Here is a 226,118-nt window from a genome sequence, read left to right on the forward strand (position 1 = left end):
ACCACGTCCAGCAGCTCGGCCAGCCGGTTCACGTTGGTGTCCGGATGGGACACGATCAGCGACAGCACCCGCAGCTGCGTCGGTGAGACGCTGACGGTGTGCCGTGAGGTCGCGGAGTCGAGCACACCGATGAGCGCCTCCGCAGCCGACTCGATGGCCGCGGCAAGATTCGGAGGTCGCTCCACCCGCTGTCCCCTGCGATCGTCCCGCTCGTGTTCGCTCCGCCGCCCCGATCACTGCCCCGTGACGTCGTCGGACCGGCCGGAACCGCGCCAGTCCAGGCAGACGACGACCGCGTCGTCACGGAGATCCGCGTCGGCGTGGTACGCATGCAGTTCGCGCATCACCGTACCAACTGCCTCGGTCGCCGGCTGCAGCCGAGTGGCCCGCATCGCGCGCGCCATGGCCCGGGCGCCGTACGGCTCCTGGCCGTCGGGCTCCGCCGCGTACACCCCGTCGCTGACCACGAAGAGACGATCGCCCGGCTCCAGAGTGAACTCCTGCACGTCGTACCGGGTCTCGGCGAACATGCCCAGCGGCAGTTGCTGCTCCAGCGCGATCGGGGTGACCCGCCCTCCGCGCAGCCGCAGCAGCTGCGGGGAACCGGCGTCCACCGCCCGCACCACGCCCCGGCGGCTGTCCAGCTCCAACAGCAGCGTGGCCACGTGCCGGCCGCCCCGGTGCTGGTAGTAGATGGTGTCCGAGGCCAGCTCCGCCTGCTCGACCAGACTGCCGCCGGAACGCCTGGCGTTGCGCATGGCGTTCACAGTCATCGCCGTGAGCAGCGACGCGGCCAGCCCGCTGCCGGTGCCGTTGAGCACGGTGAGGGTGAGACGTTCGCTGTCCACCGACCAGTCGAAGTGGTCACCGCCCACCGTGTACGCCGGTTCGAGCTGCCCGGCCAGCAACGCGTCGCCGTGGCGCACGCTGCGTCCGGGCAACAGGTCCCACTGCATCTCCGCGGCCATGCTCAGCCGTTCCCGCCGCCGGGCGCGGCGGTACCTGTCGGTCTCCCGGTCGGCCGCGCGGATGGCCACGGCCAGCTCGCCGGCGGCGTCGCGGGCCGCCTCCACTGTGGCCGCGTCCGGATCGCCGGGCAGCTCGACCATCAGCACGCCGAGCCGCTCCCCCCACACCGACAGCGGCAGGTAGGCCCGGCAGCGGCCGTCGTCGGTGATGTCCAGGACCGGCTCCTGGCTGCTGAAACAGCGTTGCGCCACGGTGTGTGCCGGCTGCTGGCCGCCGTCGGGCAGGTCCGGGTCGAGCACCGGCCAGAGGCCGCTGGCGCGGTAGTCGGCGACGAACACCTCCGCCCGCGCGGCCCCGAGCGTCTGGCGCAGCACCGCGTCCGCGGTCTCCACCAGCTGGTCGGGGGGCGCCGTGCGCAGGGCACGTGACACCGATCCGGACGCCTCCGGCATGCTCATCCTCCGATGACGACTATTGCTACAGGGCAAACATCATACGAAGGACCCCCGACAGCCGAACGGGCCGCCTCGACCGGCGCGGCTCAGTCCGCCGGTCGCAACGCCAGCGCGCCGTGGAACGCGTCCGGCACCTGCTCCGGCTCGCCCTCGGGCCGCCACCGGGCCACCGGTACGACGCCGTCGTCAGTGGGACGCCAGCGGCCCAGCAGCGGCGCGAACCGGTCGGGCGCGCGCATCCGGAACGCCGGGCCCATCATGGCCAGCGCCTGCGGGTGCCCGGCCAGCTCCTCGCTGTCGAAGTCGATCGCCAGCCGGCTGCCCGGCGCGACCGCCTGGTACAACTCGTCCAGCGTACGGGCGAGCTTGTCGTCGTCCAGGAACGCGGCCAGCCCGAGGAAGACCACTCCGACCGGCCGTCTCCCCCACCCCGGCACGAAACGGTGCAGCTGCGCCCGGTCGACGGTGCCGATGTCGGTGGCGTCACCGTAGCCGTAGCCGGCGCGGTCACTGCCGGCGAGCAGGCGCTGGCCGAGCCGGACCGTCTCCGGGTCGACGTCGGTGTAGAGGACCGTCGCCTCCGGCGCGACCTCGTGCACGTTGCCGCAGGTGGGCACGCCCGCACCGAAGACCAGGAAGCCGTCCACGCCCTCGTCGGCCATGGCCCGCACGGTCCGGCCCAGGAAGCCGCGCAGCGAGCGGAAGATCGCCGCGCAGGGCCCGTACGCCGCTTCGAACGCGGCGGCCGCGGCGACGTCGACCGGACGGTGGTGCCGGCCACCGAGCCAGTAGTCGATCATGCGGGCGGTGCTCGGTCCGTCCGGCTGATCCATCGACGGGCCTCCCTCCCGTGGGCGCTGCACGCCAGCGTACCGACCGGGCGACCGGCGCGGTATCGCCCCGGGCCGGTCCCGCCGGCCGCGATACTGGCCGCGGGAGCGTCGGCCACGAGGAGGTACCGGGTGAACTCCGCTGACGGCGCGGCCGTGGTGGTCGGGGTGGACGGCTCCGAGCCGGCGACACGAGCCGTGCTCCTGGCCGCCCGGGAGGCTGCCCGCCGCAACCGGCCCCTGCGGGTGGTCCACGGATTCATCTGGCCGCTGCTGGGCGTGCCGGTGGCCGCTCCGGCCGGGGCGCCGCCGCACGCCGGCCTGCGCCACCAGGCCGAGCAACTGGTCGCCGACGCGGTGAACGCCGCCCAGGCGCAGGAGTCCGGGCTGCACATCACCGGCGAGATCATCGACGGGGAGGCAGCCGCCGTGCTGATCGGCGAGTCCCCCACCGCCGCCCTGATCGTGCTCGGCGACCGGGGTCTCGGCGGGTTCGCCTCGCTGGTGATCGGCTCGGTCGCGCTGCAGGTCACCGCACACGCCGACTGCCCGGTGCTGGTCGCCCGGGGCACGGCCCGCGACACCGGCCCGGTGGTCGCCGGCGTGGACGGCTCCGCGCTGTCCCGCGCCGCCGTCGAGTTCGCCGCCGACGCGGCGTCCTCCCGCGGCGCCCCGCTGCGCGTGGTGTACGCCCGCCCAGGCGGCCGGGGGGCGCAGGCCGGCGAGGAGGAACGCCTGCTCGCCGAGTCGGTCGCCGGCATCGCCGAACGCTGGCCGGACGTGCCGATCACCCGCGATGCCGTGCACGCCCGCCCGGTCGCGGCGCTGACCGAGGCGTCCCGGGACGCCCAACTGGTCGTGGTGGGCCGGCAGGGCCGCGGCGAGCTGAGCGGCTTGCTGCTCGGCTCGGTGAGCCAGGGCATCCTGCACCGCTCCGCGTGCCCGGTCGCGGTCGTCCGCACCCCGGGCTGAGCGCACGGTTGGTCCCGGCCCGGGCGGGTAGACGGGTTCGTCAGCCGACAGCGACCCGAGGGGGCAGTGATGCCAGGACCACGTCCGGGAAGCAACGCGTACGACAAGCAACGGGCACGGCTGCGCGACCTCGTCGAGCAGTCCGGGCGCGCCACGGACAAGGAGGCCAACCAGGTCGCCAACCGGATCCTGCAGGACGACCGCGGGCAACGCGGCGTCGTCCGGGGCGAACGCACCTACGGCCCCAAGGGCAACCGGGAACCGGGTGACCCGAAGTGAGGACGGCAGCCGCCGTCGACGGCGCCATCGCGGGCGCCGTCGGCAGCGCCGTCCTGAACGCGGTCTCGTACCTCGACATGGCGGTACGGGCGCGGCCGGCCAGCAGCACCCCGGAGTCGGTGGCCGGGCGGCTGGCCGACGTCACGCACGTCGACCTGGGCCAGGACCAGCAGGCGGCGAACCGCCGCTCCGGTCTGGGCCCGTTTCTCGGATACGCCACCGGCATCGCCGCGGGGGCCGCGTTCGGCCTGCTCGCCGCGCGACGGCGGATCCCGTTGCCGCTGGCCACTGTGCTGCTCGGTGGGGGCGTGATGGCCACCTCCGACGGCTCGATGACAGTGCTCGGCGTGACCGACCCGCGTACCTGGCGGCGCAGCGACTGGGTCTCCGACCTGATCCCGCACCTGGCGTACGGGCTGTCGGCCGCAGCCACCTGGCGGCGACTGCGGCCGACGTCGGCTCGCGGTTAGCTCTCGTCGTCGGCCACCGGCTCACCGGCCGGGCCGTACGGCGACACCTGCCCCTTGGGGACGGGCCGGCCCGCGTCGGCGTTCGACGTGCCCCCGCCTCGCGAACGGCTGCCCGCCTGGGTGGCCGTCTTGCGGCTGTCCTGGCTGGTGGCGCCGAGGTCGTTCCGGCGCAGTTCCTCCTGCTGCGGCTTGACCACGGGTCTCTCCTTCCCGGTGGAGCGCACGGCCGTCGACCGCGCGCCCGACCCGCGTACCCGTCACCGTCGGGCACATTCCGGATCGGCCCGCAGGTCTGGCCGGGGCCGGGGCGGGTAAGCCTGATGGATGCCAGACGATCGCAACGTCGCGCGCGCCCTGCTGGACCGGCAGTCCCGCACGTACGCGGAGGAGGCCGGGATCGCGCTCGCCGACCGGCCCGGCCCGCTCTACCAGTTGCTGGTGCTCGCCACGCTGCTGAGCACCCGGATCCGGGCGTCGGTGGCGGTGGCCGCGGCGCGGGAGCTGTTCGCCGCCGGCTACCGCACGCCGCAGGCGATGGAGGCGGCGACCTGGCAGGACCGGGTCGACGCGCTGGGCCGGGGTCACTACCGGCGTTACGACGAGCGGACCGCGACCATGCTCGGCACCGGCGCCCGACTCTGCCTCGACCGCTGGCACGGCGACCTGCGTCGGCTGCACCAGGAAGCCGGCGCCGACCGAGCGGCGCTGCGCCGGTTGCTCACCGAGTTCCCCGGCATCGGCCCCACCGGGGCGGACATCTTCCTGCGCGAGGCGCAGTCGGTGTGGCCGGACGTGCGCCCGTACGCCGACCGGCGCACGCTGGCCGGGGCGAAGCGGCTGGGCCTGCCGGCGAGCCCCGGCGACCTGGTCGGGCTGGTCGGCGAGGCGGACTTCGGGCGGCTGGCGTCGGCGCTGGTGCGGGTGGCGCTGGGCGAGGAGTCGGCGGGCGAGGTGAGCCGCAGCGCCGCCACGGCCCGCTGAGAGCGCTACTTGGCCGGTCCGGGCTTGGTCAGGTTCCAGGCCAGCAACGAGGCGAGCAGCGCCAGCAGCACCACGCCGCCGGAGACGCCCTCCTCGCCGCTGCCGCGGCTGCCCGAGAAGCCGAAGTAGATCACGGCCAGTCCGGCCAGCACGGTGATGAACGTACGCAGTCCTCGGTCCTTCACGCCCGCACCGTACGACCGGCGGCGGCGCCCGGGGCGCGGATCGGGCGGCCGTCCCCCGTCCGGGTGTCAGTCCGGCGCGCGGCCGACCGCCGGGCCGCGCAGCCGCACCCGCCGGATCGCGCGTCCCGCCACCTCGAGCACCTCCACGGTGAGGCCGGGCAGCCGCACCCGCTCCCCCGGGCCCTCGGGCAGCCGGCCCAGCCCGGCCAGCACCAGCCCCGCCACCGTGGTGTACTCCCGCGACAGCGGAAACGTCACACGTACGCCCACGTCCGGCAGGTCGTGCAGCGGGAAGTCGCCCGGCAGCAGCAGCGCCCCGTCGGGTTCCCGGACGGCGCGGTGCACGTCCCGGTCGGTCTCGTCGTACAGCTCGCCGACGACCTCCTCGAGCAGGTCCTCCATGGTGACGAGCCCGTCCACGCCGCCGTACTCGTCCACCACCAGGGCGAGCTGCTCGTGCCGCTGGCGCAGCTGCCGCATCGCGTCGGCCACCGGCAGCGTGCCGGGCAGCAGCACCGGCGGGCGGGCCCGGGCGCCGACCGGCGCGCCGTCGGCGTCCACCAGGTCGCGGATGTGCACGGTGCCGCACACGTCGTCGAGCCCGCCGGGCCCGATCACGGGCGCCCGGGACCGGCCGGTGGCCGCGAGCCGGCGCATCGCCTCGGCCGCCGGCAGGTCGGCGGGCAACGTGGTCACGTCGCGGCGCGCGACGATGATCTCCCGCAGCGTACGGCCGGCGATGTCGAACGCCCCGGCCAGGATCTCCCGCTGCTGGGCGGACAGGCCACGCTGGCTGACCAGCATTTCCCGCAACTCCTCCTCGGTCACCTCCTGCCGGTTGGCGCGCGGGTCGCCGCCGGCGAGCCGGACCAGCAGGTCGGTGGAACGGCCGAGCAGCCACACCGCCGGCCGGGACAGCCGCGCCAGCAGGTCCAGCGGCCCGGCGCTGAGCAGCGCCCACCGCTCCGCCGTCTGCATGGCCAGCCGCTTGGGCGCCAGCTCTCCCACCACGAGCGTGAGGAACGTCAGCAGCAGCGTCACCAGGAACACGGCCACCGGGCGGGCGGCCCCGCCGAGGAACCCCAGCGGCCCGACGAGCGGCTCGGCGAGCGTCACCGCCGCGGCGGCCGAGGCGAGGAAGCCGGCGAGCGTGATGCCGAGCTGGATGGTGGCCAGGTAGCGGTTCGGTTCGCGGGTGAGGCGGCTGAGTCTCGCCCCGGCCCGCCCGGAGCGCGCCAGCCGGCGCAGCTGCCCCTCCCGCAGGCTCACCAGCGCCATCTCGCTGCCGGACAGCGCGGCGTTGACCAGGACCAGGACGGCCACCAGTGCGATCTGCCCGGCCATCAGTCCGTCTCCAGGTCGTCCAGGGAGATCGCGTGGGTCATCAGCCAGCGGGCCAGCGCGGCCATCCCGAACAGCCACAGCGGCGCCGACTCGGTGGGGCCGTTCGTGGCGTAGATGGCGAATCGCAGGTCCGGGGCGCGGTACGCCTCGATCCGCCACTTGTGGTTCTTGTCCCGCCAGACCGCGGAAGGGTCCATGGCGTCACGGTAGGTGACCGGAGCGGGCCGTCGACGCCTGTTGACTCAGCCCGGCGGGCGGACCACCTCGCGGGCGTCGTCGGGCAGCCGCCGGGTGGCCCCGCGCCGGTCCAGCAGCTCCAGCAGCGGCACCGCCACCCGCCGGGTGGTGCCGAGCGCCTGCCGGGCGGCGCTGAGCGTGAACGGCTGCGGCAGCCCGGCCAGGACGCGCACCGCGTCGTCGGGGGCGCCGGGTAGCAGCACCACGTTCTCGGCGAGCTTGAGTAACGCGCCGGCCCGGACCGCGGCACCGATCTCGCGGGGGCCGAGCCCGAGGTCGGCCAGGTGGTGCGCCTCGGGCGCCTGGAACGGCCGGTCGCCGTACTGCGCCCGGACCCGGTCCACCGCCCGGGCCACCGGGTCGGGCAGCGTGTGCTGCGGCGCGGCGGTGGCCAGGCCGTCGCGCAGCCGCAGCGGCGGGCGCAGCAACGCGGTCACCAGGGCGCGCTCGGGCAGGTCGAGCCGGTGGCGCAGCACGTCGACAGGTACGCCCGCGGCGAGCGGGTGCTCGGCGGCGTACCGCGTCACCTCCTCGGTGACGCGCCGGCCCAGGTCACGCCAGTGCTCCGGGTCGGCCAGCCACTGCCCGGCCACCGGCGTCGCCGTCGGCGCGACGCCCATCCGGGTCAGGTCACCGGCCCGGATCAGCCGTCGCCGGCGCAGTTCCCCGGCCAGGTCCGGTCGCCCGTCGAGACCGGCCAGCACTGCCGAGCGGGCCGCCGCCGCGCCCCGGCGGCGCAGCGGCGGCGGGTCCACGTCGAGCACCGTGACGCCGCCGCAGACGTGGTGCCGGCCGGGGTCGCGCAGCAGCGCCCGGTCCCCGATCAGCAGCGGCAGCGGCCGGGCCAGGCGCAGCCGGACCGTGTCCGGGCCCAGCGGCCGGACCCGGGCGGGCACCGCCGCCGAGCCGACGTGCAGCGTAAGAGTGGCCGGCAGGTCGGCGGCCGGGTCGCCGGACAGCCGCACGTCGAGCAGGTCGGTACGCCCGAACCGGCCGGGCGTGAGCAGCGCGTCGCCGCGCCCGACCCGGTCCCGGGGCAGGCCGCGCAGGTTCACCGCGACCCGGGCCACCGCGTCGACGGCGGTGTGCGCGGCGCCGAGCGAGTGCAGGCCGCGTACCCGTACCGCCTCGCCGGTGCCCGCCAGCTCCAGTTCGTCGCCGACGCGCAGCCGGCCGCCGCCGAGCGTGCCGGTGACCACGGTGCCGCTGCCGCGTACCGTGAACGCGCGGTCCACCCAGAGCCGCACCGGCGCGTCCGGGGCCGGCTCCGGCAGCCGGGCGACCAGGCGATCAAGCGCGGCGCACAGCTCGGGCAGCCCGGCGCCGGTGACCGCGGAGACGGGCACCGCCTCCACCTCGCCCAGCGACGTCGCGGCGATCTCCTCGCGGGCCCGCGCCGTGGCCGGACCGGGGTCGGCCAGGTCCGCGCGGGTGACCGCCAGCAGCCCGTACGACACACCGAGCGCGTCCAACGCGGCCAGGTGCTCGGCGGACTGCGGCATCCAGCCCTCGTCGGCCGCCACGACGATCAGCGCGGCCGGGACCGGGCCGACACCGGCGAGCATGTTCGGCACGAACCGCTCGTGCCCGGGTACGTCGACGAAGGCGATCGTGCCGCCCGACGGCAGCGCGGTCCAGGCGAAGCCGAGGTCGATGGTCATGCCCCGGCGGCGTTCCTCCGCCCACCGGTCCGGTTCCATCCCGGTCAGCGCCCGCACCAGCGTGGACTTGCCGTGGTCGACGTGCCCGGCGGTCGCCACCACCCACATGCCGGTCAGTCCTCCACGCTCAGCACGGCCGCGCGGACCCGGTCGTCGGCGGCCTCCGGCACGGCGCGCAGGTCCAGCAGGAGCCGGCCGTGCAGCACCCGGCCGAGGATCGCCGGCCGGCCGGTGCGCAGCGGCTCGGCGTACCGCTCGGGCAGGCTCAGCGCCCACGAGTCCAGCTCGACGCCGGGCGCGCCGCCGCCACCGACCACCGCCGCGCTGGGCACCACCTCGGCCTTGCAGCCGTCCTCACCGAGCCGGTCGCGCAGCCGCTCCATCCGGGCGCGCAGCCGGACCGGGTCGGCGTGCAGCGCGTCCCGGGTGGGCGTGGTCGGCGCGTACAGGGTGGCGGCGAGTGCGGCGAGGGTGAGCTTGTCGACCCGCAGCGCCCGCGCGAGCGGGTGCCGGCGCAGCCGGTGCACCAGGTCGGCGTCGCCGAGCAGCAGACCGGCCTGCGGGCCGCCGAGCAGCTTGTCGCCGCTGGCGGTGACCAGGTGCGCGCCCGCGCGCAGCGTGGTGGCCGCGTCCGGCTCGGCGGGCAGCAGCGGGTCCGGCGCGAGCAGCCCCGACCCGATGTCGACCACCACCGGTACGCCGAGCGTGGCCAGTTCGCCGACCGGCACCGCCGAGGTGAAACCGGTGACCACGAAGTTCGACGGGTGCACCTTGAGCACGAAACCGGTGTGCTCGCCGATCACGGCTTCGTAGTCGGCGCGCGTGGTGCGGTTGGTGGTGCCCACCTCGCGCAGCCGCGCGCCGGTGCTGGCCAGCAGGTCGGGCAGGCGGAACCCGTCACCGATCTCGACCAGCTCACCGCGGCTGACCACGATCTCCCGGCCGGCGGCGAGCGCGGTGGCGGCCAGCGCCAGCGCCGCCGCGCCGTTGTTCACCACATGCACCGCCCCCGCGTCGGGCACGGCGGCGGCGAGCGCGTCGAGCGCCTCCCTGCCGCGCCGGGCCCGCCGGCCGGTACGCAGATCCAGCTCCACGTCGGTGTTCCCGGCGGCGGCGACCAGCGCGTCCACCGCGGACGGGGCGAGCGGGGCGCGGCCCAGGTTGGTGTGCAGCACGACGCCGGTGGCGTTGAGCACGGCGCGTGGCGTACGGCTGGGCAGGTCGGCGAGCGCCGCGTCGCGTACCTGTTCGGGGGTCAGCTCGCCGCGGCGGGCGCGGTCCTGCGCGCGGACGACGGCGGCCTTGACCCGGTCGCGGCCCAGCGTCACGGCGGCGGCGGCCAGCGCGGGATCGGCGAGCAGCGCGTCGGTGCGCGGCACCCGCCGTCGCGGGTCGACCTCACGCATCGCGCTCTCCCGGGAACGGTTTGGCGGAGACGGACGGGAATCGAACCCGCCTGGCCCGGGTCCCGGACCACACCGGTTTTGAAGACCGGGAGGGGCACCAGCCGCCTGAACGCCTCCACGCAGCAGTCAACCACAGCGGGCGGGAGGCCGCCCGGGAAGGTGTCAGTCCTGGTCGGCGGCCCGCCGGTCGGCGCGTTCCCGCTGCGGCACCACCGTGTAGCGCGGGTCGCGCGCGGAGGCGACGCCGCCGTGGAAGATCCCGAACCGGGTGCACACCGACGCGGCGATCAGCGCGGCGCCGGACAGCGCGGACAGGACCCGGCTGCGGCGGCCGACCAGCGCGCCCGCCACCCCGGCGGCGGTCAGCGCCCGCCCGGCTTGCAGCAGCTTGCCGGGCGTGCCCTGGGTGTAGGGCTCGCTGAGCAGCCCGAGCCGGTTCTCCACCCGGTGCGAGCCCCACAGCTCCATCGCCGCGCCCGCGACCGCGAGACGCCGCGCCGGGCCGGCCTGCCCGGGCGGCGCGGCGATCAACCCGACGCCTGCGCCGCTGGCCAGCGCGCTGCCCGCGAAGATGGCCGGCAGTTCCGGGTACGCCTCGTGCCACGACGGCACCGCCGTGTCCGCCAGCAGCACCCCGGTGTACGTGGCAAGCGCCGGCGCGGTGACGGCGGCGGCCATCCCGGCGGCGTGCCCGACCGGGGGCAGCAGCCGGCGGCCGAGCCCGAGCAGCCCGCGCTCGGGCAGCAGCGGGGCGGCCTCGGCGATCGCGGCGATCCCGGCGGCCGGGCCGAACACGCTGAGGATCCAGGTGCCCACCGACATCGGCGAGGTCACCTTCGCCACCCGCAGCATGTGGTGGAAGCGCGACGGCCGGCCCAGGTCGTTGACCAGGAAGTAGGTGCTCGCGCCGACCCCGGCCAGCGCGGCGATCCGGCCGGCGCGGCGCAGCGCCGGCCTGCCGGTGAGCTGCCCGCCGGCGGCCAGCAGCGACGATCCGGCGGCCAGCCCGCCGGTGAACAGGTACGCGGCGATGTCCCACCGCCACACCGGCGGCTTGAGGACGGGCCGGCCGTAGTAGGAGGTGAACTCGGCCGGCGGCACGTTGAGCTGCTCGCCGCCGCCCTTGCCGCCCCGGCGTCGGCGCGGGGCCGCGTCGCGGGGCGGGTGCGGGGCCAGGCCGGCGTCGCGGGAGCCGGCGTCGGTGCGGCCCACGCCGGGACCGGCGGCGGTGGCCCGGCTGCCGTTCTCCCGCTCGGCGGCGTTGCCGTTCTCCTGTCCGGCGGACAGGCGCGCGCGGAAGCGGCGGAACAGGTCACCGACCGGGCGGTCCGGGCTCACGACGATCCTCCGACGAACGCGGCGACGGCAGCCGCCGCCATGGCCAGCGCGGCGAACCCGGCCCGCTTCCACATCTTCGGCAGGTCCCGGGTGGTGACCACCGGGTCCGGCGGCAGCCCGTACACCTCCGGCTCGTCGAGCAGCAGGAAGAACCGGCCGTCCCCGCCGACGCCGTCGGTCGGGTCGTGGCCGTACAGACGCGCCTCCGGCACACCCCGCTCGTGCAGCGCGGCGACCCGCGTGGCGGCGCGTTCCCGCAGCTCGTCGAGCGGGCCGTACTGGATGGACTCGGTCGGGCAGGCCTGCGCGCAGGCGGGCGTCATGCCCGCGCCCATCCGGTCGTAGCACAGCGTGCACTTCCACGCCCGGCCGTCACCCTTGCGCTGGTCGATCACGCCGTACGGGCAGGCGGAGATGCAGTAGCCGCAGCCGTTGCAGATGTCCTCCTGCACCACCACAGTGCCGAACTCGGTGCGGAACAGCGAGCCGGTCGGGCACACGTCCAGGCAGGCCGCGTGCGTGCAGTGCTTGCACACGTCGGACATCATCAGCCAGCGGAAGTCGGAGCGGGTCTCCGCGCCGCTGTCCCGCCCGGGCGGCTGCGCGCCGGGCATGCCGAGGAACTCCGGCCCGGCCGCCATCCGCGCCGCCGCCTCCGGCTGCCCCGGGGGCAGACCGGGATTCGTGCCGGTGTCGAGGGCTGTGACGGCACCGGCCGCCGCGGACGCGGGGCTCGTCGCCGGGCCCGTCGGATCGCCCGCGAACGGCGGCGTGCGGTGCCCGGCCGGGCGGGGCTGCTCGATGAACGCGACGTGCCGCCACGAGTTCGCGGTCAGCGCGCCGGTGTTGTCGTACGACATGCCGAGCAGGTCGAACCCCGAGTCGGGGACGCCGTTCCACTCCTTGCAGGCGACCTCGCACGCCTTGCAGCCGATGCAGACGCTGGTGTCGGTGAAGAAGCCCATCCGGGGCGGCGCCGACACCCAGCCCGCGTCGGGGGCCGGGTCCAGCGGTCCGTACAGGCTGTTGGCGTCAGGCATCCGGCTCCCCGTCCTGGTGCGCGGCGGGCGACCGCTCGTCGGTGCTGCCGGCGGCGTCCCCGCCGACGGCGTCGGTGGTCACCATGGGGACCTTCCGGTCCGGCGTCATCCCGGCCCGCCGCTGGTAGTCGCCGACCAGGTCCAGCAGCGCCGGACCGGTGGGACGACGGCCGGGCCGGATGTCGCAGGTGCCGACCTTGCTCTCCTGGATGAGCACGTTCGGGTCCAGCGTGATGCCGAACAGGTCGTTCGCCGAGTCGCCGGTGACCAGACCCTCGCTGCCGAAGTGGTACGGCAGCCACACCTGATGGATGATCCGCCCGTCCACCCGCAGCGGGGTGAGCCGGTCGGTGACGAGCACCCGCGCCTCGATCGCCGCGCGGCCGCTGATCAGATGCGCCCAGCCCAGGTGCGCCAGCCCGATCTCGCCGGCCAGTTCCGGGGACACCTCGACGAACATCTCCGGTTGCAGCTCCGCCAGGCGCGGCACGGTACGGCTCATCCCGCCGGCGGTGTGGTGCTCGGTGAGGCGGCTGACAGTGAACACGTACGGGAAGACCTGGCTGTGCGGCTCCGGCGGGCTCGGGTTCATCCGGTTGATCGGATGCTCGTAGACCTTGCGGGTCGGGTTGGCCTGCTGACCGTAGAGCGGGTTGCGCATCGGCGACTCGGCCGGCTCGTAGTGCGTCGGCAGCGGGCCGTCCAGGACGCCGGTCGGCGCGTACAGCCACGCCTTGCCGTCGCCCTGCATGACGAACGCGTCGTCACCGGCGAGCCCGGCCGGCCCGGAGGCGCCCTCCGGCGGCCGGTACGACGGCGGTTTCGTCTTCTCGAAGTCCGGCACGTCGTACCCGGTCCACTCGCCGGCGTCCGGGTCCCACCAGATGTACTTCTTACGCTCGCTCCACGGCCGGCCGTCCGGGTCGGCGGAGGCGCGGTTGTAGAGCGTGCGGCGGTTCGCCGGCCAGGCCCAGCCCCACTCGGCGGCCACCCAGTCCTGCTCGTGGCGGGACCGGCGGCGGGCCGCCTGGTTCACGCCGTCGGCGTAGACGCCGGAGTAGATCCAGCAGCCGATGGCTGTGGAGCCGTCGTCGCGAGCCTCGACGAAGGCGTTCAGCGGGCGGCCGGTGGCCACCTCGTACCCGTTGATCTCCTTCAGCACCGCCTCGGCGCTCGGCTCGGCGTGCGGACCGTGCGTCGGGTAGTCCCAGGCCAGGTCCAGCAGCGCCCGGTCGCGACGCTCGGTGGAGGCGGCCAGCTTCTCCCGCAGCACCCGGCCCAGGTGGTAGAAGAACCACAGCTCGGAGCGGGCGTCGCCCGGCGGGTCGACAGCCTTCTCCCGCCACTGCAACAGCCGCTGCGTCTGGGTGAACGTGCCCTCCTTCTCCACGTGCGAGGCCGCCGGCAGGAAGAACACCTCGGTACGGCACTCCTCCGGCACGATCTCGCCGGTGGCGATCTCCGGGCTGTTCTTCCAGAACGTGGCGCTCTCGATCATGAACAGGTCGCGGACGACCAGCCAGTCGAGGTTGGCCATGCCGAGGCGCTGGGCGCGGCCGTGCGCCGAGCCGACCGCCGGGTTCTGACCGAGCAGGAAGTAGCCCTTCACCCTGCCGTCGATCATGTTCAGGACCTGCTGGTACGTCCCGTGGTCGCCGGTCATCCGGGGCATGTAGTCGTAGCAGAAGTCGTTCTCCGGCGTCGCCGCGTCACCCCAGTACGCCTTGAGCAGGCTCGTCGCGAACGCGCGCGAGTCGCCCCAGAAGCCCTTCTGGCCCGGGCGCCGGATGCTGTTCACCCACTCGTCGAACGTCGGGTGGTCGGCGTGGTGCGGCATCGGCAGGTAGCCGGGCAGCAGGTTGAACAGCGTCGGGATGTCGGTGGAGCCCTGGATGCTGGCGTGGCCGCGCAGCGCCAGGATGCCACCGCCCGGGCGGCCCATGTTGCCCAGCAGCGTCTGGATGATCGAGCCGGTGCGGATGTACTGCACGCCCACGCTGTGCTGGGTCCAGCCGACCGAGTAGACGAGCGCGCCGGTGCGCTCCCGGCCCGAGTTTTCCGTCCAGGCGCGCGCCAGCTCCAGGAACTTCTCCTCCGGGATGCCGCACACGCGGGCCACCATCTCCGGGGTGTAGCGGGAGAAGTGCCGCTTGAGGATCTGGTAGACGCAGCGCGGGTGCTGCAGCGTCTCGTCCCGCAGAGCCTGCGGCGGCACCGGCTCGCCGTGCGACTCGTGCTCCAGCCCGGAGGCCGAGTCGCGCTCCTTGCCGGTGCCCCGGATCCTGGCGCTGTCCTCCTGGCCTTCGTACTGCCAGCTGGCGTGGTCGTAGGAGCCGGTGTCCGGGTTGTAGCCGGAGAACAGGCCGTCCAGGTCCTCGGTGTCGGCGAACTGCTCGCTGACGATGTTGGCCGCGTTCGTGTACGCCAGCACGTACTCCCGGAAGTCCAGCTCGTTGTCCAGGATGTAGCGCACCACGCCGCCGAGCAGCGCGATGTCCGTGCCCGCCCGGATCGGCAGGTACGTGTCGGCGAGCGCGCTGGTGCGCGTGAACCGCGGGTCGACGTGGAAGACCTTCGCGCCGCGCTTCTTCGCCTCCATCACCCACTGGAAGCCCACCGGGTGGGCCTCGGCCATGTTCGAGCCCTGGATGATGATGACGTCAGCGTTGGCAAGGTCCTGCTGGAAGTCCGTGGCGCCGCCGCGACCGAAGCTGGTCCCCAGACCGGGGACTGTGGCGGAGTGTCAAATACGGGCCTGGTTCTCGATCTGGAGTGCCCCCATCGCGGTGAACAACTTCTTGATGAGGTAGTTCTCCTCGTTGTCCAGCGTCGCGCCACCGAGGCTGGAGATGCCGAGCGTCCGGTTCAGCGGACGACCCTCGTCGTCGACGTCCTCCCAGGTCTCCGCGCGGGCCGCGAGGATCCGGTCGGCGATCATGTCGAGCGCGACGTCGAGGTCCAGGTCCTCCCACTCGGTCGCGTACGGCCGGCGGTAGCGGACCTTCGTCTGGCGCAGCGGGCTGGTCACCAGGCTCTTGCTGGCCGAGCCCTTCGGGCAGAGGCGGCCGCGCGAGATCGGGCTGTCCGGGTCGCCCTCGATCTGGGTGACCTTGCCGTCGGAGTGGAAGACGCGCTGCCCGCAGCCGACCGCGCAGTACGGGCAGACCGAGCGGGCCATGCCGTCGGCGGTCTCGGTGCGGGGGGCCAACTCGGCGGAGCGCGCCGACTGGGCGGCGGCGCCACGACCGAGCGGATCGGTGCCGGTGAGTTGCCGGTAGACCGGCCACCCCTGGATGAAGGTCTTCAGACCCACCCGGGCACCTCCTCTGCGTCGAGAACGGCTCTCACCTCTCGGTTCTCACCCTAAGCCAGGGGCCGGGGGCGTGCGAGTCGAGCCCACAGACAGAGCCGCCCCGGCCGAATGGCCGGGGCGGCTCTGGGCGTCGGTGTGCATGTCGCCTCTCGGCGAGTGGCGCGACGCGGCTCCAGCCGAACGGTATTCCGCGAAGGCAATTTAGGTGAGGCCCGGGGACACTGAACACACCGACGCTCTGCACAACGGTACCGGGGTCACGGTTCTTCCGCTCGTTCGTCGTGACCCCGGTCACCGCCGGGTCAGCTGTTCCAGTGCTGGGCGACGAGGTCGGCGGCCTGCTGCTCCCACTGGGCGTAGTGGTCCGGGTAGGCGGAGACCTGGACGGTCTGGGCGGCCTTGGTCAGCGGCATGTCCTGCCAGCCGTCAACCTGCTTCAGACCCTTCAGGAACGCGGTGGTGGAGTATTCGGGGTCGGTGATCTGCTCGACCGTGCCCCAGCCGCTGGAGGGGCGCTGCTGGAACAGGCCCTGCGAGTCGTGGTCGTTGCGGTCACCGAGGTGGCCGAGGTTCTCCAGCTTCGACTCCTGCAGCGCGGTGGCGATGGACACGACGGCGGCGCGTTCGTCCATGCCGGCCTTCTTGGTGGCGGCGATGATGGCCTTGACGTTGGCGGTCTGCTCGTCGTTGAGGTCGATGTGGGACTGCTCGCCCTGTACGCCGTGCGGGATCAGCGTGGCGGTGTCGAGCTTCGCGGCCTGGGTGGTGGTGACCGCGGTGTCCCGCGCGGTGGGGGCGCTGTCGTGGTTGAGGGGGCCGGCGGCCAGGCCACCGGCGACGGTCAGACCGGCGATACCGAGGATGCTCTTACGCAGAATGCTGTTCATGGGGGGGCTCCATTCGGGGGTCGACGCACCCAGGGGGCGAGTGCGTGGGCACCGTCAGGCGCTCAGAAAGTCTTCGGGGGGATCCGGCGTCTGCTCACGCGGGCCCGCGGACGCCGGGGGTGGCGTGGCGGGGCTCGCTGGTCGCGCCGGAGACATGTCCAACGACCGCCGGCCCGGCATCATTCCCGGACGCTGCCGCCCGCCTTCTCGGCTGCGGGGGCGCTGCTGCGGTCGTTCACCAGGTATAACGCCCAGGCCCCGCACCCGATTCCGCCACCGGCGTGTCCCCGACCACCCCGAAACCCGACATCCGCCCAGTCCCGGACACCCGCCCCGGACCGCCCGCCCGCCACAGCCCGACTCCCGGCCCAGCCCAGGCCCTGGCCGCCCTTGTTGCCGTCGATGATGAGGTTGACGGCGTCCGGTGTCTGGTTTGTCGCCGTCAACGTCATGATCAAGCGCGAGGCCGGGCGAGGCCGGGCTGTGCTGGGCGATGCCGACGCGAGCAGGCCCCGAACGGGCATCACAGGTCCCGGCGCGCCCACCGGGCGGGAAGATCTTGGTACGGGCCGGCCCTCACAAGGGCGGGAACATACCAAGATCTACATCGCCAGCAGCGCACGGCGGTTGGTGTCTGGTTTGTCGGCGTCAACTTCATGATCAGCCGGGAGGTCGGGCCACGCGGGGCGGATGCCGACGCAAGCAGGCCCTGGACGGGCCTCACGGGTCCCGAGGCGCCCACCAGGCGGGAGATCTTGGAAGGAAAAGGCCCTCATGGGGGCCCAAATCTTCCAAGTCCGACGAACGCCGCGCTCGAAGCGAACGAGGCGAGCAAGTGGTGAGGACGCGCCGGTCGATCATGAAGTTGGCGGCAGCGCGTGACCTGTTTTGTCCGGTCCAACTTCATGATCAACGGGGTGGGGCGGGGGCGGCGGGACGAGCGTGGGAGGTGCTGAGGGGGCGCTGAGGGGGTGCTGCGGCGGGACGGAACGGCGGAAATGCGCCGGGCAGGGGTTACCCTGATGCCATGTCGGCCACCGCGCACGCGTACCTCGCCCGCCCCGGGCGACCCGCCGTGGTGGCGCGCACCCTGGACGAGCTGACCGGCCCCACCACCGGCATCGTCGAGCTGCCGGTACGCCTCATGTGGAGCAGCGAACGCGCGTTCGACCTGGCCGACCCGGACGAGTTGCTCTGGATGTACGAGAACGTGCTGCGCGAGACCTCCCGCGTGGAGGACCTGCGCGAGCTGATCCACGGAGGCACGTTGCGCCGGTTGTGGCCGCTGCTCAACCTGCCCCGGGGCGTACGCATGGCCTGGGAGGGCCGGCACCGGAGCCTGCGCCCGGCGTGACCCACCCGCACGACTTCTACCGGGAGGTGGCCCGGGGGGCCCTGGCCGCCGCCGGCCCGCACCGTTTCGTGCTCGGCGGCGGCGTTGCCTGGGCCGCGCACGGCCTGGTCACCCGCCCCACCGAGGACGTCGACCTGTTCACCGACGTGGAGGGCGCCGCCGCGGCGGCGGCCGACGGGGTACGCGCGGCGCTGGAGCGGGCCGGCTACCGGGTGGCCGAGGCGGACCCGGGCGGGCTGGGCGAGGTGTTCGACGGCTTCGACCGGGATCTGCGGGACTTCGTGGTGAGCCGGGACGGCCGGCAGATCCGGCTCAGCCTGGCCCGCCTGGACCGGCACCGCAGCCCGGTGGTGATGGACTTCGGCCCGGTGATGGACGTGCGGGACCTGATCGCCAACAAGACCGCCGCGCTGGTCAACCGGCGGGAGGTACGCGACTACATCGACGTGTCCGCCGCGTTGGACCGGTACAGCGTGGCGGAGCTGCTGGAGCTGGCCCGACAGGTGGACCCGGCGCTGGACGACGAGGACGTGCGCGCCGCCGGCCGCTACCTCGACGGGCTGGCCGACCGCCGGTTCACCCGGTACGGCCTGGACGCGCCGCGCATCGCCGAGGTGCGCCGCCGGATGGCCGTCTGGCCCCGCTGACCGGGTCCGCCCGGGAGTCGGAGCCGCCCTGCCCCGCCGACCGGGGTCGCCACGAATCGGAACGACCCCGGCAGGCGGCGGGGACCAGGCGGGACGGCGGCCGGACGGGCAGGGACCGGGCGGCCGGTCACTTCGTCGGGCGGCCACCCGTGACGCCGAGGATCTCGCCGGTGACGTAGCTGGACTCCTGCGAGGCGAAGTAGACGTACGCGGGTGCCAGCTCGGCCGGCTGACCGGGACGGCCCAGCGGCGTGTCGGTGCCGAACTGCTTGACCTTCTCCTCCGGCATGGTGGCCGGGATCAGCGGCGTCCAGATCGGACCGGGCGCGACCGCGTTGACCCGGATGCCCCGGTCGGCGAGGTTCTGCGCGAGCGCCTTGGTGAAGTTGGCGATGGCCGCCTTGGTGGTGGCGTAGTCGAGCAGCTGCGGCGACGGGTCGAACGCCTGGATCGACGACGTGTTGATGATCGTCGAGCCTTCCTTCATGTGCGGCACGGCGAACTTGCAGAGCCAGAACATGGCGTACACGTTGGTCTTGAAGACCCGGTCGAACTGCTCGGTGGTGATGTCGAGCAGGCCGTTGTCCTGCGACATCTGGTACGCCGCGTTGTTCACCAGGATGTCGACGCCGCCGAGGTCGCGCAGCGCCCGGTCGACCAGGGCGCGGCAGTTGTCCTCCTCGCGCAGGTCGCACTTGACCGCGACGCCGGTGCGTCCGGCCTGCTCGATCAGGCTGACCGTCTCCCGCGCGTCCTTCTCCTCCTCGTCGCCGAGGTAGGTGATGAGGACGTCGGCGCCCTCGCGGGCGTAGGCGAGCGCCACCGCCCGGCCGATGCCGGAGTCGCCGCCGGTGATGATCGCCCGCTTGCCGGTGAGCCGGTGACTGCCCCGGTACGACTCCTCGCCGTGATCGGGCTTCGGGCCCATCTGCTGTTCGCTGCCGGGTGGCGTCTGCTGCTGCGCCGGCTGTCCCTCGCGCTGTCCGTACTGCTCGGCCGGGTGCTGCTGGGTGAACTGGTCCTCGCTCATGGAACCGCCCCTACCCCGGTGACCGGAGCGAAAACAGCAGCCCGTGACCGGAAGGGAAACAATTCGGGCCGGTGTGGCGCACGCGACATCTGGTGGTTATGGTGCGCAACGGCGCCCACGAGGCGCGTACCCCCCATTGGAAAGGCACCTCATGACTTCCTCCTCCGGCGCCTCCCGGCGCCAGGTGCTGGCCGTCGCGGCCGCCGCCGCGACCGCTCCCCTGCTGGCCGGCGCGCCCGCCGAGGCGAAGCCGAAGCAGCCGAAGACCTGGGACCTGACGATCCTCGGCACGTCCGACACCCACGGCAACGTCTACAACTGGGACTATTACAAGGACGCCGAGTTCGACGACAGCAAGCACAACGACGTCGGCGTCGCGAAGCTCGCCACACTGGTCAACCAGATCCGCGCCGAGCGCAAGGGCAGGGCCACGCTGGTCCTCGACGCCGGTGACACCATCCAGGGCACGCCGCTGGCCACGTACTACGCCAAGCAGGAGCCGATCACCAGCACCCGTGAGACGCACCCGATGGCCCGCGCCATGAACATCCTCAAGTACGACGCGGTGACGCTCGGCAACCACGAGTTCAACTACGGCCTGCCGCTGCTGGCCACCTGGATCGAGCAGCTCGGCTTCCCGGCGCTCGCGGCGAACGCGCTGAACGCGAAGACCGGCAAGCCGGCGTTCCTCCCGTACGTGATCAAGGAGGTCAGGCTCGGCGGGCACGGCGCGCCGAAGCTGCGCGTGGGCATCCTCGGCCTGACCAACCCCGGCGTGGCCATCTGGGACAAGGGCAACGTCGAGGGCCGCCTCGTCTTCGCCGACATGGTCGCCACCGCCGCGAAGTGGGTGCCGGAGATGCGCCGCCGCGGCGCCGACCTGGTCGTCATCTCCGCCCACGGCGGCGACAGCGGCACCTCCAGCTACGGCCCGGAGCTGCCGAACGAGAACCCGACCGCGCTGATCGCCGAGCAGGTCCCCGGCATCGACGCGATCCTGTTCGGCCACGCGCACAACGAGGTGCCGGAGAAGTTCGTCACCAACCTCACCACCGGCGAGCGGGTCCTCACCTCGGAGCCGTCGAAGTGGGGACAGCGGCTGACCCGGATGGACTTCACGCTGACCCGGGAGAAGGGCCGCTGGGCGGTCACCGCCAAGTCGGCCACCACGCTCAACACCAACACGGTGGTCGAGGACCCGGCGGTGCTCGCGGCCGTGCGCGGCCAGCACGCCAAGACCGTCGAGTACGTCAACCGCGTCGTCGCCCAGTCGAGTGTGGAGCTGTCGGCCGCCGAGTCGCGGTACAAGGACACGCCGATCCTGGACTTCATCAACCACGTCCAGACCGAGGTGGTCACCGAGGCACTCGCGGGCGGCGAGTACGCGGGCCTGCCGGTGCTCTCCATCGCCGCGCCGTTCAGCCGTACCGCGGTGTTCCCGCAGGGCGACGTGCGCATCCGCGACGTGGCGGGCCTCTACGTGTACGACAACACGCTGGAGGCGGTCGTGCTGACCGGCGCCGAGGTGAAGGCGTACCTGGAGTACTCGGCCAAGTACTTCGTCACGCTGCCGGCGGGCGCACCGGTGAACCCGGAGACCATCAGCGACCCGGCGGTGCCGGACTACAACTACGACGTGTTCTCCGGCGTCGACTACGACATCGACATCGCCAAGCCGGTCGGCCAGCGGATCACCCGCCTGGTGCTGGCCGGCACCGACACCCCGGTCGCGGCGGACGCCCGGTTCGTGGTGGCGGTGAACAACTACCGGCGCAGCGGCGGCGGCAACTTCCCGGGCATCGTGAAGACCCAGGTCTACAACGCCCAGCAGGAGATCCGCCAGCTGCTCATCGACTGGGCGCAGGCCAAGGGCGTCATCGACCCGGCCGACTTCTTCGTACCCAACTGGAAGCTGGTCCGCGACGGCGTGCCGGTCTTCTGACCGTGCGGCGGGGTCCGGGCGCGCGCCCGGGCCCCGTCAGCCACCCGCGCGCAGATGCCACTCCGACTCTCCGCCGACCGGGTCCGGCCGGTCCGGCGGGGTCTCGGTCTCCACGGACCCCGTCAGGTCCTCCGGGCGTACCCGGGCCGGCATCTCGCCGAAGCGGACGTGCCGCAGGAACGCGTACTCCTCGTCGGTGAACGACTCGGCCGGTTCACTCATGACCGCATTGTGCGCCCACCCGTCCCGCCTGCGCATCAACCGCGACGGCAGGGGTATGCCGCCGCGACGACCGTCGGCGACGAGGTGGAGGCGACACGACATGCGCGCAGTACGGATGACCGCACCGGGGGTGCTGGAGCACACCGAGGTGCCCACGCCCGAGGCCGGCCCCGGCGAGGTGCTGCTGCGCGTCGGCGCGGTCGGCGCCTGTCACTCCGACCTGCACATCCTCGACGCGCCGGCGGGCGTGTTCCCGATCCCGATGACGCTCGGCCACGAGGTCGCCGGCACCGTCGACACGGTCGGCGCGGGGGTGGCCGGCTGGTCGCCCGGCGACCGGGCCGCGGTCTACGGCATCATCGGCTGCGGCTACTGCCGGGCCTGCCTGCGGGGCGAGGAGAACCGGTGCCGGGTCACCCCGGTCGGCGGCGTCGGCCTCAGCCGCGACGGCGGGCTCGCCGATTACGTCGTGGTGCCCGCGTCCCGGCTGCTGCCGGTCGGCGACATGGACCTGACCCAGGCCGCGCCGCTCACCGACGCCGGGCTGACGCCGTACCACGCGGTGGAGCTGGCCCGGCCCCGGCTGCGGCCCGGCACCACCTGCGTGGTGATCGGCATCGGCGGGCTGGGACACATGGGGGTGCAGATCCTGCTCGCCACCACCGCCGTGCGGATCGTCGCGGTGGACACCAGCCCCGCGGCGCTGGACCTGGCCAGCCGCCTCGGCGCCCACCACGTGGTGCAGGCCGGCCCGGACGCGGTGGAGAGGATCCGCGAGCTGGTCGGGCCGCCGCCGGACGGCGCGGACGTGGTGCTCGACTTCGTCGGCGCGCAGGCGACGCTCGACACCGGCCGGCAGATCGTCGCCACCGGCGGTCAGTTGCTGCTGGTCGGCCTGGCCGGGGGTACGCTGCCGGTCCGGCCGGTCGCCGACGAGCCGCCGCCGGTGCCACTGGAGACCGGTGTGGTGGTGCCGTTCTGGGGCACCCGGGCCGAACTGCACGAGGTGATCGCGCTGGCCCGTGACGGCCGGCTGCACGCCGACGTGCAGACGTTCCCGCTCGCGGAGGCGCCGCAGGCGTACGAGGCGCTGCGCCGGGGCGACGTGCACGGGCGGGCGGTCATCGTCCCCTGACCGGGGCGCTCAGCCGTGCTGGAAGACCGGGGCGAGCACCTCGGCCAGGCGTGCCTTGACCGCGTCGCGGTGCGGCTGCGGCAGCGCCGGCGCGTCCCGGCTCAGCCCGACGCCGGTGTCCAGCAGAACGTACAGCGCCCGGAGCGTCCGCATGCTGTTCGAGGCGTGGGCCGGGGTGGTGCCCCGGGGTAGCGCGGCGTAGCCGGCCGCTACCGGTTCCAGCCAGGCGAGCGCGTCGGCGCGGGACAGGCCGGGCCGGGTCAGCACCAGCGCGATCGCGCGGGCCAGCCGGTCGTCCTCCTGCTCGGCGAAGAGGTGCTCGGTCGGCGCGACGAGACGCGCCGCGGCCAGGTCGAGCATGCCCGCCGGGTCGACCGACGGGTGGCGGCCGAACGTGGCCAGCAGGTCGGCGCCGTGGGCCACCGCGTGCAGCCAGCCGAGCTTCGCGTCGTACCCGCGCAGGTCGGTCTCGGCCGGGTACCAGGCGCGGAACGCGGCGAGCCACGCCGGGTCGAGGTCACCCCGGCTGACGATCATGTCCAGTACCAGCGGCGCGAACGTGCGGGCCTGGATCTCCGGGTCGGTGAAACGCTCGGCCATCAGCGTGCCCAGTCTCGCCCGGCGGCCGGCGTCGATGACGTCCCGGGCGATCCAGGTGCGCAGCACCACGTAGGGCGCGCCGTCCCGGACCACCGGGTCGGGGTCGCGCAGCGCGGCGGCGAGTTCGGCGACGAGGTCGTCCAGGTCTCGGCCGTCCGGCACCGCGTGGTCGCGTTCGCAGACGAGATCCCAGTCGGTCACCGCGCCAGGTTAACCGGCCGTGGCGCGCGCCCTCGCGGGCAGCCGGTCGAGCAGCGCCAGCCCGGCCCGTACCGGCCGCCGGTCGAGCATCTCGGCGAAGCTGGCCCGGCCCTGGCAGAACCGGACGAACATCCGCCAGCCGGGTGGGCTGGCGAGCATCGCGTGGAACACGTCGGGCTGCCGCTCGAACGTCTCCAGCAGCCGGTGCCCGGCCCGCATCTCCGGCGTCAGCCGCCGGTCGACCTCCCGGGCGTACGCGTCGAGGTCGCCGCCGGCCACCGCCTCCCCGGCCAGCCGGCCGGAGCGCAGCGCGTAGCTGATCCCCTCCCGGCTCCACGGCTCCAGCAGACCGGCCGCGTCCCCGGCGACCAGCACCCGCCCGTGCCGCAGCGGGGAGTCGTCGGCCCGGCAGCGGGTGAGGTGACCGGAGTCGTGCTCCGGCGTCACCCCGGACAGCCCGAGCCGGTCGGTGAAGTCGCGCAGGTAGGCGCGCGTGCGGTCGCCGTCGCCCCGGGCCGAGATGACCCCCACGGTGAGCCGGTCGCCTTTCGGGAAGACCCACGCGTACGAGCCGGGCAGCGGCCCCCAGTCGAGCAGCACCCGGCCACGCCAGCGCTCCCGTTCGGCGGACGCCACCGGCAGTTCCAGTTCCAGCCCCAGGTCGACCTGGCGGAAACGGACACCGGCGTGCCGCGCCGTCACGCCGGAGGAGCCGTCCGCGCCGACCACGGCACGGGCGTGCACCACCTCGCCGTCGGCCAGGCGCAGGCGTACCTCGTCGGGGTCCTGCTCGATCGCGCGGACCGCGACCCCCTCGCGGACCCGGGCGCCGGCGGCGACCGCGGCGGCGCGCAGCCGGTCGTCGAACTCTTCCCGGCGGATCATCGTGACCAGCGGCGACGGGTGGCGGCGGGTGAACGCGCGTCGCCCGTCCCGGGTGAACGTGATCCGGTCGACCCGGTCGTGGGCGGGCACCTCGACGCGGTCGGTGACCTCGGCCAGCGACGTGCCGATCAGGCCGCCGCCGCAGGTCTTGTAGCGCGGGTGGGTGGCCCGTTCGACCACGAGCGTGCGGACGCCGGAGCGGGCCGCGGCGTGCGCGGCGGAGAGTCCGGCGGGCCCGCCGCCGACCACGACGAGATCCCAGATGATCACTGGTGCAGCCTAGGGCACCGCCGTGCCGCGCTGCCCGGTACGACAGTCGTCCGGGTGGGCATCATCGCCGCCGGCCCGGGTAACCGCCGATCGCCGGCCGTCCGCCGGTCGGAGGGTCCACGCCGAGGAGGAAAGCGATGCCTCAGGTCCAGCTGTCCGCGGTCGAGGAACGGGTCTACCAGGCGGTGTCCGCGCTGGAGGCGCAGGGACACGTCCCCTACCCGGACCTGATCGCCGAGGAGACCGGGATGACCGAGGAGGAGCTGCGCGAGCCGCTGCACTCGCTCACCGAGCGAGGGCTGCTGCACCGCGAGGACTCCCCGATGTCCGGCCTGGACTTCGGGCCGCGGTGGTGCGCGCGCCAGATGGCGTGATCGGGTCGTTTGCCCCACCGGGCGCCGGGTAGCGATCGCCCATACTTGATCGACGGTCTGTGGGGGGCACGATGAGCGAGCGCCGGTCGTCGACGCCGGAGCTGGACACCGGCTCCGGCGTCGACGACCGGCGCCGCTGGCGCGCGCTGAGCGTCGGCCTGATCGCGGCGTTCATGACGCTGCTGGACGTCAGCATCGTCAACGTCGCGGTGCCGTCGATCGACCGGGCGCTGCACGCCACGCCGAGCGATCTGCAGTGGGTGCTGTCCGGGTACGCGCTGACGTTCGGCCTGGTGCTGGTGCCGGCCGGGCGGTTCGGCGACGCGCGCGGCCGGCGTACCGCGTTCGTGGTCGGGGTGGGCCTGTTCACGCTCACCAGCGCGCTGGCCGGGCTGGCCCGCTCCCCGGAGTGGCTGGTCGTCGCCCGGCTCGTCCAGGGCGCCGCCGCCGGTGTGGTGAACCCTCAGGTCAGCGGCATGATCCAGGAGTTGTTCCGGGGCGCGGACCGGGGCCGCGCGTTCGGGCTGCTGGGCGCCACCATCGGCATCTCCACGGCTGTCGGCCCGCTGCTCGGCGGGCTGCTCATCGCGCTCGGCGGCGCGGAGCACGGCTGGCGGTGGGTGTTCTTCGTGAACATCCCGGTCGGGATCGTGGCGATGCTGCTCGGCTGGCGGCTGATCCCGTCGCGGCCGGCCGGGCAGGCCGACCGGCACCGCCTCGATCCGCTCGGCGTGCTGCTGCTCGGCGCCGGCGTCACGGTGATCCTGCTGCCGCTGGTGCAGCGGGAGCAGTGGCGAGGCCCGGGCAAGTGGCTGCTGATCCCCGCCGGCCTGCTGCTGCTCGCCGGGTTCGCGCTCTGGGAACACCGGTACGCCCGGCGCGCCCAGCCCCTGTTCGACCTGCGGCTGTTCACGGTGCGCTCGTACACGCTGGGCGCGCTGATCGGCCTGATCTACTTCGCCGGGTTCACCGCGATCTTCTTCATCTTCACGCTCTACCTGCAGATGGGCCTCGGCTACAGCGCGCTCGTGGCCGGTCTGGCGATCACCCCGTTCGCGCTCGGTTCGGCGCTCGCCTCCGCGCTGGGCGGCCGGGTGGTCACCCGGTACGGCCGTCCGCTCGTGGCGATCGGGCTGCTGGGCGTGGTGGTCGGACTGGTCGCGACCGACCTGGTCCTGGCCGGCGGGCCGCACGAGAACGTGCCGCTGCGGACCGCGCTGCCGTTGCTCGTCGCCGGGCTGGGCAGCGGCCTGGTGATCGCGCCGAACCAGACGCTCACGCTGTCCGAGGTCCCGGTGCCGATGGCCGGCAGCGGCGCCGGCATGCTCCAGACCGGCCAGCGCATCGGCTCGGCCGCCGGCATCGCCGCGGTGGGCGCGCTGTTCTTCTCGACGCTCGCCGACGACCGCGGGGACTGGGGTACGGCGTTCCGCCACTCGCTGCTGCTCGCCGCCGGGATCGTCGTGCTGGCCCTGGGCGCCGCGGTGGCGGACATCGCGCTCGGTCACCGGCGCTCGGCGGGCCGCTCCTGATCGGCGCCGGGCAGCAGGACCGTGGTGAGCAGCCGCCGGGTGCGGCCGGGTCCGGGGCCGAGGGCCGCGTACTCGGCGAACAGCGCACGGAACCGGGTGACGAACTCGGCGGTCTCGGCGTCGGTGGCGTGGAACGCGTTCTGCCGGTAGCCGGCGACGTCGCGGGCCAGGTCGCCCCCGCCGCTGTCGAGGTAGCTGTCGAAGTCGGCGAGCAGGCCCGCGACGAAGGTGAGGAACGCCTGGCGGTGCCGCTGCGGGCTCATGGCCCGGGCCTCGTCCGGGTCGACCGAGGCGGCCGCCTCGGTGAGCCGGTAGCTGCGCTCGACCGCGCCGCGGGCCCGCCGCTCCCCCACCGTGTGCAGCACGCCGTTCTCGGCGAGCGTGGCGACCTGCCGGTAGAGCGTGGCCGGCGGGACGTCGTGCAGTTCGGCGCGCAGGTCGGCGGTGGTGAGCGTGCGGCCGCCCAGGAACGCCTGGACGATGCGCAGCCGGACCGGGTGCATCAGCAGCTCCACGGTGTCGAGTGCCACAGTGGCTCCCCTTTTTGTTATCGCCTCCGGTAATGTTCTCACTGACGATAACAGAAGCGAGGAGTTCGCCGATGGCCACCATCGACCTCACCCCCGACCGCATCGACGTCCGGCTCACCGCCGCGGAGAAGATCTGGGCCCTGCGCGGCGACCTGTCGTTCCCCCGTGCCGCCGTCAGCGGCGCCGTCGTCGTGCCCGACGGGGCGCGCGCCACCCGCGGCATCCGGGCCCCCGGCCTCGGCGTCCCCCGCACACGCAACGTCGGCACCTGGCGCGGCAGGGCCGGCAAGGAGTTCGTCAGCGTCCGCGGCGGCCAGCCGGCCGTCCGCATCACCCTCACCGGCCAGGCGTACGACTCCCTGCTCATCGGCGCCGACGACGCCGCCGCCCTGGCCGCGGCGGTGCTGCCGTGACGGTCGACCGCGCGCTCGCCGTCGACTCGGGCGAGCACCGGCTGTCCGGCAGGCTCACGCTGCCCGACGGCGCCGGACCGCACCCGGTGGCGCTGCTGCTGCCCGGCTCGGGACCGATCAACCGCGACGGCGACCACCGCCGCCTGCCGCTGGGCATCCAACGGCACCTGGCCGCCGCGCTCGCCGGGGCCGGGATCGCTGTCGCCCGGTACGACCGCCGGGGCGTCGGCGAGAGCACCGGCGAGTTCCTGCGTACCGGCTTCCATGACAACGTCGACGACGCGGCCGCCGTGCTCGCTGCGCTGCGCGACGACCCGGCAGTGGACGCCGCGCGGATGTTCCTGGTCGGGCACAGCGAGGGCGCGCTCACCGCGATCGCGCTCGCCGCGCGCGGCGTACCGGTGGCCGGTCTGGTCCTGCTCTCCGCGCCCGGGCGCACCGGCGCCGAGGTGCTGCGCTGGCAGGCCGGGCGGCTGCTGCCCACCCTGCCCGCGCCGGTACGCCTGGTGCTCCGGCTCACCCGCACCGACCTGGTGGCGAAGGTGGCCCGCAACCACGAGAAGATCCTCGCCACCGACAAGGACGTGGCGTGGGTCGGCGGGCAGCGGCTCAACGCCCGCTGGTTCCGGGAGTTCCTGCGCTACGACCCCCGGCCGGACCTGGCCCGCGTCGACGCCCCGATCCTCGCGCTCACCGGCGACAAGGACCTCCAGACCGACCCGGCCGACCTGCCGGTCATCGCCGCGCACGCGGGCGGGCCCGCGCAGACCCGGGTGCTGCCGGACGTCACCCACGTGCCGCGGCGCCAGCCCGGCCCCCCGTCGCTGCGGGCGTACCGGGACGAGGCGAAGCAGCCGCTGGACCCGTCGGTGGTCGAGCCGGTGCTGTCGTGGCTCGCCGCGCACAACGGCTGAGCGCACGCGAAAGGCCGGCACCCGGATCGGGTACCGGCCTTTCGTCGGGTCTTACTTGTTCCAGTGCTCGGCGACGATCTCGGCGGCCTGCTTCTCCCACTGCGCGTACGCGTCGGGGTAGGCGCTGACCTGCACGGTCTGCGCGGCCTCGGTCAGCGGCATGTCCTGCCAGCCGTCGACCTGCCTGAGGCCCTTGAGGAACGCCAGCGTCGAGTACTCGGGGTCGGTGATCTGCTCCGGCGTACCCCAGCCGCTGGACGGCCGCTGCTGGAACAGGCCCAGCGAGTCGTGGTCGTTGCGGTCACCCAGGTGACCGAGGTTCTCCAGCTTCGACTCCTGCAGCGCCGTGGCGATCGAGACGACAGCGGCCCGCTCCGGCAGGCCCGCCTTCTTGGTGGCCGCGATGATGGCCTTGGCGTTGGCGATCTGCTCGTCGTTCAGGTCCACGTGCGACTGCTCGCCCTGCGGGCTCACGCCCTGGACCGCGACCGCGGCCGGCTTGGCGCTCTCCGCCGCGTGCGCGGCGACCGGACCGGCGAACACGCCACCGGTGAAGGCGAGACCGGCGATACCGAGGATGCTCTTGCGCAGGATCGTGTTCATGATGGGCTCCGTTCGGGGGTCGACGCACCGGGGGGATGCGTGGGCACCGTCAGGCGCTCAAGGTGCTCAAAGGTTCTCGGGGGATCCGGCAGCGCGGGGCGTGCCGGGTGCATCTGCAACGACCGGCGGCCCGGGGTGATTCCCGGGGGCGCTCGGCGGCGCCGCTTCGGTCGCGCACCGGGTTACAACGCCACCCGCCCGCCCCCGATTCCGCCCGCGCGGTGCCGCCGACCACAGCCGAACCGGACACCGCCCCACGAGCCCCCCACCGCCCCGTCGATCTTGGAGTTGTGGTGCCTCGCGAACCTCGGATATCGGACATCCTGGGCGCCACAACTCCAAGATCGACGAAGAAGCAGAAACGGCCGGGCCCCGAAGGGGACCGGCCGTTTCTCTACGGGTGGGTCACCAGACCTGCTGGACGATGTCCGCCGCCTGCTCCTCCCACTGCGCGTACGCGTACGGGTAGGCGGACACCTGGACCGTCTGCGCGGCGGTGGTCAGCGGCAGCTCCTGCCAGCCGCCGACGTTCTTCAGCGCGCCGAAGAACGCCTTGCTGGAGTACTCCGGGTCGGTGATCTGCTCGGACGTGCCCCAACCGGACGACGGGCGCTGCTGGAACAGGCCCTCGGAGTCGTGGTCGTTGTACGCGCCGAGGTGACCCAGGTTGTACAGCTTCGACTCCTGCAGGGAGGTGGCGACGCCGATCACGGCGCCCCGCTCCCCCACGCCCGTCTCCTTGGCCGCCTCGACGATGGCCTTGGCGTTGTCGAGCTGCGCGTCGTCGAGCGGGATGCGCGACTGCGCGCCCTCGACGCCGTGCGGCACGAGCTTCTCCTTGGCCGGGCGACCGGCCCTGGTCGGCACCTTGTCGCTGCCGGTGGTCTGGCCGGGCTTGACCGCCTCGGTGGTGGTCTTCTTGCCGGTGGCCAGGTCGATGGCGGCCTTGGCGCCGGCGTGCGGGCCGCTGGTCACGGGCGCGGCGACGGCGGTGGGGCCGACGGCCAGGCCGCCCAGGACGGCCACCCCCGCCACGCTCAGCACGGTGCGGCGGTTCTTGGCGACGGCGACGGTCTTCGTGACGGCGTTCTTCGCCACGGCGGTCTTCGCGATGGCGGGGAGCCATCGAGTGAAGTGTTGCTTCACGATGGTTGCCCTTTCGATCGTTACGACGCGCTCCGGAATGAGCGCCCCTCGGGGGACTACCGCCGGGTAGGTGTTTGGGTTCCGACGGTACGGGGGACACAACGAGCCCGCTCTGTCGGTCATTCCGGAAATGACGGGCAGCGCCGAGGCTGCGGTCCATGTCACCCGCGATTCCGGGCAGCAGGGTCGTGCTGCCGCGCAGCGGGACGATCAGGCCGGAACGCCGAACCGGACCAGGACGTGCCAGAGCTGCTTGAGGTGCTGGAGCGTGACCGCGGCCGGTCCCCGGTCGGCCCAGCGCTGCGGCTCGCGTACCACCGACGCGGCTGCGCGGCCGATCAGTTCGGCGTGCAGCGGCTGCCCCGGGCGGGCGAACTCGGCGTGCACGCGCGCGGCGAGCGGCGGGATGTCCGGCCCGCGGAACTCGGCGTCCACCCCGTCGACCGGCAGCACGAAGCCCGGGTGGTAGCGCAGCGCCAGCCCGTGCCGCCCGGCGATCCCGGCCAGTCGCCGTCCCACGTCCGTGTCCCGGAACGACGGGTCAACGACGAGCGCCTCGACGTCGCGGGCCAGGTTGATCTCGCCGTGCACCTGCGCCTCGATGTAGTCGTCCAGCGCGCGGCCGACCCGCCCGGACTCCCGTTCCCGGCGGCCCAGCAGCGTCCGCAGCAGCGCGCCGGTGTCCATGCCGGCCACGCCCAGGGCGACGCCGGTACCGGCGGTGGCGGTCAGCAGCGCCGCGAACACCGGCTCGAAGACGTCGACGGTGCCGAACTCGCTGGGCCCGATGTGGCTGTCACCGAAGCTGAACGTGGCCCGGGCCAGCGCCTCCGGGCGCAGCCGCAGGTGGCAGGAGCCGAACCGGGGGCACGCGCCGTCGGCGTGGTCGAGCAGGTTCAGGCCGCCGTACTTCGGGCGCTCCGCCGGGAGCGCGCCGGGACGCTGGTACGCGCCGCCGAACATCGCCTGCTCCCACACGTCCCGGTCGCCACCGGGGTACGCGGTCAGGCCGCCGTTGGAGACGCCGGTCTCGAACTGGCTGCGGTAGACGCCCTCCTCCTCGAGCGCCTCGACCACGGTACGGCCGTCGCGCAGCACCCGGTCCGGGTGGAAGTTCAGCGTCAGCCGCCCGTACCCGGTGATCGCGGCGAGGACCTCCTCGTACCGGTAGGTGGCCCCGGAGGCGGCGAGGTGCCCGGCGATGGCGGCGAGCGCCGCCGGGCGGTCCCGCAGCGCGACCTGGCGGACGTGGCGCAGCGCGGCGGACTGGGCGTCGGTGAGGGTGGCGACGGGCACGGGCCCGAGTATCACCGGACGCGACGTCGCGCGGCCACACGGTTTCCGGGACCGTCCGGAGCGCACGGGCCGGGAGACGCCGCGCGGGCCCGGACCGGACTGCTCCGGCCGGGCCCGCGCGGGTTTGGGTGGTCCTCAGTGGCCTCGGGCGATCCACTCGTCCAGGTGCGGCGCCTCGGCCCCGATCGTGGTGTCGTCGCCGTGCCCGGTGTGCACCACCGTCTCCGGGGGCAGCGTGAGCAGCCGGGTGCGGATCGACTCGACGATGGTGCCGAAGTCGCTGTACGACCGCCCGGTGGCGCCCGGCCCACCCGCGAACAGGGTGTCGCCGGTGAAGACCGCGCCCAGGTCGGGGGCGTACAGGCTGCACGCGCCGGGGCTGTGGCCGGGCGTGTGCAGCACCCGCAGCGTGGTCCCGCCGACGGTGATCGTCTGCCCGTCGGTCAGCTCGCCGTCCGGCGCGGTGTCCGGGTGCACCATGTCCCACAGCACCCGGTCGGCCGGGTGCAGCAGCACCGGCGCGCCGGTGGCCCGCGCCAGCTCGGGCGCGACCCGGACGTGGTCGTCGTGGGCGTGGGTCGCCACGATCGCCACCACCCGCCGGTCGCCGATCACCTCGCGGATGGCCGCCACGTCGTGCGGCGCGTCGAGGACGACGCACTCGGCGTCGTCGCCGATCACCCAGACGTTGTTGTCGACGTCGAACGTCTGGCCGTCCAGGGAGAACGTGCCGGAGGTGACGGCGTGGTCGACGCGGGCGGTCACGGGAAGACCACCACCGAGCGGAGCACGTCGCCGTGGTGCATCCGGTTGAACGCCTCCTCGACCTGGTCGAGGGCGATCTCCTCGGTGACGAACGCGTCCAGGTCCAGTCGGCCCTGCCGGTACAGCTCGGTCAGCATCGGGAAGTCGCGGCTGGGCAGGCAGTCGCCGTACCAGCTGGACTTGAGCGCGCCGCCGCGCCCGAACACGTCGAGCAGCGGCAGGTCGACAGTCATCTCCGGGGTCGGCACGCCGACCAGCACGACGGTGCCGGCCAGGTCGCGGGCGTAGAACGCCTGCTTCCAGGTCTCCGGACGGCCCACCGCGTCGATCACCACGTCGGCGCCGAAGCCGCCGGTGGCCGCGCGGATGGCCTCCACGGCGTCGTCCTCGGAGGCGTTGACGGTGTGGGTGGCGCCGAACTTGCGCGCCCAGTCGAGCTTGCGGGAGTCGGTGTCCACCGCGATGATCGTGGTCGCGCCGGCCAGGGCCGCGCCGGCCACCGCCGCGTCGCCGACGCCACCGCAGCCGATCACCGCGACCGAGTCGCCCCGGGTCACGTTGCCGGTGTTCATGGCCGCGCCGAGACCGGCCATCACACCGCAGCCGAGCAGGCCGACGGCCGCCGGCCGGGCCGACGGGTCGACCTTGGTGCACTGCCCGGCGTGCACGAGCGTCTTCTCGGCGAACGCGCCGATGCCGAGCGCCGGGGTCAGCTCGGTGCCGTCGGTGAGCGTCATCTTCTGCGTCGCGTTGTGGGTGGCGAAGCAGTACCAGGGGCGGCCCCGGCGGCAGGCCCGGCACTGGCCGCAGACCGCGCGCCAGTTGAGCACCACGAAGTCGCCGGGGGCCACGTCGGTGACGCCGTCGCCGACCTGCTCGACGATGCCGGCTGCCTCGTGGCCCAGCAGGAACGGGTAGTCGTCGTTGATGCCGCCCTCGCGGTAGTGCAGGTCGGTGTGGCAGACGCCGCACGACTGGATGCGGACCACCGCCTCGCCCGGACCCGGGTCCGGCACCACGATGGTGGTGACCTCCACGGGCGCGCCTTTGCGCCGCGACACGACTCCCCGGACTTCCTGGCTCACAGTGCCTCCCTTGTTGCGTGTTTCTGCACCCCGAACCTACCGCTGATCATGACGCGCGAACCAATGAAGCCCGCCGGATTGTCCTGGTCATGACCGGGTACCCGGTGTGCCGGTTCTACCAGGTGGGACGGGAGTGATCATGAGGCTGTCGCATGCGCCGCTGCGGGTCGCCATCGGCGCGTACATTCTGAACTCCGGGCTGGGCAAGCGGGGCCTGGAGGGTGAGGCCGCCGCGGGCATGCACGGCATGGCGGTCGGCGCGATGCCGCAGCTGCGGCAGATCCCGCCGGACCGGTTCGCCGTGCTGCTGTCGCGGGGCGAAACGGCGCTCGGCGCGGCGCTGCTCGCACCGTTCGTGCCGTCGTTGCTGGCCGGGGCCGCGCTCACCGCGTTCGGCGCCGGGCTGGTGCAGCTCTACCTGAAGACGCCCGGCATGCGCGAGGGCAGCAGCCTGCGGCCGAGCCAGGAGGGCATCGGGCTGGCCAAGGACGTGTGGCTGGTCGGCGCCGGGCTGACCCTGGTGCTCGACTCGCTGGTCCGCCACCGGCGCTGACGCGCCCGCGTACCGCTGATCCGCCCGCCTCCTCAGACGGGCGCCGCGGCCGTCGCGGCGGCCCGGTCGGCGGCGATCCGGCGGGCGGCGTTGCGGTAGCGCAGCACCTGCGCCGCGCCGAGCGCCCAGAGCAGGAACTGCACGGCGAACGCCCAGCGGAACGCGGACAGCGGCGGCGCGTCGTGGCCGGACGGCGTGGCCAGGTCGAGCACCAGGCCGACGGCCAGGATCAGCACGATCGAGGCGGCGAAACCGCCGACGTTGACGATGCCGGTGGCGCTGCCGATGCGGTGCACCGGGTTGAACGTGCGGGCGTAGTCGAACCCGATCATCGAACCGGGACCGTTGACCGCGAGCACCACCACGAGCGCCACCAGCAACGCGTGCGGCACCGGGCCGGGCCAGGCCAGCACCACCGCCCACATGCCGGCGGTGGCGGCGGTGATGGCGAAGACCAGCACCGAGCGGTGGAACGGGTAGCGGCCGCACAGGTGCGCGAGCACCGGCCCGCACACGAGCGTCACCATCGTCATCACGGTGAGCAGCCCGGCCGCCGCCGTGGGCGAGAAGCCCTGTCCCTGCACCAGGAACGGGTAGCCCCACAGCAGCGCGAACACCGAGCCGGAGAACTGGGTGACGAAGTGCGTCCACAGACCCAGCCGGGTGCCCGGCTCGGCCCAGGCCTCGGCGAGCTGGCGGCGCACCGTCGCGAGGTCGGGGGCGAGCGCGGTGGCGTGCTCGGCGTGCGGGGTGTCGCGTACCGCGACGAGGACCATCAGCACCACTGTCGCGCCGAGCGCGGCGGCCGTCAGGAACGCCGGGGTCCAGCCCGCGCGGTGCAGCAGCAGCACCAGGGGTACGGCGCCGAGCACCGCGCCGAGCTGGCCGACGGTGCCGGTGAGCTGCACCAGCAGCGGGTTGCGCCGGCCCGGGAACCAGAACGCGACGATGCGCAGCACGCTGATGAACGTCATCGCGTCACCGAGGCCGACCAGCACCCGCGCGGCGACGGCGGCCGGCACGTCGGTGGCGACCGCGAAGAGGATCTGCCCGGCCACCATCAGCGCGCCGCCGGCCAGCAGCAGCCGGCGTGAGCCGTAGCGGTCCAGCAGCACCCCGACCGGGACCTGCATGGCGGCGTAGACCGCCAGCTGGGCGACGGAGAACGTGGCGAGCGCGGAGGCGTTGATGTGGAAGCGTTCCGCCGCGTCGACCCCTGTGACGCCGAGTGAGCTGCGGTGGAACACGGCTGTGAGGTACGCGGTCAGCGCCACCGCGTAGACCAGGGCCGCGGGCCGGCGGGACACGCTCACCGCAGCGTCCCGAGCATCCGCGCGGCGGTGTCGATGTGCCCGGCGACCGCGTCGCGCCACGCCTGCGGGTCGTCGCCGTCGAGCGCGGCGAGCTGGCCCGCGTGCTCGGTCAGGGCCACCTCGGCCCAGCCGGGCGAGAGCCGGAAGCTCGCCTCCCCCATGCGCAGCTGCCGGTCGCGCAGCCGGTGGTAGAGCTCGGCCAGGATCTCGTTGCCGGCGGCCTCGACCACAGCGGCGTGGAACGAGCGGTCGGCGTCCATCAGCGCGCTGATGTCACCGGCGGCGTGCGCGCGGCGCATCTCCTCCAGCCACCGGGCCAGGTCGGCGCGCAACTCGGCGCGGCGCGACCACACCCGCTCGGCGGCGTGCAGCTCGACCAGCCGGCGGGCCTCGATGACGTCGGCGATCTCCCGGGCCGACACCGGCCGGATCAGCGCGCCGCGCTTCGGGTAGAGCTTGACCAGGCCCTCGGTCTCCAGCCGCAGCAGCGCCTCCCGGACCGGCGTGCGGGACACACCGGTCGCCTCGGCGATCTCGCCCTCGCTCACGAGCTGGCCACCCGGGTAGACCTGTTCCAGGATGGCCTGCTTGAGGTGCCGGTACGCCCGCTCGGCGGCGGACAGCGCGGTCCGGCTGGGATGCGTCATGTATCTAAGCTTGCTCCCCGGCTCGTCGCGCCGATCCGGCGCGGGTCCGGGCAGTGGCGAAGGCCACCCCGGGTCAGGCCCACAACTCCCGCAGCAGCGCCTCCACCTCGGCGGTCCGCTCGATCTGCGGCATGTGCCCGGTGTCCCGGAACAGGTGGCTGCGCGCGTGCGGCAGGCGGCTGCGGGCGTACGCCAGGTGCGCGGCGGGCAGGATCAGGTCGCGGTCGCCCCAGACGAGAAGCGTGGGCAGGTCGAGCGCGGCCACCGCGTCGAGCAGTTCGGCGCGCCACCGCGGCTTCACCCCGCGCCAGGTGCCCAGGTCGCGGACCAGCTCCAGCATCACCCGGGCGGCGTGCGGCTGCCCGGCGACGGCGAGCGCGGCGGCGATCCGCTCCTCGGTGACGTACGACGGGTCGTAGAAGATCGCCCGCTCGCTGCGGCGGACGATCCTCGGGTGCGGGCGCAGCAGCAGCCGCGCCAGCGGTCGGATCGCGAGCAGCCGCAGCGCCACAGTCACCTCCCGGCCGAAGCCGGCGCTGTTGAGCAACGCCAGGCTGGCCGCCCGCGCCGGCGCGTCGACAGCGAGGCGCATGGCGACCGCCCCGCCGAGGGAGTTGCCGACCAGGTGCGCCGGGCCGGTCACCCCGGCCACGTCGAGGAACCGGGCGACCGCGCCGGCCAGGGCGGGCAGCGTGTGCGCCCCGTCCAGCGGCGCGGAGCCGCCGTGCCCGGGCAGGTCCACCGCGAGCACCAGGTGGTCGCGGGCCAGCGCCGTGTGCAGGGCGGTGAAGTCGTCGAGGGTACGGCCGATGCCGTGCAGCAGCACCACGGGCGGGCCGTCGCCGCTGATCCGGCAGCGCACCCGCCGGCCGTCGACGGTGCGCTCGTCGGCCGGGGGTAGGACCACTGTCACGCCGTGCGTCCGGGTTCCGGCGCGGCCTCCTCGCCGGTCCGGGCGGACGGTACCGGCGCGTCGGCCCCGCCGATCGGCGCATCAGCCCCGCCGACCGGCACGCCGGCCTCGGTCTGGCCGGCGGGCGTCTCGGTCCGTGGCGCCGGCACCTCGGCGACGGCCGCCGGGCGGGGCGGGCGCATAACCAGGGCCAGCACCCGGCCGTAACCGGCGGGGGCGACCCGGGCCAGCAGGTCGGGCAGCTTCGCCGACCAGCCGATCAGCACCCGGCCGCGACGCCGCTGGGCGCCGCGCAGGATCGCCTCGGCGGCGGTAGCCGGGTCGATGGTGAGCAGCTTCTCGAACTGCCTGCGCCCGGCCTCGTACTCGGCCAGGTCCACGCCGCTGCCGACCCGGGCGCTGCTGGCGATCCGGGTGCGGATGCCGCCCGGGTGCACCGACGTGACACCCACGCCGTCGTCGGCCAGCTCGTGCCGCAGCGCCTCGGTGAAGCCGCGGACGGCGAACTTGCTCGCCGCGTACGCGGCCTGCCCGGCCGGCGCGATGATGCCGAACAGGCTGGAGACGTTGACCAGGTGCGCGCCGGGCTCGGCCTTGAGCGCGGGCAGCAGCGCGTGCGTCAGGCGGACCACCGCCCGGAAGTTGATCTCGATGACCCAGAGGAACTCCTCCAGGGTGACCTGGTCGAAGCGCCCGCCCAGCGCCACCCCGGCGTTGTTGACCAGCAGCCGGATGCGGGGATGCGCGCGGTGGATCTCGGCGGCGATCCGGTCGGTGGCCTCGGCGTCGGCGAGGTCGACCACGTGCGTCTCGACCCGCAGGTCCGGGTGCGCCGCCGAGATCGCGGCGGCGATCGAGGCCAGGCCGTCGGCGTCGCGGTCGAGCAGGACCAGGTCGGCGCCGCGCCGGGCCAGGCCGTGGGCCAGTGCCGCGCCGATGCCACTTGCCGCGCCGGTGAGCACCGCGGTGCCGCCGGGAAAGACGAGGTCACGCATCGGTTCCTCCCGAGGTGGCGGCGGCGGGCACGCCGGCGCGGGCGAAGCGTACGCCGTCGGTGAGCGGGCCGCGCCGCATCAGGCGTACGTCGCGGGGGTAGTTCTGGTGCAGCCGCCACGGCGCGCGCGGCCCCTGCTTGGGCAGTTGGTCGACGGCGCGCAGCACGTAGCCGGACTTCAGGTCGATGATCGGCGCCAGGTCGTCGGTGTCCGGGGCGAGCGGCGTGACGATCTGCTGGCCGGTGTCGTCGAGGTGGCGCAGCAGCCGGCAGACGTACGTGGCGACGAGGTCGGCCTTGAGCGTCCAGGAGGCGTTCGTGTAGCCGATCGTCATGGCGAAGTTCGGCACGCCGGAGAGCATCATGCCCTTGTAGGCCACTGTCGAGGCGAGGTCGACCTCGGCGCCGTCGACGGCCAGTGTCATGCCGCCGAGCGCGAGCAGGTTCAGGCCGGTGGCGGTGACCACGACGTCGGCGGGCAGCTCCTCGCCGGAGGCGAGCCGGATGCCGTGCTCGGTGAACGTGTCGATGGTGTCGGTGACCACGGACGCGCGCCCGGCGCGAAGCGCGGTGAACAGGTCCCCGTCCGGGACCACGCACAGGCGCTGGTCCCACGGGTCGTACCGGGGCGAGAAGTGCCTGTCGACGTCGTACCCGGCGGGCAGCCGGCCCTTCGCGGCCCGGCGCAGGAACCGCTTCACCACGCCCGGGGCGCGCCGGCTGAGCTGGAAGTTGGCGACCCCGAGCGCGACGTTCTTCCACCTGGCCACCGTGTACGCGGCCGTCGGGGACAGCCAGCGCCGCGCGGCGTCGGCGAACGGGTCGCGCGAGGGCAGCGCGACGACGTACGTGGGTGAGCGCTGGAGCATGGTGACGTGGGCGGCCTGCTCGGCCATCGCCGGCACGAGGGTGACGGCTGTGGCGCCGCTGCCGATCACCACGACCCGCTTGCCGGTGTAGTCCAGGTGCTCGGGCCAGTGCTGCGGGTGCACGAGCGTGCCGGCGTACCGCTCGACGCCGGGAAAGCGCGGCGTGTAGCCCTCGTCGTAGCGGTAGTAGCCGGAGTTGGTGAACAGGAACCCGCAGGTGAGGGTGACGTCCTCGCCGGTGTCGTCGCGGCGGGCGTGGACCGTCCAGCGTGCGGTGGCGCTGTCCCAGTCGGCGCGCACCACCCGGTGGTGGAAGCGGATGTGCCGTTCCACGTCGTACTCGCGGGCGGTCTGCCGCACGTACGCCCGGATGGAGTCGCCGTCGGCGATGGCCTTCGGGTCGGTCCACGGCTTGAACGAGTAGCCGAGGGTGTACATGTCGGAGTCGGAGCGGATGCCCGGGTAGCGGAACAGGTCCCAGGTGCCGCCGATGGCGCCCCGGGCCTCCAGCACCGCGTAGGTCTTGCCGGGGCAGTCGCGTCCGAGGTGGACGGCGGCGCCGATGCCGGACAGGCCGGCACCGACGATGAGGACGTCGACGTGGTCTGCGGCCATCGCTTCTCCCGTTCGCACCGGCGGTGGGGGGACCTTATCCATGGCCGTCGAGCGCAGTCAACACCGTGTCGAGCTTAATCGACAGGGTGTTGAGCGGGTGTAGCATCAGCCGACATGACGACCGCCCGTACGCCGGCCGGCGCCGCGCCCAGCCGCGGACGGCGGACCGGCCGCTCCACCGGCGACGAGCGGGAGACCGCGATCCTGGCCACCGCCGAGCGGTTGCTGCGGCAGCGCGCGTTCGGCGACATCTCCATCGACGACCTGGCGCGCGGCGCGGGCATCTCCCGTCCCACGTTCTACTTCTACTTCCCGTCCAAGGACGCGGTGCTGCTCACCCTGCTGGACCGGGTCACCGAGGAGGCCGACGCGGCGGCCGGCGGAGTGTTCGACCGGCTCGCCGAGGACCCGCGCGCCCGCTGGCGGGAGCTGATCGCCCGGTTCCACGCCACGTTCGGCGGGCACCGGGACGTGGTGCTGGCCTGCGCCCAGGTACGCGGCACCAACGCCGAGGTGCGGCGGCTCTGGGCCGAGGTGCTGGAACGCTGGGTCCGCGCGGTGCAGGCCGCGATCGAGGCCGAACGCGCGCGCGGCGCGGCCCCGGACGGGCTGCCCGCCCGGGACCTCGCCATCGCGCTGAACTCGATGAACGAACGCGTCTGGTACGCCACGTTCGCCGGGGACGGCCCGGCGGTTGCCGAGCGGGACGTGGTCGACGTGCTGCTCGACGTCTGGCTGACCGCGATCTACCGGACCACCACCCCGCCGGTCATGCCGTCCGCCGGAACTCCATGATCCAGTTGGTCTCCCAGGCGTGCCCGCCGTCGGTGGAGAACGCCTGCTCCCAGCGGCAGGAGACCGGGGTGATCGCCGACCAGAGGAACCGGCAGCGCACCGGGCGGCCCTCGTCGGTGTCGTCGGCGTGGAACTCGCCGACGCCGCCGGTGAACCGGCCCACCACCGGCGGCAGCTCCAGCACGCCCCGCGCGCTGTGCATCCAGTAGATCGACCACAACCCGGTCGACGGATTCAGGATGCGCACGCTGGAGCCGGAGAAGCCCCGGCTCGGGCAGCGCATCTCGTCGAAGCTGCCCGCGCCGTCGAAGAACGAGCGGGCCTCGCTGACGCCGGTGAACTCGTCCCAGTCGTCGCTGCCGACGTGCCGCTGCCGCAGGCGCCGGTTGGTCACGTCCCAGGTGCCGGCGAGGAAGTCGAAGTCTCCCATCAGAACCCCACCGGCCCCTCGGCCCGGGCGTCGGCCAGATAGCCCGCCAGGTCCGGCTCGTCCGGCGCGAGCACGTGCCGGATCCAGGCGGCGCGCTCGTGTTCCAGCACGCCAAGCTCCCAGACGCAGCCCACGCCGGGGCGGTCCAGGTCGACGAAGCGGGCCGGGTCGTCGTCCAGGCAGTTCAGCGCGGGCTGGCCGGCGATCGCGATGCGGCACTCGACCACGTTGTCGAAGAACCAGCTGTACGCCAGCAGGTACGCGCCGCTGTCCGCGCCCCGGTGCAGCACCGTCCAGCTCGCCGGCGGGGTGCCGCCGTCCGGCCCGGGCAGCAGCTTCGGCAGGTACGCGTACGCGGCGTCGACGACACGTGGTTCGAGGCGACGGTCCGGCTGGTCGATGTGGTAGCGCTTGACGTGCCGGCCGGCGACCTCGATCGTCCCCGGCACCGTCAGCTCCTTGTCGTGGAAAGCCATGATCGGGACGGTAGGGGCGGTCCCCTGACAGCTAGTGTCAGCAGAATGCGGGCCAGCCGACTCCTGTCCATCCTGCTGCTCCTGCAGGCGCACGGCCGGCTCACCGCCGCCGATCTGGCCGCCCGCCTCCAGGTGTCGGTACGCACGATCTACCGGGACGTCGAGGCGCTGCACTCGGCCGGCATCCCGCTGTACGGCGAGGCCGGACACGACGGCGGCTACCGGCTCGTGGAGGGCTGGCGGACCCGGCTGACCGGGCTGACCGCCGAGGAGGCCGACCGGTTGCTCTTCGCCGGGCTGCCCGGCCCGGCCGCCGAACTGGGCTACCAGTCGGTCGTCGCCGCCGTGCAGCTCAAGCTGCGGGCCGCGCTGCCCGCGCCGCTGGCCGACCGGGCCGCCCGGCTGGAACAGCGGTTCCACCTGGACACGCCGGGCTGGTACTCCGACGGCGACCCGTCGCCGTATCTCGCCCAGGCGGCCGAGGCGGTGTGGCGGGAGCGCCGGATCCGGGTGCGTTACCGCGGCTGGCGCGGCGAGACGACGCGCGTGCTCGAACCGTACGGGCTGGTGCTCAAGGGCGGGCGCTGGTATCTCGTGGCCGCCCGGCCGGATCGCGCCGAACCGGCCACCTACCGGGTCAACCAGATCCTCGGCCTCACCGCGCTGGACGAGCCGTTCGAGCGGCCGGAGTTCGACCTGCCGGCCTGGTGGCGCGCCCACGTGGTGGAGTTCCGGGCGGGCCTGCACCGCGACGAGGCGCGCATCCGGCTGTCGCCGCGCGGGTTCGCCCGGCTGCGCGAGGTCGGCAGCGACGTGGTGGTGGCTGCCGCCGAGGCGAGCGCCGGCCCGCCCGACGGCGCCGGCTGGGTGCACGCGGTCATCCCGATCGAGTCGCTCACCCACGCCCACGGCGACCTGCTGCGGCTCGGCGCCGACGTGGAGGTCCTGTCCCCGCAAGAGCTGCGCGCCCGCCTGGCCGAAACCGCCACCGCCCTGGCCGCCCTCTACCACCCCCCACCCCCGCCCATCCCCCCTCTCCCGCCCCTCCCGCCCTCCCCGCCTCTCCCCCGTTGATCAAGGAGTTTGTGCCCGAAATGATCTCCGTACCGGACACAAACTCCTTGATCACCGAGACGGGTGGGGGCGGCGGAGGGGCGGAGGGGGCGGGGTGGGTGGGTCAGGGGAGGGCGTGGAGGGCCTCGGCCACTGTGGAGAGGGCTCGGTCGATCTCGGAGGGCGGGGTGGCCGCGTATCCGAGGACCAGGCCGGACGGCTGCGGGCGCTGGCCGTGCCAGGACAGCGGGTGGACCTTGACGCCCCGGCGCAGCGCCTCCGCCGCGAGCACCCTGTCGTCCACGCCGCCGGGCAGCGTGACCATCAGGTGCAGCCCGGCGGCGGCGCCGTGCACCACCGCCCCCGGCAGGTACGCGCGGACCGCCCGGATCATCGCGTCGCGGCGGCGTACGTGCCGGTGGCGCAGTAGCCGCAGGTGCCGCTCCAGCGCGCCCGACTCCATCAGCTCGGCCAGCACGAGCTGCGGCAGCGCCGCGTTGCCCAGATCCGCCGTCCGCTTCGCGTCCACCACGTCGGCGTGCAGCGACGGCGGCACCAGCGTCCACCCGATCCGCAGGGCCGGCGCGAGCAGCTTGGAGATGCTGCCGGTGTAGCAGACCCGGTCCGGGGCCATGCCGCGCAGCGCCGGCACCGGCGGCCGGTCGTACCGGTGCTCGGCGTCGTAGTCGTCCTCCAGCACCAGTCCGCCGTCGCGCGCCCACCGCAGCAGCCGGCGACGCCGCTCACCGTCGAGCACCACCCCGGTCGGGAACTGGTGCGCCGGGGTGAGCAGCACGGCCGGCGCGCCGCAGCGCGCCAGCTCGTCCACGCGCAGGCCCCTGTCGTCCACCGGCACCGGCGGCGTCGCCATCCCGGCGTACGTCAGGTGCTGCCGCACGCCGAGCGAGCCGGGGTCCTCCACCGCGACGGTGCGCGTACCCCGCTCGTGCAGCACCCGCGCGAGCAGGCCGAGCGCCTGGGACACCCCGGCCACGACCACCACCTCGGCCGGGTCGGCGCGGATGCCCCGGTTGCGGGCCAGCCAGTTCGCGACGGCCAGCCGCAGCGTGGGCGTGCCGGTCGGGTCGCCGTAGCCGAGCGCGGCGGGCGTCGCCCGGTGCAGCACGGCCCGTTCGGCCCGCAGCCAGGCCGCGCGCGGAAAGGCCGCCAGATCGGGTACGCCCGGCGTCAGGTCCACCCGCGCGGGGGCGGCGCGCAGCGCCTCGAAGACGTCGAGGCCGGGCCGGCCGGCGAACACCTCCGGCGCTCTCCTCGGCTCGGGCGGCCGGGCGCGCACGGCGGCCGGTGTGGCCACCACGACGGTTCCGGCCCGGCCGCGCCCGGCGACCTGCCCGTCCTCGCCCAGCCGCTGGTACGCCTCGGTCACCACGCCGCGTGAGACGCCCAGCTCGGCGGCGAGCACCCGGCTGGGTGGCAGGCGGGTGCCGACCGGCGCCCGGCCGTCGGCGATCGCCGAGCGCAGCCGGGCGGCCAGCCAGTCCGCGCGACCGCCGGGCGGAGCCTCCCCGACGTCCAGCTGGAGGAAGTCCGCGCCGACCGATTTGGACCTCTCGGAAACGACAGCTTTGGCCCTGTCCACCGGACCATTATGGCCAGAGGCTGGACGGGTGACCATCGCCTTCCTGCTGACCGCACTCGTCGTCGCCGTCACTCCGGGCACCGGGGTGACGCACACGCTCGCCACCGCCGTGACCGCCGGACGCCGCGCCGGGCTTGCCGCCGCCGCCGGGGCCACGCTGAGCCTCGTCCCGCACGTGATCGCCGCGGTGACCGGCCTGGCCGCGTTGCTGCGCGCCGGCACCCCGGCGTTCCGGGTGGTGACCTGGCTGGGTGTGGCGTACCTGCTCTGGATGGCCTGGTCGGCGTGGCGCGACCGGGGCGCGTTCACCGTCGACGGTGACCGGCCGCCGCGCCCGGCGTCGGCGGTGTTCCGCGACGGGGTGCTGATGAACCTGCTGAACCCGAAGGTGACAGTGTTCTTCGTGGCGTTCCTGCCGCAGTTCGTCCCACCGGGCGCGCCCGGCGCCGCCCTGCGCATGCTCGCCTGCGGCCTGGTTTTCATGCTGGTCACGCTGCTGGTGTTCGCCGGGTACGCGGTGCTGGCCGGCGCGTTGCGCCGCCGGGTGCTGGCCCGGCCCCGGCTGACCGCGCTGCTGCGGCACGCCGTCGCCGGCAGCTTCCTCGCCCTGGGCCTCGGCCTCGCGTTCACCGCCTAGAAGGAGTTCACCCGTGCGTTTCCGGCACTCCCCCGAGATCTGGTCGTCTTTTCCCGAGCTGACCTGCGGCGTCCTGCACGCCACCGGGATCACGCCCGACGCCGACGTCACGCCGCGGCTCGCCGGTCACCTCGACGTCGCCCGGGACCGGTTCGCCGCCGGGCCGGAGGGCGGCTTCCCGGAAATCCAGGCGTGGCGTCGCGCGTTCGCCCGGATGGGCTGCCCGCCGACGCGCTACCGCTGCGCGGCCGAGTCGCTGCTGCGCCGGTTGCGCCGGGACGGCGACCTGCCCCGGCTGCACCCGCTGGTGGACCTCGGCAACGCGCTCTCGGTCCGGTACGCGGTGCCGGTGGCCGTGCTCGACCTGGCCGGGATCGACGGCGACCTCACCGTGCGCGCGGCCGACGGCACGGAGTCCTACCTGACCCTCGGTGGCGAGTGGGAGCACCCGGCGCCGGGTGAGGTGATCTTCGCCGACCGGGGCGGGCACGCGCACGCCCGGCGCTGGTGCCACCGGCAGAGCGGCGCCTCAGCGGTACGGGCCGACACCGCCGAGGTCCTCGTGGTCATCGAGGCGATGCACGCCGGGGCGACGCCGACCGTACGCCGGATGTTGGACGAGCTGACGGCGGCGCTGGCCGAGCAGTGGCGCGTGCCGTCACGGACGGGGGTGCTCACCGCTCAGGCGCCGGAGTTCGCCGTGCCCGTCCGGACCGTCTGACGCGGCGTCGGTCGCGCCGTTCGGCGCCGCCGGCTCGCCGTGCAGCTCGCGCAGGGCGTCGGCGAGCCGGTCGTCGGCGGTGCCCCACCACTGCCGGGCCAGCTCGACGGTGCGGCCGAGCGAGTCGTCGCCCACCCGCTCGGTGTGCAGCTCGGCGCTCATCATGCGCAGGAAGCGAACGGTCACGGCATCGGACTCATCGGCTATCACGCCCGTACCCTAGCCATCGCCTCCGACGAAACCGGCGGCCGAGTCGGGGTCGTCCGCCCGGTTGAGGTCGCCGCCCGCGGGTAGTGCGCGGTCATGCCCCAGCGATACGAGGACTACGACCGCGTCGCGATCGTCACCGGCGCGGACTCCGGCATCGGCAAGGCGTGCGCGGCGGCGCTCGCCGAGGCCGGCTACGACATCGGCATCACCTGGTACGGCGACCGGGCGGGCGCCGACCGCACGGCAACCGAGGTACGCGCCACCGGCCGCCGCTGCGAGACCGCCGAGCTGGACCTGACCCGGCTCCCCGGGTCGGCCGCGGTGATCGACGAGCTGGCCGACCGGCTCGGCGGGCTGGGCGTGCTCGTCAACAACGCCGGCACCGGCCTGTCCGAGCCGTTCGTGGACGTGAGCTGGGAGAAGTGGCGGGAAGTGCTGGCTGTCGACCTGGACGGACCGTTCCTGTGCTCGCAGCGGGCCGCCCGGCGGATGCGCGCGACCGGACGGGGCGGCCGGATCATCAGCATCACCAGCGTCCACGAGCACGCGCCCCGGGTCGGCTCGTCCGCGTACTGCGCGGCCAAGGGCGGGCTGGGCCTGCTCACCAAGGTGATGGCGCAGGAGCTGGCGGCCGACGGCATCACCGTCAACGCTGTCGCCCCGGGCGAGATCGCCACCCCGATGACCGGGCAGGAGGACGTCGACCCGTTCACGCGGGACCGTCCCGGGGTGCCGGTCGGGCGTCCGGGTGACGCCCGGGAGGTGGCGGCAGTGGTGGCTCTGCTCGCCTCCCCGGCGGCGGCGTACGTGACGGGAGCGTCGTGGGCGGTGGACGGGGGGATGCTGTTGATGGGTCCGCAGGCTTCTGCTCTTTCCTCCGATTCTTGGCGTTCCGTCTGAGGTCTGTTTGGGTCACCGTTCAGGGCCGGGGGCGACCGTGCCCGGCTCCGGGCGTCAGGCTTGATCCCTGCGCCGGGCACGGTCGCCCCCGGCCCCGTCGTGGGTCAGGTGCGTTCGTTGCTGCCGGGTTCGGGGGTGGCTCCCACCGCCGCATCTTCTTGGGAGCTTGTGGGCTCGTTCTCGGGGTAGTGGCAGGCGGTGAGTTGTGTGCCGCCGTCGCGGGTGACCAGGGCGGGTTCTTCGGTGGCGCAGTGGTCGGTGGCTTTCCAGCAGCGGGTGCGGAAGCGGCAGCCCGATGGTGGGTTGAGTGGGGTGGGGACGTCGCCGGTGAGGCGGATCCGTCCGGCGGGGCCGAGGGTGGTGACGTCGGGGATGGCGGAGAGCAGGGCTCGGGTGTAGGGGTGCTGGGGGCGGGTGTAGATGTCGTCGCGGTCGCCGATCTCGACGATCTTGCCGAGATACATCACGGCGACGCGGTGGCAGAAGTGGCGGATGACGGCCAGGTCGTGGGCGATGAACACGAATGCCAGGTCGAGGTCGCGTTGCAGGTCGCGCAGCAGGTTGATGACCTGCGCCTGGATCGACACGTCCAGCGCGGAGACCGGCTCGTCGGCCACGATCAGCTTCGGTTTGAGCGCGAGGGCGCGGGCGATGCCGATGCGCTGGCGCTGCCCGCCGGAGAACTCGTGCGGGTACCTGTTGTAGTGCTCCGGGTTCAGGCCGACCAGTTCGAGCAGCTCCTGGACACGCTTCTTGACGCCGCCGGGTGGGGTGATGCCGTTGACCTGCAACGGCATCGCCACGATCCGCCCGACCGTGTGGCGGGGGTTCAGCGAGGCGTACGGGTCCTGGAAGATGATCTGCAGGTCCTGCCGCAGCGCGCGCAGCTCACGCCGCCCGCCGTGGGTGATGTCCCGGCCGGCGAACTCGATCGACCCGGCGGTGGGTTCCAGCAACCGGACCAGCATCCGCCCGGTCGTGGTCTTCCCGCACCCCGACTCCCCCACCAGGCCGAGCGTCTCGCCCGGTCGCACATCGAAGTCCAGCCCGTCGACGGCCCGCACGGCGCCTCGCGCGCGCAGGCCCTGCCGCACCGGGAAGTGCTTGGTCAGCCCCCGCACCGACAGCAGGGGCTCGCCCGCCAGCCGGGCGCCCGGGTCGTTCCCCGCCCCCGAGACGGCCACCACCGCCGCCTGCTCATTCGCCACACCGTTCATCGGGCCACCCCCACCTGTGCGACCTCGTCGCGATAGATCCGCTCCCGCGCCGCGACCGGCAGGTGACACGCCACCAGATGACCCGGCGCACCAGCGGGGCCCAGCTCCGGAACCTCGGTGCGGGACCGGTCACCGTTGACGTCGGCCCACCGGCAGCGCGGATGGAACGCACATCCCGACGGCAGGTTGATCAGACTGGGTGGGTTGCCGGGGATCGGCACCAGGTCCGCGTCCGCGTCGCCGTGCAACGACGGCACGCTCGACAACAACCCCCACGTGTACGGATGCTGCGGCGCCCGCAACACCCGCTCCACACTCCCGTGCTCCACCGCCCGGCCGCCGTACATCACCAGCACGTCATCAGCGACCTGAGACACCACACCCAGGTCATGCGTGATCAGAATGATCGCCGACCGGAACTCCTCCTGCAGATCCGCCAGCAGGTCCAGGATCTGCGCCTGCACCGTCACGTCCAACGCCGTCGTCGGCTCATCGGCGATCAGCAGATCCGGGTCGTTGACGAGCGCCATCGCGATCATCGCCCGCTGCCGCATCCCACCGGAGAACTCGTGCGGATACTGGTCGAACCGCTTGGCCGGCTGCGGAATACCGACCCGGCCCAGCATGTCCACCGCCCGCGCCCGCGCCTCCCGCTTCCCGGCCCTCGGATGGTGCACCCGGTACGCCTCGGCGATCTGCTTCCCCACCGAGTAGTACGGATGCAACGCCGACAACGGATCCTGAAAGATCATCGCCATGTCCCGGCCCCGCAACCGACGAATCTCCTCCTCGGCCAGCCCGACCAACTGACGCCCACCGACGGAGATCTCCCCGGAGATGGTCGTCCGCTTCGCGTTGTGCAGACCCAGGATCGCCAGCGACGTGACGCTCTTACCGGACCCGGACTCGCCCACGATCCCCAGCGTGCGGCCCCGCTCCACGGCGAACGACACCCCGTCCACCGCCCGCACCACACCGTCCTCGGTGTCGAACCGCACCCGCAGATCCGTGACCCGCAGGTACGGGTCCTCGCCGCGTCGCGGCGCCGGAAGCTCCACCATGTCGATCCCTCCGTCAGCTCAGCCGGACCCGTGGGTCGATCACCGCGTACAGCACGTCGACGACGATGTTGGCGATCACGATGAACACGGCCGCCAGCAGCACCGTCGCCATCACCACCGGCAGGTTGAGGAACTGCACCGCCTCCACTGTCGCCTTGCCGAGACCCTGGAGGCCGAAGATGGTCTCGGTGATGAACGTGCCGCCGAGGCTGGTGCCGATGTCCAGCCCGGCGATCGTCACGATCGGCGTGATCGCCGCCCGCAGCGCGTGCCGGGTGTGCACCTGCCGCGCGGGCAGCCCTTTCGCCCGGGCGGTACGGATGAAGTCCTCCGACAGGGTCTCCAGCATCTGGGCCCGGGACAGCCGGGCGTACAGCGCCGAGTTGAGGAAACCCAGCGTCATCCAGGGCAGCAGCAGCCCGGCCGCCCACCGGGCCGGGCTCTCGGTCAGCGGCGTGTAGCTGGGGAACGGCAGCAGCCCGGTGGAGTAGACCAGCAGGTAGAGCAAGATCAGCCCGAAGAAGTAGACCTGCATGGACGCGCCGGCCAGCGTGACGCCAATGGCGGCGCGGTCGAACGCCGTACCCCGGCGCAGCGCCGACACCATGCCCAGCGCGATGCCGATGCCGAGCCAGAGCACCGCGCCGCCGAGGACGATGCTGAACGTCACCGGGGCGCGCTGCGCGACGATCTCGGTGACCGGCTGGTTGTTGCGGAACGAGTAGCCCAGGCAGGGCGCCGGGCAGTCCTGCCGGAAGTCCCCCTCGCCGTAGGTACGGCCGGCGAAGACACCCCCGACGAAGTCCGCGTACTGCCGGGGCAGCGGCTGGTCGATGCCGAGCCGGCGCTCGACCTGGGCGATGTCCTCGGCGGTGCAGTTCTTGCCGCACATCACCTTCGCCGGGCTGCTCGGCACCGCGAAGAAGAGACCGAACGTGACGAGGCTGATGACCACAAGGGTCAGGGCGGCGACGAGCAGCCGCCGGACGACGAAACGGAACACGGGAGCACCTCCCCCGGGTGGGGCGCGGGGACGGCCAGCCGTGACTGCCGTCCCCGCGCGGCTGTCACTTCTTCACGTAGATACCGTTGAGCGAGATGATCCCGAACGCGTCGCTGAGGAAGGCGTTGCCGACCTTCGAGCCGTGCAGCTCGTAGGTGGCGTCGTAGTAGCAGGGCACGACCGGCGCGTACTTCTCCATGATCATGCGGTCGAGCGCCATCCAGCCGGCGTCCTGCTCCGCTGCGGGCAGGGTGCGGACCCGGTCGATCTCCGCGCTGACCGACGGCTCGTTGAGGTACGACAGGTTCTGGTTGCCCTCGGCCACGATCTCCCGTCCGTCGTAGACCGGCGGGATGACTGTGGAGCCGGTGGGCCAGTCGGAGCCCCAGCCGGTGAGGTAGAGGTCGTAGGGGTTGTCCTTGCGGCCCACCTCGTCGTAGTAGCTGCTGTTGTCGATCGGCTTCATCACGATGTCGAAGCCCATGTCGGTGAGGTTCTTGCGCAGCGCCTCGGCCTGCTGGGTGCGCAGTTCCAGGCTGGAGTGGGCGAGCACCAGCTTCGGCCGCTTGCCGGCGAGCAGCTCGGCGGTCCTGGCCTTGTCGCCGGTGACCGGGGCGTTGAACACGTCGTACGGGACGAAACCGGCGGTGGTGGGTGACATCAGCGTGCTGGCCGGTGAACCGGCGGCCTGTCCGCCGAGCACCTTCAGCAGGGCGTCCTTGTCGACCGCGTAGTTCAGCGCCCGGCGTACGTTCACGTCGGTGACCCGCTGGGTGTTGATGCTCAGCACCCAGTTGTACTGCGTCGGGCCGCGGACCACCCGGTCGGCGACGCCGGCGCCGGTGGTGCGGGGCAGCACCGACGGCGGAACGTCCGACCAGCTCAGCGCCGCCTGATCGGCGGGTCCGTCGGCGACCAGGCGCTCGGCGATCTGGGCCTGCTCCAGGCCGAACGTCATCCGGATCGCGTCCGGGTACGCGTTGCGGATCGGGTCGGTCGCCGGGTCCCAGTTCGGGTTGCGTTCCAACTCCAGCGACACGTCGCGCTGGTAGGACTTCACCCGGTACGGGCCGGACGAGAACGGCCGCAGGTCGTAGTTGGCGCGGGTGTCCTTGGCGGCGGGCACCGGCGCGCTGGTGGGCAGCGCTGCCGCGTACGGCAGGTCGCAGTGCGGCTGCGGGAAGGTGAACCGGATGGTTCGGTCGTCGGGTGTGGTGACGCCGTCGGGCACCGGCTTGCCGCCGTCGTACGGTCCCTTGTAGGTGGCGTTGTACGCCCCGCCCGGGTAGAGCCACTGCTGGATGTAGTGCGGGCCCTCGTTGAGGTTCGCCGCGAACGACCGGGCGAGGCCGTGGGCGACGTCCTTGCTGCTCACCGGCGTGCCGTCCTCGTACTTCACGCCGTCGCGCAGGGTGAACTCCCAGACCTTGCAGTCGCCGTCGACGTCCTTGCCGGGGTTGGTGGCCAGGTCACCGACGAGCAGCAGCTTGCCGGTGCCGTCCTCCTTGTAGCCGTTGAGCGCGCGGTAGAGCATCCCGCCGGCGACCTGCTGCACGTTGACGTAGTTGCGGGCCGGGTCGAGGTGTTCGAAGTCGGCCGGCTGCATGACGGTGAGGGTGCCGCCCCGGGACGCCCCGTCGACGGGCTTCGCCGGGCCCTGGTTGTCGGCGGCCTCGTACGAGATCGAGCCGCTCTGGGTCTTGGTCTTCTGGTCCTCACCGCCGCCGTCGTCGGGGGTGGGGTTGCAGCCGGCGGCGACCAGCGCCGCCGCGGCGAGGACGCCTGTGAGTGTCCGGGTTCGTGCGCGCACGGTGTGCTCCCTTCGTGCCCGGCGGCCCCCGCCGGCCGGGCGTGTGATGGCCGTGGGGACTACCGGGTGGAGCGGGGATCCAGCGAGTCGCGCAGCGCGTCGCCGAGCAGGTTGAACGCCAGGACCAGCAGGAAGATCGTCAACCCGGGGAACAGGGTGTACCAGGGGTCGCTCGCGACGTAGCCGATGCTGTTGAAGATCATGCGGCCCAGGTCGGGCGTGGGTTCGGTGACGCCGATGTTGACGAACGCCAGCGCCGCCTCGATGGCGATGAACTGGGGCACCATCAGGGAGACGGTGACCAGGATCGGCGCCCAGATGTTCGGCAGCAGTTGCCGCAGCAGGATGTGCGCGGTGCCGGCGCCCGCGGCCCGGGCCGCGTCGACGAACTCCCGCTCCCGCAGCGAGATCACCTGCCCGCGGACCAGACGCGCGGTGTACGTCCAGCTGAACAGGCCGAAGGTGGCGACGATCAGTGCGACCCGGAAGGCCGGCGACGGCGACTCCCGGTCGGAGTAGAAGCGGTCCTGGAGGATCGGGATGACCGCGAGGGCGAAGATGAGGAACGGGAACGCCAGCGTGAGGTCGATCAGCCAGTTGACGAGACTGTCCAGCCAGCCCCTGGCCCATCCGGCAAGCACGCCCACCGCGACCCCGATGCACGAGGCCAGCAGCGCCGAGGTGAACGCGATGAACAGGGACGTCCGAAGACCGTAGACCAGTTGCATCAGGATGTCCCGGCCACTACCGGGTTCGAGCCCCAGCCAATGATCGGAACTGATCCCGCCGGCGTACCCGATCGGCATTCCGAAATCGTTCAACCGGTCGACGAACTTGTCGGTCGGGCCGATTCCGGTGAGCCGCCCGAGCAGCGGCGCGCCGAGCGCGACCACGGCGGCGACGGCGAGCGTCAGGGCGCTGGTCCGGGCGGTACGGTCCCGCTTGAGCCGCAGCCAGGCGAGCTGGTTGGGTGACCGGCCGACGAACTCGGCGGTCCGGCCGGCGGGCTCGGTCCCGGCCTGGATCTCGGGGCCGGGAATCGTCGCGTCGGCGGCCGGGGTCCGGGGCGGCGGGTGCGAGAGGTCGCTCATGAACAGTCCCTCCGACGGGGGCGAAAACGCCCTGCCACCCGACGGTAAAGGGATACGGAGCACCGGAGAGAATCGTTACGGTAACGGCCGTTCCGGTTGTCGTCCATTGACAACGATCCGGCGTACGGAATGCATCGGCGCAATAACGGGCCGATTCGGTTGTCAGCCTTTCAGGCAGGCGTAACGCTTATTCGGAATGCGTTTGCGTGAGGCGCGGAAGCGGTTGTCAGCCGTTCGGGCATTCCCGTGCACCGATGTCACACCCGGCGCACGGCCTAGCCGGGTGGTGTAACACTTTGTGACTCTTCGCGTTCACACCGTCCACCTAGCGTTCTCGGCGGCCCGGTTCGCACGACGGACCGGGGCACCCATCGGCCCCGCACCCCGGGGCCCCGACGGAAGGACCACCCATGCCCTTCGCCCGACGTACCGCCGCGCTGGCACTGGCCGCCGCGCTCGGCGGCCTCGCCGCGCCGGCCTCCCCCGCCCACGCCGCGCCGCGCCCCGGCCCGCAGACCCCCTCGGTGCTGCTGCTCACCGTCGACGACGGCACCGGCGTGCGCGCCACGGTGCTGACCTGCGGGCCGACCGGCGGACTGCACCCCGACCCGGTCACCGCCTGCCGTCTGGTCGCCCGCGTGAACGGCGACCTGGACGTGCTCGACGTGGACGGCGCGCCGTGCACCTCCCAGTACGCCCCGGTCGTCGCCCGCGCCGCAGGCATCTGGCAGCACCACCCGGTCTCCTACACGCGAACCTTCGCCAACCCCTGCCTGATGCACCGCACCACCGCGACCCTCTTCACCTTCTGACGCCCGCCCTTTTGGGTTGATCATGAGGTTGGCGGCGTTCCCGGTCCGATTTGTCGCCGTCAACCTCATGATCGACGGGGTGGGTGGGGTGGGGGTGGGTGGTGCGCGCAGAATGGTGCGGGTGGACGGGGGTACTGGGGACGTGCGCACGGTCGGTGGCAGGCGGGAGCTGCGGGCGGACTGCTCGCGCTGCGCTGGCGTCTGCTGCGTCGCGCCGGCGTTCGCCGCGTCGGCCGACTTCGCCATCGACAAGCCGGCCGGACGGCCCTGCCCGAACCTGGGCGCCGACTTCCGCTGCGGCATCCACACCGAGCTGCGGCAACGCGGCTTCCCCGGCTGCACCGTGTTCGACTGCTTCGGCGCCGGCCAGCACCTCACCCAGCACACGTTCGCCGGCCGCGACTGGCGCGCCGACCCGGCCACCGCGCAGCGGATGTTCGACAGCTTCGCGGTGCTGCGGCCCCTGCACGAGCTGCTCTGGTACCTCACCGAGGCGGTACGCCTGACCCCGCCCGGCCCGCTGCGCGACGACCTGAACGCAGCAGTGGACGAGACGGGCCGGCTCACCGACGGCACCCCTTCCGAACTGCTCGCGCTCGACGTGGACGCGCACCGGGACCGGGTCAACCGGCTCCTGTCCCGCGCCGCCGACCAGGCCCGTGCCGGGCGGGCCGGTGAGGACCGCCGGGGCGCGATGCTGCTCGGCGTCGACCTGCGCCGTACCCCGCTGGCCGGGGCGAACCTGCGCGGCGCCTGCCTGATCGGCGCCGACCTGCGCGGCGTACGGCTCGGCGCCGCCGACCTGACCGGCGCGGACCTGCGCGGGGCCGACCTGCGCGGCGCGGACCTGAGCGAGTGCCTGTTCACGCACCAGTCGCAGCTCGACGCCGCTCGCGGCGACCACCGCACGGTGCTGCCGCCGGAACTGCGCCGCCCGGCCCACTGGTCCCTGACGCTGACTCCGACGGGCTCCCGCCCGCGCCCGCCGCGCCGCCGCCGCTGACCCGCCGACCCTGCCCCCGCCGTCCCGCGCCGTCGACCCCGCTCACGCTGAACCTGGCCCGCCCGCGCATCGGCACCGCAACCCCACCCCGTTGATCAAGGAGTTTGTGTCCACTTCAGCCCGTTACCAGGCCACAAACCCCTTGATCAACGGGGAGAAGGGGGCCGAGGGCGGAGGGGTTTGGTGGGGGTGGGGTGGGGTAGGCGGCGCGGGACGACTGTTGACCGACGGGAGGGGCACCGGTGGGGTATCGGGCACGCGACGGTCAGGAGCCGGTGGACCCGGCGCACGCCGAGGACGAGGCCGGGCAGGTTCCGCTGGTGCAGACAGCCGCGGACACCGACGTGCCGGCGCCCGCTCCCGGCGCGCCGAAACCGGACGAGGTGACCGAGGACGACGGCTCGGGCATGGCGGGCGGCGCATCCGGCAGCAGTTCGGGCGGCTCCTCGATGCCGACCCACCCGGACGCGGCCCGCGGACCGGACGCCGCCCGCTGAAACGGGCGCGAGCCACGGAACCGACGCAGGCCACCGACCGGGCACACGCCGCCGGACGTTTGCCGTCACCCGCTGCGGGCAGGAGTGCGACATGACCAGTGAAGAGTCCTTCGGCCGCGCGGCCGGCGACGAACCCGACGGCGCCACCGCGTACGAGGCGTCCCTGCGCCCGCCGGGCGAGTCCCTGCACACCACCGACGACACCGGTGACGACTTCGCCGACCTGCCCGCGGAGGACCGCCGGTCCGCGCGGGAGGTCAGCCGCGCCGGTTACGACGTCGAGGCCGTCTCCGGCACCGGCGACCCGTCCGAGGAGCCGGAGGAGATCGAAGAGGGCCGCCCGCTGCGCTGAGCCGTGCGCGGGGCGGCGGCGACGCCGCTCCGCGCCTCGGTCATGCCCCGGTTCGCCAGCGCGTCGGCGCGCTCGTTCTCCGGGTGTCCGTTGTGGCCCTTCACCCACAGCCAGGTCACGTCGTGCCGGGCACAGGCCGCCTCCAGCGCCTGCCACAGGTCGGCGTTCTTGACCGGCTGCTTCGCCGCGGTCAGCCAGCCGTTGCGCTTCCACGAGTTCAGCCAGCCGGTGATGCCGTTGCGCACGTAGGTGCTGTCGGTGTGCAGCCGTACCGTGACCGGGCGGGTCAGGCTCTCCAGCGCCCGGATCGCGGCGGTCAGCTCCATCCGGTTGTTCGTGGTCGGGGTGGCCTCGCCGCCGCACAGCTCCCGCTCGTGCCCGCCCCAGCGCAGCACCGCGCCCCAGCCGCCGGGCCCGGGATTGCCGCTGCACGCGCCGTCGGTCCAGATCTCCACGACCCGGCCGGTCTCCGCCTCCGCCATGCCCGGCAACCTACCGGGTACGCGAGTACGCGGGACCACCCGACCCGCCGCGCGCGGCTAGCGTGCGGGCATGACCACTCCCCCGGACTTCGCCACGCTCTGCAACTTCCGTGACCTCGGCGGCTGGCGGACCGGCGACGGCTGCACTGTCGCCCGGGGCCGCCTCTACCGCTCCGACTCGCTGGCCAAGCTCGCCGGTGATGATCTGGAACGGTTCGCCGCGCTGGGCGTGCGCACCGTGATCGACCTGCGGTACCCGTGGGAGATCGCCGACCGCGGCCGGGCACCGGAGAGCCTCGGCGTCACCTGGCACAACCTGAGCATCGAGCACCGGCCGTACGTGCAGGCCGACATCGATCCCGGCGTGGACCCGTGGCGCTACCTGGCCGACCGGTACGCCGAGGTGGCCGAGGACGGCGTGGTCGAGCTGCGCCGGGCGATCGAGGTGATCGCGGACGGCGAGCACCCACTGGTGTTCCACTGCGCCTCCGGCAAGGACCGCACCGGGCTGCTCGCCGCGCTGGTGCTGTCAGTGCTCGGCGTGGACGACGACCAGATCGCTGCGGACTTCGCGCTCACCGAGCATGCCACCGAGCGACTGGTCGCCGAGTGGCGGGACCGCAACGGCGGCGCGACGCCCGGCTGGCCCGCGTACGGGCGGGCGCCCGCCGAGATCATCCGGCTGGTGCTGGCCGACCTGCGGGCCGCCCACGGTTCCGTGCACGGCTACGTGACCGGCCGGCTCGGTGTCGACGCGCAGACGATCGACGCGCTGCGCGCCCGGCTGCTCACCGGCGACACGAGCCCGCTGCCGACGCAGGGCACCACCGGCAGCACGCCGACGACACTCGCCCGCTGAGCGAAAAGCAGACGACGGCGGCGCGGCGGTCTGGCACGCTGCGTGATCGTGGACACGCGGTGGGCGGGCCTGCGGGCCGAGGTACGGGCGAGGATCGACGAGCTGGTCTCCTCCGGCCGGGAGGCCGGCGTGCAGGTGGCCGTGTACCTGGACGGGGTGGCGATCGTCACCGAGCAGGCCGGGCTCGCCGACACCGCCACCGGCCGGCCGATGACCGCCGACACGCCCGTGCACGCGGTCTCCACCGGCAAGGGCCTCACCGCCACCGTGGTGCACGTGCTGGCCGAGCAGGGGCGGCTCGACTACGACCTGCCGCTCGCAGCGGTGTGGCCGGAGTTCGCCCGGCACGGCAAGGACGGCATCACGCTGCGGCACGTGCTCACCCATACCGCCGGCCTGCCCGCGCTGCCCGCCGACGTCACGCCGGAGGACTTCACCGACTGGACGCGCATGTGCGAGCTGCTCGCCGACGCGCGGCCGCTGTGGACACCGGGCGAGCGGCTGGCGTACCACGCCTGGACGTGGGGCTGGCTGCTCGGCGAGGTGGTCCGGCGGGTCACCGGCGCCCCGGTGTCGCGGGTGCTCGCCGAGGAGGTGGCCGGGCCGCTCGGCGTGGACCGGGAACTGTTCCTCGGCGTACCGGAGGCGGACCTGCCCCGGCTGGCCCGGCTGGAGGACGCCGGCCTGTCCGCGCTGATGACCTGGGCCGGAGCGAACCTGCCGCACTTCGACGCGGTCGCCCCACCCGGCGTGCGCCCGGACACCGTCATCGGCTCCCGCCCCGACGTGCTGCGCGCCGACGTGCCGTCGGTCGGCACGATGAGCGCCCGCGCGGTGGCCCGGATGTACGCGGCGCTGCTCGGCCCGGTCGACGGGGTACGGCTGATCTCCGCCGCGCGGATGCGGGAGGTGTCCGCCCCGGCGGTACGCGCGCAGGAGTGGGTGTTCGGGCAGGAGAGCACGTTCGGGCTCGGGTACGCGGTCGAGGACGACGGATCGTTCGGCACCGCCGGCAGCGGCGGCAGCCTCGCGTTCGCGTACCCGGGACTGGGTTTGACGGTGGCGGCGGTGCGCAACCGGCTCGGCGCGGGCGACGGCGACCCGATGGAGCAACTACGGACGCTGGTGCGCGACCGCGTCACCGAGGCGACCGGCCACCGAGACTAGCGGCGCAGGCGGGCCCGCAGCCGGCCGGCCGCGTCGCCGAGCACCGCGCCGGTCATCGGCAGCAGCGGGCTGGACCGCATGACGGCCAGGTCCTCGGCCGGGCTGGTCACGCCGTCGAGGAACCGCAGCACCCGCTCCGGCGGGTTGCGGTCGAACAGCCGCTCGAAGAACTCCACCCCGCCGACGTGCCCCCGGTCCAGCGCGCGCAGCGCCACCGCGTCCATCCACAGGTGCCGCCCCGGGTACGCGGGCGCGGGCACCGGCGGGCGGCCGGCGGCGAGCGCCCCTGCCACCTGGTCGGCCTGGCGCAGCATGGCGGAGAACGTGAACCCGGTGGACGGTCGGGTCGCCCCACCGGCGGTGCCCAGCCGCACCACCCGAGGGCTCGGGCGGGACTCGAACGGGCCGTCGGTCATCGGGATCACGCCGTCCTCGACCTCCCGCACCCGCAGCGCGGTCAGGTCCAGCCCGAGCAGGTCGGCGTATCCGCGCAGCGCCGCGTCGTAGCCCGCGTCGTCGAGCAGGGCCGGCCCGAACTCGGTGTACTCGACGAGCGCGAACCGGTCGTCGACAGGCAGCACGTACCCGAAGGAGACGCCGCGCTGCGGCTGCGGGGTGCGGAAGTCCATCAGCACCGCCCGCTGCCTGTCGAAGGTCGGCCGGTCGGCGGCCAGCCACCAGCCGCGGAAGTGCTGCAACCAGCTGGTGCGCCCCGGCCGCTTCGGCCGCCGGGGCCGCGAGTCGAGCACCCAGCCGGCCCGGACCAGGTCCCGCCCGTCCGGGTCGCGGACCGTGACCCGCTGCCCGTCGTCGTGCATCTCCCCCGCCGGGGCGCTGATCCGGACCGCGTCCAGCCGCCGCTCGGCCTCGGCAGCCCGGTCGTAGACCGGGGCGGAGCGGAGCATGGCGTACCGCAGGGGGTCGAGCGTCAGGACGCGGCGGCCGGCGGGCGTGACCACGTCGACCTGCGACCAGCTCGCGCTCAGCAGCGGGTCCAGGTCGTCGCCGGGCAGGCCCCAGAACGCCCAGGTGCGGTCCTGGCCGCGTTTGTGCACCGGGTCCACCACCGCGACCCGCAGCCCGGACACGCCGTGCCGGTCCAGCGCGGCCAGGACCAGGGACGCGGCGCCGCCGCCGCCGACCAGCGCGAGGTCGACGTCGACCGCTGAGGATGCCTGCACCCGACCACGCTGTCACATCGGCGGGCACGGTCACCGGCCGACCCGCGCTCAGGCCACCGGGGCGGGCTCCTGCGGGGCCGGCTGGGCGTAGGCGGCGGCCACCGTCGCCCGGTCGAAGACCCGCCACGTCGCGGCGACCACCGCGACCGCCACCACGAAACCCACCCAGTACGGCGCGGTGATGCCGAACCGGGCCGCCACCACGCCGCCGAGCAGCGCGCCGACGCAGTTGCCACCAGCCGCGACGAACAACGTCGTGCTGCCGACCCGGCCCATCAGCGCCGGCGGGGTGAGCCGCTGCCGCAGCGAGTTCACCACGATGTTCCACAGCGCGCTGTGCGCCCCGAACGCGAACAGCGCGAACCCGACCACCGCCGCGCTGCGGGACGCGGCGAGCGCCAGGTGCAGCCCCGCCTCGATCAGCAGACCCGTCCGCACCGTCCAGGTGGGCGTGATGGCGGCGATCAGCCGGTCCCCCACCACCGAGCCGAGCACGCCGCCCACGGCCATGCAGGTGAACAACGCGCCGTAGCCGACCGAGCCGAGACCCAGCCGCTCGGTGGCGAGCAGCACCAGCACCGCCACCGCGGCGGTGAGCGTGACGTTGAGCAGGCCGATCAGCACCGTCATGGTGCGCAGCAGCCGCTGACCCCACAGCCAGCGGAACCCCTCCGCGACCTCCGCCCGCACCGAACGCCGGCCGTCCGCCGCCGGCCCGGCACGGTACGTCCCGGCGAGCAGCCCGACCAGCACGGCGCTGAGTGCGTACGTGCCGGCGTTGAGCGCGAACGGCAGCGACGCCGCCAGCACGAACAGGAACCCGCCCACCGGCCCGGCGATCATGTTCTGCATCACCTGCGTGCCGCCGCCCAGCCAGCCGTTGGCGCGTTCCAGCATCGAGCGCGGCACCACCGCCGGCAGTACCGCCTGCGCGGCGGTACGGAACACCACCTCGCCGGTGTTCACCACGAACAGCACCGCGTACAGCAGCGCGATCCCGGCCCGGTCGGCCAGCATCGCCACCGCGAGCACGGCGAGCGCGCCGACGCGTACCCAGTCGATGAGCACCATCAGCCGCCGCCGGTCCACCCGGTCGGCCAGCACGCCGCCGGGCAGCGCGAACAGCAGCCACGGCAGCCACGACACCGCCGCCCCGGCCGACACCACCAGCGGATCGTCGGTGATCGACGCCACGTACAGCGGCGCGGCCACAGTCGCCGTCCCGCTTCCCAGCGCGGACAGCGTGCTCGCCGTCCACAGTCGGGCGAAGCGCCCGCCCAGCCGTTCCCCCGTCACGGCGAGGCAAATTACCAGCGACGACGATCCCCGCCGACCGGTTTATGCGCGGCGGGAGTTGAGGCGGGCCGCCTGCCGGTTCAGGTGGTCGCGTTCGGCCAGGCTGGACGCGCGACGGGCCGCCTCCGCGTACAGCGCGGCCGCCCGGTCCGGGTCGCCGTCGCGTTCGTGCAGGTAGGCGGCCACCGCCGCGTACCGGGGCAGCGTGTCGTCCAGTGCCGCGAGCGCCGCCAGCCCGGCGCGTGGGCCGTCCGCCTCGCCGACCGCCACCGCCCGGTTGAGGCGGGCGATCGGGTTGCCGGTCAGGCGGACCAGTTCGTCGTACCACTCGACGATCTGCACCCAGTCGGTGTCGGCGGCGGTGGGCGCGTCCGCGTGCAGGGCCGCTACCGCGGCCTGGGCCTGGAACTCGCCGAGCCGGTCGCGGGACAGCGCGGTCTGCAGGATGGCCACGCCCTCGGCGATCAGCGTGGTGTCCCACCGGCTGCGGTCCTGCTCGGCCAGCGGCACCAGGCTGCCGTCCGGCGCGGTCCGGCCGGCGCGGCGGGCGTGGTGCAGCAGCATGAGCGCGAGCAGCCCGGCCACCTCGGGGTGGTCGATCGCGGCGGCGAGCTGCCGGGTGAGCCGGATCGCCTCGGCGGCCAGGTCCACGTCGCCGGAGTAGCCCTCGTTGAACACCAGGTACAGCACGCGCAGCACGGTGGCGACGTCACCGGGCTGATCGAAGCGGACCCCGGAGACGGTGCGCTTGGCCCGGCTGATCCGCTGCGCCATGGTGGCCTCCGGCACCAGGTACGCCTGCGCGATCTGCCGGGTGGTGAGCCCGCCGACGGCGCGCAGCGTCAACGCGACAGCAGACGACGGGCTCAGCGACGGATGCGCGCAGAGGAAGTAGAGCCGCAGCGTGTCGTCCACGGCGGACACCGGGCCGGGCGGCGGCTCCTCCTCGACGAGGTCCTCGCGTCGACGCCGGGCGGCGTCGGAGCGGGCCGCGTCCAGGAACCGCCGCCAGGCCACTGTGACCAGCCAGCCCAACGGGTCGCGGGGCGGGTCGGCCGGCCAGGCGCGCAGCGCCTCGACCAGCGCGTCCTGCACGGCGTCCTCGGCCGCCGCGAAGTCGGCTCCGCGGCGGACGAGGACACCGAGCACGCCCGGGATGAGGCTGCGGAGCGCGACCTCGTCCATCGGACAGGTCACTCGGTGATGGTGGGCGGCCCGGTCAGGAACGGGCGCAGCTCCAGCCACTCGTGGATCGGCTTGCCGCCCTGCCCGGGCGCGGCCGACAGCTCCCCGGCCAGCTCGACGGCCCGCTCGTAGCTGTCCACGTCGATCACCATCCAGCCGGCGATGAGGTCCTTCGTCTCGGCGAACGGTCCGTCGGTGACCGGCGGGCGGCCCTCGCCGTCGTAGCGGACGAACGTGCCCTCCGGGGCGAGCGCCTGGCCGTCGACGTACTCGCCGCTCTCCTGGAGCCGGGCCGCGAACTCCTGCATGTAGTTCACGTGCGCGGTGATCTCCTCCGGCGTCCACTTGTCGATCATCGGCATGTCGGTGACCGGGGTCGGGCCGCCGCGGTAGTGCTTCAGGAGCAGGTACTTCATGAGTGTCTCCTCGTGGAGGGTGCGACCCATTCTGGCCGCGTTCACTCCGGGGACGAAGCCGCCCGTCCGTTCTCGACATCGGTGGCGCAGGAATTTCCGGGGTCACGTCGCGTGGGGCGTCCTAGGAGGCTAGTTCTGAGGGCCGGGCCGCCTGCCCCCGTCGCGGCGGCCCGGCCCCGTCACCCGGCGGCGCGGCGCAGGCCGGTGATGAGCACCGTGCCCGCGACCAGGTGAAACGCCACCAGCGTGAGCGTCGCCGGCCGGCCCACTCCCCCGCCCAGCGGCCCGAGCAGGGGCACCAGCAGCACCAGCGCCGCGACCACCGTCCAGACGGTCCGGGCACGGGCGGTGAGCCGTTCCAGCAGGGCCAGCAGCGCCCAGCCCGCCAGCCCGGCGAGCAACGTGCTCACCGCCACCGCCACCGGCGTCACCCGCTGCACGTCGGAACCGGTGCGCGCGGTCAGCTCCACCCCGGCCAGCGGGACCGCGATCACCCAGCCCAGCAGCGTGGCCACGGTGGCGGCGAGCACCGTCAGCAGCCGCACCCGGCGGCGGGTCGGACGGGTGGCGGCGGTCGGAATCGTGGTTTCCATCGGTGGCTCCTCGGCATCGGGACGACTGCCGCCGACGCTAGGTCCGGCGGACCCCCGCGCGGATCGCGCCGCGGAGCGGTTTCCGGCTCCGTCGCCGGACCGATCACCGGCCCGGATCTCCGTCTGGCGACCGATGAGAACCGGTGAGCCCGCGGCCTAGCATCCGGACATGAGGTGCGCGTCCCGGTCCCGGTTCCTGCTGCTGCTCGACGGCGGCATCGCCACCGTGAGCCTCGCCGTGTGCCTGCTCGCGCTGCTGGCCTCCGACGCCGGCCCGGACACGAGCGGCGCGACAGCCGTCGCGGTCGGCCTCGCCGTCGCGCAGGCCAGCTGTCTGCTGTGGATCAGGCGCCACCCGGCGTACGCAATCGGCTTCGCCGCGCTGGCCGGCGTCGGCCTGGAGGCGCTCTGCCCGCAGCTCGGCTGGCTCGGCCTGGTCGCGGTGCCGATGGCGTACGTGGCCCGGCTGCGCCCGCCCCGGTACTCGCTCGTCGCGCTCGGGCTGCTGCTGGCGCCCACCCCGTGGAAGCTGGTCACCGGCGGCTGGCGGGACCTGCTGCTGGCGGTGACCGCGCTGGCCCTGGCCTGGGCGCTCGGCGAGTTGCAGCGGGCTCAGGCACAACGGCGCTGCGCATGGGAACGGCAGGTGCTGGCGGCCGAGCGGGAACGCATCTCCCGCGAGCTGCACGACGTGGTGGCGCACCACGTCGCGGTCATCGCGGTGCAGGCCGCCGCCGCCGAGGACGTGTTCGACGAGCAGCCGGAGCAGGCCCGGGCCGCTCTCGGCGCGATCGACGCGGCGGCCCGTTCGGCGCTCACCGAACTGCGGGCCATGCTGCACGCGCTCGCGCTCGACGACGGATCCGAACCGGACGGACCACAGCCGGGGCTGGCGCAGCTCGACGCGCTCGCCGACGCGGTACGGGCGGTGGGCCTGCGGGTAACGCTGCGGCGCGACGGCGACGGCGAGGCGCTGCCCGGCGGGGTGCAGCTGTCGGCGTACCGGATCGTGCAGGAGTCGCTGACCAACGCGCTGCGCCACGGGCACGCCACATCCGCCGACGTGGACGTCCACTACCGCGACGGCGTACTGCGGCTGGAGGTCGTCAACGACGGCCCGGCGCCCGCCCGCCGCCCCGGCACGACAGTCGGGCGCGGCATCGTCGGCATGCGGGAGCGGGCCCGGCTGCTCGGCGGCACGCTCGACGCCGGCCCGCTGCCGGCCGGCGGGTTCCGGGTCCACGCGCGACTGCCGGTGGAGGCGGCCCGATGACGGTACGGGTGGTGGTCGCCGACGACCAGGAGCTGATCCGCGCCGGGCTGCGCACAGTCCTCGACGCGCGGCCCGACCTGAGCGTGGTCGGCGAGGCCGCCGACGGCGTCGAGGCGGTGGCGGTGGCGACCCGTACGCGGCCGGACGTGGTGCTGATGGACGTGCGGATGCCCCGGCGCGACGGCATCGCCGCCACCCGGGACCTGGTGGCCGCCGGCAACCCGGCCCGGGTGGTCATCCTCACCACGTTCGACCTGGACGAGCACGTCTACGCCGCGTTGCGCGCCGGGGCAAGCGCGTTCCTGCTCAAGGACACCCGTCCGGCCGACCTCGCCGAGGCGGTACGCGTGGTGGCCCGGGGCGAGGCGCTGCTCGCGCCCACTGTGACCCGTCGGCTGCTGGACCGGTACGCCGACCGGCTGCCCGCGCCCGCGCCGACCGGTGACGCGCTCGCCGCGCTGACCGCCCGCGAGCGGGAGGTGCTGACACTCACCGCGCGGGCACTGTCCAATGCGGAGATCGCCGCGCGGCTGCACCTGAGCACCGCCACCGTGAAGACGCACGTCTCGGCGATCCTCACCAAGCTCGGCCTGCGCGACCGGATCCAGGCGGTGGTGCTCGCGTACGACACCGGGCTGGTCCGGCCGGAACCGCCGGTCCGGTAGGGCGAACCGGACAGCGGACCCAGACGCGCCGAACCGGGACGGCACGCCGCCCGGCCTGGCCCGGCATGTCCACCCTCCGGTGGCGGCAGGGAGCACACCGGACGGCAACGAAGATTTCTCAATTACCCCCAGTGAGCGCCGCAACCCTCCTAGTGTTGGCCACACCGGTGCTCGTCACGGAGTTGGCCACCCGAACGACGTCCCACGCCTACAGCGGACGAAAAGTGAGGGAAGACGCGGATGAAGGCACAGTCATTTCTCGGATCGGCGGCGTTCGGCGTGGGCCTCGGCGCACTGCTGCTCCCGGCCGCCGCGCTGGCGGACACCAGAGTCTCACCCGCCACCACCCCGGTCGGCGGCACCGTCGTGCTGACCACCACGTGCAACCCGAACGCCGGTGACGCGATCTTCCGGGTCACCGGCCCGGACCGGGACCAGAACGTCCGGTCCACCACGGCCGCCGCGGGCGGTGGCCTGAGCGCCGAACTGTTCACCGCCGGGTTCACGCTCGGCACGTACACGGTCGCCACCACCTGCGGCGACGGCAGCGACGGCGGCAGCGCCACGTTCACCGTCACGCCGATCGGCGGCGCGCAGGCCGGCGGCGGCGGACGCGACGGCGACACCGGGGTGCTGATCGCCGGTGGCGTGCTGGCCACCGGGGCGCTCGCCGGTGGCGCGTACGCGGTCATCCGCCGGCGCCGGGCGGGCGCCGTCGCCTGAGCGGCTCACCGAGCGACCGCCCGCGCCGGCACAACCCGGCGCGGGCGGCGCCTCCCTGCCGGACGGAGGTGGCACCCTGTCCCCGTCGCAACACGGCGGCCGATCCCGGCTGCGCACCGCCGTGGTGGTCAGCGCCGTCACGGTGGCCGCCGCCACCGGCGCCGGACTGGTCTCGGCCGGGCTCGGCAGCACGTCGACGACACCACCGCAGCCCGGCGCGTCCGCCGCGCCCGCCACCGAACGCCCCGGGACCGCCGGAGCGGCGCTGCCCCGATCCGCGCCGGTGCGGGTCACCGTCCCCCGCATCGGCGTCGACGCCGAGATCGTGCCGGTGGCCACCGACGCCGACGGCGCGCTGGAGGTCCCGCCACTGGAACGCCCGGAGGTCACCGGCTGGTACCACCCCGGTCCCGCCCCCGGCCAGGCCGGCAACGCGGTGCTGGTCGGGCACGTCGACTCGCAGCACGGCCCGGCGGTCTTCTTCGACCTCGGCCGGCTGCGCCCCGGCGACACGATCCGAGTGCTGCGCGCCGACGGCCGGACCGCGACGTTCACAGTGGACGGCGTCGGGGCGTACCCGAAGGAACGCTTCCCCACGGCGCGGGTCTACGGCGGCGACGCGGCGCCCCGGTTGCGGCTGATCACCTGCGGCGGGCGGTTCGACCCGCGGACCGGCAGCTACCCGGACAACATCGTGGTCTTCGCCACCGCCGCCCGCTGACCCGGCCGCTCAGCCCGCCAGGTCGTCCAGTTCCGCGCCGAGCAGCTTCGCCAGCAGCTCCACCCGGCCCGGGTCGCTGTCGGCGGTGATGTTGCGGCTGGGCATCTCGACGGTCATCAGCAGGTAGAGATAGAGCCGGTAGAGGCCGAGCCGCCGCCGCACCCCGGCGTCGAGCGGGAACGGCGCCACCGTCCGGTAGGCGCGCACCAGCGGGTCGCCCGGCTCGTCCTCGACGCGGCGGAACAGCAGCGGCGACACCAGATCCATCAGCGGATCGCCCCACAGGTACCGTTCGCCGTCGACCAGCCCGCTCAGGCGCGGCTCGCCGTCCGGCCCGTCGACGGCGAGCACGTTGCCGGCCCAGCCGTCGAAGTGCAGCAGCGCCGGGCGGCGTGCCGCGTCGAGCACCCCCGCGTGCCGCGCCACCAGCTCGCGGACCCGGGACGCGGGCACCGGCAGCGGCACCGCCCAGTCGGCGGCGTCGGCGAGCATGTCGTCGATCATGGCCGTGTAGGCGTCCCGCCACGTCGCGCCGCCGGCCCGGCCGCCGTCGTAGCCGTACCGCTCGCCGGTGACGGCGTGCAACGCGGTCAACGCGAGGCCGAACTCGGCACGCAGCGGCCCGACGTCCGCGCCGGCCTGCGTCAGGTCCCAGAGGGTACGACCGGGCAGCCGCGCCATGAGCAGCCAGTCGCCCAGGTCGGGGTGGCGGCCGTGGTGCAGCAGCGCCGGGGCCGGCACCGCGGGCGCCCGCGCCGCCACCAGGCGCAGGTAGTGCGCCTCCGCGCCGATCATGTCCCGCTCGTAGCGCAGCAGCGGCACGTGCGGCGGCGGACCGACCTTGAGCACCACGTCCCGGCCATCGGCCAGGCGTACCCACCAGACGGCGGCGAAGCCGCCACCGGACAGCGGACCGCAGCCCTCCACCTCAGCGTCGGGCCCGAGCGAGGCGGTCAGGTAGCGGCGGACCTGCGCGGGATCGAGGACACGCTGAGTAGGACTCACACTCATGGTGCAGAAAGCGTAGTGCGTCCGGGGCTTAAGGAAGGGCCCCCTGTTAACGCCTCCGGTAGAGGAAGGGCCCCTTCTTAACACCTCCCCGCGGCTTGGGAGAATCGTGGCATGGCGAAACGGGGTGAACGGACGACGGCCTGCCCGTGCGGCACCGGCCGGCCGTACGCGGACTGCTGCGCCCCGGTCCACCGGGGTGAGGCGACGGCGGCGACCGCGGAGGCGCTGATGCGGTCCCGGTTCAGCGCGTTCGCGCTCGGCGACGCCGCGTACCTGCGGCACAGCTGGCACTCGACGACCCGGCCGGAGCGGCTGGAGCTGGACCCGGGCACCCGCTGGCTGCGGCTGGAGATCCTGGAGACCGGGCAGGGCGGCCTGTTCGACAGCGCCGGGACGGTCCGGTTCCGGGCGCACTACCGCGAGGACGGCCGGGCGGGAGTGCTGGCCGAGCACAGCCGCTTCGCCCGCGAGGACGGCCGCTGGGTCTACGTGGACGCGCCGCCCGAGTGACGCCGCACGGCCGGGAAGCGCTGGGCGTTAACAAGGGGCCCTTCCTCTACCGGAGGCGTTAACAGGGGGCCCTTCCTTTCACGGGGGCTAAGCGGGGCGCGGGGTGGGCTGCGCCAGCTCGCCGATCTCGCGCGGCAGCTGGGACAGCGCGCGGTTGAACCCGGCGGGCCCGAGCACCCGGTGCAGCGCCTGCAGCACCGCCCGGGCGCCGCGCTCGGCGTCGGACGGGGTCGCGCCGGAGCGCTCGGCGACCCGGCGCAGGAACTCGTCGTACCCGAAGACCTCGGGGTCCTCGACCCGGGCGCGGGCCAGCAGCGGACGCAGCTCGTGCGCGACGTGCGCGGACAGGTCGTCGGCCTCGCCGCCGCTGATCCGTTCGGCGAGCGTGCGCAGTGTCGCCTCGGTCAGCGCGCGGGCCGTCTCCACCGGCACGCCGGCGCGGGCGGACACCCGCGCGTAGAACTCCGGTTCGGCCATGGTCGGTTCCTCCCGTCGCAACGGCAGCGTGGCTACCCGCCGCCGGCCGCGGCAAACACCGCCCCGAGCCAGGACCCGGCGAGCACGATCTCAGGCCAGGGACCGCGCCGCCGAGACGATCGCGCCGACGCCGATGCCGGCCAGGTCGAGCTGCTGGGCGGGGGTGCCGGAGCCGGGCAGCCCGCGTACCGCCAGGTGGTTGACCCGGGCCGGTTCGCCCAGGTCGGCGAGCGCCTCCAGCACCGCGGAGCCCAGCCCGCCCTGCGGGTAGTGGTCCTCGACCACCACGAGCCGCCCGCCGGTCTCCACGACGGTCTCGGCGAGGCGCTGCCGGTCGACCGGCTTGATCGAGTACATGTCGATCACGCGCGCGTCGATGCCCTCGCGGGTCAGCTCGTCGGCGGCGGCGAGGCAGAGGTGCACCGTCACGCCGGTGCCGAGCAGCGCCACGTCGCCGCCGTCGCGCACGATCCGGCTGCCGCCGATCGGGAACGGCTCGCCGTCGTCGTAGAGCACCGGGTACTTGCCGCGCGTGGTGCGCAGGTAGCTGATGCCCGGGTGGTCGGGAAGCTGGGCGACCAGGGCCGCGCAGGAGACCGCGTCGGCCGGGCTGAGCACCGTGGAGCCGGGCACCGCGCGCAGCGCCGCGATGTCCTCCAGCCCCATCTGGGAGGGACCGTCGGGGCCGATCTCCACCCCGGCGTGCGAGCCGACGAGCGCGATGTCGGCCCGGGACACGCCGGCCATCCGGATGAAGTCGTACGCGCGGGTCCAGAACGCGGCGAAGGTGGCCGCGAACGGCCGGTAGCCGCGTACCGCCAGGCCCACCGCCGCGGCGGCGGGCTGCTGCTCGGCGATGAACATCTGGAAGAACCGGTCGGGGTACGCGGCGGCGAAGCGCTCGGCCCGGGTGGAGTCGCTGACCTCGCCGTCGAGCGCGACCACGTCGGGCCGGGCCGCGCCGAGGGCGTGCAGCGCGTCACCGTACGCGTCCCGCGTGGCCACCTTCGTCCCACGCTCGTACCGGGGCAGTTGCGGCTGCCCGTGCTCGGCCGGGGCGGTGCGCGGCGCGGGCGGTGGCTTCGGACCGGCCACCCGGATGCGCCGGGGGCCGCCGAGCGCCCGCACGGCCCGGTCGGCCAGTTCCGGGTCGAACGCCTTGCCGTGCCAGGCCGGGTCGTTCTCCACCTCCGGCACGCCCTTGCCCTTGACCGTGCGGGCCAGCACCACCATCGGCCCGGTGGCCTCGCGCGCCTGCCCGTACGCCTCGTCGATCGCGCCCAGGTCGTGGCCGTCGATGACCATGGCCCGGCAGCCGAACGCCTCGACGCGACGCCGGTAGGTGTCCAGGTCCCACTCCAGCTCGGTGGGGCCGCGCTGGCCGAACCGGTTGACGTCCACGATCGCGGTGAGGTTGCGCAGCCCGTAGTGCCCGGCCTTGTCCAGCGCCTCCCACACCGAGCCTTCCGCGGTCTCGCTGTCGCCGCAGAGCACCCAGACGTGCGCGGGCGACCGGTCGAGGTACTGGGCGGCGAGCGCCACCCCGACGCCGACCGGCAGTCCCTGCCCGAGCGAGCCGGTGGCGACGTCCACCCACGGCAGCACCGGCGTGGGGTGGCCCTGCAGGCGCGACCCGGCCTGCCGGTACGTCTCCAGCAGCTCCTGCTCGCTGATCGCGCCGGTGGCCCGGAACACCGCGTACAGCAGCGGCGAGGCGTGTCCCTTGGAGAAGATCAGGTGGTCGTTGCCGGGGTTGTCCGGGTAGGACCAGTCGTAGCGCAGGTGCCGGGCGACGAGCACGGCGAGCAGGTCGGCGGCGGAGAGGCTTGACGTCGGGTGCCCGGAGCCGGCCGTCGTGCTGCACCGGATCGCGTCCACCCGCAGCTGGGCTGCCAGCTCCGCCAGCCCGGTCAGGTCCTCGTCCTGCAGCATGCGCTCTGCTTCCAACGTCACCGCGATCGTCTCCCCGGGGTCGCCGATTTCCGGACCCACGCTAGGCCGCAAACGCGACCATTGGTCCCTTTTCTGGCTATTCATGCTCGTCCGGTGAGCAGCCAGCACGCCACCAGCAGGTACGGCAGCACCGCGACCGCGAAGGCCGCCGGGTTGCCGACCGCGCCGGCGAGCAGCCCGTACCCGCCGTAGAAGGCGACGACGGTCAGGTCGGTGGCCATCCCGGCGAGCGAGGTGACGGTGGCCCGGGCCGACCCGGCGATCCGGGCCTGGAGCCGCACGTCGGCGAGCACCGTGGCGAGCTGGAACGCGGCGAACGCGGCAGCCAGCAGCAGGAAACCGGCCGGATGCCGCAGCAGCGCGCCGGCCGCCGTCGCGCCCGCCGCGAACACCAGCAGACCCGCGTACCCCCGGTGGGACAGCCGCTCGCCCAGCGGTGCGAGCAGCCCGCCCACAGTCATCCCGGCCCAGACCAGCAGGAGCAGCAGCGGCACGCCCACCTCGGCCATGCCGGTGTCGGCGGCCAGCAGTCCGGTGTACTCGTCCAGCCCACCCCAGATCGCGGTGACGGCCGCGACAAGCAGCACGGCGGCGCGGACGCGACGGTCGGCGCGCACCTCGCCGAGGCCCAGGCGCAGGCTGTCGAGCCAGCCGGGCTCGTCATCACCCGGCCGCTCCCCCGGCTCGTCACTCGAGACCGGCCCATCGGGCACGGCGCTCGGCGTCGGCGCGGCCACGGCGGCGCGCGGAAGCGATCCGCCCGGCACGACGCTCGGGAGCGGCACGACCGGCGCGACGGCAGGCAGCGCCGCGACGGGTGGCGGGCGGTGCTCCGGAAAGCGGGCCGCGACGGCTGCCGCCACCAGGCAGGCCGCCACGCTGGCCGCGCCCACCGCAAGGTAGCCGCCGAGCGCGTACACCGGCCCGGCGAGCACCCCGGACCCGACGGCGCCGAGCACCTCGGCGGTGCGGGCACGGCCGATCAGCCGGGCGTACCGGTCGGCCGCGCCGAGACGCTCCAGCTCGGTGAAGACCAGCGCCTCCAGCGCGCCCGAGCGCAGCGCGCCACCGGCGCCCCAGAGCAGGAAACCCACGGCGAACGCCGGGTAGGACGGCAGCAGCACCCAGAGCGCGAAACCGGCGGCGGCGAGCAGCGGCGCCAGGCACAGCAGCAGCCGGCGCGACACCGCGTCGGCCCAGACCCCGGAGGGCACCTCCAGCACGATGCCGGCGGCCGCCCAGAGCACGAACAGCGAGGAGATCTGCCCGACCGACAACCCGGTGTCGGCGAACAGCAACACGTAGAGCGGGTAGAGCAGGACCAGGTCGGTGAGGAACGCGTACCCGTAGAGCGTCGCCGCCAGGCGGCGGGTCGCGGGCACGCGGGCAGGAGCGACGAGCATGGAACCTTCCCACGGGACGTGACGGACACCGGCCGGAATGCACGGCGTCCGCGGCGGCCCGCGGCCTCGTCGCTCAGTGAGGCATCAACATCGCCAGGTCATGCCGCGATCCTAACCGGCGTCCGGCCCGCAAGAGGTCCCCCGCACACGCGGATCGGGGCGGGACCCTGCGGTCCCGCCCCGAGTGTCACGGCTGCCGGGTCAGCGGCGGAACTTCTCCACGTCGGCCTGCGGGATGACCATGGTGGCCTCGCTGTCCGCAGCCTGCTCGGCGGCCGGCTGACGCGGGGTGGTCGGCTGGGCGCGGTCGGAGTCCGCGTACGCCGGAATGTGCTGCGTGGCCTCCACGCCCGCCTGCGGCGGCACCGGCGCGGTGACGTCGGCGTCGCCCGCGGCCGTCGCCGGCTGGGTGCCCGGGTACGCGGGGACGGGCTGCGTCCGGTCCGCCTCGGTGTCCCGGCTCACCGGCTGGGTCAGCTCGGAGTCCGCGTACGGTCCGGCGGCGGCCAGCCGGGCCTCGACGTCGCGGCGTCCGGCCTGGTACGCGCGGGCGTGCGTGGCGATGGTGCGCGACTCCTCCTCGGCCCGGGTCAGCCAGTTCTCCCAGCGGCTCTGCATCGGCCGGATCAGGCCGCCGCCGACACCGACGACCAGGATGCCGCCCACTGTGGCGAGCACCGCGATCAGCACCGGGGTGGTGACCGTGGTCGCGACGCCGATCTGGTTGAGCGCGGCGATGACGCCGAGGCCCAGGATGAACACCGAGGCGAGGTTCGCCAGCACCCGGCCGTAGGAGAGGCCGCCGAGCGCGCTGGAGATGATGTCCTTCACGGCACGGGCGATGGCCGCGGCGACCACCACGATGACGATGGCGACGAACGCCCGGGGCAGCCAGGCGATCACTCCGGCGATCAGGTCGGAGATCGGGTTGGGGCCCCAGATGCCGAACGCGAGCTGGAGCGTGACCAGCAGCACCCCGTAGTAGGCGAGCTTGGCGACGATGTCGCTGGCGTCGTACTTGGAGCGGGCGAGCGCGGTCTTGATCCCGCCGCGCTCGACGGCGCGGTCGAAGTGGACACGCTCCAGAACCTTGTCCACCAGCTTCCGGACGGCCTTGGCGACCAGCCAGCCGGCGACCAGGATGGCGACGAACGCGACCGCCTTGGGCAGGAACAGCATCACCGATCGGAACGCGTCGCCCACCGCGTCCCCGAAGTTGTCTCTCATCGAAGGGCCTCCACGCACATGGTCCAGGTTTGTTCGGGTGGGGCTACCCGGACCCGCGCGCGGGGAAACGCGGTCAGCCGCCGGGGCAGCGGTAGCTGACGCGGGCGCCGGCCTGCATCGGCGCCGGTTCGATGATGTTGACGGTGGCCGTTCCGCTGGTCGTGCCCACTCCGGTGAACGTCCATTTCAGGGTGAGGGTCGCGGTGTGCTGCCCGCTGCCGGCCCGCTCGGTGAGCAGCGCGCCGGGCGGGGCGTCCGAGCGGAACCACTGGTAGCGGATCGTTCCGGCGCGCCCGTTGGTCCGTACCGTGGCCACCACGTCCACCGTCACGTCGCACGCGACGCCGGCCGGCCGGGTCGCCGCCACCGACACCTGCTCGACCTCCATCGGGCGCAGCCGCTGCCACAGGTAGAGGCCGACCGTCAGCAGCAGCGCGGCGGCGAGCAGCGTGGACAGCACCGAGACGACACGCCGCCAGACCGGCCGCGGCCGGATCGGGGGCGCGGTCGGCCAGGGCGGTGCGGGCGGCGGCGTCACCGGCACGCCCGGCCCGAAGCGCAGTTCGCCGCCGGGCGCGGGCGCCGGGGCGCCGCTCACCGCCCGCGCGCCCACGGTCCGATCCGGGTACGCCCCGACGCCCGTCACCGTCGGCGGCCCGCCGGCCTGGTGCCCATGCGGTACGCCGGTGGGCTGCCACGACACGGTCGGCTCCACGCCCGGGCCCCTGGTCGGCGGCGCCGGCCGCGGACGCACTGTCGCCTGCCCGGTCGCGGTGCCCCGGGCCGCGGTCGGAGCCGTTGCCTGAGCCTGAACCGGGGGGGCCTGGGGCTGGGGCTGGGGCTGCGTCGGAGTTGGAGTCAGGGCCGAGGCCGGGGCCGGGGTCGGGGCCTGACGGAAAGGTACCGTCGCCTCGCCGACCGCGCCCTCGGGAAGCGGACGCAGGCTCACTGTCGGCTCCTCGGCCGGGCGGCCCACGACGGGACGCAGGCTCACCGTGGGCTCCCCGGCCGCGTTGTCCGGGACGTGGCGAAGCTGCGTCGTCGCCTCATCCGTGGGGGCCGGGCGCAGGCGCGCTGTCGCCTCCCCTGCGGTGCTTCCCGACGCGGGCAGATGTGCCGTCGGCTCGCCTGCCGTGTCACCCGGAACCGGACCCAGGCTCACCGTCGGCTCTCCCGCAGCACTGCCCGAGGCCGGGGTCTGGGCCGTCACGTCGCTCTGCGCGCCGGACCGAAGGTCCGCGGTCGCCTCTTCCGCTGAGCTGTCCGCGGCCGGACGCGGGACGCCGGCCGGCTCCCCGGCGGCCGGTGCCGTTCTGGCCGGAGCGGTGAGGTCTGCCGTGCGGTCGTCCTCGGCCGGGATCGGGCTCAGGTGGACGGTCGGTTCGGCAGCGGGCGACCGTTCCGCCTCAGGCCGGGCGAGATGCACGGTGGGTTCCGCGTCGCCGGTGTCCGCCGTGGCCGCACGTGGAACGGTCGGCTCCGCGCTCACCGCGGACAGGGGCACTGTCGGCTCCGCACCGTCCACGGCGAGCGGCACCGTCGGCTCCGCGCGATCGACGGCGATCGGCGAAGTCGGCTCCGCACCGTCCACCGGCACGGACACGGTGGGTTCCGCGCTCACCCCGGACAGGGAGACGGTCCGGTCCGCGCCGCTTGCCGGCAACGACACAGTGGGCTCCGCATCGTCCACGGAGAGGGGCACCGTCGGCTCCGCGTTCACCGAAGACAGAGAAACCGTCGGCTGCGCCTCGGTGGTGGCGCGGGGCGCGACGAGGTGGACGGTCGGCTCGGCGGTGTCGGCGTCCCCGGGTGGGGTCACCGGCAGGGCGCGGGTGGGCAGCGCCTCGGTGGGCTCGTCGGGCCGGGTCACGCCGGCCGTCCCCGGAACGGGCTGCGGTGCTGGGCAGCGGGCACTGTCGTACTCCTAGCCGGGGGTGCAGTCGTGGTAGAGCGTCACGTACACCGGTGACGCCGAGGTGGTGGTGTTGCCGGCGGCGTCGGCGGCGGTGACGCGGATCGGGATGCGGGCGCTGCGCCTGGGTGTGGACAGCGGGCCCAGCGTGCCGGTGAACACGCCGCGGCCGGCGGCGGCCATCCGGATCGTTCCGGTGGCGCCGTCGAGGGTGTAGCCGAAGTCGACGGTCAGCGCGGCCGGGCCGCTGCGGTCGTCGGTGACGGTGGCGGTGACGGTGCTGCTCTTGGCGCCGTAGGGGCAGCCCTTCGGGTCCAGCTCGCCCGGGTCGGCGCGTACCCCGTCCACGACCGGCGCGGTCACGTCCGGCGGCGGCGGGCTGGTGCTGCGTGACGCGCTGGGGGTGGGCGTGCCGGTGCGGGTCGGCGACCCGGTCCGGTCGGGGGTGGCCGACGGCGCGTCCGGTGACGCGGTGGACGGGGTGGGCGTCGGCGACGGGCTCGGCGTCTCGGCGGCGGTCGGGTCCGGTGTGGGCGGCGCGGCGGTGGCCGGGGCGGCGGTCGCCGGGCCGGTGGGGGCGGCGGCGTCGGTCCCGTCGTTGGCGGCGTAGCTGTAGCCGGCGCCGCCGGCCAGGACGGCAGCGGCCAGGGCGCCGGCGGCCAGCGCGGTACGGGTGCGGCCCTTGCGGAACAGTCCGCGCCGGCCGGAGCGCGCGCCGAGCGCCGTGTTCGCCACCTCGGTGTGGGCGACGGCGGTGGCGCCCTCGGCCCGCTCGGGGAACGGCCACAGCGCGGCCAGCAGCGCTGCCCGGCGGCCCAGCTCACGCAGCCCGCGTTCCTCCCATTCCGGGCCGTAGCCGACGCCGGCCACCTGTTCCAGCAGGCCGAGGAACGCCTCGGCGGACTCGGGCCGCTCGTCGGGGCGCTTGGCCATGCCGTGGCGCAGCAGCTCGTGCACCGGCGGGGGCGCCGCCTCGGCGGGGATCGGCGCCAAGGCGTGCTGGTCGCGCAGGGAGAGCAGGTCCGGTCCCTGGTACGGGGGCCGCCCGGTCAGGCATTCGAAGAACGTGGCGGTGGCGGCGTAGACGTCGCAGGCCGGGGCGGCGGGGGCGCCGGTCCACTGCTCGGGGGCCATGTAGCGGGGCGTGCCGGAGACCGTGGTGTCGGAGCCCTCGCCGATCGGCATGGCGATGCCGAAGTCGGCGAGCTTGCTCAAGCCGGCGCCGGTGACGAGCACGTTCTCCGGCTTGTAGTCGCGGTGCACGACGCCGTGGCGGTGCGCGGCGGCCAGACCGGCGAGTGAGCCCTTGAGGACGCAGAGCGCGGCCTCGGGCGTGGTCGGGCCGTGCGCGCGCAGCATCTGGCGCAGCGACACGCCGTCGACGAGTTCCATCACGATGGCCGCGCCGTGCGGGGACTCGACGTACTCGTAGAGGCGGCTGACGTGCGGGTCGTCGATCTCGCCGAGCAGCCGGGCCTCGGTGCGGAAGGCGGTCCGGAACGACGAGTCTTCGCCGAGGTCGCGGACCAGGTACTTGATCGCGACCGGGGTGCCGGTCCGGTCGTGGGTGGCGAGCACGACGCTGCCGGACGCGCCGGCGCCGAGCCGGCGGACCGGCGTGTAGCCGGACAGTTCCCAGCCGCTCATGCGACAGACTCCACCGCGTTCCACGGGCGGGTGTCGGATGCCGCCTCGCGGGTCATTCTCACCGGGCCGGGGCCGCCGGCCATCGGCGCAACGGCTGCTTCCGGTCGCCGGTCGGCGGCTCGTTGGTCGCGCGGCGCGGCGCGGCACGACAGGTGGTCGGTATCGGACACACCGCCACGATTACCAGACCCCGGCAACCACCCTCACCTCGTTGATCATGAGGTTGGCGGGGACAAAAGGGACCGATGTCGCCGTCAACCTCATGATCGACGGAGCAGAGGGAAGGCCGGAAGGTGGGCGGGTCAGAAGCGGCGGGGTGGGGAGATGCCTGCCGGTGGAGGGGTGCGGAGCAGCCAGATCGGGTTGCTGGCACCTACTATCTCGCCCTCGCGGTCGCGTACCTGGGTGCGTACGTACGCGCCGGCGCCGACGCGCACCGGCAGGTCGTGCCAGCCCTCCCGTAGCTGCCGCCACGGGACCTGCCCGACCCGGACCGCCGGAGTCGGATCCGCGACACCGGCCCGGTCGACCTCGCCGGTGACCACCTCCAGTGTGGCCCCGGCGGGCAGGTCGGTGGCGCGCAGCCGCACCGTGACGGTGTCCTCGGCGAGCACGGCGAGCGCGCCCATGCCGCTGCGGCCACCGAGTTCCAGGTCCAGCGCGCCCCGGTAGCCGGCCAGGTCGGCGAACCACGCCTGCCCGGCGCGCAGCGCCGCGACCAGGTCGTCGCGGCCGGTCGAGGCCGCCCAGACGGAGGTGATGTTCCGGTCCCGGCCGGCCCGCCAGTCGGTGCCGTCGTGGTCGTCGGTGACCCCGACGGCGGTCAGCGGGATCGCGTTGCGGGCGGCCACGTCGTACGCCCAGAGGTAGTCCTCGACCGGCCGGCGCCCGATCTCGATCAGGTCGACGCCGAGCGCGTTGCGGCTGACCAGCAGCCGGGCCAGTGACTCGCGGCGTTCGGTGTCCAGCGGATGGTTCCAGCAGACCACCCCGCCGTGCGAGTGCAGGAACTCCACCATCTTCTCGGTGGCCTCCACGTCGTTGTCCCGGTACGGCGGGGACGGGAAGCTCGGCAGCGTGCCGTCGCCGCCGAACCAGTTGAGGTGCCGCACCATGGACACCTCGTACGCGCGGTGGTGGGTCACGCCCGGGTACGCCCCGTCGTAGCCGCTCAGCACCTCGGCGCGCATCTCCTCGCCGGCCTGCCCGGCGCGGCGGGCGCGGTCGAAGGCGAGCCGGTCCACCAGGTACGCGCCGCGTGCGCCGCCGGACACCGTGACGCCGAGGCGCAGCCCGCGCAGCGAGTTGTCGCCCGCGACCAGGTCGGGCCAGAGCCGCCGCACGTCGGCGAGCAGCTCGAACGTGTGCCGCCGCCAGGCGCCGGCCGGGGCGGGTCGCTCGACGGTGCCGAAACGGCCGTCGACCGAGTGGCGGACCGCGTCGACGCCGCCGAGGCGGTACCGCAGCACGAGCTGCCCGGCGGGTCGGCCGGGTCCGGCCGGGTGGTGCGACAGCGCGATCTCCACGGTGAGCGTGGCGTCCGGGCCGGCCGACTCGGGGCGTACGTCGAGGTGCAGCGTGGTGTCGGAGATGTTGGAGGTGTGCGTCCAGTTCCACGCCTTGCCCGCGTACCAGTGGGTGCCGGTCCCGGCGGCGACCAGGCGCAGCGCGCGGCCGGGACCGTCGGGGGCGTCCGGCACGTCCACGAAGTCGGCGGCCGAGGCGGTGAGCCGGCCCTCGGTGGCCGGCTGCCAGGTCCAGGCCAGGCCGCCCTCGCGTTCCTCGGGGCCGTCGAAGTGGACGACCCGGCGGTGGTCGTGGGCGGCGACCCGGAAGTCGTGGTCGGTCCACCAGAGCACGTCGACGGCGTTGCGGCGGGCCTGGTCGAGGTGGGCGGCGTAGCTGGCCACGCCCTCGCTGAACGAGGCGTGCAGGTGCATCGCCATGCTGACCGGCCGGCGTCCGCGCGGCGCGGGCGGCGGCGGCCGGTCGTTGGTGGCGGCCAGCCCGACCGGCACGCCGATCCCGGCCACCGCGAGGCCGCCCGCCGCGACGAGCACGCTGCGCCGGTCCAGCCGTGCGCGACCTGCCATGCCTCTCCCCCATCCCGCCGGGGCCAGCGTACGGGCGGACGGTCAGCGCGGGCGCGCCGCCACCCGGCCCGCCAGCGGCCGCCCGGCCAGACGGCGGATCGTCAGGTACGCCTCGCAGCCCAGGCAGAGCCCGAACGCGGCGTTGAGGAACGCCGCGGCCAGCGCCGCGCCGGTGGCGGCCAGGCCGAGCGCGGGCAGCCCGGCGAGCCAGCCGGCCGCGCCGACGACGCTGAAGACCAGGCCGACGAGCTGGGCGAAGCGCACCGGCGCGACCGGCTCCAGCTCCGCCGGCGGGTCCAGCCGGGGCGCCACCAGGGCACGGAACAGCAGGCCGTACGGGCCGAGGCGCGGGTTGAGCGCGGTGAGCGCGAACACCACGGCCTGGGCGAGCAGGAGCAGCCCGGAGCCGGTGACGAGGACGATCGCGAGGACGACTGTGGTGAGGACGGCGGCGAAGCGCGGTCCCCGAGGATCGAGCAGCATGGGGTGGTCCGTTCGTGCGGGGGCGGTCGGTCAGGCGGGACGGACCGGCGCGCAGAGGCTCGCGGCGAGCCGGCCGTGGTCCACCACCCGGCGGCGGGTCAGCCGTACGCCGGTCATCGGGCCGCCCCGGCGGTGAGCGCGGCGATCAGCTCGTCCCGGTCGGGCACCCCGGCGGCGCGGCGCACGATCCGGCCGGCGCCGTCCACCACGAGCACTGTCGGGGTACGCCACACGTCCAGCTCCCGGGCCGCGTCGAGGTGCTCGTCCACGCCGACCTCAAGCACCGTGACCCCGTCGAGGCGGGCGGCGACGTCGGCGAGGACCCGGCGGGCGGCCCGGCAGGGCGCGCAGACCGGGGCGGAGAACTGCACCAGTGTGCGCTCGCCGGGGCGTACCCCGAGGGCGGTGAGGGTGGCGAGGTGCGGCGCGTCCGCGTCCGATGGGCGCTTCCGGACGGCGTGCAGCCGCCCGTCGTGGCGGCGGCGCCACCAGCCGAACGCGGTGGCGGCCGCGAGCACCGCGACGAGCACGAGAATCCCGGCTGGGCTGGGCGACTGCACGGGTCCAGGCTGCCACGGCCGATCACGACGCGACATGGTCCGTCCCGGTCAGCGGACGTGACATCGCCTACTCCGGCGGTAGGAACGGACGGCGAACGTCGCTTTTGTCCTCTGGCGCGCCGCGCCGCTCCGGCAATATTCTCCACCTCGCGCGCATCTGATGGAGTTCCTTTACATCACTCGGCCCCGCCGGGCCATCGAGGAGGCGGAATGCACTTCGACCACCCCGAGCTGGACCGCCGTACGCTGCTGCGGGCCGGCCTCGGCGCCGCCGCGGTCGCGGTCGTCGGGAGCGAGCTCGTCCGGCCGGCCGCCGCGCACGCCGCGCCGGGCGCGGACCTCGACTGGATCATCAGCTGCGACGAGTGGGCCGCCCGCCCGCCGGCCGACCCGCTGTCGGTCAGCGCGATCCCCACCAACAAGATCATCGTGCACCACATGGCGTTCCCGAACGTCACGGACTACTCCGAGGAGCACGCCAAGCAGCTCGCCCGCGACTGCCAGGACCTGCACATGGACGGCAACGGCTGGTCCGACACCGGGCAGCACTTCACGGTGAGCCGCGGCGGCCACGTCCTGGAGGGACGGCACGGCAGCCTGGACCGGCTGCGCGCCGGCGACCGGCAGATGATCGCCGCGCACTGCCCGGGCGAGAACGGGCGGGCCATCGGCATCGAGAACGAGGGCACCTACGTCACCGAGACGCCGCCGGAGGAACTGCTCGACTCCCTCGCCCGGCTCTGCACCACGATCTGCCGGCAGTACGGGCTGCACGCCCACGACATCTTCGGCCACTGGGACTTCCGGGCCACGCTCTGCCCGGGCGCGATGTTCTACCGGGAGTTCCCGGCGCTGCGCCGGGCGGTGTTCAAGCAGCTCGGCACCAAGCTCGGCGACGTGCCGGCGCGGCGCTGGCCGGACATCTGGCGTTTCGTCGGCGGCCCGGTGGTCCAGGTCGCCCAGCGCCTGCTCACGTTCCGCGGCTACACCGTGCCGGTCACCGGCGTGTTCGACGCGGCCACCGTCGCGGCGGTGCAGGACTGGCAGGCGCGCAACGGCGTCCCGGTCGACATCGACGCCACGCTGACCGCGCCGACCTGGGAGACCCTCGCGCCAGAACTGGACCAGAAGTCCAGCGGGATCCCGGTGGCCGCGGCGCAGTTCATGCTCGCCTCCAAGGGCTACGCCGAGGTGACCGAGACCGGCGAGTACGACCACGCCACCCGCACGGCGGTGAAGGACCTCCAGCGCCTGCACGGACTACCGCCCAACGGCAAGATCAGCACCACCACCTGGTGCGCGCTGGTGGGGGGTGTGGTGCGCCAGTCGTTCCACAAGCACTGACGGCGCACCGGCGGGGAGAGCGGTGGGGGTGGCAACGGCGCCACCCCCACCGCGTCGTTGCGGGACGGAACGCGGCGAAACGTCGGCATTGGCGGCTGGTGAACGACGGCTATCCCGGACGGCAGTGGTACGCCGATCATTGCCCGCAGATAGATATGAGTCATTCTCACCTCCGGGCAGGACGCCCGGGCGCGGAGGCCGAGACGCCGTCAGCCGGGCGTGCCGAACGGCCCTACTCCGCGTCCCCCGGAGGATCGCCATGCCATTACCCGCCATCCGTGCCCGCCTCGCGGCGCTCACCGCCGCCGCCCTCACCGCGAGCGTCCTGACGGTCATCGCGCCGTCACCGGCACTCGCCGCCACCACGTTCACCCCCGACGACTACTGCCTCGGCCAGTGCGCCGACATCCTGCCGCCCGGGCAGAACGGCAACGCCACGCTCGCCGGCATCCTGGCCCACCAGGCGCTCGGCACCCGCCCCGCGCACTCCAGCGACCAGCTCGACGAGTACGCGAACCTGGTCTACAACTACGCCGGGTTGACCGACGAGCAGATCGCCCACTTCTACAACGACGCCTCCTTCGGCGTCCCCGACGCCCAGGTGGAGAGCAGGATCTCGCCGCGCTCGGACGTCACCATCGTGCGGGACAAGGCCACCGGCGTCCCGCACATCACCGGCACCACCCGCGCCGGCACCATGTTCGGCGCCGGCTACGCCGGAGCCCAGGACCGGCTCTGGGTGATGGACCTGCTGCGGCACGTCGGCCGCGGCAACGTCAGCTCGTTCGCCGGCGGCGCCCCCGGCAACCGCGAGCTGGAGCAGAGCGTCTGGGCCAACTCGCCCTACACCGAGGCGGACCTCCAGGCCCAGGTGAACGCGCTGCGCCTCAAGGGCACCCGGGGCCAGCAGCTCTACACCGACGTGGCCGACTACATCGCCGGCATCAACGCCTACATCGACAAGTCGATCGCCGACGACAACTACCCCGGCGAGTACGTGCTCACCGGCGCCGGCAAGCCCAAGCACTTCACCATGACCGACCTGATCGCCACCGCCGGTGTCATCGGCGGGCTCTTCGGCGGGGGCGGCGGCAGCGAGGTCCGGTCCGCGCTGGTCCGGGTGGCCGCGCGCGCCAAGTACGGCGCCACCGAGGGCGACCGGGTCTGGGCGGCGTTCCGCTCCCAGAACGACCCGGAGACCGTGCTGACGCTGCACGACGGGCAGAGCTTCCCGTACGGCGCCACGCCGCCCGGCGCCACCAGCGCGGTGCTGCCCGACGCCGGCACCGTGGTCGCCGAACCGCTCGCGTACGACGCCACCGGCGGGGCGGCCGCCCGCACCGGCAGCAGCGCCGCCACCAAGGACCTGCTCGGCGGCCTGTCCACCCTGCGCACGCACGGCATGTCCAACGCGGTGGTGGTCTCCGGGCGGCACACCACCACCGGCAACCCGGTGGCCGTGTTCGGCCCGCAGACCGGCTACTTCGCCCCGCAACTGCTCATGCTCCAGGAACTCCAGGGGCCGGGGATCAGCGCGCGCGGCGCCGCGTTCGCCGGACTGAACCTCTACGTGCTGCTCGGCCGCGGCCAGGACTACGCGTGGAGCGCCACCTCCGCCTCCCAGGATCTGACCGACACGTACGCGGTGCCGCTGTGCACCACCGACGGCACCGCGCCGACGCTGCGCTCCAACCGCTACCTCTACCGCGGCCAGTGCCTGGCCATGGAGGTGCTGGAGAAGCGCAACTCGTGGTCGCCGACGCTCGCCGACTCCACCCCGGCCGGCGCGTACACGCTGCGCGCGCTGCGCACCAAGTACGGGCTGGTCGCCTACCGGGGCATGGTGAACGGGCAGCCGACGGCGTTCACCAAGCTGCGCTCCACCTACCGCCACGAGGCCGACTCGGCGATCGGTTTCCAGGCGTACAACGACCCGGCGGCGATGGGCAGCGCGGCGGCGTTCCAGGCGTCCGCGGCGAACGTCGGGTACGCGTTCAACTGGTTCTACGTCAACTCGACCGAGGCGGCGTACTACAACTCCGGCGCGAACCCGGTGCGCTCCTCCACCTCCGACCCGAACCTGCCGATGAAGGCCGAGCCGGCGTACGAGTGGGTCGGCTGGAACCCGGACACCAACGACGCCACCTACGCCCCGGCGTCGGCCCACCCGCAGTCGGTCAACCAGGACTACTACGTCAGCTGGAACAACAAGCAGGCGCGGGACTTCGGCGCGGCCGACGGCAACTTCAGTTACGGCGCGGTGCACCGCGGCCAACTGCTCGACGGTCCGGTGAAGGCCGCCATCGCCCAGCGCAAGCTCAGCCGCGCCGACGTCGTCCGGATCACCGCCGAGGCGGGGGTCACCGACCTGCGCGGCCAGCAGGTCCTCGGCGAGCTGCTGCGGGTGCTGGACAGCACGCCGGTCACCGATCCGGCGCTGGCCGCCGCGGTGACCAAGCTGCGGGCCTGGCAGCAGGCCGGGTCCCGCCGGGTGGAGACGTCACCCGGCTCGAAGGTCTACCAGCACGCCGACGCCATCCGGATCTTCGACGCCTGGTGGCCGCTGCTCGCGGCGGCGCAGTTCCGGCCCGGCCTCGGCCCCGACCTGTACGCCGCGCTGGTCGACGCGTTGCAGGTCAACGAGTCGCCCTCGGGCGGGCAGAACGCGGCCCGCGACGGCACCGTGAGCTGGACGTCGCAGGGACAGGCGCACAAGGGCTCGGCGTTCCAGTACGGCTGGTGGGGTTACGTCGACAAGGACCTGCGCGCGGTGCTCGGCGACCCGGTGGCCGGCGGGCTCGGGCGCACGTACTGCGGTAACGGCAACCTGGGCGCGTGCCGGCAGGCGCTGCTGGACACGCTCGGCCAGGCCACCGCGGCCCCGGCGGCCACCGTCTACCCGGGTGACTCGTCCTGCGGGGCCGGGGACCAGTGGTGCGCCGACGCGATCGCCCAGTCCGGGCTCGGCGGCATCACCCACCCGCTGATCGGCTGGCAGAACCGGCCCACCTACCAGCAGGTCGTGTCGTTCCCGGCGCGCCGGGGCGACGCGGTGACCAACCTGGCGCAGGGTCGTACCGCCACCGCGTCCAGCACGCAGTTCCTGACCAGCAACACCCCTGCGAAGGCGGTCGACGGCAGCCTCGGCACCCGGTGGGCCAGCAGCTACAACGACAACCAGTGGCTGCGGGTGGACCTCGGCTCGGCCCGCACGATCAGCCGGGCGGTGCTGCGGTGGGAGGCCGCGTACGCCACCGGCTACCGGATCGAGGTCTCCGGTGACGGCAACTCCTGGCAGCCGGTGTTCAGCACCACCACCGGCAACGGCGGCGTCGACAACGTGACGTTCGCCCCGGTCAGCGCGCGCTACGTGCGGATGTACGGCGTCACCCGGGCCACCTCGTACGGCTTCTCGCTCTACGAGTTCGAGGTCTACGGGCGGTGAGGCGCACGCGGCCGGCCGGCGGGAGCCATCCGCCGGCCGGTCGCGTGTGTCCGGGCAGGTGAACACCGCTCTTTCGAACATGTGTGCGAGGATGGCGGGGTGTCGAGCGAGGCCACCATCCTGCACGCCGACCTGGACGCGTTCTACGCCTCGGTCGAGCAGCGCGACGACCCCCGGCTGCGCGGCCGGCCGGTGATCGTCGGCGGCGGCGTGGTGCTCGCGTGCAGCTACGAGGCGAAGGCGTTCGGCGTGCGCAGCGCCATGGGCGGCCGGCAGGCGCGGCGGCTCTGCCCGGACGCGGTGGTGGTGCCGCCCCGGATGGCCGCGTACACGGCCGCCAGCCGGGCGGTGTTCGAGATCTTCCGGCACACCACCCCGCTGGTCGAGGGCCTCAGCATCGACGAGGCGTTCCTCGACGTGGGCGGGCTGCGGCGGCTCGCCGGGGCACCGGCCGGCATCGCGGCCGCGCTGCGCGAGCAAGTCCGCCGCGAGGTCGGCCTGCCGATCACCGTCGGCGTGGCCCGGACGAAGTTCCTGGCGAAGGTGGCCAGCGGCGTGGCCAAGCCGGACGGGCTGCTGGTGGTGGAGCCGGGCCGGGAACTGGCCTTCCTGCACCCGCTGCCGGTGGAGCGGCTGTGGGGCGTCGGCCCGGTCACCGCCGCCCGGCTGCGCGAGCGCGGCATCCGTACCGTCGGGCAGGTGGCCCGGCTGGACGAGCCCGCGCTGGTGTCGCTGCTCGGCGCGGGCGCGGGCCGGCACCTGCACGCCCTGGCCCACAACCGTGACCCCCGGGCGGTGCAGGTGGGCCGCCGCCGTTCCTCGATGGGCGCGCAGCACGCGCTGGGGCGCGGGCCGCACTCCCCCGCCGAGCTGGACGCGGTGCTGGCCGGGCTGGTCGACCGGGTCACCGGGCGGATGCGCGCGGCCCGGCGCACCGGCCGCACGGTGACGCTGCGGCTACGCTTCGCCGACTACACCCGGGCCACCCGGTCGCACACGCTCGACGAGCCGACCGCGCAGACCGCGCCGTTGCGCGGCGCCGCCCGCGACCTGCTGCGCGCCGCGCTGCCGCACATCGCGCTGCGCGGCGTCACGCTGCTCGGCGTCTCCGTGGGCAACCTCGGCAGCGGGCACACCCAGCTCGCCCTCCCGTTCACCGCCGACCCGGGCCCGGCGCTGGACGCCGCCGTCGACGCGGTACGGGACCGCTTCGGCTCACGGGCCCTGACCCGTGGCGTGCTGCTCGGCCGCGACCCGGGCGTCGAGATGCCCCGGCTGCCGGACTGACCGGTCCGCCTCCTCCCCCGGTAGGAGACGCGCTCCGACCCGGGGCCGGGAACGCGGCCCGCGGGCGGGCGCGCGGGTCCCGGTCCGCCAGCAGCATCTACAGACATGACTACAGTGCGGAACCGGGCGGCCGGATGGCACCGCCCCCTGATGCTCCTCGTGTCCGCGATGGCGGTGCTCACCGTCGTCGCCGCGGTCGGCGTCGTTGCCGACCCGCGCATGCTGACCGGCGCGCCCATCTGGGCCAAGCCGCTGAAGTTCGCGATCTCGTTCGTGCTCTACGGCGTCACGCTCGCCTGGATGCTCTCCCTGCTGCCGCGCCGCAGCCGGGCCGCCGAGCGGGCCGCCACCGTGATCGTGGCCATGTCCGTGGTGGAGATGGTCGTCATCGTGGTTCAGGTGCTCCGCGGCACCGCCAGCCACTTCAACGGCACCACGGCGCTGAACGCGGCGCTGTTCGACGTCATGGGCGTGGCGATCATGGTCTTGTTCGCGGCCCAGTTCGTGCTGGCGGTCGTGCTGGCCCGGCGGCCCCTTCCGGACCGGGCCGGCGGATACGCGGTCCGGCTCGGTCTCGCCGTGTCCCTGCTCGGCATGGTCGTCGCGTTCCCGATGGTGGCGCAGACCCCGGCCGGCTCGCCCACCGGGATCAGCGGCGCGCACAGCGTCGGTGTGCCCGACGGCGGTCCCGGGCTGCCGCTGCTCGGCTGGAGCACCACCGGCGGCGACCTGCGCGTCGGGCACTTCGTCGGAATGCACGCGCTGCAGGCGCTGCCGCTGCTGGCGATCCTGCTCGACCGGTTCCTCGGTCGGCGGCTGGACGAGCTGACCCGGGCCCGGCTGGTGCTCGTCGGCGGGGCCGCGTACGCGGGACTGACGCTGCTGGTGACCGCCCAGGCGCTGCGCGGACAGCCGCTGCTCGCGCCGGACGCACTGACGCTCGCCGCGGCGGGGATGCTGGTCGCGGCCACCGCGGCGGCCACCGCGCTGGTGCTGGCCCGCCGGGGCCGCCGTACCGAGGTGGTGCTGGTCAGATGAGCAGCACCCTGTTCGGCCTGACGTTCGCGCTCGCGGCCCCGTTCTGGGCGTTGATGATCCTGGCGCCGCGCTGGTCCTGGACCGGCCGGATCGTCGGCTCGCCGCTGATCGTGGTGCCGGTGCTGCTGGTCTACGCGGCCCTGGTGCTCCCGTCGCTCGGTGCGGTGCTGCCGGTGGTGACAGCGCCCACGCTCGACGGTCTGCGGGACCTGCTCGGCAGCGCCGACGGCGCGGCGGCGGCCTGGGCCCACATGATCGCCTTCGACCTGTTCGCCGGCAGGTGGATCTGGCAGGACGCCCGGGAGCGAGGGCTGCCGGCCCTGCTCACCGCCCCGGTGCTGCTGCTTACCGTCCTGCTCGGCCCGGTCGGGCTGGCAGTCCACCTCGGACTGCGTGCCGGGTGGCCGCGACCGGTGAACGCGGTGGCTCCAGCCGCACCGGTTGCCTAGGCTGACGCGGTGAGCTGGGTCGGTCGGCTGTTCGACGCGCGGGACACGTTCGCGCGGATCCTCCTGCTGGACCTCAGCGGCGTCGGCTACCTGGTCTTCGGTCCGCACGGGAACTCGGCCGCCACCGGCACGCAGTGGGCGCTGGCGGTCCCGGCGTTCCTGCTGGCCCTGCTGTGCCACCGCCGGCCGCTGCTCAACCTGCTGATCCAGTCGGCCCTGCTGGTCGCCGCGCTCGTCCTGGTCGACGACGTGGTGATCAACCAGGTCGGTGCGAGCTGGGCGCTGCTGGAGTTGACCATGCGGGCCACCCGGCCACGCCAGGTGTGGCTGGGTGCCGGCCTGCTCGCCGCCGTCGACCTGACCGACCTGATCGGGCTGCCGGTCCGCGCGGCGTTCACCGGCCTGTTCGGGCTGGCCGTCACCGTCGGCCTGCCGCTGCTGCTCGGACTGGTCGTGCGGACCACCCGGGAACTGGGGCGGCAGGCCGAGGAGCGGGCCGAGGCGGAGCGGCGCCGGCGCGAGTCGGAGAGCCGGGCGGCCCGCGCCGACGAGCGCGGCGCCATCGCCCGGGAACTGCACGACGTGCTCGCGCACCACGTCGCGTCGATGGTGCTGCGGGTCGGGGTGGCCCGGCACGTGCTGCCCGACCTGGATCCGCGGGTCGGCGCGGTGTTCGACGACGTGCACGCCACCGGCACGGCGGCGCTGACCGACCTGCGGCGGCTGGTGGCGGTGCTGCGTGACCCGGACGGCGTACGCGGCGACGCCGCCCTGACCGCGATCGAGCCGTCGGCGCTGCCGGCGGCGCTCGGGACGGCGGTGGACCGGGCCCGGCAGGCGGGCGTCGTGGTGGAGGCCGATGTGGATCCGGCCGTCGGCGCGCTCGACGCGGTACGCGGCCAGGCGGTGTTGCGACTGACCCAGGAGGCGTTGACGAACGTGGCGAAACACGCGGGCGCGGCGGCCCGGGCGCGGCTGACGGTCTCGGTGCGCGACGGCGCGGTGCACTGGACGGTGTCCGACGACGGGCGGGGCGCGGCGCCGGCCGGGGTGCCCTCCGGCGGCGGGCACGGCATCGTCGGCATGCGGGAGCGGGTGGAGGTGCTCGGCGGGCGGCTGGAGGCCGGGCCCACGGAGTCCGGCTGGCGGGTGCGGACCGTGCTGCCGCCCGCCCACCCCACTCCCCGGCCCCGCCCGGGCGCGCCGGAGCCGGCGTGATCCGGCTGCTGCTGGTCGACGACCAGCACCTCATTCGGGCGGGCCTGCGGATGCTCTGCGACGCCCAGCCCGACCTCGACGTCGTGGGCGAGGCCGACAACGGCCGCGACGCCGTCGCGCTCGCCGCCCGGCTGCGGCCGGACGTGGTGGTGATGGACCTGCGGATGCCCGGCGTCGACGGCATCACCGCGACCAGCCGGATCCTCGCCGACCGGCCCGCCACCCGGGTCATGGTGCTCACCACGTTCGGCGACGACGATCACCTCTACCCGGCGCTGACCGCGGGCGCCTGCGGCTTCCTGCTCAAGGACGCGCCCCCGGCCGACCTGCTGGACGGCATCCGCCGCGCCGCCGCCGGGGACAGCCCGTTCAGCCCGGAGGTCCTGCGCCGGCTGGTCGAGCGCGCGGTGCACGCCCGCGCCGGCGCGCCCCGGCGCGCGGCCGAGCTGACCGCCCGCGAGCGGGACGTGCTGGACCTGGTCGCCGACGGACTGTCGAACGCCGAGATCGCCGACCGGCTGCACATCGGCGTGACCACTGTGAAGACGCACATCACCAGCCTGATGACCAAGACCGGCAGTCCCAACCGGGTACGCCTGGCGCTGTGGGCGCGCGGCGGCTGAGCGCCCGGCGGCTCACTCCTCGATCGCGCCGCCCACCGCGCGCAGGTGCGCCCGGAACGTCAGCGCCGGGTCGGCCGCGCGGGCCGTCAGGTAGGCGGCGAACCCGACCTGCGACCGCAGCGACTCCCCGGCCCGGATCCGGTCGGCCTGCCGCCGCTCGGTGTCCCGGATGGACTCGGCCAGGTCGAACAGCTCCCCGGCCCGGTCCGCCGGCACGAACAGCACACCGTCGTCGTCGGCCAGGGCCAGGTCACCCGGGCCGACGGTGAACGACCCGACCCGCGCCTGTTCCAGCGCCCCGTCCGGGCGCGGCTCCAGCTCCAGCGGCCCGCTCGGGGTGACGCCGAGGCTGAACACCGGCAGCCCGACCGCCACCAGGTCGACGGTGTCGCGGTGCGCGCCCCACACCACCAGGCCGGCCAGCCCGGCGGCCCGCGCCTCCAGCACCACCAGGTCGCCGACGCAGGCCCGGTCGGTGCGCCCGTCGTCGTCGACGACGAGCACGTCCCCTTCGGCGGCCTGCTCGATCGCCTCGAGGAAGACGTCCACGCTGCCGACGTGCCGCGCCGGGCGGACCCGGCCGGCCAGGCGCCGCCCGGGCAGCACCGGACGTACGGCTGCCGGAGCGCAGCGGACCTCGACGCCGGCGCGAAGGCAGGCGTCGGCGACGTGAGCGGTGGTCAGCGCGGCGAACCGCGCGGCCGGGGCGCTGTGACGGGTGTCCATGGCCCGACGCTAGCGAGCCGGACCTGCCGCGGCAGGTGCCAGTTGCCGCGCGGTGGCCTTCGGCCGGGCGGGCCGGGTCAGGCGACGCGGCTCGGCGGGCGGAACATGTCCTTCCGCCGTCCCGGCGTGCCCCGCCCGGCCACCCGGCGCCGGACCGGCCGGCTCATCCGGGCCCGCGCCGGAGGGCGCGCCTCGGCCTCGCCCGCCCCGGCGGCCCGGCGCACGACGCGGTTGGCGTCCTCGGCCCGGCAGCCGGTGGCCCGCAGCAGCTCGCTCTGCGCGGTCCGCAGATCGCTGATCATCGCCTCGCCGTAGGTGCGCACCCCCTGCGACCACGCGCGCCCGGCCAGCTCCGCGCCCTCCCGCACCAGCTCCCGGATGCGTTCCAGGTCGCCGCCGCGGCTGGCCCGGTTCAGCTCCCGCGCCGCCGCGCCGAGGCGGGCCACCGCGTCCGGCAGCGCGGGCGGGACCGGCTCGTCGTACTGCAACGCGGTGGCGGAGCGGCGGGCGATCGACCGGGCGTAGAGCACCAGCCGTTCGAGGTGCTGCGCCGCCTCGGCGTACCTGTGGAACTGGGCCCGGCGGTGCCAGCGGGTGGGCGCGATGGTCACCACCTCCTCGGCCCCGCTGAGCGCGTCGTTGAGCCGCCCGATGTCCGGCTCCAGTCCGCGCAGGTCCTCCAGCGCGCGCTGGGCCGCGTCGGCGTCGCGCCGGGTCAGCGCGTGCGCGACGGCGTCGAGCTGCGCGGTGAGCCCGGTGGTCACCGGCTCCACCGCCTTGTCCAGCACCCGGATCGGGTTGACCGGCAGCAGCAGCGCCACCACGAACAGGCCGACCAGCCCGCCCACCAGAGCGTCGAAGAGCCGGGGCAGTTCCAGGCCGGGCTGCACCGGCGCGAGCGTGGCGATCAGCACCGCCGTACCGCCGGCCTGGCCGACCAGCGCGCCACCGCGTCCGGCCACCAGCAGCGCGGTGGCGATGGCGAGCGTGACCACCAGGCCGGTCTGCCACGAGCCGCTGCCGAGCAGGGCGCGCAGCAGGTCACCGACAATGATGCCGAGGCCGACGCCGATGAGCAGCTCGAACGTGCGCCGGGCCCGCTGGCCGATCGCGGTGGCGATGGTGCCGACCGCGGCGGCGGGGGCGAAGACGTGCGCGCCGGGGCCGAGCAGCCACTGGGCGAGCAGCGAGGCGAGCGCCGCGGCGAGCCCTGCCTGCGCGGAGATCACCACGGTGATCTCCAGTTGGCGAAGCCGGTTCCGGCCGGCCGTGCCGCCCTCGGCGCGGGCCCGGGCGAGCGCTGTGCCGCCCCGCTCGACCGCCCGGTCCAGGGGCGAGCGGACGGTGTCGCCACGGCGGTCGGTCATGGCGGCGGTTACCCGCCTCCGGGGCGGTGAATCGTCCGCCCGGCCCGGCCGGCGTTCGGATCAGCGCCCGAAGGTGCGGTCGAGCAGGTCGAACAGTGCGGTCCAGTGCCGCTTCGTGGCCTGCTCGTCGTACATCGGCGTGTCCGACTGGGTGTAGCCGTGGCGGGCGCCGGAGTAGACCTCGGAGCGGTACGTGACACCGGCCGCGTCCAGCGCCTTCTCCAGCACGGCGATCTGCTCGGCGGTCATCGACGGGTCGGCGTCGGCGTGCCCGAAGTAGAGCTCGCCGGTCACCGCGGCGACGCCCAGGTGCGGGCTGTCCGGGGCGTCGGTGACCACCCGGCCGGCGTGGAACGCCGCCACCGCGGCGATCCGGTCCGGAAGCGCCTCGATCGCGCGCAGCGCGTTCATGCCGCCCATGCAGTACCCGGTGATCGCCGCCGGACCCGGCGCGACGTCCGGCTGGGCGGCGAGGAAGTCCAGGTAGGCGGCGGTGTCCCGGGCAACCGTCTCCGGCGTCAGCGCGGCCATCATCGGGCCGATCCGCTCGAACAGGGCGCTGCGGCGGCTGTCGTCGGCGAGCGCGCCGAGGTCGATCGGCGGGGCGCGCCCGGCGCGGTGGAACAGGTTGGGCGCCAGCACGACGTATCCGCGGTCGGCGATCGTCGCGGCCATCTCCGCCACCCGGGGCCGCAGCCCGAAGGCGTCCATGAACAGCAGGACGGGCGGGAAGGGTCCACCGGAGTCCGGCCGCGCCAGGTAGGCGTCCGCCGTTCCGTCGGGGGTGGGCACGTCGACGATCGTCGGCTGCACTGTCTCGACCTCCTCGCTGTCGGGTTTCCCGCCGCACGCTACTCCCGGCCCGGCAAGGCCAGGACCTCGGGTTTCCGCTCCGGGACCCGCCCGTTTGCCGGGGCCGAGCGCGGGAATCCCGCTGTCCCGGCGGAGGAAGGCGGCGAGATGGACCAGGATCAGTTCATCGGCGCGGTGGCCCAGCGGTGCGGCGCGTCCGCGGAGCAGGCCACGGCGATCACCCGGGCGACGTTGACGACGCTGGCCGAGCGGATCGACGGCGGGGAGGCCCGCGACCTGGCCGACCAGCTGCCCGAGGCGCTGCGGGCCTACGCGTTCGGCCCGGCCGAGGCCGCCGAGCCGTTCGGGATCGACGTGTTCGTGGAGCGGGTGAGCGGGCGCGCCGACGTGGACGTGGACGCCGCCCGGGACGGGGTCACCGCGGTGTTCGACGTGCTGCGCGACGCCATCGACCCGGCTGCGTACGCGCAGGTCGTCGGGCAGCTTCCGGCCGAGTTCGGCGACGTGGCCGACCAGAGCGCCCCGTACGTGCGGCGCACGGCGTGACGGGGGCGTGATGAGCGAGGACGCGCTGCGCCGCCCGCCCGAGGCCGACGCGCAGGAACAGCGGCAGGACGAGACGCTCGTCGGCCCGCCCGACACCGTCGACACGGCCGTGCCCGAGGCGAGCGAGGCGGACCTCGCCGAGCAGGGCGTGCTGCGCCCGCCGAGCGACCGGGCGGGCCTGGGCGAATCGGTGCGCGGCGACCTGACCGCCGCCGACGCGGTGGAGCAGAACACGGAGATCCCGCTGCCCGACGAGGAGCACTGGGCCTGACGGTCAGTGGTCCGGGCTGTCGGGGCGGGCCATCAGCCGCAACGCGTTCGGGTCCAGGCCGACGCGGACCGGGGTCTGCCCGTACGGCTCGCCGTCGACCTCGATGCGGGCCGGCCGGTCGGTCTCCAGCCACAACTGGCGTACCGCGAGGAACGGCTCGTCGCCGAGCGTGCGACGGTGGCCGGCCGCCGCGTTGCGCGCCGTCTCGCGCAGCAGCCCGCGCCGGGTCGGCCCACCCACCGGGTACGCGACCAGCAGCCGGTCGTCGGCGGTGGCGTCGGCGGTGATCGGGCGGCCGGCGTGGTGACCGCCGTTCGCCACGTACACCTGGTGCGTGGTGAACGTGTGCTCGCGGCCCTCGGCGCGGACCGTCACGGCCAGCGGCCGGTGCCGGGCCAGCAGTCCCAGCCCGGTCATCGGGTACGCGACCCGCCCGGCGATCCGCTTCAGCCCCGGTGGCGCGGCCTGCATGATGTCGGCGGACAGCCCGATCCCGACGTGGTTGGTGAACCGGGTGTCGCCGATCAGGCCCAGGTCGACGTCGATCACCTTCCCGCCGGTGAGGACGCCGATCGCGGCGTCCAGGTCGAGCGGGACGCCGACGGCGCGGGCGAAGTTGTTCGTGGTGCCCAGCGGCAGCAGGCCCAGCGCGATGTCCCGGTGGGCGAGCAGCCGGGCGGCCGCGCCGACGGTGCCGTCGCCGCCGCCGGTGACCAGCAGGTCCGGCCCGAGGTCGGCGGCCTCGGCGAGCACCCGGTCCAGTTCGCCGGGCCGGTCCACCGGGTACGCGCCGAGCAGCGCGAAACCGGCCGCGCGCAGGCGCGCATGGACGGTGTCGTAGAGCCGCCGGCCCCGGCGGGAGTGGGCGTTGACCACCAGCGCCGCCCGCCGTCGTTCCCGGATCGCCGCGGTCAGCTCCTGCTTGGTCCGCACGGTGGTGACCCTAGCCGCCACCGCGCGGCCGTGGGCCGGTTGCGCTGCCGACATTGACCGCGTCGGTTATCGTCGCGGCGGCCGTGATCTTCGACCCCCGAGGATGGATGTCCAGATGAGCCAGCCGGCAGTGCCACAGGCGACAGTGCCAGCGCCCCAGCCCACCCAGCCGAACCGCTCGGCGCGGACCCTGATCGGGCTGGCGCTGATCGTCCCGGCGGTGATCGCCTGGATCTGGTCGTACGTCCTGCCGACCCTGTCCACACTGGCCCGCAGCTTCGAGGGTGACGGGCCGCGCCGCTCGGGCGAGTCGGCGGGTGCGGCGAACTACGAGAGCGCCTTCGCCTCCGGGTTCGTCGGACAGGTCGGGTTCGCGGTGCTGCTCAGCCTGATTCCGCTGGTGGTGGCGCTGCTCGCCGCGCCGCTGCTCGCCGTCCTCGCCGACCGGGCCGGCCGGGTCGCCCGCCTGGGCACCCGGGGCGTGCTGGCGCTGCCGCTGGCCGCGTACGCGCCGGTCGCGGTGTACCTCGGCCGACGCACCGAGAACATCGAGAACGGCACCTACACCGAGACTCTGCAGTCCCCCCGGACGTTCCTCGTCTCGGCGCTGGCACAGGTGACATTCGGGCTGGTCGTCGCGGTGGCCGCGACTCTCTACCTGAGCGCCCTGCGCCACCGCGAGCCCGACCAGCGGCCCGCGCCGGCCATGCTGGCTGTCGGCGGGCTGCTCGGCCTGGGCGTCCTCGCCGCCGGCCTGCAGACCTACACCGCCCCGGTCATCCTGACCGGCGGCGGGCCGCGCGGCGACCACACGGCGACGCCGGTGTTCAGCATCGCGCAGACCTCGTTCCGGACGTTGCGCCTGGGCGTTGGATCGGCCACGTCGACGCTGCTGCTGGTTCTGCTCGGGCTGCTCGGGCTGGCCGCGGTGGGGCTCATCCTGGCCACCCGGCTGCGCGTCGAGTTCGACGGCTGGCGGGACCGCCCGGCCGTCCGGGAGGCGGAGTCCTTCACCGGCCGCCGGCCGCTGCTCGTCGGGCTGACCGCTGTCGCGCTCGTCGTCGTCCTCGGCGTGACCCTCTGGGCGTCGCTGCCGTGGCTGCGGAACTTTTCCGCCGACACCGGGCCCCTGCCCCGGGGCGTCGACACAGCGAACCTGTTCGCCAACACCTGGGTGCCGCCGCTGCTGTCCACGCTCGTCGCGGTGACGCTCGCGGCGCTGGCCGGATTCGGGATCGGCGCGCTGCGTCCGCTCGGACGCTGGAGCGAGCTGCTGCTGGTGCCGTTCGCGCCCTGGTTGTTCGTCGGTGCCGGCCCGCTGGCCATCGCCAATTTCGAACGCACGATGGAGCGCGAACAGCTGGGCCTGTTCCTCGGCCTGGTGCCGCCGACCTGGCTCTCGGTGCCCGCGCTGTTCGCGTTCACGCTGCTGTTCCGGGGCCAGCACGAGCGGTGGCGCTCCGGCGGCAGCGCCGGCCGTGCGCTGCTGCTGCCGGCGCTGCCGATGCTTGCCGTGACCGCGTTGCCGACCTGGCTGGCGCACGCCCAGTCGCCGCTGTGGACGACGCTGGTGAGCAAGGGGCCCGACAGCCTCACCGCTCCCGTGCTGGTGCAGATGGTCGCCAGCCGCGCCTTCGGCGCCGGCGGTGAGCTTCCGCTGGGCCTGATCCTGCCGCTGCCCATGCTGATCATGTTCGTGCTGCTGTTCGTCGCGCTCATGGTCGGCTACGTGGATCGGCTCGCCATCCGGGTGGGGCGGCGCGGCGGCGCGGACACGCCGCCCGCCGGGGCGGGCGGGCCCGTCGCCAAGGTCACCGCATAGGGAAACCCCCGATTACGGGCGGTGACGTCGCGCCTAGCGTCGCAGGCATGGCAACTGACGCGCTCACACCGGCCCGGACCGCCCGCCTCCACCGCGCCCGCCTGGCGCTGCCCCTGGTGCTGCTCGCCCTGCTCGCGCCGGCCGGGTGCGACGCGGCCGGTGGTGACCCGCTCGACCCCACTGCGGCCGACGTCGCCGAGGACGCGGACCCGGACGCCGGCGCGATGGGCGGCGTCAAGCCGCCGTGCCCGTTCACCGCCGCCCAGGTGTCCGAGATCGTCGGACAGAGCATGCGCGACGACGGCAACTGCCTGTTCGGCGACGGCAAGGGCGTGGCCAGCCTGGGGGTCACCACCGCCTCGCCGGCCGCCGGCAAGATGACCTACGAGTACCAGTACGACCAGGCCGGCAAGCAGTACGAGAAGGTCGTCGACTTGGACCGCGGCGAGCAGGGCTACCTGGCGGTCAAGGACATCAGCGGTGAGGCGGTGCTGATCGACGGCAAGGGCACCTACACCGTGACGATCAGCAGCTTCGGCGGCGGCACCGCGGGCAACGAGAAGATCCTGCGCCGCGCACTCGACGCGATCCCGGCCTGAGCGGGGCAGGCGTGCGAACCCGAGGACTGATCGCGCTCGCGTTGACCGCGACCCTGCTCACCGCGTCGGCCGGGTGCGGCGGCGACGAACCGCCGGCCGCCGGTGGCGCTGCGCCCGGCGCGGGCGCGCCGGTCGCGGACCCGACCGGGGACGCGCCGGCCGAGCCGAGCGCCGAACCGGTGGACGACGCCGCCGGGCCGGACGCCTGCGCGCTGGTGTCCAAGGCCGACGCCGAACGTCTCGCCGGCACGCCGCTCGACGAGCCGGTCGCCGCCGGGCAGTCGTGCACGTACACGGGACCGGCGAGCGGGCCGACCGCCCAGGTCGAGTCGTTCGTGGGCGAGGGCGCCAAGAAGTACCTCGACATCGAGCGGCAGCTCGAGCACGAGATCCGTGAGCTGACCGGGGTGGCCGACGAGGCGCTGTTCACCGCGGAGGCGTTCTTCCTGCGCAAGGGCGAGCTGTGGGTCGCGGTGCGGCTGGTGCGGCTCAACGACCCGCAGGAGAACAGGGCGCCGCTGGAACGGCTCGCCCGTACCGTCGCCGGCCGGATGTGAGGCGGCCGGTGCGCGGCCGTCGGCTGCTCGCGGCCGGCGTGGCGGCGCTGCTGGCGGTGACCGGCTGCGCCGGGCCCACGCCCGGCCCGGCCGACGCGGGCGACGGGGAGCAGCCCCGCTACGGGCAGGCCCCGGCGCCGGGGAAGGACGTCACGCTGCAGCCGGACGTGGTGCTGGTCGGCGGCGGCAGCCGCACCGTGCGGTCGGTGAGCCCGGACGGGCTGACCTGGCGGCTCGATCCCGGCGCGCGCGACGCCGACCGGCTCGCGCCCGGCCGGGTCATGTTCCTCACCGGACGCGGCGTGGGCGGGGTGCTCGACCTGGCCGAGGAAGGCGGCGACCTGGTCGTCACGATCGGCCCGGTCACGCTCACCGAGGTGATCCGCGACGGCACGTTCGGCGGGGACGACGTCACCCTCGACCGGCCGACCGTCTACGTGGCCGGCGAGCCGTCGTGGACCCGGGACGCCGCGGCGGCCGGTGGCACGCTCGGCCGGGCCCGCCCGCTCGCCGTCGCGCCCGCGCAGCCGCCACCGGCCCCGGGCGGGCAGGCGGCCGCGAGCGCCCACGGCTACCGGGTACAGACGTTCTGCTGCGCCGGTGGCGTCGGCACGCACTTCACGTACGACGACGGCGGCGTCCGGCTCGCCGGCACCGTCACCCTGACCGTCGGCCGTCCGGCCGCGTCGTTCCACCTGGCCATCGGCGCCGGCCGGGTGACCCGGGCCGAACTGGAGATCGGCGGCGGCTTCGGCATCAAGGTGGACTTCACCGCCGGCGTCGACGGCGGGCAGAACCACCGCAGGACGTTCCCGATCCCTGTCGACATCGCGTTCCCGATCGGGCTGGTCGCCGGCCTGCCGCTGTCGTTCACGGTGAGCCAGACGCTGGAGGTGGCCACCGCGTTCGGCGCCCGCCTGGGCACGTTCCGCGGCGCCGGCGAGTACGCGCTGGCCGGCAAGCTCGGGTTCGGCTACGCGAACGGCCAGGTGGGCTCGCGCGTGACGGAGGGCTTCGCGCGCCGGGTGAGCCTGCTCGACTCGCTCACCGGCGTGCCGGTCGGCGTGATGGGGCTGGTCGTCCGGCACGGCGTGCGGTTCACCATGGGCATCAGCGCGTTCCTGTTCACCGCCGGCATCTGGTTCGAGCTGGTCACCTCGTACGGGGCCACGATCGGGTCCGCGCTCGGCGCCCCGTACGCGCTGTGCCGCGGCGTCGGTCTCGGCGTACGGGCGAGGTTCGGGATCGGCTACCGCATCCTGGAACCCGTCGTCCAGGTGATCAACAAGTTCCTCAGCCTGCTCAGCCCGTCCCGGGCGCCCCGGATCCCGCCGATCGCGGCGACCGCCGGACCGAGTTGGCGCGCCGACGTCTACCACGACGAGGAGGTCATCCCGCCCGTCTCGATATGCGGACAGGTTCCGCGCTAGGCCGCGCCGACGCTGGGTTCGCGGGCGCCGCTGTGCCACGATCCGGCCATGGACGCCGCACTGGTCGGCCGCGACGCGGTCGTCGAGCGGGTGTGGCGCGCCCTGGCGGCGGGCACTCCGGTGCTGCTCGACGGTCCCAGCGGCATCGGCAAGACCGCGTTGTGGCGGGCGGTGGTCGCCCACGCCGGGCGGACCGGCTGGCGGGTGCTGTCCGCCGCGCCCACCGAGGCCGAGACCGCGCTGCCGTACGCGGCGCTCGCCGACGTGCTGCGCCCGCTCGCCGACGTGCTGCCAGGGCTGCCCGCGCCCCAGCGGGCCGCTGCTGACATGGTGCTGTTGACCGGCGAGCACGACGGCGCGGTGGACGACCGGGCGGTGGGCGCGGCCACCCGCACGCTGCTCGACGCGGCGGTCACCGGTGCGCCCCGGGTGCTGCTCGCCGTGGACGATCCGCAGTGGCTGGACCCGCCGAGCGCCCGGGCGCTGCGGTTCGCGCTGCGCCGGCTGTCCCGGTGGCCGGCCGTCCTGGCCACCCACCGCACCGGGGACAGCCCGCCGGTGCCGCTGGGGCTGGACGACGACCCGACCGGACGGCATCCGCTGCTGCGCGCCGACGTGCCCCCGCTCCCCCCGGCTGACCTGCACCGGGTCCTCGCGGCCCGGCTCGGCGGCACGCTCAGCCGTCCGCTCACCGACCGGCTGGCCCGCGACGCCGACGGCAACCCGCTGCTCGCCATCGAACTGGCCCGGGCGGTGCTGCGGCTGCCCCGCCCGCCCGCGCACGACGAGGATCTGCCCGTACCGTCGTCGCTACGTCTGCTGCTCGCGGAGACGCTGCGGGCGCTGCCCGGCCCGAGCCGCGACGCGGTGCGGCTGGCCGCGCTGCTGACCGTGCCGACCCTCCGGGACCTGGCGGCGGCGGGCGCGCCGGCCGGGGCGCTGGACGCGGCCGAGGACGCCGGGCTGGTGGTGGTCACGCCGAGCCGGATCGACTTCGCGCACCCCCGGTACGCGGCGGCGGTGCGCGAGAGCATCCCGCCGGGAGCCCGGCGGCGTCTGCACGCGCTGCTCGCCGGCGCGGTCGCCGACCCGGACGAGCGGGCCCGGCACCTGTCCCGGTGCACCGTGGCGCCGGACGACGCCGTGGCCGCCGACCTGGCCGTCGCGGCTGCCCGGCAACGAATGCGCGGCGCGTCCGCGCTCGCCGCCGACTGGTACGCGCGGGCGGCCGAGCTGACCCCGCCGTCGGCGACCGCCGACCGCAACCGGCGTCGACTCGACGCGGTGCAGTGTCGCATCGACAGCGGCGACTACGCGGCGGCCGGGCGGGCCGCCGAGGCGGCGGCCGGGGAACTGACCGGCGCCGAGCGGGGCGAGGCGCTGCTGTTGCGCGCGCTCGTCGCGTGGTGCGCCGACGACCTGGTCACCGCCGTCCGCGTGGCCGAGCAGGCGCTCGCCGCCGCCGGGCCGGACGGGGAACTGGCCGGGCGCATCCACACCCACCTGACCATGTTCCACGACCAGCCCGAGGCCGCCCGGGCGCACGCGCGGGCGGCGATCGCCCGCCTGTCCGACCGGGACGAGCACCGCCCGCTGCTCACCGCCGCGCTGCTGCTGCTGTTCTTCCACGAGGTACGCGCCGGCGGCCCGGCGCCGACCGACCTGCTGGACCGGGCGTTGGCGTTGGAGGCCGGTGAGCCGTCCTTCCTGGCCGGTTCGGTGCCGGCGATCTGGTGGAAGGCGGTCGACGACCACGACCGGGCGCGGGCCCGGCTGCACCTGATGCTGGACCTGGCGGTGGCGCGCGGCGACGACCCGCTGCGGCACGAGGTGCTCACCCACCTCGGCGAGACGGAACTGCTGGCGGGGCGCTTCGCCGAGGCCGGTACGCACATCGCCGCCGCCCGCGACCTCGGTGAGCAGTTGGGCACCGGGCTGGTGGGCGAGAGCTGGCTGGCCGGTGTGCTCGACGCGCACCGGGGGCGGCTGGCGCAGGCAGGCGCCGCAGCCGCCGGACTGCGCCGAGACGACGACCTCGGCGACGCCTGGGGCCGGCGACTGCACCACCAGCTCACCGGGCTGGTGGCGCTGGCCTCCGGGGAGTGGGCCACCGCAGCGGCGGCGTACGGCTCGCTCGCGGCAGACCTGGACGGTTCGGGCATCGCCGAGCCGCTGGGGCAGCGGTTCGAGCCGGACTGGATCGAGGCGTGCGTGGGCGCCGGTGACCTGGAGACCGCGCACGCGGCGCTGGACCGGCTGGCCCGCCGGCACGGGCGGCTGCCGCGACCGTGGACGACGCTCGGGCTGGCCCGCAGCCGGGTGGTGCTGGCCGGCGCGACGGGAGCGGACCCGGGCGAGGCGCTGGACGCGCTGGCGCAGGCCCGGGCCGCCGTGCCGGAGGCGGTGCTGCCGCTGGACCGGGCCCGCTGCCTGCTCGACGCCGGCCGGGCGTACCGGCGGGTGCGTCGCCGGCGGGAGGCGCGGGCGGCGCTCGACGCGGCGGTGGCCGAGTTCGACGCTCTCGGCGCGTCCGCCTTCGCCGACCGGGCGCGGGCGGAGCTGGGCCGCATCGGCGCCCGCACCCCGGCCCCGACGACGCTCACCGCGACGGAGGAGCGGGTGGCCCGGCTCGCCGCCCGGGGGCAGACGAACCGGCTCATCGCCGACGCGCTCTACATCAGCCCGAAGACGGTCGAGGCGAATTTGGCCCGGGTCTACCGCAAGCTGGGCATCGCCAGCCGCGCCGAGCTGGGCGCGGCGATGGGCCGGCCGCCCGGGCAGTGACCGCTCAGGGCGCGGCGAACGTGTCGAGGTACGCGCCGAGCAGCTCGCGGGCACGCCCGGGCGGCATCCGCTCGGGGTGCGTCAGCGCGTGCAGCGCGAGCCCGTCGAGCAGGGCGTGCAGCCGCGCGGCGGCGTCGGGGTCGGGCACCGGTTCCCCGGTGAGGAGGCAGACGGCGAAGTCGACGGCGCGGCGGATGCCGTCGTCCGCCTCGGTCATCCGGGATCGCGCGGCCGGGTCGGTCTGGGCGCGCGCGGCGAGCAGCAGCCACACCTCGGCCTCGCGGACGCGCTGGCGGTCCAGCGGCAGCAGGTGTTCCAGCACCCGCTGGGCGACCTCGCGCGGAGGGCCGGTCCGGTCGTCGGCGGCGATCCGCTCGGCCGCCTCGGCCTGCACGTGCTCCATGGCGAACACCAGCAGCTCGGTCTGGGTCGCGAAGTAGTGCCGCAGCGCGCTCGGTGACCAGCCCGCCTCGGCCGCGATGCTGCGTACGGTGGCGGCGCCGACGCCGTCGCGGTAGACGACCCGCCACATCGCCCGCGCCAGCTCGGCACGACGCACGTCGTGATCGACGATCTTGGGCACGGGCCCCTCCGGACCTGCTTGACGGCCGCTGTTACGGTTATCGCACAGCGTACTAGAAAAGGGGGCCGCATGCTCGTGGCAGTGATCGTCGGGTGCGAGGTGGCGTTCTGGGTGGTGCTGCTCGCCGGACTGATCGCCCGGTACCCGCTGCGGCGACCCCGCCTCGGCGCCGCGCTGCTGATCGCCGTGCCGGTCGTCGACCTCGTCCTGCTGGCCGCCACGATGATCGACCTGCGCCGGGGCGCCACCGCCACGTTCGCCCACGGCCTCGCCGCCGCGTACCTCGGGTTCTCGGTGGCGTTCGGGCACAGCATGGTGCGCTGGGCCGACGAGCGGTTCGCGCACCGGTTCGCCGGCGGCCCTCCCCCGCGCCGGGCCCCGAAGTACGGGATGGCGCGGGCCCGGCACGAGTGGCGCGAGTGGGGCAAGGGCATGATCGGCTGGGCGGTCGCCTGCGCGGTGCTGCTCGCCGGCATCGCCCTGGTCGGCGACGGCGAGCGCACCGCCGAGCTGTGGGCGTGGACCGGCCGGCTCAGCGTGGTGATGGCGGGCTGGCTGGTGTTCTGGCCGCTCGCGTACACCGTGTTCCCGAAGCGGGCACCGCGCGACGCCTGATGCTCACCCGCCACGCCCGGTGATCCGGCCTCAGACCGATGGATGCGCGTCGGTTACCGTCGACCGTCCGGCGGCGGCCGGCTCACCGCGCCGATCGACGGCGATCGCGACCAGCAGCAGCCCGGCCAGCGCCGCCAGCGCCAGCGGTGGCGGCAGCACCGTCCCGAACGCGACCAGCGGCAACGCCGCACCGGCGACGGCCAGCCGGGCCGCTCCCACCGGCTGACCGGTCAGCCGCCGGAACAGCAGCCGTCCGGCCAGGTAGACGGCCGCGCCGCCGAACAGCGCCACCGCCGCCGAGCGGTTCAGCCGGGGCCCGGCCTCCGGGTCGGCGACGTGCTCCAGTACCTGTTCGACGCCGAGCGCCAGGTAGATGACACCGGCGACGAGCAGCAGATGGGTCTGGCTGTAGGCGTCCGCGGCCATCCGGTCCCGCCGCGCCGCCGGTGCGGCAGCGAGCGCCCGGGCCGCCGCCGGGGACGTGCGATGGAAGTAGAGCCACCAGAGGCAGACGGTCACCACGAAAGCGACGAGTGCCACGGCGAGGACCGGTGGCTCGGTGACCGCCGAGGCCGCGCCCACCCCCGCGGCCACCACCGACTCCCCCAGCGAGATGATCAGCACCAGGCCGTACCGCTCGGCGAAGTGCGTCGGGCTACGCAGCGGCCAGGCGCCCCGGCGGGCGTACGACAGCCGTTGACCGGCCACCTCGACGGCGAAGCCCAGCACCCACAGCGCCGCGTGCGCGGCACCGTCCAGCAGCGCGCCGAGCAGCAGCGGCACCCAGCCGACGGCGCTGACGAACGCGAAGAACCGGATCCGGGCGCGCAGTTCCGGGTCCCCCGCCGCGGCCCGGTGGAACAGCGTCAGGTGCACCACGCGCAGCACCACGTAGGCCAGCACGACGATCAGCGGCCCGTCCAGCCCCGGACCCGGCGTCCACGCCTGCGGCATGGCGAGCGCGGCAAGGAACAACGCGGCCATCGCGACCAGGAACCCGCCGCGCACCACGCCGACGTCGGCGGGCGTGTGGTTGCCCAACCAGGCGTACGACAGCCACGCCACCCAGAGCAACACCAGCAGGAGCAGGCCCTGGGCCATCCCGGTCAGGGTCGGGTGCGGCTCGATCAGGGCCATGATCCGGGTGAGCGCGAAGACGAAGACCAGGTCGAAGAAGATCTCGAAGGGGGTGACCCGGCGCTCGTCCGGCCCCGGCACGGGCGCGCGCGACCGCCCTCGCACCCGTTCGCGTCCCACGTCCGCCGCCCTCCGCCGGTCCACCTCCTGCGCCGACGGTAGGCGGCCCCGGACGGTTGAATCGGGTGATTCCCGCGATCACGCCCGGCTCGGTCCGCCGGACCGGTGCCCGCCGGGCGGCACGACGAGGCGGCGCGGCCGGGCTGTCGGGCCAGGCGGCGGCCGGCAGCTCAGCCGACGTCGGCGTCCGGCCAGGCTGCGCGGACCAGCGCGGGCAGCATCTCGCCGGCCGGGCCGCGCAGGTTCACCGCGCAGATCGCGTCCAGCGGCGTCGGTACCGGGTTCACCTGCACCACGGGCGCGCCGAGACGGGCCGCCACGAGCGGGATCTCGGCGGCCGGGTGCACGAGCGCCGAGGTGCCCACTGTCAGCAGCAGGTCACAGCCGGAGGCCGCCTCGACCGCCGCGTCGAGTGCGGCCGACGGCAGCGCCTCGCCGAACCACACCACCCCGGGCCGCACCGGCGCGCCGCATCCGCCGCACGCCGGCGGGTCCAGCGGCCCATCGTGCGCTTCCGGCGCGCCATGCGGCTCCAGTTCGTCGTGCGGCTCCGGCGGATCGGCGGACGGCGGCAGATCGGACGGCAGCGGCGCGGGGCGGGCGCAGGCCGAGCAGCGGGGCGCGAACAGGCTGCCGTGCAGGCGTACCGGGGCGGGGACGCCGCCGCGCTCGTGCAGGTCGTCGACGTTCTGCGTGATCACCACCGTCTCCGGCAGCCGGGCCGCGATCGCCGCGACCGCCCGGTGCCCCGGATTCGGGCGGGCCCGGCGCACCCCGCGCCGGCGTGCCTCGTACCAGCCCCAGACCAGCGCCGGGTCGGCCCGGAACGCCGCCGGGGTCGCCAGCTCCTGCGGGTCGTACCGCTGCCAGAGCCCGGTCTGGGCGTCCCGGAACGTCGGCACGCCGCTCTCGGCGGACATGCCGGCGCCGGTGAAGACCACCGGCCGCCGCGCGGCGGCGAGCAGCCGGCCCGCCTCGGCCAACTCCGGCCCGGTCACACGTCCACCGTCAGCCGCACGTCGACCCGGTCACCCAGCTCGATGCCCTCGGCCCGGCGCGCCGCGACCCGCAGCGGCACCACGTACCGCCCGTCCTTCGGCCACAACGACGTCCGCCAGTCGGTGCCGCCGATTCTCACCGTCACCGGGATCATGCCCCAGCCGTACGTGACCGACGCCGAGGCGGCCTCGATCGCCGCGCTCTGCTCGTCGGGCACCGTGACGAAGTGGTACGGCGCCGGGCCGCGCCAGAACCACACCTCGCCGCTGAACGCCAGCTCCATCCGGTCAGGATAGGGGCCGGGACCGACGTGACCACAGCAGCCGGAACCCGGCCGCCGTCACCCAGGCGAACAGCGGGAACACGGCGACGCGTTCCATGCCGCCCACGCCGATGCCGGCGTCCACCCGGGACAGGAACAGCACGGTGCCGGCCAGCCCGAGCAGGCCCAGGAGCCCGCAGACGGTCCGCAGCCCGCGCAGCAGCGGCGACCGGCCGGCGAGCGCGACGGCGAGCATCGCGGCGTTGCCGAGGGCGAAGACCAGCAACGCGCCGAGCACGTGAAGGTTCTCGTCCACGTCGGCCGGGTAGAGGCCGGCCAGCACGTACCCGCACCCGGCGGTCACGATCGACGCGACGGCGACGGCCGCGGCGCGACCCGGGCGCAGCGCGCGGTGTGCGAGCAGCGCGCCGAGCGCGAGCAGCAGCCCGGCACCGACGAAGACGGCGTTCATGGCCGGGTGCCACGGCGAGCAGACCGGGCGCGGGCGGCTGGTGTCCCACACGCCGCAGGTCACGTTGCCGAGGTCGCTGATGTTGTGCTCGGCCCAGCTGAATCGGGGCTGCTCCCAGGCCAGGCCGACGATGACGTTGGCGGCCAGGAACGACGCGGTGGCGAGCAGCCAGCATGCGCCCGCGAGGCGGTTTCTCATCCGCCGAGTGCACCGTCTCGGGGCGGCCCGGCGCACGGGGTGCGGCGGGCCGGTTCGGGGTAGGGCCAGACCTACCCGGAGAGCGGGGTCCAGCCGGCTGGGCCGGGCGGCGCGGCCTGGCTAGCGTCGGGCCATGACAGTTGATCACGGGCTGGCCGTTGCGCTGCGCCGCCGCCGCTACCTACTCTCCGCGTGGCCGTGGCGGGCGCTGGCGTACGCCGTCACGACCCTGCCCCTGGCCGGCGCGGCGGCGTTCGGGGCGGCGATGATCGCCGCGCCGCTGCTGCTGGTCGTCAGCGCGCTGCGGCGGGGCCGCCCGGTCGACGCCGGGGTGCTGGCGGTGCTGGCCGTGGTGGCGCTGGCGGTGGTGGCGTTCGCCCCGCTGGCCGGCGCGCCGGTGGCGGCGGTCGAGCGGTGGCGCCTCGGCCTGGTCGACGACCGTCCGGTGACCGCGCCGAGGTGGCGGGGACTCGCCGCCCGTTTCACCACCGCCACCGGGTGGCGGGAGGGCGCGTACCTGGCCGTGCTGGGGGTGGTGCTGCCGCTGGCGTACGGGATGTTCGGCCTGCTCGTGCTGCTGGACGTGGCGCTGGTGGCCGGTCCGTGGCTGGCCGGCGGCGAGGACCGGATCGTGCTGGTCTGGGCCACAGTCGACTCCCCGGCCGAGGCGGTCCCGTACGCGCTCGCCGGTCTGCTGGCCGTCCCGGCGCTGGTCTACCTGGCCGGGCTGCTGGTCGCGGCCCAGGCGGCGGTGGCCCGCCGGCTGCTCGACGACTCGCCCGGCGGCGCGGCCCTGCGCGAGGTGACCCGGTCGCGCGCCCGCCTGGTGGGCGCCTACGAGGCGGAGCGGCGCCGCATCGAGCGGGACATGCACGACGGCGCGCAGCCGCGCCTGACCGCCCTGACGCTTCAGCTCGGGCTGGCCCGCCTCGACGTGCCGGACGACTCCCCGGCGGCGAAGCCGCTCGCGGTGGCGCACGAGCAGGCCAAAGAGCTGATGGTGACGTTGCGCGGAATCGTCCAGGGCATCCGCCCGCAGCAGCTCACCGAACTCGGCCTGGCCGGGGCGGTCGGCGAGCTGGCCGCGCGGTCGGTCGTACCGGTCACCGTGCGCGCGGACCTGACCCGCCCGGTGCCCGACCTGATCGAGACCACCGCCTGGTACGTGGTCTCCGAGACGCTCGGCAACGTCGCCCGGCACGCCGGGGCCGGCCGGGCCGAGGTGCGGCTGACCCGCGACGACCGGCGGCTGGTGGTGGAGGTGCGCGACGACGGCCGGGGCGGCGCCGACCCGGCGCGCGGCACCGGCCTGACCGGGCTCGCGGACCGGGTGGCGGCGGTGGACGGGCGGGTGCTGCTGTCCAGCCCGCCCGGCGGGCCTACCCTCGTCCGGGTGGAGCTGCCGTGCCGTCCGTGATCCGGGTCGTCCTCGCCGAGGACGAGGTGCTGCTGCGGGAGGGCCTGGCCGGTGTACTGACCCGGTTCGGCTTCGCGGTGGACGCCGCCGTCGGCTCCGCCCCGGAGCTCCTCGACGCGGTCCGCGCGCACCGGCCCGACCTGCTGGTGACCGACATCCGGATGCCGCCGCAGCACCGCGACGACGGCCTGCGCGCCGCGGTCACGCTACGCGCGGAACGCCCGGACCTCGCCGTGGTGGTGCTGAGCCAGCACGTGCAGAGCGGGTACGCCGCAGCGCTGCTCGACAGCGGCGACGGCAACCGGGTCGGCTACCTGCTCAAGGACCGGGTCGCCGACGTCGCGGAGTTCGCCGGCACGCTGCGCCGGGTGGCGGCCGGCGGCACCGCCGTCGACCCGGACGTGGTGCGGCACCTGCTGCGCCGCCCCCGTGACCCGCTCGCCGCGCTGTCCCCGCGTGAGCGGGAGGTGCTGGGGCTGGTCGCCGAGGGCCACTCCAACACGGCGATCGCCTCCCGGCTGCACGTCACCGAGGCGGCGATCGGCAAGCACGTGGGCAACATCCTGGCCAAGCTCGGTCTGCCGCCGGACGAGGACACCAACCGCCGGGTGCTGGCGGTGCTCGCCTACCTGCGCGCCGAGGGCTGAGCCCGGGCCTCCGGCTCGACTGCGCGTCTCCTCTGACCGATTCGCGACTGTGGATCGCATTCCCGTCTGCCAAGTTGGGTATCCAATCGAAGACCGGACACTGTGGAGGACGGCTTGCGAGTTGAGGTCGCGTGGCTCGACGACACCGAGGGCGAGCTGGCGGAGTTGGAGACCTACCTGCGCCAGGACCCGAGGCTGGACGACGTACGCCTCCAGCGAGGCCGGCCGACCGTGCCGGCGGGAGCGCTCGGCGTCGTCGAGGTGCTCGAGTTCGTGGCGTCGAACGTGAGCCTGGGCCTAGTGGTCAACGCGCTGTGGGACTTCGCGCGCGGTCGCCTGCGTCGTCAGGAGACCCGCCTGCTGCTGACCCGCACCGATCTGGCGGACAGGGCGAGACAGGTCGAAATCGACTTCACCGGCTCGGCGGAGGCGGCCGAGCGGATTGCCCGCGACGCGCTGGCGGACGGACCGTGACGTGGCCGCACGGTCGGGTCGACCCCGCGCAGTCGGTGGCGGTCCTCGTCGGCGTGACCGACTATCCCCGGTCTGACTACCCGTCTGTACCGGCGGCCCGGGAGAACGTCCGCCGCCTGGCCGACGAGTTCGCCCGCGACGAGGTCTGGGGCCTGCCCCGCCCGATGCGATTGGTGGAACTCGTTGACCCGGATCGGGCAACGGTCCTGCGCGTGGTCGCGGACGCTGGCCGGCTGGTCGACCGCCAGGGCATTCTCCTTATCTATTTCGTCGGGCACGCCGAGCCGGTGGGCGCTGAACTCTGCCTGGCGGTTCGGGACTCCGATCGCACCAACCCGCGCGCCACCGGTGTTTCCGTCTCCGACCTGGTTCAGGCAGCGGGCGGCAGCCGGGCCGACAAGCGCATGGTGATCCTGGACTGCTGCTACTCCGGTCGAGCCGCAGCCCACCTGCCCGGCGTCGCCCTGCGCGCCGGTGATTCGGCGGGCTGGTACCTGCTGGGAGCCGCCGACGGGTCCTCGACCGCTTCCGCACCGCCGTCGGCGGAGACGACCCTATTCACAGCGGCCCTGCTACGCGCCATGGAGGGCGTCCCGGAGGGGGACGACCATCTCACCCCGACCCAGCTCTGGCAAGCGGCCGCCGCGCTCCTGCCGCCCGACAACCAGCCCGTCCACAACGATGCGGCATGGGCCCAGCAACTCTCCTGGCTGCGCAACAGGCAATACATTCCCCGCCCCCGCACGCCGCTCGTCCTCGTCGAGGCCGAGGAAACCGAGCGGGGCGTCCCGGCTCCGCCCGCCCTGTACGCCGAGCCCCGGTACATCGGGTCGCACGCCTTTACCGGCCGCAAAGCCCAGTTGGCCAGTCTCGCCGACTGGGCCATGCCCGCACAGCCGAACCCCGTCCTGCTCTACGAGGCGATCGGCGGCACCGGCAAGAGCATGCTGACCTGGGAGTGGATCACGAACCACGCTCCGGGCGCGCGCACCGACTGGGCCGGTCGCATGTGGTATTCGTTCTATGACAAGGGCGCGATGATGGCCGACTTCTGCCGCCGCGCCTTGGCCTACATGACCGGTCGCCCGGTGGAGTCTTTCGAGGGCGTGCCGCAGGCCCGGTTGACCGAACTGCTCCTGCACCAGCTTGGCCGCAAGCCGTGGCTGCTGGTCCTGGACGGCCTGGAACGCGTGCTCGTCGCCTACCACCGCTCCGACGCCAGCCGGTTGGCGGACGAGACGGCGGGCCGGACCGACGAGATCGCCACCCGGGACCCGCGCAACGCGATCCGTCCGCTGGATGACGAACTCCTGCGTCAGCTCGCCGGAGCGGGGCCATCGAAGATCCTCGTCACTTCCCGGCTAACCCCGCGCGTTCTCGTGAACGCCGCCGGTCAACCGATTCCCGGGGTGGTGGTGGAACGCCTGCCCGGTCTCCGCCCACCGGAGGCCGAGGCGCTGCTGCGCTCGTGTGGCATCCGGGGCGACGCGTACCGGATCCAGGACTTCCTCCAGCGCCACTGCGACTGCCACCCATTGGTGATCGGCGTGGTGGCCGGGTTGATCAACGACTATTTGCCCGACCGGGGCAACTTCGACAGGTGGGCCGCCGCGCCGGAGCACGGGGGCCGGCTGGACGTCGGGAACCTCGACCTCGTCCAGAAGCGGTACCACATCCTGCGGGACGCGCTGAACGCGCTGGACGTCGAGAGCCGACAACTGCTCTGGACTCTCAGTCTCCTGGTCACGTCGATCGACTATGCAACCCTGGAGGCGCTGGATGCCCTCCGGCCACACCCGGCCACCGCCGGCGGTGCCTCGGCCCTGCGGGCAACAGTAGGTGACCTCGAGCGGCGCGGGCTGGTCCAGTACGACCGGCGGGCGGGACGATGGGATCTGCACCCGGTGGTACGGGCAACGGCTCGGTCCACCCTCCGTGGCGCGGACCTGGTGAGCGTCGGCGACCGGATCATCGACCACTTCTCCCGCCAGGCACCTGGCGACCCGTACGAGAACGCCACCACCCTCGACCATCTCAGCGACGCCATCACCGTGGTGCGAACGATGATCGAGCTCGGTCGTCTCGCGGACGCCAACGAGATGATGCGTTCAGGGCTGGCGGTAGCGATGACGCTGCGACTGGAGGCGCTTCACGAGGTCGTCGCTCTGATCCGTCCCATCTTCCGGTCGGACTGGTCCCTGACCCCGGCGGTCACGCCGGACGACGTGCCATACCTGCTGAGCGTGACGGCTAGAGCCCTCTTCCGCCTGGGCATGCACGCGCAGGCAGCCGCTCTCGTCCGGTTCCGCATCGCGCTGGACCTGGACTCTCAGGCCCTGCGCGCCCTGCAGATCGACGTCACGAACTACGGCGTCGCCCAGTCCCAGCTGAATCGTCCGGCCCTCGCCCACCGTGCTCACGGCCTCGCGAACGAGTTGGTCGTCCTTCCTCCGACTGACCCGGGCACCGCCCTCCAAGCGCGCGTTAACCTCCTGTCCTTTCTGGGCCGACTGGGACGCTGGCCGGAGGCCGAGCGGCTATGGGCGCTGATCGAGACGATGGACCGGGACGTCAGCGAGGAGGTCGTACAGCCCGCCATGGCGGAGCTCGCCTATCTGCGATACGTCCGGTATCCGCAGGGGTTGCTGCGCGCCCGTGAGTTGGCGGCGGCCGAGCAGATCGCCGCGGAACGCCGATCCCGACCGGTGTTGCGCGACCTGCGCCGGCTACGCGGCGAGTGGTTGCTGTCGAGGGGCGACCCGGCGGATGCCGTCGCCCCGCTCGAGGAGGCGGTCCGTATGGCCAACGAGGTCAATGTGCCGGACTTTGCAGCGGAGGCCCTTCTCGCTCTGGCGAACCTGCGGGCCCATTCCGACCGGCGCGCCGCCGCGCGTGACGTGGCGACCCGGTTGTCTCGGCACCGGGACGCCCCCCACCTGACGCTCGCCACCATCATGCACCTGCTCGGCGAGACCGGGCCGGCCGTCACGCACGCCCGCGCCGCGTACGTGTCGGCGTGGGCGGACGGCGAGCCGTACGTTTGGCGGTTCGAACTGGACCAGGCGGCGGCGCTGCTGCGCGAGCTCGGTATCCGGCCACCGGCGCTGGCGCCCTACGATCCAGCGCGGTATCCGGTCGAGGAGTGGGAGCGCCGGGTGGAGCCGCTGATCGCCGAGCATCGTCGCGGCACCACCGGAATGACATAGGACGTACAGTTGTCGCTAGGCGCCCGGGCTCGACGTCGCGCCGGGCCAGGGCCGGCTACAGGCTCATCGGCGCCGGGTCCGTGGCCAGCGCCCGGAACCGCTCACGCGGGTCGGGAACCAGCCGCCGCTCGGCCAGGTCGAGCAGGCCGCCGACGCCGCTGACCGAGGCGACCGGGGTGCCGTCCGCGCGGGTGAACTCCTGGCTGATCCGGAACGTCTTGCCCTCGCCCCAGTGGAACTCGCAGGTCACGTCGACCTCGTCACCGCCGCGCAGCTCCCGCAGGTAGCGCACCGTCACCTCCAGCGCCACCGGCCCGACACCGCCGGCGAGCAGCCGGTCCTGGCCGACGCCGGACGCCCGCAGGCACTCCCAGCGGGCGTGCTCGGCGTACTGGAGGTAGACCGCCTGGTTGAGGTGCCCCTGCGTGTCGAGTTCGTAGCCGCGCACGGTGACGCGTACCCGGAACGGATCTGCCATGGCGGCAGCCTAACCAGCGGCGCCGACAAATCGGCGTGCGGTCCGGGCCGCGCGGCTCTAGCCTGCCCGGCGTGACTCTGGAGATCGTGACCCTGGCGCAGCGGCCCGACCTGGCGCCGCTGCTCGACGCCGACTTCGACGGCGCCTGGCCGCCGTTCATGCTCTGGGACCCGATGGGCGCGCTCTACTACGGCGTCGCGCACGACCTCTACCCGGAGTTCGTCTTCGCCGCCGTCGACCCGGCCGAGCCGGGCCGGGCCGTCGCCCGGGGGTACGCGGCGCCGCTGCGCTGGACCGAGGACGAGCTGCCCGACGGCGGCTGGGACCGGGTGATCCAGCGGGCCACGCTCGGCCGCCTCACCGGGTCCACCCCCAACCTGGTGTCCGCGCTGGAGATCTGCGTGCGCCCGGACCGGCGCGGCGGCGGCGTGTCCGGGCTGATGCTCGACGCCATGCGCGCCGCGGTGGCCCGCGCCGGGTTCGACACGCTGGTGGCGCCGGTGCGCCCGAACGGCAAGGCCGCCGCCCCGGACGTGCCGATGACCGAGTACGCGGCCCGGCGCCGCCCGGACGGGCTGCCGGCCGACCCGTGGCTGCGGGTGCACGTACGGGCCGGCGGGGTCATCGAGCGGGTCGCGCCCCGGTCGATGACGGTGACCGGCACCCTCGCCGACTGGCGGCGCTGGACCGGGCTGCCGTTCGACACCTCCGGGCCGGTACGCGTGCCGGGCGCGCTGACGCCGGTGCTCGTCGACGTCGACCACGACCACGCCGCGTACGTGGAACCCAACGTGTGGGTGCGCCACCGTCTCTGACCGGTCAGGCCGGCCAAGCGTGACCGATCCCGTCGAGCAGCAGGACCACGCCTTCGGTGGCCGCCTCCCGGTCCCGGGAGATCTCCCGGTACTCCGGCGAGGTGGACCAGCGCTCGAAGTCCTCCCGGCTGTCGAACGACAGCAGAACCGCCTTCTGGTGCGGCCACTCCCCCTCGACCACGCGCGGGCTGGTGTCGGCGGCGAGCAGCCGCCCGCCGTAGCGGGCCAGCACCGGCGGGAAGGCGGCGGCGTACCTGTCGTAGCGAGCCCGGTCGTGGATGGTGAGCTGCGCGAGGGCGTAGACGGTCACCGGCTCAGGTTACCGATCGCCCGAGCGCTCCGGCCTCGTCCGTCGGGCCGGATCCCGCGCCGTCGCGAGCCGGGTCAACTGTCCGGTGTGCTCTAGCCATTATGACCCTGACCTGCGAATACTTATAGCAGGTTCGCGTGGCGTGGGGGAAAGAGGTGGGGCGCGATGATCGAGCAGGAGACCCAGCCGGAGGCCATACCCGAGCCCCGGAACACGCCGGAGGGCCGGGGGGAGCGGTCCACCGCGTCCGTTCCCAGCGCGGTGTGGCAGGTCCGCGTCCGCACCAAGCTCGACGACCTGTACCAGCAGCTCGCCGCGCTGTCCGCCCGCGACCCCGAGCTGGTCGCGGGGCTGCGCGCGCAACTGTCCGGGGTGGAGGCGGTGCTCGGGCGCAGCGGCGTGGTCGAGTGGCTGCGCGGCGGCAACCTGGAGTACGCGTGGCAGACGATCCACTCGGTGGAGCGGGCCATGGTGGCGCTGCGCAGTTCGGACGAGCTGACCGGGCTGCTGCCCGCGTACCGCAGCGCGGCGGCGCAGGTGCTGCCGGCCGACGACAGGGTGCTCACCGACCTCGACTCCGCGACCGGCGGCGTGCCCGTGGAGTTGCTGCGCGCCCGGGTGCAGGCGCTGCTGCTGCGCTACCACTCCGCGTCCGACGAGTTCCACGAGTCGGCGCGGCGGCTGCGCAACCGGATGCTCGGGCTGTCGGTGTTCGCGCTGCTGGCGGAGGTCCTCGTGGTGCTGGTGCAGTGGCGCACCCACGACCTGCGGCTGCTGGAGGCGCCGACCGACGCCGGTGGCGTGCCCGCCTGGCGGCTGCTGTTCTTCGTGCTGATCGCCGGGGCGCTCGGTGCGTTCCTCAGCGCGCTGCCCTCGATGATCACCTCCCGGTCCGGCGGGCTGCCCTACAAGCTGCCGTTCCAGCAGGGGCTGCTGAAGCTCGCGATCGGCCCGCTGGTGGCGGTGGTCGGCATCATGCTGGTCATCGGCGGCCTGGTGGAGACCAGTGTGAGCAGCACCGCCGCGCTGCTGGGCCTGGCCATCGTGTTCGGTGCCGGGCAGCAGGCGGTCACCGCGTTCGCCGACCGGCGGGCGGCCGAACTGCTCGGCCCGGCGGCCAAGAGCTGATCGGGCGCGGGTCACCGCCGGCCCTGGGTAGCCTGATCCCATGATCTTCATTACCGCCAAGTTCCGGGTCCGCCCGGAAGACGCCGACAACTGGCCGCGGATCGCCGCCGACTTCACCGCCGCGACCCGGGCCGAGCCCGGCTGCCTGTGGTTCGACTGGTCGCGCAGCCTGGACGACCCGACCGAGTACGTGCTGGTCGAGGCGTTCCGCGACGACGAGGCGGGCGCTGCGCACGTGCAGTCGGAGCACTTCCGGGCCGCCCAGCGCACGTTGCCGCCGCACCTGGCCGAGACGCCCCGGATCGTCAACGTGACGGTGCCGCAGCAGGACTGGTCGCGGCTGGGCGAGATGGCCGTACCCGGCGACGCCTGACCGGGCGGCGCGGCCCGGGAACGCGCGATCCGGCCCGCCCACGCGGGCCGGTCAGGGGATCGTCAGGCCGTACGCGGCGAGGATCTCCAGGATCGGCTGGTAGTAGCTGGTGCCGCCGCTGGTGCAGTTGCCGCTGCCGCCGGAGAGGACGCCGATGACGGTGCCGGTCGCGGCCACGTAGAGCGGGCCGCCGCTGTCGCCCGGCTCGGCGCAGATGTTCGTGCGGATGAGCCCGGTGACGCTGCCCTCGGCGTAGTTGACAGTCGCGTTCAGCCCGGTGACCGAGCCGCACCGCACGCCAGTGGTGGCGCCGCTGCGGCAGACCGCCTGCCCGACGTACGCGCTGCCGGCGGCGGTGACGGTGACCTGCCCCGGGTAGGTGTGGATCGCGCTCGGGTGGGCGACGGTCCCGGTGTAGCGGACCACGCCGTAGTCGTTGCCGGGGAAGCTGCTTCCGGTCCGGCTGCCCAGCACCGTGGCGTGGGCGCTGTCGGCGTACCAGGTGGCGGCGAGGCGGGTGCAGTGCCCGGCGGTGACGAAGTACCAGGTGGCGCCGCTGCGCACGTTCGCGCCCAGTGAGCAGCGCCCGCTGCCGCCGTAGATCGCCTGGCCGCCGGCGATGAGCGTGCGCAGCCGCCCGGGTTCGTGGCGCAGGACCGCGCCGGCCCGGTCGGCCGTGCGGCGCAGCGCGGACAGCTCGCTGCCGCGTACCGTGTCGTCGGCGGTGACGGTGAGCCGGCCGGTGGCCGGGTCGTGTCCCCAGGCGGTGCCGGGTGTGCGGATCCCGGCGAGCACGGCGGGTCCGGCCGGCGCGGCGACGCCGGCGCGGGCGACCGCCGGGGTGCCGGCCAGCAGGGCGGCGAGGGCAAGTGCGACGAGCGAGGGCCGGCGCATCCGGAGGACCCCTTCCATCGTCTACGGTCGATTAGCCAAGCATCGGCCCGGGGACGCGATCCACTCAAGCGGCAGTCACCGTCGCCGGGCGGCTCGCCCCGAAACTTCCGGAGCCGCGCCGGGCGGCGCAGCCATGCCCGCACACCGCCCCCGCCCGGGGTTTCACCTCTCCACCCCGGCACCGGGGGCCGGCAGGTCGGCGCATCGAGGTGATTAAGTTTTCGGAACGCTTCCGGTAGGCTCCGGGCAGAGATTCGCTTCGATCCACTCACGATGTGCCGGGGAGTCACTCCCTGACCTGACGCGGCCACCGGGCGGCCGCGCGGAGCCGACATCGTGGCGGGCGGTGGCCGGAGCGATCCGATCCCTTTGACAGGCTAGGAGAGGCGTTCAGATGGACAAGTTGCTCGCCCGCGGCAGCGGGAGCGCGGCAGCCCGGTCACGCCCGCGGACCGCTGTGGTCGCGATGGTGGCGGGGGCCGCGGTGGTCGCCGCCACGATAGCGGTGGCGACCAGCGCCAGCGCCGGCACGACGCTCGGCGCGTCGGCGGCGGAGCAGGGCCGCTACTTCGGCACGGCGGTGGCGGTGAACAAGCTGTCCGACAGCACGTACGTCGGCATCCTGAACCGCGAGTTCAACATGGTCACCGCCGAGAACGAGATGAAGTGGGACGCCACCGAGCCGTCCCGGAACCAGTTCAACTTCAGCGCCGGCGACCGGCTCGTCGCGCACGCTCAGGCCAACGGCATGCGGGTACGCGGCCACGCGCTGCTCTGGCACCAGCAGCAGCCCGGGTGGACGGGAAGCCTGTCCGGCAGCGCGCTGCGCGAGGCGATGATCAACCACGTCACCCAGGTCGCCACCCACTACCGGGGCAAGATCCACTCCTGGGACGTGGTGAACGAGGCGTTCGACGACGGCAACAGCGGCGCCCGCCGCAACTCGAACCTCCAGCAGACCGGCAACGACTGGATCGAGGCCGCGTTCCGGGCCGCCCGCGCCGCCGACCCCGGCGCCAAGCTCTGCTACAACGACTACAACACCGACAACTGGTCGTGGGCCAAGACCCAGGGCGTCTACAACATGGTGCGGGACTTCAAGTCCCGGGGCGTGCCGATCGACTGCGTCGGTTTCCAGTCGCACTTCAACAGCGGCTCGCCGTACCCGAGCAACTACCGCACCACGCTGCAGAACTTCGCCGCGCTCGGCGTCGACGTGCAGATCACCGAGCTGGACATCGAGGGCTCCGGCAGCAGCCAGGCCACCTCGTACGGCAACGTGACCCGGGACTGCCTGGCCGTGGCGCGGTGCAACGGCATCACCGTGTGGGGCATCCGCGACACCGACTCCTGGCGGGCCAGCGGCACCCCGCTGCTGTTCGACGGCAGCGGCAACAAGAAGCAGGCGTACACCGCCGTGCTGAACGCGCTCAACGAGGGCGGCACCCCGCCGCCGACGACCGCGCCGCCGACCAGCACCCCGCCCACGTCGACTCCGCCGACCAGCACGCCGCCGACCAGCGAGCCGCCGACGACTCCCCCGCCGACCGGCGCCTGCACCGCCACGATCACCACCAACCAGTGGCCGGGCGGCTTCGTCACCAACGTGCGGATCACCGCGGGCTCCAGCGGGCTCAACGGATGGGCCGTGTCGCTCACCGTGCCGTCGGGCTCGGCGGTCACGAACACCTGGAGCGCCCAGGCCAGCGGCACCAGCGGTGCGGTGACCTTCCGCAACGTGGACTACAACCGCCAGGTCGGTGCCGGTGGCACCACCGAGTTCGGATTCCAGGGCACGGGTACCGCGCCCTCCGGCACGCCGACCTGCGCGGCGGGCTGACCGTCGGCGCGACCCGGCACGGGAGCACCGTGCCGGGTCGCGTCCCCGGCGGGCGCCGGCCCGCGACCGTACAGTGGGGTGGGTCCTGTCCCACCGCCATCGCCGGAAGGACCACAGTGAACCGACGCATCAGGACCGCCCTCGGCGTCGCCCTGACCGCCACCCTCGTGACCACCGCCGCCCCGGCGCCCGCCGCCGCCCACGACCGCCGCCCGAGCGTCATCGCGCTGCCCGACGGCTTCCAGCCGGAGGGCGTCGCCACCGCCGGCCGGTACGCCTGGTTCGGGTCGCGGGCCACCGGCGAGATCTACCGCGCCGACCTGATCACCGGGGCGGGCAAGCAGGTCAGCCCCGCCACCGGCACCCCGTCGCTCGGCCTGAAGGTCGACGCGCGAGGCCGGCTCTTCGTCGCCGGCGGCACCGCCGGGGACGCCCGGGTCATCGACACCCGCACCGGCGCCGTGCTCGCGAGCTACCGGTTCGCCGAGGCGCCGACGTTCGTCAACGACGTGACGCTCACCCGCGACGCCGCCTGGTTCACCGACTCGAACCGGCCGGTGCTCTACCGCCTGCCGCTGGGGCGCGGCGGCACGCTGCCGCCCGCCGGCGGGTTCACCACGTTGCCGCTGACCGGCGACTTCCAGCAGACCGGCACCGGCGTCAACCTCAACGGCATCGCGCCCACACCGGACGGGCGCGCGCTGATCGTCGTGCAGTCGAACACCGGTACCCTGTTCCGGGTGGACCTGGCCACCGGCGTCACCACCGCCGTCGACGTGCCGGGCGCCACCTTCCTCAACGGCGACGGCCTGCTGCTGCTCGGCCGCACGCTGTACGTGGTGCAGAATTTCCTCAACCAGGTCGCCGTGGTCGACCTGAACCGCTCCGGCACGGCCGGCGTCGCGCGCGGCGTCATCACCGACCCGGGCTTCGACGTGCCGACCACCGTGGCCGCCGCGCTTGGCCGGCTCTACCTGCCGAACGGCCGGTTCACCACCCCGCCGACGCCGACCACCCCGTACACGGTCGTCGCTGTCGACGCACGCTGAGCCACCCCGGCCGCCACCCCGTCCGGGTGGCGGCCGGCCGGCTCACTCCTCCATCTCCGGCCCGAGCAGCCGGATCTCCTCGATGTCGATGGCCGCCTGGAGCTGCCGCAGCACCGCGTCGTCGATCTGCCTGGTGTTGCGCAGCCGGGTGATCTCCTGCCGCTTGTGGTCCAGCACCCGCAGCCGCAGCCGGCGGGCCATCTCCCGCTCCCCCTCCGCGTCCTCGCCGCCCGGGTCACGAACGTCGGCCAGGTGGTCCTCGTAGTCGGCGCGCAGCCGGTCCACGGTGTCCTGGGTGGCGCCCACGTCGCTGGCGGCCCGCGGCAGCGCCTCCAGGGCGGCCTCGGTGGCCCGGATCCGGGCCCAGCGCACCTCCTCGTCCCGTTCCCGGTCGCCGTTCAGGCCGGCCCAGCCCACGACGGCCGGCAGCGTCGTGCCCTGCACCAGCATGATCAGCACGATCACCACGACGGTGACGAAGATGATCAGGTCGCGTTCGCGCACCGGGGTGCCGTCGTGCATGGTGACCGGCACGGCGAGCGCCGCGGCGAGCGAGACGGCGCCGCGGAACCCGGCCCAGCCCACAGCGGTACGCATCCGGAAGTCGAAGTGCCGCGCCCGGCTCGACTCGCGGTGGTCCACCCGTTGCAGCACCGACACCGACAGGTGCACCCAGACCAGCCGAATGGCCACCACGACCGCCGCGACGAGCACCGCGATGCCGAGCGAGGCGGTCGGCGAGTGGCTGGTGATGCCGCGCAGCGAGCGGGGCACCTGCGTGCCGAGCAGCACGAAGAGGCCGCCGTTGACCATGAAGGTGGACAGGTCCCAGAACGCGAACGCGGTGACCCGGGAGCGGGCCCGGATCACCCGGGGCGCGGCGTAGGACAGCACCAGCCCGGACACGACGACCGCCAGCACGCCGCTGGCGTGCACCGCGTCGGCGAGCAGGAACGCGACGAACGGGGTGAGGATGCTCAGCCCGCCCTCGCGCATCGGGTCGTCCACGTGCTTGCGGATCAGCACCACTACCGCGCCGACGAGCAGGCCCGCGGCCACCCCGCCGGCCGATTTGCCGACGAACTCGCCGGTGAGCAACAGCGGCCCGGGCACCGTCCCGCCCGCGACCACGCCCGCCGCCACGGCGAAGAGCACGAGCGCCGTACCGTCGTTGACCAGGCTCTCCGCGCGCAGCGTGGTGAGGATGCCGCGCGGCATCCGTTTGGCGAGGCCGGCCACGGCGGCGGCGTCGGTGGGCGCCAGGACCGCGCCGAGCACCCAGGCGGAGGCCGCCGCCACGCCGAGCGCCTGCGCGGTGAACGCGACAGCGGCCATCGTGACGATCACCAGCACGACGGCGAGGCCGATGATCACGACCAGGTTGGCCCGGATCTCGCGCAGGCTGGTGACCAGGCTCTCCCGGTAGAGGATCGCCGGGAGGAACAGCACCAGCACGACCTCGGGTTCGAGGATCAGGTTGTCGAACGGCGGCAGCAGGCCGATCAGCGCGCCCATGGCGATCAGCAGGACGGGCGGCGCGACACTGTAGCGACCGCCGATCGTGGTGCCGACGAGCACTGTCGCGCCGAGCACCGTGATCAGCAGGAGTGCTTCCACGCCGTACCCCCGTCACCGTCCCCCGGGTCCCTACCGTGCCCCACGACGGCGCCCGGACGGGGCGGAATCGGTGATCGCTACTCGAAGCGGGCCGGGTCTCCGGCGCCGCGACGCAGGATCTCCGGCTCCTCGCCGGACAGGTCGACCACGGTGGTCGGCTCCAGCCCGCAGTCACCGGCGTCGACCACGGCGTCGATCAGGTGGTCGAGCCGTTCCTTGATCTCCCAGCCCTGGGTCATCGGCTCGTCCTCGCCGGGCAGCAGCAGCGTGCTGGACAGCAGCGGCTCACCCAGCTCGGCCAGCAGCGCCTGGGTCACCGTGTGCCTCGGCACCCGCGCCCCGACCACCCGCCGCCGCGGGTCCTGCAACCGCCGGGGCACCTCGGCGGTGGCCGGCAGCAGGAACGTGTAGCTGCCCGGGATGACCGACTTGACCTGGCGGAAGACCGCGTTGCTGAGCTTGACGAACTGGCCGAGCTGGGCGAAGTCGGCGCACATCAGCGTGAACGGGTGCCGGTCGTCGAGCCGCCGGATCTCGCGGATGCGCTCCACCCCGTCGCGGTTGCCGATGCGGCAGCCGAGCGCGTAGCAGGAGTCGGTCGGGTAGGCGATCACCCCGTCGGCGCGCAGCAGGTCCACCACCTGCCGGATCACGCGGGGCTGGGGATTGTCCGGATGCAGGTCGTAGTACCTCGCCACGACGGTCAGCCTATGTCCGCGCCGGGCCGGACGCAGGTTTGCCGGGCGCGGATTCCGGAAACAGGTGGGGGCCGTTCACGACAGGGGGGGACCGAATCATGTCCGAAGCCAGCACAGACCGCGTCGCCGACCGCCCCGCGGAGGTGACCGATCCGCTGCTGTGGGACCTGGCCGCCGCGGTGGCCGACGCGCACCAGCCCGACGCCGAACGTGTCTGCGCGAGCCCGAGTTGCGCCGGGGCCGCCTGGCCGTGCGCCGCGTGGAACGCCGCGCAGACCGCGCTGATCACGGCCCGGACGCCGCGGCCCGGCACGCCGTCGCGCCCCGCCACTGCGCCCGGCCCGATCGCGTCGCGCCCCGCCGGGACCGGCGCCCCGGCCGCCCGGACGCACGCCACCGGCCAGCCGGCCGCCGCTGACGCCACGCAGCGGCTCGCCGCCACCGCCGCCTGAGCACGGGTACGCGCGGCGCCGCCCCCGGTCACCGGCCGGGGGCGGCGTCGTGCGCGGTCGTCCGCCCTGCTCACCGGGCGTACGGGAGGCTGCTGCGGAGGGTCAACCACAGCGACGGAGAGCGCTCTCTTTGGTAACAGGACATTGACGGATCCGTAACCCGAACCTTAATGTCCCTTCCCAAGAGAGCGCTCTCACAGCGATCGACCATCACCCCGTACCCCCGCTTCTCCTCCGTGAAGGGGACCTCCATGACCCTCCTGCGGGACTTCTCCCCCGACCCCGTACCCGCGACGCCCGTCCCGTCCCCGGCCCGGCGGCGCGGCCGTCGGGCCGCCGCCCTCGTCGCCGCGTCAGTGCTCGCCGCCGGCCTGCTGGGCGTCGTCGTCGGCGGTGGCGGCACCGCCACCGCCGGCGCCGTCGGCGCGGGCAGCTACACCGAGACGCGACCGGCCGGCGCCCTGCTGCCGAAGGGCTGCGGCGCGATCAGCACCAACCCGAGGACGTTCACCACCGCCGACGCGCCGGCCGGCGCGATCCCCACCAACGACTGGTGGTCCTCGCTGATCTGGAAGCGCAACAACTGCACGGGCAGCGAGGTCCTGCACGCGCATCCACTGGCGTACAAGGCCGAGAACAACGGGCTCGGACTGTCCTACACCACCACGCCGGCGATCAGCGGCACCGCCACCGGCGTGGGCGAGTTCCACTACCCGTACACCGAGGACGTGCGCGTCGGGATGCCCGGCCTGGCCGCGCCGGTGGTCAAGGCCGCCGGCTGGACCGACTGGACGGTCACCGCAGACTGGAGCGACGGCAGCCGCACCATGCGCGCCACCATCGGCCACGGCCTGCCGATCGGCTACTACACGGTCAGCGGCGGCACCGCGCAGCTCACCGCCGCCGGCACGCCCACCGTCTGGCGCAACTCCGGCGCCACCATCGGCTTCACCGTCCGCGGCCACGACTACGTCGCGTACGCGCCGACCGGCGCGACCTGGACCGTCAACGGCACCAGCATCAGCTCGACGCTGGCCGGCAAGGCGTACTTCTCGGTGGCCGCGCTGCCCGGCGGCGGCGACCGGGCCGCGCTCGCCGACACCTACGCCCGCTACGCCCACGCGCACGTCACCGGCACCCGGATGAGCTACTCCTACGACCCGTCCGCCGGCACCGTGCGCACCACGTACGCGTTCACCACCACGCCCCGCGAGGGCAGCGAGACGAAGACGGTGGTCGCGCTCTACCCGCACCAGTGGCGCAGCCTCACCGGCGCCACCCCGATCAGCCAGACGTACGTCTCGGCGCGCGGCGCCATGCGGATCCTCACCGGCGTGCCGTCGTTCACCACCACGATGCGCTTCACCGGCGTGCTGCCCGAGGTGCCCGCCGTCGGCGACTCCAGCGGCGCGGACCTGTCCACAGTCACCGGCTACCTGAACGCCGAGCAGGGCAACCCGGAGGGCGTCAGCGGCCCCGACACGTACTGGGCCGGCAAGGGACTCGGCCGGGCCGCCCGGATCGCCGAGATCGCCGACCAGCTCGGGCAGACCTCGGTCCGTGACTCCGCGCTGACCGCGATGAAGAACCGGCTGACCAACTGGCTCACCGCGGGCTCGGGCGAGAGCGGCCAGCTGTTCTACTACGACCGCAACTGGGGCACGCTGATCGGCTACCCCGCCTCGTACGGCTCCGACGAGGACCTCAACGACCACCACTTCCACTACGGCTACTTCATCGCCGCCGCCGCCACGGTCGCCAAGTTCGACCCCGGCTGGGCCGACGACAGCCGCTACGGCGGCATGGTCGACCTGCTCATCCGCGACGCCAACAACTACGACCGCGCGGACAGCCGCTTCCCCTACCTGCGTGACTTCGACATCTACGCCGGGCACGACTGGGCCTCCGGGCTGGCGCCGTTCTTCGCCGGCAACAACCAGGAGTCCTCGTCGGAGGGGATGAACTTCGCCAACGCGCTGATCCAGTGGGGTCAGGCCACCGGCGACACCGCCGTCCGCGACGCCGGCGTCTACCTGTGGACCACCCAGTCCGCCGCCATCTCCGAGTACTGGTTCGACGTGTACGACCAGAACTTCCCGTCCGCGTTCGGGCACAAGACCGTCGGCATGGTGTGGGGCGACGGCGGGTCGTACTCCACCTGGTTCTCCGCTGCGCCGGAGATGATCCAGGGCATCAACATGCTGCCGATCACCGGCGGTCACCTCTACCTGGGCGACTTCCCCGAGTACGTCAAGGCCAACTACGCCGAGCTGGTCACCAACAAGGGCGGCCCGCCGACGGTGTGGCAGGACATCATCTGGGAGTTCCTGGCCCTCGGCGACGGCGAGCAGGCGTTGCGCAACTTCCGTGCCAACAGCGGATTCACCAGCGAGGAGGGCGAGAGCAAGGCGCACACGTTCCACTGGATCCGCAACCTGGCCGCGCTCGGCACCGTGGACACCACAGTGACCGCCAACCACCCGCTGGCGAAGGTGTTCGTCAAGAACGGCGTCCGCACCTACGTGGCGTCGAACATCACCGCCCGCCCGCTCACCGTCACGTTCTCCAACGGCGTCACGCTCACCGTTGCGGCCGGGAAGACCGCCACCTCCGGGGCGTACACCTGGAGCGGCGGCAACGCCACCGGCGGCGGAACCGTGCCGACCGGCACCCCGACGACCTCGACGCCCAGCCCCACCCCGACCACCGCCAGTCCCACGCCGACCTCCGCCAGCCCCAGCCCGACGGGTACGGGCAGCCCGCTGAAGCCGGTCCGGTACCTGCGCTCGGGCGGCGGGCTCGACGGCAACGCCGGCACCGCCGGCACGGTGAACGTGGCGGCGGCGAACGGCAACCACGACGGCACGCCGGCCAACCCGCAGGTCTTCACCGCCACCGGGCTGACCGGCACGTTCACCGGCGGCGCCACCGCGTTCGACCTGGCCGTCGACGCGGGCACCGCGGTCGGCAACGGCGTCCAGATCCGGGTCTCCTACGACCTGACCGGCAACGGCAGCGTCGAGCGGGTGGAGACCTACCGGTACTTCGCCACCGACCCGATCCCGGGCGCGGAGCGCTACCGGCAGACCCAGGGCCTGCTCTCGGCCACCGGCACGCTCGGCAACATGTCGGGCGGGACGGTACGCGTCGAGGTGTGGAACGCCATCGGCGGCGCGCCCACGATCCTCGGCGTGGGCAACAGCTCGACTGTCACGCTGCCGTACCTCTGACGGCACCGGTTCCGGCGCCCCGGCTCACCGCCGGGGCGCCGGTCCACATCCGGGGCGCCGGTCCACATCCGGGGCGCAGGTCAACGTCCGGGCCGAGGGTCCCCTCCGGGGCGCAGTTGCCCTCGGGGGGAGCCGGTTGGCATCCGGGGCGCCGACTCAGGTCCAGGGTCACGGCCAGCGGGTGGCGGTGGCCTCGAACAGTTCGCCGTCGCTGGCCACCGGGATGACGCAGAGCAGATGCCCGCCCGGCGCGCGCAGCACGTGGCAGTCGAGCCAGCGGGACACCGGTGTGGCGCCCAGCCCACGCAGCCGCTCGACCTCGGCCGCCACGTCGTCGGTCTCGATGTCGAGGTGGTAGCGGGGCGCGTCGTCTACCGACTGCACGGCGGTGACCAGCCCTGGCACCACGTCGGCCAGGCCGGTGAACTCCGGTTCGGCCGGATCGGTACGCGGGTCCGCGCCGAGCGCGGCGGACCAGAACGCGGCGGACTCCCCCGCCTCGTCCTTCGGCGCGTCGATGATCAGGGCGTACAACCGCGATCGATGCATCGCCCGAGCCTAACCGTGCCGGCCGTCGGCGGCGGCCCGGCGAGGTCAGGCGGTCACGTGGGCGCTGTCGCCCGCTGTCGCGGCGAACGACGTGCCGCTGACCATCCGCGCCGCGTCCGAGGCGAGGAACACCACGAGCGGCGCGACGTCCTCCGGCTCCACCCACGGCACGCCCAGCGGCGTCTTCGCCCGCAGCGCCTCAACCGCTTCGCGCTCCACCTCGGCCAGGTCACCCGACGGTGACTTCCCGGCCTCGACCAGCGCCTGCACGTAACGGTCCCGGTGCCGGGTCAGCGCGGTGTCGACCAGCCCCGGGATCACCGCGTTCACCGTCACGCCGTGCGGCCCGAGTTCCAGCGCGGCGGACTTCATCAGCCCGATCAGGCCCCACTTGGACGCCGAGTACGCGGACCCGTTCGTGGTGCCGTGCTGCCCCTGGGTGGACGACGTGATGACGATCCGCCCGCCGCCGCGCCGTACCAGCAGCGGCGCGAACACCCGCAGCACGTTGGCGGCGCCGGTGAGGTTCACGTCGATCTGGTCGTGCCAGTGCTGGTCGGTCATCTCCAGCAGCGGCGCGAACGCCTGGATGCCGGCGTTGGCGAACAGCACGTCCACGCCGCCGTGCTCCCGTTCGACCACCTCGGCCACCGCCCGTACCGCCCCGATGTCGCGCTGGTCGGCCACGTGCGCCGACCAGCGAGCGCCGGCCGCCGTCACCCGCCGGCCGGTCTCGGCCAGGTCGTCCGGCGTTGGCGGGCGGGAGGTCCAGGATCGGGCTGACCGGCCCGGCGACGTCCATGCCGGCCACGTCCGCGCCCGCCTGGGCCAGCGCGACCGCGGCGGCCCGGCCGATCCCGCGCGCGGCGCCGGTGACCACAGCGACCCGCCCCGACAACATCCCGGCCGCCACCGCGTCACCCCTCCCGTGGACTCCCCCTCTCGCACCGTAAGCCCTGCTGCCCCCGGCCCGCCCGCAATCGAGACCCCGGTACGCCCGCCCAGCTCACGGCACCCGGGCCGCTCATCACCGACGCCTCCCTCAACCGGCACACCGCCTCGATCACGCAACCCACGCGCCCCCGCCCCAAGCCAAGGTCAACACCACTGCGGGGGAATGGCCGCATCCAACCCACCCGGACGAGACCACCTCCCCGAACTGGTGTCGATCACGCAAGCAACCGGCACTCGACCGAGGCCAAGGCCAACACCAGTGGGGGAAGTGGCCACATCGAACCCGCCCGGACCAGACCACTCCCCCGAGCTGGTGTCGATCACACGAGGAGCCGGCACTCGCCGACACCAAGGTCAACACCAGTACGGGGAAGTGGCCACATCGAACCCGCCCGGGCCAGACCACTCCCCCGAGCTGGTGTCGATCACCCAACCCACGCGCAGCCGGCCAAGCCAAGGTCAAAACCATCACGGGGAAACGGTCACATCCAACCCACCCGGACCAGACCACTCCCCCGAGCTGGTGTCGATCACACGAGGAGCCGGCGTTCGACCGACGCCAGGGCCAAACACCAGTACGGGGAAACGGTCACATCGGACCTGCCTGAACCGGACCACTCCCCGACCTGGTGTCGATCACGCAACCCCCCGCGCAGCCGGCCAAGCCAAGGTCAACACCATCACGGGGAAGTGGTCACATCCAACCCACCCGGACCAGACCACTGCCCCGAGCTGGTGTCGATCACGCATGACCTGCCCGCACCCGGGAGCCCACACCACCAAGGTCAACACCACCTCGCCGAAGTGGCGGCATCCCCCTCACGAAAACCAAGTCACCCAACCAGGGCCAAGGTCAACACCAGTACGGGGAAGTGGTGCCATCCGACCCACCCGGACCCCACCACCTCCCCGAGCTGGTGTCGATCTCGGGAGGACGACACACCACTCCGCCGGACCGCTACGGCGAGGTGGCCTCGGCCAGCAGCTCCAGCAGGTGCCGGTACGGCTGCCCGGTGGCCCGCGCCAGCCCGATCTCGCAGGTGCGGTTCACCGAGGCGTACCCGTCGAAGGGCCGGGACGCGACGGCGGCGGCCTCGGCCCGGGTGGCCGACGCGGTCAGCTCCGGGTGCAGCAGTCCCCGGTCCCCGGCGAAGCCGCAACACTGCCAGCCCTCCGGGACCACCACCTCGTCGGCTACCGCGCGGGCCACGGTGAGCAGCGCGTCGTCCAGGCCGAGCCGCACCGACGAGCAGGTGGGGTGCAGCGCGAGCGAGCCGATCCGGCGGCGCACGGTCAGCCGGGGCAGCAGCGTGCCGGCGGTGTACGCGACCGCGTCGACGACCCGCACGTCCGCGGCGCCGTCGAGCAGCCGCTCGAAGCCCTCCGTGCAGGACGCGGCGTCGCTGATCACCGGCAGCGCGCCGTCGCGGCTGGCCGCGCGCAGCACCGGCAGGACCCGGTCGCGCACCGTCCGGTAGCCGTCGGTGAGTCCCTTGGACGACCAGGGGGTGCCGCAGCAGAGGTCGCCGATGCCGTCGGGCACGAGCAGCCGTACGCCGGCCCGCTCGGCGAGCGTGAGCAGCGCGGCGGCCACGCCGGTGCCGCCCTGCGCCGGGGCGAACAGCGTGCCCAGGCAGGAGGGGACGAACACGGCGTCCGGGTCGTCGGCCGGGTGGGGACGGCGTGCGGTGCCGCCCCGGGGCAGGTCCCGTTGCCACCGCGGTACCCGGTCGGCGCCGAGCACCGCGCGGGCGGCCCGGGTGGCGGCCTCGGGCAGCGCCGCGGGCAGCGCGCCGGCCAGGTCCAGTCCGCGTGCCATGCCCCGGGTGGTGGCGCCCCAGCGACGGGCCGCCGTCCGCCAGCCGGTCGACGCGGCCCGGCCGTACTCCTGCGCGCGCAACCGCTTGACCAGGTCACCTGTGTTGATCAGGACCGGGCAGGCGGTGGCGCACATGCCGTCGACGGCGCAGGTCTGCACCGCGTCGTAGTCGTATGCGTCGGTCAGCTGCCGGACCAGCGCGGTGTCGCCGGCGGCCTGCGCGGCGGCGATCTCCCGGCGCAGCACGATGCGCTGCCGGGGCGTGGTGGTGAGGTCGCGGCTGGGGCAGACCGGCTCGCAGTAGCCGCACTCGACGCAGCGGTCCACCTCCTCCTCCACCGTCGGCACGGTCTTGAGGTGCCGCATGTGGATCTCCGGGTCGTCGCTGAGCAGCACGCCCGGGTTGAGCACGCCGTCCGGGTCGCAGAGCGTCTTCAGCTCGCGCATCACCTCGTACAGCTCGTCGCCGAACTGGCGGCGCACGTACGGGGCCATCACCCGGCCGGTGCCGTGCTCCGCCTTGAGCGTGCCGCCGTGGCCGAGCACCAGGTCGACCATCTCCTCCGTGAAGTCGGCGTACCGTGCCGGGGCCTCGCCGCCGTCGAACCGCTCGTTGAGCATGAAGTGCAGGTTGCCGTCCTTGGCGTGGCCGAAGATGACGCTGTCGGCGTACCGGTGCCGCTCGAACAGGTCGGCCAGCGACGCGCAGGTGCCGGCGAGCGCCTCGACCGGCACGGCGATGTCCTCCAGCAGCGCCGTGGTGCCGGACGGGCGGGCGCCGGCCACCGCCGCGTACAGGCCCTTGCGGATGTGCCACAGCGCGGCCCGGGCCGCGGGTTCGCCGCTGAGCCGGGCGGGGGCGCTCAACGGCAGGCCGGCGAGCACCGGGCCGGCGTCGGCGACCCGCGCGGCCAGCGCCTGCGGGTCGGACTCCTGCCACTCCACGAGCAGCGCGGCGTGCCCCCGCACGGCCAGGCCACGCAGCGCGGCGTCCGCCTTCGGGTCACGCTGGGCCACCCGCAGGGCGACGGCGTCGAGCAACTCGACCGCCGCCGGCCCGGCCGCCACCAGCGCCGGCATGGCGGCCATCGCCGCACCGAGGGAGTCGAAGACCAGCAGGCCCGTCGCGGCGTGCCGGTGCACGGGTACGGTGCGGAACGTCGCCGACGCGACGAACGCGAGCGTGCCCTCGCTGCCCACCACGAGCCGGGTGAGCAGATCGGCCGGGTCGTCGTGGTCGAGGAACGCGTTCACGCCGTACCCCATGGTGTTCTTCATGGCGTACTGGGCGCGGACGCGGCGCACCGAGTCGGGATTTCCGCGTACCCGGTCGCGCAGCCGCAGCAGCCCGGCGTGCAGTGCCGGTTCGGCGGCGCGCAGCCGGGCGTCGGCGTCCGGGGCGCCGGTGTCGAGCACGGTGCCGCTGGGCAGCGCGAGCACCAGCGACTCCAGCGTCCGGTACGTGTTGAACTCGGTTCCGCAGGTCATGCCGCTGGAGTTGTTGGCGACCACGCCGCCGACGGTGCACGCGGACTCGCTGGCCGGGTCGGGGCCGAGCTTGCGGCCGTACGGCGCGAGCCGGGCGTTCACCTGCCGCAGCACCACCCCCGGTTGCACCCGCACCCGCCGTCCGTCGTCGAGCACGCTCAGGTCGCGGAAGTGCCGCCGCACGTCGACGAGCAGCCGGTCGGTGACCGCCTGGCCGCTGAGGCTTGTGCCGCCGGAGCGGAACGTCAGCGGCGTGCCGGTGTGGCGGCTGTGCGCCAGCAGCGCGGCGACCTGACCGGCGTCGGACGGGGTGATCACCGCGCCGGGGTGCAGCAGGTAGTGCGAGGCGTCGTGGGCCATCCGCAGCCGGTCCGCGGCCCGGGTCGCCACGCCGCCGGGCACCACCGACTCCAGCCCGGCCCGCGCGGACGCGCTCAGCTCCGTCATGATCACCGCACCTCCCCCGGCCCAACAGTAGGCGGAATCCTGCAAAAAAGGTGATCGAGCTGGTCTGCTATCGGTCCCAGGCCACGCGCCGGGTTGCTTCAGATCCGCGATCGCGGCGGCTGCGGTTCAGCAGGTCGAGGGCTTCCGGCCCGGGGTAACCGAACGACTCGGCCTCGCCCGAAAGGCTGCCTCGCCGCAACCCTCGCTTCGTGTACGGGCGGATGACCGGCTGAGGACAGGACGGGCCACCGGCACACAGCGCCGGGCGCGACATCGACTACCTGGCGCTGACCGGCGCGCTGCACGCCGTGGGCCCGGCCGGCGAACGCTCGGCAATCTCGGATGGCGTCGCACCAGCAGTACTGTCGTGAATAAGACAACGGACCTTCAGCATCAGACCCCGATTCCTTACCCACATACAGACGGTCGATTCCTGCAATCGCACTTACGGTGGACCTCCGTTCAGCCGCCGTACTGCCCAAAGCCGCCGACGGGCGGCCAAGGCAAGCCACGCGTCCGAACGAGCCTGCAACAACAACTGCATCCGATGTGCAAGAGTTGTTCCGCGACGGTCAGCATGCCAACAAGCGGGCAGGGCTATGCACATCAACTCTTTTCGCATCAAGAACTTTCGACGCCTCAAGGACGCCTATGTCACCCTCGACAAGGAAACAACGATTTTCGTCGGGGCCAACAATAGTGGCAAGACCTCAGCAACACATGTCTTTCCGCTCTTCCTGGGAAACCAGCGCGGCCGGTTCCAGCTGTATGACTTCACCGCGGATTGCTGGGACCTATTCAACCAGTTCGACCCAGAGACAGATGACCCCGAAAGCGGCCTGCCAAGAATTACTTTGGACTTATGGTTCACAGTCGACGAGGGCAACCTCCACCGCATTGTCGATCTAATCCCGAGTCTCGAATGGGACGGTCAACCTGTAGGAGTGCGCCTTGAGTACATGCCAAGGGATCCTACGTCACTCCTGGCAAATTTCCACGAGTCCCTCAACAATATCCACAGTCAAGCACTACACCCCGGGTCCCGCTACAAACCGTGGCCAGAAAACCTCACGGACTATCTCACGCGCAGATTAAGGAACGAGTACGTGATTCGCTACTCCGTACTCGATTATGACCTGTGCGATTCCAGCGGCTTACCGCTAGGGAACTATCTTCCTCATGTACTTGGGTTTTCGGATTCCGGGACAGCAAAGAAAGTGGAGTCGCTGATCCGCGTTGACTTCCTGAGTGCACAGCGACACCTAACGGACGCAGACTCTCACGGAAGAGCGGAGGAGCTCTCAAAGCGACTCAGTCGCTTCTATACCCGAAACCTTGAAAAGCGGAACGACGACATCGCAGCTTTCGACGCGATCATGGAATCCGAGGAGAAGCTGAATGCTCACTTTGCAAATGTCTTCGGACCCACCCTAGACAAGTTGACGCAGCTCGGATATCCGGGCCTGACCAACCCGAGCTTGGTGATCAAGGCGTCTTTTAACCCCGAAAGCATTCTGAACACTAGCGCGCGGATTCACTATGCACTGCCCTCCACCGGGCTGGAGGCTGGATCAACCACTGGCGCCACACTTCCTGATCATTACAACGGACTGGGATTCAAGAATCTAATCTACATGGTTGTTGAGGTACTTGACTTCCATCACGCCTGGACTGAGGCAGAGGACGAGATTCCGCCAATCCACCTGGTCATGATTGAAGAGCCGGAGGCTCATCTACACGCGCAGTTACAACAGGTATTCGTCCGGAAGATACGCGACATATTGCCGGAGACGTCCCCAGATTTCACAACACAGATGATCGTAACAACGCATTCGTCGCACGTAATTTATGAGTCGAACTTCGAGCCGATCCGATACTTTAAACGATCCGGCCCCGACGGGAACATTCTCCATAGCGACGTACGCAACCTGTCGACTTTTCATAACAACGAGGAGCAAGGGACCCGCGACTTCATCCGCAGGTACCTAAAACTAACCCACTGCGACCTGTTTTTCGCTGACGCAGCTATACTCGTCGAAGGAAATGTTGAGCGCCTCCTTATACCTTTAATCATTCACAATTCGGTTCGAGAGTTGCGCGCCTGCCACCTGACGATAATGGAACTCGGAGGGGCCTTTGCCCACAAGTTCAAGAGCCTCTTGGAGTTCTTAGGTTTGACGACCCTGGTGATCACGGATCTAGACAGCGTGCACGGTGAGGATCAGGAGGACCCCCCTCAGAAAGCTGGGTCCTCGTGCATGACAACAACTCCCAAGGCAATCACCTCCAATGAGACGTTACGCACTTGGCTTCCGTCGACTGGTGAGGTCAAGCAGCTTCTAGCTTTAAGCGATAAAGACAAATGCCCCCCTGGCGAAGACGGCTCACCCGGCAGAGTACGGATTGCGTACCAGACAGAGCACGCGGTCGTCTGGGCCAACGGTCATCAGGAGCTAGCTGGCAGGACATTCGAGGAGGCTTTCGCATTAGAGAACATGGAATGGTGCCAGGATGAAAGCCAAAGAGAGTTGGGCCTAGTAATTCCTAATTCATCATCCTTCTCTCTGAAAGATCTGCACGGAGCTATCTACAATCGCGTCAAGACTTTCGACAAAACCGCCTTTGCGCTCGGCTTAATCGCCAAAGATCCGAGCTCATGGTCGGCCCCCAGATACATTGTTGAAGGGCTTCAGTGGCTGACATCTGAGCTAGTCCTGGATTCTGAGCCGTTAGCCGCCAGGGACGACCTACGTGAGTTTGGTGAAGAATAGATGGCCGCGGCCAGGTCCCAGGCTCCTGACACCGAAGCCGATATCGAGATCCGGCGCGTTCTCGACGCTGAACCAGCTCAAAGTTTTTCAGTTATTGCTGGTGCCGGCTCAGGAAAGACAACGTCGCTCGTTAAGGCTCTTGCTCATGTCGCAGCCTCAAGAGGCAAGCAGCTTAGAAGCCGCACTCAGCAAGTAGCCTGCATAACTTACACGGAGATTGCGGCAGGTGAGATATTCCGTGAGGTTGGAAGCAATCCCCTTGTGCATGTATCGACGATTCACAGCTTCCTTTGGAAGGTTATTGCGCCCTTCCAGAAGGATATCGGAATTTGGGTGAACGACTACATTGAAAATCGAATAAAAGAACTGAAAGATAAGGTGAAAGCATCGAATAAACGCAATTCAGCGAGCGCTCAATCGAACTTAGAGAAGCGTCTTCGCCAACTTGAAGGCGCGAAGGTCATCAAAAAATGGACTTACGGAGTCGGCGCTGACTATGCCCGAGGCGTAATCGGCCACGCCGACGTCATCTCTATGGTTCCATCCCTTCTCAAAAGTAAGGCGCTTTTAGCCCGTGTCGTCGCGAACAGGTTCCCGTTCATATTTGTAGACGAAAGCCAGGATACAGACCCCAAAGTTCTAGCAGCACTACTTCATGTTCACCAATTGAATCCCGAGCGAATCTGCCTCGGCCTTTTTGGCGATCCAATGCAAAGAATTCACTTCGGCAGCTCGGGTGAGCTTCCAAGCGCGCATGGCTGGAAAACAATCCAAAAACCTGAGAACTTTAGGTCGTCGCTGAAGGTCCTAGAGGTAATTAATCACATCCGGGCTGGTGCGGATGGTTTACATCAGGTATCTGGCTTGCCAGACGGCCAGAAGATTGCCGGCGAAGCCTTCTTCTTTACGCTCTCGTCGGAGTCCAATCGTAATAAAAATTTGCAGCTCATTCGACAATGGCTCGATCGCCATAGCGCATCCGGGCCTTGGAGTTCCGACCCGCCAGAGGGTGCGAAGATCCTCCTGATTATGCACAAGCTCGCGGCCCGGAGGCTCGGGTTCGAAAATCTCTACCACGCTTTTCATCAGCAGGGCGCCGGCTCTATCGGCGATTCGTTTGACGAGGGCAGCGCATGGCCGCTAACGGCCCTGACGGACGATATTCTGCCGTTGTGCGCGGGATCCTTGCGAGATGTCCCGGCTGCTGCCGTACGTCGCTCAGGCACCGCGCTTAGCGACGATCTTCTCAAGAGGGTGCCTGTTGCGCGGGCGATTCAAGAGTCAAGAGAAGCGCTGCGCGAACTTAGGAGTGTGGTTCTAGGCGGCGGGCAAGGCTCGATCGAGCGCGCACTACGCATTGCTTACGACGCTCGGCTCGTAACGCTAGACCCTCGACTGGCAGCATTCTTGGATCCGGCGAATGATAATGGCGCGACATTAAGCGAATCCACGAAACTAGTACTAGAAAGTTTGATGGCTTGCGACATTCGCGAGCTTGATGGGTACATTGCCTACATTAATCGCTCATCACCTTACTCCACTCAGCATGGCACCAAAGGTGCCGAATTCTCCCGCGTGATTGTTGTCCTGGATGACAACGAGGAACGCTGGCCTTTATATTCCTATGAGAAGCTACTGGGGCTGCGACCACTCTCTGCCACGGACAGAGCCAATGCATCAGCCGGAAAGGAGACCGTCCTAGAACGCACCCGGAAGCTTTTATACGTTTGCGCTTCAAGAGCCATAGAGAGTCTGGCGATCGTTCTCTATTCCGAGATGCCCGTCGAAGCGGCGGACCTACTAGTAAAGTCTGGGTATGCCACAGCGAACGAAGTGGTCACCCAAGACGAACTTCATAGGAATAATTTATGCACCGACAGCAATCAAATTTGAACTGTTCGTCAGCCGCAGACTGCTGCGGGTACCGCGACGACGCCCCACTCGATGCGGAACTGCTTCCGGCAGCGAGCCACTTGCCCCATGGAGCAGGATCGAGGGCTTGATGGCTTGCGCAGTGACCAGCCAGCCCGAACAGACAGCTCAGCCAAAAACGCCGAGCTGTCCCAGCACCCGCCGCTGGAACGCCCGCGCCGCGGGACCGGACGGCGGCGTGCCGCCCCGGCGGGCGTCGATCGAGGCGCGGAGCAGCGCGGCGTCCGGGTCGTCGGCTGCGACCCGGAGCCCGGCGTCGACCTTGCCCAGCCAGACGCCGTCGCGGCTGCGCACCAGCGCGCGGCACGCGCCGAGCACCGCGTCCTCCGCGCCGGGGGCCGGTTCGTCGCCGGGTGGCGTGGGCAGCGCCAGCCACCAGCGCAGCGCGTCGGCCAGCAGCGCCCGCAGCTCCTGCGGGGACGGGTCGGCGAACACGTCGGCGGCGGGCGGGCCGAGCAGCGTCCGGCCGGACTGGCGCAGGATGCTGCGGTCCAGCGCGTACCAGAACCGGCCGTCGGCGGCGAGCCGGTCGGCCGGGTCGTAGGTGGCGCGGAACGGCATGGTGGCGCCGGTGTTCAACTCGACCTCGAAGCCCGGCTCCGGGGTGCCGGAGGCGGGCACGTCCCGGCGGTAGACCACCAGCTCCAGGCCGCGCGCCGGGCAGGGCAGCGACTCGTGCCGCAGCCGGTCCACGAGCAGACGCTTGGCCGCCGCCGGCAGCGGCCCGGCGACCAGCAGCGCCACGTCCACGTCGCTGCGCCCCGGCTGGTACGCGCCCAGCCCGACCGACCCGGCCGCGTACGCCCCCACGAGGCCGTCGCCGAGCACGTCCCGGGAGCGGTGGACCAGTTCGTCCAGGTAGTCGCGGATGTCGTCGCGCATTCCCGCATCCTGCCCCGGGGCGGGGGCGGTCAGTCCGGCGGGTCGGGACAGCACACGGTCAGCGCGCCGGGGACGACCTTGACCTTGAGCCGTTTCGCCTTGCCGCGGGCGCCGCCGTCCAGCTCGTACGTCTTCGGCGCGTCGAACCGCACCGTGATCTTGCGGCCCCGGGTGATCCGCACGAACGGCGACTCCTCGGAGCGCCCGGCGGCCATCCGGCCCAGCGTGCGCGCCCAGTCCACGGCGCCGCTGGCGGTGGCCACGCCGACCTCCAGCGCCCCGTCGTCGGGGCGGGCGTCGTCGAAGGCCGGGATGCCGCCGGTGATGGTGCCGACATTGCCGAACAGCACGCAGCTCGCCTCGTCGTCGAACCAGTCCGCGCCGTCGACCCGGATCCGGGTCCGCACGCACTCGCCGCGCACGTGCCGCAGCCCGGTCCAGACGTACGCGATCCGGCCGAACCGGCCCTTGAGCTGCCGGTCGGCGTCACGGATCAGGTCGCCGTCGAACCCGGCGCCGGCCATCACCGCGAAGTGCTCCCCGTTGATCCGGCCGAGGTCCAGCTCGCGGCGGCGGCCGTGCAGCGCGATGCGTACCGCCTCGGGCAGGTCGACCGGGATGCCGAGGTTGACCGCGAACAGGTTGGCGGTGCCGGCCGGCAGGATGCCCATCGGCACGCCGCTTCCGGCCAGCGCGTCGGCGCACCGCTGCACCATGCCGTCGCCGCCCCACACCAGCACCAGTTCGGCGCCGGAGTCCAGCGCCGCGCGGACCCGCTTGGGGGCCTTGCGGCTCTTCGGCACCTCGTACCAGAGAAGCCGCCCGACGCCGGCGCCGACGAGCCGCGAACGCAGCTCGTCGAGGCCGCCCCCGAAGGTCTTCTTCCGATGGGCGACAACAGCGACCACACCGGACGGAGGTACGGCGGGGGCGGCGTCCGGGCGTTCGGCCGTGCTCGTGTTCATGGCCCCGCTGTACCCGGAGCGCGCGCCTCCCACGCCTGCGCCCGGCGCGACGCGCCCGGAACGCGACGCGCCCGAAACCGGCTCGCGGCGTACTGTGCCCGGACGGCCACGTTCGGTACAGTGCGGGCGATGATCCGCGCCGCCGGGCGCGGATCCGGAGGGTGTGCGATGACGCGACGGACCGGGTGGGTGGCGCACTACACGCTGCGCCTCGGTCTGCTGCTCGGCGGTGTCGCCGTCGCCTGGGGCGCGCACGAGGCCGCGGCCGGCTCGGCCGCGCACGCCGCCGACCGCCCGCCGCTCACGGCCGCCGTGGAGGCGCTCACCCACACGCTCGACGCGGTTCTCGGCCTGCCGGCGTCCCTGTCCGACGGCGTCGAGCCCACGTCCGACGCCGCGCCGGCATCCGGCACGACAGCTCCCACCTCCGACGCCACGGCGAGCACCGACGCGCCGGCGCCCGCCCCGGCCTCGCCGGCCAAGGCCGGGCCGACGGCGCCGGTCGCCGCGACGCCGGTCACCGGCCGGGTCGTCGAGGCGGTGGTGACGCCGGTCCGCGACCACGTGCTGACGCCGGTCACCGAGGGTCTGCGCCCGACCACCGACCCGGTACGCGATCACCTGCTCACGCCGGTCGCGGAGGTCCTGCGCCCGCTCACCGGCCCGGTCACGGAGGACGTGCTCGAACCGGTCGCGGACGTGTTGTCCCCGGTGGTGGAGCCGCTGAGCCCGATCCTCGGTCCGGTGTGGCGGGGCCTGGAACCGGCGGTCGCGCCGCTGGACCCGGTGCTCGACCCGCTCAGCCCGGTGACCGATCTGCTCGACCCACCGGCGGCGCCGGCGCCCGGTCCGGCCGACCCGACCGATCCCGCTGATCCCGCTGATCCGGCCGACCCCGCTGACCCGGCTGATCCGACCGGCCCCGCTGATCCCGCCGCACGGGCCCCGACGGCGGCACCCGCCCCCGGGAGCGCCAGCGCTCCGGTCGCCGCCGACCCGCAGCCACGGGCCTTCGCCGTCGGCCCGCAGACACGGGCCTTCGCCGTCGGACCGCGGGGGGCCGCCGTCCGTACCGGCACACCGGCCGTCCGCACGGCGGCCGACTTCGCGCCGACACCCGTCGCGCCGCAGCCGTTCGACGGCGCGAGCCACGCCGGCGGCGCGGTGCACAGCGAGGCGGCCGACGCGGACGCGTGCCGCTGGGGGCTGCCGACGCTCGCCCACCAGTACGGGCGCCCGGCACACGAACGCCTGCCGGCCTCCCGCACGTCGCGGCCCGGCACCAGACCCGCCTGAGCGGGCTCCACAGGCACCACCTTCGATCCGGATCACGGGCGTGCCCCGCCCGACTGCCGCGTTCGCGCGGCGGCGCCGTCGTCCGGCGCCCGCAACCGACCCGATCAAGCCTGTGAAACAGGAGTTCGTTCATGAGCACTGCCCTGCCCGTCGCGCGCGCCCGGTGGTGCGACATCGGCCGCATCGCCGATCTCGTCGCCGAGGCCCTGATGCCCACCGCCCTGGCCGGCTGGCTCGTCCCCGACGCGCCGCGCCGCCTGCCGGTCCTCGCCGCCGTGGCGCGGATCTGGACCGAGCACGCGCTTCTCTTCGGTGACGCGTTCCTGCTGGCCGACGGCAGCGCCGCCACCGTGTGGTTCCACCGCTACCGGCCGATTCCGGCGCCCCACCGGTACGCCGATCGTCTCGCCGCCGCCGCCGGCCCGCACGAGGAGCGGTTCCGCCGCCTCGGTGAGTCGCTGAGCGCCCGGCGTCCGGTCGAGCCGCACAACCACCTGGCGCTGCTGGCCGCGCCCCGGGGCGGAGCGGTGGAGGCGCTCGCCGGAGCGCAGCGCCGGATGGACACCCTGAGCCTGCCCACGTACGCGCACCCGTGCGCCGGGGAGCAGGAGGACCTGCTGCGGCGGCTCGGCTACACCGCACAGGAGACCTTCGCGGCCCCGGACGGCACCGAGCTGCGGGCGCTGTGGCGGTCGACGCCGTTGCGTGCGGGCGGCGGCAACGACCGCTGGCCGGTACGCCACCGCGGCCCCGGCCGCGCGGACCGCGACGGCCGTGCCGTCCGCTGGGCGGCACGCTGACCGGTTGACCCGGGCCGGGGCGGCAGCTCAGCCGCCCCGGTTCCGGCTCGCCGACTGCCGGCAGCCGGTCCACTCCCGCCGCCGGTCAGCGGTGGGAGTTACGGGCCGCGCACGCCCGTTCCCGCCGCACCGGCCGACGTCGTCGGCCGGTGCCGTCGCCGCGGCTCGGTTAGCCTGCGAGCCGGGCACGACTTCGCCGAGCAGCCGGAGGTAACGGTGCGAGGAACGGGAGAGACCCGGGGACCGGCCGGCGCCACCGCCGCGAGCCCGAAGCGCAAGCGGCGGCGCCTGGCGGTCGTCCTCGCGGTCTGCGTGTTGCTGGCCGGGTGCGGGCTGGTCGCGGGCGGCTACTACTTCGACAGCGTGCCCACGCCCAGCGACCTGAAGCTGCCCGAGTCGACGACCGTCTACTACGCCGACGGGCGCACGCCGATGGCGAAGCTGGGCGCGCAGAACCGCACCATCGTGCCGTACGACCAGATGAACGACTCGGCCAAGCAGGCGATCGTGGCGGCCGAGGACCGGACGTTCTGGACCAACCGCGGCATCGACTTCAAGGGCGTGCTGCGCGCCGCCTGGGCGAACGTGAGCGGCGGCCAGCGGCAGGGCGCGTCCACGCTCACCCAGCAGTACGCGCGCATCGCCGCCGACCTGCGCGGGGTCACCTACTCCCGCAAGCTGCGCGAGGCGGTGATCGCCTGGAAGCTCGACGACGCGTACTCCAAGGAGGAGATCCTCGGCTTCTACCTGAACACCGTGCCGTTCGGCCGGGGCGCGTACGGGATCGAGGCGGCCGCGCAGACGTACTTCGGCAAGACGGTGCGCCGGGACGCGCCGCCCGAGCGGCAGCTCACCCAGGCCGAGGCGATGGTGCTCTGCGCCATGGTGAAGCAGCCGGAGGCGGATCCGGCCGACCCCGAGGGCACGCCCGGCTACGACCCGCGCCGCAACGCGCTGGCCAGGCAGAACTCGATCGACCGCTGGAACTACATCCGCGACGGCATGGTCAAGCTCGGCTACCTGACGTCGCAACAGGCGGCGGACCTCGCGTACCCGGACACGGTCCGGCCGATCGACAAGGACGCGGGCCGGTCCGACCTGGACCGGCCGACCGGCCTGGTGGTCAACCACGTGCTGGCCGAGCTGCGCCAGACCGAGCCGTTCCGGGGCAAGCCGGACGAGGTGATCCGCGACGGCGGCTACCGCATCGTCACCACCATCGACAAGCGCGTGCAGGACGCGGCCGAGGCGGCGGCGGACATCCGCCGCGACACCGCCCCGCGAGCGGTGCGCGGGCAGCCGAGGAACTGGCAGGCGGCGCTGGTCGCGGTGGAGCCGGGCACCGGCCGGGTGCTCGGCTACTACGGCGGCGACAAGGGCTCGGGCGCGGACTACGCGGGCTGGTACTCCGACGAGGACGGCCAGGCCCGCGGCTTCGGCCAGCATCCGCCGGGGTCGTCGTTCAAGGTGTACGACCTGGCCGCCGCCGTACGCGACGGGATCTCGGTGAAGGAGCGGTTCGACGCGCCGGACACCAAGGAGTTCCCCGCCTCGGGGCGCACCAAGGGCAGCGCGGCCGGGCCGATCCGCAACGCCGAGCGCGCGCCCTGCCAGCCGGACTGCGCGCTCTGGGAGGCCACTGTCGCCTCGCTCAACGTCACCTACTTCGAGCTGACCGAGCGGCTCGGCACGGACAAGGTGATCGAGATGGCCCGGCAGGCGGGCGTGGAGTCGATGTGGGAGACGGTCCGGGGCAACCCCCGGCCGCAGCGCGTCGACCTGCGCAGCGACCCCGCCGACGAGGTGGCGAAGCGGTTCTCCACCGAGGTCGGCATCGGGCAGTACGGCATCACCGTGCAGGACCACGCGAACGGGATGGCCACGTTCGCGGCCGGCGGCAAGCGCGCCGACGCCCACTTCGTCCGCTCGGTGAGCAAGGACGACGAGGAGGTGTGGACCGAGCAGCTGCGCACCACCGATCTGGGGCTGGACCGGGAGGCGCTCGACCAGCTGGACTGGACGCTGCGCCGGGTCCGGGCCGCCAAGCTGGACAACGGCTGGGACTCCGCCGGCAAGACCGGAACCTGGCAGGCCGGGCAGAGCACCACGCAGAACGTGCACACCTGGATGGTGGGCTGGACCGGCGCGCTGGCCTCGGCGGTGTGGCTGGGCACCACCGACGGCAAACCACTGCGGACCAGCGACGGCAGCTACGAGGTGTACGGCTCGACCGGCGCCGCGCCGATCTGGCGGCAGTTCATGACAAAGGCCACCGAGGCGATGAAACTCGACCCGGGCAAGTACCGCTTCGGTGAGCCGAAGTTCCCCGGCGACACACCGGAGCCGACCGCGTCGGCGCCGCCGCCGTCCACCGCCGCGCCCACGCCGTCCGGCTCGCCGAGCCCGAGCCCGACCCCGTCGAGCCCCAGTCCGAGCCCGGAGCCGACCGGTCGGCCGACGTCGCGGCCCACGCTGACGCCCTCGCTGCCGCCGCCGCCCACCGTCGCGCCGACGCGGACCCGCGGCCCACGCTGACGCGGCCACGCCGCCCGGCCCCGGTCGGCGGCGGGCCCGCGCGGCGTGGCCGGCTCGGGCGGTGGCGACCTCGCGTCTATGTGCGCCATTCGCGCACATAGGCAACGTCCGCAATTTGCACGGGCAGCCATCCACCGTCGGCGATGTTCGCCCTGATCAGGGCCTATTGAAGATCATGGTTGCGTGGGACGACGCGCGCGGCGACACGCCCGACTGTCAGTCGTTGCCCAGGTCACCCATTGCTCACGGCTCGCGCGGCGTGTGATTGTGCACCAGCGAACCGCCGACCCCCGGCGACTCGCGACGGTCGATCTGTCGACCCGGAGCCACGCCGGCAGCTCCGGTGACCGGCCGTCACCCTGCCTCGCACCACCGCGCCGCCCGTCCCCACCGGGCTCGTGCGGCGCGCCTGTAGAACAGGAGCAAACCTCCGTGAAACTCTCACCTCGCCTCGCCGCGCTCACCGGCGCGGCTGCGGCCGGCGTGATCGCCGCCGGCACCGCCGCAGCCGTGCAGGCCGCGCCACCCGGGCCCGCCGCCCCCAACCCGGCCCAGGCCCGAGCGGCCGCCGCCGACTCGGCCCGCGCCATGGTCGCGGGCCGCCCCGCGTACCTGCAGGCCGGCGCCGACGACGCGTTCGTCCAGAAGCCGGTCATCTCCTCCGAGGGAACCCAGTACGTGCCGTACGAGCGCACGTACAAGGGCCTGCCCGTGGTCGGCGGCGACTTCGTGCTGGCCACCGACTCGGCCGGCAACCTCAAGTACGCCTCGGTCGCGCAGCAGCGGCCGATCGGCGCCCTCGCCACCACGCCCGCGCTGACCGAGGCCGCCGCCGCGACCACGGCGCGCGCCCAGCTCAAGACGGTCAGCGCGGTCGAGGGCACCACGCTCGTGGTCTACACGCTCGGCGCCGCACCGGCGCTGGCCTGGGAGACCACGGTACGCGGCACCAGCGCGGACGGCCCGAGCCGGCTCACCGTCGACGTCGACGCCCGCACCGGCGCGGTCCTGCGCAAGCAGGAGCACGTGGTGCGCGGCACCGGCACCGGCGCCTGGAACGGGCCCAGCCCGCTCACGCTCAACACCACCCAGTCGGGCTCCACGTACACCATGAAGGACCCGACCGTCACCAACCTGAGCTGCCAGGACTCGGCGAACAACACCACGTTCAGCGGCTCCGACGACGTGTGGGGCAACGGCACCGCCACCAACAAGGAGACCGGCTGCGTGGACGCGCTGTTCTCCGCGCAGACCGAGCACAAGATGCTCGCCCAGTGGCTGGGCCGCAACGGCGCCAACGGCAACGGTGGCTACTGGCCGATCCGGGTGGGCCTCAACGACCAGAACGCCTACTACGACGGCAGCCAGGTACAGATCGGCAAGAACACCGCCGGTCAGTGGATCGGCTCGCTGGACGTGGTGGCGCACGAGATCGGCCACGGCATCGACGACTACACCCCCGGCGGCATCTCCGGCGGCGGCACCCAGGAGTTCGTGGCGGACACGTTCGGCGCGGCCACCGAGTGGTTCGCCAACGAGCCGTCCAGCTACGACGCGCCGGACTTCCTGGTCGGCGAGAAGATCAACCTGGTCGGCTCCGGCCCGATCCGCAACATGTACAACCCGTCGGCGCTCGGCGACCCGAACTGCTACTCCAGCAGCATCCCGTCGACCGAGGTGCACGCCGCGGCCGGGCCGGGCAACCACTGGTTCTACCTGCTGGCCAACGGCAGCAGCCCGACCAACGGGCAGCCGTCCAGCTCGACCTGCAACAGCAGCAGCGTGAGCGGTCTGGGTATCCAGAAGGCCATCAAGATCATGTACAACGCCATGCTGCTGAAGACGTCGTCCTCGTCCTACCTGAAGTACCGCGTCTGGACGTTGCAGGCGGCGAAGAACCTCTACCCGAGCAGCTGCACCGAGTTCAATGCGGTCAAGGCGGCCTGGGCCGCGGTCAGCGTACCGGCCCAGTCGGGTGAGCCGACCTGCGCCGGCGGCACCCCGACGCCCACGCCGACCGCCACCACCACCCCGCCGTCGGGTGGCTGCTCCGGCAACAAGCTCGCCAACCCCGGCTTCGAGTCGGGCAACGTGAGCTGGACCGCCTCGTCCGGCGTCATCACCACCGACAGCGGCCAGGCGGCGCACGGCGGCTCGTACAAGGCGTGGCTGGACGGGTACGGCTCGTCGCACACCGACACGCTCAGTCAGTCGGTGACGATCCCGGCCGGCTGCCGGGCGACGTTGAGCTTCTGGCTGCACATCGACAGCGCGGAGACGACCACGAGCACCGCGTACGACAAGCTCACCGTCAAGGCCGGCAGCACCACGCTGGCCACCTACTCCAACCTGAACAAGGCCACCGGGTACGTGCAGCGATCCTTCGACGTCTCGTCGCTCGCAGGCACCACGGCGACCATCTCGTTCAGCGGCGTGGAGGACAGCTCTCTGCAGACGTCCTTCGTCGTCGACGACACCGCGGTCACCCTGAGCTGACCGTGGCGTAGCGCGGCCGGTCGTCGTCCTCCCGGCGGCCGGCCGCCTCGTCGTCTCAGGCCGGGCGCCCGGCCCGGGACGAGGTGCCGCGGTCACGATGGATCCGGGCGGCCGCCTCGTGCATCGCGCGGCCGAACAGCTCGGCCTGGTCGCCCATGCTGCCGAGCCGGGCGGCGAGCGCGTCGGCGTCGGCTCGCGCCGACGCGCTGACCTGTGCGTCCAGCTCGGACAGCGCGTCGTTGGCGGCGGCGACGAGGTGTCCGCTGAGGACGTCGAGGGGCTCGCCGGCCAGCTCCGGGTCGATCGTCACGGAATCCAGCCGGCCACCCTGGACGGCGACCGCGCGGACCCGCCCACCGGCCGCAGTGCCCTCGGCGCGCAGCAGGTCGGCCGGTTCGCCGTCGGCGTGCGCCGAGGACCGGGAGCGCATCGAGGTGAGCGCCTGCTGCGTGCGGGTCAGCAGCTCGTCGAGGCTCGCGGCCGCCGAGAACGGGTCGTTGGTCATATCCGCGCTTTCTTCACGTCTTAGCCGATCATCGTGACCCTAACAACCGGCTCCGACGAATCGCGGTCACCGGCCGTCGCGGGCCGTGTCCCGGCGCCGGGAGCAGGCCGGACACCGGCGACACGGCGTGTCGCGGACGGCCGGACGCCCGGCCGGGGCGAACCGGCCGGGCGTCCGGATCAGGTCAGCGCAGAAGCAGCCGCTGACCAGGGAAGATCAGGCCGGGGTCGTCGCCGACCACTGCCCGGTTGCGCTCGTGCAGGGCACGCCAGCCGCCGTCGACGCGCTGCGCCACGGCGATCTCCGACAGCGTGTCCCCGCGCCGGACCACGTACGTCCCGACGCCGGACGCCGGCCGCGGCGCCGCCTTCGTCGCGACCCGTTCCGGCGCGGCCCTGCGCGTGGCGGCCCGCTCCGGGGCGGTCTGCTTCGAGGTGGTCTTCTTCGGGTTCGCCTTCTTCGGCGTGGCCCGCTCGGACCGGGTCGCGGCGGCGCTCGCCGAGCCGCCCTTCCTGCCGCAGACCGGCCACGCGCCGATGCCCTGCCCGCGCAGCACCTTCTCGGCGACGGCGATCTGCTCGGACCGGCTGGCCAGGTCGGCCCGGGCGGCGTACTTCTGCCCGCCGTAGCCGTTCCAGGTGGCGCGGGAGAACTGGAGCCCGCCGTAGTACCCGTTGCCGGTGTTGATCTTCCAGTTGCCGCCTGACTCGCAGCGCGCGACCGCGTCCCAGTTGACGCCGGCGCTGGCCGGAGCGGCCGGGCCGAACAGGGTCGCGGCGCCGACGGCGGTGCCGGCCACCACCGCTCCGAGAGCCGTACGGCGGCTTCGAGCCGAGTATGCAGTTGACATGTGGATTCCTCCACGCCGACGAGGTGAGCTGTCGGGTTCGGGCCGAGGAGCCCGGCCGCCGGTGGCGGCTTCACCCCGAGGTGACGAGGCACCGTGGTACGTGTGGTTCCCCCGCTCCCGCACGACGTCCGGTAACCGCGGCCGGAGGCGGGACTAGGCGTTTCCGGCCTACGGTGTCCACGAATGCGGACGGAACCGACGTTATGGACGATTTGCGACGATCATCCACTTCTTGTGACCCTGTTCACCCGGCCGGGCTACCACCTGTGGAGCTACGGTGGCAGGGCTGAGCAAGATCACGGGAGGGCCGGACGGATGACCGATCACGGACACGAGCTGACCTTCGGCGGCTTCATCACCCCCGCCGCCGGGCAGCCCGACCAGGTGGTGGCGCTGGCCACGCTCTGCGAGCAGGTCGGGCTGGACCTGGTCACGTTCCAGGACCACCCGTACCAGCCGGGCTTCCTGGACACCTGGACGCTGATGTCCTACGTGGCCGCCGCCACCGAACGTATCCGCCTGGCCGGCAACGTGCTCAACCTGCCGCTGCGGCAGCCCGTGGTGCTGGCCCGCAGCGTGGCCAGCCTGGACCTGCTCACCGGCGGGCGGGTCGAGCTGGGGCTCGGCGCGGGCGCGTTCTGGGACGCGATCGAGGCGACGGGCGGGCGGCGCCTGTCCCCCGGCGCGGCAGTCGAGGCCCTGGACGAGGCGATCCGGGTGATCCGCGAGGTCTGGGACATCGACCGGCGCGGCATGATCCGGGTCGACGGCGAGCACTACCGGGTGGTCGGCGCCAAGCGTGGCCCGGCGCCCGCGCATCAGGTGGGCATCTGGGTCGGCGCGTACAAGCCGCGCATGCTCCGCCTTGTCGGCCGCGCCGCCGACGGCTGGCTGCCCTCCCTGTCCTACCTGCCCAAGGGGCCCGACGAGCTGCCCGCCCTGAACGCGCTCGTCGACGAGGGCGCTCAGGCCGCCGGGCGCGACCCGGCCGAGATCCGCCGCATGCTCAACGTGAACGGCACGTTCGCCCGCTCGTCGGCCGGCTTCCTGGCCGGTCCGCCGGAGCAGTGGGTCGAGGAGTTGGCCGGGCTCACGCTGGAGCACGGCGTCACCACGTTCATCCTCGGCAGCGACGAGCCCCGCGCGATCCAGATCTTCGCCCAGGAGGTCGCGCCCGCGGTGCGGGAGCTGGTCGCCGCCGAGCGCACCGCGCCGGGCAGCGGCGCCCGCGCGGTCGCCGACGAGACGGCCGCCACCGGCGGGCCGGCCACGCTGGCGGTCACTCCCACCCCAGACCCGGGGGTACGCCTGAGCGCGCGCCGCCCCTGGGACGAGTCGACCCGGCCGACCGCCCCGCCGCCACCGGCCGGACAGGTCTACCCGGCCCGGGGACAGGCCGCCGGGCAGCACCTGGTGGACGTGCACGACCATCTGCGCCAGGAGCTGGCCCAGGTGCGCGACCTGCTGGAACAGGTCAAGCGAGGCACTGTCTCGCCGGGCCGGGCGCGTGCCGCGCTGAACGAGATGACCATGCGGCAGAACAACTGGACGCTCGGGGCGTACTGCGCGGCGTACTGCACCATGGTCACCCAGCACCACGGGCTGGAGGACGCCTCGATCTTCCCGCACCTGCGCCGCTCCGAGGCAGGGCTGGCGGCCGTGCTGGACCGCCTCGAGGAGGAGCACGTGGTGATCCACGGCGTGGTGGAGAGCGTCGACCGGGCGCTCGTGGAGCTGGTCCGGCGGCCCGGCGACTTCACGCAGCTCCAGGAGGCGGTGGACCTGCTCACCGACACGCTGCTGTCGCACCTGTCGTACGAGGAGCACCAGATCGTCGAGCCGCTGGCCCGGCACGGTTTCTTCCCCGGCCAGCTGTGAGGTAGCTGACTTCTGATTTCCTAAGTCAGGGGGTACCGTCGACGCCATGACGGACCTCCTCGCGCAGCGTGACTCCTGGTCCACCGCCAACTGCTCGATCGCCCGGGCGCTGGAGGTGGTCGGCAACCGCACCACGCTGCTCCTGCTGCGGGAGGCGTCGTTCGGCACCCGCCGCTTCGACGACTTCGCCCGGCGGGTCGGCATCAGCGAGCCCGTCGCCGCCGCACGCCTCAAGCAGCTCGTCGCCGACGGGCTGCTCGACCGGCGCCCCTACCGCGAGCCCGGGCAGCGCACCCGCGACGAGTACGTGCTCACATCCAAGGGCAGCGATCTCATCCCGGTGCTCGTCGCGCTGCGGCAGTGGGGCGACACGTACGCCGCCGACGAGGCGGGCCCCGCGGTCCGGGTGGCCCACGACGAGTGCGGCGCTGCCGTGCACGCCCGGCTGCGCTGCGACGCCGGGCACGACGTACCGCCCGGCGAGCTGGCCGTGCTGCCCGGTCCGGGCCTGCTGTCCGCCTGACCCCCCTTCCTCACCACCTCTCGGAGCGAGACATGAAGATCGCTGGAAGCACCGCCCTGGTCACCGGCGCCAACCGTGGCTTCGGCCGGCACCTGGCCGCCGAACTCGTCGCGCGCGGCGCCACCGTCTGGGCCGGCGCGCGCAACCCGGACACCGTGAACCTGCCCGGCGTCACCCCGGTACGCCTCGACATCACCGACCCCGCGTCGGCGGCCGCCGCCGCCGAGCGGGCCGGGGACGTGACGCTGCTCGTCAACAACGCCGGCGTGAGCACCGGCGCCAACCTGCTCGACGGGGACCTCGCGCAGATCCGGCTGGAGCTGGAGACGCACTACCTCGGCACGCTGTCGGTGGTACGCGCGTTCGCGCCCCGGATCACGGCGAACGGCGGCGGGACGATCCTGAACGTCCTGTCCGCGCTGTCCTGGCTCACCTTCCCCGGGGTCGGCGCGTACGGCGCGGCCAAGGCCGCCGAATGGTCGATGACCAACGCGCTCCGCCTGGAGCTGGCCGACCGTGGCGTCCGCGTCGCAGGGCTGCACGTGGGCTACATGGACACCGAGATGGCCGCCGCCGTACCCGGCCCGAAGGCCGACCCGGCGGAGGTCGCCCGGCTCGCTGTCGACGGCATCGAGGCCGACAGCTACGAGATCCTGGCCGACGACGTGGCCCGCCGGGTCCAGGCCGGCCTGTCCGGCGGAGTGGCCGCGCTCTATCCCGCGCTCCCCTGATCCGCCGCTCCGCCTCGCCGAGGTGGCGGCGTCACCTCGGCGAGACGGCCCCGATCACGCTCGGCGCGCCCACCAGCCACGGATGTTCGGCATCCGCACGGCTGCTGCCCGGCGCGCGCATCGACCTCGGTCCGGTCGGCTGCCAACGGCGGCCGCTTCGGCACAGCCGATCAGCGCCCCCCGACACGAACCCGGCACCCGCCGCACCCAGCTCCACCAGATCCGCCCCGGCCCGCAACCATCGACGAGGGCCTGTAGAACCACCCCACCGGGCCGCTCACTCACCGAGAGTTCCCGACGTCCCTCCATCCGGGACCGATCTTCCCCACTCTGGGACACCCATCGTGGTCCACTCAAGTTCGGCGAGGTGGCGGCGTCAGAGGCGGTCGGATGCCGCCACTTCGGCGTAATGGAGTCGATCAAGCAGCAGCCACGACAACCGCCCGGGCACACTCGATCAACAGCCTTCGACAAGACCCGCCATCAGCCGGCGCCCGCCAAGCGGTGCTCCGTCAGATCCGCCCGATCCACACCTGCGCACCTGGGCCGCCCCGCCGACGCGGGCGCCCGCAAGACCATCTCCACCAGGGCGCTCACTCACCCATAGCCCCTGACATCCCTGCAGGTGGGATCGATCTTCCCCACCCTGAGACACCCCAGCGTGATCAACACCAGCTCGCCGAGGTGGTGGGGTCAGGGCCCGTCCGATACCACCACTTCGGCGGGCTGGAGTGGATCAAGCAGCAGCCAGCCTCCCGCACGAGCCCGGCGAAGGACTGACCCGACAACCGCCCGCATCGACTTCCCGAGGCTTGATCGACACCAGCTCGCCGAGGTGGAGGCATCGGAGGCACCCCGATACCGCCACCTCGGCGTAACGGAGTCGATCAAGCCAGCCAGGTCGGGTCGAGTCGGACGAGCCGAGCCGGGCCGGGCCAGGCCGGGCCGGGCCGGGCCAGGCCGGGCCGGGCCAGGCCGGGCCAGGCCAGGTTGGGCCAGGCCGGGCCGAGCCAGGTCGGGCCGGGCCGAGCCGAGCCAGGTCGGGCCGGGCCGAGCCGAGCCAGGTCGGGCCGGGCTAGCCGGGCCGGGCTAGCCGGGTCGGGTCGGGCGGGGCTAGAGGCCGCGGGCCAAGCGGTCGGCCAGGATGCGGGTGAACCGGGCCGGGTCGGCCAGCTCGCCGCCCTCGGCCAGCAACGCCATGCCGTACAGCAGCTCGGCGGTCTCGGTCAGCGCGGCCGTGTCGCCGACCTCGCCGTGCGCCTTGCGCAGCCCGGTGACCAGCGGGTGGGCCGGGTTCAGCTCCAGGATCCGCTTGACCTGGGGCACCTCCTGGCCCATCGCCCGGTACATCTTCTCCAGCGTCGGCGTCATGTCGTGCGCGTCGCCCACGACGCAGGCCGGTGACGTGGTCAGCCGGGTGGACAGGCGCACCTCCTTGACGCTGTCGGCGAGCGCGCCGCCGAGGAACGTGAGCAAATCGGCGTACTCCTGCCGTTCGGCCTCGGCCTTCTCCTTCTCCTCCTCGGTCTCCAGGTCCACCTGACCCTTGGCGACCGAGCGCAGCGTCTTCCCGTCGTACGCGCCGACGCGCTCGACCCACACCTCGTCCACCGGGTCGGTGAGGATCAGCACCTCGTAGCCCTTGGCGCGGAACGCCTCCAGGTGCGGCGAGTTCTCGATGGTGGCCCGGTTCTCGCCGGTGGCGTAGTAGATCTCGGTCTGGCCGTCGCGCATCCGCTCCACGTACGCGCGCAGCGTGGTCGGCTCGGCCGGGTCGTGGGTGCTGGCGGCGCGGACAAGTTCCAGCAGCGTCTCGGTGTTGTCCGGGTCCTCCAGCAGACCCTCCTTGACCACCGCGCCGAACTCGGTCCAGAACGTGCGGTACGACTCGGCGGACATGTCCTTGAGCGTGGCGAGCACCTTCTTGACCAGCCGGCGGCGTACCGCGCGGATCTGCCGGTCCTGCTGGAGGATCTCCCGGGAGATGTTCAGCGACAGGTCGTGCGCGTCCACCACGCCCTTGACGAAGCGCAGGTAGTTGGGCATGAGCGCGTCGCAGTCGTCCATGATGAACACGCGCTTGACGTAGAGCTGCACGCCGCGGCGGCCCTGCGGGGAGAACAGGTCGAGCGGGGCGTGCGAGGGCAGGAACAGCAGCGCCTCGTACTCGAAGGTGCCCTCGCCACGCATGTGGATGGTTTCGAGCGGGTCGGCCCAGTCGTGCGCGACGTGCCGGTAGAACTCCTTGTACTCGGCCTCGTCGACCTCGTCCCGCGAACGCGCCCAGAGCGCCTTCATCGAGTTGAGCGTCTGCTCCTCGCGGGTGGTCTCGCCGTCCTCGCCGGGCTTGTCGACCGTCATCCGGATCGGCCACGAGATGAAGTCGGAGTAGCGCTTGACGATCTCCCGGATCGTCCACTCGGTCGTGTAGTCGTGCAGGTTATCCTCGGTGTCGACGGGCTTGAGGTGCAGCGTGACCGAGGTGCCCTGGGGCGCGTCAGCGACCTCCTCGATCGAGTACGTGCCCTCGCCCGCGGACTCCCAGCGGGTGCCGCCGGACTGTCCGGCGCGGCGGGTCAGCAGCGTCACCTTGTCGGCGACCATGAACGTGGCGTAGAAGCCGACGCCGAACTGGCCGATCAGCTCCTGGGAGGCGGCGGAGTCGGAGGACTCGCGCAGCTTGCGCAGCAGCTCGGCGGTGCCGGACTTGGCGATGGTGCCGATCAGGCGGACCACTTCGTCGCGGGTCATGCCGATGCCGTTGTCCCGCACGGTGAGCGTACGGGCGTCCTTGTCGGCCTCGATCTCGATGTGCAGGTCGGAGGTGTCGGCCGACAGGTCCTTGTCGACCAGCGACTCCAGCCGCAGCTTGTCCAGCGCGTCGGACGCGTTCGAGATCAGTTCGCGCAGGAAGACGTCCTTGTTCGAGTAGATCGAGTGCACCATCAGCTGCAGCAGCTGACGGGCCTCGGCCTGGAACTCCAACGTCTCGACCCCGTCGCTCACACCGACTCCCTTCGCTCTGGCGGCTCCTACGGCGGAAAGGATACGAGGGGTCACCGCTGCGGTACGCACCGGCCGCCCCGGAATTCGACTGGTACAACCAGTTGACGGGTTGACGTGCGCGGGGCCACACTGCTGCGCATGACCTTCGATCCCGCGCCCCGCGTGTCGGTCTCCGACCACGTCTTCGGCCGGCTGCGCGACGCGATCGTCTCCGGGCGGTACGCGCCGGACGAGACGCTGCCCGGCGAGCGGGAACTGGCCGGCGCGTTCGCCGTCAACCGGCACGCGGTCCGGGAGGCGCTGCGCCGCCTGCAACAGCTCGGCCTGGTCCGGGTCAGCCAGGGCGGCGCGACCCGGGTCCTCGACTGGCGGGTGCACGCCGGGCTGGATCTGGCGCTGTCCCTGGCCCGCTCCGGCGACGTACTCCCGGTGGAGACGCTGGTGCGCGACATGCTGGAGATGCGGGCCTGCGTCGGGATCGACGCGGCCCGACTGTGTGCCGAGCGCGGCGACGCGGCGGTCGTCGCCGCCGTGGTTCGGGCCGCCGAGGAGTACGGCGACCTGGCCCCCGACCTGGACCTGATGAACGAGGCGAACATCGCCATCTGGCGGCTGGTCGTGCGCGGCAGCGGCAACACCGCCTACCAGCTCGCCTTCAACAGCCTGGTGGCCGGCACGTTCGCGGTCGGCGACGTCCCCCCGGACGCCCGCGCGGCCGAACTGCTGGACGTCGCCGGGCACCGCCGTCTCGCCGCCTCGATCGCCTCCGGTCAGGGCGCGGCGGCAGCCCGGCACGCCCGGGAGCTGCTGACCGCGCCGGTCACCACCACCCCGACCCCCACCACCCCCGGAAGGGAAGCGCGCGCATGATCCCCGCCGTGCTGTACGCCGTCCCGGCGTTCCTGCTCCTGATCGTCATCGAGGCGGTCTCCTACCGCTTCCTGCCCGACGACGACGAACGCGGCTACGAGCTGCGCGACACCACCACCAGCCTGTCGATGGGGCTGGGCAGCCAGATCATCGGCTTCCCGTGGAAGCTGCTCACCGTCGGCCTCTTCGCGGCGCTGTGGACTGTGGCGCCGGTGCAGCTGTCCCCCGGCGACTGGTGGACCTGGGTGATCCTGTTCTTCGCCGACGACCTGGCCTACTACTGGTTCCACCGCTCGCACCACGAGGTACGCGTGCTCTGGGCGAGCCACGTGGTGCACCACTCCAGCGTCCACTACAACTTCTCCACAGCGTTGCGGCAGAGCTGGACGCCGATGACCTCGCTGCCGTTCTGGCTGGCGCTGGCGCTGCTCGGCATCCCGCCGTGGATGATCTTCCTCCAGCAGTCGGTCAGCCTGCTCTACCAGTTCTTCCTGCACACCGAGCGGATCAAGGTGCTGCCCCGGCCGATCGAGTGGATCTTCAACACGCCGTCGCACCACCGGGTGCACCACGGCTCGAACACCGAGTACCTGGACCGCAACTACGGCGGCATCCTGATCATCTGGGACCGGCTGTTCGGCACGTTCGAGCCGGAGCGGGCCACCGCGCGCTACGGGCTGACCAAGAACATCGGCACCTACAACCCGCTGCGGGTGGCCACCCACGAGTTCGCCGCGATCTGGTCCGACGTACGCCGGGCAAGCTCCTGGCGACACCGCCTCGGCTACCTGTTCGGCCGTCCCGGCTGGCAGCCGGCCCGATGAGGCGCGCCTGGCTGCTGCCCCTGTTCGGGCTGGTCGCCGCCGTCGAACTGGCCGGGGTCGCGCTGGACTCGACAGTGCTCCAGTGGCTGGCCAAGCCGCTGCTGGCGCCGGTGCTGCTGGCGTACCTCTGGGCGCACCGGCGCCGGGTCGACGCGGTGGCGGTCGGCCTGGTCGCCGCCACCGCCGGCGACGTCGCCCTGCTCCTGCCGGGCGACACCGCGTTCCTGGCCGGAATGGGGTTCTTCCTGGTCACCCAGGTCGCGTTCATCACCGCGTTCGTGCGGCACCGTCGTGCGCCGGCGGCCCTGGCCTGGGCCGGTTACCTGCTCGCCTGGGCCGGCGCGAACGCGCTGCTGTGGGGCATGCTCGGGCCGCTGCGGGTGCCGGTGCTCGGCTACAGCCTGGCACTGTGCCTGATGGCCGCCGCCGCGGCCGGGGTGTCGGCGCGGGTCGCCGCGGGCGGCGCGTTCTTCCTCGTCTCCGACCTGCTCATCGGTGTGGGCGCGGCCGGGATCGAGCTGCCCGGGAGGGGCCTGCTGGTGATGGTCACCTACTGCGCGGCGCTGCTGCTGATCACCACCGGCTGGGTGGCCGCGACCCGCCCGGCGGCCGGTCCGCAGCCGCCCCAGGCCGGTACCCTGCTCGCGTGGCCAGGGAGAACGGGCGCAAGCTGATCGCCTCGAACAAGAAGGCACGGCACGACTACGAGATCCTCAAGACGTACGAGGCGGGCATCGTGCTCGCCGGCACCGAGGTGAAGTCGCTGCGCGAAGGGCGGGTGTCGCTGGTCGACGCGTTCGCCCAGGAGCGCGACGGCGAGATCATGCTGTACGGCCTGCACATCGCCGAGTACGGCTTCGGCACCTGGACCAACCACGCGCCCCGGCGCACCCGCAAGCTGCTGCTGCACCGGGTGGAGATCGCCCGCATCCTGGAGAAGCTGCGCGACGGCGGCGTCACGCTGGTGCCGCTGTCGATGTACTTCGCCGACGGCTGGGCCAAGGTGGAGCTGGGTCTGGCCCGGGGCCGCCGGTCGTACGACAAGCGCCAGGCGCTGGCCGAACGGGACGCCAAGCGGGAGATCGCGCGGGAAATGGGCCGCCGGCTCAAGGGCCGGACCACCGGCCGCCGAACCTGATCCGTCCCGTGTTGAGGACAGTCTCTGTCCGCTTGCTCCGGCAGGCTGGACGGCGACCGATCACACGCGCCGCCGGTTCGCCGGCGGACCGGACGGAAGGTGAGCCGAGATGGCCCGCGACGTACAAATCACCATCGACTGCGCCGACCCGGCGAAGCTGGCGGCGTTCTGGGCCGAGGTCCTCGGCTACCGGGTCCAGGGCCCGCCGGAGGGCTTCGACTCGTGGGAGCAGGCGCTGACCGCGATGGGCGTTCCGCCGGAGCGGCACAACGACGCCTCGGCCGTGGTCGACCCGGAGGGCGCCGGTCCACGACTGTTCTTCCAGCGGGTGCCGGAGTCCAAGCGGGTCAAGAACCGGGTTCATCTGGACGTCCGGGCAGCGCCCGGGCTGACCGGCGAGGCCCGGATGGCGGCGCTGGAGGCGGCGGCCGACCTGCTCGTCCCACTCGGTGCGACGCGCGTCGGGCGCTACGAGCCCGCTCCCCCGCTGGAGGCGGGGCACGTGCTGATGACCGATCCGGAGGGCAACGAGTTCTGCCTCGACTGAGACCCGGGGAGATTCAACAAGACTCCTTGTACATCACTTCTTGTCGGTCTAGCCTGGCGGCATGACGGACGGAACCGGCAACCGGCGCGTGAGCGACCCGCGAGCCATGCGGGCGCTGGCCCACCCCACCCGGCTGCGGCTGCTCGGCGAGCTGCGCCTGCGCGGCCCGCAGACGGTCGGCATGCTCAGCGAGCGGACCGGCGAGGCGGTGGGCTCGGTCAGCTACCACGTCGGCAAGCTGGCCGAGCACGGCTTCGTGGCCGAGGCCCCCGACCTGGCGCGGGACCGGCGCGAGCGGTGGTGGCGGGCCGCGCACGCCACCACCGACTGGGATCCGCTCGAACTGCTCGACGACCCGGAGCGCCGGCTCGCCGGCAACCTGCTGCGTCAGGCCGCCATGCAGCGCTACGTGGACCGCTACCAGGCGTACCTGGATTCCGAGGCGAGCCTCGACCCGGCCTGGGTACGCGGCACCACCAGCAGCGACATCGTGCTGCGCCTGACACCGGAAGAACTGGTCGAGCTGCGCGCCGAACTGTCCGCGCTGGGCCGGCGCTGGCAGGAGCGCGGCGCACCCGGCCGAGCCGGCGCCGAGATGGTCACGCTGATCTGGCAGGCGTACCGGGGGCCGCAGTGAACCGCGACCGCCGGCCCCTGGCCGGACTGCTGATCGGGCACGCCGTCTCGCTGACCGGCAACGTGCTCACGCTCATCGCGCTGCCGCTCTACGTGCTGGCCGAGACCGGCTCGCCGGCCGCCACCGGGCTGGCCGGGGCGTTCGCCACCGCGCCGGTGGTGCTCGGCGGCGCGTTCGGCGGCGTGCTCGTCGACCGGATCGGCTACCGGCGGTCGAGTGTGCTCGCCGACGTGGTCTCCGGCGTGACGATCGCCGCCGTACCCCTGTTGCACGCCACGGTCGGCCTGCCGTTCCCGGCGCTGCTGGCCCTGGTCTTCGTCAGCGGGCTGCTGGACACGCCGGGGCAGACCGCGCGCACCGCGTTGCTGCCGGAGGCCGCGGCGGCGGCAGGTGTGCCGATCGAGCGGGCGGCCGGGTGGGAGGACGCGACCTCGCGCGGCGCCCGGATGATCGGCGCACCCGTGGCCGGTCTGCTGGTCGGTGTGTTCGGGGCGGTGCCGGTGCTGGCGCTGGACGCGGTGACGTTCGCCGTGTCGGCCCTCGTGGTGACGCTGCTGGTGCCGCGTGGCCTGCGACCGCCCGACGACGGGAGCGAGCCGGAGACCGGCGGCTACTGGCGGCAGTTCGCCGCCGGGCTGCGCTTCCTGGTCCGCGAGCCGCTGCTGCGCGCCATGGTCCTGCTGGTGCTGGTGACGAACCTGTTCGACGCGGCGAAGAGCAACGTGCTGCTACCGGTGGTCGCCGAACGGGAACTCGGCGGGCCGGCCGCGTTCGGCCTGCTGGTGGGCGTCATGGGTGGCGGGGCGCTGGTCGGCTCGCTGGTGTTCAGCGCGATCGGGCACCGGCTGCCCCGCCGGGCCACGTTCGTCACCGCGTACGTGCTGTGCGGCGCCCCACCACTGTGGGCGCTCGCCGCCGCGCCGCCGCTGCCGGTGGTGGCCGCCGTGGTGGCGATGGCCGGGCTGGCCGCCGGCGCGCTCAACCCGCTGATGGGCGCGGTCCAGTTGGAACGGGTGCCGCCGGCGATGCGGGCCCGGGTGTACGGGGTGATCGGCGCGGGCGCGTGGGCGGCCATGCCGGCCGGCGCGGTCGGTGCGGGATTCGCCGCGGACCGGTTCGGCCCCACGTCCACGCTGGTCGTGATGGGTGCCTGCTACCTGCTGGTGGTGCTGACGCCGCTGCTGGGTGGCCCGTGGCGGGACATGCGCCGGCCGACAGTGGTGCGGCAGCGCGAGCCGGGGCCGACCTCGGAGCGCCAGCGGGAAACGCTCTCTTGACATCGACCGGCTTCGTTCATACCTTCATCGAAGTCTATTTGTATGGTTTGTTTACCGTTGGGCGGGGCCGGCCGCCGTGACGGGAACAGCCACCACCCCCGCAGGAGGCGCCCCGTGCGCACCATCCGTACCCTCGCCGCCCTGGCGGTGACAGCGGTCGGCCTCACCACCGCCCTCGCCGTCGTCCCCCACTCCCCCGCGATCGCCGCCCCCGGCGCGGTCACCTGGTCCGACGACTTCAACGGCCCCGCCGGCGCCGCGCCCGACGCGAGCAAGTGGCGCTACGACATCGGTGGCGGCGGCTGGGGCAACAACGAGTTGCAGTACTACACCAACAGCACCCGTAACGCCGCGCTCGACGGCAACGGCAACCTGGTCATCACCGCCCGCAAGGAGAACCCGGCCGGCTACTCGTGCTGGTACGGAAGCTGCCAGTACACCTCGGCCCGGCTGCTCACCAACGGCACGTTCGCCCAGGCGTACGGGCGGTTCGAGGCGCGCATCAAGGTCCCGCGTGGACAGGGACTGTGGCCGGCGTTCTGGATGCTCGGCAACGACATCGGCACGAACCCGTGGCCCGGCAGCGGCGAGATCGACATCATGGAGAACGTCGGCTACGCGCCGTCGACCGTCTGGGGCACGCTGCACGGCCCCGGCTACTCCGGCGGCAGCGGCGTCGGCGCGTCCACCTCGCTACCGGGCGGGCAGGCGCTCGCCGACGCCTTCGACACGTTCACTGTGGACTGGGCACCGGACTCGATCGCCTGGTACCTCGACGGCGTGGCGTACTCGCGCAAGACGCCCGCCGACATCGGCGGCAACCGCTGGGTCTTCGACCACCCGTTCTTCATGATCATGAACGTGGCGGTCGGCGGCAACTGGCCCGGCTCGCCGGACGGCAGCACCACGTTCCCGCAGACCATGACCATCGACTACGTCCGGGTCCAGGCCTGGGACAACGGCGGCGGGGGCACCGGCGGGCAGATCGTCGGGTACGGCGACAAGTGCGTCGACGTGGCCAGCGCCAACACCGCCAACGGCACGCCCGTGCAGCTCTGGACCTGCAACGGCACCGCCGCCCAGCGCTGGAGCTGGAACGCCGACGGCTCGGTACGCGCGCTCGGCAAGTGCCTCGACGTGGCCGCCGGGTCCACGGCGAGTGGCGCGAAGGTGCAGCTCTACGACTGCAACGGCACCGGCGCGCAGAAGTGGGTGTTCAGCGCGGCCGGCGACATCGTGAACCCCCAGGCCAACAAGTGCCTGGACGCCACCGGTCCCAGCTCGGCCGACGGCACCCGGCTGCAGATCTGGGACTGCACCGGCGCCACCAACCAGAAGTGGCGCCGCTGACCGGCGTCCCGGCCCGGGGCGGGCGGCACACCCCGCCCGCCCCGGCGTCACCCTCCCCCCACCCCCGCCCCCGCCCTCTCCCCCGCGATCTTGCACTTTCGGCCCGAGCGGTGACGCGAATGTCCCATCTGCCCGGGCACAAACTGCAAGATCAGCGGGGCTGGCTGTCCTGGGGGCACGGATGGCGTTGCGGTCTGGGATACCGTGAGGTCCGTTTCGCTGCCGCGAGACCAGGTCATCGAGTTCCTGGAAGCGCGATCATGGATGAACTGACCGGCGCGTTGACGTCGATGAGCGGGTTCACGCCGGAACCGATCCCCACCGCACGGCTGAACCTGCTGCCGCTGGGTGTCGAGCACGCCCAGGAGATGGCCGCCGTTCTGGCCGACCCGGCGCTGCACGCGTTCATCGGCGGCGAGCCCGCTTCCCCGGCGGCGTTGCGGGCCCGCTACGAACGGCTGGTCGCCGGCTCACCCGACCCGGCCGAGACGTGGTGCAACTGGGTCATCCAGCTCCGGGACTGCGGCCGGCTGACGGGCTTCGTCCAGGCCACGGTCACCGAGCCACACGGGACGGTGGCGGACACCGCCACGGCGGGCGCGCGGGCAGTCGGGCACCGGCACCTCGACGAGGCGACACCGGCCACCGCGGGACCGGTCGCGGAGATCGCCTGGGTGGTGGGAACACAGTGGCAGGGGCGCGGGATCGCCACGGAGGCCGCCCGTGGGACGGTCGGCTGGCTGCGGCGGCGCGGTGTGCGTACCCTCGTGGCCCACGTCCATCCCGACCACCGCGCGTCGGCCGCGGTGGCCACGGCCTGCGGCCTGGCCCCCACCGACGTGTGGCAGGACGGCGAGGTCCGCTGGACCGGACCTGCCGCCCCGCCTCCCCCACCTCCCCCGCCTGCGCGGAGTTGACCAAGGAGTTCGTGTCGGAGACGACGTCTCATCCGGACACAAACTCCTTGATCACCGGGGAGATTCAGGGGCGGGCCGGGCGCGGGGTCAGAAGGGGGCGTCCACGGGTAGGCGGCGGACCTGGGTGAGGTACGGGTCCAGCTCGCCCACCTCGAACCGGCACGTGCCGATGACGTGCCAGAACTGGCCGCCCGGGTCACCGTCCAGCTTGTAGCGGCCGTCCGGGCTGACCGCCGCCCACCCGTCCGGCAGGCCGATCAGCGTGGTCCGCAGCTGGGCATGCTCCGGGTCGGCCACGTCCCACAGCCGTACCGTGCCGTCGTCACCGGCGCTGGCGAGCAGGCTGCTGTCCGGGCTGAAGTGCACCGACCAGACACGCCGGGTGTGCGCGGCCAGCGTGCCGTGCAGGCGGCCGGTGACCGGGTCCCACAGCCGGATCACCAGGTCGTCCCCGGCGGTGGCGAGCAGGTTGCCGTCCGGGCTGAACGCGCACGACCAGAGCCGCCCGTCGTGTTCGGTGAGCACGACGCGCGGCTGGCCGGTCTGCACGTCCCAGACCACCGCCGTGCCGTCGTTGCCGGCGCTTGCGAGCAGCGTGCCCTCGCTGTTGAAGCCGACCGAGTAGACCCGGTCGGTGTGGTGTTCCAGCGTCATCCGGCAGGTGGCGGTGGCGGCGTCCCACAGCCGTACCGTCTGGTCGTCGCAGCCGGTGGCGATGGTCTCGCCGTCCGGGCTGAACGCGACAGTACGCACCCGGCCCCGGTGCGGGGTGAGCGTGGCGAAGTGCCGGCCGGTACGGCGGTACCACAGGCGTACCGTGTCGTCGTCGTTAGCCGTGGCCAGCGCGTCGCCGTCGGGGCTGAACGCGACCGCCCAGACGTGGTCGGTGTCCACGTTGAGTTCCCGCTCGTCGGCGCCGGTGTCGGTGTTCCACAGGTGCACGCCGCCGTCGCCGCTGGGTGAGGCGACGAGCGACTCCTCGGGGCAGAACACCACCGACAGCAGCCGGTCGGCGGGGCTGGCGAGCTGCCGCAGCAGGCGGCCGGTACGCGGCTCCCAGAGCCGGATCACGCCGTCGTTGCCGCAGGCGGCGAGCACCTCCCCGTCGTCGCGGAAGGACAGCGCGGTGACCCGGCGGCCGTGCCCGCGCAGCGTGTGCTGGAGCTGCCCGGAGCGCACGTCCCACAGCCGGGTGGTGCCGTCGTTGCTGCTGGTGGCCACCTGGTTCTGGTCCGGCCGCCAGACCACCGGCCACACCGAGCCGCGGTGCCGGGTCAGCTCGTGCCGGACCTGCCCGTCGTCGGTGTCCCAGAGCTGGATCGCGCCGTCGCTGGCGGCGGTGGCGAGCAGGCTGCCGTCGCCGTTGAACCGGACGCTGTAGATGGCGCCCCGCTGCCGCCCGAGCACCCGGACCGGCCGGCCGGTCTCGGTCTCCCACAGCCGCAGCGCGCCGTGCGTGTCGCCGGTGGCCATCAGCGTGCCGTCGGGGTGGATGTCGAGGGCGTACACGTCGGCCTCGTGGCCGCGCGGCGAGCGCAGCAGCTCGCCGTCGCCGGCCCGGCGGATCCAGACCCGGCCGTGCTGCCCGACCGCGGCCAGCAGCCGCCCGTCCGGCGTGTGCGCCACCCGGTAGACGACTTCCGGCTCGCGCACCTCGAAGGCCAGGCGACCGGTGGGGATGTCCCAGCCGCGTACCGTGCCGGCGCTGTCGGCCACCACGACCCGCCGGCCGTCCGGGCTGAACGAGGTGCCCCAGATCGGCGCGGCGTGGCCGGGCCACTCGTGGCGCAGCCGGGCGGTGCGGGTGTCGTACAGCCGGACCACGCCGGCCGCGTCGCCGACCACCAGCCGGCCCCGGCGGCCGTCGGTGAGCAGCGGCCAGACCCAGCCGGCGAAGACGTCCTCGATGACGTGCCGCACGTCGCCGTGGTCGGCGTCCCACAGCCGTACGGTGAGGTCGGCCGCGCCGGTGACGAGCTGGTGGGAGGCGGCGTCGTAGCGGACCGCGTACACCCGGGACCGGTGTCCCTGGAGCGTGCGTACCGGCAGCCCGGTGGCGGTGTCGCAGAGCAGCACGCCGCCGTCGTCGCTGCCGACGGCGAGCACCGCGCCGTCCGGGCTGTACGCCACCGGCACCGGCAGCCGGCCCACCTCGAAGCCGTAGCCGACGCCCACGGCGGGCGGGGCCAGGCCGGGCGCGACCGGACGGCCCGGCGCGACGACGGCGCCGCGCAGCTCCGGGGCGCGCAGCAGCGCCGCGTCGGCGCTGACGTCGATGAGCGCGGTGCGGTGCCAGCTGCTGCCGGCGACGCGCGCGCCGCGCAGGTCGGTACGGAACAGCCGCGCCCCGGCCAGCTCCGCGTCGCGCAGGTCCGCCCCGGCGAGGCGGGCCTGGTCCAGGCGGGCGCCGCGCAGGCGGGCGTGCTCCAGCCGCGCCTCGGTCAGGTTGGTGGCGATCAGCCGCGCGTCGGTCAGGTCGGCGCCGGTCAGGTCGGCCCCGGCGAGTTCGCGGTGCGACAGGTCCTCGCCGCGCAGCACCGCGCCGCGCAGGTCGGCCCGGTCGGGCAGGCGCAGCCGGGCGGACAGCCGCAGCGCGTTGGCGCGCAGCGTCTCCCCCGCCGACTCGTCGCCGAGCACCCGCGCGGTCCAGGCGGTGCAGCGGGCCGGGTCGGCGAGGTCGCCGAGGAACTCCACGGCGAGCGCGGACAGCGACCGCACCGCCAGCGCGGCCGGTTCCTCGCCGCGGTTGAGCTGCTCGGCCACGCCCTCGGCGACGAGCCACTCCATGACCGAGGTGTGGATGAACCCGAACAGCCCGTCGTCGGTGCGGACCAGCAGGCTGCCCGCGCCGACCGCGTGCGCCGCCTGCGGGCCGGACAGCCGCGAGTCGGCCCGGCCGGCGAGCTGGCCGGTGGACTCGGCCAGCTCGGCCAGCCGCAGGTACGCCTCGCCGCTCTCCCAGAGCTGGAACGCCAGCCGGCTCACCGCCTGCCACAGCTCGGGGCGGCGCAGGCTCACCGGCGCGCCGGGGATTCCCTGGGTGCGGCGCTCCTCGAAGTCCAGCCAGGACTCCAGGATCTCCCGGTACAGCGCGGCGGCGCTGAACGTGCCGCCCGCGCCGGCGACGGCGGCGAGCCGCCCCTCGTCCAGGTTGGCGATGAAGCCGAGCATGCGCGGGTTGCGGGAGAGCCCGAGCAGGTCCTTGACCCCGGCGAGCAGGTCCATCCGTTCGCGGGCGGCCCGCTCGTCGCCGCCGTACCGGTTGCGCAGGAACGCCTCGATCTGCCCGGGGGTGAAGTCCTCCACGGCGAGCACGCGCCGGTGCGGCAGCAGGCCGACCCGCTCGCCGAGCGCGGTCAGCACCTGGGAGTTGGTCTTGAAGTGCTGGGTACGGCTGCTCACCACGATCTTCGCGTTGCCCTCGGCGGCCTGCAGCAGCGTCTCCAGGTGGTCGGCGGCCCGGTCGTAGGTGACCCGGGCGACCAGCTCGTCGAACCCGTCGAAGAGCAGCACGATGCGGCCCTGGCGCAGCATGTAGCGGAACGCCTTGAGGTCGATGACCTGCTCGCCGTGGTTGGCCAGGTGCGCGGCGACCAGGCCGTCGACGGAGTGCGCCTTGTCCAGCGCGCGCAGCTCGACCAGGATCGGGATCAGGTCGGGTGCGGCGGTGGGCAGCCGCCGGGCCACCTCCCGCAGCGCGAACGTCTTGCCCCGGCCGAAGTCGCCGAGCACCAGCACGAACCGGCCGTCCGGGGCGGAGACGGTCTCCAGCAGCTCGTCCACCACGTCGTCGCGCACGCGCTGGTCGGCGCCGACGAGGTGGCGGTAGCGCTGCGGCACGTACTGCCCGGGCGGGTAGAGCCGGTCGGCCTGCAGGCGGGCGGTCTGCGCGGCGACGTACTCGCGCAGGTCGAGCAGGCCCTGGAACTCGGTCAGGTGCAGCACGCGCACGCCCCGGCGTTGCGCCTCCTCGGCCAGTCCGCGCGGCACCCGGTCACCGTCGTAGACCAGCTCGGAGGCGATGTCCGGGTCGGTGGCGTGCACCCGGCGGGCGAAGACGTCCACGTCGGCGGCGGTGGGGGTGCCCACGTGCGCGCCGACCCGCTGCTGGCGGACCACGCCGTCGGAGCGGTAGCTGATGTACAGATGCGGCGGTTCGGTGTCGACGCGGCGTACCACCACCCGGTCGTAGCGGGCCTCGCAGACCTCGGCGAGCCGGTCCAGCAGGCGCTGCACCGGGGCGACCGGCGCGGCGGCCACCGCCGCGCCCTGGGTGGCTCCCTCGACCGCGACCGGGCGGCGCGGGTCGGGCACCTGGGCCGGACCGGACGCGCCGAAGGTGGCCTCGGCACCCGGCCAGTTCACCGCCGTCACCGTGCCGGAGTCGAGGCGGTCGTCGCGGCCGAGCACCCAGCGCGTCATGCCGTCGCCACCGAGCCGCAGCACCTGCGCCCGGCCGTCGCGGGGAGCCGCGGCCAGCGGCACCACCGGGTCCACCCGCGCCGACGGCGCGGCGTCGGAGAGCAGCAGGTTGAGCATCGGCCCGACCAGCCGGTTGACCGCGCCCCGGTCGCGCAGCGACACCGGGTCCGGCGGCACCTCGTCGGCGTACGGGCTGCGCGCCCCGGGGGCGTGCGCCATCGCGCCCAGCCGCAGCCAGCCGGACTGCTGGTAGTGGCGCAGCCGCTGGGCGAACCAGCTGGACTGCGCCTCGCCGAGGAAGCCGTACCGGTCCTCCTCGCGGTGGGTGATGGCGATGGTGGAGTTCAGCCCGGCCACCACCACCCGCAGGTCCGGGACCGGGAACAGCGTCCAGGGCTGCTCGCTGTCGAAGATCCGGTCGTCGAGGCCCTGGTAGAGGTCGTCGAACAGGCGCGCGTAGTGCCGCCACTTCGGCCAGTACGGCGGCTGCGGGTCGACGTCGTCGGCCTCGCAGGTGGCGAAGTACGCGCGGCAGGCCGCCATGGTCACGTCACGCGGGCCGGGCACCACGACGAGGCGGTGCGGCTCCAGCCCGAGCAGCACCCGCAGGCCGGTGAGGAAGCTCAGCGCGTCGGAGAACTCGCGCGGGCTGCCCGACTCGGTCAGGTTGCCGGCGACGACGAGCAGGTCCGGCCGGGGCACGCCGTCGTTCATCAGCAGCGTGAGGTCACCCATCAGGTGTTCCTGCACCTCGCCGGGGGTGACCGGCGCGCCGGGGGTGATCACGCCCCGGCCGAAGCGCGGCCCGGCGACCTGGAGCACGGTGACGGTGTCCCGGGCGGTCGGCGGCGCCACGGCGGCCGGCGGGAACGGCGGCGGGTTGATCGGGGTACGCCGGGCGCGGCGGGGCGCGGGCGCTCCGGCGGCCGGCGCGGCGAGCACCCCGTGCGGGTCGGCCGGGTGGTGCGGGAACGCCGGCTGCCGCATCGGTTTGGCCCGGCCGTCGAGCGCCTCACGGATGCGGTCGAGCACCCGGTTGCGGGCCTGCGCCGGGTCGTCCACACCGACCAGGTCCACATAGGTGATGGTGGCGAGCAGCCCGTCGATCGGGCAGTCCTCGACGCGTACCGTGACGAGCTTGTTGCCGGTGCCGTCCGGATCGGCGCGCAGCGCGGCCTGCCACTCCAGCTTGCCGTAGGTGGAGTGCAGGTAGCGTTCGGACAGCACCGCCACCACCACCTCGGCCTCACGGACGCCACGGTCCATGAAGTCGATGAAGTTGGTGCCGGCCACGAAGTCCCACGCCTGCAGCAGCGTGCGGTAGCCGGCCGCCTCGAACTCCCACGCCAGCCACGTCGCCCAGCGTTCGTCGGCCGGGGAGTAACTGATGAAGAAGTCGATGGGGCGGTCGGACCGGGTGGGGTGCGCGCCTACAGCCACATGGTCATTATGGCCACCGACGGTCAACAGATCGACACCCTCGGCAGCCCGGATCACGACCGCGTCGGGCTCCTGCGCCCGCACCGCCGTGTGCGAGGATCATCACTCGTGGAGACCCCCGGCGATCCGCCGAACGCCGTGCCCGACCGTTCCCGCTGGGGCCGCCTGCACGTGCTGGACTGGATCGCTGTCGGGCTGGCCGTGGTCGGGCTGGTGTGCGTGCTCACCGGACTGCTGCCCCGCGCCGACGCCGAGGCGACCATGCGGCGGATCGTCCCCATCCTGATCTTCCTCGGCACGGTGGTGGTGCTGGCCGAGCTGACCGCTGTGGCCGGGGTGTTCGACGCGCTCGCGACCCGGGTCGCGGTGACCGCGCGGGGCAGCTTCCGGGCCCTGTTCTGGCTCTGTGTCGGCTTCGCCTCGGTGACCACCATCGCGCTCAACCTGGACACCACGGCGGTGCTGCTCACGCCGGTGATGATCGCGCTGGCCCGGGCGCTGAACGTGCCGCCGACGCCGCTGGCGATGACCACCGTGTGGCTGGCGAACACGGCGAGCCTGCTGCTGCCGGTGTCCAACCTGACGAACATCCTGGCCAGCGACCGGGTCGACCTGGACCCGGTGCCGTGGGCGGCCCGGATGTGGTGGCCGCAGCTCGTCGCCGTGGCGGTGACCGCGCTGCTGCTGTGGTGGTGGTACTGGCGTCCGGCGCGCGCCGGGGCCGACCCGTTCGACCCGCCGCCACCGTACGTGCCGCCGGACCGGGCGCTCTACCGCACGGCGCTCGCCGCCTGCCTGCTGTTCGTGGCCGGGATCCTCGCCGGGGTGGAGATCGGCGTCGCCTCCGGGGTGGCCGCCGCGATCCTGGTCGTCGGCTTCGCGGTGCGGGCCCGGCACCGGCTGCGGCTCGCGCTGGTGCCGTGGCGGCTGCTGGTGTTCGTGACCGGGCTGTTCCTGGTGGTGCAGACCATCGGCCGGTACGGCCTGGACACCGTGATGGGCACGCTCATCGGCACCGATCCGGGCGCGGAGGGCGCGCTGCGGGCGGGCGCGGTCGGCGCGCTGTTCAGCAACGTGGTGAACAACCTGCCCGCGTACCTGGCCGGCGAGGCGGTCATCGCGGCCGACCGGCACACCCAGTTGCTGGCGCTGCTGATCGGCACGAACGTGGGTCCGCTGGCCACGCCGTGGGCGTCGCTGGCGACACTGATCTGGTACGAGCGCTGCCGGGCCGCCGGGGTGGCCGTGCCGCTGGGCCGGTTCGTGGCGACCAGCGCCGTGCTCGCCGTGCTGGCCACCGCCGCCACCGTCACGGCGCTTCTTGTCGGTCCCGGCGCCTAGCATCGCGACCATGAGCAACCCGCCCGAGATCGTCCGCCGCTACTTCGCGCTCGCCGGCCAGGCCGACAAGGAGCCCTACCTGGCGCTGTTCGCCGACGACGCGGTGGTCGAGGACGAGGGCCGCACCCACCGCGGGATCGACGAGATCCGCGCCTGGCGCGACGGCACGCCGCTGGTGTCGTACGAGATCACCGACGTCGAGCAGACGCCGGCCGGCACGGTGGTGACGGCGACGATCAGCGGCGACTTCCCCGGCAGCCCGTTCGCCGGGCTGCGGTTCCGGTTCGAGAAGTACGACGACACCCACATCCGCCGGCTGCGCATCGCCCCCTGAGCCGGGGCGGGAAAACCGCTACGACCCGGCCGCGGGCAGTGACTACGGTGCCCGCATGACCGCCGCGCCCACCCTGCACTTCTGCACCGACCCGGACGAGTTCCTCGCCGCCGCCGAGGCGTACCTGGCCGCCGACCCGGTGATCAACACCGTCGTCGCCAGCGTCACGCGCCGGATGGCGGCCCGCCGCGCCGAGGGCGTCGCGCTGCCCGAGGACGACTGGTGGCTGGTGGTGCGCGACGGCTCCGGTGCGGTGGTGGGCGCCGCGATGCGTACCGCGCCGTTCCCACCGCGGCCGGCGTTCCTGCTGCCGATGCCGCCGGAGGCCGCCGTGGCGCTGGCGCGGGCGTGGCACCGGCGCGGCGAACGGATCCGGGCGGTCAACGGCGCGCTGCCCGCCGCGCGCGCCTGCGCCGACGAGGTCGCACGCCTCGACGGCGGCCGGGTCGAGGTGGCCCAGCACACCCGGCTGCACGTGCTGGACCAGTTGGCGCCACCGGCCCCGGTGCCCGGCGCGCTGCGGGCCGCCGGGCCGGACGAGGTCGACCTGGTCGCCGCGTGGTTCGGCGCGTTCACGGCCGACGCCGACGAGCAGGCGGGCCGCCCGCCCGGCACCAGCGCACACGAGACGCCTGAGCGCGCCGAGTTGCTGCGCCGCATCCGGGACGGGCGGGTCTGGTTCTGGACCGACGGGTCGGGCGTCCCGGTGCACCTGACCGCCGCCAACCCGCCGTCGTTCGGCGTGGCCCGTGTCGGACCGGTCTACACGCCGCCCGAGCAGCGCGGACGCGGCTGGGCCGGCAACGCGGTCGCCGAGGTGTGCCGGCTACTCACGGCAGAGGGCGCGCGCGTGTGCCTGTTCACCGACCAGGCCAACCCGGTGTCGAACCGGCTCTACGCCGGGCTGGGTTTCCGGCCGGTGGTCGACATGGCCAACCTGGTCCTGGTCGACTGAGACGGCTCCGGGTCAGCCGGCGAGACCGAGCGCGGACAGCCGGCGCGGGTCGGCGATCACGTCCACGGCGGCGATCCGTCCGCCGGAGACGGTGAACGCCATCACCGACAGCGGGCGGTCCCCGGCGCTCACCAGCACCCCGGCGGCGCCGTTGACCAGCACCGGCCGGGCGTGCGGGAACAGCCGCCCGAACGTGGTGGCCTGCGCCGCCACAGTCGTCGCGCCGGTGAGCACGACCGCGTGACGGGCGCGGGCGGTCCCCGCGTCGGAGCGCAGCACCACGTCCGGGTGCAGCACCGCGATCAGCGCATCGAGGTCGCCGTCACGGGCAGCGGCGAGGAAGGCGTCCACCACCGCCCGCTGCCGGATCAGGTCGGGATCGGGGATGGGCGCCTGTCCGCGTACCCGGCGGCGGGCCCGGCTGGCGAGCTGCCGGGCCGCCGCCGGTGAGCGGTCGACGAGCGGGCCGATCTCGTCGAACGGCACGCCGAACATGTCGTGCAGCACGAACGCGAGCCGCTCGGCCGGGCCCAGCGTGTCCAGCACCACCAGCAGGGCCAGCCCCACCGAGTCGGCGAGGACCACGGCGTGCGCCGGGTCGTCGGCGCCGGTGTCCACCACCGGGTCGGGCAGGCGTACGTCGAGCGGGTCCTCCCGGCGGGCGGCGCGGGACCGCAGCGTGTTCAGGCTGACCCGGGCGACCACAGTGGTGAGCCAGGCGTCCAGGTTGTCCACCGTGGCGGCGTCGGTACGGGCCAGCCGCAGCCAGGTCTCCTGCACGGCGTCCTCGGCGTCGGTGAGCGAGCCGAGCAGCCGGTAGGCCACCGCGCGCAGACGCGGCCGCTCCCGCTCGAACCGCTCCGCCAGCCCGTGGTCCATCACCTGAGCCTCCCTCTCCCGCACGTCGTCTCGACCCGCCACGACCGGCCGAGGTGACCGGAGGTGACCACCGTCACACCTGTCACGTCGACTGGTCGGCGCGGGTCAACGTGGCAGCACAGGCGACGGAGGGGAAGACGATGAACCCACACATCCTGGTCACCGGCGGCACCGGCACTATCGGCCGGCACGTCGTACCGCTGCTGCGCGCCGCCGGGCACCCCGTGCGGGTACTCAGCCGGCGCGGCGGGCGGTCCGGCGACGGCGTCACCCACGTGACCGCCGACCTGCTCAGCGGCGCCGACCTCGGCCCCGCCCTGCGCGGGGTACGCACGGTGCTGCACCTGGCCGGTGGCGCGAAGGGCGACGACCGTGCCGCCGCCCACCTGGTCCGGGCCGCACGCCGGGCCGCTGTGACGCACCTGGTGCACATCTCGGTGACCGGCGCCGACCGGGTGCCGCTGGCCTGGATGCGGTCCAAGCTCGACGCCGAACGCGCGGTGGCGGACTCCGGCGTCCTGTGGACGGTGCTGCGCGCCGCGCAGGCGCACGACCTGGCGCTGACCATGCTGACGGCGATGACCCGGCTGCCGGTGGCGCCGGTGCCGGGCGGGCTGCGGTTGCAGCCGGTCGACGCCGCCGAGGTCGCGGCGCGGCTGGCCGAGCTGACGCTGGGCGCGCCCGCCGGGCTGGTGCCGGATCTGGCCGGGCCGCACACGTACGGGATCGGCGAGCTGCTGACCGGCTACCTGGCGGCCACCGGGAAGCGTCGGGCACGCCTGCCGGTCCGCATCCCCGGGCGGGCCGGCCGGGCGTACCGGGAAGGCGCGAACCTCGCCCGGCCCGGCGCCGCGCGAGGCGTACGGACCTGGGCCGACTTCCTGGCCGACCGGGTGCCGTCGCGGCCGGTCGCCTGACCCGGTCAGGCGTCGGCGGCGCGCGACGGCGCGCGGAACTGCTCGAACATGACCTCGTAGCCGTCCGGGTCGAGCCCGTAGAAGATCCGGGCCCAGCCCACGTCCTCGGGTTCGAGCGTGACCGGCAGCCCCTCGTCGCGCCACAGCGCGTACGTGGCGTCCAGGTCCGCGGTGGGCACGGTGAGTACGACGCCGAGCCCCGGCGGCCCGGCCTTGACCTCGCGCTCCCGCTGCGCGTTGTGGTGGCCGTGGCGGTGCAGGTCGGACAGGATCAGCCAGGTGTGTCCGAAGGTCAGGTAGCGCAGGTTCGTCTGCTCGGCATTCGGGATCTCCTTGAAGCCGAGTCGCCGGTAGAGCCGGTGGGAACGGTCCAGGTCGCGAACCCGGAGCCCGAGTTTGAGCTGTCTGGCGGCCATCCGGCCGAGGCTAGCGGATTGCGCCTCACCAGCCGACCGAGCCGAGGCTGACCGGGGTGAGGCGGCGCACCTGCGGCTCGATCCACTGTGCCGCGGTGACCAGCTTGACCAGCCGGTCGATGGTCTCCGGCGGCCCCGCCACGAAACTGCGGCGGTCCGCCGGGCAGCCGTACCTGTCGTCGAACGTGCCGCCGTCGAGCGCGCGTACCGCCATGCCGGCTTCGGCGGCGAGCAGCATCCCGGCGGGCAGGTCGACCGCCTCGGGCCGGTAGCCGACGATGCCGTCGATGTCGCCGCGGGCCAGCATCACCCAGGACAGCAGGGGCGCCCACAGTTGCAGCACCCGGCGGGCGGTGGTGTCGAGCACCACCTTCAGCGCGCGGGCGGTGCTGTCGTCCCGGCGTACCTCGTGCCCCTGGGTCCAGGCCAGCACCGGCGCGGCCGGCACCGGCCGGTGCGCGGCGCGCAGCGGACGGGCGGCCGGTCCGGAGGTGTGCACGAACGCGCCCCGGCCCCGCACCGCCGACCAGGTACGGCCGGCGACCGGGTCGTGGACCACGCCGAGCACCGGCGAGCCGTTGTCGCACAGGGCGATCCCGACCACGTACGCGGGCACCCCGATCGCCACGTTGTTGGTGCCGTCGAGCGGGTCGACAAGCCACGCGAAGGCGGTGTCCGGGGCGTACTCGCCGCCCTCCTCGGCGATCACGCCGTGCTCCGGCCAGCGGGCCCGGATCCGGTCGACGATCAGCCGCTCGGCCGCCAGGTCGAGGTCGGTGACCAGGTCGCCGGTGTCGTTCTTGGCCCGGGCGTGCACGTCCCCCCGGGTGCCCCGGCGCAGCAGCCGGCCCGCCGCCTGGGCGGCCTCCACCGCGAACCGGTGCGCCTCGCGCAGGTCGGGCCCGCCTCTGCTCGGCTCCACGTCCATGGCTCCTCCAGCCAGTCAGCCCCGTGCCACAAGTCGCGCGATCGCCCGCGCCATCCGCGCGGTCTCGGCCGCGTCGCATCGGTCCCGGCGTACCCGGTGGCTGTGCCCGTCCACCGCGCCGAGGCTCAGGTCGCACGCGCCGGGAGTGGTCCGGCCGAGCGCCACTGTCACCGCCGGTTCACCGGCGTCGACCTCCGAGGTGTGGAAGCCGCCGGCGCGCAGCGCGTACGAGTCGCCGGCCGAGTGCGTCTCCACAGTGGCGGTGATCGCGGTGACCAGCCGGTCGGTGGCGGCCATCTCGTCCACCTCGCCGAGGCTGCGCACCTCGTAGACCCGCCAGGACGGGTCGGCGGGCGCGTCGTCGACCTCGATCAGCTCGTTGCGGACGGTGCCGTGCAGCACGTGGCTGAGCAGGTCCCAGCTGTGCGAGTGCATGGTGGAGGTGGTCGGGCGCACCGGCGGCGGGTCGGCGGGCCAGGCGTGCACGCAGACGCCGTCGGGGCCGTCGCGTTCGACCGGCAGGCAGGTGAAGCCGAGCGGGTGCCGGACCGCGCGCAGCGGGCGCCGCCCCTCGGCGACGTCGTCGAGCACGTCCAGCACCCAGCCGCGTAGGAGCTCCGGCCGGGTGCCCCGGTCGATCTCCCGTTCGAGGTCGGTGTAACTGGTCATGAGTACGGATTCCTCGCCTGGACGGCTTTGCCGATGATGTCGGCCACCTCGCGGTCGCCGAAGGAGCGGGGCAGCGTCAGGCCGAGCGCGGCGAACAACCGCCGTACCTGCTCGACCGACGGCTCGTCGTCGAGCTTGACCTGGGCCGCGGCCTCGATCGGCACGCGCCGGCTCTGCCGGCGGCTGTAGTCCAGCTCGATGTTGAAGCGGTTGTAGTAGACCTCGCCGCGGTCGATGCGCAGCGCGGGCGTTTGCGGGTTCTCCTGGGTGATGACGACGCAGGATGAGGAGAGGTCGTAGCGGAACGTGGTCATCTGCGCGGAGAGCCGGACGTCGACGGTGAGCAGGCCGGAGCGTTGCAGGTGCCAGCAGGCGGCCAGCACCGTCGCGTAGGACTCCTTGCGGGTGCGGTCGACGGTCCACGGCTCGCCCGGCGCGTCCGGGTCGAGGCTGCGCCGGAACCGCGCGTACCGCTCGCAGACCTCCTCGTCGGTCGGGTCGATGATCTCGATCGCGACGGTGAGCGTGGCGTTGCGCCGCCGGGCGTGTTCCAGGCATTCCGGCAGCGTGACCGCGCGCAGGAAGGTGCCGGTGCCGCCCTTGAAGCTCCACTGGTCGGTGTGCCGCCGCGCGTCGGCGAGCGCCTGCCCGACCTCGCTGCCGTGCAGGACCCGCACCATGGACACGCTGTCGATGGCCTCGCGGGCCCGGTTCAGCGCGCCTTCGGGGCCGGTGATCTCCTGCATCTGCGGCACCAGGTCGGTCAGTCGGTCGCGGGTGTCCGAGATGACCTGGCGGACCTCCCGCTCGGTGGTGCGCCGGCGCAGCCGGTCGCGCAGCATCGCCTGTGCGAGCAGACCCAGGACCAGCAGGATCGCGCTGTTGACGACCTCCTGGTCGACGGCGTTGGTCAGGCCGAGCACGGACACCGTGAGCGCCAGCACCAGGCCGATGAACGCGTCGAGATTGGTCACGACCCAGGCGAGCAGGCGCGTCATGACATCCCCCGGTCGACGACGGAACCTCCATGATAGCCCGCTGTCAATATCGCCATCACACCCTGTTTCCGGCCGGTGGCGCCCCGCCCTGCCGGCGGGCGGCGCCGATCAGGGAGCCGCCGAGCCCGGGCGCGGCGCGAGCCAGCCGGCGCGAGGCCACCCACCGCCCGCCGGGCAGCCGCCAGCCGACCTCGTTGGAGTGCAGGGCCACCGGCGTGAACCCGGCCCGGCGCAGCGTCCGGCGCAGCAGAGAGGCGGTGAACGGGCGGATGTGCAGCCACAGATAGGGGTGCAGCGGGTCCACCTGGCGCGGCGCCCGGCCGGCGAGGAACGCCAGCCGGTCCTGCACCGGCGCCAGATTCGGCGTGGTGAGCACCAGCAGCCCGTCCGGCGCCAGCACCCGGTGACACTCGCGCAGCAGCGCCAGGGGGTCGTACACGTGCTCGATCAGCTCCCCGGCGAGCAGCCCGGCGAAGCTGCCGGCGCGGAACGGCAGCCCGCGGGTGGCGTCCAGGCAGACCGGCAGCGCCCGGCCGCCGGTCACCGCGCGGGCCGTGCCCAGCGCCGCCTCGGCCATGTCGGCGAGCACGAGCGGGCCGGGCAGCGCGTCCGGGTCGAGCATGCCGCGCGGCCCGCAGCCCAGTTCCAGCACCGGCCCGCCGCCGGTCACCCCCTCGGCCATCAGCCGGGCCGCGACGGCGCGGCGCACCCGGTGGTACGGGTCGTCGACGTACCCGTCGACCTCCGCGCCGTCGTGGTACCGGCGGTGGTTGGCGTGCCGGCCGTGCGCCAGCGCGCGGTGCGACGACGTCCCGGTCGGCGGCTCGGCCATCATCCCTCCACAGCGGACTCCGGCCCCGTCGGCGGCGTCCGCACCAAGCCTCGCACCGGTCGCGCCCGGCGGCGCGCACATCCGCACCGCCGGGCGTGGGGCGGGCGTCAGAGCGCGCGGGCCCAGTCCAGCCGGGTGCTGTCGTCGTACTCGTCGCCGGGGATCCACCACTGCTCGCCGAAGCCGCTGGTGGACACGATGATGTTGCCGCCGTCGGGGTACTCGTTCTCCGGCGGGACCGACAGCGCGGCGCAGTACCGGCCGTCCGGGGAGAACACCGGCGACAGGTAGAACCGGGGTTCGCCGGTGAGCCTCTTCAGGCCGGTGCCCCCGATCCGCACCGACGCCAGCGAGTGGTTGCTGGACTCCAGGTCGGGATACCAGCGGTCGGTGCGGAATACCACGCGCCCGGAGTCGGGCATGAAGACCGGCGAGCCGAAGAGCTCGCCCGGCGCCCCGGGCGTGTAGAGCCGCCGCGCCGTGCCGGTCGCCAGTTCGAGCACGCGCAGTTGCGGGCCCTCCGAACGGCTGTGCCACCGCAGGACGATCATGGAGCCGTCCCGGGACCAGTCCGGGTCGGCCATGGGGTGCCCCTGGATCAGCACGCGGGTGGCGCCGGTCGCCACGTCGACAGCGATCAGCCGGTCGTTGTTCTCGCCGGTGACCAGGGCGATCTCGGTGCCGTCCGGGGACCAGGTCGGTGCGCCGTAGTGGACGCCGAACGGGTCGGCGAGCAGCGTGCGCTTCTGGCCGGTGGTCCGGTCGTACACCGCCACGAACGGCTCCAGCGAGCCGTCGCCCGAGCGGGCCGTGTTGACCCAGGCCACGTACCGGCCGTCCGGCGAGGTCTTGGCGTGGTCCCCGTTCGGCAGCAACTCCCGTGGAGTGGTGCGGCCCGGGTCGATCTGGAGCACACCCCAGCCGACGCTGACCAGCCACGGCCCGTTGACCGCCTCGGCGGCGGGCGCCGCGGCCCCGGCGGTGGACGTGGCGGCCAGCCCGGTCGCGGCCGCGACCCCGGTCAGCGCGGCGGTACGCAGCAGGGCACGACGATTCATTGCTGTCATTCGACAACCCCCGTGAGAGACGTGGCCCTCACCCTCGCGAGTGGATCGATCGACCGGAATCGGACGAGCGGCCGCTTCACCTCGGCTGCTCGTCCATCACCACCGGTGATAGCGCGAGGACCGGTACGCTCGCTCCGATGACCTCCGACGCCCTGCGCCGCGCCCTCACCGAGCCGGGTGACCCGCCGCTGCTCCCGCTGCCCGGCGTCGCGGTCGAACTGCTGGCCGCCGTCGCCGCCCCGCCGCGCCTGGGCGCGCACCTGCGGCTGGTGCACGACGTCGCCTGGCACCTGACCGCCGCGTTCGCCGACCGGTTCGGCGCGGTGCCGTTCGACAGGCAGGCGGTGCTGTTCGGCGCCGCGGTGCACGACTTCGGCAAGGTCGAGCATCCCGGCGAGCTGACCGGCCCGGGCTCCGCGCACGAGGAGGCGGGCTACCAGTTGCTGCTGCGCTTCGGCGTACCCGAGGAGCGGGCCCGCTTCGCCGTCACCCACGCCGCCTGGCACTCCCCCGGCGTGCAACTGGAGGATCTGCTGGTCAGCCTCGCCGACAAGGTGTGGAAGGGCCGCCGGGTCACCGATCTGGAGCAACTCGTGGTCGACCGGCTGGCCGCCATCACCGGCCAGGAGCGCTGGCAGACGTTCCTGGAGCTGGACGACGTGCTCGCCGAGCTGGCCGCCGGCGCGGACCGGCGGCTGGCGTTCCAGGCCGAACATCCGGTGTACGGCTGACGCCGGACCGAAGGCGGCGATGAGTCCGGCGCACTCGGACGGTCTTCCCTGAGTCGGTGTTCTCCGATCTCCGGGAGGAAACATGAGCACCAGCGAAGCGCGGGGCCGGGTGCGGGCGTTCGTCACCGTGTCCCTGGACGGCTACGTCACCGGTCCGGACGACCACGCGGGCCAAGGGCTCGGCGTCGGCGGCGAGCGGCTGCACCACTGGGTGATGGGCGGACCGTGGACGTACGACACGCCACGCGAACCCGGCGCCGGCATGACCGGCGAGGACCGCGCGTACTTCGACGAGCTGCTGGCGGGCGTCGGCGCGGCGCTGTGCGGCCGGGGCATGTACGACGCCGCCGGCGCCTGGGGCGGCCGGAACCCGTTCCAGGCGCCTCTGGTCGTGCTGACCCACCGCACCGCCGACCAGCCCGACCCGAGCGCCGGTTTCCTCATGGTCGACGGGTTCGACGCGGCGCTGGCGGCGGCCCGGCGTACGGCCGGTGACGGCGCGGTGGTCATCGGCGGGGGCGCGGACGTGATCCGGCAGGCGCTCGCGGCCGGCGTGGTCGACGAGCTGGGCCTGTCCACCGCGCCGGTGATCCTCGGTGGCGGAAAGCGGCTCTTCGAGGGCTTCGACCGGGACATCGATCTGGAGATCCGCGCGGTGCACCACTCGCGGTACGCCGTCCACGTCCGCTACGCCGTCGGCCGCCACGCGAGCGATACCGATTGACTTTCGATAGGTTCCGCGCGATAGTCGATGCATGCTTACTGCCACACGCGCGGTGACGCCGCTCCGCGCATTCCTGGTCCTGCTGTTCGCGATCCTGGTGCTGTTCCAGACCATGTCGCTGCCCGGCCAGTTCGCCCACATGGCCCGGGAAGACCCGGACATGGCGTACCTGCGATGGCCCGCCACCGCGGTGACGATCTTCTGGGTGCTGTGCGTGCAGGTGGTGATCGTCTGCACCTGGCAGCTGCTCACCCTGGTCAAGCGCGACCGCATCTTCACCGAGGCGTCCCTGGGCTGGGTCGACGGGATCGTCTGGGCGGTCGCCGCCGCCTGGGTGGTGCTCGTCGGCGTGTTCCTCTACGTCGGCTTCAACGCCGACGACCCCGGACTGCCGCTGCTGCTGTTCCTGCTGGTCACCGGCGTCAGCGTACTGGGGCTGCTGATGGTCGTGCTGCGCGCGCTGCTGCGCCAGGCCACCACGCTGCGCACCGACATGGAAGCGGTGATCTGATGCCGATCGTCGTGCGCATCGACGTCGAACTGGCCAAGCGCAAGATGAGCGTCGGCGAGTTCGCCGAGCGCGTCGGGCTCACCCCGGCCAACGTCGCCGTGCTCAAGAACGGCCGCGCCAAGGCCGTCCGGTTCAGCACCCTGGAGGCCATGTGCCGGGTGCTCGACTGCCAGCCCGGCGACCTGCTCGAATGGGTCCCCGACGAGGAGGAGCGATGAGATACCTGGCCGCCGCCGTGGCGGTGCTCGCCGTCGCGCTCGGCGTCGCCGGCTTCGTGTACGGGGAGGCGGACGACTCCCCCGGCCTTCAACTCCTGTCCGCGCTGCTCGTCATCGGCGCGGTCGCCATCGGCGTGCGCGTCGCCCGGCGTACCCGGTAGGGCCGGCGCCCCCTCGACGCCGGCCCTGCCGCTCAGCCCTTCACGCAGACGACCTGCTTGAGGTGGGCGACCACCTCGACCAGGTCGTCCTGCTGCGCCATCACCTCGGTGATGTCCTTGTACGCGCCGGGAATCTCGTCGACCACACCGGCGTCCTTGCGGCACTCCACACCGGCGGTCTGCGCGGCCAGATCCGCCGTGCTGTACGTCCGCTTCGCCTGCCCCCGCGACATCCGCCGCCCGGCGCCGTGCGACGCCGAGCAGTACGCGTCGAGGTTGCCCTTGCCGCGCACGATGTACGACCCGGTCCCCATCGAGCCGGGAATGATGCCCAGGTCCCCCTTGCCGGCCCGGATCGCGCCCTTGCGGGTCACCAGCACGTCCACCCCGTCGTAGCTCTCCTCCGCCACGTAGTTGTGGTGGCAGGAGATCGGCTCGTCGTAGCCGACATGCGGGAACGCCTCCCGGACCACCTGGCTCAACAGGGCGAGCATGACCGCCCGGTTGCGGCGGGCGTACTCCTGCGCCCACCACAGGTCCCGCCGGTACGCCTCCATCTCCGGCGTGCCGGCGAGGAACACCGCGAGGTCCCGGTCCGGCAGGTCGGTGTTGTGCGGCAGCCCGCGCGCCACCGCCATGTGCCGCTCGGCCAGCTCCTTGCCGATGTTGCGGGAACCGGAGTGCAGCATCAGCCAGACCCGGCCGTCGTCCGGGCCACCCCGCTCCAGGCAGACCTCGATGAAGTGGTTGCCGCCGCCGAGCGTGCCCAGCTGACGCTGCGCCCGCGTCTGGAGCTGGGCGACCTTCCGGTCCAGCGTGCCGAACCGCCGCCAGAATTCGTCCCAGCCGGACTGTTCCAGGCCACGGACCCGGCGCGGGTCGACAGCGTCGTCGCGCATCGCGAAGCCGACCGGAATCGCCGCCTCGATCGCCGAGCGCAGCGGCGCGAGGTCGTCGGGCAGGTCGGCGGCGGTCAGCGAGGTCCGCACCGCGGACATGCCGCAACCGATGTCGACGCCGACGGCGGCCGGCGACACGGCCTGCCGCATCGCGATCACCGAGCCGACAGTGGCGCCCTTGCCGAAGTGCACGTCCGGCATCACCGCGACACCCTGCACCCACGGCAGCGCGCCGATGTTGCGCAGCTGCCGGGCCGCCTGCGCCTCGATCGTGTACGGGTCGGTCCAGACCCGGACCGGCGCCCGGGTACCGGCCAGCGGGGTGAAACCCATCGTCGTCTCCTTGTTCGTTTCCGTCTGACGTAGGCCGTACGGGACTCGAACCCGTAGCCTCCCGGATGAGAGCCGGGTGAGCTGCCAGTTGCTCCAACGGCCCAGGACGGCGTACGCCGTCGGCGGAGCTGCCCCGGAAACGGAGAACCGCCCGGCTCCGGTCTCGGGGCGGGCGGTTCGCGCGGATCGTCGCGCCGGCGCTAGACGCGCCACCACCCTGGTTGCCACTGCCGTTCCCGGCCCGTACCCGGTTCGGGCAGCAGGACACCGGCGCGCGGCGCTTGCCGCTCGGCGCGGGTGTGGTTCTGCTGCGACACGGTGGGCTCCCCTGGTGGATCAGATCGACGTTGCCCGCTCACCGTACGGCCGCCGCACACCGGCGGCAACACGAATTTGCGACAGCGCTGAGCCTGTCCGCGCAAGTGCTGATCACGGTCGGTGAGGGTCTGGGGTGCCTATCACGACGCGCCGACGTGGTCGCTGTAACAGATATGAGTTGAGCCCTCGTACGAAGAGGGTCTCTGCCCAGAGATCAACTTCCCAGCAACAGACCTGTCAGGACGGAACCTGGGCAAGCCTGAGCACGTATTCGAATCCGCGTTTCTGCGCGGGCGAATCCACCATTGGGAGGATCAGCGCTGGTATGCCGGCGGCAACCGATCCGCCGTCGCCAGCGGGATGATCACCGACCATCAGGGTCTGGCCCGGTGCGGCATGGAGGGCTTCAAGGGCGGCGACCCAGATCCGAGGGTCCGGTTTGACGAAGCCAGCCTCGTAGGACAGTACGAACGCATCGACATAGCCGTCGAGTCCGTGCCGCGCAAAGCATGTGCGGATGTCCCAGCCGACGTTGCTGACGACGCCGATGCGAACACCGCCATCACGCAATGCGGACAGGGTGGCGACGGTGTCGGCGTACGGCTCGATTGCTTCGGCGTGTGTTTCGTGCATGGCCGATGCCAGCGCCTGGCCCACCCCAGGAATCTGTTCCAGGACGGCGAGGATCGCCCGATCCCAGACTCGCGGATCCAGATCTCGGGCGATGTGGGCGGGATCCGTGGCCGTCTCCCGCAACAGTTCCGCGAAGTCGCCGGCAATACGGTGCGCCTCGCCGGCAGCCAATGTCCGGTCGATCGATCCCGCCGCGTTGCCCACCCAGCGCTCCGAGTCTCTGGCGAACAGAGTCCAGGCGAAGTCGAACAGTACTGTCGTCACGCGCCTGGCGGCCATCGCATCACCCTAGATCAAGACGACGCGTCCGGGAGCGGCGGTCGACCTGGGTCGGCAAGGGCCAGGGTGCCCGGCCTCAGCCGGCGTGCGCGACCGGGTGGCGCCGCATCTCCTCCATGAACGGGTAACGCGCGGTCAGCTCGGCGAGCGTGATCCCGGCGCGCCAGGCGGCCGCCACCTGCGCGACCTGGAGCAGGTCGGTGGCGTCACCGCGGGCCTGGACGTCGCCGTCCACCCGCAGATCGATCATGAAGTAGCGGGCCTGGGAACCGAGGCTGACGCAGACGACGCCCCGGGGTGAGGTCATCTCGGCGCAGGTGAAGCGGCTGCGCCCCTGCTCGGGCGCGGTGACCTCGCCGACGTCGAGCTGGTGCGCGGCGGCGGTCGCCACGAGCGCGGGCGCGAGACCGCCCGGCTCGACCAGGTCCGGGTAGAGGCGCACACCCAGTGCGGCGGACACGTCGCTCATGCCTGACTCCCACTTCCTTGTGACAGAGACCAGCAGCGCGCAGGTTACGGGTGTGTTACCGGCACGCACGGCCATCCTGTCCCGTACGACCGTCCCGGGGCAATAGGAACGCCCCCATCGAACCCCTGCGAGGTACGCTGCCGCCTCATGGCGCACATCCGGTGTGACTTCTTCTCCGAGGTGCTCGGCGTGGGCACCTCGATGACGGTGCTGCTGCCCGACCGGGGCGCCGCCGGGATCGGCATGGCGGGTTCCGGCGCCGACGGTGACCCGCCGGTGCTCTACCTGCTGCACGGGCTGACCGACGACGACACGGTGTGGACCCGCCGCACGTCGATCGAGCGGTACGTGGCGCCGCTGGGACTGGCCGTGGTGATGCCGCAGGCGCAGCGCAGCTTCTACTGCGACGAGGCGCACGGCAACCGCTACTGGACGTTCCTCAGCGAGGAGTTGCCCGAGGTGTGCCGGTCGTTGTTCCGGCTGTCCGACCGGCGGGAGGACACGTTCGTCGCGGGCCTGTCGATGGGCGGCTACGGCGCGGTGAAGTGGGCGCTGCGCCGGCCGGAGCGGTTCGCGGCGGCCGCCAGCCTGTCCGGGGCGCTGGACGTGACCCGCCGCCGCCACCATCCGACCCACCCGGTCGACCCGGCCGTGTGGCACACGGTCTGGGGTGACGACCCGGTGCCCGCCGACGACGACACGGTGGGGCTGCTGGAGCGCTCCGGCGACGACCGGCCGGCGCTCTACGTCGCCTGCGGCACCGAGGACTTCCTGTACGAGGACAACCTGCGGTTCCTCGACGCGGCCCGGAAGCGCGACGTGCCGGTCACCGTCGACTTCGGTCCGGGTGACCACGACTGGGCGTACTGGGACGCGCGCATCTCCGACGTGCTGGCCTGGCTGCCGCTGCGCGGGCGCTGACCGGCGGGGCTCAGACGCCCACGGTTCCGTCGATCGCCTCCCGGATGAGGTCGGCGTGCCCGTTGTGCCGGGCGTACTCGTGCAGCATGTGCAGCATGACCAGGCGCAGCGACACGTCCTCGCCCCAGCGGGCCTGGTGACCTGTCACGTCGAGCGACACGGCCTCCCGCTCGATGCGCCGGGCGTGTTCGATCTCCCGCCGCCACGCCTCGAACGCCTCCGCCGCGTCGGCGTCGCGGGCGTCGTACGCCTGCTGGAAGTCGCCGCTGTCCGACCACACCAGCGGCACGTCCTCGGCGGCGATGACCCGGCGGAACCAGGTGCGCTCCACCTCCGCCATGTGCCGGACCAGGCCGAGCAGGGACAGCGTGGACGGCGGCGACGCCTGCCGGCGCAACTGCTCGTCGGTCAGCCCCTCGCACTTGAGGGCCAGCGTGGCCCGGTGGAAGTCGAGGAACGCGCGCAGTGACTCCCGCTCGTCGGCGAGCAGCGGCGGGCCGATCCGTTCGGTCTCCATGAACGCCCAGCCTAGCGGCGATCGATCTTGGTGGAACGACCGCGTCACCGCAGTGACGAGCCGGCCACCGGGAAGTCGAACCAGGTGTCCGGGTACGGCTCGTCGACGTACCGGTAGTGCCACCACTCCAGCGGATAGTTCTCGAAGCCCTGCGCGGACATCAGCCGGCGCAGCAGGTCCCGGTTGGTCCGGGCGGTGTCGCTGATCCGCGCGTCGGCGGTGTGGGCGCGCGGGTCGAAGCAGTCGAACCCGGTGCCCATGTCGATCGAGTCGTCGGCGAAGCGGCGGCCGGCCGGCTCGGTGCAGGGCACCAGCGGCTGGCCCGGCGCGTACGCGGCCTGCGTCGGCCCGGACACCGGCACCAGGGTCAGGTCGACGGTGCTACCCCGGCTGTGCGCGGTGGGCGCGCCGATGTACCCGTCGGCGAACAGCCGGTCCTTGGGCACGGCGGGGTAGAACTCGCCTTTCATCTGCTGGTCGCCGGGGCGTTTCGCCCAGGCGACGAAGTCGTCCGCCGCGCGCTGCGGCCGGTAGCAGTCGTACACCTTGAGGCTGTGCCCACCGGCCAGCGCGGCGGTCTGCACCCGGTGCAGCGCCTGCGCCGCCGGGCGGGTGAGCAGGCAGCGTGGTTCGGCGTACCCGTCGATCGGGCGGCCGACGAAGTTGTGCGGGCCCGCGTACCGGATGTCGGTGCGGACGGTGGGGTCGACGGCGCTCAGGTCCACGATGTCCGCCGGCGCGCGCGGCCCGGTCGGGGTGGGTGACGGCGGCGCGGACGGCGACGGCGACGGGGACGGCCGCTGGCAGGCGGCGGCGAGCAGCGTGGCCGCCACGGCGAGGACCGCCGTCGTGCGTCTGCCGGTGCCCACCCGCCGTGTCTACCAGCCCCGGCGGGCCGGCATCGGCGGAACCGGTGGTCAGCCGCCCAGCGTGGTACGGAGGAAGTCGACAGCGGCGGCGTCGTCGTCGATGCCGCCCGCCTCGTGGCCGTTGAACCGCCACACCGTCAGGTCCTTGTCGCCGCGGTAGTCGTGGTAGGCGGCGTAGACCGTGGACGGCGGGACGATGTCGTCCATCAGCGCGACGGAGAACCGGGCGGGCGCCGTGGCGCGGCGGGCGAACGCGACGCCGTCGACGTAGCCGAGCGTGCGCAGCGCCTGCTCCTCGCGGTCCCGGTGCACGGCGAGGTAGTCCCGGATCTCCCGGAACGGCGCGGTGTCGGTGATCGTGATCGCGCGGGGGATGTCGCAGAGGAACGGCACGTACGCCACCGCCGCGCGTACCGACGGCGCCAGCGCGGCGGCGGCGAGCGCGGCGGCGCCGCCCTGGCTGTGACCGAGTACGGCGATCCGGTCCGGGTCGACGGCCGGCAGCTCGCGCGCGGCGTCCACGGCGCGGACCGCGTCGGTGAGGAAACGCCGGTAGTAGTACCTGTTCGGGTCCTCGATGCCGCGGGTGGCCATGCCCGGCGCCTGCGGCCCGGCGGCGGCCACGTCCGGCGTGTCGCCCCGGCTCCACCCGGAGCCCTGGCCGCGCGTGTCCATCTGGAGGTGGGCGAACCCGGCGGCGGACCAGAGCAGGTTCTCCAGCGCATGGCCGCGCCCGCCGCCGTACCCGACGTACTGCACGATCGTGGGCAGCGGGCCGGACGCGCCGCGCGGCACCCGCAGCCACGCGCGGATCGGCTGGCCGGCGAAGCCGGGGAAGGTCACGTCGAAGACGTCGACGCCGGTCAGCGGGGTCGGCAGCGGGGTCGACGTCACGGGGTCGCCGCACGAGCGCGCCTGTGCCAGAGTGTCAGCCCAGAAGGCGTCGAAGTCCGGCGGCTCGTGCAGGTCGCTGCGGTAGGTACGGAGTTCGGCCTCGGTCAGGTCGGTGACCACGCCTCGGTTTTCCTCGTCGTTCGTCGGGGGTGGACGGCGAGCCGTCGGGAGATGACGGGGGCATTTCCGGAACGTTTCCGCAACTCGTGCGAACGCTAGGGCCGGTCCGGCCTGTCGTCAAGGCCTCGGCGTACGGCAAGATGTGCGTGGGGCGGGACGGTCTACCGGTCGGTTCCGGCAGCCGGCGAAGGGAACACACGGGTGAGCGCGGACGACGAGCGCAGAGTGACCATCACCGCGATCGCACGGGAGGCCGGCGTCTCGGTCCCGACCGTGTCGCGCGTGCTCAACGGGCGTTCCGACGTCGCGCCGGACACCCGGGAGCGGGTCGAGGAGCTGCTGCGCCACCACGGCTACCGGCGCCGGGGCAGCCGTACGGTGCGCCGGGCGGACCTGGTCGACCTGGTCTTCAACGACCTGGACAGTCCCTGGGCCGTGGAGATCATCCGCGGTGTCGAGGACGTCAGCCACGCCGCCGGCGTGGGCACCGTCGTCTCCGCGATCCACCGCGAGTCCAGCTCCACCCGGCAGTGGCTGCACAACCTGCGCGCCCGCGCGTCGGACGGCGTGATCGTGGTGACCTCGCACCTGAGCGCGGCGGTGCAGGCCCAGTTGCGCCGCCTCAACGTGCCGGTGGTGGTGGTCGACCCGGCCGCCGGCGTGGCCGCCACGGACGTGCCGGCGATCGGCGCCACCAACTGGACCGGCGGCCTGGCCGCCACCGAGCACCTGCTCAAGCTCGGCCACCGCCGCATCGGTTTCGTGGCCGGCCCGCCGCACCTGCTGTGCAGCCGGGCCCGGCTGGACGGCTACCGCGCCGCGCTGGCCGCCGCCGGTGTGGCCGCCGACGACCGGCTGGTGCAGCCCGGCGACTTCTACCACGCCTCCGGCTTCACCGCCGGTGGCGCGCTGCTCGACCTCGACGACCCGCCGACGGCCATCTTCGCGGCCAGCGACCAGATGGCGTTCGGGGTGTACGAGGCGGTGCGCCGGCGCGGCCTGCGGGTCTGCGACGACGTGAGCGTGGTGGGCTTCGACGACCTGCCCGAGGCGCGGTGGGCCTCCCCGCCGCTGACCACCGTGCGCCAGCCGCTCGTGGAGATGGGCCGGCTCGCCGCGCGTACCGTGCTGCGGCTGGCCCAGGGCGAGGAGATCGACTCGCCCCGGGTCGAGCTGGCCACCGAACTCGTGGTGCGCGACAGCACCGCGGGGCCCGCCTGCCGCTGACCAGGACCGCTGCCTTTCAGTCCTGTTCCGGAATTTCCGGCTCGCGCAGAACCGGTCCGGTCGACATGGCGGCGGCCGCCGCCGCGGCGTGCCGGCGACGCCGGGCCAGCAGCACCGCTCCCCCGGCAGTCAGCACCGCGCCCACCGCCACCGTGACACCGGCGCCGGGCGCCGTGCCCGGACCCGCCGCGCCGCCGCGCAGGTCGGCGTGCCCGGCCAGGGCCGACGCCCCGCCGCCCACCGGTGGCGCGGCACGGTCCAGCTCACCCGGCTCGACCAGCCGCCCGACCGAGGCGTCCCGGGGCTGCGCGAAGCCCCAGTCCAGCAACGCGGCGCCCTGCTGCCAGCCCCGCTGGGTGGTCACCTCGGCGCCGAGCAGCGTGACCACGAGCCGCCGCCCGCCGCGTTCGGCGGCGCCGACGTACGTGTGCCGGGCCAGGTCGGTGAAGCCGGTCTTGCCGCCGATCGCGCCCGGGTACTGGTCCAGCAGCATGTTGTCGTTGGAGATCGCGAACGCCTTCTTCCGCAGCGTCGGCTGGGCCGGAATCTGGGCCGTGCGGGTGGCGGCGTACCGGCGGAAGGCCGGGTTCGCGAAGCACGCCCGCGCGATCAGCGCCAGGTCGTACGCGCTGGTGAACTGGCCGGGACCGTCCAGCCCGGACGGGGTGACCGCGTGGGTCTGCCGGGCGCCGAGCCGGTGCGCCTCCTCGTTCATCGCCCGTACCCCGCCGGTCAGCCCGTCCGGTCCGCCGCCGAGGCGGGCCAGCGCGTTCGCCGCCTCGTTGCCGGAGCGCAGCAGCAGTCCCAGCCAGATCGTCTCGATCCGGTACCGCCCGCCCTCGACCAGCCCGACCGCCGAGCTGCCCGGTTCCACCGCGAGGTCCCCGGCGGTCACCGTGACCTCCCGGTTCGGGTCCAGCCGGGGCAGCATCGTGGCCGCCAGCAGCAGCTTCTGGACGCTCGCGGGCACGCCGTACTCGTGCGGGCCGCAGCCGCCGAGCACCGCACCGCTGTCCAGGTCGGCGACCACCCAGGAGGTGGCGGTCACCGCCGGCGGCGCGGACGACGCGGGCGGGACGACCAGCCCGGCGGTGTCCAGCGCCGCGCCACCGATCGCCCGCGCGGCCGGGTCGGGCGCGGGTGGCGGCTGCGGCGGCCGGGTCGCCGGGGGCGGCACGTTCGGGCAGGGCGGCGCGGACGGCAGCCGGCGTGCGGGCGTGCGGGCGCCCGTCACGGCGGGTGTCGCCGACACCGGCACCAGCAGGGCAGCGGCCAGCGCCACGAAGGGTCCCCAGGTCCTCATGACCCGGACGCTAGCCACGCCGACCCGAACGGGTCACCGGCTCCGGGATTCGTGCCCCGGCTCCCGGGTACCGCGGTAGGCTCGACGGTCCGCCGGGCGGCGTCCGCGCGCCGCGACCGGCCGGCGCCGCAGCGTCCGTACCGACAAGGCGTCAGGCGCGACGGCGTCCGCGGCGGCGAGTGCGGCTCCGGCGGGCGGCGAGCACACCCACCCGGCGGCCCCGGCGGGCGGCGAGCACCGCCACCACCCCGCCGACGGTGAGGGCCAGCAGGCCGGCGACCGGCACGATCATCCGCCAGTCCCCGTCGCCGATGCGTTGCAGCGCCGTCCCGGCCGGTCCCCGCCACGGCGGGGCGGCGGTACGTCCCGGCTCGGCGGCCGCCGCCTGCCGGGGTTGCGCCGCCTCGGCGTCCCGCTCGCCCGGCTCCACCAGCCGGCCGACCGAGGCGTCCCGGGGCAGCCCGAAGCCCCAATCGAGCAGCTGGGCGCCCTGCTGCCAGCCGCGCACCGGCCGGGCCTCGGCGCCGAGCAGCGTCACCACGAGACGGCGTCCGTCGCGTTGCGCGGCGCCCACGTAGCTGTGCCGGGCCAGCTCGGTGAAGCCGGTCTTGCCGCCGAGCGCGCCGGGATAGCGGTAGATCAGCTGGTTCTCGTTCTGGATCTGGAACCCGCCCTTCTTCAGGGCCGGCTGGGCCGGGATCTGCGTGCGTTCGGTGAGCGCGTACCGGCGGAACGCGTCGTCGGCGAAGCACGCCCGCGCGATCAGCGCCAGGTCGTACGCGCTGGTGAACTGCCCGGGACCGTCCAGCCCGGACGGCGTGACGGCGTGGGTCTGGCCGGCGCCGAGCCGCCGGGCCTCGGTGTTCATCTCGGCGACGCCGGCCTGCGTGCTGCCGGCGCCGAGGCGGGCCAGCATGTTCGCCGCGTCGTTGCCGGACTGCAGGATCAGGCCCAGCCAGAGCGTCTCCACGCTGTAGCGGCCGCCGACGAGCAGCCCGACGGCCGAGCTGCCCGGCTCGATGTCCAGGTCGTCGCGGGTGGCGACGGCGACCTGCTTGGGGTCCAGCCGGCTCAGCATGGTGGCGGCCAGCAGCAGCTTCTGGGTGCTGGCCGGGGTGCCGGGGACGTGCGGCCCGCACGCGCCCAGGACGGCGCCGGTGTCCAGGTCCGCCACCAGCCAGGTGGTGGCGGTGACGGCCGGTGGCGCGGGACTGCCCGGCGGCGTGACCAGCCCGGGGGCGGCCAGCGCCGCCCCGCCCACGGCCGCCTGGTCGGGCGTCGTGGCCGGCGGCGTCGGGCGGGGCGGCCGGCTCACCTTCGGCGCGGGCAGCCGGGGGCAGGGCACGGTGGCGCCGGGCACGGGGGCCGGCCCGGGGGCGGCCGACGCCGGTACGGGTGTCCCGGCGGCGAGCAGGGTGACGGCGGTGACGGCGGCCAGGACCCGGGCTCTCATGAGAAGGCACCATACCGAGCTTGTTGATCAGGTTCGGATGGCTCACCGGGTCGGTGACGCGGCGCCGATAGCCCGGCCCCGCTCGGTGATCGGCCGGGGGTCAGCGGACGCCGCGCAACCACCATCGTTGCCACGGCGTCTCCACCGCCCGCCGGTGGTAGCGGGACCGGACCCAGGCGACCGCCCGCGCGGGCGGCAGCCCGTCCAGTACGGCGAGCGCGGCGAGCGCGGTGCCGGTGCGCCCCACGCCGCCGTGGCAGGCCACCTCGACGCGTTGTCCGGCGTACGCGCGCCGCCACGCCTCCCGCAGCGCGTCGAGCGCGTCGGCGCGGTCGGCCGGGATCCAGAAGTCGGGCCAGCGGACGCGCCGGACCGGCCACTTCGGCTCGGGGCCGGGCGCCAGCAGCAGGGCGAAGTCGGCGGGCGAAGCGGGCTCGGCGACCCGGCGCCCGCGGACGGTGGCGCCCCCGGGCAGCGTGAGCAGGCCGGTCCGGTCGGTCCACGGTGTCGCGTCCATGGCTCATTCTGTCCCGGCGCCGGCTCGATCGTGAGTGCCCGCCGGACGCGTCCGGCGGGCACTCACGATCGAGCCGGGTCGTCCCCGGCGCACCTCGGATCAGCCGAGGCGACGGCGACGCCAGGCCATGGAGGCCAGCAGCAGCACCGCACCGGCGGCGGCGAGGCCCCCACCGAGCTTCAGCGGCGTGCCGATGCTGTCACCGGTTACCGGCAGGCCGCCGTGGTGCGGGGACTTGGTCGGCCTCGGCGGCAGGACGGTGCCGGTGGCGCTGGCGATCAGACCCGACGTCAGACCGGTGGCGGTGAACGTGTAGCGGCCCGGCCGGGTCGGGCGGTAGGGGACGGTGAAGTTGCCGCTGGCGTCGGCCGTCACGGTGAACGTGGTCGGCGCGGGCTGCGGCTGGGCCCGGTTGGGCGTGTAGGCGACAGGCGCCATCGCCACCGTGCTGCCGTCGCTGCGCCGCGCGGACCCCTCGGCCGGGGCGGCCACGGGCAGGCCCGTGATCGCCACGTCGATGCGGACCGTCTCGTTCGGCGCGAAGCCCGAACCCCGCAGGGTGAACGTCTCGCCGAGCCGGATGGTGGTCGGTGAGACGGTCAGCGATGCGCCGTTTGGCGGGTAGACCGGGGGCTGCGGCTGCGCCGCCCCGGCCGCGGTCGGCACGGCCGCTACGGCCAGGCCCACCGTGAGCGCCATGATGATGCGGGATAGCCGCATGATGGTTTCCCTCCTACTGTTCACAGCTTGGTGCGTTGACTACTTGGGTGGTCCATGGGGTGACGGTTGGCGTGTGCACCAGCTCGGCCGTCCCGGCGCCGGTCTGGCCGGTGAGCACCGTGACGTCGAGCGTCCGGGTCTGCCCGGGGCCGGTCTCGACCTTCGCCACCGCCACCTGGCGGCGGCCGTCGGTGCCGCTGCCCATCGCGGTGTCCCGGCCGTCGAGCCGCCCGGTGAGGACGGCGCCCCCGGTGGGCGTGTGCACGGAGACGAAGGTGCGTGCGGTGTACTTGTCGCCGGACAGGGCCAGCCCGGTCACCGACTTGGTCAGGCCCGACTTCGGGGCGGTGGAGTGCACCGTCACCTTCAGCCGCAGCTCGCGGCGCCCGTCCGGGTGGCATTCGCCGACCGTCACGGTGGCCGAGAACCTGAGGTAGTAACCGAGCTTCGCGCCGCTGCCGTCGTTGAGGAACACGCCGACAGTCGGCACGGTGTCCTTCTCCGGGAGCTGACCCGCCAACCGGGTGTCGGCCAGCGCGCGCTGCTCATCGGATCGGACACTCCAGAACAATATCCGACGTTCATTGATGGAACGGCTAAAAACGGTCAAAAGAGACCGAGGGTCGACCGTCTTGGTGAACAACGTGTCGAACACGCCCGACGCGGCACGGGCGAAGAACACGTCCTGGTCCTTCGTGTCCAGGTCCCGGTACGAGTCACTCAGCAGCGTCCGTACGGCCGTGGCGGCGGCCAGCGACGGCCCGTCCGGCACCTTCACCGGGCCGACCACGCCGAGCAGGTACGACAGGACCACGGGGTCCACCGCCAGCACGCCGTCCACAGTGATGTCGGTACGGCGGCGCACCATGTCCCGGTAGAGCGCGGCGGCGGCCGGGAAGTCCGGGTTGAGGTTCACGTCCGCCGGAAAGATGCCCGGCAGGTCGCCCCAGAGCCGCTTCGCCTCCGCGCCGATCTTGAGTGGTGGGTCGAAGAAACGCAGGTCCGACGAGCTGCCCTGCTTTACCAGGCGAACCCGGCCGCCCTCGGCCCGCAGCACCGCGTACGCGCCGAACATGCCGCCGGTGGCGCGCAGCTCGGCCGGATTCTGCGAGACGAGCAGGTAACTGCGTGGCCCGTCCGCGCCGAGCAGCGGCGGCAGCAGCCGCGCGCCCCGATCCGCCGCCGAGGTCAGCTCGCCTAGTTTGTCCAGCTCCGCGCGCAGCGCGGTGACCGCGTCGCGCACCTGCGCCACGAGGCCGTCCACCGGCACCCGCCGCAACCGCTCGGCGGTGGTCCGGACCGCCTGGTCGGCCGCCGCGACCTCGGCCGAGACCGCGCGCAGGCGGGCCAGGTCCAGCCGGCCCTGCTTGGGCACCAGCGAGGCGAGGTCGACCCGCAGCAGTGTGGGGAACGCGAGCCGGCCCAGGTCGTCCACCGCCACCGAGATCTGCCGCACCGCCGCCAGGTTGCCCCCCGCGTACGGGGTCTGCTGGCCGGCCCACCAGACCGGGTCCCCGGTCGCGCCGCGCGCGGCGGCCGCCTGCTCCTGCAACGCGGCGAGCGTGCGCTGCGCCCGGGCCACGTCGCCGTCGAGCACCTGGGCGCTGAGCTCCTTGGCCAGCCCGGCGGCGTTGACCAGGTGGGCGCGGGCCTGCCAACCCCGGAACGCGACCCAGCCGCCGGCGCTGAGCAGGACCGAGACGACGACCAGCCCGGTCAGCAGGATCCGGCGGACCCGGGCGCGCCGGCGCCGCCGCGAGCGCCGCCGCCGGCCGGGCGAAGGACCGGGTCCGGACACAGAATCCTCCTACGGGACGAATAAGACACTTTTCGCAATCGAGTTGCTTTCTAACATGGAAAAGCGCGTCTAAGTGGGTTATTCAGCCACTCTGGTGCCTTTACATCGCTTCTGCGAGTTTTCCTCGGCTTGGCGCCATGCCCGCCGCCTCGTGCAGCAGGGCCTCGATCCGGTCCACGCCGGCCCGCATCGACATCTCCCGCAGGTACACGCCCCGGCCCCGCCTGCCCATGTCGATCCGGGCGGCCACCGGGATGGCGGCGGCCAGCCAGAAGCGGTCGGCGAGCGCGGCCCAGTCCTCCGGCGGGCAGGACAGCCCGGCACGGGCCCGCTCGACCAGCTCCGCCGTCTCCCCACCGGCGGAGGCGACCACCGGCGCGGCACAGGAGAGCGCGGCCTGGAGCTTGGCGGGCACGGTCCCCCGCAGCTCGGGCCGGTCGCGCTGCGCGACGAGCTGATAGTCCGCGGCCGCGTAGAGCTGCGGCATGTCCACGGCGGACCGCCGCTCCACGAACCGGACGTTGTCCGCGCCGAGGTCGGCGGCGAGCCCCCGCACCCGCCGCTCCTGCGGGCCGGAGCCGACCAGCACCAGGTCCATCCGGTCACCGAGCGCCGCCGCCGCGCGGACCGCCGTCTCCAGGCCCTGGCGCGCGCCGATCGTCCCGGCGTGCATCACCACGCAGCGGTCGTCCCGGCGGACCATCCGACGGACGGCCGGACCCGCCTGCGTCGGGCGGAAGATGCGCTCGTCGGTCCAGTTGAGCACCGTGCGCACCCGCGCCGGTTCGACCCCGCGGGCGCGAACCAGATCTCCCATGGACGGCGAGCTGACCGCCACCAGGGCCGCCTCCCGGTAGAGCCGGCGCGTGGCGGCCTCCAGCCGGGCCGGTTCCCGACGGCTCCGCTCCGGGTCCGGCTCGTACTCGGTCCAGACGTCCTGCACGTGCAGGACGGTGGGCGTACGGCCGAGCAGCCGCAGCAGCCCGGACGCCGCGAACGTGACCGCCGGGTGACCGAAGACGTAGAGCGCGTCGACGCCGCGCAGCAGGCCCGGCCCGGCGAGCGCGGCGCTGCCGGCGAAGGAGAGCCAGCTCGCGGTACGACCCCGGGGAGAGCCGTCGCCCCCGGCGTACCGGGGCACCCGGCGTACGGTCAGCCGCTCGCTGTGCGTCTGGTGCCGCCAGCGCTGCCGCCAGCCGGGATAGACGTGGCCACCCGGGTAGTCCGGGAACCCGGTGAGCACCCGCACGTCGTGGCCCCGGGCGACCAGCTCCTCGGCCAGGCTGCCCGGGACGAACGCCGGCTCCGGCGGGAAGTGGTAGGACAGGATGCCGATCCTCATGTCCACGCTCCCGGCGCGGCTTGCCGCACGGGCGCGCGGCGCGACGCGTACGATTCCGGCAACCCCTCTGCGTCCGGCCGCGACCGCCGGAAGAACGCCGTCGCGGCACTCTGCGCCGCGACCGTGCCGACGAGAGGGGTGCAGATGGTCGACGAGGTCCTCTTCGTCTGCCACGCGAACATGTGCCGGTCACCGATGGCGGAGTTCATCGCCCGCCGGATGCTGGCCGGCCTGCCGCTGGCGGTGGCCAGCGCGGGCACCGACGCGATCGACGGGGCGGCCATGCACCCGTACGCGGTCGAGGTGGCCGCCCGGACCGGCGCGGACCCGGCGGCCTTCCGCACCCGGCGGCTGCGCCCCGAGCACCTGACCGGCGCGGCGCTGGTGCTGACCGCGACCCGCCGCCAGCGCTCGGCCTGCACCGCGATGGCCCCGGCCACGCTGGCCCGGACGTTCACGCTCCGGCAGTTCGCCCGGCTGGCCACCGAGGCCCGGGCGGGCGAGGCGGAGGCGGGCACGCCGTTGCGGGCGGCGGTGTCGGCCGCCGTCCGCGCCCGGGGGCGGCTGCAACCCGCCGCCCCCGACGTGGACGACCTGCGCGACCCGATCGGCGGCTCGCCGGCCGACTTCCGGCGGTGCGCGGAGGAGATCGAGCGGTCGATCCGCCCCGTGCTCGCGCTCATCGCGACAGCCGGGTGAGTTCCTGCGTCCGGTCGCCCTTGACGGCCTTGGCGCCCCGGCGGGAGCCGGCCCGGTCGGCCGGCACCGAGGGCGCGGCCGGCGGCAGGACCACCTTGTACGCCTCGTACTGATAGGCGTCCGACTTGGCCACCTTGGCCATGTTGAGCACGCAGCCGAGCAGGCGCACCGAGACCGAGCTGAGCGCGTTCGCCGCCGCCGCCACCTGGCTGCGCGAGGTCCGGCCCTGCTGGGTGACCAGGAGCGCGCCGTCGGCCTGCACGGCCACCACCACGCCGTCGGTGACCGCCAGCAGCGGAGCGGTGTCGATCACCACGATGTCCGCCGAGTCCCGCAGCGCCACCAGCAGGTCCGCCATGGACTTCGAGCCGAGCAGCTCGCTCGGGTTGGGCGGGGTGGCGCCGCTGGGCAGCACCAGCAGGGACTTCTCACCCCAGCGCTGCACCACGTCACCGACCTGGACGTCGCCGACCAGCACGTCGGTGAGGCCGACGCCGCCGTCGAGGCCGAGGTAGTCGGCCACCTTCGGGCGGCGCAGGTCGGCGTCGATGAGCAGGACCCGCCAGCCCGCCTCGGCCAGCGCGATAGCGGTGTTGCAGGCCATCGTGGTCTTCCCCTCGCCCTGCAGCGCGCTCGTCACCGCGATGACCCGGGCCGGTTCGTGCACGTCCACGAAGCGCAGGTTGGTGCGCAGTTTGCGGACCGCCTCGGCCCGGGCGGAGGTGGCCGCCGCGCCGACGATCAGCGGCGCCGCCTTCGCGCCGGTCTCGTACGGGATCTCGCCGAGCAGCGGGCTGCCGGTCACCCGTTGCAGCGCGGCGCCGTCGCGCATCCGGACGTCGGCCAGCCCGCGCAGCACGGCCAGCGCGGCGCCGAGCAGCAGGCCCAGCAGACCGCCCATGACGAGGTTGCGCGTGGGCTGCGGGGAGACCGGGTTGGACGTCACCCGGGGACCGCTGACGACCTCGATCTTGATCGGCGGGGCCTTGCCGTCCGGCGGCGTCTCCACCTTGCGCACCAGCTCGGTGAACTTCGTCGCGAGCGTCTCGGTGGTCTTCAGCGCCCGGGTCTGGTCGGTGTCGGTGATCGTCGCCTTGAGCAGGACCGTGCCGGTGGTGCTGGCGGTACGGATCCGGTTGCGCACCTGGTCAGCGGTGAGGCCGAGCGGCGCGTCGGCCACCACGCTCTGCGCCAGCCGGTCGCTGGTGAGCAGGTCACCGTAGGACTTCACCCGCTGCTGGAGGAAGAGGCTGCCCTGGTAGGCGTCGGTGACCCCCTGGCTGGGCGTGGTGACGAAGAACGTCACCGAGGCCTCGTACCGAGGCGCTGTCCGGACCGTCACCAGCGCGGCGGTGCCCAGGGCGAGCATCACCGTCACCAACACGATCCACCAGTGGCGTCGGACCAGGCGCAGGTAGCCGAGAACGTCCATCACGCCCTCCCTCGCGACACGCCGGTCTGCCGATGAAACTGCACGAAAGCCCCCTAAAAACCCCAGTACCCGTGCCAGGATCGAATCGCCTATTCACGACGTTACGTGACTGGACGAATGTAAACGACCGAACAGGCATAGAAGGTCTAATCCTTTCAATCCGGATAGGACACAGAGGGCAGCCCATGGATCGTGAAGCCAGCACAGCAGTGCGACCGCACCGCCGGATCACCCACCGCGCCGCCACCCTTTCCCTGTTAACGCTGGACACGGCCGCGTGGTGCGGAGGTTTTCTCGGCGCCGCCTGGACCCGGTACGAGTTCGACCTGACCGCCGCCGCCACCGCCCGCACGCTCGGCCTGGCGCTGGCCTGCGCCGCGCTGTACGCCGCGCTCACGCTGCTCCGCTCCCGGATCTACGGCCGGTACCCGATCGGCAGCTCCGGTGACGCGCAAGGGCTGGCCGTCACCGTCGCGATCGTCGCGGCGGTCGGCGCCCTCGCCGTGATGCCGTGGACGCGGCATCCGGTCCCGGCCAGCACGCCGCTCGTCGGCGGCGCGGTGGCGCTGGTGGTGATGGCGGCCGCCCGCGGGCTCTGGCGGGCGCGCGCCGACCGCCGGCCACCGGCCGCACGGCACGCCGAGCGCTGCCTGGTCTACGGAGTGGACGCCGCCAGCGAGCGGCTCGTCCGGGTGCTGCTGCAGGATCCCGACAGCAGCTACCGGCCGGTCGGCCTGCTCGACGACGCGCCCGACAGCCGCGGCCTGCGGCTGGAGGGACTGCGCGTGCTGGGCGGCCGCGAGCAGGTCGGCGACGCCGTCCGGGCCACCGGGGCGAACATGGTCATCTTCTCGATGAGCGGCTCGGACCGGCAGCTGCTGCGCGACGTGCGCACCCGCACCCTGGAGGCCGGCGCGGCGTTCAAGGTGCTGCCGCCGGTGCGCGAACTGCTCGACCGGCCGGTCGCCGCCACCGACGTACGCGACGTCCAGCTCACCGATCTGCTGGGCCGGGCGCACCGGGTGGCGGAGCTGAGCGTGGAGCGGGGCGGGCTGGCCGGCCGGCGGGTGCTGGTGACCGGCGCGGGCGGCTCGATCGGCTCGGAGCTGTGCCGGCAGATCGCCCGCTGCGAGCCGGACGAGCTGATGATGCTCGACCGGGACGAGTCGGCGCTGCACGCGCTGCAGATGTCGCTGCACGGGCGGGCGCTGCTGGACGGGCCGGAGCTGATCCTGGCCGACATCCGCGACGCCGAGGGCATCGCCCGGGTGATCGCCGACCGGCAGCCCGACGTGGTGTTCCACGCCGCCGCGCTGAAGCACCTGACGCTGCTCCAGCGCCATCCCGGCGAGGCCATCAAGACCAACATCCTGGGTACGATCAACGTGCTGGAGGCGTGCCGGGACGTCGCCGAGTTCGTCAACATCTCCACCGACAAGGCGGCCAACCCGGCGAGCGTCCTCGGCTACTCCAAGCGGATCACCGAGCGGCTCACCGCGTACCACGCGCAGCGGCTCAACGGCACCTACCTCAGCGTCCGGTTCGGCAACGTCCTCAGCAGCCGCGGGTCGGTGCTCACCGCGTTCCAGGCGCAGATCCGCGCCGGCGTGCCGGTCACCGTCACCCACCCCGAAGTCACCCGTTACTTCATGACCGTCCAGGAGGCGGTGCACCTGGTGCTCCAGGCCGCGACCCTCGGCCGGGGCGGCGAGGCGCTGGTGCTCGACATGGGCGAACCGGTCCGGATCGCGGACGTGGCGCGCCGGCTCGCCGCCGAGGCGGACCGGCCCGTGGAGATCGTCTTCACCGGGCTGCGACCCGGCGAGAAGCTGCACGAGCACCTGTTCGGCGCGGACGAGGTGGACACCCGCCCGCTGCATCCGCTGATCTCCCACGTCCCGGTGCCGGAACTGGATCCGGACGAGGTGCGGACGCTGGACCCGTACGCCGACCCGGACGAGCTGATCAAGCGGCTGGCGACGCTCTGCGAACCGGCCGGCGCCGCCCTGCCGGCGCTGCCCGGCCAGCGCTGACCCGGGCCGGTGGGGCGCCCGCCCACGAGATGGGACGAGCGTCCCACCGGCCCGGCTCGCCGCCGGTCCCGGCGGCCGTTAGGGTTGATCCCGGTGTGCCGGGAAGCCTGGTCGGCGATGGATTTGCCGACCCCAGCTCCCGAACGGACGCCGCATGACCCACACCCCGCCACCGTCGCGCCTGCTCTCCCGCCGCTCCTGGCCGGAGGCCCGGTTCCTGGCCGACGTGCTGCGCACCGAGACGGTCGGCGGCGCCCTGCTGCTGCTCGGCGCCGTGGTCGCCCTGGTCTGGGCCAACTCGCCGTGGCGCGCGGGGTACGCGGAACTGAGCCACTGGGTGCCCTGGCCCGGCGGCGCCGGACTGCACCTCGACCTCAGCCTGCGCACCTGGGCCGCCGACGGGTTGCTGGCGATCTTCTTCTTCGTGGTGGGCCTCGAGCTCAAGCGCGAGTTCGTCGCCGGTGACCTGCGTGACCCCCGCCGGGCCGCGCTGCCGGTGATCGCGGCCCTCGGCGGCATGGTCGCGCCCGCGCTGATCTACCTGGCGGTGACGCTCAGCGCCGGCGGCGCCGGACTGCGCGGCTGGGCGATCCCCACCGCCACCGACATCGCGTTCGCCCTCGCCGTGCTCGCCGTGGTCAGCTCCCACCTGCCGCAGGGGCTGCGCGCGTTCCTGCTCACGCTTGCCGTGGTGGACGACCTCTTCGCGATCACCATCATCGCGGTGTTCTACACCGCCGACTTCCACCCGCTGCCGCTGCTCGGCGCGCTGCTGCCGATCGCCGCGTTCGGGTTGCTCGTGCAACGGCGCCGCACCTGGTGGTGGGCGCTGATCCCGCTCGCAGTGACCGCCTGGGCGCTCGTGCACGCCTCCGGCGTGCACGCCACGGTGGCGGGCGTGCTGCTCGGCTTCACGGTGCCCGTGCTGCGCGGGCGCGACGGCTCACCCGGCCTGGCCGAGCGGCTGGAGCACCGGTGGCGGCCGGTCTCCGCCGGCCTGGCCGTACCGGTCTTCGCCTTCTTCGCCGCCGGGGTGACCCTGGTCGGCGTGGACGTGGGTGGCGTGCTGAGCAACCCGGTGGTGCTCGCGGTGGTCGCCGGCCTCGTGCTGGGCAAGGTCGTCGGCGTGTTCGGCTCGACCTACCTGCTCGCCCGGTTCACCCGGGCCGAACTGGACGAGGAGATCACCTGGGCCGACCTGCTCGGGCTGGCGCTGCTGGCCGGTATCGGCTTCACCGTGTCGCTGCTCATCGGCGAGCTCGCGTTCGGCGCGGGCAGCCCGGAGGAGGACGGCGTCAAGGTGGCGGTGCTGCTCGGCTCGCTGACCTCCGCCCTGCTCGCCTCGGTGGTGCTGGTCCGCCGCAACCGGGTCTACCGCCGGATCAGCGAACGGGAGAACCGGGACGCCGACGGTGACGGCGTCCCGGACGTCTACCAGGGCGGCACCGCCTGACCTGCGTCGCGCCGGCCGTCCCCGCGGGGAGGACGGCCGGCGCGACGCGGGCGGCTCAGTTCAGCTCCGTCACCGCCTCGAAGATCAGCCACAGGCCGCAGATGGCGAACAGCACTGCGGCGCCGTAGCGGATCGCCCGTTCCGGCAGGTGCCGGCCGAGCATCCGGCCCACCAGGATCGCCAGCGCGTCCGCGGCGACCATGCCGAGGGTCGACCCGAGCCAGGTGCCGAACCAGCCGTACTTGGTGGCGAGCGTGATGGTGGCGAGCATGGTCTTGTCACCCAGCTCGGCCAGGAAGAACGCCACACCGACCGCGAGGATCGCCGACCGGTTGCTGCGCTCGGCCTTGCGCTTCTCCGCCTCGGTGAGCTTGTCGCCGCGCAGCGTCCACGCGCCGAAGCCGAGGAACGCCAGGCCGGCGATGAGCGAGATCCATCCGGTGGGCAGCGCGGCGTTCAGGCCGTACCCGATGGCCACCGAGGCCAGGTGCACGATCGCGGTGGCGATCGTGATGCCGATGAGCACCGGTACCGTCTTGAACCGGGTGGCGAACGTGAGTGCCATGAGCTGCGACTTGTCGCCCAGCTCCGCAACGAAGATCACGCCGAAGCTGACCACCAGCGCGACGAGGAAACCCTCCATGTGAACCTTCCCGATCAAGCCGGGAGGAGGAACGGGGGCGCCCTCGACCCGGCTGCGACAGCCTGAGTCGAAGGTCTCGCCCGCCCCGGGAACCGGGGCCGCGTGGCCGGATGCGGAACGCACCAGTGTGTCGACCACGACATTGGGGGCTACTCCCCTTCGCGCCGCCAGCCTAACCGATCACCCGCAGCGCCCGTCAGCGGGTGTGGCCCGGACCACCCGGACCTCAGTCGGCCCGGGCCAGGCTCACCCCGAACAGCCCGTCCGGGTCGGTCCAGAACGCCTGCCTGTCGAACCCGGCGGCGGCCAGCGCGGCAGCGATCCCCTCCGGCCGGAACTTGGCGGACACCTCGGTGCGCAGCTCCTCGCCGGCGGCGAACACGACGTCGATGTCCAGCACCCGCACCCGGGTCGGGCGCTCCGCGCGCAGCCGCATCTCGATCCACTCCCGCGCCGGGTCCCAGACCGCCACGTGCCGGAACGCGCCGAGGTCGAAGTCCGCACCCAGCTCCCGGTTGATCACCCGGAGCACGTTGCGGTTGAACTCGGCGGTCACGCCGGCCGCGTCGTCGTACGCGGGCACGATCACGGCCGGATCCTTGACCAGGTCGGTGCCGATCAGCAGCCAGTCGCCGGTCTCCAGCGCCGCGCGCATGGCGGTGAGGAATCCGGCCCGCTCCACCGGCAGCAGGTTGCCGATGGTGCCGCCGAGGAACGCCACCAGGCGCCGGCCGCCGGTGGGCAGCCGGTCCAGGTGGCGGGTGAAGTCGCCGACGATCCCCCGCACCCGCAGCCCCGGGTACGCGGCGGCGATCTGCTCGGTGGACGACCGCAGCGCGCTCACCGACACGTCCAGCGGCACGAACGTGCCCAGGTCGCCGTGCCGGGTGAAGGCGTCCAGCAGCAGCCGGGTCTTCTCCGACGAGCCCGACCCCAGTTCGATGAGCGTCTTCGCGCCGGTCATGGCGACGACGTCGTCGGCGTGCGCGGCGAGCACGGCCCGCTCGGCCCGGGTCGGGTAGTACTCCGGCAGGCGGGTGATCTCCTCGAACAGCTCGCTGCCCCGGGCGTCGTAGAACCACTTCGGCGGCAGCCACTTCGGCGTCGCGGTCAGCCCCACCCGTACGTCCTCGCGCAGGCCCCGGTCGAGGTCCCGCTCCTCCAGGTGGATCTCCAGCGGCTCCGCGCTCATCAGGTGTCCTCTCTGTCCTGCCGGTGGATGGGGAAGATGGTCAGGCCGCGGTCAGCTCCCGGACGTCGAACCCGCCCGGGGAGGCCACCACGAGCCGGCCGTCCGGCACCGCCTGCCAGGCCGGGTCGTCGTCGAACGGCTCGGACGCCAGCAGCACCGAGTCCGGGCCGCGACGCGCCGACAGCGCGTGGCCGGCCGTGCTCGCCACGACTGTCGTACCGTCGGTGAGCAGCAGATTCAGCCGCGATCCGGGAGCGGCTGCGGCGACCGCCGCCACGGTGTCCGCGACCGCCTCGCCCGGCGGCGCCCCGGCGCGCAGCCGGTGCCGGACCAGCGCCCACAGCAGCGCCGAGTCGGTCGGCACGTCGAGCGTGATCAGGTCGCGCACGGGCAGGCCGGCGGCGAGCGGGACCAGGCTGTCCGGCCAGCCCCGCACCACGCCGTTGTGGCTGAACAGCCACCGCCCCTCGGCGAACGGCGCCGCCGCCGTCTCGTGCAGCGGCATGCCGACGGTGGCGGACCGGACCGCCGCCAGCACCGCCCCCGCCCGCGTCACGGCGGCCAGCTCCGGCAACGTGGTGTCGCTCCACATCGGCTGGGCCCGCCGGTACCGGACCGGGTCGCCGTCGTCCGGGTACCAGGCGACGCCGAAGCCGTCGGCGTTGATGGTGCCGCCGCCACGCATGTCACGCGGCGCCCACGACTGGCGCAGCAGGCCGTACGGCGGGTCGGACAGCAGGCTGCGCAGCAGCACGGGTGGACCGAGGTACGCGAGGTGACGGCACATCAGGCCGGCTCACTCCTCTTCGCCGGCGTCACGGGCGCAGCGGAAACCGCTGAAGATCTGCCGCCGGATCGGGTAGTCCCAGTTGCGGAACGTGCCCCGGCAGGCGGACCGGTCGGTGCCGAACGAGCCGCCCCGCAGCACCCGGTGGTCGTCACCGAAGAAGACCTCCGAGTACTCCCGGTACGGGAACGCGGTGAAGCCCGGGTGGCCCCGGAACGGCGACGAGGTCCACTCCCACACGTCGCCGACGAGCTGGTGCACGCCCAGCGGCGACGCGCCCGCCGGGTACGCGCCCACCGGCGCCGGCCACAGATGCCGCTGGCCCAGGTTGGCGTGCTCGGCGCCCGGGTCCTCGTCGCCCCACGGGTAGCGGCGGGACCGGCCGGTCGCCGGGTCCCAGCGGGCCGCCTTCTCCCACTCCGCCTCGGTGGGCAGCCGCTTGCCGGCCCACGCCGCGTACGCCTGCGCCTCGTACCAGCAGACGTGCACCACCGGCTCGTCGTCGCGGACCGCCGACCAGCGGCCGAACCGGCGGTACGCCCAGCCGTCGCCGTCGCGCCGCCAGTGCATCGGCGCGCTCAGGTCGGCCTCGGTCCGGTGCCGCCAGCCGGCCTCGCTCCACCAGCGCGGCTCGTCGTACCCGCCGTCGGCGATGAACGCCCGGTACTGCCCGTTGGTCACCGGGGCGGCGTCGATGAGGTACGCGGGCAGGTCGACTGTGTGCGCCGGGCGCTCGTTGTCCAGCGCCCACGGGTCGGTGGAGGTGCCCATGGTGAACGGCCCGGCCGGCACCCGTACCTCACCGCCGACCCGGGCCCGGGGCTCCGGCGGGGGCGGCGCGTGCAGCACCGGCGGGCCGGCCCGCAGCTGGTGGGTGGCGAGCATGGTCTCGTCGTGCTGCTGCTCGTGCTGCACGATCATGCCGAACGCGAACCCGTCGGCGACGAGGGGACGCTCGGTGAAGCGGATGCCGTCGAGCAGGTCGAACACCTTGTCCCGCACCGTACGCACGTAGGCGCGCGCCTCGCCCGGCGGCAGCAGCGGCAGCGCCGGGCGGTCCTTGCGGGGCTGCTTGAACGCGTCGTAGAGGTCGTCGATGTCGTGGCGCACCGGTTCGCGTCCGCCGACGTCGCGGACCAGCCACAGCTCCTCCTGGTTGCCGACGTGCGCCAGGTCCCAGACCAGCGGCGACATCAGTGTGGAGTGCTGCCGGACCAGATCGTCGTCGTCCACCGCGTCGGTGAGCGACGCGGTGCGGGCGCGGGTCCGCTCCAGCTCCGCGGCGATCCGGTCGCGCAGTCGTTCGGCGTCAGTGCCCGGTCGGTCGGTGGTGGTCACCGGTGTCCCCTCTCCGTGGCGGCGCGGCGCCGCCGGATCGCTCGGTGGGTCTCCTCGTGGATGGCGGGCGGCAGGTCGAGCCGGGGCAGAGCCGTCAGGGCCAGGTCGAACAGCGCCGCCGCGGCGGTCGCCAGCGGGCGTTCGGCCAGTCCGCACCGGGCCGCCGCGCGCCACCGGTCGGCCACCGGCGCGGCCGCCGCCAGCGCGTCGCGGGTGGTCGCCGGGTCGGCGAAGAGCGCGGCCAGGACCACCAGCGGCACTGTCCACTCCGCGCCGGGCTGGGCGTCCAGGTAGCGCAGCTCCAGGTAGCCGCGCGGGCGTACCGGCGGGAACAGCGTGCTGACGTGGTATTCCAGGTCGTCGGTGGTGGGCGGGCGGGGCAGCGCGCCGGCCAGCCAGTCGGCGAACGTGACGTCCGGCGGCGCGGTCCAGTCGGGGCCGTCGCCGCGTACGCAGAGCAGCGGCGCATCGAGCGCGTACCCGGTCCAGGCGGCCACCGGATCCTCGTCGGCGCGGGCCGCCGACCACACCGGGCGGGTCCGGGCCGGGTCGATGGCGAGCCAGGTGGCCATCCGGGCGGAGGCCCAGCCGGTGGCCCGGCCCGCGTGCCGGCCGGCGGTGGCGAAGGCGGCCAGCAGCGGCGGGGCGACGGCGTGCGCGGCGGCCCACCGCAGCGCGAGGTGCTCCGGCTCGCCCGCGTCGAGGCAGACCTGGAGCCCGGCCGTGCTGTACATCATCGCCCGCCCCGCCGGGCCGCGCCGGTCGAAGGCGCACCGCATGGCCCGGTAGCGGGGGGTTTCCACGACAGGTCGCGGCAGGCGCCAGGGGTCGATCCCGCTGCGGCCGAGCACCAGTCCGGCGGCGTCCAGCCGGGCCCGCAGCTCGGCGACGTCGGCCTCGGTGGCCAGGACGAGCGCGCCGACAGTCGGTCGCGGCGCTGCGGAGATCTCCACCTGCCCGCCGGGCTCCACGGTCACGGCGCTCGCGCGCCGGAGCTCGTCGGCCGGGCTGGTGGGGTCGAGCGTCACGGGGCTGTGCCGCCCCAGTGCCTTGCGTAGTCGCTCGCGGTCGACCGGCCGGGCCGGGTCCGCGGCGTCGTGCACGGTCCATTCCAGTTCGACGCCGACGAGCGTGGGTGGTCCGGTCTTGAAGCAGATCCGGGCGAGGTGGCCCCGGGCCGCCTGCTCGTCGCCCAGGACGACGGCGCGGTCCAGGTCCGGCGACATCACCATGGGGTGGCTCCTCCTCGGCGACGGGCGACCACGGTGTGGCGACGCGCCCGGCCCAGCCGGCGCGGGACGCCGTCCCACCATCCTCTGTCTAACAGACGTGATCCGCTTGCCCGGAGAGATGAATTTTTGTCCGGAATCTGATTGCGGCCCCGGCGCTCAGTCGTCCTCGTCCCGGTCGCCGTCCTCGGCTGCCGGGGTCTCCTCGGGCTCGCCCACCAGATCCCGGCAGTAGCTCTCCACGTGCTCGGGTCCGCCGGCGGCGGTCACCAGGTCGGCGAAGCCGGGCCTGGTCAGCGCCTTCTCCCGCTGCCGCTCCGACTTGACCAGGTATGCGCGGCAGTGGGCGGCGAGACTGTTGCCCGGCGCCGAGGGCGCGGGCGGCGCGACCGGGGCGCTGCGCGCCGGCGTCGGCGTCACGTCGCGGGTCGGCGGGGACGCCGCGCCCGACGCCTCGCCGGCCGGCGTGCTCGGCGCCGGCCGCGACGGCCCGGTGGCGGTGGGGCCGGTGGTGCCCGGGCCGCTCGTCGCCGGCGCCGGCGGGATCACCGGGTCGGGGTGGCGGTCCAGTTGGACGGCGGCGAAGGCCACCCCGGCGACCGCTGTGGCGGCCAGCCCGGACAGCGCGGCGGCGATCCGCAGGCGCCGGCGCGGCCGGGTCGCGGGCGCGGACACCGGCGCGGGCGTCGCGCGGGCGGCCCGGAAGGCGGCGACCGCCTGGTCCTCGCCGGCGACCTCGCCGGCGGTGGCCGGACCGGCCGCGGCCGACAGCAGCCGGGTCAGCGGGTCGGCCTCCGCCCCCGGTGGCGTCCCGGCGCGCGCGGCGTCGAGCAGGCGATCGGATTCCGCCCGGTCGCCGGGCCCGCCGGACCGGCGAGCGTGCATGCCGTCTCCCCTCACGTCAGCCCTCCGCCGGCTCGGCCTCGGGCGCGTGCGGCACCTGGCGGTCGGTACGGGGACGCGGCGCGACGGCGTACCGGGTGTCCTCCGGGACGCCGTCCGCCGCGGAGCGCTCCAGCATGGCGGCCAGCCGGCGCAGGCCCCGGTGCGCGGCGGTGCGCACCGCACCGGCCCGCCGGCCCAGCACCCGCCCGGCGGTCTCCGCGTCGAGGCCGATGACGGCCCGCAGCATCACCGCCTCCGCCTCGGCCGCGGGCAGCGTACGGATCAGGGCCAGCGCGCTCTCGGTGGCGATGGCCTCACCGGCCCGGTCGGCGGTGTCCGCGTCGGCGGCCAGGTCGTTGAGCGCCTGCACCGGCACCGGGACCGACGGACGCCGCCGCTGGCGGCGCAGATGGTCCATGGCCCGGTTGCGGGCGATCGTGACCGCCCAGGCGCGGAACTCGCCACCGGTGAAGGAGGGCAGGTCGCGGGAGATCTGGAGCCACGCCTCGGAGGCCACGTCCTCGGCGTCGGCGCCGACGAGAGCGGTCAGGTAGCGCAGCAGAGCGGGCTGCAGGCTGCGGTAGAGGAACCGGAACGCCTCCTCGTCGCCGGCCTGCGCCGCGGTGACGGCCTCGTTCAGCTCGGCCGTCACGGTCGCCGTCCGGCCCGGGTCGCGTCCGGGTGCCGGGCGCGCCGGGGAGCCAGTGGCCACACCGCCATCCGCACTCGCCCCCCCGGTGAGTTGATCTCGCATGCGCACAACGACGCGTTGCGCCATGGACACTGCCGCGCGTCACGGGCGTCGGCGGACATACCGTACCGACGGCCCGGGGCGGCCGGGAGCCGGGCCGACGGCTAGGAAACCTCGGGCGCTCCGGCAAGACGTGGGGGGCCGGAGAAACAGAGAGAAATGTCTACGCCCGCCGGCGGCGTGTCGGGGTAACGCGACACACGGGATCGACGCTGTCCGGCGCGCGAGCGCGCCCGGTCGCGCCGGGCGGGCAGCGCCCTGGTGTTCCCATTCTGGCCGATCGTGCCGATCCGGTCACGGTGCGCCGATCGGCGTCCCGGCTGGTGGACGGCCCCGCTGAACGCTTTCGATAGGTCGCCGAGATCGCGGGAAATACTTCGGGCCTGCTGTGGGTACGGTATGGGGGTGCTGTCCTCCGACGTCGTACTCAGCGGTCGGTACCGCCTGGAAGACCGTGTCGCCACCGGCGGCATGGGCGACGTCTGGCGTGCCACCGACCTGGTCCTCGGTCGCCCGGTCGCGGTGAAGGTGCTTCTTCCCGCCCTGGTGTCCGACCCCGACTTCATCGCCCGTTTCCGTTCCGAGGCGCGGATCATGGCCTCGCTGCGCCACCCCGGCGTGGTCCAGGTCTTCGACTGCGGCGAGGACGAGCTGCCCAGCGGCGGCCGGGCCGACTACCTGGTGATGGAGTTCGTCGCCGGTGAGCCGCTGTCGCGGCGGATCGAGGACGCCGGGTGCCTCGAGGTCGCCGAGACCATGTCGATCGTGGCCCAGGTGGCGCAGGCGCTGCACGCGGCGCACGGGCGCGGCATCGTGCACCGCGACGTGAAGCCGAGCAATCTGCTGGTGCAGGACGACGGCACCGTGGTGCTCGTCGACTTCGGGGTGGCCCGCTCGACCAACGTCACGAGCATCACCAGCACCAACGCGGTGCCCGGCACCGCCCTCTACATGGCGCCGGAGCAGGCCGCCGGCCGGCCCGTCTCGGGCGCCACCGACGTGTACGCGCTCGGCGCGGTCGCCTACTGCTGCCTCACCGGCAGCCCGCCGTTCACCGGTGACAACCCGCTCCAGGTGGCCGTACGCCATCTCGACGACGAACCGCCGGAGCTGCCGGCGGAGATCCCGGCGTCGGTGCGGGAGCTGGTCTCCCGGGCGCTGGCCAAGGACCCGGCCGACCGCTACCCGACCGCCGCGGCGATGGCCGACGCGGCCCGGGCCGCGCGTACCGACTCGCCGACCGCGACTGTCGCGCTGCGCGGCGCGGCGAGCCCGGCGCGGTCCCGCGACGACCAGCCGGCGGTCCGCCCGGGTGCCGCGGTGGCGACGTCGCGGCGGCGGAGCCGGCGCGGCACGCTCGTCGGGGCGCTGGGCGCGGTGCTGGTGGCGATGGGCGCGCTGGGCGCGCTCGTGGCCGCCGCGAACGACACCGCCGAGCCGGCCACGAAGATCGACTCGACACCCCCCGCGGTGGCGCCGAGCGACCCGGTCGCGGACCCGGTCGTCGACGAGCCCTCGCCGGGCGACGAGTACACCTTCCGTCCGGTGGGTCCGGGCGACCGGCCGTCGGCCACGCCCTCGGTGACGCCGAGCGCCTCGGCGGTCCCGTCGGCGCAGCCGAGCGTCAGCGAGGAGCCGGCGCCCACCGGCGCGCCGACCACCACGCCGCCCAGCGCGCCGGCGACGACGGCACCCACCACTCCGCCGGCACCCGACCCCACCACCGCCGACCCCGGCACCGGCGGCGGCGGTGACACCGGCGGGCAGCCGGCCACCCAGCCCTGACCCACCACGCACCACGAGCCGGCCCCGCCCAGGGCAGGACGAGGGTGACGTCCCCGCGGCGACCGCCGTCGGGTGGGTACGCCGGAAGAACACCGCCACCGCCACCAGGCCGACCGCGAACGCCCCGGTGATCATGAGGTTGACGGACGTCGCCGTCCGATTTGTCGCCGCCAACCTCATGATCACCCCGGACGGGCGGGGTGTCGGGGGATGCTCCTATAGAAGTCAAGCGGTGTTGAGGGTGGTGAAGTCGGCGAGGAGGGCGGTGTGGATCTCGCGGACGATGTAGCGCTTGAGGCAGCGCATGATTTCTTTCTTGTTGAGTCCTTGTTTGGTGCGTTTGTCGACGTAGGCGCGGGTGCGGGGGTCGTGGCGCATGCGGACCAGGGCGATGGTGTGCAGGGCTGAGTTGGCGGCTCTGTCGCCGCCTCGGTTGAGGCGGTGTCGGTCGGTGCGTCCTGAGCTGGCGGGGATGGGTGCGGCGCCGCAGAGGTGGGCCAGGGCGGCTTCGGAGCGCAGCCGGTCGGGGTTGTCGCCGGCGGTGGTCAGGAGTTGACCGGCGACGTCGGTGCCGACGCCGTGGACGGCGTTCAGGTGTGGGGCGGTGCGGGCGACGGCGGGTCGTAGTCGCCGGTCGGCGTGGGTGATCTCGGCGGTCAGGGCCTGGATCCGGGCGGCGATGGCGGCCAGGGCGGCTTTGGTGGCCTCGACGGGATCGGTGAGTCGGGTCTCGTCGACGATTAGCGCGGCGCACCGGTCGACCAGTGGTGCTTGCGGGTGGCTGAGGTCGTGGCGCAGAGACTCCGGCGCGGAGGCGAGCAGACCGTGGAGCTGGTTGAGCGCGGCGGTGCGGGCCTTCATCGCGCCGCGGCGGGCCACCCGCAGAGCGCGGATGGCCTCGACCGGGCCAGTGCGGGTCTTCGGGGTGCCGCTGGCCTGTCCGGACAGGGCCGCCCTGGCCGCGGCAAGCGCGTCGAGAGGATCGGACTTGCCCTTGGCGCGGCGGGCGCGCCGGTCCGGGCGGTCGACCTCGACCACCGTGACGCTCTGCGCGGTGAGATGGCGGGCCAAGCCCGCGCCGTAGGTGCCGGTGCCCTCCACCCCGACCTTGATCACCTGACCGAACCGGCGTAGCCAGGCCAGGAGTTGCCGGTAGCCCGACGCCGAAGCGGGAAATTCCTGGTCGCCCAGTACCCGGCCGGCACCATCGATGGCGGCGGCGTGATGAGTTTTGCCGTGAGTGTCGACGCCGCCTGTGACCTGACGCTTCTTGGCTGCCATGCTGAAACCGTCGTCCCTTTCGCTTGCACCGAACAGGGTCGGCACGCACCGCCGGGACGGGCGGACAGGACAGTGACGGGACCTCTTGCACAGGCTCCTATCAGGTCACGAACGCCCAGCAGGTGAGTGCAGGAACGGGTCACCCGGACAAGCCGACGAATCCCCTAGAAGACACCCAAGGTCAGTCAGAGGGTGAGTCAGACCGGCCGGGTGACCCGCTCCCACATCATCACTGTCAGGGGGTCAGGGGGTCAGCAGGGCTCGCATGCGGGTGATCTCGGCGGACTGCTCGACGGCCACCCCGGTGGCGAACTCCTGCATGGCCTGGTCGGCGCCGACCTTCAGCAGGTCGGTGGACATCACGATCGCGCCCTGGTGGTGGTCGGTCATCATCCGCACGAACATCCGGTCGAACGCCGCGCCCTTCGCGTCCGCGAGCTGCCGTATCGCCTCGGCGGACTGCATCCCGCGCATGCTGCCGTGGTCGTGGCCCGGCACGTCGGCGGGCAGGTCGCGGGTGCTGAGCCAGGCACGCAGCAGGCCGACCTCCGGCCCCTGGGCGGCGCGGATCCGCTCGGCCACGGCGCGGATGCGGGGATCGGCAGCGCGGTCGGGGGCGAGCGTCGCCATCTCCAGGGCCTGCTCGTGGTGTGGGATCATCATCCGGACGTACCAGACGTCGAGGCTGTTCCACCGGGGTGTCGACGCTCCCCGCACCTGATCGGGCGCGCGGGTGGCGGCCGACTCCCCCGGACGGCCGGGGACCAGCAGCGGCGGCGCCGAGGTGGTGGCGCTCGGGCTCGGCGCGCCCGTCGCGGCGTTCCCCGCCGCCGCCTCGGGCCGGGTGTCGTCGCGCCCGGCGAGCGCCAGCCCGCCGATCACCACGAGCATGACGAGCGCTGTGACGCCCACCCACACGCGCGCTTGCCGGCTGGTCATACGACGCCTCCTCCGGTCAAGGTGAAGGCGATCCTATACATAGATAAAAGTTCCCCAGTGTGACCGGGGTCACATTGATGACGGTCTCCAATAGGTAAGGTTTGGCGAATCATCATCCCCTTTCGAAGGGTGTTGCCGGTGATCAGCCTCCGCACGTCCCGCACCCGCATCATCAGTCTCGCCGCCGCCGGCCTGCTGCTCGCCGGCGTGGTCGCCGCGCCGCCGAGCAGCGCCCAGGAGATCCCCGGCCCCCAGGCCGCGCCGGCCACCGTGGACAGCGCCGTCCCCGGTGTCGACGAGATCTCCAGCAGCCCCAACCTGCGGCAGGTGGCCAACCTGCCGAAGCAGGCGCCGTTCGACACCACCGCCGCGCTCGGCACCGACATCGCCTTCCAGGGGCGGTACGCGTTCGTCGGCAACTACGACGGGTTCGTCATCTACGACATCCTGCGGCCGAGCCGCCCGACGATCGTGTCGCAGGTGCTCTGCCCCGGCTCGCAGAACGACATCTCCGTTCACGGCGACCTGCTCTTCCTGTCCACCGACTCCTCCCGCAGTGACGACTCCTGCGCCAGCACCAGCCAGCCGGCGTCGGTGAAGGAGTCCTGGGAGGGCATCAAGATCTTCGACATCCGCGACAAGCGCAACCCGCGCTACATCAAGTCGGTCGAGACGGCGTGCGGCTCGCACACCCACACACTCGTGCCCGGCAAGGACAAGCGCAACGTCTACCTGTACGTCTCGTCGTACAGCCCGCGGGCCGAGTTCCCGGACTGCCAGCCGCCGCACGACTCCATCTCCATCGTCAAGGTGCCGGTGAAGAGCCCCACCACGGCCTCGGTGGTCGCCACGCCGAACCTGTTCCCGGACGGCGGCTACCCGGGCATCCCGGGCCAGACGTCGGCCACCACCGGCTGCCACGACATCACCGCGTACCCGGCGAAGGACCTGGCCGCCGGCGCGTGCATGGGTGACGGCATCCTGCTGGACATCAAGAACCGTGAGGCGCCCCGGGTGATCGAGCGGGTGACCGACGCCGAGAACTTCGCTTTCTGGCACTCGGCCACGTTCAACAACTCCGGCACCAAGGTCGTCTTCACCGACGAGCTGGGCGGCGGCGGCGCGGCCACCTGCAACGAGGTGGTCGGCCCGAAGCGCGGCGCGGACGCCATCTACGACATCACCGGCCGCGGCGACGCCCGCAAGCTGGAGTTCCGCAGCTACTACAAGATCCCGCGCGCCAACACCGACACGGAGAACTGCGTGGCCCACAACGGCTCGCTGATCCCGGTGCCCGGCCGCGACATCATGGTGCAGGCGTGGTACCAGGGCGGCATCTCGGTGTGGGACTTCACCGACTCCCGCAAGCCGACCGAGATCGCCTACTGGGAGCGCGGTCCGCTGGACGCCTCGCAGCTGCGTACCGGCGGGTCCTGGTCGGCGTACTGGTACAACGGCCACATCTACTCCAGCGACATCCAGAAGGGACTGGACGTGCTGGAGCTGCGTGACCCGCGGACCTGGCTGGCGCAGTTCCTGCTGGTGCCCGAGCTGAACGTGCAGACCCAGGCGGGCTACCTGAGCTGGTGACCCGCTGACCGTCCCGGGCCCGGCGCTCCCCTCGCGGGGACGCCGGGCCCGGCGCGTGCGGCGGCCCGGAAACCCCTGGCCGCACCGGCCGCCGCGGGCCATCCTGTCTGCGTGAAGCGGTACGTGAGCGACCCGCTCGACGGCGCCGACGTCGTGCTCGTCGGGCTCTTCCCGGCCAGGGACAAGGACTACGAGGCCCGCCTCGACCGGCTCGCCGTCGTGGCCGAGGAGCGCGGCGCCCGGGTGGTGGGCCGGTTCGCGCAACGTCGAGGCGTCTCCGACCGGTGGCACGCGCGTCCCGGCGGAGCTACCCGGATGTCCCAGCCGTTCTCCCGCCGGACGCTGCTGACGCACGGCAGGGTCCGCGAGATCGCCGAGGTGTGCCGGGAGGCCGGCGTCGACGCGGCCGTCTTCGTGAACACCCTTACACCGGTTCAGCGGACCGTGCTCGCCGACCTGCTGGGCTGCCTCGTGATCAGCGGCGACGACCTCGGCCGGAGCGGTCCACCCGGCCCGGATCAGCTCATCGGCAGGCGGTAGTCGCGCGTGCCGCCACCGGCCGTGACCACCCGCACCTCGCCGCTGCGCAGCCCGTACGTGACCGACCAGCGGGTGTGCGACTGGCGTACCGCGTTCAGCAGCCGCAGCGCCCCGGGCGCGTCGACCACCCCACCGGTCCGGTCCAGTTCCTTCGCCAGCACCCCGTACCGGCGGTCCTGGCGCAGTTCCCGGTCCGGCACCCCGACGGCCGGCACGTTCGTCAGCGCCTGCCACGGGCCGCTGCGCCGGTCCACTGTCATCTTCCCGTCGACGAACTCCACCACCGCGGACGCGCCTGTCGCGTCGGCCAGCAGGTAGTGCAGCGGCGGCCCGCCGTCGAAGTCCAGGTTGTAGCGCTTGAACACGGCGACCGCCTCGTCCACTGTGGCGGCCGAGTCGAGCACCAGGCGCAGGATGCGCACCGATCCCACCTTCGGCAGGCCGGGCACCGGCTCGGCGCGCGCCCCGTCGTCGGCGGCCAGCCCGACCGCGAGACCCCGCTCGTTCATGCCGTCGAACGGCAGCAGCGGCGCGTCGAGCAGCCGCCGGTCCCCGGTCGGGTCGGCGGCCACGCCCAGGTAGGAGATGTCGACCAGCGAGATCGAGGCGTACCCGTCCGGCGGGTCGGTGCGCAGCACCAGCGCGGGGTTCGGCTCCCAGTCGAAGTTGCGGGCGAACACCGGCCGCTCCCGGTCGCCGAGCGCGGCGAACAGCGAGCAGCCGAACGGGCTCGGCGGCGTCGACCCGGCCAGCCCGGCGGTCGGGTCGTAGTCGCCGTCGTACGTCATCTCGTACATCGGCAGGTCGTCGACCTTGCGGAGGCTGGCCAGCGTCCGCTCGACCTGCCCCGGGTCCTGCCGCGAGGCGGTCGGCGAGCCGGCCGCGGCCGGCGGGTCGGACCGGCGGCTCTCCCCGCAGGCCGTGCCGAGCAGGAGCAACGCGAGCCCGCCGGCGATGAGGGTCCTCCGCATGACAGCGACGCTAGAAGAGGCGTCCGCCGATGTCCATCCGGGACCCGGTCAGCTCCGCACGACAGCGAACATCCAGCAGCCGTACACGACGTTGCGGCTGTGCAGCAGGTCCACCGCCGGGTCGGCGAACAGCTCCGCGATCACCGCCTCCGGGTCGCCGCCGTCGTGTCGCCGTCCGCCCACGATGCGGCCCCGGCTGTCGTACGCGCGCAGCACCTGCTCCCGTCCGCGCCACGGGGACGGGTACGCCGTCACGTCGTCCGGGCCGGCGCAGCCGGCGGCGTGCGCGAACACCGGCCCCACCTCGCGGTACGGGCTCGGCGGCAGCGGCGGGGCGTAGCCGAACAGCAGCAGCGCCTCGTCGGGCCGGGCGTCGCGCAGGCAGCAGCGCAGCGGCTCGCCGCCGGTGGCGCGCCGGTGCTCGGGCGGCTGCCCGGTGGCGTCGCGGCCGGTACGGCGCAGCTCGGCGAGTGTGCCGGCGGGCAGCGGGCGGATCCGGAATGCGGTGCGGGTGGTCGTCACGGTCCCAGCCTGGCGCGGCCCGGACCACGGCGCTGGCGGTGATCGGACCTGGCATTCGGGTGTCGTGAGATTGAGCGCGGAACGGGCACCCGTCGGCCGCCTCCCGCGCCGACAATGGCCGGATGGACGTCGACGACTACCGCGCCCACTCCCCCTACAGCGATCCCCGACAACACGCGGCGCTGCTCGACGCCGTACCGGCCGACCTGCCGACAGTCGCGGCGACCGCCCGCAACGTGATCATCCACTACCGCGCCGGCGGCGTGGAGCTGCCGGACGTCCGCCAGGCCGAGGTGAACCTGCGCTGGATGGACCGCATCCTCGACGCCGACCAGTCCCGGTTCCCGCTGCCGCTGACCGCCGAGCGCCCGGCCGCCGAGCGGGTCGCCGGCTGCTGCCGGGACCACACGCTGCTCACGGTCGCGGCGCTGCGCCAGCACGGCATCCCGGCCCGCAGCCGGGTCGGCTTCGTGAGCTACTTCGAGCCCGGCTGGCACCACGACCACGTGCTCGCCGAGTGGTGGAACGGCGAGCGCTGGGTCTGGTCCGACCCGGAGCTGGACCCGGCCGGCGACCAGCCGTTCGACGGCTACGACATCGACCCGGAGGCGGGGCACTTCGAGTCGGCGGCCCGGGTGTGGCTGGCGTACCGGGCGGGCCGGATCGACCCGGACACCTACGGCGTGGACCCGTCGCTGCCGATCCGGGGCGACTGGCTCATCCACGACTACGTGCTGCTGGAGCTGGCCCACCGGCACAAGGACGAGGTGCTGCTCTGGGACGAGTTCGGGGCGATGACCGAGGACCTGACCGCCGCCGATCTTCCGCTCGTCGATGAGGTCGCCACGCTGCTGGTGGCCGCCGACCGCGGCGACGCCGCCGCCGAGCGGGAGCTGACCCGGCGGTACGCCTCGGACACCCGGTTGCGTCCGGGGCCGACGGTCCACTGCGCCGACCCGGTCTCCGGCGTGACCGCCGACGTGGACCTGCGGCGCTGACCCGGGCTCACCCGGGCAGGGGCGCCTCGTCGCCTCGGGTACGGCGCGGGTTGACCAGCCGCCGGACCATCGGCGCGGCGTTCCACCGGGCCGCGCCGACCAGGTCCCGGGCGTGTTCCAGCACCGTGTAGTCGGGCCGGGCCATGCCCTCGGCGATGGCCCGGTCGAGGTCGTTGCCGCACCGGGTGAGCACGCTGTCGAAGTCCCGCCGGACCGGTTCCAGCAGGTCGTAGCCGAAGGAGCGGTGCAGCCGGGCGAACAGTGGCTTGTAGAGGCGGGTCCGCTCGTGCAGGCCCGACGAGTACGACATCGGGTTCTTCGGCCGCTGCCGGACGTAGCCGGGCAGCAGATCGGCGAAGGCCTGCCGGACGATCCACTTCTCCTGCCCGTCGCGCAGCTTGAGGTCCAGCGGCAGCCGCATGGCCAGCTCGACGACGCTGAGGTCGAGGAACGGCACCCGCGCCTCCACGCCGTGCGCCATGCTGGCCCGGTCCACCCGTTGCAGCTCGGTCCGGCACAGGTTGCGGATCTTGTGCAGGAACAGCCGGCGGGACCGCTCCGGTCCGACCTGGTGGTACATCGGATATCCGCCGAACAGCTCGTCGGAGCCGTCGCCGGTGAGCACCACCCGTACGCCCAGCTCGCGCAGCCGCCGGAAGATCGGCACCGAGACGACGGCGTTGATGATGTCGCCGTACTCGGTCAGCTCGGAGACCCGGATCGCCTCGCGTACGTCGGCCAGCCGGATGTCGCGCGGGCGCAGCTCGATCACCTCGTGCGGCACCCCGAGGTCGGCGGCGAGCCGCCGGGCGTACGCGACGTCCGGGCTCTCCGGCACGCCGACGGTGACCGCCACGCAGTCCGGGTGCAGTTCCCGGGCGTGCAGCAGCGCCAGCGAGCTGTCCAGGCCGCCGGAGAGCACCACACCGACGGTGAGGTCGGTGTCCAGCCGGGCCCGCATCGCGTCGGTGAGCGCGACGCGGACCAGCAGGGCCGCCTCGTCCGGGTCGTCGATCACCGGCAGGCCGTCGCCGAGGGTCAGCAGGTCGACGTGCGGACGCGGCCGGACCGGCCCGCCGGGTTCGACCCAGCCGTGATGCCCGGGCGCCACCTCGCTGATCGGCGCGCCGTGCCCGACCAGCGCCTTGACCTCGGAGGCGAGGTGCAGGCAGCCGGGCAGGCGGGACCAGTACAGGGGCTTGACCCCGAGCGGGTCCCGGGCCAGGTACGCCCGCCCGCTGTCCCGCTCGACGATCACGAACGCGTACTCCCCGCGCAGCCGGCGTACCGCGTTCTCGCCCCACTGGCGGAATGCGGTCAGCACCACCTCGGTGTCGCCGGTGGTGCGGAACTCGTGACCGAGCCGGGTCAGCTCGGCACGCAGCTCGTGGTGGTTGAAGATCTCGCCGTTGAAGCAGAGCAGGTGCCGCTCGTCCGGCGACATCCACGGCTGGACGGACCGCTCCCGGTCCACGATCTTCAGGCGCCGTACGCCGGCCAGCAGGCCGTTCTCCTGGCGGGTCTCGGTGACCTCACCGCGCGGCGCGAGCGCGGCGAGCATCCGGCGGAAGGTGGCCGGGTCGGCCTCGGGGCCGATGCTCAGCGCGATGCCGCACACCGGCTCACACCCCCATCTCGGCCTCGTACGCCCGCCGGTAGCGGCGGCGGGCGTCCGGGGCGAGACACACGTGCCAGGCCTGTCCCTCGTCGACCACGTTCACCTCGCCGGCGTCCTGGCGGGCCAGCAGCAGTCCGGCGAGGGCCGAACGGGCGTCGAAGCGCTCGTACCACTCCAGTTCGACGTCGGCGGCCCAGCCGAGGCAGTGCCCGCTGGGCACCATCGCGGCGTACCCCAGGCGGCGCAGCCGGTACTGGTGCTCGGCGCTGCGGGCCAGGCTGGTCACCCAGAGCGGCGGCGTGCCGTCCGGTGCGACGGCCGCGAACTCCCGGGCCAGGTCGTTGAGGAACGCGATCATCTCGCGGCGGGCCCGGCGGAACAGCAGACCGGCGGTTCGCGGGGTGGCGTCCGGTAGCAGCCGCCGCCGCACCGCGCGCAGGCCCCGCCCCACGACCGTGGCGGCCTGCTCCTGATAGCGGAACTCGATCAGCCCGCGCCGGCGCAGCCACTCCAGGTCGACCAGTTCGGCGCTGGTGCGGACCTGGTCGTCGGTGAGGAACGTCGGGGCGTCCCGCCACCAGAGCACGTCGACGCGGGACAGCAGGTAGATCCGTACCAGCGCGGTGAGGTCCTGCGCCGAGCTGCGCGCGTTGGGCTGGTAGCGGGCCATTTCGAGGAGCAGCGTCTCGCGGGCCCCGATCAGCCCCTGGGGTGTGGCGTCGAGGACGGCGGCGATGGCGGGCTCGCGCAGCCGCTGGTCGAGGAGCACCTGGCGCGCGGTGGCCGACGGCGCGTCGGCGAGCGCGCCCACCTCGACCAGGAGGTCCGCCACCGCCGCCCGGTACGCGGACAGGTCCGGTACGGCGTCGCCGCGCCGGCCGGCGGCGGGCACCCGGCGGGCGGGAGCGGTGGACGTGGCGGCGGGACCGGGCTGGCGACCGGGGCTGCGGCTGGGCACTCGCATGGTCTCCGTCCCCTCTCGGTCGGGACACGGCGTGACGTGATCTGCGCACACCGTAATTACCGAAGGGGGAGAGAATCTCCCATTTCTGCCGAAGGCGCCCGATCAGGTGGCGAACCGCCGTGTCCGTTCCTGCACCTCGTCGTATCCGGGCGGCGCCGGCAGTCCCGCGTCGCGCCCGGCGGCGATCGCGTCCGCGAGGTGCAGCGCCGCGCCGAGGGCCGCCCGGAACAGCAGCGAGCCGGTGCTCACCCGGGCCGCGCCGAGCCGGCCCAGGGCGGCCGGATCCGGGCCGCCCGGCCGGTACAGCACGTTCACCGGCAACCCCGCCTCGGCCGCCAGGACGCCCACCAGGTCGTCTGGTACGCCGGGCACGAACAGGCCGTCCGCGCCGGCCGCACGGAACGCCGCCGCCCGCCGCCGCGCCTCGTCCAGCGGCGACGGCACGTTCAGCCACCAGGCGTCGGTGCGGGCGTTGACGAAGATCCCCGGGACGGCCGCGCGGACCGCCGCGATCGTGGCGGCGACGTGCTCAGCCGGGGCCAGGCGCCCGTCCGGGCGGCCGTCCTCCAGGTTCACACCGACCACGCCGAGGGCGGCCAGCTCGCCGACGTAACGCGCCACCTCGGCCGGGTCGTCGTGGAAGCCGTCCTCGATGTCGACGGTGAGCAGCGCCGGCAGGCGCCGCAGCCGGTACGCCAGCTCCAGCGTCTCGGCCCGGGTCGCGCGGACCGCGTCGGGCCGGCCGGCGGCCGCCGCGACGCCCAGGCTCGTCGTGCCGATCGCCGGGAATCCCCGGGCGGCGAGCGCCGCGGCGGACGCGTGGTCCCAGGCGTTCGGTAGCAGCAGCGGGTCGCCGGGCCGGTGCAGGTCACGGAACGCGCGGTACCTGTCGGTCATCGCAGGGTCACCTCCAGCCGGCCGGTCGGGAGCGGTCCGGTCGCGCCGCAGCGTCGGCGCAGCACGCCGACCACACCGGCGGCCAGGGCGAGCGCGTGCCGCTGCCCGGGGCAGGCGCGGGGACCGGTGCCGAAGGTCAGCGCCGCGCCCGTCGGATCGGCGCGGAACCGGCCGGGCTCCGGGAAGACGGCCGGGTCGCGGTTGGCGGCGTCGAACCGGAGCAGCAGCCGCTCCCCTGCCCGTACCGCCTGGCCGCCGAGACTCAGCGCGTCCGTGGTGACCCGGCGGGTGACCCGTACCGGTGGATCGAGGCGCAGCACCTCGGCGAGCAACGCGGCAGTGCCGAGTTCGTCCGGCGCGCCGAGCCCGTGCCGGACGGCCGCGCCGATCAGCCCGGCGGTGGCGTCGGCGGCCTGCACCAGCAGCCCGAGGAGGTTCGCTGTCGTCTCGGCCGGAGCCGGCGGGGACATCGCCAGCAGCGCCGCCACCGCCCGGTCCGCCCGCGAGACCGCCGCCGGGCCCGCGCCCGGATGGTAGGCGGCGGCCACCGCGGACACCTCCGCGACGGCCGCCGCCGGATCGGCCAGGCCGAGCCGCTGCGCCAGCACCTCGACGGGTACGCGTCGAGCCAGCTCGCCCGTCACGTCCACGACGTCCTCGCGTGCCATGCCGTCGAGGATCTGCCCGGTCAGCCGCGCGGCGGCGAGGCTCAGGTCCGACGGGTCGAGGGCGTCGAGCGCGGCCGTCCCGAGGGCGCGGCGCGCGGCGTGCTCGTCCGGTGGGCTGAACCGGCTCACCGTTCCGCGCAGCCATGCCAACGTGCCCGCCGCTCCGGCCGGCGCCGCCGGCACCACGCAGCGGCTGTCGGTCAGGGCGGCGACGACGTCCGCGTACCGGGTGACCACCCAGCCGTCGTCGCCGGGAGCCGGTGGTCCGCAGGGCGGGGTGCCCGGAGCAGCAGTGATCGTCGGTAGTCGCATCGCCCGACCGTATGGCGCGAACGGTTCGGTCCCGGCCGAACTATCCGCGCGGCCCTCAGGCGCGCGCCGGGCCGGTGTCCCGGGAGGCGGGCGGGGCCAGCAGCGCCGGGTCGAGCGCGAGCGCCTCGGCCAGCGCGTCCCGCCCGGCCGCGGTGGGCCGCACCGCCCGCCCGGCGCCACGCGTCGTCCAGCCGAGGTCGAAGAAGCGCCCGCACAGGGCCGCCCCGAGCGCCCCGGCCAGGTGCGGGCGCCGCTCGGTCCAGTCCAGGCAGTCGCGTACGAGGGGTCGCCGGGCGGCGCGCAGCGGTTCCACGGGTACGCCCAGGCCGGCCAGCCAGGACACTCCGGCGCCGGTCAGCGCCAGGCCGCCGGAACGGTCGAGCACGCCGCGGGTGAGCAGGGCGTCGTGCAGCAGCACGCCGAGCCGCCCGGCCAGGTGGTCGTAGCAGGTCCGGGCGTACGCCAGGGCGGTGGTGGCCGACGCGGCGCGCAACGTGCGGGGCGGGGTGTCCGGGGCGGGCGCCCGCGCGGCCAGGTCCTCGACGAGCTGGGCGACGGCCGGGCCGGCGAGGCGGACGTAGCGGTGGCGGCCCTGCCGCTGTTCGACCAGCAGGCCGCCCGCCACCAGCCGGGTGAGGTGGTCGCTGGCGGTGGACGCGGTGACCCCGGCGGCGCGGGCCAGCTCACCGGCGGTCCAGGCGCGTCCGTCGAGCAGGGTGAGGCAGAAGCCGGCCCGGGTCGGGTCGGCGAGCAGCGCGGCGAACCCGGCCAGCCCTCGGCCGTCGGCGCGGATGGTCATCCGCCCATGCTGGCACGGCCACGGTTCGGGCCGCGCCGAACGGTGCCGGGGTTCTTTACACACGCCTCTCCAACGTTGTAGAAACGGTGGCACCGCACCTCCGTCTATTCCCGAGGGCAGGCCCGATGGGACACCTCCGCCGCGGTGGCGCGCTCGCCGCCGTACTCACGCTTCTGCTCGCCGGCGCGGCCCCCGCGTCCGCCGCCGGGCCCGACCGCTACCGCAACCCGGTCTCCGCCGGGTTCGCCGACACCTTCGCCGACCCGGTCGTGGTGCGCGGCGACGACGGACTCTGGTACGCCTTCGGCACCTCCGACCCGCTGCGCGAGGGCGAGGGCCGCGCGCACCGGGTGCCGATCGCCCGCTCCGCAGACCTGGTCGACTGGACCTTCGTGGGCGACGCGTTCACCGCCGACCAGCGGCCCGCCTACGCCGCGCCCGGCTCGGCGTTCTGGGCGCCCGACGTGCGGCGCGTCGGCGGGCGCTGGATCATGTACATGACCGTCACCGACACCACCGTCTCCGACGACACGTTCGACACCGCCGTCGGGGTGGCCACCGCGCCGAGCCCGGCCGGTCCGTGGACGTTCGCCGACACGCCGGTGGTCGCGCCGCGGCCGGGCGCGGGCGGCGGTTACCTGTGGACCATCGACCCCAGCCAGCTCACCGGCGCCGACGGACGCCACTGGCTCTACTACGGCAGCTACTACGGCGGCATCTCGGTCACCGAACTGTCCCCGGACGGGCTGCGCGCCGTCGGCACCTCGACGCCGGTCGCCGTCGACAACAAGTTCGAAGGCGCGTACGTGCTGCGCCGCGACGGCTGGTACTACCTGTTCGCGTCCACCGCGAACTGCTGCGCCGGCCCTGCCACCGGCTACTCCGTCCAGGTCGGCCGCTCCCGTGACCCGCGCGGCCCGTTCACCGACCGCGACGGGCAGCGCCTCGACGTCTCCCGGGCCGGCGGCACTCCCGTACTCACCCAGAACGGCAACCGCTGGATCGGCACCGGACACAACGCGGTCCTCACCGACCTGTCCGGCCAGGACTGGATCGCCTACCACGCGATCGACCGCGCCGACCCGTACCTGGACGAGCCGTTCGGCGTCAACGAGCGGCCGATGCTGCTGGACCGCCTCGACTGGATCGACGGATGGCCCGCAGTGAACGCCGGCGCCGGCCCCTCCGACACCGCCCGCCCCGCGCCGGTCACCACCGGCCCGATCGACGCCCGCTTCGCCACCGCCGACCTGCGCGGCTGGCGGGCCGAACACGGCCGCTGGCAGGCCACCGGCGGGGTGCTGACCGGCAGCGGCACGCTCACCGCACGTACCCGGATCGGCCGTGACCTGCGGGTGGAGACCGACCTGCGGCTGACCGGCGAGACCACCGCCGGGCTGCGGCTTCACAGCGTGGACGTCCGCGTCGGGCGCGGCCGGCTCACGGCAGGCGCCGCGACCACCGCGCTGCCCGCCGGCCTCGACCTGCGCGACCGGCACAACCTCGCGATCGAGGTACGCGGACAGCAGCTCGTCGCCACGCTCAGCCCGTCGCGCCTCGGCGACCCGGTGGCCCAGGTGACGGCACGGCTCCCCCGCCCCGCGACGGGCAACCTGTCCGTGCGCGCCGAGGGCGGGCGGGCCGAGTTCGACAACGTCAGCGCCGTCCGGCTGCACCGTCCGGCGCGGCACGCCGTCCCCGGCCCCCGGGTCGGCCCGGTGCTGCGCGGCTACTCCGACGAATTCACCGGCGGGCTCGACCCGGCCTGGCAGTGGGTACGCCAGGACCCGGCCGCCACCGTGTCCGGCGGCTCGCTGCGCTGGCCGGTGCAGAACGCCGACCTTTCCGGCGCCGCCAACAACGCCGGGGTGCTGCTGCGCGACGCGCCGACCGGGAACTACGTCGCCGAGACGAAGGTGACGCTCGACCTGGGCGAGGACAGCGTGCGCAACTACCAGCAGGCGGGCCTTGTCGCGTACGTCGACGACGACCGGTTCGCCCGGCTGACCCAGGTGGCGATCTGGAACACCCGCCAGGTCGAGTACGGCTACGAGCTGCCCTTCGCCGGGCAGCCCGTGTACGGCGGCAGCATCGTCGGCACCCCGGGCACCACCACCTGGCTGCGACTGGCCCACCGGGTCGACCCGGTCACCGGCGAGCACGAGTTCCGGGCCGGGTCCAGCCGGGACGGCAAGCGCTGGACGTGGGGCGCGGTGTGGACGTTCCCGGCCGACACGACGCCGCGCATCGGGCTGGTGGCGCACGGCGGGGCGACGCCGGCGGTGACGGCGGAGTTCGACTACCTGCGCTTCCACCGCTGACGACAGCGGGGCCGTCCCCCGGTGGGGCGGCCCCGGCTCAGCCGCCGGGGCGCGGGCAGGCGGCGGTCAACTCGCTGACCGTGCGGGTGTCGGCGTCGTAGCTGCGCGCCGCCACGAACGCCCCGGCCGGGCGGCCCGCTGCGGCGACAGCCCGGGCCCGGCGCCGGTCCGCCGCGCCGAAGCGCAACGCCAGGCTCAGGTGCGGCACCCACCGCCCGGGCAGGTGCCACGAGTGCCCACCGGACGCCTCGGCGAGCACGTCCCAGACCGCGCCGTGCAACGCGACGAGCTGCGGCGTCGGATGGACCAGCCACACCAGCGGCGCGGTGCCGTCGAGCACCGCCACCCGGTCCAGCCGCACCGGCAGCGGCAGCGCCGCGTCGCAGAGGTCGGCCAGGCGCTGCTCGGCGCCGGGCGGGAACTCCTCGACGGAGGCGAGCGTCAGGTGCGGCCGGTTCGTCGGGTGCGTGTTGCGGGCCAGGCTGGGCAGACCGGCGGCGGCGAGCCGGTCCCACGCGCCCCGTACCGCCGCTTCCAGCTCCGGTGAGCAGAGCAGTTCGACCGTCCGCACGTGATCAGGCTAGTCGCCGGCGCCGCGCCACGACGTCCCGTACGTCAGAGCCAGCCGGCCTCGCGCGCGACCCGTACCGCTTCGACCCGGTTCGCGGCGCCGAGCTTCTGCACGCAGGCGCTCAGATGGTTGCGGACCGTGCCGGCGGCCAGGTGCGTCCGGCGGGCGATCACCGCGACCGGGGTGCCCAGCTCGGCCAGCCGCAGCGTCTCCAGCTCGCGTGGCGTCAACGGGCACTCGGGCAGGGTGAGCGCGTCGGCCGCGAGGGCCGGATCGACGTACCGGGCGCCGGAGTGCACGCGGCGGATCACGTCGGCCAGCGCGCCGCCGGGAGCGCCCTTGGCGAGGAAGCCGCGGACCCCGGCGGCGAGCGCCGGCCGGAGCTGGGCGGGACGGCCGTGTCCGGTGAGGATCACCGGGGCGCAGCCGGGCAGCGCCCGGGTCAGCTCGGCGGCGACCTCGACCCCGCCGGGCGGCGGCATCTCCAGGTCGAGCACGGCGACGTCCGGGCGGTGGGCGAGCGCCGCGTCCAGGGCACTGCGTCCGTCACCCGCGTGCGCCACCACCTCGATGTCCGGCTCCAGGTCGAGCAGCGCGGCGAGCGCGAGCCGGATCAGCTCCTCGTCGTCGGCCAGCAGCACCCGGATCATCGCGTCACCGGCACGGTCGCCACCAGGCTGAACACGCCGTCGGCGGCGTCCGCCCGGACCCGGCCGCCGGCCGGGGCGAGCCGCTCGGCCAGGCCGCGCAGGCCGCCGCTGAGCCGGTCCGGGCCGTCGCCGTCACGCACGCCGTCGTTGCGTACGGTCAGCGTCACCGCCGTGTCCTCCCGGGTGATCTCGATCCGGCACCAGCCGGCCCGGCTGTGCCGCAGCACGTTCGTCCCGGCCTCACGCAGCACGGCGGCCAGGTCGGCGGCGACCGGCCCGGGCACCTCGCCGGACGGCGGGACCACTGTCGTGCGTACTCCGCTGGAGCGCAGCACCTCCCCCACCGCGGCGGCCTGCTCGGCCAGGTCGACCGCGCGGTAGCCGTGCACCGCCGCGCGTACCCGGGTCAGCGCCGTTCCGGCGAGCCGCCGAGCCTCCGCCGCCTCCCGCGCGGCCCGGCCGGCGTCGACCGGCGCCAGCCGTTCGGCCAGCTCGGCCTTCAGCGCGATCACCGTAAGGTCGTGGCCGAGCAGGTCGTGCACGTCCCGGGCGAAGCGCAGCCGTTCCTCGGCGGCGGCGAGCCGGGCCTGGGCGGCCTGCCCCTGCCGTGCCTCGACCAGCAGGTCCCAGAACCAGACCTGGACCCAGGTGAGCGCGGCGATCCCGGCTCCCACCGCGCCGGTGACCAGCAGCGCCGTGGTCACCGGGCCACCGGTCCACCAGGTGACGGCCGCGGACGCCGCGAGCACGCCGGCCGCCGCCACCGCCGCCAGGACGGGCCGGAACAGCAGCGGCGTCATGCCGACCAGTGACGCGCCGAGCCACGCCCAGGTGGGCCAGGACCCGGCCGCGACCGGGCCGAGCAGCGGCAGGCTGAGCAGCGCCGCCACGGTCAGCGCCGCGTGGCGGCGGCGGCGCGCCGGCACGGGCAGCCACGGGGTGACCGCCGCGTGCAGCACCGCGACCTGGGCGACGGTGAAGCCGAGCAGCCCGGCCACGCCGAGCGCGACGCGCGCCGGGTCGGGCTCGCGGGCCAGGCCGACGACGGGCAGCAGCACAGTGGTCCACACGTTCGTGGCGAGCGACAGCAGGGTGACCCGCCGGGCCCGGCGCAGCCGGTGGTCCGCCGGATCGACGCTCATACCCGCTGATCCTAGGGCCCGGCGCCACCCGCTCCCCCGGCCGAATGTCACGGCCGGCCCGTGGGTTCCGCACGGTCCGGCGATGACGAACACGCCTGTCCCCGTGCGCCCGGCGGCGGCAGGGTCGGGGCATGACGGAGATGACTGTGGTCGTACCCCGGCGGTGGGCCGGGTGGGCGCGGACGCGGCACCTGGCCGCGATGGTCGTGGCGATGGTGGCCGGGATGGTCCTGCTCGGGCCGCTGTGGCGGGTGGGCGCGGACGTCCTGGGCGGCGCGGCCGTGCTGGCGCGGCCGGACGTGGGCGCGCTGGTGATGGCGACGAACATGGCGCTGGGCATGGCCGCCTGGATGTGGCACCGGGGGTACGGCTGGGCCGCCACCGGCGAGATGTCGGCAGCCATGTACGTGCCGTTCCTGCTGCTGCTCCCGCCCTGGTGGGCAGGGTGGGCCGGAGACGACACGCTGCTGCTCGGCGGCCACCTGCTGATGGTGCCGGCGATGCTGCTGGTGGCGCTGCGCCACCGGCACACGGCCGCCCCGCCACCGCGCCGGCACCCGGTCGCGGCGGCCCTGGCGCGGGGGTGGCCGGCCGGGCTGGGCCTGCTCATGACGGTGGACATGTGGTTCGCGCCCACCGTCTTCGCGCCGTGGACGCTGCTGGTCCTGCCCGCCGGCTATCTGCTGATCGGCACGTGGCGTCGGCAGTGGGGCGACCGGCGCGCGCTGGCCGTGCAGCTCGCCGGGGCGGCCGTGTGGGGCGGCCTGGCGGTCGTGGCGACGGTGTCGTCCGCCGATGTCGCCGGGGTGCTGGTGGGCGTGGGCTGGTTCGTGCACGCCGGCTGGGACGCCTGGTACCACCGCACCGGCACTGTGGTGCCGCGCGGTTACGCGCTGTGGTGCGCGGTGTTCGACGTCGGGGTGGGCCTCACCACGCTGCTGGCCGTCCTGTCCCGGTGATCCGGCGGGGGCACGGGGCCGCGCCGGATCACCCGGAGGGGACGGCACGGCGTGGCGTGGCGAACGTTTGCCCCGGTCGCCGCGACCGCCGGTGGGCGGTGATGAAAAACTTGCCGGATGAGCGCCGCACCGACCCCGACCGACCCCGCCATTTCCGCCGACGCCGAGGACACCGCCTTCGCGGATCTCGGGCTGCGCACCGAGCTGCTGGGCGCGCTGGCCGCGCTCGGCTACGAGGAACCCACCCCGATCCAGCGGGAGGCGATCCCTCCGCTGCTGGCCGGGCAGGATCTGCTGGGGCAGGCGGCGACCGGTACGGGCAAGACCGCCGCGTTCGCGCTGCCGCTGTTGCAGCGGATGCCGGTGGGGCGCCCGGACGGCGACCCGGTGTCGCTGGTGCTGGTGCCCACCCGGGAGCTGGCCGTGCAGGTCTCCGAGGCGTTCCACCGCTACGGCAAGGACCTCGGTGCCCGGGTGCTGCCGATCTACGGCGGGCAGCCGATCGGCCGGCAGTTGCGCGCGCTCGACCACGGCGTGGACGTGGTGGTGGCGACACCGGGCCGGGCGCTGGACCACATCGCCCGGGGCACGCTGCGGCTGGGCGCGCTGAGCACGGTGGTGCTGGACGAGGCGGACGAGATGCTCGACATGGGCTTCGCCGAGGACATCGAGGCGATCCTGGAGCACGCGCCGGCCGGACGGCAGACCGTGTTGTTCTCGGCCACCATGCCGGCCCGCATCGACGGGCTGGCCCGGCAGCACCTCACCGATCCGGTCCGTATCCAGATCGAGCGGGAGCGGCCGGTCGCCGGGGAGGCGCCCCGGGTGCGGCAGAGCGCGTACATCGTGGCCCGGGGGCACAAGCCGGCCGCGCTGGGCCGGGTGCTGGACGTCGAGTCGCCCACCGCGGCGATCGTGTTCTGCCGCAGCCGTGAGGAGGTCGACCGGCTCACCGAGACGATGAACGGCCGGGGCTACCGGGCCGAGGCGCTGCACGGCGGGATGAGCCAGGAGCAGCGGGACCGGGTGATGGGCCGGCTGCGCGCCGGCACGGCGGACCTGCTGGTCGCCACCGACGTGGCGGCCCGAGGGCTGGACGTCGAGCAGCTCACGCACGTGGTGAACTACGACGTCCCGTCGGCGCCGGAGTCGTACGTGCACCGGATCGGCCGGGTGGGCCGGGCCGGGCGGGAGGGTGTGGCGATCACGCTCGCCGAGCCGCGTGAGCACCGGATGCTCAAGACCATCGAGCGGGTCACCGGCCAGCGGATCGCCATCGACAAGATCCCCACGGTGGCGGACATGCGGACCCGGCGTCTGGAGCTGACCCAGGCCGCGCTGCGGGAGAGCCTGCTGGAGGACGACCTCGACCCGTACCGGGTGATCGTGGAGTCGCTGACCGACGAGTTCGACCTGGTCGAGGTGGCGCTGGCGGCGGTGAAGCTGGCGCACGAGGCGACGTCGCCGGGCTCGGACGACGAGGAGGAGATCCCGCAGGTTCCGGTCCGGGGCCCGCGCGAGGGACGTCCGGAGGCCGGCGGCCGGGGCGAGCGCCGGGGCGGCGCGCGACCGCGTACCGGTGGGACCACCCAGGTCTTCATCGGGCTGGGCCGGCGCGCCGGGGTACGGCCGCAGGACCTGGTGGGTGCGATCACCGGGGAGACCCGGATCAACGGCCGGGACATCGGCTCGATCGAGATCGCCGACCGGTTCTCGCTGGTCGAGGTGCCGCAGGGGGTGGCCGACGAGATCATCGCGGGGCTGCGTGGCACCACCATCAAGGGCCGTAAGGCGACGGTACGCCGGGACCGGGACGGCGACGGGCCGGGCGAGCGCCGCGACCGGGGGTACGAGCGGCGCGACCGCCGCTGAGCGCGACGCGTCCGGCGGGCAGGCACGACGGCGCCCCGGCCACGGTGGGTCTGTGGCCGGGGCGCGTCGGTCGTCAGGCGGCGGCGAGCGCCGGACCGTCCAGCGCCTGCGTGTCGATCTCGGCCGGGCGCAGCGCCAGCGCGAGCACGTCCGCCACGTCGGACAGCGTGTGCACGGTCAGCGCCTCCCGCACCTCGGCCGGCAGGTCGTCCAGGTCCGGCTCGTTGCGCTTCGGGATGATCACCTCGGTGAGGCCGGCCCGGTGCGCGGCGAGCAGCTTCTGCTTCACCCCGCCGATCGGCAGCACCCGGCCGGAGAGTGTCACCTCGCCGGTCATCCCGAACTCGGGCCGCACCGGCCGCCCGGTCACCAGGGACGCCAGCGCGGTGACCATGGTGATACCGGCGCTCGGCCCGTCCTTGGGCACCGCGCCCGCCGGGACGTGCAGGTGGATCCGCCGCCCGGCCAGCGCGTTCGGGTCCAGCCCGTAGCGCCGTCCGTTCGACCGCAGGTACGACCACGCGATGTGCGCGGACTCCTTCATCACGTCGCCGAGCTGACCGGTGAGCGTCAGCCCCGGCTCACCCTCCATGGTGGTGGCCTCGATGAACAGCACGTCGCCACCGGCGCCGGTGACGGCCAGCCCGGTCGCCACGCCGGGCACGGCGGTGCGTTCGGCCGACTCCGGTGTGAACTTCGGCCGGCCCAGGTAGCGGGCCAGGTTGCCGGCGTCGACGTGCACCGCCGCCGGGTCGCCGGCCAGCGCGACGGCGACCTTGCGCAGGATCTTGGCCAGGGCCCGTTCGAGCTGCCGGACGCCGGCCTCCCGGGTGTACTCGCCCGCGATCAGCGCCAGCGCCTCGTCGGCGATCGTGACCTCCCCGGTGGTCAGCCCGGCCCGTTCCCGCTGCCGGGGCAGCAGGTGGTCGCGGGCGATTGCCACCTTCTCGTCCTCGGTGTAGCCGTCCAGCGCGACCAGCTCCATCCGGTCCAGCAGCGGGCCGGGGATCGCCTCGACCACGTTGGCGGTGGCCAGGAACAGCACGTCGGACAGGTCGAGGTCGACCTCCAGGTAGTGGTCGCGGAACGTGTGGTTCTGCGCCGGGTCGAGCACCTCCAGCAGGGCCGCCGCCGGGTCGCCGGAGTACCCGGCGGCCAGCTTGTCGACCTCGTCGAGCAGCACGACCGGGTTCATCGAGCCGGCCTCACGCAGCGCCCGCACGATCCGGCCGGGCAGCGCGCCGACGTAGGTGCGCCGGTGGCCGCGGATCTCCGCCTCGTCCCGGACACCGCCGAGGGAGACGCGGACGAAGTTGCGGCCCAGCGCCCGGGCGACCGACTCGCCGAGGCTGGTCTTGCCCACTCCGGGCGGGCCGGCCAGGGCGAGCACCGCGCCGGAGCCGCGTCCGCCGACCACGCCGAGGTTGCGCTCCGCGCGCCGGTTGCGCACCGCGAGGTACTCCAGGATGCGGTCCTTCACGTCGGCCAGGCCGGCGTGGTCGGCGTCGAGCACCGCACGCGCCGCGGCCAGGTCGGTGTTGTCAGCGGTACGCGTGTTCCACGGCATCTCCAGCACGGTGTCCAGCCAGGTACGGATCCAGCCCGCCTCGGGTGAGGCGTCGCTGGCCCGCTCCAGCTTGCCGACCTCGCGCATCGCCGCCTCGCGCACCTTCTCCGGCAGGTCGGCGGACTCCACCCGGGAGCGGTAGTCGGCGGACCCGTCCGGCTCGTCCTCGCCGAGTTCCTTGCGGATCGCGGCGAGCTGCTGGCGGAGCAGGAACTCGCGCTGGGACTTCTCCAGCCCCTCGCGTACGTCGCTGTTGATCTGCTCGGTGACCTCCTGCTCGGCCAGGTGCTCCTTCACCCAGCCGACCAGCAGCTCCAGCCGGGCGGTGACGTCCGGCGCGGCGAGCAGCTCGGTCTTCTGCGCCAGGCTGAGCCAGGGCGCGTAGCCGGCCGAGTCGGCCAGCTCGGACAGGTCCGTCATCCGCTCCATCGCGTCGATCACCTGCCAGGCGCCACGCTGCTGGAGCACTGACGTCATGAGCGCGCGGTACTCGCGGGCGAGTTCCCGGGCGCGGCCCGCCGGTGCGGGCTCGTCGAGGGTCGCCGCCTCGACCCAGAGGGCGGCGCCGGGCCCGGGCACGCCGGAGCCGATGCGGGCGCGGGTGAGGCCGCGGATCACCGCGGCCGGCTCGCCGCTGGGCAGCCGGCCCACCTTCTCGATGGTCGCGACCACGCCGACGGAGCCGTACTCGCCGTCGAGGCGGGGCACGGCCAGGAGTTCCTTGTCTCCGGTGGCGCGGGCCGCGTCGACAGCGGCCTGGGTGGTGGGGTCGAGGGTCACCGGGATGACCATCCCGGGCAGCAGGACGGCGTCGGTCAAGGGAAGTACCGGAAGAGTTGCCATCGAACACCTGCCATCACGTCGGTTGAGCGTGTTTGGCTCAAGTAACAAAACGTGCCCCTTGTTCCGGGTTGTGATCCACGCCACTGCGGCCACTGCCCCCGGCCCCGTTCGGGCACCGGCCCTCTATTGGCCGCGACGGTTACCGGCACGACCCGCCGAATGCAAAGAGGCGGGTATTGTTGCGAAATTACCGCCAGGTAAGTCAGACTCTTAGCACACCCCGCCCGACACAGGGAGTAATGGCGATGGCAAGGAAAGTAATCACCGTTCTGACCGACGACCTCGACGGCGGAAAGGCCGATCGGACCGTCGAGTTCAGCCTGGACGGCGTGGCGTACACGATCGACGTGTCCGACGAGAACGCGGGCGTTCTGCGCAAGGCACTGGACCCGTACATCAGCGCTGGCAGGCGGATCGGCCGCGGCGCGACCGAGGTCGCGCGCACCACCCGGCGCACGGGCCGGCCGAGCACCTCGGGAATGGACCGCGAGCAGAACCGCGCCATCCGCGAATGGGCGGCCAAGAACGGGCACGAGATTTCCGAGCGCGGGCGCATCCCGGTGTCGGTCGTCGAGGCGTACAAGAACCGCTGAGCGCTAAACACTCACCGTCGGGCGTCCCGGGGTCACGCTGAGAAATCGGAGCGGGCCGCCCGGCCTTTTGTGTCGTCGATGACTTTCATCGGGCTGGATTCCGGCGGCACGAAATTTCTTCCCGGATCCAATCCCACGCTTCCCTG

General features: G+C 73.7%; 212 protein-coding genes, 2 tRNA genes, 1 pseudogene and 1 riboswitch (1 of these 216 running past the window's edge). Of the genes and pseudogenes, 97 read left to right on the top strand and 118 right to left on the bottom strand.

The genetic code is table 11. The features are described from left to right. From MicB006_RS11355 to MicB006_RS11365, 3 genes are all read right to left on the bottom strand, one after another. Nucleotides 1–185 carry the beginning of a MarR family winged helix-turn-helix transcriptional regulator gene (locus tag MicB006_RS11355; RefSeq protein ID WP_116505820.1) on the bottom strand. It extends 286 nt beyond the left edge of the window, so only the first 185 of its 471 coding nucleotides appear in the window; the start codon lies at nt 183–185; its stop codon lies beyond the left edge, outside the window. Between the two features lie 48 nt (nt 186–233). Next, complete coding sequence (locus MicB006_RS11360) at nt 234–1,421, bottom strand: PP2C family protein-serine/threonine phosphatase (protein WP_116505821.1); 1,188 nt, start codon at nt 1,419–1,421, stop codon at nt 234–236. 89 nt (nt 1,422–1,510) lie between these two features. Further along, nucleotides 1,511–2,257: an SAM-dependent methyltransferase gene (locus MicB006_RS11365; RefSeq protein WP_116505823.1), complete on the bottom strand. Its 747-nt coding sequence runs from the start codon at nt 2,255–2,257 to the stop codon at nt 1,511–1,513. 129 nt (nt 2,258–2,386) lie between these two features. On the opposite strand from MicB006_RS11365, the gene MicB006_RS11370 reads away from it, so the two are divergent. The 3 genes from MicB006_RS11370 (at nt 2,387) to MicB006_RS11380 (ending at nt 3,975) form a co-directional block, all read left to right on the top strand. Continuing rightward, a complete protein-coding gene (locus MicB006_RS11370) occupies nt 2,387–3,226 on the top strand; it encodes a universal stress protein (protein WP_116505825.1) in 840 nt (279 codons plus the stop codon). Nucleotides 3,227–3,295: 69 nt separating this feature from the next. Beyond that, nucleotides 3,296–3,505, top strand: coding sequence for a phosphatidylethanolamine-binding protein (locus tag MicB006_RS11375; RefSeq protein WP_116511362.1), 210 nt, complete (start codon nt 3,296–3,298; stop codon nt 3,503–3,505). Continuing rightward, a complete protein-coding gene (locus tag MicB006_RS11380; protein ID WP_073829447.1) occupies nt 3,502–3,975 on the top strand; it encodes a hypothetical protein in 474 nt (157 codons plus the stop codon). The genes MicB006_RS11375 and MicB006_RS11380 overlap by 4 nt, the downstream gene beginning before the upstream one ends. Here the strand turns inward: MicB006_RS11380 and MicB006_RS11385 are convergent. Next, complete coding sequence (locus tag MicB006_RS11385) at nt 3,972–4,172, bottom strand: hypothetical protein (protein WP_116505827.1); 201 nt, start codon at nt 4,170–4,172, stop codon at nt 3,972–3,974. The genes MicB006_RS11380 and MicB006_RS11385 overlap by 4 nt on opposite strands. A gap of 127 nt (nt 4,173–4,299) precedes the next feature. Here MicB006_RS11385 and MicB006_RS11390 point away from each other — a divergent pair, with 127 nt between their 5' ends. Then, nucleotides 4,300–4,956: a hypothetical protein gene (locus tag MicB006_RS11390; protein WP_116505829.1), complete on the top strand. Its 657-nt coding sequence runs from the start codon at nt 4,300–4,302 to the stop codon at nt 4,954–4,956. Nucleotides 4,957–4,961: 5 nt separating this feature from the next. Here the strand turns inward: MicB006_RS11390 and MicB006_RS11395 are convergent, their stop codons facing one another. The 10 genes from MicB006_RS11395 to MicB006_RS11440 form a co-directional block, all read right to left on the bottom strand. Continuing rightward, nucleotides 4,962–5,141: a hypothetical protein gene (locus MicB006_RS11395; RefSeq protein ID WP_073829444.1), complete on the bottom strand. Its 180-nt coding sequence runs from the start codon at nt 5,139–5,141 to the stop codon at nt 4,962–4,964. Between the two features lie 66 nt (nt 5,142–5,207). Continuing rightward, nucleotides 5,208–6,485 (bottom strand): hemolysin family protein, encoded by a 1,278-nt coding sequence (locus MicB006_RS11400; RefSeq protein ID WP_116505831.1) that lies wholly within the window; start codon nt 6,483–6,485, stop codon nt 5,208–5,210. Further along, a complete protein-coding gene (locus MicB006_RS11405; RefSeq protein ID WP_030503909.1) occupies nt 6,485–6,682 on the bottom strand; it encodes a hypothetical protein in 198 nt (65 codons plus the stop codon). The genes MicB006_RS11400 and MicB006_RS11405 overlap by 1 nt, the downstream gene beginning before the upstream one ends. Nucleotides 6,683–6,727: 45 nt before the next feature. Then, entirely contained in the window at nt 6,728–8,491 is a 1,764-nt protein-coding gene (selB, locus tag MicB006_RS11410) for a selenocysteine-specific translation elongation factor (protein ID WP_116505832.1), read from the bottom strand. Between the two features lie 5 nt (nt 8,492–8,496). After that, nucleotides 8,497–9,789 carry an L-seryl-tRNA(Sec) selenium transferase gene (gene selA / locus MicB006_RS11415; RefSeq protein ID WP_116505834.1) on the bottom strand — a complete coding sequence of 431 codons (1,293 nt, stop codon included), beginning with the start codon at nt 9,787–9,789 and terminating at the stop codon, nt 8,497–8,499. 21 nt (nt 9,790–9,810) lie between these two features. Next, nucleotides 9,811–9,906 (bottom strand) — tRNA-Sec (locus MicB006_RS31640). 45 nt (nt 9,907–9,951) lie between these two features. Next, nucleotides 9,952–11,127 (bottom strand): NrfD/PsrC family molybdoenzyme membrane anchor subunit, encoded by a 1,176-nt coding sequence (gene nrfD, locus MicB006_RS11420; RefSeq protein WP_116505836.1) that lies wholly within the window; start codon nt 11,125–11,127, stop codon nt 9,952–9,954. Next, complete coding sequence (locus tag MicB006_RS11425; RefSeq protein WP_116505838.1) at nt 11,124–12,167, bottom strand: 4Fe-4S dicluster domain-containing protein; 1,044 nt, start codon at nt 12,165–12,167, stop codon at nt 11,124–11,126. The genes nrfD and MicB006_RS11425 overlap by 4 nt, the downstream gene beginning before the upstream one ends. Then, nucleotides 12,160–15,480 (bottom strand): formate dehydrogenase, encoded by a 3,321-nt coding sequence (fdh, locus tag MicB006_RS11430; RefSeq protein ID WP_192900229.1) that lies wholly within the window; start codon nt 15,478–15,480, stop codon nt 12,160–12,162. Before fdh ends, MicB006_RS11425 begins: the two co-directional genes overlap by 8 nt. A gap of 302 nt (nt 15,481–15,782) precedes the next feature. Next, nucleotides 15,783–16,367, bottom strand: a complete 585-nt coding sequence (locus MicB006_RS11440; protein WP_116505844.1) for a hypothetical protein — start codon at nt 16,365–16,367, stop codon at nt 15,783–15,785. 1,027 nt (nt 16,368–17,394) lie between these two features. Between MicB006_RS11440 and MicB006_RS11445 the strand changes: the two genes are divergently transcribed. Together MicB006_RS11445 and MicB006_RS11450 are read left to right on the top strand one after the other, a co-directional pair. Beyond that, nucleotides 17,395–17,721 (top strand): hypothetical protein, encoded by a 327-nt coding sequence (locus tag MicB006_RS11445; protein WP_116505846.1) that lies wholly within the window; start codon nt 17,395–17,397, stop codon nt 17,719–17,721. Beyond that, nucleotides 17,718–18,368 (top strand): nucleotidyl transferase AbiEii/AbiGii toxin family protein, encoded by a 651-nt coding sequence (locus tag MicB006_RS11450; protein WP_116505847.1) that lies wholly within the window; start codon nt 17,718–17,720, stop codon nt 18,366–18,368. The genes MicB006_RS11445 and MicB006_RS11450 overlap by 4 nt, the downstream gene beginning before the upstream one ends. Nucleotides 18,369–18,495: 127 nt before the next feature. On the opposite strand, the gene MicB006_RS11455 is transcribed toward MicB006_RS11450, so the two are convergent. Then, complete coding sequence (locus MicB006_RS11455; RefSeq protein ID WP_116505849.1) at nt 18,496–19,398, bottom strand: SDR family oxidoreductase; 903 nt, start codon at nt 19,396–19,398, stop codon at nt 18,496–18,498. Nucleotides 19,399–19,549: 151 nt separating this feature from the next. Between MicB006_RS11455 and MicB006_RS11460 the strand changes: the two genes are divergently transcribed. Beyond that, nucleotides 19,550–21,340 carry a bifunctional UDP-sugar hydrolase/5'-nucleotidase gene (locus MicB006_RS11460; RefSeq protein ID WP_116505851.1) on the top strand — a complete coding sequence of 597 codons (1,791 nt, stop codon included), beginning with the start codon at nt 19,550–19,552 and terminating at the stop codon, nt 21,338–21,340. Nucleotides 21,341–21,376: 36 nt separating this feature from the next. Here MicB006_RS11460 and MicB006_RS11465 read toward each other — a convergent pair whose 3' ends face one another. After that, nucleotides 21,377–21,562 carry a hypothetical protein gene (locus MicB006_RS11465; protein ID WP_225980700.1) on the bottom strand — a complete coding sequence of 62 codons (186 nt, stop codon included), beginning with the start codon at nt 21,560–21,562 and terminating at the stop codon, nt 21,377–21,379. A gap of 100 nt (nt 21,563–21,662) precedes the next feature. Here MicB006_RS11465 and MicB006_RS11470 point away from each other — a divergent pair, with 100 nt between their 5' ends. After that, a complete protein-coding gene (locus tag MicB006_RS11470; protein ID WP_116505855.1) occupies nt 21,663–22,697 on the top strand; it encodes an NAD(P)-dependent alcohol dehydrogenase in 1,035 nt (344 codons plus the stop codon). A 9-nt stretch (nt 22,698–22,706) separates the two neighbouring features. Here the strand turns inward: MicB006_RS11470 and MicB006_RS11475 are convergent, their stop codons facing one another. Beyond that, nucleotides 22,707–23,498, bottom strand: a complete 792-nt coding sequence (locus MicB006_RS11475) for a DUF2785 domain-containing protein (protein ID WP_116505857.1) — start codon at nt 23,496–23,498, stop codon at nt 22,707–22,709. 9 nt (nt 23,499–23,507) lie between these two features. Then, nucleotides 23,508–24,653, bottom strand: a complete 1,146-nt coding sequence (locus MicB006_RS11480; protein WP_116505859.1) for a geranylgeranyl reductase family protein — start codon at nt 24,651–24,653, stop codon at nt 23,508–23,510. Between the two features lie 137 nt (nt 24,654–24,790). Between MicB006_RS11480 and MicB006_RS11485 the strand changes: the two genes are divergently transcribed. Together MicB006_RS11485 and MicB006_RS11490 are read left to right on the top strand one after the other, a co-directional pair. Further along, nucleotides 24,791–25,027 carry a hypothetical protein gene (locus MicB006_RS11485; protein ID WP_073829427.1) on the top strand — a complete coding sequence of 79 codons (237 nt, stop codon included), beginning with the start codon at nt 24,791–24,793 and terminating at the stop codon, nt 25,025–25,027. 71 nt (nt 25,028–25,098) lie between these two features. Next, a complete protein-coding gene (locus MicB006_RS11490) occupies nt 25,099–26,559 on the top strand; it encodes an MFS transporter (protein WP_116505861.1) in 1,461 nt (486 codons plus the stop codon). Here the strand turns inward: MicB006_RS11490 and MicB006_RS11495 are convergent. Beyond that, nucleotides 26,532–27,089: a helix-turn-helix domain-containing protein gene (locus MicB006_RS11495; protein ID WP_116505863.1), complete on the bottom strand. Its 558-nt coding sequence runs from the start codon at nt 27,087–27,089 to the stop codon at nt 26,532–26,534. The genes MicB006_RS11490 and MicB006_RS11495 overlap by 28 nt on opposite strands. A gap of 71 nt (nt 27,090–27,160) precedes the next feature. Here MicB006_RS11495 and MicB006_RS11500 point away from each other — a divergent pair, with 71 nt between their 5' ends. After that, the gene (locus MicB006_RS11500) at nt 27,161–27,502 is read left to right on the top strand and encodes a hypothetical protein (protein ID WP_116505865.1); all 342 of its coding nucleotides are present in this window, start codon (nt 27,161–27,163) and stop codon (nt 27,500–27,502) included. Then, entirely contained in the window at nt 27,499–28,416 is a 918-nt protein-coding gene (locus MicB006_RS11505) for an alpha/beta fold hydrolase (RefSeq protein WP_116505867.1), read from the top strand. The genes MicB006_RS11500 and MicB006_RS11505 overlap by 4 nt, the downstream gene beginning before the upstream one ends. 51 nt (nt 28,417–28,467) lie before the next feature. Here the strand turns inward: MicB006_RS11505 and MicB006_RS11510 are convergent, their stop codons facing one another. The 5 genes from MicB006_RS11510 to MicB006_RS11530 all read right to left on the bottom strand — a co-directional run bounded on the left by MicB006_RS11510 (nt 28,468) and on the right by MicB006_RS11530 (nt 33,311). After that, nucleotides 28,468–29,019, bottom strand: a complete 552-nt coding sequence (locus MicB006_RS11510) for a hypothetical protein (protein WP_116505869.1) — start codon at nt 29,017–29,019, stop codon at nt 28,468–28,470. A gap of 405 nt (nt 29,020–29,424) precedes the next feature. After that, a complete protein-coding gene (locus MicB006_RS11515) occupies nt 29,425–30,165 on the bottom strand; it encodes a hypothetical protein (RefSeq protein WP_192900230.1) in 741 nt (246 codons plus the stop codon). Nucleotides 30,166–30,375: 210 nt separating this feature from the next. Further along, entirely contained in the window at nt 30,376–31,476 is a 1,101-nt protein-coding gene (locus tag MicB006_RS11520; RefSeq protein WP_116505872.1) for a DUF3626 domain-containing protein, read from the bottom strand. 120 nt (nt 31,477–31,596) lie between these two features. Further along, complete coding sequence (locus MicB006_RS11525) at nt 31,597–32,226, bottom strand: MBL fold metallo-hydrolase (RefSeq protein ID WP_073829419.1); 630 nt, start codon at nt 32,224–32,226, stop codon at nt 31,597–31,599. Then, nucleotides 32,223–33,311, bottom strand: coding sequence for an S-(hydroxymethyl)mycothiol dehydrogenase (locus MicB006_RS11530; protein WP_073829418.1), 1,089 nt, complete (start codon nt 33,309–33,311; stop codon nt 32,223–32,225). The genes MicB006_RS11525 and MicB006_RS11530 overlap by 4 nt, the downstream gene beginning before the upstream one ends. 139 nt (nt 33,312–33,450) lie before the next feature. Between MicB006_RS11530 and MicB006_RS11535 the strand changes: the two genes are divergently transcribed. After that, nucleotides 33,451–33,864: a hypothetical protein gene (locus MicB006_RS11535; protein WP_116511364.1), complete on the top strand. Its 414-nt coding sequence runs from the start codon at nt 33,451–33,453 to the stop codon at nt 33,862–33,864. 32 nt (nt 33,865–33,896) lie between these two features. On the opposite strand, the gene MicB006_RS11540 is transcribed toward MicB006_RS11535, so the two are convergent. From MicB006_RS11540 to MicB006_RS11560, 5 genes are all read right to left on the bottom strand, one after another. Next, nucleotides 33,897–35,177: a nitrate/nitrite transporter gene (locus tag MicB006_RS11540; RefSeq protein ID WP_116505874.1), complete on the bottom strand. Its 1,281-nt coding sequence runs from the start codon at nt 35,175–35,177 to the stop codon at nt 33,897–33,899. Then, nucleotides 35,174–35,824, bottom strand: a complete 651-nt coding sequence (locus MicB006_RS11545; RefSeq protein ID WP_116505876.1) for a GntR family transcriptional regulator — start codon at nt 35,822–35,824, stop codon at nt 35,174–35,176. Before MicB006_RS11545 ends, MicB006_RS11540 begins: the two co-directional genes overlap by 4 nt. Before the next feature lie 73 nt (nt 35,825–35,897). Continuing rightward, nucleotides 35,898–36,737 (bottom strand): alpha/beta fold hydrolase, encoded by an 840-nt coding sequence (locus MicB006_RS11550; protein ID WP_116505878.1) that lies wholly within the window; start codon nt 36,735–36,737, stop codon nt 35,898–35,900. Then, the gene (locus tag MicB006_RS11555; RefSeq protein WP_116505880.1) at nt 36,734–37,732 is read right to left on the bottom strand and encodes an SDR family oxidoreductase; all 999 of its coding nucleotides are present in this window, start codon (nt 37,730–37,732) and stop codon (nt 36,734–36,736) included. The genes MicB006_RS11550 and MicB006_RS11555 overlap by 4 nt, the downstream gene beginning before the upstream one ends. Further along, nucleotides 37,725–39,215, bottom strand: coding sequence for an NAD(P)/FAD-dependent oxidoreductase (locus MicB006_RS11560; RefSeq protein WP_116505882.1), 1,491 nt, complete (start codon nt 39,213–39,215; stop codon nt 37,725–37,727). Before MicB006_RS11560 ends, MicB006_RS11555 begins: the two co-directional genes overlap by 8 nt. A 114-nt stretch (nt 39,216–39,329) precedes the next feature. Here MicB006_RS11560 and MicB006_RS11565 point away from each other — a divergent pair, with 114 nt between their 5' ends. After that, on the top strand, nt 39,330–40,010 hold the full coding sequence (locus MicB006_RS11565) for a TetR/AcrR family transcriptional regulator (protein WP_116505883.1): 681 nt from the start codon (nt 39,330–39,332) through the stop codon (nt 40,008–40,010). Here MicB006_RS11565 and MicB006_RS11570 read toward each other — a convergent pair. Continuing rightward, a complete protein-coding gene (locus tag MicB006_RS11570) occupies nt 39,985–40,440 on the bottom strand; it encodes a hypothetical protein (protein ID WP_073829411.1) in 456 nt (151 codons plus the stop codon). The two genes, MicB006_RS11565 and MicB006_RS11570, sit on opposite strands and share 26 nt — an antisense overlap. Beyond that, entirely contained in the window at nt 40,440–40,916 is a 477-nt protein-coding gene (locus tag MicB006_RS11575) for a hypothetical protein (protein ID WP_116505885.1), read from the bottom strand. Before MicB006_RS11575 ends, MicB006_RS11570 begins: the two co-directional genes overlap by 1 nt. 45 nt (nt 40,917–40,961) lie before the next feature. Here MicB006_RS11575 and MicB006_RS11580 point away from each other — a divergent pair, with 45 nt between their 5' ends. After that, complete coding sequence (locus MicB006_RS11580; RefSeq protein ID WP_116505887.1) at nt 40,962–41,990, top strand: YafY family protein; 1,029 nt, start codon at nt 40,962–40,964, stop codon at nt 41,988–41,990. A gap of 103 nt (nt 41,991–42,093) precedes the next feature. Here MicB006_RS11580 and MicB006_RS11585 read toward each other — a convergent pair whose 3' ends face one another. Next, nucleotides 42,094–43,569, bottom strand: a complete 1,476-nt coding sequence (locus MicB006_RS11585) for a PLP-dependent aminotransferase family protein (protein ID WP_116505889.1) — start codon at nt 43,567–43,569, stop codon at nt 42,094–42,096. Nucleotides 43,570–43,597: 28 nt separating this feature from the next. On the opposite strand from MicB006_RS11585, the gene MicB006_RS11590 reads away from it, so the two are divergent. Further along, a complete protein-coding gene (locus MicB006_RS11590) occupies nt 43,598–44,206 on the top strand; it encodes a LysE family translocator (RefSeq protein WP_116505891.1) in 609 nt (202 codons plus the stop codon). Between the two features lie 13 nt (nt 44,207–44,219). Beyond that, on the top strand, nt 44,220–44,927 hold the full coding sequence (locus MicB006_RS11595; protein WP_116505892.1) for a B3/4 domain-containing protein: 708 nt from the start codon (nt 44,220–44,222) through the stop codon (nt 44,925–44,927). Here MicB006_RS11595 and MicB006_RS32300 read toward each other — a convergent pair. After that, entirely contained in the window at nt 44,865–45,113 is a 249-nt protein-coding gene (locus MicB006_RS32300) for a hypothetical protein (RefSeq protein WP_225980701.1), read from the bottom strand. The genes MicB006_RS11595 and MicB006_RS32300 overlap by 63 nt on opposite strands. Nucleotides 45,114–45,230: 117 nt before the next feature. Between MicB006_RS32300 and MicB006_RS11605 the strand changes: the two genes are divergently transcribed. Further along, entirely contained in the window at nt 45,231–46,037 is an 807-nt protein-coding gene (locus tag MicB006_RS11605; RefSeq protein WP_116505894.1) for an SDR family oxidoreductase, read from the top strand. A gap of 104 nt (nt 46,038–46,141) precedes the next feature. Here the strand turns inward: MicB006_RS11605 and MicB006_RS11610 are convergent, their stop codons facing one another. The 5 genes from MicB006_RS11610 to MicB006_RS11630 all read right to left on the bottom strand — a co-directional run bounded on the left by MicB006_RS11610 (nt 46,142) and on the right by MicB006_RS11630 (nt 52,219). Further along, the gene (locus MicB006_RS11610; protein ID WP_116511366.1) at nt 46,142–47,182 is read right to left on the bottom strand and encodes a dipeptide ABC transporter ATP-binding protein; all 1,041 of its coding nucleotides are present in this window, start codon (nt 47,180–47,182) and stop codon (nt 46,142–46,144) included. 68 nt (nt 47,183–47,250) lie between these two features. Continuing rightward, nucleotides 47,251–48,315 carry an ABC transporter ATP-binding protein gene (locus MicB006_RS11615; RefSeq protein WP_116505896.1) on the bottom strand — a complete coding sequence of 355 codons (1,065 nt, stop codon included), beginning with the start codon at nt 48,313–48,315 and terminating at the stop codon, nt 47,251–47,253. Between the two features lie 13 nt (nt 48,316–48,328). Next, the gene (locus MicB006_RS11620; protein WP_116505898.1) at nt 48,329–49,318 is read right to left on the bottom strand and encodes an ABC transporter permease; all 990 of its coding nucleotides are present in this window, start codon (nt 49,316–49,318) and stop codon (nt 48,329–48,331) included. Nucleotides 49,319–49,382: 64 nt separating this feature from the next. Next, nucleotides 49,383–51,128, bottom strand: a complete 1,746-nt coding sequence (locus tag MicB006_RS11625) for an ABC transporter substrate-binding protein (RefSeq protein WP_116505899.1) — start codon at nt 51,126–51,128, stop codon at nt 49,383–49,385. A 59-nt stretch (nt 51,129–51,187) separates the two neighbouring features. Then, nucleotides 51,188–52,219: an ABC transporter permease gene (locus tag MicB006_RS11630; RefSeq protein ID WP_116505901.1), complete on the bottom strand. Its 1,032-nt coding sequence runs from the start codon at nt 52,217–52,219 to the stop codon at nt 51,188–51,190. A gap of 410 nt (nt 52,220–52,629) precedes the next feature. Here MicB006_RS11630 and MicB006_RS11635 point away from each other — a divergent pair, with 410 nt between their 5' ends. The 4 genes from MicB006_RS11635 to MicB006_RS11650 all read left to right on the top strand — a co-directional run bounded on the left by MicB006_RS11635 (nt 52,630) and on the right by MicB006_RS11650 (nt 54,883). Next, nucleotides 52,630–53,031 carry an SSI family serine proteinase inhibitor gene (locus MicB006_RS11635; RefSeq protein ID WP_116505903.1) on the top strand — a complete coding sequence of 134 codons (402 nt, stop codon included), beginning with the start codon at nt 52,630–52,632 and terminating at the stop codon, nt 53,029–53,031. A gap of 112 nt (nt 53,032–53,143) precedes the next feature. Continuing rightward, nucleotides 53,144–54,034 (top strand): pentapeptide repeat-containing protein, encoded by an 891-nt coding sequence (locus MicB006_RS11640; RefSeq protein WP_116505905.1) that lies wholly within the window; start codon nt 53,144–53,146, stop codon nt 54,032–54,034. Between the two features lie 242 nt (nt 54,035–54,276). After that, nucleotides 54,277–54,531: a preprotein translocase YidC gene (locus MicB006_RS11645; RefSeq protein ID WP_073829399.1), complete on the top strand. Its 255-nt coding sequence runs from the start codon at nt 54,277–54,279 to the stop codon at nt 54,529–54,531. Nucleotides 54,532–54,622: 91 nt separating this feature from the next. Next, entirely contained in the window at nt 54,623–54,883 is a 261-nt protein-coding gene (locus tag MicB006_RS11650; protein ID WP_073829398.1) for a hypothetical protein, read from the top strand. Here MicB006_RS11650 and rnhA read toward each other — a convergent pair. Further along, complete coding sequence (rnhA, locus tag MicB006_RS11655; RefSeq protein WP_073829397.1) at nt 54,802–55,365, bottom strand: ribonuclease HI; 564 nt, start codon at nt 55,363–55,365, stop codon at nt 54,802–54,804. The genes MicB006_RS11650 and rnhA overlap by 82 nt on opposite strands. Before the next feature lie 70 nt (nt 55,366–55,435). Between rnhA and MicB006_RS11660 the strand changes: the two genes are divergently transcribed. Beyond that, nucleotides 55,436–56,224, top strand: coding sequence for a tyrosine-protein phosphatase (locus MicB006_RS11660; RefSeq protein ID WP_116505906.1), 789 nt, complete (start codon nt 55,436–55,438; stop codon nt 56,222–56,224). Between the two features lie 48 nt (nt 56,225–56,272). After that, the gene (locus MicB006_RS11665; protein ID WP_225980703.1) at nt 56,273–57,391 is read left to right on the top strand and encodes a serine hydrolase; all 1,119 of its coding nucleotides are present in this window, start codon (nt 56,273–56,275) and stop codon (nt 57,389–57,391) included. Here MicB006_RS11665 and MicB006_RS11670 read toward each other — a convergent pair. The 5 genes from MicB006_RS11670 to MicB006_RS11690 form a co-directional block, all read right to left on the bottom strand. Further along, a complete protein-coding gene (locus MicB006_RS11670; RefSeq protein ID WP_116505910.1) occupies nt 57,388–58,572 on the bottom strand; it encodes a lycopene cyclase family protein in 1,185 nt (394 codons plus the stop codon). The two genes, MicB006_RS11665 and MicB006_RS11670, sit on opposite strands and share 4 nt — an antisense overlap. Before the next feature lie 48 nt (nt 58,573–58,620). Then, nucleotides 58,621–59,868: an MFS transporter gene (locus MicB006_RS11675; RefSeq protein ID WP_116505912.1), complete on the bottom strand. Its 1,248-nt coding sequence runs from the start codon at nt 59,866–59,868 to the stop codon at nt 58,621–58,623. Nucleotides 59,869–59,910: 42 nt separating this feature from the next. Then, the gene (locus MicB006_RS11680; protein WP_116505914.1) at nt 59,911–61,053 is read right to left on the bottom strand and encodes an RNA polymerase sigma factor; all 1,143 of its coding nucleotides are present in this window, start codon (nt 61,051–61,053) and stop codon (nt 59,911–59,913) included. Between the two features lie 8 nt (nt 61,054–61,061). Further along, a complete protein-coding gene (locus MicB006_RS11685; RefSeq protein WP_192900231.1) occupies nt 61,062–61,499 on the bottom strand; it encodes a YciI family protein in 438 nt (145 codons plus the stop codon). A 149-nt stretch (nt 61,500–61,648) separates the two neighbouring features. Then, a complete protein-coding gene (locus MicB006_RS11690; RefSeq protein ID WP_116505917.1) occupies nt 61,649–62,062 on the bottom strand; it encodes a DUF6069 family protein in 414 nt (137 codons plus the stop codon). Nucleotides 62,063–62,231: 169 nt separating this feature from the next. Here MicB006_RS11690 and MicB006_RS11695 point away from each other — a divergent pair, with 169 nt between their 5' ends. From MicB006_RS11695 to MicB006_RS11710, 4 genes are all read left to right on the top strand, one after another. Beyond that, complete coding sequence (locus MicB006_RS11695) at nt 62,232–63,335, top strand: sensor histidine kinase (protein WP_116505919.1); 1,104 nt, start codon at nt 62,232–62,234, stop codon at nt 63,333–63,335. Beyond that, nucleotides 63,332–64,000 (top strand): response regulator transcription factor, encoded by a 669-nt coding sequence (locus MicB006_RS11700; RefSeq protein WP_116505921.1) that lies wholly within the window; start codon nt 63,332–63,334, stop codon nt 63,998–64,000. Before MicB006_RS11695 ends, MicB006_RS11700 begins: the two co-directional genes overlap by 4 nt. A gap of 240 nt (nt 64,001–64,240) precedes the next feature. Further along, nucleotides 64,241–64,723 (top strand): hypothetical protein, encoded by a 483-nt coding sequence (locus MicB006_RS11705; RefSeq protein ID WP_116505923.1) that lies wholly within the window; start codon nt 64,241–64,243, stop codon nt 64,721–64,723. Between the two features lie 76 nt (nt 64,724–64,799). Further along, on the top strand, nt 64,800–65,444 hold the full coding sequence (locus tag MicB006_RS11710) for a class F sortase (RefSeq protein WP_116511368.1): 645 nt from the start codon (nt 64,800–64,802) through the stop codon (nt 65,442–65,444). Between the two features lie 9 nt (nt 65,445–65,453). On the opposite strand, the gene MicB006_RS11715 is transcribed toward MicB006_RS11710, so the two are convergent. Then, entirely contained in the window at nt 65,454–66,455 is a 1,002-nt protein-coding gene (locus tag MicB006_RS11715; protein WP_116505925.1) for a phosphotransferase family protein, read from the bottom strand. 111 nt (nt 66,456–66,566) lie between these two features. Here MicB006_RS11715 and MicB006_RS11720 point away from each other — a divergent pair, with 111 nt between their 5' ends. Next, nucleotides 66,567–66,965 carry a YchJ family protein gene (locus tag MicB006_RS11720; protein WP_116505927.1) on the top strand — a complete coding sequence of 133 codons (399 nt, stop codon included), beginning with the start codon at nt 66,567–66,569 and terminating at the stop codon, nt 66,963–66,965. Between the two features lie 87 nt (nt 66,966–67,052). Here the strand turns inward: MicB006_RS11720 and MicB006_RS11725 are convergent, their stop codons facing one another. The 5 genes from MicB006_RS11725 to MicB006_RS32305 all read right to left on the bottom strand — a co-directional run bounded on the left by MicB006_RS11725 (nt 67,053) and on the right by MicB006_RS32305 (nt 72,740). Then, complete coding sequence (locus MicB006_RS11725) at nt 67,053–67,442, bottom strand: DUF2267 domain-containing protein (protein WP_116505928.1); 390 nt, start codon at nt 67,440–67,442, stop codon at nt 67,053–67,055. A 90-nt stretch (nt 67,443–67,532) separates the two neighbouring features. After that, on the bottom strand, nt 67,533–69,434 hold the full coding sequence (locus tag MicB006_RS11730) for a transketolase (protein WP_370013442.1): 1,902 nt from the start codon (nt 69,432–69,434) through the stop codon (nt 67,533–67,535). Nucleotides 69,435–69,475: 41 nt separating this feature from the next. Next, nucleotides 69,476–70,798: an MFS transporter gene (locus tag MicB006_RS11735; protein ID WP_116505930.1), complete on the bottom strand. Its 1,323-nt coding sequence runs from the start codon at nt 70,796–70,798 to the stop codon at nt 69,476–69,478. Between the two features lie 201 nt (nt 70,799–70,999). Further along, nucleotides 71,000–72,025: a hypothetical protein gene (locus tag MicB006_RS11740; RefSeq protein WP_116505931.1), complete on the bottom strand. Its 1,026-nt coding sequence runs from the start codon at nt 72,023–72,025 to the stop codon at nt 71,000–71,002. 73 nt (nt 72,026–72,098) lie between these two features. After that, nucleotides 72,099–72,740: a hypothetical protein gene (locus MicB006_RS32305; RefSeq protein ID WP_225980705.1), complete on the bottom strand. Its 642-nt coding sequence runs from the start codon at nt 72,738–72,740 to the stop codon at nt 72,099–72,101. A 739-nt stretch (nt 72,741–73,479) separates the two neighbouring features. Here MicB006_RS32305 and MicB006_RS31990 point away from each other — a divergent pair. Beyond that, nucleotides 73,480–73,953: a hypothetical protein gene (locus MicB006_RS31990; RefSeq protein ID WP_192900365.1), complete on the top strand. Its 474-nt coding sequence runs from the start codon at nt 73,480–73,482 to the stop codon at nt 73,951–73,953. Here MicB006_RS31990 and MicB006_RS11750 read toward each other — a convergent pair. The 4 genes from MicB006_RS11750 to MicB006_RS11765 form a co-directional block, all read right to left on the bottom strand. Then, entirely contained in the window at nt 73,950–75,584 is a 1,635-nt protein-coding gene (locus MicB006_RS11750) for a serine/threonine-protein kinase (protein ID WP_116505933.1), read from the bottom strand. The two genes, MicB006_RS31990 and MicB006_RS11750, sit on opposite strands and share 4 nt — an antisense overlap. 302 nt (nt 75,585–75,886) lie before the next feature. After that, nucleotides 75,887–77,677 (bottom strand): hypothetical protein, encoded by a 1,791-nt coding sequence (locus tag MicB006_RS11755; protein WP_116505935.1) that lies wholly within the window; start codon nt 77,675–77,677, stop codon nt 75,887–75,889. 42 nt (nt 77,678–77,719) lie between these two features. Beyond that, the gene (locus MicB006_RS11760; protein WP_116505937.1) at nt 77,720–78,160 is read right to left on the bottom strand and encodes a DUF4395 domain-containing protein; all 441 of its coding nucleotides are present in this window, start codon (nt 78,158–78,160) and stop codon (nt 77,720–77,722) included. A 113-nt stretch (nt 78,161–78,273) separates the two neighbouring features. Beyond that, nucleotides 78,274–78,720 (bottom strand): thioredoxin family protein, encoded by a 447-nt coding sequence (locus MicB006_RS11765; RefSeq protein ID WP_225980706.1) that lies wholly within the window; start codon nt 78,718–78,720, stop codon nt 78,274–78,276. A gap of 210 nt (nt 78,721–78,930) precedes the next feature. On the opposite strand from MicB006_RS11765, the gene MicB006_RS11770 reads away from it, so the two are divergent. The 7 genes from MicB006_RS11770 to MicB006_RS11800 all read left to right on the top strand — a co-directional run bounded on the left by MicB006_RS11770 (nt 78,931) and on the right by MicB006_RS11800 (nt 88,124). After that, nucleotides 78,931–80,064, top strand: coding sequence for an N-acetylmuramoyl-L-alanine amidase (locus MicB006_RS11770; RefSeq protein ID WP_116505941.1), 1,134 nt, complete (start codon nt 78,931–78,933; stop codon nt 80,062–80,064). 259 nt (nt 80,065–80,323) lie between these two features. Beyond that, a complete protein-coding gene (locus MicB006_RS11775; protein WP_116505943.1) occupies nt 80,324–83,509 on the top strand; it encodes a penicillin acylase family protein in 3,186 nt (1,061 codons plus the stop codon). 99 nt (nt 83,510–83,608) lie between these two features. Next, the gene (dinB, locus tag MicB006_RS11780) at nt 83,609–84,796 is read left to right on the top strand and encodes a DNA polymerase IV (RefSeq protein ID WP_116505944.1); all 1,188 of its coding nucleotides are present in this window, start codon (nt 83,609–83,611) and stop codon (nt 84,794–84,796) included. A 105-nt stretch (nt 84,797–84,901) separates the two neighbouring features. Further along, on the top strand, nt 84,902–85,834 hold the full coding sequence (locus tag MicB006_RS11785) for a hypothetical protein (RefSeq protein ID WP_116505946.1): 933 nt from the start codon (nt 84,902–84,904) through the stop codon (nt 85,832–85,834). Continuing rightward, nucleotides 85,831–86,283: an ABA4-like family protein gene (locus MicB006_RS11790; RefSeq protein ID WP_116505948.1), complete on the top strand. Its 453-nt coding sequence runs from the start codon at nt 85,831–85,833 to the stop codon at nt 86,281–86,283. The genes MicB006_RS11785 and MicB006_RS11790 overlap by 4 nt, the downstream gene beginning before the upstream one ends. 9 nt (nt 86,284–86,292) lie before the next feature. Beyond that, nucleotides 86,293–87,501 (top strand): sensor histidine kinase, encoded by a 1,209-nt coding sequence (locus MicB006_RS11795; RefSeq protein WP_116505950.1) that lies wholly within the window; start codon nt 86,293–86,295, stop codon nt 87,499–87,501. After that, complete coding sequence (locus MicB006_RS11800; RefSeq protein ID WP_116505952.1) at nt 87,498–88,124, top strand: response regulator transcription factor; 627 nt, start codon at nt 87,498–87,500, stop codon at nt 88,122–88,124. Before MicB006_RS11795 ends, MicB006_RS11800 begins: the two co-directional genes overlap by 4 nt. 12 nt (nt 88,125–88,136) lie before the next feature. Here MicB006_RS11800 and MicB006_RS11805 read toward each other — a convergent pair whose 3' ends face one another. From MicB006_RS11805 to MicB006_RS11815, 3 genes are all read right to left on the bottom strand, one after another. Next, a complete protein-coding gene (locus tag MicB006_RS11805; protein ID WP_116505954.1) occupies nt 88,137–88,850 on the bottom strand; it encodes an RraA family protein in 714 nt (237 codons plus the stop codon). Nucleotides 88,851–88,927: 77 nt separating this feature from the next. Further along, entirely contained in the window at nt 88,928–90,217 is a 1,290-nt protein-coding gene (locus MicB006_RS11810; protein ID WP_116505956.1) for an aromatic acid exporter family protein, read from the bottom strand. A gap of 60 nt (nt 90,218–90,277) precedes the next feature. Next, nucleotides 90,278–91,030 (bottom strand): dienelactone hydrolase family protein, encoded by a 753-nt coding sequence (locus MicB006_RS11815; RefSeq protein ID WP_116505958.1) that lies wholly within the window; start codon nt 91,028–91,030, stop codon nt 90,278–90,280. A 147-nt stretch (nt 91,031–91,177) separates the two neighbouring features. On the opposite strand from MicB006_RS11815, the gene MicB006_RS11820 reads away from it, so the two are divergent. Both MicB006_RS11820 and MicB006_RS11825 read left to right on the top strand, forming a co-directional pair. Continuing rightward, complete coding sequence (locus MicB006_RS11820) at nt 91,178–91,576, top strand: DUF2267 domain-containing protein (protein WP_116505960.1); 399 nt, start codon at nt 91,178–91,180, stop codon at nt 91,574–91,576. Nucleotides 91,577–91,586: 10 nt separating this feature from the next. Continuing rightward, complete coding sequence (locus MicB006_RS11825) at nt 91,587–91,847, top strand: hypothetical protein (protein ID WP_073828584.1); 261 nt, start codon at nt 91,587–91,589, stop codon at nt 91,845–91,847. 3 nt (nt 91,848–91,850) lie between these two features. Here the strand turns inward: MicB006_RS11825 and MicB006_RS11830 are convergent, their stop codons facing one another. Further along, a complete protein-coding gene (locus tag MicB006_RS11830; protein WP_116511373.1) occupies nt 91,851–92,780 on the bottom strand; it encodes a diacylglycerol kinase family protein in 930 nt (309 codons plus the stop codon). Nucleotides 92,781–92,895: 115 nt separating this feature from the next. On the opposite strand from MicB006_RS11830, the gene MicB006_RS11835 reads away from it, so the two are divergent. The 5 genes from MicB006_RS11835 to MicB006_RS11855 are packed head-to-tail and all read left to right on the top strand — an operon-like array spanning nt 92,896 to nt 99,972. Then, a complete protein-coding gene (locus MicB006_RS11835) occupies nt 92,896–94,602 on the top strand; it encodes a sugar ABC transporter permease (protein ID WP_225980707.1) in 1,707 nt (568 codons plus the stop codon). Nucleotides 94,603–94,649: 47 nt separating this feature from the next. Continuing rightward, nucleotides 94,650–95,201 (top strand): hypothetical protein, encoded by a 552-nt coding sequence (locus MicB006_RS11840; RefSeq protein WP_116505962.1) that lies wholly within the window; start codon nt 94,650–94,652, stop codon nt 95,199–95,201. 11 nt (nt 95,202–95,212) lie between these two features. Beyond that, nucleotides 95,213–95,758, top strand: a complete 546-nt coding sequence (locus tag MicB006_RS11845) for a hypothetical protein (protein WP_116505963.1) — start codon at nt 95,213–95,215, stop codon at nt 95,756–95,758. An 8-nt stretch (nt 95,759–95,766) separates the two neighbouring features. Next, on the top strand, nt 95,767–97,188 hold the full coding sequence (locus MicB006_RS11850) for a hypothetical protein (protein ID WP_116505965.1): 1,422 nt from the start codon (nt 95,767–95,769) through the stop codon (nt 97,186–97,188). Between the two features lie 48 nt (nt 97,189–97,236). Next, nucleotides 97,237–99,972 (top strand): AAA family ATPase, encoded by a 2,736-nt coding sequence (locus MicB006_RS11855; RefSeq protein WP_116505967.1) that lies wholly within the window; start codon nt 97,237–97,239, stop codon nt 99,970–99,972. A 4-nt stretch (nt 99,973–99,976) separates the two neighbouring features. Here the strand turns inward: MicB006_RS11855 and MicB006_RS11860 are convergent, their stop codons facing one another. Continuing rightward, on the bottom strand, nt 99,977–100,555 hold the full coding sequence (locus MicB006_RS11860; RefSeq protein ID WP_116505969.1) for a TetR/AcrR family transcriptional regulator: 579 nt from the start codon (nt 100,553–100,555) through the stop codon (nt 99,977–99,979). Nucleotides 100,556–100,624: 69 nt separating this feature from the next. Here MicB006_RS11860 and MicB006_RS11865 point away from each other — a divergent pair, with 69 nt between their 5' ends. Continuing rightward, complete coding sequence (locus MicB006_RS11865) at nt 100,625–101,170, top strand: hypothetical protein (RefSeq protein WP_116505971.1); 546 nt, start codon at nt 100,625–100,627, stop codon at nt 101,168–101,170. 30 nt (nt 101,171–101,200) lie between these two features. Here the strand turns inward: MicB006_RS11865 and MicB006_RS11870 are convergent, their stop codons facing one another. From MicB006_RS11870 to MicB006_RS11885, 4 genes are all read right to left on the bottom strand, one after another. Continuing rightward, a complete protein-coding gene (locus tag MicB006_RS11870; RefSeq protein ID WP_116505973.1) occupies nt 101,201–102,427 on the bottom strand; it encodes a low temperature requirement protein A in 1,227 nt (408 codons plus the stop codon). Between the two features lie 170 nt (nt 102,428–102,597). Continuing rightward, nucleotides 102,598–103,425, bottom strand: coding sequence for an NAD-dependent protein deacylase (locus MicB006_RS11875; RefSeq protein WP_116505975.1), 828 nt, complete (start codon nt 103,423–103,425; stop codon nt 102,598–102,600). Then, nucleotides 103,422–103,709, bottom strand: a complete 288-nt coding sequence (locus MicB006_RS11880) for a DUF1905 domain-containing protein (protein ID WP_069088624.1) — start codon at nt 103,707–103,709, stop codon at nt 103,422–103,424. The genes MicB006_RS11875 and MicB006_RS11880 overlap by 4 nt, the downstream gene beginning before the upstream one ends. 4 nt (nt 103,710–103,713) lie before the next feature. After that, entirely contained in the window at nt 103,714–104,358 is a 645-nt protein-coding gene (locus MicB006_RS11885; RefSeq protein WP_116505977.1) for a DUF998 domain-containing protein, read from the bottom strand. A 133-nt stretch (nt 104,359–104,491) separates the two neighbouring features. Here MicB006_RS11885 and MicB006_RS11890 point away from each other — a divergent pair, with 133 nt between their 5' ends. The 4 genes from MicB006_RS11890 (at nt 104,492) to MicB006_RS11905 (ending at nt 110,102) form a co-directional block, all read left to right on the top strand. Further along, complete coding sequence (locus tag MicB006_RS11890; RefSeq protein ID WP_116505979.1) at nt 104,492–105,775, top strand: histidine kinase; 1,284 nt, start codon at nt 104,492–104,494, stop codon at nt 105,773–105,775. After that, complete coding sequence (locus MicB006_RS11895) at nt 105,763–106,422, top strand: response regulator transcription factor (RefSeq protein WP_116505981.1); 660 nt, start codon at nt 105,763–105,765, stop codon at nt 106,420–106,422. Before MicB006_RS11890 ends, MicB006_RS11895 begins: the two co-directional genes overlap by 13 nt. Nucleotides 106,423–106,536: 114 nt before the next feature. After that, nucleotides 106,537–106,896: a hypothetical protein gene (locus tag MicB006_RS11900; RefSeq protein WP_152037836.1), complete on the top strand. Its 360-nt coding sequence runs from the start codon at nt 106,537–106,539 to the stop codon at nt 106,894–106,896. Beyond that, entirely contained in the window at nt 106,893–110,102 is a 3,210-nt protein-coding gene (locus MicB006_RS11905; protein ID WP_116505984.1) for a hypothetical protein, read from the top strand. The genes MicB006_RS11900 and MicB006_RS11905 overlap by 4 nt, the downstream gene beginning before the upstream one ends. A gap of 55 nt (nt 110,103–110,157) precedes the next feature. Here MicB006_RS11905 and MicB006_RS11910 read toward each other — a convergent pair whose 3' ends face one another. Further along, nucleotides 110,158–110,580 (bottom strand): thioesterase family protein, encoded by a 423-nt coding sequence (locus tag MicB006_RS11910; RefSeq protein WP_116505986.1) that lies wholly within the window; start codon nt 110,578–110,580, stop codon nt 110,158–110,160. Between the two features lie 71 nt (nt 110,581–110,651). Between MicB006_RS11910 and MicB006_RS11915 the strand changes: the two genes are divergently transcribed. Further along, on the top strand, nt 110,652–111,395 hold the full coding sequence (locus tag MicB006_RS11915; protein WP_225980708.1) for an N-acetyltransferase: 744 nt from the start codon (nt 110,652–110,654) through the stop codon (nt 111,393–111,395). A gap of 4 nt (nt 111,396–111,399) precedes the next feature. Here MicB006_RS11915 and MicB006_RS11920 read toward each other — a convergent pair whose 3' ends face one another. After that, complete coding sequence (locus MicB006_RS11920) at nt 111,400–111,705, bottom strand: DUF1330 domain-containing protein (RefSeq protein ID WP_030500037.1); 306 nt, start codon at nt 111,703–111,705, stop codon at nt 111,400–111,402. A 165-nt stretch (nt 111,706–111,870) separates the two neighbouring features. On the opposite strand from MicB006_RS11920, the gene MicB006_RS11925 reads away from it, so the two are divergent. Together MicB006_RS11925 and MicB006_RS11930 are read left to right on the top strand one after the other, a co-directional pair. After that, nucleotides 111,871–112,833 carry a hypothetical protein gene (locus tag MicB006_RS11925; protein ID WP_116505990.1) on the top strand — a complete coding sequence of 321 codons (963 nt, stop codon included), beginning with the start codon at nt 111,871–111,873 and terminating at the stop codon, nt 112,831–112,833. A 40-nt stretch (nt 112,834–112,873) separates the two neighbouring features. Further along, nucleotides 112,874–113,206 (top strand): putative quinol monooxygenase, encoded by a 333-nt coding sequence (locus MicB006_RS11930; RefSeq protein WP_116505992.1) that lies wholly within the window; start codon nt 112,874–112,876, stop codon nt 113,204–113,206. 51 nt (nt 113,207–113,257) lie between these two features. On the opposite strand, the gene MicB006_RS11935 is transcribed toward MicB006_RS11930, so the two are convergent. After that, nucleotides 113,258–114,100 (bottom strand): S1 family peptidase, encoded by an 843-nt coding sequence (locus tag MicB006_RS11935; protein ID WP_116505993.1) that lies wholly within the window; start codon nt 114,098–114,100, stop codon nt 113,258–113,260. A 394-nt stretch (nt 114,101–114,494) separates the two neighbouring features. Here MicB006_RS11935 and MicB006_RS11940 point away from each other — a divergent pair, with 394 nt between their 5' ends. Beyond that, entirely contained in the window at nt 114,495–115,940 is a 1,446-nt protein-coding gene (locus tag MicB006_RS11940) for an endo-1,4-beta-xylanase (protein WP_116505995.1), read from the top strand. A gap of 116 nt (nt 115,941–116,056) precedes the next feature. Beyond that, nucleotides 116,057–116,989, top strand: a complete 933-nt coding sequence (locus tag MicB006_RS11945) for a superoxide dismutase (RefSeq protein WP_116505997.1) — start codon at nt 116,057–116,059, stop codon at nt 116,987–116,989. 42 nt (nt 116,990–117,031) lie between these two features. Here MicB006_RS11945 and MicB006_RS11950 read toward each other — a convergent pair whose 3' ends face one another. Then, the gene (locus MicB006_RS11950) at nt 117,032–118,606 is read right to left on the bottom strand and encodes a Na+/H+ antiporter (RefSeq protein ID WP_192900233.1); all 1,575 of its coding nucleotides are present in this window, start codon (nt 118,604–118,606) and stop codon (nt 117,032–117,034) included. A gap of 77 nt (nt 118,607–118,683) precedes the next feature. Next, the gene (locus tag MicB006_RS11955) at nt 118,684–119,304 is read right to left on the bottom strand and encodes an L-threonylcarbamoyladenylate synthase (RefSeq protein ID WP_116505999.1); all 621 of its coding nucleotides are present in this window, start codon (nt 119,302–119,304) and stop codon (nt 118,684–118,686) included. Nucleotides 119,305–119,402: 98 nt separating this feature from the next. On the opposite strand from MicB006_RS11955, the gene MicB006_RS11960 reads away from it, so the two are divergent. Further along, complete coding sequence (locus MicB006_RS11960) at nt 119,403–119,756, top strand: hypothetical protein (RefSeq protein WP_116506000.1); 354 nt, start codon at nt 119,403–119,405, stop codon at nt 119,754–119,756. Between the two features lie 251 nt (nt 119,757–120,007). Next, entirely contained in the window at nt 120,008–122,986 is a 2,979-nt protein-coding gene (locus tag MicB006_RS11970) for a glycosyl hydrolase (RefSeq protein ID WP_116506004.1), read from the top strand. 168 nt (nt 122,987–123,154) lie between these two features. Here the strand turns inward: MicB006_RS11970 and MicB006_RS11975 are convergent, their stop codons facing one another. The 3 genes from MicB006_RS11975 to MicB006_RS11985 all read right to left on the bottom strand — a co-directional run bounded on the left by MicB006_RS11975 (nt 123,155) and on the right by MicB006_RS11985 (nt 128,243). Then, nucleotides 123,155–123,535, bottom strand: a complete 381-nt coding sequence (locus MicB006_RS11975) for a VOC family protein (RefSeq protein WP_116506006.1) — start codon at nt 123,533–123,535, stop codon at nt 123,155–123,157. 45 nt (nt 123,536–123,580) lie between these two features. Further along, nucleotides 123,581–124,255, bottom strand: a complete 675-nt coding sequence (locus MicB006_RS11980) for an SDR family NAD(P)-dependent oxidoreductase (RefSeq protein ID WP_255419522.1) — start codon at nt 124,253–124,255, stop codon at nt 123,581–123,583. 1,192 nt (nt 124,256–125,447) lie between these two features. Beyond that, complete coding sequence (locus MicB006_RS11985) at nt 125,448–128,243, bottom strand: FAD-binding and (Fe-S)-binding domain-containing protein (RefSeq protein WP_116511376.1); 2,796 nt, start codon at nt 128,241–128,243, stop codon at nt 125,448–125,450. Nucleotides 128,244–128,349: 106 nt separating this feature from the next. Here MicB006_RS11985 and MicB006_RS32310 point away from each other — a divergent pair. The 3 genes and pseudogenes from MicB006_RS32310 to MicB006_RS12000 all read left to right on the top strand — a co-directional run. After that, nucleotides 128,350–128,572, top strand: a pseudogene (locus tag MicB006_RS32310) (CoA transferase); the annotation flags it as partial. A gap of 270 nt (nt 128,573–128,842) precedes the next feature. Beyond that, nucleotides 128,843–131,014 (top strand): ATP-dependent endonuclease, encoded by a 2,172-nt coding sequence (locus MicB006_RS11995; RefSeq protein WP_116506007.1) that lies wholly within the window; start codon nt 128,843–128,845, stop codon nt 131,012–131,014. Continuing rightward, nucleotides 131,015–132,907 (top strand): UvrD-helicase domain-containing protein, encoded by a 1,893-nt coding sequence (locus MicB006_RS12000; protein ID WP_116506009.1) that lies wholly within the window; start codon nt 131,015–131,017, stop codon nt 132,905–132,907. Nucleotides 132,908–133,054: 147 nt separating this feature from the next. Here the strand turns inward: MicB006_RS12000 and MicB006_RS12005 are convergent, their stop codons facing one another. Further along, nucleotides 133,055–133,828: a nucleotidyltransferase domain-containing protein gene (locus tag MicB006_RS12005; RefSeq protein ID WP_116506011.1), complete on the bottom strand. Its 774-nt coding sequence runs from the start codon at nt 133,826–133,828 to the stop codon at nt 133,055–133,057. 29 nt (nt 133,829–133,857) lie between these two features. Continuing rightward, nucleotides 133,858–134,793: a diacylglycerol kinase family protein gene (locus MicB006_RS12010; RefSeq protein WP_116506013.1), complete on the bottom strand. Its 936-nt coding sequence runs from the start codon at nt 134,791–134,793 to the stop codon at nt 133,858–133,860. A 168-nt stretch (nt 134,794–134,961) separates the two neighbouring features. Between MicB006_RS12010 and MicB006_RS12015 the strand changes: the two genes are divergently transcribed. From MicB006_RS12015 to MicB006_RS12030, 4 genes are all read left to right on the top strand, one after another. Further along, nucleotides 134,962–136,089, top strand: coding sequence for a hypothetical protein (locus tag MicB006_RS12015; RefSeq protein WP_225980710.1), 1,128 nt, complete (start codon nt 134,962–134,964; stop codon nt 136,087–136,089). Nucleotides 136,090–136,220: 131 nt separating this feature from the next. Continuing rightward, nucleotides 136,221–136,889, top strand: a complete 669-nt coding sequence (locus MicB006_RS12020; protein WP_116506015.1) for a hypothetical protein — start codon at nt 136,221–136,223, stop codon at nt 136,887–136,889. Nucleotides 136,890–137,105: 216 nt separating this feature from the next. Next, nucleotides 137,106–139,424: a transglycosylase domain-containing protein gene (locus MicB006_RS12025; protein ID WP_116506017.1), complete on the top strand. Its 2,319-nt coding sequence runs from the start codon at nt 137,106–137,108 to the stop codon at nt 139,422–139,424. A gap of 432 nt (nt 139,425–139,856) precedes the next feature. Continuing rightward, entirely contained in the window at nt 139,857–141,920 is a 2,064-nt protein-coding gene (locus tag MicB006_RS12030; protein WP_116506019.1) for a M4 family metallopeptidase, read from the top strand. Nucleotides 141,921–141,975: 55 nt separating this feature from the next. Here MicB006_RS12030 and MicB006_RS12035 read toward each other — a convergent pair whose 3' ends face one another. Together MicB006_RS12035 and MicB006_RS12040 are read right to left on the bottom strand one after the other, a co-directional pair. Beyond that, nucleotides 141,976–142,425, bottom strand: a complete 450-nt coding sequence (locus MicB006_RS12035; protein WP_116506021.1) for a YbaB/EbfC family nucleoid-associated protein — start codon at nt 142,423–142,425, stop codon at nt 141,976–141,978. 184 nt (nt 142,426–142,609) lie between these two features. After that, on the bottom strand, nt 142,610–143,275 hold the full coding sequence (locus tag MicB006_RS12040) for a transglycosylase family protein (RefSeq protein ID WP_116506022.1): 666 nt from the start codon (nt 143,273–143,275) through the stop codon (nt 142,610–142,612). Continuing rightward, nucleotides 143,274–143,445: riboswitch (cyclic di-AMP (ydaO/yuaA leader) on the bottom strand. (Overlaps the previous gene by 2 nt.) A 145-nt stretch (nt 143,446–143,590) precedes the next feature. Here MicB006_RS12040 and MicB006_RS12045 point away from each other — a divergent pair. Genes MicB006_RS12045 through MicB006_RS12055 form a run of 3 tightly spaced genes read left to right on the top strand, consistent with a single transcriptional unit; the run spans nt 143,591 to nt 146,407 of the window. Further along, nucleotides 143,591–145,153: an LLM class flavin-dependent oxidoreductase gene (locus tag MicB006_RS12045; protein WP_116506024.1), complete on the top strand. Its 1,563-nt coding sequence runs from the start codon at nt 143,591–143,593 to the stop codon at nt 145,151–145,153. Between the two features lie 46 nt (nt 145,154–145,199). After that, nucleotides 145,200–145,676 carry a helix-turn-helix domain-containing protein gene (locus MicB006_RS12050; protein WP_116506026.1) on the top strand — a complete coding sequence of 159 codons (477 nt, stop codon included), beginning with the start codon at nt 145,200–145,202 and terminating at the stop codon, nt 145,674–145,676. A gap of 32 nt (nt 145,677–145,708) precedes the next feature. Further along, the gene (locus MicB006_RS12055; protein ID WP_116506027.1) at nt 145,709–146,407 is read left to right on the top strand and encodes an SDR family oxidoreductase; all 699 of its coding nucleotides are present in this window, start codon (nt 145,709–145,711) and stop codon (nt 146,405–146,407) included. 1,113 nt (nt 146,408–147,520) lie between these two features. Here the strand turns inward: MicB006_RS12055 and htpG are convergent. Continuing rightward, the gene (gene htpG, locus MicB006_RS12060; RefSeq protein ID WP_116506029.1) at nt 147,521–149,413 is read right to left on the bottom strand and encodes a molecular chaperone HtpG; all 1,893 of its coding nucleotides are present in this window, start codon (nt 149,411–149,413) and stop codon (nt 147,521–147,523) included. A 138-nt stretch (nt 149,414–149,551) separates the two neighbouring features. Here htpG and MicB006_RS12065 point away from each other — a divergent pair, with 138 nt between their 5' ends. The 9 genes from MicB006_RS12065 (at nt 149,552) to MicB006_RS12110 (ending at nt 156,973) form a co-directional block, all read left to right on the top strand. After that, a complete protein-coding gene (locus MicB006_RS12065) occupies nt 149,552–150,283 on the top strand; it encodes a FadR/GntR family transcriptional regulator (RefSeq protein ID WP_073828651.1) in 732 nt (243 codons plus the stop codon). Beyond that, the gene (locus MicB006_RS12070) at nt 150,280–151,107 is read left to right on the top strand and encodes a sterol desaturase family protein (RefSeq protein ID WP_116506031.1); all 828 of its coding nucleotides are present in this window, start codon (nt 150,280–150,282) and stop codon (nt 151,105–151,107) included. Before MicB006_RS12065 ends, MicB006_RS12070 begins: the two co-directional genes overlap by 4 nt. Next, nucleotides 151,104–151,781, top strand: coding sequence for a lysoplasmalogenase (locus MicB006_RS12075; RefSeq protein WP_116506033.1), 678 nt, complete (start codon nt 151,104–151,106; stop codon nt 151,779–151,781). The genes MicB006_RS12070 and MicB006_RS12075 overlap by 4 nt, the downstream gene beginning before the upstream one ends. Beyond that, nucleotides 151,754–152,245, top strand: a complete 492-nt coding sequence (smpB, locus tag MicB006_RS12080) for an SsrA-binding protein SmpB (protein ID WP_116506035.1) — start codon at nt 151,754–151,756, stop codon at nt 152,243–152,245. The genes MicB006_RS12075 and smpB overlap by 28 nt, the downstream gene beginning before the upstream one ends. A 109-nt stretch (nt 152,246–152,354) precedes the next feature. Next, on the top strand, nt 152,355–152,792 hold the full coding sequence (locus tag MicB006_RS12085; RefSeq protein WP_116506037.1) for a VOC family protein: 438 nt from the start codon (nt 152,355–152,357) through the stop codon (nt 152,790–152,792). 61 nt (nt 152,793–152,853) lie between these two features. Continuing rightward, entirely contained in the window at nt 152,854–153,429 is a 576-nt protein-coding gene (locus MicB006_RS12090) for a helix-turn-helix domain-containing protein (RefSeq protein ID WP_116506038.1), read from the top strand. Then, nucleotides 153,426–154,706 (top strand): MFS transporter, encoded by a 1,281-nt coding sequence (locus MicB006_RS12095; protein ID WP_116506040.1) that lies wholly within the window; start codon nt 153,426–153,428, stop codon nt 154,704–154,706. Before MicB006_RS12090 ends, MicB006_RS12095 begins: the two co-directional genes overlap by 4 nt. A gap of 114 nt (nt 154,707–154,820) precedes the next feature. Beyond that, nucleotides 154,821–156,056, top strand: coding sequence for a glycoside hydrolase family 16 protein (locus tag MicB006_RS12100; RefSeq protein ID WP_116506042.1), 1,236 nt, complete (start codon nt 154,821–154,823; stop codon nt 156,054–156,056). Between the two features lie 260 nt (nt 156,057–156,316). Further along, complete coding sequence (locus MicB006_RS12110) at nt 156,317–156,973, top strand: GNAT family N-acetyltransferase (protein WP_116506044.1); 657 nt, start codon at nt 156,317–156,319, stop codon at nt 156,971–156,973. An 87-nt stretch (nt 156,974–157,060) separates the two neighbouring features. On the opposite strand, the gene MicB006_RS12115 is transcribed toward MicB006_RS12110, so the two are convergent. Then, complete coding sequence (locus MicB006_RS12115; protein ID WP_116506046.1) at nt 157,061–162,835, bottom strand: TIR domain-containing protein; 5,775 nt, start codon at nt 162,833–162,835, stop codon at nt 157,061–157,063. 108 nt (nt 162,836–162,943) lie between these two features. Here MicB006_RS12115 and MicB006_RS12120 point away from each other — a divergent pair, with 108 nt between their 5' ends. From MicB006_RS12120 to MicB006_RS12130, 3 genes are read left to right on the top strand one after another with little or no spacing between them, the layout of a single operon-like run. Next, complete coding sequence (locus MicB006_RS12120) at nt 162,944–164,176, top strand: SLC13 family permease (RefSeq protein ID WP_116511380.1); 1,233 nt, start codon at nt 162,944–162,946, stop codon at nt 164,174–164,176. Nucleotides 164,177–164,186: 10 nt separating this feature from the next. Further along, nucleotides 164,187–164,510, top strand: a complete 324-nt coding sequence (locus MicB006_RS12125; RefSeq protein WP_116506048.1) for a nuclear transport factor 2 family protein — start codon at nt 164,187–164,189, stop codon at nt 164,508–164,510. 55 nt (nt 164,511–164,565) lie between these two features. Beyond that, nucleotides 164,566–165,465, top strand: a complete 900-nt coding sequence (locus MicB006_RS12130; protein ID WP_116506050.1) for a GNAT family N-acetyltransferase — start codon at nt 164,566–164,568, stop codon at nt 165,463–165,465. A gap of 12 nt (nt 165,466–165,477) precedes the next feature. On the opposite strand, the gene sigJ is transcribed toward MicB006_RS12130, so the two are convergent. Then, a complete protein-coding gene (gene sigJ / locus MicB006_RS12135; protein ID WP_116506052.1) occupies nt 165,478–166,344 on the bottom strand; it encodes an RNA polymerase sigma factor SigJ in 867 nt (288 codons plus the stop codon). A 140-nt stretch (nt 166,345–166,484) separates the two neighbouring features. On the opposite strand from sigJ, the gene MicB006_RS12140 reads away from it, so the two are divergent. Beyond that, entirely contained in the window at nt 166,485–167,261 is a 777-nt protein-coding gene (locus MicB006_RS12140) for an SDR family oxidoreductase (protein WP_116506054.1), read from the top strand. A gap of 5 nt (nt 167,262–167,266) precedes the next feature. Here MicB006_RS12140 and MicB006_RS12145 read toward each other — a convergent pair whose 3' ends face one another. From MicB006_RS12145 to MicB006_RS12170, 6 genes are all read right to left on the bottom strand, one after another. Continuing rightward, nucleotides 167,267–167,677 carry a VOC family protein gene (locus tag MicB006_RS12145; RefSeq protein ID WP_116506056.1) on the bottom strand — a complete coding sequence of 137 codons (411 nt, stop codon included), beginning with the start codon at nt 167,675–167,677 and terminating at the stop codon, nt 167,267–167,269. A gap of 25 nt (nt 167,678–167,702) precedes the next feature. Next, nucleotides 167,703–168,605, bottom strand: a complete 903-nt coding sequence (locus tag MicB006_RS12150) for an inositol monophosphatase family protein (protein WP_116506058.1) — start codon at nt 168,603–168,605, stop codon at nt 167,703–167,705. A gap of 15 nt (nt 168,606–168,620) precedes the next feature. Then, nucleotides 168,621–169,274, bottom strand: a complete 654-nt coding sequence (locus MicB006_RS12155) for a hypothetical protein (protein WP_116506060.1) — start codon at nt 169,272–169,274, stop codon at nt 168,621–168,623. Next, nucleotides 169,271–170,272: a hypothetical protein gene (locus MicB006_RS12160; RefSeq protein ID WP_116506062.1), complete on the bottom strand. Its 1,002-nt coding sequence runs from the start codon at nt 170,270–170,272 to the stop codon at nt 169,271–169,273. Before MicB006_RS12160 ends, MicB006_RS12155 begins: the two co-directional genes overlap by 4 nt. A gap of 55 nt (nt 170,273–170,327) precedes the next feature. Next, complete coding sequence (locus MicB006_RS12165) at nt 170,328–171,104, bottom strand: bifunctional 2-polyprenyl-6-hydroxyphenol methylase/3-demethylubiquinol 3-O-methyltransferase UbiG (protein WP_116511382.1); 777 nt, start codon at nt 171,102–171,104, stop codon at nt 170,328–170,330. Nucleotides 171,105–171,211: 107 nt separating this feature from the next. Next, nucleotides 171,212–172,162, bottom strand: a complete 951-nt coding sequence (locus MicB006_RS12170; protein WP_225980711.1) for an LpqB family beta-propeller domain-containing protein — start codon at nt 172,160–172,162, stop codon at nt 171,212–171,214. A gap of 146 nt (nt 172,163–172,308) precedes the next feature. Between MicB006_RS12170 and MicB006_RS12175 the strand changes: the two genes are divergently transcribed. From MicB006_RS12175 to MicB006_RS31995, 5 genes are all read left to right on the top strand, one after another. Beyond that, the gene (locus MicB006_RS12175; protein ID WP_116506066.1) at nt 172,309–172,902 is read left to right on the top strand and encodes an HD domain-containing protein; all 594 of its coding nucleotides are present in this window, start codon (nt 172,309–172,311) and stop codon (nt 172,900–172,902) included. An 82-nt stretch (nt 172,903–172,984) separates the two neighbouring features. Continuing rightward, a complete protein-coding gene (locus tag MicB006_RS12180) occupies nt 172,985–173,626 on the top strand; it encodes a dihydrofolate reductase family protein (RefSeq protein WP_116506068.1) in 642 nt (213 codons plus the stop codon). 31 nt (nt 173,627–173,657) lie between these two features. Next, nucleotides 173,658–174,137, top strand: coding sequence for a DUF2975 domain-containing protein (locus tag MicB006_RS12185; protein WP_116506070.1), 480 nt, complete (start codon nt 173,658–173,660; stop codon nt 174,135–174,137). Further along, nucleotides 174,137–174,355, top strand: a complete 219-nt coding sequence (locus MicB006_RS12190; RefSeq protein ID WP_030499989.1) for a helix-turn-helix transcriptional regulator — start codon at nt 174,137–174,139, stop codon at nt 174,353–174,355. The genes MicB006_RS12185 and MicB006_RS12190 overlap by 1 nt, the downstream gene beginning before the upstream one ends. Beyond that, the gene (locus MicB006_RS31995) at nt 174,352–174,516 is read left to right on the top strand and encodes a hypothetical protein (RefSeq protein WP_192900234.1); all 165 of its coding nucleotides are present in this window, start codon (nt 174,352–174,354) and stop codon (nt 174,514–174,516) included. The genes MicB006_RS12190 and MicB006_RS31995 overlap by 4 nt, the downstream gene beginning before the upstream one ends. A 32-nt stretch (nt 174,517–174,548) precedes the next feature. Here MicB006_RS31995 and MicB006_RS12195 read toward each other — a convergent pair whose 3' ends face one another. The 4 genes from MicB006_RS12195 to MicB006_RS12210 form a co-directional block, all read right to left on the bottom strand. Next, nucleotides 174,549–175,748 carry an RtcB family protein gene (locus MicB006_RS12195; protein ID WP_116506072.1) on the bottom strand — a complete coding sequence of 400 codons (1,200 nt, stop codon included), beginning with the start codon at nt 175,746–175,748 and terminating at the stop codon, nt 174,549–174,551. A gap of 30 nt (nt 175,749–175,778) precedes the next feature. After that, nucleotides 175,779–175,851 (bottom strand) — tRNA-Glu (locus MicB006_RS12200). Between the two features lie 452 nt (nt 175,852–176,303). Further along, entirely contained in the window at nt 176,304–176,978 is a 675-nt protein-coding gene (locus tag MicB006_RS12205) for an HAD family hydrolase (protein ID WP_116506074.1), read from the bottom strand. A 76-nt stretch (nt 176,979–177,054) separates the two neighbouring features. Continuing rightward, complete coding sequence (locus tag MicB006_RS12210) at nt 177,055–177,447, bottom strand: hypothetical protein (protein ID WP_073828521.1); 393 nt, start codon at nt 177,445–177,447, stop codon at nt 177,055–177,057. A 147-nt stretch (nt 177,448–177,594) separates the two neighbouring features. Here MicB006_RS12210 and MicB006_RS12215 point away from each other — a divergent pair, with 147 nt between their 5' ends. After that, nucleotides 177,595–178,368 (top strand): alpha/beta hydrolase family protein, encoded by a 774-nt coding sequence (locus MicB006_RS12215; RefSeq protein WP_116506076.1) that lies wholly within the window; start codon nt 177,595–177,597, stop codon nt 178,366–178,368. A gap of 10 nt (nt 178,369–178,378) precedes the next feature. Here the strand turns inward: MicB006_RS12215 and MicB006_RS12220 are convergent, their stop codons facing one another. Genes MicB006_RS12220 through MicB006_RS12230 form a run of 3 tightly spaced genes read right to left on the bottom strand, consistent with a single transcriptional unit; the run spans nt 178,379 to nt 180,768 of the window. Next, a complete protein-coding gene (locus tag MicB006_RS12220) occupies nt 178,379–178,885 on the bottom strand; it encodes a DinB family protein (protein ID WP_116506077.1) in 507 nt (168 codons plus the stop codon). A gap of 44 nt (nt 178,886–178,929) precedes the next feature. Next, nucleotides 178,930–179,754 carry a M15 family metallopeptidase gene (locus tag MicB006_RS12225; RefSeq protein ID WP_116506079.1) on the bottom strand — a complete coding sequence of 275 codons (825 nt, stop codon included), beginning with the start codon at nt 179,752–179,754 and terminating at the stop codon, nt 178,930–178,932. 48 nt (nt 179,755–179,802) lie between these two features. Beyond that, complete coding sequence (locus MicB006_RS12230) at nt 179,803–180,768, bottom strand: acetylxylan esterase (protein ID WP_116506081.1); 966 nt, start codon at nt 180,766–180,768, stop codon at nt 179,803–179,805. 201 nt (nt 180,769–180,969) lie between these two features. Here MicB006_RS12230 and MicB006_RS12235 point away from each other — a divergent pair, with 201 nt between their 5' ends. Further along, nucleotides 180,970–181,995, top strand: a complete 1,026-nt coding sequence (locus MicB006_RS12235; protein ID WP_073828516.1) for a LacI family DNA-binding transcriptional regulator — start codon at nt 180,970–180,972, stop codon at nt 181,993–181,995. Between the two features lie 16 nt (nt 181,996–182,011). Here MicB006_RS12235 and MicB006_RS12240 read toward each other — a convergent pair whose 3' ends face one another. The 6 genes from MicB006_RS12240 to MicB006_RS12265 all read right to left on the bottom strand — a co-directional run bounded on the left by MicB006_RS12240 (nt 182,012) and on the right by MicB006_RS12265 (nt 189,128). Beyond that, nucleotides 182,012–183,298, bottom strand: a complete 1,287-nt coding sequence (locus MicB006_RS12240) for a D-alanyl-D-alanine carboxypeptidase family protein (protein ID WP_116506084.1) — start codon at nt 183,296–183,298, stop codon at nt 182,012–182,014. A 151-nt stretch (nt 183,299–183,449) separates the two neighbouring features. Further along, a complete protein-coding gene (locus MicB006_RS12245; protein WP_225980712.1) occupies nt 183,450–184,751 on the bottom strand; it encodes a D-alanyl-D-alanine carboxypeptidase family protein in 1,302 nt (433 codons plus the stop codon). Between the two features lie 100 nt (nt 184,752–184,851). Next, nucleotides 184,852–185,268 carry a protein-tyrosine phosphatase family protein gene (locus tag MicB006_RS12250; protein ID WP_116506086.1) on the bottom strand — a complete coding sequence of 139 codons (417 nt, stop codon included), beginning with the start codon at nt 185,266–185,268 and terminating at the stop codon, nt 184,852–184,854. A 99-nt stretch (nt 185,269–185,367) separates the two neighbouring features. Beyond that, nucleotides 185,368–185,988: a hypothetical protein gene (locus MicB006_RS12255; RefSeq protein ID WP_116506088.1), complete on the bottom strand. Its 621-nt coding sequence runs from the start codon at nt 185,986–185,988 to the stop codon at nt 185,368–185,370. 13 nt (nt 185,989–186,001) lie between these two features. Then, nucleotides 186,002–187,786: a DUF4012 domain-containing protein gene (locus tag MicB006_RS12260; RefSeq protein WP_116506090.1), complete on the bottom strand. Its 1,785-nt coding sequence runs from the start codon at nt 187,784–187,786 to the stop codon at nt 186,002–186,004. 100 nt (nt 187,787–187,886) lie between these two features. After that, on the bottom strand, nt 187,887–189,128 hold the full coding sequence (locus MicB006_RS12265) for a glycosyltransferase family 4 protein (protein WP_116506092.1): 1,242 nt from the start codon (nt 189,126–189,128) through the stop codon (nt 187,887–187,889). A gap of 144 nt (nt 189,129–189,272) precedes the next feature. On the opposite strand from MicB006_RS12265, the gene MicB006_RS12270 reads away from it, so the two are divergent. Next, nucleotides 189,273–189,827: a low molecular weight phosphatase family protein gene (locus MicB006_RS12270; RefSeq protein ID WP_073828649.1), complete on the top strand. Its 555-nt coding sequence runs from the start codon at nt 189,273–189,275 to the stop codon at nt 189,825–189,827. Here the strand turns inward: MicB006_RS12270 and MicB006_RS12275 are convergent. Then, complete coding sequence (locus tag MicB006_RS12275; protein WP_116506094.1) at nt 189,808–191,259, bottom strand: polysaccharide biosynthesis tyrosine autokinase; 1,452 nt, start codon at nt 191,257–191,259, stop codon at nt 189,808–189,810. The genes MicB006_RS12270 and MicB006_RS12275 overlap by 20 nt on opposite strands. A 185-nt stretch (nt 191,260–191,444) precedes the next feature. Here MicB006_RS12275 and MicB006_RS12280 point away from each other — a divergent pair, with 185 nt between their 5' ends. After that, nucleotides 191,445–193,292 (top strand): polysaccharide biosynthesis protein, encoded by a 1,848-nt coding sequence (locus MicB006_RS12280; protein WP_116506096.1) that lies wholly within the window; start codon nt 191,445–191,447, stop codon nt 193,290–193,292. A 154-nt stretch (nt 193,293–193,446) separates the two neighbouring features. After that, nucleotides 193,447–194,745: a Na+/H+ antiporter NhaA gene (gene nhaA / locus MicB006_RS12285; protein WP_116506098.1), complete on the top strand. Its 1,299-nt coding sequence runs from the start codon at nt 193,447–193,449 to the stop codon at nt 194,743–194,745. Nucleotides 194,746–194,800: 55 nt separating this feature from the next. Here nhaA and MicB006_RS12290 read toward each other — a convergent pair whose 3' ends face one another. From MicB006_RS12290 to MicB006_RS12320, 7 genes are all read right to left on the bottom strand, one after another. Continuing rightward, nucleotides 194,801–195,388 (bottom strand): TMEM165/GDT1 family protein, encoded by a 588-nt coding sequence (locus MicB006_RS12290; protein ID WP_116506100.1) that lies wholly within the window; start codon nt 195,386–195,388, stop codon nt 194,801–194,803. A 226-nt stretch (nt 195,389–195,614) separates the two neighbouring features. Next, entirely contained in the window at nt 195,615–196,580 is a 966-nt protein-coding gene (gene egtD, locus MicB006_RS12295; RefSeq protein WP_116506102.1) for an L-histidine N(alpha)-methyltransferase, read from the bottom strand. Nucleotides 196,581–196,620: 40 nt separating this feature from the next. Then, entirely contained in the window at nt 196,621–197,367 is a 747-nt protein-coding gene (gene egtC, locus MicB006_RS12300; protein ID WP_116506104.1) for an ergothioneine biosynthesis protein EgtC, read from the bottom strand. Nucleotides 197,368–197,376: 9 nt separating this feature from the next. Continuing rightward, entirely contained in the window at nt 197,377–198,705 is a 1,329-nt protein-coding gene (gene egtB / locus MicB006_RS12305) for an ergothioneine biosynthesis protein EgtB (RefSeq protein ID WP_116506106.1), read from the bottom strand. Beyond that, nucleotides 198,702–199,937 (bottom strand): ergothioneine biosynthesis glutamate--cysteine ligase EgtA, encoded by a 1,236-nt coding sequence (gene egtA / locus MicB006_RS12310; RefSeq protein WP_116506108.1) that lies wholly within the window; start codon nt 199,935–199,937, stop codon nt 198,702–198,704. Before egtA ends, egtB begins: the two co-directional genes overlap by 4 nt. 156 nt (nt 199,938–200,093) lie before the next feature. Continuing rightward, nucleotides 200,094–200,819 carry a hypothetical protein gene (locus MicB006_RS12315; RefSeq protein ID WP_225980713.1) on the bottom strand — a complete coding sequence of 242 codons (726 nt, stop codon included), beginning with the start codon at nt 200,817–200,819 and terminating at the stop codon, nt 200,094–200,096. 16 nt (nt 200,820–200,835) lie between these two features. After that, complete coding sequence (locus MicB006_RS12320) at nt 200,836–201,471, bottom strand: RNA polymerase sigma factor (RefSeq protein ID WP_116506112.1); 636 nt, start codon at nt 201,469–201,471, stop codon at nt 200,836–200,838. 498 nt (nt 201,472–201,969) lie between these two features. Here MicB006_RS12320 and MicB006_RS12325 point away from each other — a divergent pair, with 498 nt between their 5' ends. Next, a complete protein-coding gene (locus MicB006_RS12325) occupies nt 201,970–203,355 on the top strand; it encodes a serine/threonine-protein kinase (RefSeq protein WP_116506114.1) in 1,386 nt (461 codons plus the stop codon). Between the two features lie 225 nt (nt 203,356–203,580). On the opposite strand, the gene MicB006_RS12330 is transcribed toward MicB006_RS12325, so the two are convergent. Both MicB006_RS12330 and MicB006_RS12335 read right to left on the bottom strand, forming a co-directional pair. After that, nucleotides 203,581–204,636, bottom strand: a complete 1,056-nt coding sequence (locus MicB006_RS12330) for an IS110 family transposase (RefSeq protein WP_116505163.1) — start codon at nt 204,634–204,636, stop codon at nt 203,581–203,583. 243 nt (nt 204,637–204,879) lie between these two features. Next, the gene (locus MicB006_RS12335) at nt 204,880–205,575 is read right to left on the bottom strand and encodes a DUF305 domain-containing protein (protein ID WP_116506116.1); all 696 of its coding nucleotides are present in this window, start codon (nt 205,573–205,575) and stop codon (nt 204,880–204,882) included. Between the two features lie 138 nt (nt 205,576–205,713). On the opposite strand from MicB006_RS12335, the gene MicB006_RS12340 reads away from it, so the two are divergent. Together MicB006_RS12340 and MicB006_RS12345 are read left to right on the top strand one after the other, a co-directional pair. Beyond that, a complete protein-coding gene (locus MicB006_RS12340; RefSeq protein WP_116511384.1) occupies nt 205,714–207,165 on the top strand; it encodes an LVIVD repeat-containing protein in 1,452 nt (483 codons plus the stop codon). Between the two features lie 111 nt (nt 207,166–207,276). Continuing rightward, nucleotides 207,277–207,705 carry a hypothetical protein gene (locus MicB006_RS12345; RefSeq protein ID WP_225980714.1) on the top strand — a complete coding sequence of 143 codons (429 nt, stop codon included), beginning with the start codon at nt 207,277–207,279 and terminating at the stop codon, nt 207,703–207,705. Here MicB006_RS12345 and MicB006_RS12350 read toward each other — a convergent pair. Both MicB006_RS12350 and MicB006_RS12355 read right to left on the bottom strand, forming a co-directional pair. Further along, nucleotides 207,684–208,676: a carcinine hydrolase/isopenicillin-N N-acyltransferase family protein gene (locus MicB006_RS12350; RefSeq protein WP_116506118.1), complete on the bottom strand. Its 993-nt coding sequence runs from the start codon at nt 208,674–208,676 to the stop codon at nt 207,684–207,686. The genes MicB006_RS12345 and MicB006_RS12350 overlap by 22 nt on opposite strands. A 48-nt stretch (nt 208,677–208,724) precedes the next feature. After that, entirely contained in the window at nt 208,725–209,198 is a 474-nt protein-coding gene (locus MicB006_RS12355; protein ID WP_073828496.1) for a DUF1203 domain-containing protein, read from the bottom strand. Nucleotides 209,199–209,320: 122 nt separating this feature from the next. Here MicB006_RS12355 and MicB006_RS12360 point away from each other — a divergent pair, with 122 nt between their 5' ends. After that, complete coding sequence (locus tag MicB006_RS12360; RefSeq protein ID WP_116506119.1) at nt 209,321–210,196, top strand: transglutaminase domain-containing protein; 876 nt, start codon at nt 209,321–209,323, stop codon at nt 210,194–210,196. A gap of 7 nt (nt 210,197–210,203) precedes the next feature. Here the strand turns inward: MicB006_RS12360 and MicB006_RS12365 are convergent, their stop codons facing one another. The 5 genes from MicB006_RS12365 to MicB006_RS12385 form a co-directional block, all read right to left on the bottom strand. Then, nucleotides 210,204–211,814, bottom strand: coding sequence for an asparagine synthetase B (locus MicB006_RS12365; RefSeq protein WP_116506121.1), 1,611 nt, complete (start codon nt 211,812–211,814; stop codon nt 210,204–210,206). 4 nt (nt 211,815–211,818) lie between these two features. Continuing rightward, nucleotides 211,819–212,778, bottom strand: coding sequence for a hypothetical protein (locus tag MicB006_RS12370; RefSeq protein WP_116506123.1), 960 nt, complete (start codon nt 212,776–212,778; stop codon nt 211,819–211,821). A gap of 102 nt (nt 212,779–212,880) precedes the next feature. Continuing rightward, complete coding sequence (locus MicB006_RS12375) at nt 212,881–213,675, bottom strand: isocitrate lyase/phosphoenolpyruvate mutase family protein (RefSeq protein ID WP_116506125.1); 795 nt, start codon at nt 213,673–213,675, stop codon at nt 212,881–212,883. Next, complete coding sequence (locus tag MicB006_RS12380) at nt 213,672–214,655, bottom strand: cytochrome P450 (RefSeq protein ID WP_225980715.1); 984 nt, start codon at nt 214,653–214,655, stop codon at nt 213,672–213,674. Before MicB006_RS12380 ends, MicB006_RS12375 begins: the two co-directional genes overlap by 4 nt. 55 nt (nt 214,656–214,710) lie before the next feature. Then, on the bottom strand, nt 214,711–215,454 hold the full coding sequence (locus tag MicB006_RS12385; RefSeq protein WP_116506129.1) for a helix-turn-helix transcriptional regulator: 744 nt from the start codon (nt 215,452–215,454) through the stop codon (nt 214,711–214,713). Nucleotides 215,455–215,579: 125 nt separating this feature from the next. Here MicB006_RS12385 and MicB006_RS12390 point away from each other — a divergent pair, with 125 nt between their 5' ends. Further along, nucleotides 215,580–217,775, top strand: a complete 2,196-nt coding sequence (locus MicB006_RS12390) for a family 43 glycosylhydrolase (RefSeq protein WP_116506131.1) — start codon at nt 215,580–215,582, stop codon at nt 217,773–217,775. A gap of 37 nt (nt 217,776–217,812) precedes the next feature. Here the strand turns inward: MicB006_RS12390 and MicB006_RS12395 are convergent, their stop codons facing one another. Genes MicB006_RS12395 through MicB006_RS12405 form a run of 3 tightly spaced genes read right to left on the bottom strand, consistent with a single transcriptional unit; the run spans nt 217,813 to nt 220,138 of the window. Continuing rightward, nucleotides 217,813–218,346: a 2'-5' RNA ligase family protein gene (locus MicB006_RS12395; protein WP_116506133.1), complete on the bottom strand. Its 534-nt coding sequence runs from the start codon at nt 218,344–218,346 to the stop codon at nt 217,813–217,815. 44 nt (nt 218,347–218,390) lie between these two features. Then, nucleotides 218,391–218,996, bottom strand: coding sequence for a response regulator transcription factor (locus MicB006_RS12400; protein WP_116506135.1), 606 nt, complete (start codon nt 218,994–218,996; stop codon nt 218,391–218,393). After that, nucleotides 218,993–220,138, bottom strand: coding sequence for a sensor histidine kinase (locus tag MicB006_RS12405; protein ID WP_116506137.1), 1,146 nt, complete (start codon nt 220,136–220,138; stop codon nt 218,993–218,995). The genes MicB006_RS12400 and MicB006_RS12405 overlap by 4 nt, the downstream gene beginning before the upstream one ends. 131 nt (nt 220,139–220,269) lie before the next feature. Here MicB006_RS12405 and MicB006_RS12410 point away from each other — a divergent pair, with 131 nt between their 5' ends. Both MicB006_RS12410 and MicB006_RS12415 read left to right on the top strand, forming a co-directional pair. Next, a complete protein-coding gene (locus MicB006_RS12410; RefSeq protein ID WP_116506139.1) occupies nt 220,270–221,097 on the top strand; it encodes a hypothetical protein in 828 nt (275 codons plus the stop codon). A 117-nt stretch (nt 221,098–221,214) separates the two neighbouring features. Next, nucleotides 221,215–222,969 (top strand): DEAD/DEAH box helicase, encoded by a 1,755-nt coding sequence (locus tag MicB006_RS12415; protein ID WP_116506141.1) that lies wholly within the window; start codon nt 221,215–221,217, stop codon nt 222,967–222,969. 73 nt (nt 222,970–223,042) lie between these two features. Here the strand turns inward: MicB006_RS12415 and lon are convergent, their stop codons facing one another. After that, entirely contained in the window at nt 223,043–225,379 is a 2,337-nt protein-coding gene (gene lon, locus MicB006_RS12420; RefSeq protein WP_116506143.1) for an endopeptidase La, read from the bottom strand. 245 nt (nt 225,380–225,624) lie between these two features. Here lon and MicB006_RS12425 point away from each other — a divergent pair, with 245 nt between their 5' ends. Then, nucleotides 225,625–225,972: an Lsr2 family protein gene (locus MicB006_RS12425; RefSeq protein ID WP_073828647.1), complete on the top strand. Its 348-nt coding sequence runs from the start codon at nt 225,625–225,627 to the stop codon at nt 225,970–225,972. The last annotated feature ends 146 nt before the right edge of the window (nt 225,973–226,118 follow it).

Origin of the sequence: Micromonospora sp. B006 (assembly GCF_003408515.1) — a bacterium.
Classification (GTDB): domain Bacteria; phylum Actinomycetota; class Actinomycetes; order Mycobacteriales; family Micromonosporaceae; genus Micromonospora; species Micromonospora echinospora_A.

Coding starts and splice junctions, on each gene's coding strand:
- MicB006_RS11360 (WP_116505821.1), bottom strand. CDS start 1,421: ATGCCGGAGGCGTCCGGATCGGTGTCACGTGCCCTGCGCACGGCGCCC.
- MicB006_RS11365 (WP_116505823.1), bottom strand. CDS start 2,257: ATGGATCAGCCGGACGGACCGAGCACCGCCCGCATGATCGACTACTGG.
- MicB006_RS11375 (WP_116511362.1), top strand. CDS start 3,296: ATGCCAGGACCACGTCCGGGAAGCAACGCGTACGACAAGCAACGGGCA.
- MicB006_RS11390 (WP_116505829.1), top strand. CDS start 4,300: ATGCCAGACGATCGCAACGTCGCGCGCGCCCTGCTGGACCGGCAGTCC.
- MicB006_RS11400 (WP_116505831.1), bottom strand. CDS start 6,485: ATGGCCGGGCAGATCGCACTGGTGGCCGTCCTGGTCCTGGTCAACGCC.
- MicB006_RS11405 (WP_030503909.1), bottom strand. CDS start 6,682: ATGGACCCTTCCGCGGTCTGGCGGGACAAGAACCACAAGTGGCGGATC.
- selB (WP_116505832.1), bottom strand. CDS start 8,491: ATGTGGGTGGTGGCGACCGCCGGGCACGTCGACCACGGCAAGTCCACG.
- selA (WP_116505834.1), bottom strand. CDS start 9,789: ATGCGTGAGGTCGACCCGCGACGGCGGGTGCCGCGCACCGACGCGCTG.
- MicB006_RS11425 (WP_116505838.1), bottom strand. CDS start 12,167: ATGCCTGACGCCAACAGCCTGTACGGACCGCTGGACCCGGCCCCCGAC.
- MicB006_RS11440 (WP_116505844.1), bottom strand. CDS start 16,367: ATGAACAGCATTCTGCGTAAGAGCATCCTCGGTATCGCCGGTCTGACC.
- MicB006_RS11445 (WP_116505846.1), top strand. CDS start 17,395: ATGTCGGCCACCGCGCACGCGTACCTCGCCCGCCCCGGGCGACCCGCC.
- MicB006_RS11455 (WP_116505849.1), bottom strand. CDS start 19,398: ATGAGCGAGGACCAGTTCACCCAGCAGCACCCGGCCGAGCAGTACGGA.
- MicB006_RS11460 (WP_116505851.1), top strand. CDS start 19,550: ATGACTTCCTCCTCCGGCGCCTCCCGGCGCCAGGTGCTGGCCGTCGCG.
- MicB006_RS11465 (WP_225980700.1), bottom strand. CDS start 21,562: ATGAGTGAACCGGCCGAGTCGTTCACCGACGAGGAGTACGCGTTCCTG.
- MicB006_RS11470 (WP_116505855.1), top strand. CDS start 21,663: ATGCGCGCAGTACGGATGACCGCACCGGGGGTGCTGGAGCACACCGAG.
- MicB006_RS11485 (WP_073829427.1), top strand. CDS start 24,791: ATGCCTCAGGTCCAGCTGTCCGCGGTCGAGGAACGGGTCTACCAGGCG.
- MicB006_RS11490 (WP_116505861.1), top strand. CDS start 25,099: ATGAGCGAGCGCCGGTCGTCGACGCCGGAGCTGGACACCGGCTCCGGC.
- MicB006_RS11500 (WP_116505865.1), top strand. CDS start 27,161: ATGGCCACCATCGACCTCACCCCCGACCGCATCGACGTCCGGCTCACC.
- MicB006_RS11510 (WP_116505869.1), bottom strand. CDS start 29,019: ATGAACACGATCCTGCGCAAGAGCATCCTCGGTATCGCCGGTCTCGCC.
- MicB006_RS11535 (WP_116511364.1), top strand. CDS start 33,451: ATGAGGCTGTCGCATGCGCCGCTGCGGGTCGCCATCGGCGCGTACATT.
- MicB006_RS11545 (WP_116505876.1), bottom strand. CDS start 35,824: ATGACGCATCCCAGCCGGACCGCGCTGTCCGCCGCCGAGCGGGCGTAC.
- MicB006_RS11555 (WP_116505880.1), bottom strand. CDS start 37,732: ATGCGTGACCTCGTCTTTCCCGGCGGCACCGCGGTGCTCACCGGCGCG.
- MicB006_RS11560 (WP_116505882.1), bottom strand. CDS start 39,215: ATGGCCGCAGACCACGTCGACGTCCTCATCGTCGGTGCCGGCCTGTCC.
- MicB006_RS11565 (WP_116505883.1), top strand. CDS start 39,330: ATGACGACCGCCCGTACGCCGGCCGGCGCCGCGCCCAGCCGCGGACGG.
- MicB006_RS11570 (WP_073829411.1), bottom strand. CDS start 40,440: ATGGGAGACTTCGACTTCCTCGCCGGCACCTGGGACGTGACCAACCGG.
- MicB006_RS11575 (WP_116505885.1), bottom strand. CDS start 40,916: ATGGCTTTCCACGACAAGGAGCTGACGGTGCCGGGGACGATCGAGGTC.
- MicB006_RS11580 (WP_116505887.1), top strand. CDS start 40,962: ATGCGGGCCAGCCGACTCCTGTCCATCCTGCTGCTCCTGCAGGCGCAC.
- MicB006_RS11605 (WP_116505894.1), top strand. CDS start 45,231: ATGCCCCAGCGATACGAGGACTACGACCGCGTCGCGATCGTCACCGGC.
- MicB006_RS11615 (WP_116505896.1), bottom strand. CDS start 48,315: ATGGTGGAGCTTCCGGCGCCGCGACGCGGCGAGGACCCGTACCTGCGG.
- MicB006_RS11630 (WP_116505901.1), bottom strand. CDS start 52,219: ATGAGCGACCTCTCGCACCCGCCGCCCCGGACCCCGGCCGCCGACGCG.
- MicB006_RS11635 (WP_116505903.1), top strand. CDS start 52,630: ATGCCCTTCGCCCGACGTACCGCCGCGCTGGCACTGGCCGCCGCGCTC.
- MicB006_RS11640 (WP_116505905.1), top strand. CDS start 53,144: ATGGTGCGGGTGGACGGGGGTACTGGGGACGTGCGCACGGTCGGTGGC.
- MicB006_RS11650 (WP_073829398.1), top strand. CDS start 54,623: ATGACCAGTGAAGAGTCCTTCGGCCGCGCGGCCGGCGACGAACCCGAC.
- rnhA (WP_073829397.1), bottom strand. CDS start 55,365: ATGGCGGAGGCGGAGACCGGCCGGGTCGTGGAGATCTGGACCGACGGC.
- MicB006_RS11660 (WP_116505906.1), top strand. CDS start 55,436: ATGACCACTCCCCCGGACTTCGCCACGCTCTGCAACTTCCGTGACCTC.
- MicB006_RS11680 (WP_116505914.1), bottom strand. CDS start 61,053: ATGGACGAGGTCGCGCTCCGCAGCCTCATCCCGGGCGTGCTCGGTGTC.
- MicB006_RS11685 (WP_192900231.1), bottom strand. CDS start 61,499: ATGGGTCGCACCCTCCACGAGGAGACACTCATGAAGTACCTGCTCCTG.
- MicB006_RS11690 (WP_116505917.1), bottom strand. CDS start 62,062: ATGGAAACCACGATTCCGACCGCCGCCACCCGTCCGACCCGCCGCCGG.
- MicB006_RS11695 (WP_116505919.1), top strand. CDS start 62,232: ATGAGGTGCGCGTCCCGGTCCCGGTTCCTGCTGCTGCTCGACGGCGGC.
- MicB006_RS11700 (WP_116505921.1), top strand. CDS start 63,332: ATGACGGTACGGGTGGTGGTCGCCGACGACCAGGAGCTGATCCGCGCC.
- MicB006_RS11705 (WP_116505923.1), top strand. CDS start 64,241: ATGAAGGCACAGTCATTTCTCGGATCGGCGGCGTTCGGCGTGGGCCTC.
- MicB006_RS11715 (WP_116505925.1), bottom strand. CDS start 66,455: ATGAGTGTGAGTCCTACTCAGCGTGTCCTCGATCCCGCGCAGGTCCGC.
- MicB006_RS11720 (WP_116505927.1), top strand. CDS start 66,567: ATGGCGAAACGGGGTGAACGGACGACGGCCTGCCCGTGCGGCACCGGC.
- MicB006_RS11725 (WP_116505928.1), bottom strand. CDS start 67,442: ATGGCCGAACCGGAGTTCTACGCGCGGGTGTCCGCCCGCGCCGGCGTG.
- MicB006_RS11735 (WP_116505930.1), bottom strand. CDS start 70,798: ATGCTCGTCGCTCCTGCCCGCGTGCCCGCGACCCGCCGCCTGGCGGCG.
- MicB006_RS11740 (WP_116505931.1), bottom strand. CDS start 72,025: ATGAGAGACAACTTCGGGGACGCGGTGGGCGACGCGTTCCGATCGGTG.
- MicB006_RS11750 (WP_116505933.1), bottom strand. CDS start 75,584: ATGAGCGGCTGGGAACTGTCCGGCTACACGCCGGTCCGCCGGCTCGGC.
- MicB006_RS11755 (WP_116505935.1), bottom strand. CDS start 77,677: ATGGCAGGTCGCGCACGGCTGGACCGGCGCAGCGTGCTCGTCGCGGCG.
- MicB006_RS11760 (WP_116505937.1), bottom strand. CDS start 78,160: ATGCTGCTCGATCCTCGGGGACCGCGCTTCGCCGCCGTCCTCACCACA.
- MicB006_RS11770 (WP_116505941.1), top strand. CDS start 78,931: ATGCACTTCGACCACCCCGAGCTGGACCGCCGTACGCTGCTGCGGGCC.
- MicB006_RS11775 (WP_116505943.1), top strand. CDS start 80,324: ATGCCATTACCCGCCATCCGTGCCCGCCTCGCGGCGCTCACCGCCGCC.
- MicB006_RS11785 (WP_116505946.1), top strand. CDS start 84,902: ATGACTACAGTGCGGAACCGGGCGGCCGGATGGCACCGCCCCCTGATG.
- MicB006_RS11790 (WP_116505948.1), top strand. CDS start 85,831: ATGAGCAGCACCCTGTTCGGCCTGACGTTCGCGCTCGCGGCCCCGTTC.
- MicB006_RS11805 (WP_116505954.1), bottom strand. CDS start 88,850: ATGGACACCCGTCACAGCGCCCCGGCCGCGCGGTTCGCCGCGCTGACC.
- MicB006_RS11810 (WP_116505956.1), bottom strand. CDS start 90,217: ATGACCGACCGCCGTGGCGACACCGTCCGCTCGCCCCTGGACCGGGCG.
- MicB006_RS11820 (WP_116505960.1), top strand. CDS start 91,178: ATGGACCAGGATCAGTTCATCGGCGCGGTGGCCCAGCGGTGCGGCGCG.
- MicB006_RS11825 (WP_073828584.1), top strand. CDS start 91,587: ATGAGCGAGGACGCGCTGCGCCGCCCGCCCGAGGCCGACGCGCAGGAA.
- MicB006_RS11835 (WP_225980707.1), top strand. CDS start 92,896: ATGAGCCAGCCGGCAGTGCCACAGGCGACAGTGCCAGCGCCCCAGCCC.
- MicB006_RS11840 (WP_116505962.1), top strand. CDS start 94,650: ATGGCAACTGACGCGCTCACACCGGCCCGGACCGCCCGCCTCCACCGC.
- MicB006_RS11855 (WP_116505967.1), top strand. CDS start 97,237: ATGGACGCCGCACTGGTCGGCCGCGACGCGGTCGTCGAGCGGGTGTGG.
- MicB006_RS11865 (WP_116505971.1), top strand. CDS start 100,625: ATGCTCGTGGCAGTGATCGTCGGGTGCGAGGTGGCGTTCTGGGTGGTG.
- MicB006_RS11880 (WP_069088624.1), bottom strand. CDS start 103,709: ATGGAGCTGGCGTTCAGCGGCGAGGTGTGGTTCTGGCGCGGCCCGGCG.
- MicB006_RS11885 (WP_116505977.1), bottom strand. CDS start 104,358: ATGAGAAACCGCCTCGCGGGCGCATGCTGGCTGCTCGCCACCGCGTCG.
- MicB006_RS11890 (WP_116505979.1), top strand. CDS start 104,492: ATGACAGTTGATCACGGGCTGGCCGTTGCGCTGCGCCGCCGCCGCTAC.
- MicB006_RS11910 (WP_116505986.1), bottom strand. CDS start 110,580: ATGGCAGATCCGTTCCGGGTACGCGTCACCGTGCGCGGCTACGAACTC.
- MicB006_RS11925 (WP_116505990.1), top strand. CDS start 111,871: ATGATCGAGCAGGAGACCCAGCCGGAGGCCATACCCGAGCCCCGGAAC.
- MicB006_RS11930 (WP_116505992.1), top strand. CDS start 112,874: ATGATCTTCATTACCGCCAAGTTCCGGGTCCGCCCGGAAGACGCCGAC.
- MicB006_RS11935 (WP_116505993.1), bottom strand. CDS start 114,100: ATGCGCCGGCCCTCGCTCGTCGCACTTGCCCTCGCCGCCCTGCTGGCC.
- MicB006_RS11940 (WP_116505995.1), top strand. CDS start 114,495: ATGGACAAGTTGCTCGCCCGCGGCAGCGGGAGCGCGGCAGCCCGGTCA.
- MicB006_RS11960 (WP_116506000.1), top strand. CDS start 119,403: ATGTCCGAAGCCAGCACAGACCGCGTCGCCGACCGCCCCGCGGAGGTG.
- MicB006_RS11970 (WP_116506004.1), top strand. CDS start 120,008: ATGACCCTCCTGCGGGACTTCTCCCCCGACCCCGTACCCGCGACGCCC.
- MicB006_RS11975 (WP_116506006.1), bottom strand. CDS start 123,535: ATGCATCGATCGCGGTTGTACGCCCTGATCATCGACGCGCCGAAGGAC.
- MicB006_RS11985 (WP_116511376.1), bottom strand. CDS start 128,243: ATGACGGAGCTGAGCGCGTCCGCGCGGGCCGGGCTGGAGTCGGTGGTG.
- MicB006_RS11995 (WP_116506007.1), top strand. CDS start 128,843: ATGCACATCAACTCTTTTCGCATCAAGAACTTTCGACGCCTCAAGGAC.
- MicB006_RS12000 (WP_116506009.1), top strand. CDS start 131,015: ATGGCCGCGGCCAGGTCCCAGGCTCCTGACACCGAAGCCGATATCGAG.
- MicB006_RS12005 (WP_116506011.1), bottom strand. CDS start 133,828: ATGCGCGACGACATCCGCGACTACCTGGACGAACTGGTCCACCGCTCC.
- MicB006_RS12010 (WP_116506013.1), bottom strand. CDS start 134,793: ATGAACACGAGCACGGCCGAACGCCCGGACGCCGCCCCCGCCGTACCT.
- MicB006_RS12015 (WP_225980710.1), top strand. CDS start 134,962: ATGACGCGACGGACCGGGTGGGTGGCGCACTACACGCTGCGCCTCGGT.
- MicB006_RS12020 (WP_116506015.1), top strand. CDS start 136,221: ATGAGCACTGCCCTGCCCGTCGCGCGCGCCCGGTGGTGCGACATCGGC.
- MicB006_RS12035 (WP_116506021.1), bottom strand. CDS start 142,425: ATGACCAACGACCCGTTCTCGGCGGCCGCGAGCCTCGACGAGCTGCTG.
- MicB006_RS12040 (WP_116506022.1), bottom strand. CDS start 143,275: ATGTCAACTGCATACTCGGCTCGAAGCCGCCGTACGGCTCTCGGAGCG.
- MicB006_RS12045 (WP_116506024.1), top strand. CDS start 143,591: ATGACCGATCACGGACACGAGCTGACCTTCGGCGGCTTCATCACCCCC.
- MicB006_RS12050 (WP_116506026.1), top strand. CDS start 145,200: ATGACGGACCTCCTCGCGCAGCGTGACTCCTGGTCCACCGCCAACTGC.
- MicB006_RS12055 (WP_116506027.1), top strand. CDS start 145,709: ATGAAGATCGCTGGAAGCACCGCCCTGGTCACCGGCGCCAACCGTGGC.
- MicB006_RS12065 (WP_073828651.1), top strand. CDS start 149,552: ATGACCTTCGATCCCGCGCCCCGCGTGTCGGTCTCCGACCACGTCTTC.
- MicB006_RS12070 (WP_116506031.1), top strand. CDS start 150,280: ATGATCCCCGCCGTGCTGTACGCCGTCCCGGCGTTCCTGCTCCTGATC.
- MicB006_RS12075 (WP_116506033.1), top strand. CDS start 151,104: ATGAGGCGCGCCTGGCTGCTGCCCCTGTTCGGGCTGGTCGCCGCCGTC.
- MicB006_RS12085 (WP_116506037.1), top strand. CDS start 152,355: ATGGCCCGCGACGTACAAATCACCATCGACTGCGCCGACCCGGCGAAG.
- MicB006_RS12090 (WP_116506038.1), top strand. CDS start 152,854: ATGACGGACGGAACCGGCAACCGGCGCGTGAGCGACCCGCGAGCCATG.
- MicB006_RS12110 (WP_116506044.1), top strand. CDS start 156,317: ATGGATGAACTGACCGGCGCGTTGACGTCGATGAGCGGGTTCACGCCG.
- MicB006_RS12125 (WP_116506048.1), top strand. CDS start 164,187: ATGAGCAACCCGCCCGAGATCGTCCGCCGCTACTTCGCGCTCGCCGGC.
- MicB006_RS12130 (WP_116506050.1), top strand. CDS start 164,566: ATGACCGCCGCGCCCACCCTGCACTTCTGCACCGACCCGGACGAGTTC.
- sigJ (WP_116506052.1), bottom strand. CDS start 166,344: ATGGACCACGGGCTGGCGGAGCGGTTCGAGCGGGAGCGGCCGCGTCTG.
- MicB006_RS12140 (WP_116506054.1), top strand. CDS start 166,485: ATGAACCCACACATCCTGGTCACCGGCGGCACCGGCACTATCGGCCGG.
- MicB006_RS12145 (WP_116506056.1), bottom strand. CDS start 167,677: ATGGCCGCCAGACAGCTCAAACTCGGGCTCCGGGTTCGCGACCTGGAC.
- MicB006_RS12150 (WP_116506058.1), bottom strand. CDS start 168,605: ATGGACGTGGAGCCGAGCAGAGGCGGGCCCGACCTGCGCGAGGCGCAC.
- MicB006_RS12155 (WP_116506060.1), bottom strand. CDS start 169,274: ATGACCAGTTACACCGACCTCGAACGGGAGATCGACCGGGGCACCCGG.
- MicB006_RS12160 (WP_116506062.1), bottom strand. CDS start 170,272: ATGACGCGCCTGCTCGCCTGGGTCGTGACCAATCTCGACGCGTTCATC.
- MicB006_RS12165 (WP_116511382.1), bottom strand. CDS start 171,104: ATGGCCGAGCCGCCGACCGGGACGTCGTCGCACCGCGCGCTGGCGCAC.
- MicB006_RS12170 (WP_225980711.1), bottom strand. CDS start 172,162: ATGAATCGTCGTGCCCTGCTGCGTACCGCCGCGCTGACCGGGGTCGCG.
- MicB006_RS12175 (WP_116506066.1), top strand. CDS start 172,309: ATGACCTCCGACGCCCTGCGCCGCGCCCTCACCGAGCCGGGTGACCCG.
- MicB006_RS12180 (WP_116506068.1), top strand. CDS start 172,985: ATGAGCACCAGCGAAGCGCGGGGCCGGGTGCGGGCGTTCGTCACCGTG.
- MicB006_RS12185 (WP_116506070.1), top strand. CDS start 173,658: ATGCTTACTGCCACACGCGCGGTGACGCCGCTCCGCGCATTCCTGGTC.
- MicB006_RS12190 (WP_030499989.1), top strand. CDS start 174,137: ATGCCGATCGTCGTGCGCATCGACGTCGAACTGGCCAAGCGCAAGATG.
- MicB006_RS31995 (WP_192900234.1), top strand. CDS start 174,352: ATGAGATACCTGGCCGCCGCCGTGGCGGTGCTCGCCGTCGCGCTCGGC.
- MicB006_RS12195 (WP_116506072.1), bottom strand. CDS start 175,748: ATGGGTTTCACCCCGCTGGCCGGTACCCGGGCGCCGGTCCGGGTCTGG.
- MicB006_RS12205 (WP_116506074.1), bottom strand. CDS start 176,978: ATGGCCGCCAGGCGCGTGACGACAGTACTGTTCGACTTCGCCTGGACT.
- MicB006_RS12210 (WP_073828521.1), bottom strand. CDS start 177,447: ATGAGCGACGTGTCCGCCGCACTGGGTGTGCGCCTCTACCCGGACCTG.
- MicB006_RS12215 (WP_116506076.1), top strand. CDS start 177,595: ATGGCGCACATCCGGTGTGACTTCTTCTCCGAGGTGCTCGGCGTGGGC.
- MicB006_RS12220 (WP_116506077.1), bottom strand. CDS start 178,885: ATGGAGACCGAACGGATCGGCCCGCCGCTGCTCGCCGACGAGCGGGAG.
- MicB006_RS12240 (WP_116506084.1), bottom strand. CDS start 183,298: ATGAGGACCTGGGGACCCTTCGTGGCGCTGGCCGCTGCCCTGCTGGTG.
- MicB006_RS12245 (WP_225980712.1), bottom strand. CDS start 184,751: ATGAGAGCCCGGGTCCTGGCCGCCGTCACCGCCGTCACCCTGCTCGCC.
- MicB006_RS12250 (WP_116506086.1), bottom strand. CDS start 185,268: ATGGACGCGACACCGTGGACCGACCGGACCGGCCTGCTCACGCTGCCC.
- MicB006_RS12255 (WP_116506088.1), bottom strand. CDS start 185,988: ATGCGGCTATCCCGCATCATCATGGCGCTCACGGTGGGCCTGGCCGTA.
- MicB006_RS12265 (WP_116506092.1), bottom strand. CDS start 189,128: ATGAGGATCGGCATCCTGTCCTACCACTTCCCGCCGGAGCCGGCGTTC.
- MicB006_RS12270 (WP_073828649.1), top strand. CDS start 189,273: ATGGTCGACGAGGTCCTCTTCGTCTGCCACGCGAACATGTGCCGGTCA.
- MicB006_RS12275 (WP_116506094.1), bottom strand. CDS start 191,259: ATGGACGTTCTCGGCTACCTGCGCCTGGTCCGACGCCACTGGTGGATC.
- MicB006_RS12280 (WP_116506096.1), top strand. CDS start 191,445: ATGGATCGTGAAGCCAGCACAGCAGTGCGACCGCACCGCCGGATCACC.
- nhaA (WP_116506098.1), top strand. CDS start 193,447: ATGACCCACACCCCGCCACCGTCGCGCCTGCTCTCCCGCCGCTCCTGG.
- MicB006_RS12290 (WP_116506100.1), bottom strand. CDS start 195,388: ATGGAGGGTTTCCTCGTCGCGCTGGTGGTCAGCTTCGGCGTGATCTTC.
- egtD (WP_116506102.1), bottom strand. CDS start 196,580: ATGAGCGCGGAGCCGCTGGAGATCCACCTGGAGGAGCGGGACCTCGAC.
- egtC (WP_116506104.1), bottom strand. CDS start 197,367: ATGTGCCGTCACCTCGCGTACCTCGGTCCACCCGTGCTGCTGCGCAGC.
- egtA (WP_116506108.1), bottom strand. CDS start 199,937: ATGGTGATGTCGCCGGACCTGGACCGCGCCGTCGTCCTGGGCGACGAG.
- MicB006_RS12315 (WP_225980713.1), bottom strand. CDS start 200,819: ATGCACGCTCGCCGGTCCGGCGGGCCCGGCGACCGGGCGGAATCCGAT.
- MicB006_RS12325 (WP_116506114.1), top strand. CDS start 201,970: ATGGGGGTGCTGTCCTCCGACGTCGTACTCAGCGGTCGGTACCGCCTG.
- MicB006_RS12330 (WP_116505163.1), bottom strand. CDS start 204,636: ATGGCAGCCAAGAAGCGTCAGGTCACAGGCGGCGTCGACACTCACGGC.
- MicB006_RS12335 (WP_116506116.1), bottom strand. CDS start 205,575: ATGACCAGCCGGCAAGCGCGCGTGTGGGTGGGCGTCACAGCGCTCGTC.
- MicB006_RS12350 (WP_116506118.1), bottom strand. CDS start 208,676: ATGCGGAGGACCCTCATCGCCGGCGGGCTCGCGTTGCTCCTGCTCGGC.
- MicB006_RS12360 (WP_116506119.1), top strand. CDS start 209,321: ATGGACGTCGACGACTACCGCGCCCACTCCCCCTACAGCGATCCCCGA.
- MicB006_RS12370 (WP_116506123.1), bottom strand. CDS start 212,778: ATGCGAGTGCCCAGCCGCAGCCCCGGTCGCCAGCCCGGTCCCGCCGCC.
- MicB006_RS12375 (WP_116506125.1), bottom strand. CDS start 213,675: ATGACCGACAGGTACCGCGCGTTCCGTGACCTGCACCGGCCCGGCGAC.
- MicB006_RS12380 (WP_225980715.1), bottom strand. CDS start 214,655: ATGCGACTACCGACGATCACTGCTGCTCCGGGCACCCCGCCCTGCGGA.
- MicB006_RS12385 (WP_116506129.1), bottom strand. CDS start 215,454: ATGACCATCCGCGCCGACGGCCGAGGGCTGGCCGGGTTCGCCGCGCTG.
- MicB006_RS12390 (WP_116506131.1), top strand. CDS start 215,580: ATGGGACACCTCCGCCGCGGTGGCGCGCTCGCCGCCGTACTCACGCTT.
- MicB006_RS12400 (WP_116506135.1), bottom strand. CDS start 218,996: ATGATCCGGGTGCTGCTGGCCGACGACGAGGAGCTGATCCGGCTCGCG.
- MicB006_RS12405 (WP_116506137.1), bottom strand. CDS start 220,138: ATGAGCGTCGATCCGGCGGACCACCGGCTGCGCCGGGCCCGGCGGGTC.
- MicB006_RS12410 (WP_116506139.1), top strand. CDS start 220,270: ATGACGGAGATGACTGTGGTCGTACCCCGGCGGTGGGCCGGGTGGGCG.
- MicB006_RS12415 (WP_116506141.1), top strand. CDS start 221,215: ATGAGCGCCGCACCGACCCCGACCGACCCCGCCATTTCCGCCGACGCC.
- lon (WP_116506143.1), bottom strand. CDS start 225,379: ATGGCAACTCTTCCGGTACTTCCCTTGACCGACGCCGTCCTGCTGCCC.
- MicB006_RS12425 (WP_073828647.1), top strand. CDS start 225,625: ATGGCAAGGAAAGTAATCACCGTTCTGACCGACGACCTCGACGGCGGA.